This is a genomic window from Arthrobacter sp. Soil764 (assembly GCF_001428075.1).
Lineage (GTDB): Bacteria > Actinomycetota > Actinomycetes > Actinomycetales > Micrococcaceae > Arthrobacter.
In genome coordinates, this window is the sequence record NZ_LMSI01000012.1 from 230,687 (window position 1) to 393,600 (window position 162,914).

Sequence of the window (162,914 nt, forward strand, 5' to 3'; positions counted from 1 at the left end):
CCGCTGGCCACCCGCGACGATTCCGGGCATGTGGTGTACATCAGGTCCCTGACCAAAAGTGTTTCCACAGCCATCCGGATTGCTGCCGTGGTTGTCCGGGGACCGGCGCGGGAACGCATCCTGGGCCAGCGTGCCGCCGAGTCGATGTACGTCAGCGGCCTCCTGCAGGCCGCCGCGCTGGACGTGGTGACGCAGCCCGGGTGGCAAGCGCACCTCCGAAGCCTCCGCCACCAGCTCCAGTCGCGCCGCGACCTCCTGGCCGCCAGCATCCGCGAACACGTTCCCCAGGCGCACATCGACGCCCTGCCCAAGGGCGGACTGAACCTGTGGCTGCGCCTGCCCGATGCCACGGACCTTACGCGCCTGGTGCGTGACTGTGAGGACGCCGGGGTGATCATCGCCGCGGGCACGGAGTGGTTCCCGGCCGAACCCGCCGGCGCCTTCATCCGGCTCAACTACTCGGGCCCGAATCCGGGCGCCTACCCGGAGGGTGCACGCGTGATCGGCGAGGCGCTGGCGCGGCAGGGCTGAGGCCCACGGTGCCGTAAATGCGCGACTTTTGCGCCTCCGCGGGAGCGGGTGCCCTTCTCTTCGGGGAGGGCTGACCGGAAAGTTCCGATAAGTGACGCAATCCGGTCATGGCGTGCAGGGCAAACCGGAAGCTGCAGGGTTGGCGAAGGAATGCGTCAAGATTTGCGCTTAACCCGGTTCCGGCCACGCGGCCGTGGCTACGCTGGCCGTGCAATCCGCATCCAGCACACGCACTTGGGGGAACCATGCCTGAAATTCACAGCCCTTCCGCGCCCCGCACCTCTCGCAAGGAAGACACGCTGACCGCCGGGGCTGCCTGGCGGAAGGGCTCCAACAAAACGCTGACCGCCGGGGCCGCTGCCGCCGTCGTCCTCCTGCTTGCTGGCTGCGGGGCACCCCAGGCCTCACTGACCGCTGCTGCCGGCCCCGCCAGCGAAACTGCCAGCGAAACTGCCACCGCAACCCCCACGCCAAAACCCATTGCCGATACGCCCTGCACCGCAGTGAACGGGCAGCAGGTTTCCGCCGGCGCCACCTATGTCTGTACCAAGGACGAATCCGGCAGGCTGGTGTGGCTGGACGCCGCGCAGTCCAAGCGGGTCACCGAGAAGCTGGCAGCCGCGGCTGCAGCGAAGGCGGCCGCGGAAAAAGCCGCAGCCGACAAAGCAGCCGCAGATAAGGCGGCAGCCGACAAGGCAGCCGCTGATGCAGCCGCCGCAGAGGCCGCTGCCCGGCAGGCCGCCGAAGCGAAGGCCGCCCAGGATGCTGCGGCAGTCCAGGCAGCAGCGGACAAGGCAGCTGCGAATGCGGCAGCCGCAAAGGCTGCTGCGCCTCCGGCTCCCGTGGCCCAACCCGTTCCGGGGACCAATCCCGGCTGCGATCCGAACTATTCAGGCTGCGTTCCCATTGCCTCCGACGTGGACTGCGCCGGCGGAAGCGGCAACGGGCCGGCGTACGTCCGCGGCCCCATCCAGGTCATAGGCAGCGATATCTACGGACTGGACGCCGACCACGACGGCCTGGCCTGCGAACGGTAGGGCTAGACGAAGGCCTTGACCAGCTCTTCGCTCTTCTCCCACAGGCCGCGGGCCAGCTCGGCGTCGTATGCCTGCGGGTTGGCCTTGGCCAGGGAGCGCTTGTAGTAATAGGCCCCGGAGATCCAGTCGGTGCCGGGGGTGCCGTTGATGAGCCACAGCAGGGTGTCGGCACCCTGATCAGGGCTGAGCATGAAGCGGTTCAGCAAGGTGGTGTACGCGTGCCGCCACGGGCTCCCGGACTCCGCCGCGAAGTTGGTGCGGACCACGCCCGGGTGGAATGCCGCCGCCGTGATTCCCTGGTCGTGGAAGCGGCGGTGCAGCTCGGACGTGAAGAGGATGTTGGCGAGCTTGCCCGTGCCGTAGGCGCGGTTGGTGCTGTATCCGTGCTCGGCGCTGAGGTCGAACAGGTCCAGCTTGCCGAAGCTGTTGGCGCCGCTGGAGGTGTTGACCACCTTGGCCTTGCTGGCGGTGAGCGTGTCCATGAGGAGCGTGGTCAGCAGGAATGGTGCCAGGTGGTTAACCTGGAATGTCGATTCGTTGCCGTCCACGGTGAGCGTGCGCTTGCCCATGATGCCGCCGGCGTTGTTGGCCAGGACGTCGATCCGGGGGTACTTTTCCTCGAGTTTGGCGGCGAGTTCACGCACCTGCGCCAGGTCGGCGAAGTCGGCGAGGTAGAAGTCTGCACCGATCTCCCCCGCCAGGGCGCGCGTCTTTTCGGCGGAACGGCCGACGACGACCACCTGCTCCCCTGCCTTGGCCAGCGTCCGTGCGGCTGCCGCGCCAATGCCGTCGCTGGCGCCGGTGATCACGATGGTGCGAGGAGTCAAGGGGTGTCCTTTGGTCGGCGGGCGGCGCATAGGGAAAGCACGCCAAGGGGAACAACGACGGCGGGGCGGCCGGTGTTCCCACCAGCCGCCCCGCCGTCACTCAGCGTGAAGCGTCAGCCCGCCACACCGGCCACCAGGAAGATGGCAGCGGCGATGGCGAAGCCCATCACGCCGATCAGGGTTTCCATCACGGTCCAGGTCTTCAGGGTGGTCTTGACGTCCATCCCGAAGAACCGGCCCACCAGCCAGAAGCCGGAGTCGTTGACGTGCGAGACCACCACGGATCCGGCGGCGACGGCAATCACCATGGCGGCGATCTGCATGCCGTTCAGGCCGCCTGCTGCGACCGCGGGGGCAATGAGGCCCGCGGTGGTGGTGAGGGCGACCGTGGCTGAACCCTGGGCGATGCGCAGGATGGCGGAGATCAGGAACCCGGCCAGGATCAGCGGGATGCCCAGGTTGCCCAGGACATCCGCCAGCGCCTTGCCGATGCCGGAGGTGCGCAGGACGCCGCCGAACATGCCGCCGGCGCCGGTGATCAGGATGACCGAGCAGACCGGGCCCAGGGAGGATTCGAGCAGCTTCTCCAGCGCCCCGGCGTCGCGGCCCCGGCGGGTACCGAGCACGAACAGCGCCGCGAGCACGGCAATCAGCAGGGCCACCGGGGTTTCACCGATGGTCCGAAGGATCTGGAACCACTGTTCCTTCTTGACGGAGGCGTCCAGGGCTCCGGAGGAGGCCAGGGTGTTCAGTCCGGTGTTGAGGAAGATCAGGACCAGCGGCAGGAGCAGCAGCCCGATGATGGTGCGGAACTTCGGCGGGTGCGCCTCGGCGTCGGCACTGGCGTGGCCCAGGATTTCGGGAACCGGGAGGACCAGCTTCCGGCCGGTGTACAAGCCGTACAGGTAGGCGGTGACATACCAGGTGGGGATGGCGGTGATGAGGCCGGCGATCAGCACCAGGCCGATGTTGGCATCGAAGAAGGCGGCTGCGGAGACCGGACCGGGGTGCGGCGGCAGGAAGATGTGCATCACCGAGAAGGCGCCGGCGGCGGGAAGGCCGTAGCGCAGCACTCCCCCGCCCAGGCGGTGGGCGACGGCGAAGACCACCGGCAGCATGACCACCAGGCCGGCGTCGAAGAAGATGGGGAAGCCAAAGATCAGCGAGGCCAGGCCCAGCGCGAACGGCGCGCGCTTTTCACCGAAGACGCCGATCAGGTAGTCGGCCAGCACCTTGGCGCCGCCGCTGGTTTCCACGATCCGGCCCAGCATCGCGCCCAGGCCCACCAGCAGTGCCACGGTCCCCAGGGTGGTGCCAAAGCCGTTGACCAGGACCGGGACCACCTGGTTGGCGGGGATGCCGGTGGCAAAGGCGGTGGCCAGGCTGATGAGGATCAGGGCGATCAGGGCGTGCATCCGCAGCCGGATGATCAGGAACAGCAGCACAAGAATTGCCGCTGCGGCGATGAGCAGCAGGGGGCCTGCGCCCATCGTCTGGGTCCATCCTTCGATGGTCATGGTTCTCCTTTGAAACAGGGTTGGGGACTGGGGGTCAGGACGCTGTGGGCGCCTGGCCGGAGGGGAGGTTGAGGGCCTGCACGACGGCGGCGACCAGTTCTTCGGGTGAGCGCGAGATGTCGAGGCGGAGGCTGCCTGCGTCCAGCTCTTCCTGGCTGAGCGGCTCAAGGGTTGCCAGCTGGCTGGGCAGCAGGGTGGGCGGCATGAAGTGACCCACGCGCCCCTGCATGCGCTGGCTGATCAGGTCCGCGCCGCCGTCGAGATGGAGGAAGATGACGCGGCCTTCGGCGCCGGCGAGCAGCTCACGGTAGCCGCGCTTGAGCGCGGAGCAGGTGAGGACGGTGCTCTTGCCGACGGCGGCCTGCGCGGTCATCCAGCTGCGGATCTCCTCGAGCCAGGGCCAGCGGTCCTCGTCCTGGAGGGGAATGCCCTGGCTCATCTTGGTGATGTTCGCTTCCGGGTGGAATTCATCGGCTTCGGCGCAGTCCCATCCCAGCTGTTGGGACAGGGCGGCCGCCAGGGTGGATTTGCCGGAACCGGCAACGCCCATGACCACCAGGTGCGTGGCTGGATACTGCATGTCATACCTCCGGAGAAGACGTCTTTGGCTTTGGAAGAAGCTCGCTGCCGGCCCGGTGTTCATCGGGCCAAGCGATAAGGTATCACCTTTCTTCATCAAAGATGCTATCTATTCGTGTCACAAGTCATACCTTTGCCGCTTTCCCGGCTATTCTGGAGGGGCGCAGCGGCGCGTAACGGAACGGGGAGAAGAATGTCGACGGCGACAATCCAGGACGGCGATGAAGTGCACGACGGCGGCCCCTCCCCGGCGGCGCAGGGGCGGGTTATTGAGGCGGTGGGGGTTGCCATAGCTTCCGGGGAGCTCGTCCCTGGCACACGGCTCACCCTTGAAGGGCTGCAGCACGAGTACGGAATCTCACGGACCGTTGCCCGGGACACCATGAAGGTCCTGGAATCGATGAACCTGGTCTACTCGCGGCGGCGCGTGGGCATCGTGGTGCAGGAACCATCGCTCTGGAACGTTTTCGACCCGAACCTGGTGCGCTGGCGGCTGGCCTCGGACCGGCGGGACCTGCAGTACAGCAGCCTCACCGAGCTGCGCATCGCCGTCGAGCCCATCGCCGCAGCGGGCGCGGCACGCCGGGCCAGCGCCGCAGAGCGTGCACAACTGGTGTCCCTGGCCGCCGACCTCCGCCGGCTGGGCGAGGCCGGCGACCTCCAGGCCTTCCTGGCCGCCGATATCGCGTTCCATCAGCTGCTGCTGCGAAGCTGTGGCAATGAAATGTTCCGCGCCCTGGAAGGGATGATCGCGGAGGTCCTGACCAGCCGGACCCGGCAGGGGCTCATGCCGTTCAAGCCGAGGAGCGAGGCACTGCAGGCGCATGAAGCTGTTGCGACGGCCGTGGCCGGGGGCGACACCGCGGAGGCGGAACGGGCCATGCACCACATCCTCGACGAGGTCCGGGAAGCGATGGGGCTGCGCTGACCCCGAACGCAAACGGGTCCGGCCGGGCAATCGCCCGACCGGACCGCGTATCTCGAGGGTAACTGTGGTGTCAGTCGACGACCCTCACCTTGCCCACCATGCCCATGTAGTCATGGAGGGCGCAGATGTACCTGAAAGTTCCCTCGGTCTGGAATTTCACCTTGAAGAGCGCCCCGGGAGGCATGAATCCAGAGTTGAGGTCACCGCCGGTGAAATTGTCAGGCGTGCCGGATGGGGCGAAAATGTTCGCCGGCTCGGTACCAAAGGTGACGGTATGGGGAGCACCCATGCCTGTATTCGCAAAGGTTACCCAGTCGCCACGGTGCACCGTGACGGTCGGCTGGACGAAGCGCATGACCATCGCAACGCCGTCGTCACCCCCGGCGATTACCAGGTGGTCGGTTGCGTCCTCAGCCAGCGAGGCGTCGAGCCGTTCGCCGTCACGAATGATGGAATGCTCCTGCGCCGCTGATCTGCGATCGTAGTCCGCCTGGCTGTAGGGGTAGTCCGTCCCACGATCCCGCACATGGACGGTACCCTTCATCACCATGCCATGGACCAAGCAGTAGTAGGTGAAGTCACCTTTCCAGGGGAATGTAAGGCTGTAGTCCTTGACTGATGGGAAGCCGGGCACGTCCACGTTGGCCATGATGCCCGAGTTGTAGTAGGACTTTCCATCGTAGTGATTCTTTCCGCGCTGTTGCAGCTCATCGTCATTGAACGGATCGAATGGTTGCAGCGACTGGCCCGACGCCAGGAACGTGACGGTATGGATTTCTGCGGAGTTCGCCCGCCAATGAATGGTGTCTCCCTCATTGATAAAGATCTCTGACGGGAGGAACGCCATGCCTTGGATCTCTTGGTCCCAGGACTCAGAGCCCACTTGGACCTGCCAGTTACGGTGGCCCCGTCCGTCGGCTGATGCGGGGCCGGCTGCAGCCAATGAGGCGAGTAGTGCAACAGCGAATGCGACGATGAATGCCAGTTTGTTGGATCTCGGTGTGGTTCCCCGATAGTGCTTCATAGCAGTGCTTTCTTAAACGACGATCTGATAAATGCCGATGCGCAGCTGCGGCCGATTCGACCCATTGCGTGACTGGCCCAACCGGCCACTGTTTTTCGGAGTGAAGGTGCCGGCTGCCGATGCCGGGAAGCGCGGGCAGCCAGTGCCGGCCGATTTTCGGGCCGGACATGCACCACCCCAACTGGTGCCGCGCAGGTATATCCAATTTTCCAGACGCCGCCCACGGTGCTGGTGTGCACATGCTGGAGGCGCGTGCACCTTCAACAGTCCTCCTGTAGGTGGAACTTGTCGAGACGGCGCGGCTAAGGAAAATACTGTTCGAGGCGCAGGCCTGCGGGCGGGAACTGGCACAGCTGGGTTAAACAAAAGCAGGGCCTGCCGATGAACGGCAAGCCCTGCTTGGAAACCTAACGGTCCCGGAACTCTAGGAAATTAGAGAGCCTGGATGTTGGTGGCCTGGGGACCCTTGGGGCCCTGCTCGGTGTCGAAGGAAACCTTCTGGTTCTCTTCGAGGGAGCGGAAGCCGGAGGAGTTGATCGCGGAGTAGTGCGCGAAAACGTCCTGTGAGGAGTCGTCCGGGGAGATGAAGCCGAAGCCCTTTTCAGCGTTAAACCATTTGACGGTACCAGTAGCCATTATTTTTGTCCTTCGTGAAGGTGGAGGGGAAAATCCCGACTTTCGGGCCCTCCGGCGTGGGGTGTTCAAAAACCGCTACTTCAGAAGAACACGGACTTTCGACCGCGCGTACTGCCTGAACTACCAACTGCATAAACACAACAACAGGATCAACACTACAGGACATTCGCCCCACACCTAATTCCGCCCCTGTTCACCGGCACTAAACCTGCCGGCGATCCTCGAGCGCCGTGCTGTACCGTGTGAACCCGGGGCGGAGCCGGACCGAGCGGGGGCCCACCATCGCGATGTCCTCCCACAGCACCAGGAACGAGCCGCGGTGCCGCCACCGCAGTATCCGGGCCAGCAGCCACGGGTGGGTGAGGCCATTGCGCTCGTACCCCAGGAACGATGCAACGCTGTGCGGGCTGACCACCAGCCCCAGCAGCCGCGGCTCCGCCATCAACTGGTGCGGAGGCCCGTCCAGCACGAACCGGGCGTCGGCAACGCGGCCCAGCCATCCGCCGTCGGGGTCATGGACCGGAGTGCCCAGCAGGTCACCGAGGATCATGGCGGCCTCCCGGTATCCGCGCGATGATCTTGTCCCGGACCCACCGTTCCACCCAGCTGGCATCCAGCGGTTCGCCGCTCACGCCCAGCCGAACCACCACTTCCACCTCCGCCACGTCCTTCCACGGGATCCGGATCAGCCTGGACGACGGCGGCCTGCCGCCAAAGATCCGCGTGCCCAGCACCGCCCCGGTCAGCAGGGCCGTGATGACCGGTGGCGCCGTCCCCGGCGGGATCTCCACGTCCAAAGCAGGCCCGCTCACCTCGAGGTCGTCCACGGTGGTGACCGGGACGCCGTCGTGGTCCAAAACCTGCCGGTCCATGAGGTGCAGCTGCGCGTCCAGGATGCGGCCGGCCACGCGCGGGACCGGCGGCAGCGGACCGGACGGGGAGGTCATGAGCCGGCTCCTGTCACGATCATGAGCGGAATGGCGGCAAGGGAGGCCACCAGGATAATCACCAGGTACACCATTCCCAGCACGTTCACCACACGGCCGTTCACATGCTCGTGCATGTACTGGGGATCATTGGCCACGATGAGGACGGGCAGGTACGTCAGCGGCAGGGCAATGGCGGAGAACACCACGGAGTATTCGGTCACCTGCACCGGGTCCACGCCGGTGGCCAGGACCGCCATCCCGATCAGGAGGCAGACAATCATGGCCACGTGGAAGCGCGCGGCCTCCGCCGGGCGGCGGAACTTCCCCCATGACCAGCCGAAGAACTGGGCCAGGGTGTAACCGGACGAGAGGGTGGTTTCCAGGGCGGCGCCGAAGGTTGCGGCCACGATGCCCACCAGCACGAACGCGAGCCCCAGCTTCCCGGCACCTTCCGCCACGGGCAGGATCACCTGGGACAGCGACGTCACCGAAATACCGGCCGGCAGGAGCACGACGGCGGCGCACGCGGCGATGGCCACGGACAGCAGGCCGCCCAGCGGAAAACCGACCAGGACGTTGATGCGTTCCTGCAGCAGGTCCTTCACGGTCCAGCCTTCCTCCACGGCGCCGGAGGAGAAGAAGAAGACCTCGTAGGGGGTCATGGCGGCGCCGAACAGGGCGATGGCGTAGTAGCTGTAGGTCCACACTGTTTCCTGCTCCGGCACGGAGGGCGCCAGCTGTCCGGCCAGCGCTCCCCAGTCAGGTTTGAGGAGGAACAACGCCACCGCAAAGACAATCAGCGTCAGCCCCAGCAGGCCCGCGACGTTTTCCATGATGGTGAACCTGACGCGCCAGATGACCAGCCACACGGCCAGCGCCGCCACGGGGATCCACAGCAGGTAGTACACGCTGCTGGCGAGCTGCAGGGCCAGCGCCACCCCGCCGATTTCCGCGGTGACGGTCATCAGGTTGATCAGGAAGGACGCCGAGAGGTTGGCCAGGCCTGCCCGCGCGCCGAGGCGTTCGCGGATCACTTCGAAGGTGGCCCGCCCCGATGCCGCCGCCACCCGTCCGGACATGTTGGCGAACAGGCAGATGCCCACCACGCCGACGGCCACCACCCACACCATTGACAGGCCGAACCGGGAACCGACCACGGCGTTGGTCACCAAATCCCCGATGTCCACGAACCCGCCGATGGCGGTGAGGACCCCGAGCGCGACGCCGAGGAGCCGCTTCACCGGGACCCCACCGCGCCTTCGAGCTGCTTCAGGGCGTCCTGCGCGTCCGCGAGCGCCTTGTCACCGTCCGGGAGGGAGGGGCTGCCGCCGTCGTTGGCTGCCAGCGCGGCGCGTGCCGTGGCGAAACCAGCGGCGCACTGGTCCAGCACGTCCAGTGCCTGCTTCTGCGCAACGCGCTCCTCCTGTGTTGCCGGCGAGAGCTTCAGGACACTGCTCCTGCCTGCCTCGACCTCCTTGAGGCCGTCCTCCAGGCTGGTGTCGGTGGCGGCTTTGGTGAGCTTGCCGTCCATGTCCTGGCGGAGGGCGATCCGTGCGGTGGCCACGGCAGAGGAACTGTCCTTCACGGCCGTGGACACCGACTGGGCAATGCCGCCGCTGCAGCCCGTCAGGAGGGCGAGCGCGGCGAGGGCCACGAGCGCGGGCCTGGCGGCGGGGCGGGCGCGGAAGGCGGCGGGCCGGGCGGTAATTTGTGCGGCCGGGACGGAGTCGGGCGTGTTCAGCACCGTTGCCTCCAGCCCCCGGAAACTCCCGGATCCATGCGACCTGGCAGGGCAGCCAGAAAATAGTTGCCTTGAGCTATATATAGCACTCCGCAGGGAAGTTTGACCTGCTCAGCCCGGGATTTTTCTCGCCTGCACCATGGGGTCCACGGACCCTCGACCGCGCCTGCGAATAGGCATATCCTGCATCCAGATCCTGCGGAAACAACCCACCACCGGGAGATGAAGCCATGGAGATGCCCAAGGCAACCGAGGAAGACAAAGAGCGGTTCAGGCGCGTGGTCCCTGACCATCCGGGGGTGGTGGTGAAGCCGATGTTCGGCAACCTCGGCGCATTCATCAACGGCAACATGTTCGCCGGGCTGTTCGGCTCCACCATCGGCGTGAAGCTCTCCCCCGAGGACAAGGAGATGCTGGAGTCATCCGAGCGGACCGTGCCGTTCGGGCCGGCGGAGCGGCCCATGGGCGGATACACCGGGCTGCCGGAGGTCTGGAACGAAGAGGGCGACGGCGACGACACCCGGGCGCGGGCATGGGCCGAAAAGGCCTTGGGTTACATTGCGTCCCTGCCGCCCAAGGAGCCCAAAGAACCCCAAGCAAGGGCCGCCAGGACTTCCCGGGCGGCGGCGAAGTAGCCATGTCCGCCCCCGCGGTTTCCCGTAACGAGACCAACACCGTGGTGGTGGGTGCCGGGCAGGCCGGCCTGGCCACCAGCTACTGGCTGGCGCAGCGCGGCGTGGAGCACCGGCTCCTGGAGCGGCGGCCCGCGTTGGGCGGCGCCTGGCAGGACCGGTGGGACTCCTTCTATCTGAACACCCCCAACTTTTCACTGGCCCTGCCGGGTACTGACTATGACGGGCCGGACCCGGACGGATTCATTCCCCGCGACGCCACCATCGACTTCTTCCGCAGTTACGCGGAGGACATCAACGCCCCGGTGGAACTGGACACGGAGGTCACCCGGATCGCCCCGGCCGGGACCGGGTTCACGCTCGAAACGGGCCGGGGCACGTGGGCCGCCCGGAACGTGGTGCTGGCCAGCGGGGCGTTCCAGCGCCCGCGGATCCCGCCTGCCGCCGCCGGCCTCTCCCCCGGGATCCTGCAGCTGCACAGCCATGAGTACCGCAATCCCGGGCAGCTGCCGGAGGGCGCAGTGCTGGTGGTGGGGACCGGACAATCCGGCGGCCAGATCACCGAGGACCTGCTCGACGCGGGGCGCACCGTGCACCTGTCTGTGTCCAGTTGCCCCGAAGCGCCGCGGCGGTACCGGGGCCAGGACATCTTCCACTGGATCATGGAAGTGAACGTCCACGGCCCCGGCTACGGGATCAATGCGCTGCTGGTGGACCAGTTACCCTCCCCCGCTGGACGCTTCATATGCAACCCGCTGCTGTCCGGCAACGGCGGCGGCCACAGTGTGCACCTGCGCGGGCTGGGCCGGCGTGGCGTCCGGCTGCATGGCCGGTTTGAGGGATTGCACGACGACGACCTGGTCTTCACGGATGACCTCCCCCAGCGCTTTGGGCTGGTGGAGGCGGGGTTCAGGCAGCGGCTCAAAATGTTGGCAGACGCCTACATCCGGGCAGCCGGGATCGACGCCCCCGAAGCTGAGGAACCGGAGGCGGACCACTGGCTGCCGGCAGAGTCCGGCGCCCGCCTGGACGTTGCGGCCGAAGGGATTACCTCCGTCATCTGGTGCACTGGCTACGCGCTGGACTTCAGCATCCTGGACCTGCCCCTCCTGGATGAGTGGAACTACCCCCGCCATGTGAAAGGCGTGACGGAGCACCCGGGCCTGTACGCCGTCGGGCTCCCTTGGCTCACCCGGCACATCTCCGCCACCCTGGTGGGCGTGGGCCCGGACGCCGAGTACGTGACGGAGCATTTGGCAGCGCGGAGCTGACCCCCACCAAGGGAGTGATTGTGATGGAACCGGTTCGCGTGATCCTGCTGCCCGGGAGCGTCCTTCCCGCCGACCCTGCCTACGGCGGCCTGCTGGAGGAACTGGGACCCGGGGTGGAGGCCACCGCCAAGGACCTTGAGTTCTATGCCGTGGATGCACCGCCGCCGGACTGGAGCCTGGATACGGAAGCGGACGGTGTGCTCCGCGAGGCCGACCGGCGCGGCTGGGATACGTTCCATCTGGTGGGGTACTCCGGCGGCGGTTCAGCCACCCTGGCCCTGACGGCATCGCATCCGGAACGGCTCCGCAGCCTGGCACTGCTTGAGCCCGCATGGGCGGGCACGTGGGACTGGAGCCCGGGGCACAGGGAGCTGTGGAAGAAGTATGACCAGTTGGACGGACTTCCGCCGGAAGAGTTCATCACCGCCTTCATGCGGCTGGGCGTCAGGGACGACGTCGTCCTGCCGCCTCCGCCGCCCGGCCCGCCACCGCCATGGATGGCCAAGCGGCCGGCAGGGATCGCTGCGTTCATCAGGACGTTCAAGTCATACAACCTGGACCGGGACCGCCTGGCCGGCTTCGACCGGCCGGTGCTGTTCATCCTGGGCGGCAAAAGCAACCCGGATGACTACGCTGACAACGCCAGGCGGCTGGGCCAGGTCTTCCCCGACTTCCGGCTTGAGGTGTTTCCCGACCGCCACCATTTCGATCCCCCGCACCGGATTGAGCCGCAACGGGTTGCCGCGCTGCTCAGGGAGCACTGGGCACGGGCCGAGGCCGGCTGAAAAACTTGAGCAATTCCCCCGCGAGATGGCATATGACGGCAATGCCCCGGGACTGCTGCGAAGTGCCACCTCGCGGACACTGGCGTGCAGGATCCTCCAGCCTAAGCTGGGGGCATGGACACGGCCACTGACGCCCGGCACTCCTTCGCCTCCCGCGCGAACCAGGCGGTGCGGACGCTGACCCCCGGCTACTTCGCCCTCACCATGGCCAGCGGGATCATCTCAGTGGGGCTTGAGCTCGAAGGATTCCACCCCGTTTCAATGGCGCTGCTGGTGGTGTGCGCGCTCTCCTACGTGGTGATCCTTGCGCTCAGCCTGCTCCGCCTGGCCAGATTCGCCGACTACATGCGCGGTGACTTCCTCGACCCCGGCCGGGCGTTCGGATTCTTCACCTTCATCGCCGGAACAAACGTGCTGGGGACGCGGCTTGGCATGGCGGGGTGGCAGGGCACGACGGCGGTCCTCCTGTCAGTGGCGGTGCTTGCCTGGGTGGTGCTCGGCTACGTCGTGCCATGGACCGCGGTGCTCGGCCGGTCCGAGCGCCCCGTGGTTAAGGATGCCAACGGCTCATGGTTCATCTGGTGTGTGGCCAGCCAGTCCGTGGCTGTCGCGGCGGCCTCCATCGAGCCCCTCGCCGCCCCGGAGTGGCGCGCGGCCCTGGCGCTCGTCGCCGTCGTTGCCTGGTCGGTGGGGCTCATCCTGTATGCCGCCGTGGGGATCTTCGTCTCGCTCCGGCTCATGACGTACCCCATCCGGCCGGAGGATCTGCGCCCGCAGTACTTCGTGGCCATGGGCGCCATGGCCATCAGCGTCCTGGCGGGGGCGCGGATCGTGGAGATGGCCGGAGCCCCCATGGTGGATGCGACACGCGGGCTGGTGGCCGGCTCCTCCGTGGTGTTCTGGTCCTTCGCCTCGTGGCTGTTCCCGGTGCTCCTCGCCGCCGGCTGGTGGCGGCACGTGGTCCACCGGGTTCCGTTGTCCTACGAGCCGGGCCTGTGGAGCGTGATCTTCCCCCTGGGCATGTACGCGGTGGCCGGGATTTATCTTGGCCGCGCGGATGAACTGCCCCTGGTGGCAGCCATCGGGCGTGCGGAGCTGTGGCTGGCGCTTGCGGCATTCCTGGTTACCTTCGCCGGGATGTTCCGGCACCTGTGGGCCACGCTGCTGCGCCCTTCCCGCAAAGGACAGTAAGCCGGAGACTCAGCCGGCCCGCGGACCGGTGCGGTGCGTCTTTTGCCGTCCGTCGCGGTGGGCGACGTAGGCGTAGACCATCAGGGTGATGCCGGCCAGGATCATGATGGCCGGGAAGGCGAAGTCCAGGGAAATGAACACCACCGTTGCCTGAAAGGCAAAGATCAGCCCCATGACCGTGAGGACCGCGGCCGGGATCAGCGGCCACTTCATCCTTTCCTCTGCCTGATCGCCGGTGTGCCCGGCGGCGTGGACCGGGACCAGGGAAAGCACGCCAAAGGTGGCGGCCAGGCCCAGGAAGAGGAAGGCGGCGGTGGGCATACCCTGTAGTTCCTGCGGTAGGGCCACAATGACCGCCAGCGTGAGCATGACACCGGACGGGATCAGTGCCCACCAGTTGGTGCGTTCCCGCACGAACACCGCGGCGAAGCCGGCCCCCATGAAGAGGAACAGGAAGGCTGCGCCCCAGGCTCCGCCTGTGAGCTGTGTGGCGGTGATGACGGCTGCCAGGCCCAGGAACACGGATCCGGGGATGGCCGCCCACCAGTTTTCCCGCCGCCGGACGAACAGGGAAAGGAACAGAACTCCAATGGCCGCGAAGATCAGCGGCGCAACAATGGCGGCACTGTCCATGACACCGATCCGGTCCAGCAGCAAAAGCCCACCCAGCCCAATGAGGACTATGCCTGCAATGATGCTTGCGTTCGCTGATTTCACCGTGTGCCTCCGGTTCCGGCAGCCAACATGCGCGGGCTGCTTAACCCCACGCTACGGGCGGGCACACATGGGAAACAGGGCCCAAAGCCCCGGCCGTCAGCATGGAACGATGCCCCTTCCCCTGCCCGTTCCGAGGTTGGGACTTTCAGCCCTATAACCGGGCGCGGTCAGCTTGGCATCCTTGTAAAGGCGCCATCCGGGTCCTCAAGTTTGCGAGGCCGGAGTGGCTTTCCCGCGTCCCCCTCCCCAATGCACCCGCCACATATTTGCACCTTGCGCATCCAGGCGCGCCCTGCCACCTGGCTGCACTTTGAAAGGACCGGCATGCCTGGCATCCGCACGCTCCGTCCCGCCCGACCATCATTACAGGAACACGCCCGGCTATCACGCGAAGAAGCGGCGCGCCGACGCGCGATGCTCCTTCATCCTTCCAACTTCAAGCCTTCGACATCACCCGGCACCGACGCCGGCGGTATGGCCGAGGAACTCAGCAGCAGGTTCGAGTGCCTTCATGAGGACCTGGTGTGCCGCGGCTTGCCGGACAATGAAGCCCGTACGGAAGTGGCACGCATCGCGGCGCGCGAGGTGTGGGACGGCTTTGCACTGCAGTTGCGCCGGCACCGGGCCGCGGCGGGTAGGCAGATGGACGCAAACGTCCTTGCTGTCGCACTGACGTCCATCCAGGGCATGACCCTGGCACTGCTCCGCCACCAGGGAGACCTGGCCTATGCCAGCCGTGCGGTGTCCACGGCCCTCCGCCGCCTCCAGTACAACAGCGGCCTGCTGGACCGGCTGCACCCGCATGGCAGCCCGGCCTTCAAGGACGCAGCCCTCATCCTTCATTCGGTGGAGGCTTTCCTCCGCCGGATTCCGGGCGCTTCCGGCAACGGCGGTCCCTGATTACACCTGATAAACGGCACGACCGGACCTTTGGCACTGCTGCTAAAGTAGCGGACACGAAATGATCATTTGAGGATCCTTCCGAACGGGGCGGGCGCGCTGACAAGGCGGCTGGGGAGGCCATCGACCCGATGAGAGCGTCTTCATGGAAATACCTGCAGCACCCTCGGATTCACGTCGGTCTCCGGCATGGACCGCCCGAATCTTCATCCTCAACGACCATGAACCGGTGCGGCGGGGACTGAGGGACCTGCTCGAAAACGATGGGTTCGCCATCGCCGGTGAAAGCGGATCGGCGGCAGAGGCTGAGCGCCTGATTCCCCTTCTGGAACCTGACCTCGCGGTGTTGGACGACAGGCTCCCGGACGGGACCGGGATCGAGGTCTGCCGCGGGCTCCGCGCCACCGCCCCCGGAGTCCGATGCCTGATCCTGACAAGTTGGGATGAACCGCATGCCGTGCGGGCAGCCGTTCTGGCGGGCGCCTCTGGATATGTGCTGAAGCAGGTGCGGGACAATAACCAACTGGTGGACGCCATCCGCAGCGCCGCCGCCGGCAGTTCACTGCTGCGGCCGGGGGTGAGGGAGAGGATCGCGGAAAGCCTTTACGCAGCTTCCTCCGCGTCCTGGCTGGACAGCCTGACGGAGAGGGAGCGGAACGTCCTTGCTTTCATGGCCCGCGGCCTGACCAACCGGCAGATCGGGCAGGAACTGGTGCTGCCCGATGAGGCGGTGGCTGCCTGCGTATCCTCAGTGCTGCAGAAGCTGGGCTTCCGGCGCCGCAGCCAGCTGGTTCCGGTGCCCATCCCGCGCGCGTGGGAACTGCTGCACTGATCCCCGCCTGGCCGGGCGCTTCCTTCATTCAGGGAGGGGCGCAGTCCAGGTCACGCTGGTGCCTTTGCCGGGTGCGCTGTCAATAATGCAGGTCCCGCCCACCCGGGAGGCCCGGGTCTTCATGTTGTTTAGTCCGCTGATCCGGCCGGGATTCGTAAAGCCCCGCCCGTGATCGCGGACGGTGAGCACCACGTGGCCCTCCTGCACGGAGAGGTGGACATAGATCTCCTCGCAGCCCGAATGCCTGACGGCGTTGCTGACGCTTTCGGACAGCACCGGCAGCAACTCTTCGGCCACCTCGTCGCCCACGACGTCATCGACGGGGCCCGAGAGCTGGATCCTCGGGAGGACTCCGGCCGCGTTGGCAGCTTCCTGGACGGCGCGCAGGACGCGGCCGCTCAGGAGCTCCCCGTCCTGTTCCCGGGCCTGCAGGGCGTAGATGGTGTCGCGGAGCTGGTGGATGCAGTCGTCCAGTTCTGTCGTGATTCCGGCGACACGGCGCTCGTGCGCGAGGGGGTCCCCGGTGTAGCGGCGCAGCCCCTGGATGCTCAGCCCGGCCGCGAACAGCCGCTGGATCACCAGGTCGTGCAGGTCCCTTGCGATGCGTTCGCGGTCGATGAACAGCGCGTGCTCTTCCCGCAACTGGTTGGCCCGCAGCAGGTCAAGGGTCAGGCCGATCCGGGAGGCGAAGACAGCGCTCTGTTCAAGATCAACATCTGTGTAGCGGCTTCCGCTGGACGGACGCGCCAGGATCAACACGGTGTCCCGGTGCCCGTCGATGTTGTTGCCCAGCGCAGCGAGCAGGACCGGTCCGAGCTTTTCGGCGGACGCACCGTCAAACACCTGGACCGGGTCCTTAACGATCCTGGACTCCCCCGTTGCCAGCACCTCGGTTACGGCCTCGCCCACCGGAAGCTCCTGCCCCGCGGGTATGGACTGCACTCCCAGGGAGGTCCGGCACCGTAAAGTCCCGTCTCCGGCAACTGACGCGATGACGGACAACGCCGAGGCCGAGGCGTGCAGTGCACGCTCAGCGATCATGTCCAGGTTGTTCGTGTCGGACCGCGGGTTGGCCTTGAGCCGGTCGCTGACGTCCATGCCCGCTTCCAGCCACCGCTGGCGGCTCTTGCTGTCCTCGAACAACCGTGCGTTCTGGATTGCCACACCGGCGGCAGAGGCGAGGGCAACGGCGAGGTCTTCGTCCTCGGCCGTGAAGTCCTGGCCGTCGGTTTTTTCCGTCAGGTACAGGTTTCCGAAGACTTCGTCCCGGACGCGGACCGGGACGCCCAGGAAGGTCTTCATGGGCGGGTGCTCCGGTGGGAAGCCCACCGCTATGGGGTGTTCGCCGAGGTCATGGAGGCGCACCGGGCTGGGCTGGCGGATCAGGTGCCCCAGCACGCCGTGGCCGGTGGGAAGGTCGCCGATGAGCCTGGCACCTTCTTCGTCAACGCCGACAGTGATGAAGTGGCTGAGCTGTTGGTCATCGCCGATGACGCCCAGGGCGCCGTACCGCGCACCCACGAGTTCGCACGCCGACTGCACCACCCGGTCCAGCACCACTTCGAGGCTGAGGTCTTCCGTCAGGGAGACGACGGCACCGAGCAGGCCCTCCACGTGTTCCTGGGTCCGGACCAGCTCATCTGCCCGGTCCACGAACTCACGCAGAAGCTCCCTGGTTCGTCGCCGGATTGGTTCACGCCACATAAAGAAAACACCTCAGTCATAGAACAGGGCCCCATCGCCCTGGATCCGATTGGTGACAGCCCCCAGTGTCTCTCACCACCATGCTAACAACCCCGGCGACCCAGCGGCTGATAAGTTACGTCCTGGCTGCCTCCTGCCCCCGCAGCCGTGCCCGGCGCCGGCTCCGGGGCTGCATCGGAGTCCGCTGCACCTTGACCGGGATGCTGAACCTGAAGGCCCTGCGGGCGATGTGGTGTGTGGCGTGCCGGGGCCGGACGGGCGGCGGCGGGGCCGGCAGCTGCTGGGCGTCGCGGGCGAAGAACCACTGCTTGGCCAGCTCCACCAGCACCAGGTACACCACCACCATGCCCAGCAGGGCCAGGAAGAACGGGACCGGCAGCGGGTCGAAGCCCAGCAGCCCGGCCAAGGGCGAGAGCGGAAGGAAGATCCCCACGGCCACCACGGCAAGGGATGCGGCAATCAGCCCGGCGGAGGGCCGGCTGCGGAGGAACGGCACGCGCCGGGTGCGGATGGCGAAAATAATCAGCGTCTGGGTGGCGATGGATTCGATGAACCAGCCGGCGCGGAACTCCCCCGGGACGGCGTTGAACACGAACAGCATCAGGGCGAACGTGGCGAAATCGAACAGTGAACTGATGGGGCCGAAGAGCAGCATGAACCGCCGGATGAAGGCGATGTCCCAGTGCGACGGCGCCCGCAGCTGATCCTTGTCCACCCGGTCCCCCGGAATGGCCAGCTGCCCGGAGTCATACAGCAGGTTGTTCAGCAGGATCTGGCCCGGCAGCATGGGCAGGAAACTCAGCACCACGGAGGCTGCCGCCGCGCTGAACATGTTGCCGAAGTTGCTGGACGTGCCCATCAGCACGTACTTGATGGTGTTGGCGAAGATCCGCCGCCCCTCCATCACACCGTCGGCCAGCACGCCCAGGTCCTTGTCCAAAAGGACGACGTCGGCCGCGTCCTTGGCAACGTCCGTGGCCGTATCGACGGAGATGCCGATGTCCGCCTTGTGCAGTGCCAGGGCGTCGTTGACGCCGTCGCCCATGAAGCCCACGGACCCGCCACTGAGGCGTAGCAGAGCAATGATGCGGGCTTTTTGTTCCGGCGAGACGCGGGCGAAGATCGTGGCCGTGCGCGCGGCGGCGGCAAGGTCGGCGTCGGACATCGTCTCAATCTGGGCGCCGGTGAGGGTGCCGCCGGAGATCACATCGAGGTCGGCACAGACTTTCTCCGCCACCTTGGCGTTGTCCCCGGTGGCGATCTTCACCGAGATCCCCAGCGCCTCCAGCAGGTCCAGGGACTGCCGGGCGTTGGCCTTGGGCCGGTCCAGGAAAACGAGGAAACCGGCCAGGGTGAGGTCTCGCTCCTCCGCGGGCGTCAGCCTGTCCAGCCCCGCGGCCGGGCGGGTGGCCACGGCAACCACCCGGGAGCCGGCGTCGAACTGTTCATCCAGCAGCGCCTGCACCGCCGGCGCGGTGGCACCGCACAGGGCCAGGACGTCCTCCGGCGCACCCTTGGTCACAAGCAGAGCCGGACCTCCCCGGTCACGGACCAGCGCCGAGGTGCGGCGGCGCCGATGGTCAAAGCGGATCAGGTCCAGCCGGTCAAAGCGCCCCGGTTCGAAAGCCGCCGCGCCGTCGCTCTCCCACAAGGCCGCATCCAGCGGGTTCTGGCCCGCGGAGGAAACCTTCGCTCCCGCATAGTCCGCCTCGGTGGCCAGCAAACCCAGGGTCAGCAGGCCGCCGTCGGACACATCCGGTGTAGCCGGGAGGGCAGTGGTGAAACTGATCTTCCCTTCCGTGAGGGTGCCGGTCTTGTCCGTGACCAGGATGTCCATGTCGCCAAGGTCCTCGATGCAGACCAGCCGTTTGACCAGGACCTTCCGCCTGGCCAGCTGGCGGGTGCCGGTGGCCAGGCTGGTGCTGACGACGGCGGGCAGCAGCTGCGGCGTGATGCCCACGGCGATGGCCAGGGAAAACAGCAATGACTCCAGCAGGGGGCGCTGCAGCAGCAGGTTGGCCACGAAGATCAGCGACGTCAGCACGAGGGCCACCTGCAGCAGCAGGAAGGAGAAGCGCTTGAGGCCCAGCTGGAACTCGGTCTGTGGCTGCCGTTCACCCAGGCCCAACGCGATCCTGCCAAACTCGGCCCGGCCGCCGGTGGCCACCACCACGCCGCTGCACCCTCCGGACTGGATCACGGTGCCCATGAACACGCAGGAGGCGAGGTCCGCCAGGGGTGCGCCCGCCGGCACCGGCGCCGGGTCCTTGGCCGCCGGCTGGGACTCCCCCGTGAGGATGCTTTCGTCGCAAAGGAGGTTGTCCGCGGTCAGCAGACGGATGTCCGCCGGGACAATGGCGCCCAGGGAAAGATGGACGACGTCGCCCGGCACCAGGGCGGTGACGTCCACGTCCCTGGTGGTCCCGTCGCGCTGCACGGCCGCCTTGTGGGTGACCCGCTCATGCAGGGCCTCGGACGCACGCTCTGCGCGGTATTCGTTGCTGAAGCCGAGGCCAACACTGACCAGCAGGATCACGCCGATGACGATCGAGTTGGTGGCGTCCCCCAGGAACAGCGACAGCGCAGCGGTGACGATCAGCAGGATAAGGATGGGGCTGGCGAACTGCCGGCCCAGCACGGCCCAGGCGTTGGCGCGGTGGGTGCGGACAGCATTGGGACCCAGGCTTGCAAGCCGCGCGGCAGCTTCTTCTCCAGACAGCCCCTCAGGGGCCGAGCCGAGGCGCTCCAGCGTTTGCTCCGCCGTCAGAGCCGCCGCATCGGTGATGGGCAGCTGGAGGGAACTGCGCTCCCGGACGTTCAGGTCTGTCATGCCGGATCCGATCGGACACGTTGGTTTGTGGCGCTACCTTAGGGCAAGGGTACGACGCCGAGTCGACTGGCGTGTATCTACGCCGATTGCAGGGTCCTGCCCTCACAGTGCCCGCTGAGCCAGCCACTCCGTAAGTACATTGAAGAACTGGTCCGGGGCGGTGGCATGGACGTTGTGCCCCACATCCAGTGTGACCAGCGTGCAGTCCGGGATAAGCTCCGCAACCTCGGCCAGCAACCCCTGCGGGATGTGGCTGCCGGCTCCACCGCCGATGAGCAGTGTTGGTGCTCCAATCCCGGGGAGCCTGGCCCACCAACGGCGCGAGGGGTCGTTGACCTGCGCCGCGATTGCGGGGACAACAGCCCAGTCGAAGGGCAGCTCGCCTGGCGGGCGATCGGGCAACGGCCGGGTCCGCGGATATGGCGGCGGGGCGTCCTCAATGACTAGGCGGGCGATTCGTCCGGGTTGGGCCAGCGCGACGAGGTAAGCCACCACACCGCCCATTGAGTGGCCCACCAGGGTGACGCGGTGGAGGTCCAGGCCGGCAAGGACCGCCACGACGTCGCCGCACATGGGCTCAAAGGAATACTGCCCGGGCCGTCCGCTGCCGCCATGGCCGCGAAGATCGACGGCGAATACGTGGAAGTCCGGTGCCAGGGCCGCAGCCATCGCGCCCCAGTCCTCCGCGCTGTCGCCCAGGGCATGGAGCAGCAGCACAGGAGGTGCGCCGGAATTCCCGGACTCCTGGATGCTGAGGGTGACACCGTCCGCGCCCGGCACGGCCAGCTTCTTCATGGCGGGGAGTCCACGTCAGCCGGGCGGACCGGGGCTGGTGGCCGTGCCCAGGATGTGGGCAAGCGGAGGATTCAGCCGCTGCACGGCGAACCCGAAGCGCTGGTTGTCTTGGACCGTGAAACCTGCTGCGGTGATGGCGGCCAGGGTGTCCCGGTTGAGGTGGCATCCGCCCATGAACCGCCCCCACACGGGCGTCAGTACATCTTCCGCCCTCGCCAGCACGGGGTGCCGGGACCGGACGTGCTCGTAATAGGCAAGGGTGCCGCCGGGGCGCAGGACGCGGCGGATCTCGGCGAGCACGGCGGACTGGTCCTTGACGCTGCAGAGGACAAGGCTGGCCACCACGGCGTCGGCGCTGCCTGTTTCTGCCGGTATGTCCTCTGCCGCCGCGGCTATCACGCTTACCGGAACGCTGGCGGCGGCCGCCTGTTCTTCTGCCACACCCCGGAGGTAGTCATCGGGTTCCAGTGCCAGGACGCGGGTCACGGTGGGAGGATACAGCGGGAAGGAGGACCCGGCACCGGCTCCGATTTCGACGACGGACCCCTTCAGTCCCGCCAGGATACGGCGCCGGTGCTCGGTGGCCCCGCGGCGGTCCATTGCGCCCACCGCCCTGGCAAAGGCCCGGGCAAAAATCGGGTGCTGCAACGGGCCCGGGCCCACCCCGCCCTCCGTGCCATCAGGTGCGCGGTCCATCCGGATACCTCCTTGGACTGTCTGGCTCCCATCATGGCACGGAGTGCAGGGGCGGAGGCTACAGGCAGTTGGGCTGGTAGCCGGGGTCTGCGGGACCGGAGGGCTGGCTTAATGCGTTCGCCACGAACTGGTGCACTACGGGATCGTTGGGGGTCTGGTCGTGTTCGAAGACATCGGCCGGGCACTTGTCCTGGATGGTGATGTTGGTGACCTGCCTGGCCGGTCCCGCCAGGAACTGGCTGTTGTAGGGGATCACCACTTCGTCGTAGACGGTGGAGATCACGGTGTAGGACGGGCCGGTCACGGTGTCGCCCTTGGCGTTGAGTTCCTGCATGAAGGCGGAGCCTGCCTGCTGGTCCGCGCATGCCGCGCAGCCCAGGGTGGTGTAGGCGGGATCGGGGACGGCGTCCGGCGGCGGCACGATCAGGCCTTGGGTGCCGTGGTTGGAGGGCGCAATGCCCACCAGGTGGTGGACGTACTTGGCGCCGCCCAGCAGGTGCATGTAGTAGCGGGGCATCATGCCGCCCTGGCTGTGGCCCACCAGGTCCACTTTTGCCGCACCGGTGGCGGCGCGGACGGCGTCCACAAACGGGGCGAGTTCCTTTGCGGAGTCTGCCACCGGGGCGGTTGCGTAGACGCCGTTGGTCTCGCCGTAGTTGAGGGCAAAGACGCAGTACCCGGCGCTCTTGAGGTAAGGCGACAGGGTGGACCAGTTCTTCGCCATGCTTTCGAAGGTTCCAGGTACGAGGACCACCGGGTACGGATGCTCCGCGGAAGGCTTGCAGGACCAGTCGTTGGCGCCCGGCGGGGCGATGTCCAAGGTGTCGGCCTGGGCGGGAACCGTGGAAAGCGAGCCGGCCAGGACGGCGGCTGCGGCGACGGACAGGGCGCGTTTAAGCAGTGACATATAAACCTCTTTGTTCGCGTGTCAGCAATGGTGCCGCGGCCGGGTGTGCTGGTGGCGGGTGTGCCAACCAGGTGCCTGCTGCGGTCCTAAAAATGCTAGGGAGCAAGGACCTCCAGGTGACTCGGCCTGCACGAACGTGCGTGGAATGAATTCGCCTCCCGGCCGCGCCTACCGGCGTGGTTGGGGGACGTCGCCAACTTTGTTGTTACTGGTGAGTAGCTAATTCGAGCCGGCAACGCCTGCGGCCTGCGAAACGGGCAGCGGGCGGGAGTGCAGGGCGCGCTGCACAAATGTGCATGAAAGCGCGGCCACGCTCCGGCTCCGTGCAAGGCGCCAATAGGCGCCAATATGAGGCCGTTTTACTTCACGGCGTTCGCCGCGTTCACCCGACCGTACGCCCAGTAGGTGCCGGTCCCGGAGACCCTGTCAGCGGTGGATTCCACGTTGGCCCGCACCGAGGCGTTGGTGGCGGCGGGGTGGGAGCTCCAGGCGAGTGCGGCCGTGGCAGCCACGATGGCTGAGGACATGGAGCTGCCGTTGCCCACGTCGTAGCCTCTGGATCGGTTGTTCGGAACTTCAAGGGCAAAGGCGTGGTTGGGGAAGGTGGAGTAGACGTTGACGCCGGGTGCTGCCACGTCCACCCAGCTGGCTCCGAAAGTGGAGAAGGATGCCTTGAGGTCCTTGCTGTCCGTGGCCCCGACCGCGATGACGTTCGGGTAGGAACCGGGGTAGATCTTGGTCTGGTTTCCCCCGTTTCCGGCGGCCGCCACCAGCACCACTCCCTTGGTCCACGCGTTGTTGACGGCGGCCTCGAGCGTGCGCGACGCACGCACCCCAATGCTCATGTTGATCACCTTGGCGCCGTTGCTGACGGCCCAGTTGATGCCGTTGGCAACACTGGAGCTGGACCCCACCCCGCTGTCGTTCAGGACTTTCCCGGCAAGGATGGTGCAGCCCGGGCACACTCCTGCCACGCCTGCCGAGTTGTTGGCGGTGGCGGCAACGATGCCGGCCACATGGGTGCCGTGGCCGTAGTAGTCCTCCGCCACCGGGTCGCCGGCCTTGGTGGCGGCGTCACTGAAGTTGGCACGTGCCACCACTTTGGGGGCAATGTCAGGGTTGTCGCTGGCCACGCCCGAGTCCAGGACGGCCACCCTGATGCCGGAGCCTGTGGTGGTGTTCCAGGCTTCGACGGCGTCGACGTCCGCGTCCGCCGTGCCTGCGGGCACGGTGATGTCGCCGCGGGTGTTGGTGAAGGACTGGCCGGTGTTCTGCAGCGCGTACTGGCGGGGGAAGTATGGGTCACTGGTGGCCACTGTGGCAGGTTCGTCGGGCTCGGCGTACTCCACGGACGGGTTCCGGTTGAGCGCCTCGATCAGCCGGGCTTCCTGGCCGGAGGGCACCGGGACCAGCCGGGCGCCCGTGCCGCCCACGGCGGAGCCGGCCGAAAGACCGTACTGGTGGAGCACGCCGGGGGCTGCGCCGCCGTCGTACGTTTTGACCAGGATCTGTCCCGCCCCGGCGAGGGACGTGGACGGCGCCGCGCTGGCGGCGGGAGCCATGGTGAGTGACCCAAACGAGAGGACTGCCGCCGTGAGACCGGCGATGACGACTTTCTTCATGGGGTTATGGTGCTACGCGGCGGGCTGGCGTCGATAGGGGCAATGCCCCTATTTAAGGCTCAGCACTTCGTCGATGGGGCGGCCGTTGACGTACACCTGTGCACTCGTGGCCCCGGACGCCGTCATGGCTGTGTATTCCAGCTGCGCCTTGGCCCGGGGGACGTCGCAGACGCCGCCGAGCATGAACTGCCCGGAGAGCCAGATGGTGATGGTGCTGCCGGTCAGCTCGCCGCCCAGATACGTCAGGCTCGACTGGTAGAGGACATTGATGAGCCCGGACTGCCCTATGTCGCGGCTCTTGTTGGCCAGCAGGGTCCCGATGCTGGGGCCCACCTGGTCCGTGAACCGGACGGGGGCTGTGGTGGTGGCCACCAGGCTGTCGCCGCAGCCGATGGCGGGTCCGGAGACGCCATTGTCACCGACGGCCACATAGTAGATGGTCAGCGGGGCCACCTGCTCGGGAAGTCCGGTGGGCGTGGGTTCCTCCGTGGGCGGCGGGCTTGCAGGAGTGGACGACGGCGGCGTGGCGGCCGGGGTGGTGGGCGCCACTGAGCTGCCCGGCGTCGTGGTGGGGTTCGCCGACGCAGTAGGAGTCGCCGTCGCGCTTGGGCTGGCGCTGCTGGGGGACGCGCTGCTGGCAGTCGGGCTCGGGGCGGCGGAACTTGTGGAGGGGGCCGGGCTGGGCTGGCCGAAGCAGCCGGTGAGGACCAGCAGGCCGCTGAGTCCAAGAATGCTGAATGCCGAAAGCCTGGGCCTGTTCATGGTGCCCCCTTGAAGACAGGTCCCGCCGTTGCGGGGCCCGTCTTCAAGCTACGCCTGAGGGTTAGTCCAGAACAGGGACTAAAGTCCGGGCGCGGCGCGGGAACACTCCAGCCCCGGCCCTACGGGTGCACCAGCACCTTCACTGCGGTGTCCTTGTGGTTGATCAGGGTGTCGAAGCCCTGCTCCACCAGGTCCTCCAGCGCGATGCGGCCGGTGATGAAGGGTTTGAGGTCCACCTTGCCCTCCTGCACCATTTTGATGACGGCCGGGTGGTCGCGGACGTACGCGATGGTGCCGCGCAGGTCGATCTCCTTCAGCACCAGCTTCTGCATATCCACGGTGGCGGGCGCGCCCCAGATGGACACGTTCACCACCACGGCACCGGGCCTGACGGCGTCGAGCATGGTGTCCAGGACGGCGTTCACGCCCGCGCATTCGAACGCGACGTCGGCCCCCGCCCCGCCGGTGAGTTCCCGTACCCGCGTGGGAACGTCCTCCTTGCTGGGGTCCAGGACGTGGTCCGCCACACCGCTGGAGGTGGCTTTCTCCTTGCGGGCCTGGGTGAGTTCGCTGATGATCGTGGTCACCCCCATGCCCTTGAGGACGGCCGCGGTGAGCAGCCCGATGGGGCCCGAGCCGCCCACCAGCGCCGTGTCGCCGGCCTTCACGCCGCTGCGCGCCACCGCGTGGTGCGCCACGGACAGCGGCTCGATCAGCGCCGCCTCATCCAGCGGAATGTCGCCGATGGGGTGCACCCAGCGGGCGTCCACCACGATCTTCTCGCTCAGCCCTCCCCCGCCCCCGGAGAGCCCGATAAAGCCCATTTGCCGGCACAGGTGGTAGCTGCCGGCCTGGCACATGTCGCAGTCGCCGTCCACAAAATAGGGTTCGACGACGACGTTGTCACCAACTTCCAGCCCGTCCACGCCTTCGCCGACTTCAGAGACGGTCCCGGAGAATTCGTGCCCCAGGGTCACCGGGGATTCCTCGTGCGAGAGCGGGTGCGGATGGCCCGGTGCCGGGCAGAAGATGGGCCCTTCCAGGTACTCGTGCAGGTCCGTGCCGCAGATGCCGCACCACGCGACGTCGATCTTCACCGCCCCCGCCCGCAGCTCCGGCTCCGGGATGTCCTCGATCCGGATGTCCTTGCGGGCGTGGAAACGTGCTGCCTTCATGATTCCTCCATGCTGTGAACGCTGCTAACGGGTGTGGTGGCTGGGCTGCAGTTCGTAGACGGGTGTTTCGAGTCCTTCCATCCGGGCCTTCAGCTGCAGCGCCAAATAAGACGAGTAGTGCCGGCTCTGGTGCAGGTTGCCGCCGTGGATCCAGAGCTGCGGCACGTTGGTTGGCTTCCACATATTGCGCAGCTCCCCCTCCCAGGGACCAGGGTCTTTTGGCGTGTCTGACCCGTATCCCCAGCACTTGCCCACGCGGTCCGCGATCTCGGGAGACACCAGGTCCGCCAGCCAGCCGTTCATGGAACCGTAGCCGGTGGCATAGACAATGAGGTCCGCCTCCAGCTCAGTGCCGTCCGCCATGACCACGGCATTGCCCGTGATCTTGGAAACCTGGCCTGACTTCAGCTTCACCCGTCCGTCGATGATCAGCTGGGAAGCGCCGACGTCGATGTAGTAGCCGGAGCCGCGCCGCAGGTACTTCACGAACAGGCCGGACCCGTCCACACCGAAGTCCAGGTCGAACCCCGCGGCCTCCAGCTGCGAGTAGAACTCCGCGTCCCGCTCGGCCATCTGCTGGTACACGGGCACCTGCGCCTCAGGCAGGATGCGCATGGGCAGCGACGCGAACAGCAGGTCCGCCTTCTCCGTGGTCACCCCGGCAGCCAAAGCCCGCTCCGAGTACAAGTCCCCCAGCGCCAGGTCCATCAGCGATTCGCTGCGGGCGATGTGCGTAGAGGAGCGCTGGATCATGGTGACGTCGGCGCCGTGCTCCCAGAGGTCCGCGCAGATATCGTGCGCGGAGTTGTTGGAGCCGATCACCACGGCCTTCTTGCCCGTCCAGTCCCCGCCGCCGGGATGCTGCGAGGAGTGCCGCTGCTCGCCCAGGAAGCTCTCGGCACCGTCGAACTTAGGGATGTTCGGGTAGCCGGAGACGCCCAGGGCGAAGACGAGCTGCTTGGGCCGGAGGGTCACCGGTTCGCCGTTGCGAAGGACGTTGACCGCCCATTCCTGCGTGCCGTCGTCGTACGCTGCCCCCACGCACTCGGTGCCGGACCAGTAGTTCAGCTCCATGATGCGGGTGTAGTGCTCCAGCCAGTCGCCGATCTTGTCCTTGGCGGCGAAGACGGGCCAGTCGTCCGGGAACTTGAGGTAGGGCAGGTGGTCGTACCAGACGGGGTCGTGCAGGTGCAGGGACTTGTAGCGGTTGCGCCAGGAGTCGCCGGGGTTCTGATTCTTTTCGATGATGATGGTGGGCACGCCCAGCCGCTTGAGCCGCGCCGCCAGGCCGATGCCGCCCTGCCCGCCGCCGATGATCACGCAGTAAGGCTGCTCCTCGTAGCCCAGCCTGGCTTCCTGCTCCTCCTTGAGCTCCTTCCAGGAGCGGCGGCCGCGGACGATCTCGTGCGCCACGCCCTGCTCGCGGCGCGGGCCCTTCTTCTCCTCGAAGCCCTTGAGCTCCTGCATGGTGGTCAGCAGCGTCCAGCATTTGCCGTTCCGCAGCCGGAGGTGGCCGTAGCCGCGGGCTGCTCCTGTCTCGAACGTGATCCACGCTTCCACCGCCTCGGCGTCCCCGGTGGCGTCCTCCGCAAGCGCCCAGCTGGATGGCTGCACCCGGTCCAAGGTGGCCTCCAGCATGTGCCGGATGTCCGCCTTGCCTTCGAGGGTTTTGAGGTTCCAGGTGAACGCCACGAAGTCACGCCAGTAGCTTTCGTCCTCGAAGAGCTCCAGCGCTGCCTCCACGTCGCGCCGCTGCAGCGCATCATCCAGGCCGGCAAGCCAAGCCTGGGCGGCAGCGGTGGGTGTTTGGGTCATCTCCACTCCTTTGTGTGCTGTTCTGCTGATCCATGGGCCCCGCCTTAAGCCCTGCGATATGCTGGGGCGGGCGTGAGCTGCATCACTAGTGGAACCCCGCGGGGGTAACAACGGCGTTACACGGACCGGCAAGGACGCCGGCTGTGAGGAGGAACAGTGGACCAGGGCCTGCGGTTTTCGGACCCGGCACGGTATGCGCGGACGTTACGGCGCGCGCATGAGCTGGTTATTTCCGGTGTGCCGCGGCCCGAGATCCCCACCAGCCTGGTGGATTCCTGGCACCGCTCCATGGCCCTGGGCATCAGCCCCGACCAGCACAGCCCGCGGCACCTGCACGAGCCGTCCGAGGTGCTGGAGCTGCGGCGGGACCACCGGCTGCAGCAGGTGATGCCGGCCCTGCACGATCTCCTGGCCGACGATTCCCGTTCCGGCCGCCACCTGCTGGTGCTCACCGATGCCAGCGGCGAGATCCTGTGGCGCGTGGGCAGCCCGGCGGTCCTCCGGCGGGCCGACCAGCTGGAATTCCTGGAGGGCGCGGACTGGTCCGAGGCCGGAATCGGCACCAACGCTATCAGCGAGGCCCTGGTCACCGGCGGCCCCGTGCAGCTGTTCTCCGCCGAGCACCTAGTCCGGACCCACCACGACTGGGCCTGCACAGCCGCGCCCATCACGGATCCCACCACGGGACGGCTGCTGGGCGTGCTGGACGTCTCCGGGCCGCTGGACACTATCAGCGCGGACACCCTGAGGATGGTGCGCTGCGCCGTCCGGGTGGCGGAGGCTTTGCTGGGAACGTCCGACGCCGGCACCTCCTTCGGTGCCCCGGCTTCCAAGGGCGGGTCCCGGCGTCCTGCGCATGCTGTTGGCGGGCAGAATGTTGCCGGGCAGGGTGCTGTTGTGGAGTCGCTGGAACTGCTCGGCGACAAGCCTGCGGCGGTGTTTGCCGATGGCGTCCGTTCACCGCTGACCCTGCGCCGGGCCGAGATCCTGGCGCTGCTGGACTCCCGGTCCCAAGGCTGGTCCGCCGAGGAGCTGGCTTATGAGCTGCATGGCGACGCCGGCACGCCGCAGGCCATCCGCACCGAGATGTTCAGGGTGCGGTCGATGCTGGGCGGGGCGGTGGAATCGAACCCGTACCGGCTCGCAGCAGGCCTGGCCGGGGCTTCCGATTCGGGGCGGGTGCTGCGGCTGCTGCGCGAGGGCCTGGTCGCGGAGGCGCTGGAAGCGTATCGGGCTCCCCTGCTCAGCAGGTCCGGCGCGCTGGCCGTTCAGCTGCTGCGGGACCAGCTGGATCTGGCCGTGGGATCGGCCGTGCGGGTCAGCGGGGATCCCGGACTTCTGGTCCGCTGGCTCTCCACCGACATGGGCGCTGCTGATTCGCTGGCCGTGGAAGCGTTGGGCCGGCTCGTGGGCCGGGCTGATTCACGGTACTTGGCCTTCCGCGCGTCCTCCGGCGCCTGAGCCTGCCATGTGGTTGCGCCTGGCCAGCCGCTCACCAGACCGAATCGCCGCGCAGCACAACGTCGCTGCCGCCGTCGACATAGACGATCTGCCCGCACAGGTGCGTGTTCTCCAGGCTGTTGAGCCACGCCAGCAGACGGGCCACGACGATGGGTTCGGCGATGCCGTTCAGCGGCATGGGAACTACTTTCAGGAGTCCCTCCCGCTCCTGTTCGGTGTCAATGAGGTCGGCCGTCATGGGGGTGGCGATGACGCCGGGCGACACCGCATTCAATGGGATCCCGGCCCCTGCCCACTCGGGGCCGGCGGCCTGGCGGCGGACCCACCGTGACAGTGCAAGCTTCGTGGAAGAGTAGATGAGGCCACCGGTAGCCGGTTCCTTGGCCAGGACCTCGGCGCGGGCCATCGCCGCCTGTTCGTCCCCGGCGGTGAGCAGGGCAACGAGTTCCTCATCGCTGGCCATCAGGGCTGCCATCGAGGAGACCACGACGGCCCGCGGCGCGTCCGAGCCGGCGAGCAGGGGGCGGAGTTTTTCGAGCGTGGCAACAGCTCCGAAGAAGTTCACCGCAACGGTGGCGGGTCCCGGGACGGCAAGGCCGGCCACGGCGTAGATGGCGTCGATCCTGCCGCCGCTGACCTTCCGCACCGCATCCACCAAGGCGCCGCGTCCTTCTGCCGCAGAGAGGTCGGCCACCACCTCCGCGTCATGGATGTCCACGCCGATGACACGCTCGCCGCGCTCCTCGAGCAGTTCCTTCGTGGCCCTGCCAATGCCGGAGGCCGAACCGGTGATGACTGAGATGCGGGGCATGGCGTCTTCTTTCCCTGGCTGGATGGACTTGGATTCACTCTGCGCGCCAGTCCCGAAGCTAGCCAGAGGCCAAAGGCCTGCGCTGGACGCGCCTTCGGGCCCAATCGACAGCTCTTGTCACGCCGTTAACCGTCCATTCATATCCTCCTCAAAACCTGTCCAACAGCCGGAAATAGCGTGGGCGCCATGGACAACATCTCCCGCAGAACCCTCATCTCCGCCGGCCTCGGAGCCGGCATCGTCGCCGCACTGCCGAGTGCCGCCGTCGCCGTTTCCACCGCCGACGACGCCGGCCTCCGCACCGATCCCTTCATGCTCGGCATCGCGTCGGGCGAGCCGTGGCCGGACGGCTTCGTCCTCTGGACCCGCCTGGCCCTGAACCCGGTGGCGGAGGACGGGCTGGGCGGGATGCCGTCACGCCCCGTGGCTGTGCAGTGGGAGGTGGCCGAGGACTCCACCATGCGCACCGTAGTAGCCCGCGGCGTCGAGCACGCCCGGATTGAAACCGCGCACTCCGTCCACGTGGAACTGCGCGGCCTGAAGCCGGGCCGCGAGTACTTCTACCGGTTCCGCACGGGCAAGTACATCAGCCCGGTGGGACGCACCCTCACCAGCCCCGCGCCGCACGAGACGCCGGCCGCGCTGGCCATGGCATTCGCCAGCTGCGCGCAGTACGAGCACGGCTACTTCACCGCCTACCGGCGCCTGGCGGAGGACCACCCGGACCTGGTGCTGCACCTGGGCGACTACCTCTACGAATACAAGAAGGACAGCTACGTGATCGGCGGCGGCAACCCGCGGGACCACGAGGGTCCCGAGACCGTCACGCTGGAGACCTACCGGCAACGGCACGCGCAGTACAAGGCCGACGCCGACCTGCAGGCAGCGCACGCAATTGCACCGTGGGCGGTGGTCTGGGATGACCACGAGGTGGACAACAACTGGGCGGACGACGTTCCGGAGAACAGCGACGCCGGGCAGCTGAACGACAGCGTGGAGCACTTCCGGCAGCGCCGGGCGGCCGCGTTCCAGGCGTACTACGAGAACATGCCGCTGCGCCCGTCGTCGCTGCCTGCCGGGCCGGACATGAAGATCTACCGGCGGATCCAGTGGGGCCAGCTGGCCAACTTCCACATGATGGACACGCGGCAGTACCGCGACGACCAGCTGGCCGGCGACGGATGGAAAAAGAACGTGGCCGAGCGGCTCGCCGAGGACCGGACCATCACGGGTGCCGAGCAGGAGAAGTGGCTGCTGGACGGATTCCGGAACTCCACGCAGCGGTGGGACATCCTGGGCCAGCAGGTCTTCTTCGCGGAGCGCGACCGGAACAAGGCGCCGGAGATCGACGACGTCTCCATGGACGGCTGGGACGGGTACGCGGCCTCCCGCCGCCGCATCACCCAGGGCTGGATCGACGCGAAGGTGCGCAACGCCGTCGTCCTCACCGGTGATGTGCACCGGCACTGGGCCAACGACGTTAAGGTGGACTACAGGGATCCCGCCGCCCCGGTGGTGGGCTCGGAACTGGTGTGCACGTCCATCACCTCCACCGGCAACGGCACGGGCTCCACCACGGACGCCACCATGGCCTGGAACCCGCACCTGAAGTTCTACAACGACAACCGCGGCTATGTGAACACCCGCATCACCAGGGACGCGCTGACCGCAGACTTCCGGGTGCTGGACCACGTCACGACGCCGGGCGCACCGGTGGCCACCAAGGCCTCCTTCGAGATCCGGGACGGCGTACCGGGGCTGCAGGCGCGGGCCTGACCCTTCCGCGAGACGCGTTTGCGTGACTTTTGAGCCATCGGCTGGCGGTGGCCCCGCCCTGGCACCAGTTCACGCGCCTTCGACTGGCATAAGTCACGCAAACGCGTACGCGGCTGGCCTCCGGGTCCCGCCGTCGACCTTTCTCCCGGCCATTGTGCGCCTCAGGGCCCGGGGCTACGATGCTGGCGGGGAGAGGTCCTGTGTCTCACTGCTCGACGACAGGGGCCAGGACATGACCGACTTCTTCACCATGCAGCCCGGCGAGACTGCTCCTCCACTGCCGGCAGGGCCCGTCCTGTGCGGCGGAACCGCGGGTATGCGGCGCATCCACCGCTTCTTCCTGTGGGCTTACGGGGAAGCGCCGGGGCTGGTGCGCTCTGCTGCGGCAGGTGATACGGCCCGTGCCGCCTACGTCGGGGAAGTGCTGGGGAACTTCGACAAGGTCCTGCACATCCACCACGAAGGCGAAGACCTGCTGATGTACCCGCAGTTGAAGGAACGTGCGCCGGCTTGCGCCCTGCACATAGGGCAAATGCTCGAACAGCACCGGCAGGTCACCTCCAGGCTCGGGGCGATTGAACCGGTCCGGCTGCGCTGGATGCGCACGGCGGATGAGGAGTCCGGCGCAGAACTTGCTGCCCGCTATGAGGATCTGGCCGCTGTGCTGAACGTACATCTGCGCCGCGAGGTCACCGAGATGATGCCGGTAGCGGACAGGGCAATGTCCGAAAAAGAGATGCAGGAAACCGGCCAGCACGGGATCAAGCAGTTGGACAAGAAGTTTCTGGTGGGTTACCTCGGGATGGTGCTGGCCACCAATCCGCCGGCGGACCGCAAGGAGCTGTTCAGCGAGATCCCTCCCCCGGTCCGGCTGGCCTACCGGCTGGTGGGGCGGCGGATGTACCGGAAACAGTACGCCACACTGTTCCCGGGACGCCCGATTCTCGAAACGCTGTAGGGAATGCATTAGACAAGGCTTGTCCAACACACGCGTGCAACGTGTTCTAGGCTGGAATCCACCCGAGACGCCAACAATAGAGCGAGGCATAACGTGCACCAGGACGCCGCCCGGTTCCTGTCCCAGCCGGTGGCCGCCCAGCCGGGCTCGCCATTGCGGGTGGCCGTGTACTCCCGGATCGCCGAAGCCATCCGCAACGGCCTCCTGACCCCCGGCTCCATGATCCCCACGGAGACCGAACTCGGTGCCGACATGAAGGTCAGCCGCACCGTGGTCCGTGAGGCGCTCATGCTCCTGGAGGAAGACGGACTTATCCGGGCGCGCCGCGGCGTGGGCCGGTTCGTTTCGGACACGCTTCCCCGCATCGGCATCGAAAGGATCCGCCCCTTCGAGGAGGTCCTCGGCGGCCCCGGGCAGACGGTGGAGGTCAAGCGCACCCAGGTGGTGCGGCAGGCCGCCTCCGAGTTCGTGGCCCCCGGCATCGGCATCGAGCCCGGCACCGACTGCTGGCTGTGGGAATCGGTCCTGATCCGCGACGGTGAGGCCATCGCCCACCTGCAGGAAAACGTCACCGCCCAGCCGGTCAGCATAGGCAAAGGCCCTGCCGCGCCCCTTGAGATCAAGGACGACGGCGGCGACACCTTGCTTGCCACGCTCAACAACCAGCTGGGCAGGCTGGCCGGTCCGGGCGAGTGCCAGATCAGCCTCAGCCAGGTGGGCCCCAGCCGCGCGAAGCTGCTGGACCTGCGCCCGTCGGACCCGGTCCTGGTGCTGACACAGTTCGTCAGGCACTCCAACCGGCCGTTCTACCTGGCCAAGTGCCTGGTGTCGGCGCGCGCCGGGCACCTGTCGGTGATGCAGTCCCTGCAGTCGTAGCCAAGGCTGCGCTACTTGGTGCAGCCCACCGCCTTGCAGGCGTCCACCCGGCCGTACTTCCAGTAGGTTCCCGTACCTTTGATCGGGTTGGCGGTGGCTTCGATCTTTTTGCGAACCTCAATGTTGGACGTCCCGGCCGCCGTGTTCCACACCAATGCCGCAGTCGCGGCGACGATTGGTGAAGCCATCGAAGTGCCGGTCTCGATGTCGTAGCCCATGGACCGGCCGTTCTGGCCGCCCAAGGTGAACGGGTAGGTGGGGAAAGTCGAGTAGACGCCCACGCCCGGCGCGGCAACATCCACCCACTTTCCGTACGTGGAAAACGACGCCTTCATGTCGTTGTTGTCCGTGGCGGCAACGGCAATGACATTCGGGTAGGCACCCGGATAGACCTGGGCCTGGGTACCGCCGTTGCCGGCAGCGGCAACAATCACCACGCCCGCATTCCAGGCGTTGTTGACAGCGGCTTCGAGGGTCCGTGATGAGACGCGGCGTCCGAGGCTCATGTTGATCACCTGGGCGCCCTTGCTGACGGCCCAGTTGATGCCGTTGGCAATGCCGGAGCTGGAGCCGGATCCGCTGTCGTTGAGCACCTTGGCGTCCAGGATGGCGCAGTCCGGGCACACGCCGGCAACGCCAATGGTGTTGTCCCGGGCGGCGGCCACGATGCCGGCCACGTGGGTTCCATGTCCGTACCTGTCGTAGTCCTCATCCACAACGATGGCGGTGTCGCTGAAGTTGGCCCGTTCAACAACCCTGGACGAGATGTCCGGGTGGTTGATGGCCACGCCTGAGTCGATGATGGCAACCCGCGTGTCGCCGCCGGTGGTTACGGTCCAGGCTTCGACGGCATCCACGTCGGCGTTATCGGTGCCCGCGGCCACGGTTTTGGTGCCAGCGGTGTTCGTGAATGCCTGGCCTACGTTGTGCAGGGCGTATTGGCGGGGGAAGTACTCATCATCTGAGGTAGCCGTTGCGAGTTCGTCCGGTTCGGCGTACTCCACCGCGGGATTGTGGCTCAGTGCCTCAACGAGGTGGAGCTCCTTGCCGGCCGGCACTGTGATGAGATGGGCGCCAGTGCTGCCGACGGCCGGGCCTTCACGAAGGCCGTGCTGGCCGAGGACACCGGAGGCCGCGGCGTTGTCGCGGAACTTGACCAGGATCTGTCCGGACACGAAAGACGAAGATGCGAGCGGGGATGTGGCGGCAGCGTTGCCTGGCACAGCGGCCGTGAGGGCGCCGAGCGCCATCACGGCCGATGCGAGACCTGCCAGAACTGTTCTTTTCATGCCGCTTATCATGCGCCCACGTGTAACAGCGGGGTAGAAGGGAAATCCACAATTTTTTCGGCGGTCAAGCGATTGAGGCCTTGTTCGACATACGAACCGCAGTGCGCTAAGTGAACTTTAGCGCTATCCTTCATAAGCAGAACGTATGCCGTGGGTCACGCCCGCAAGTGGTGCAGCTCTCGGCCGGCGTGTTCTTACCTTTATCCCTGATCAATGAGGATTACATGACGACTTCTCCCTCCATGCGCGTATCACGCTGGCCTGTCTGGCTCTGCTGGCTGGCGATGGTTTTGGACGGCTTTGACCTGGTGGTGCTCGGCACTGTCATTCCCACCCTTATCAAGACCGGCGAGCTTGGCTTTGACGCAGTCGGCGCTACTTTGGTGGCCACCATCTCCCTGGTCGGCGTCGGCCTGGGCGCACTGTTCATCGCCCCGCTCTCGGATCGCTTCGGGCGTCGGAAACTGCTGGCCGCCTGCGTGCTCTGGTTCTCGATTTTCACCATCGCGGTGGTTTGGGCGCCCAATGTCGCAGTGTTCGGCGCCTTCCGGCTCCTGGCCGGGCTGGGGCTGGGGGCCTGCCTTCCGGCTGCTCTCGCCTACATGAATGACTATTCGCCGGCGGGGTCTGCAGGGAAGTCCACCACCCGCACTATGACCGGGTACCACGTGGGGGCGGTCGCAACGGCTTTCCTCGCGTTGTTGGTCATTCCCGACTGGCGAATCATGTTCGTCGTCGGTGGTGCTGCCGGGCTCATCCTCCTGCCCTTCCTGTGGTTCAAGCTGCCGGAAACCCTGCAGGCTGGTCCGACAGCGAAGACAGTTAAACAAACGGGTTTCCGGGATCTGGTGAAGAAGCCCTACCCCTTGGTCGCCGCGGCGATCGCCGCCGCCTCATTCATGGGGCTACTGCTGGTCTATGGCCTGAACACCTGGCTCCCCCAGCTCATGGCATCCGCTGGATATCCCGTGAGCGCAGGCCTTTCCCTGCTCCTGGTGTTGAATCTCGGCGCCGTCGCCGGCCTCATCATCGCCGGCATCCTGGCCGACAGGCATGGCACCAAACCCATCGTGCTGCTTTGGTTTGGCCTCTCCGCCGTCTGCCTTGCCCTTCTGAGCATCAAGGTTGATAACGCGGTCCTGCTCAACGCCCTCGTATTCGTCACCGGAGTGTTTGTATTCAGCGCCCAAGTGCTGGTTTACGCCTGGGTGAGCCAGCTGTTCCCGGCCCGCCTGCGTGCCACCGCCCTCGGTTTCGCTGCCGGGGTGGGCCGCGTGGGGGCCATCGCCGGACCTGCAGTAACGGGCGGGCTGGTCGCAGCTGGAGTCGCCTACCCCTGGGGGTTCTACGTGTTTGCGGCAGCCGGCGCTCTTGCAGTGCTGGCCCTGGTGACCGTCCCGCACGCCATCGCCAACACTCAGGCTGAGGTGGAACACGTGAGCTGAACGGTGTTGCCCGGCTCGTCCGTGCTGACAGGCCGGGCTTTCGCTAGACGGCGGTGCCCGCTTCGGCGAGCACCGCCGTCGTGCTTTCCGCGCCCGCATGGTGGTCCAGCAGCGTCTCCACCAGGTGCGGGGCGAAGTCCTCTTCCAGCGTGAGCACCACCCGGCAGCGGGCGCCCCGAACGGGCGGGTAGCCGGCGTACAGTCCGCGCATGTCGCAGATGGTCTGCCCGCGGCCCGGCCCGTCGGAAGTGTCGACGGCGGCGCGCACCACCGGCGCGACGGCGGGCGTCACGGCACCCACCGCGAGCGCCGCGGCCAGGGGGTCGTGCATGGCGGAGCAGGGCCGGCCGTAAATTCCCTCGTAAAAGCGGAAGTAGTAGCCCAGCATCTCCCCGAGCGCCCGCGGCACCGGCGCAGAAGAAGCCAGCAAAGCCTGCCGGTGGTCCTCCTCCAGCACCGACGCCATGGTCACGTCCAGCGGCACCAGGGTCACGTCCCAGTCCGCGGCCAGCACCAGGGCGGCGGCCTCGGGATCGTTGTGGATGTTGGCCTCCGCCACCGGCGTGATGTTGCCCGGCGCCAGGGCCGCCCCGCCCATCACGGTGACGGTGTCCACCAGCGACGGCAGTGCCGGTTCCAGCCGCAGCGCCTCGGCGATGTTGGTCAGCGGCCCGATGGCCACCACGCGCAGTGTCCCCGGGTACAGCCGGGCCAGCCGCACCAGTATCTCCGCCGCGGACTCCCCGGCCAGTGACGCCTCAGCCGGGGCCAGGTACACCTCGCCGATCCCGTTCTCCCCGTGCACCCACGGCGCCCCGCCGCCGAAGGACCCGGCCAGCGGGTGGTGCGCCCCCAGCGCCACGGGAATGTGCGCGGAGCCGGCCAGTTCCAGCAGGTCCAGGGTGTTGCGGGCGCCGACGGCGGCACTGACGTTGCCGCTGACAGTCCCGATACCCTTCACGTCCGCGGCGGGGGCGGCCAGCAGGTAGGCCAGGGCGAGGGCGTCGTCGATCCCGGTGTCGCAGTCCAGGTAGATCGGGAAGGGCGTGGTCATGGCGGTTCTCCTACAGTAAAAGGGGTTAGAGGGTCTCGCCCTTGGGGGCGGCGACGAAGAGGCTGACGATGAACGCGGCGGCCGTGATGCCCACGGAAATCCAGAGGGCGGTGGCGTACCCGGCGGCGGTGGCCTGGGCGGCGAAGGGCGCCACCAGGACGACGCCGAGGCTCGCCCCGATGCCAAAGGACGCACCGTTGATGCCGGGCAGGGCGGCCGGGGCTTCCTTGGGTGAGAGCAGCACCGAGAGCCCGTTGATGGCGGTGAGGAACAGGCCGTTGTAGAAGATGCCCAGGGCCGCGACGGCGATCAGGACGGCAAGCTGGCTGGTGGAGAACATGGCGGCTGCGATGGCGCAGGCCAGGCTCATGCCGGTGCCAACGCGGAGGGTCTTGATCCAGCCGCGGCGGTCGGCCAGCCAGCCGGCCAGCGGTGCGGCAAAGACGCCAATGAGCGCGGCGGGCGTGAGGAACAGCAGCGCCGAGACGGAGGCGGAAAGCCCGAAGCCGCCGTCGTGGTCCTGGCTGAGCAGCACCACGGTGAAGTTGATGATGGCGAAGATGCCGGCGAGGGTGAGGACGGTGGTGGTGATGACCGGCCATACCTGGCGGGAGCGGAGGTGGTGCACGGCGATGAGTGGGTGGCTGCGCCGCTTCTCGATCAGCCAGAAGGCGGCGAAGGAGGCGATGGTGCCGGCCAGCAGGGCCAGGGCGGTGGGCGAGGTCCAGCCGGCGGCGGATCCGTCGGAGACGAAGTAGGTGATGAACACCAGGAACAGCGAGAGGGAGCCGGCGCCCCACCAGTCCATGGCGCCGCGGACCCCCTGCGGGCGGCCGGCGGGAACGATGCGGAGGATGCAGGCCGCGGAAATCACGGTCAGGGCCAGGACGACGACGAAGATGGACCGGAAGCCCAGGGTCTCGGCCAGGAGCCCGCCCACCCAGCCGTCCACTCCCCCGATGCCGCCGTTGATGGCGGCGATGATGCCCACGGAAGTGCCGAACACCTTGGCCTGAAGGTTCTCGCTGAGGACGATGTAGGCGAGCGCGAAGACGGCGCTGGAGACGCCCTGCAGGAACCGGCCGGCGATGAGCAGTTCCAGCGTGGGTGCCGTGATGCAGAGGATAGTGCCGGCGCCCATGATGCCCAGGACCATCAGCAGCGCGGCGCGGCGGCCAATGAAGTCGCTCCAGCGGCCGATCACGGGGCCGGCGATGGCGCCGGCCAGGAAGAACATGGACTGGACGGGGGCGGTGCTTTCGGCGCCGCGGCCGAAGTCGGCGGCGATCTGCGGCAGGGCCGGGGTGACCATGCTGGCGTTGAGCTGGAAGGACAGCACGCCCAGCAGCAGCGTGGAGATCAGCAGGGCGGCGCGGCGGCCGGAGAGCTTGGCGGCGTCGTCAGGGAGGACGACGGCGGCAGCGGCTTGGGCGGGAGGCGCGGCCGTGGCGGGGGTTGGGGCGTTCACATCAAACTCCTTTGTTCGAACGGGGTGGGGATCGAATCCGGTCTTCGTGCCTTGATTCGAGTTGTTATACAACCATGTATGACTCACAAGTACAACCATGGGCTACACTTTTTCTTAATCCGGCCGCTTCCGGCCCTCCCCCTTCAGAGAGTCTTCCCATGAGCAATCGACTTCCTGCCGTCACCGTGGTGGGCAGCATAAACCTGGACCTGATCGCCACCGCAGGGCGGCTTCCCACCGCCGGCGAAACCATTGGCGGCGGCCTTCTTTCCCGGCAGCCTGGCGGAAAGGGTGCCAACCAGGCGGCGGCCGCCGCCCGGCTGGGCGGCGGGGTCCGCATGATCGGAGCGGTGGGCGACGACGCGCACGGCCAGGGAATGCTGGACGCGCTGGCTTCGGCCGGCGTGGATACTGCAGACGTTGCTGTGCTGCCGGAGGCCACGGGGACGGCGCTGATTGTGGTGGATGCCGGGGGCGAAAACCAGATTGTGGTGTGCCCGGGCGCCAACTCCCACCTCGCACTCGACGGGGTGGAGTTCTCTGCCGATGAGACCGTGCTGTGCCAGCTGGAGGTGGGCCTGCCCGTGGTGCTGGAGGCGGCCCGGAAGGCGCAGGGCTATTTTGTGCTGAACGCGGCGCCGGCCATGGACCTGCCGGCGGAACTTCTGGAGCGTTGCGACCTGGTGATCGTCAACGAGAGCGAGTACGCCCTGATCCCGGCCCTGGCCTCAGCCAAGTTCGTGGCCGTGACTTACGGCGGCGATGGTTCCGCCATCTTTGAGCACGGCCGGAAGGTGGCGGAGGTGCCGGCGCCCGCCGTCAGCGTGGTGAACACCATCGGCGCCGGCGATGCCTTCTGCTCCGCCCTGGTCCTGGCCCTGCGGACGGGGCTGGACAACGCTGCCGCACTTGCTGTTGCGAACGCGGTGGGTGCCGCCGCCGTCAGCGATCCTTCCTCCCAGCCCGCGTTGGCACAGCTGGGCCACTATGTGGAGCGGACTGCCCCCGCCCTGGACGCCCGGTGAGTGTGGCACTGCGGCGTGCGGCGCCGTCGGACTTTCCCGAGGTCCGGCGCATCACCCGTGACGCTTACCTGCGGGCGGGGCACTTCGCCGCCGGCCATCCCTACATGAGCGTGCTGGAGGACGTGGAGCACCGCGCCGCCCGGGCGGAGGTGTGGGTTGCGGAGGCCGCCGGGAAGGTGGTGGCGGCGGTGACGCTGACGTTCGCCGGCCAGCCGTACAGCGAGATCGCCCTGGACGGGGAGCTGGAGTTCCGGATGCTGGCGGTGGATCCGGAACACCAGGGTGCCGGCGTGGGGCGGGCCGTGGTGCGCGCGATTATGGAGCACGCGCGGCAGCTGCCCGGCATCGGGGCGATCAGCATCACCAGCGCCACGTTCATGGAGCGGGCGCATGCGCTGTACCGGTCCCTGGGGTTCCGCCGCGCGCCGGAGCGGGACTGGTACGTGCCGGGCGAGGACGTGCTGCTGTGGGTGTTCCGGCTGGAGCTTTGAGTTTGGGCATTTTTCGAAACCGTGACCGCATTGCTCCGGACCACCTTCCCCGCGGTCAGGGCGTGCGGCCCCGGCGACCTTGATCTGCCAGGAGATCAGAGTGCCGGTGGATAATCCGCCAGACGCCCCCTTTGTTGCGATAGACGTGCGTTGTGCGCATCGTGTAGACGGCGGGGATGCCATCAACCACGGCGCTGCTGTGCTCAAATCCGGCCGTGTAGGCGAGGCTTCCGCTGGCACCCGCTGCCACGAGCTCGAACTCAGACCCGGTGGAGCCCGTGAACCGGCGGGCCTCCTGGCGGAACTTGGGTTCCAGGTCCGCCTAGCCCGCGCCGGAAATATGCGCGCCGAACAGCGTCACGGGGTTCCGGGGCGACCATAGGGCCAGGCGGGGCGCCACGTCACCCTTATGCAGCGCCAGCGTCATGTCCCGCTGCTTTGGCAGGATCTCAGCCAGGAAGGCTGCCGTCTCCTGTTGCATGGCCGCCCACCCTCAACCACTCACGCCCTTGGCGGCGTCAGGGAATGGGACAGCGGCCTCCCCCGGCGGGAAGTCCGCGTGACGGTGCACAATCCGCCATTCGCCGTCTTCCCGGCGGTAGACGTGGGTCACCCGCAACGTGTACTGCCGTGGTGTCCCCTCCACGGTTGTGGAGGTGTGCTCGTAGCCCACCGTGTAGGCGAGGTCGCCGCTTGCTCCGGCAGCGACGATTTCGAGGTCGAAGGAGTCCGCGTGGGAGAACCAGGAGGCCACGTTGTGGAACATCGGCTCCAGCTCGCCCCAGCCCGATCCGCTGAGCTGCGCGCCGAAGAGGGTTACGGGATCGTTCCGCGACCACAGCGCCAGGCGTGGAGCGGCGTCACCGTCGTGGATCGCACCGTCCGCGGCTCGCTGCTGGGGAATCATTTCGGCCAGGAAGGCATCCGTTTCAGTTGACATGACCAACTCCATTACAGTCAGACCGTTTTGAATACAGTTATAATGCATCCAATGGAACGGAAGATCAAGAGGCAGTACGATTCCCGCCGCCGCCAGGAGCAGGCTGCAGAAACACGGCGGAGCATCATCGCGGCGGCGAACGAACTCTTCATTGCCCAGGGGTACGGCCAGACCACCATTAAGCAGGTGGCCGAGCGCGCGGGAGTCTCTGCCGAGACCGTGTACGCCACCTTCCGCAGCAAAGCTGGGCTGCTGAGGCACGTTTGGTATGTGGACTTTCGGGGTGACGATGCGGACGTGACCCTGTATGACCGCGAGGAGATGCAGTCAATCCTGGCCGAGCCGGACCTGCCGAACAGGATCCGCCGGCACGCTGTGTTCGTCACGGCGAGCAACCGCCGCATCTTTCCGCTCCTCGACGCCCTTGCCGGAGCCGCTGCGAGCGAGCCCGACGCGGCCGCGATGCTGGCCGAGTGGGCGGACCGGCGGCTGGACGTTGCCACCCGCTACGCCCACGCCGCGGCCGCCACCGGCCAGCTCGGCGTCAGCGAAGAGGAATGCAGGGACGTGCTGTACGCGACCATGGACGGCACCCTGTGGGCCCAGCTCGTGGGCCAGCGCGGCTGGAGCGACGAGAGGTTCTCGGACTGGCTCGCCGCAACCTGGATCGGTGCTCTCGTCGGGACGACGTAGCGGACCGGGCTTCAGCCGATGACGCTCCCAAGCCGTGTCCGCCGTCGTCCTTGTCAATGCTGTGGCAGGGATTGCGTTGGGCTATGGCGCGGAGCGTTTGCCCGTGTCCGTGCTGGATCCCGTGGTGGGAACGAAGTTCCAGTCGAAGGAGCCGTCGCCGTGCAGCGTCAGCCGGAGGAACCCGCGGGTGTCGCTGAACCGCTTGGCGATGTACTTCGGCTTGCTGGTGAACGGGCGGAGATCGATTCCTCCGGTGGAAACCTGGAACGCCGTCATCCCGTCATCGACGCATTTGTCCGCGTTGTTCACCGGGCAGGACCGCTCGTAGTTGTGCTGCGACCCGGACAGGGTCAGCCGGACCCGGTACTTCCACATCACGTCGATCCACGGTTTCTGGTAATCAGCGCGCCCGTGTTCCTCGGTATCGGAGGTGAAGTACGGCTCGTGGTAGACCACCGCAAGGTGCTTGCCCGCCTTCTGGGCGGCGGCGAGGTCCTTATCCAGCCACTTGGTGGCATCCGAAGCCTTCTTTTCGTCGTACCGCCACAGCGCAGACGACAGGAACGCGAAGTGCCAGTTCCCGAAGTCCTTGGAGTACGGTTCCCCGTTCGGGATAAACCCGCGCTCCTGGTTGATCGCAGCTTTCTCCGTAGAGCCTTTGCATTGGCCGTTCATGAACTTCGCCAGGTCTTCGTTGCGGCCGGGCTCCCAGTCATGGTTGGGGGCGGACACCCAGTACAGCTTGGGCATGGTGCCGCCCCACAGCTTCGCCCACGTGTTCACGTAGTTGTCGCAGTAGCCGGTCTCGTACTGGAAGTCCCCCAGCCCCAGGAACGCGTCAATCTCGTTGTCCTCCACGAGTTTGGCGATCACGGTGGCATTCCTGCCGGCCGGGGTTTCGGGGTCAACGTTGTCGGCGGGGTTCATGTCGCCCACTGCGGCGATATGCACATCGGGAGCGGGAGGCGGCTCCGGCGGTTTCGGCGTGCAGGCAGTGGCAAGGAGCACCAGCAGGGCAGCGGCAACTGCGGCCACGCGCCGGAAGGGTTTTTCACGAGGGAGTGCCGGCCGCATCCCATATCCCCTTTCAGCAGCAGAACCGCAGGTCGGCGTACGTGGAACAGTCACGCACGCCGGCACCTTGATCCTCCTTACGGGCCGGACCGGCTGTCAAGGGCGGGGCGCTGTGAATCCTGAAGGAGGGGGGCTTAGGGAGTGGGGAGGCCGGCAGTGGTTACGGCTGGATGAACAATGTCGGAGCCGTCGCCTAGAGTAAATTGCGACGACGTGACGCACCGAACACGGGAACCGAATGGACTTCTACGCCATCAACTCCCTGCGGGACAACCATGCAGGCTGGTCGCTCCTCCGCGCCCAGAACGCCCCGCTGGCCCTGGCGTTCTTCATGGCTGCCTTCACCGGGCCCAACCAGCGCAACCTGGGCCGGCAGGAACTCATCGACGTCCTGGATGACGTGCTGTTCGGGCTGCGGGACAGCGAAGGCGAAGACAGATTCCCCCGGTCCGCAGGCGAATACCTGGACGATTGGGCGGCGGACGAGCGCAAATGGCTGCGGAAGTACTACGTCCCGGGCGAGGACGAGCCGCATTACGACCTCACAGCGGCTGCAGAGGACGTGGTCCGCTGGGTGGAGACACTCCGCGGCCGGGATTTCGTGGCTACCCAGTCCCGGCTGACCAGCATCTTTGCCGTGCTCAAGCAGCTGGTACAGCAGTCGGAAACAGACCCGGAGGTCAGGCTGGCGGAACTGCAGCGCCAGCGGGATGGGATCGACGCCGAGATGCAGCGGATCAGGGACGGCAACATTCGCGTCATGACCGCCCCGGAGGCCCTGGACCACCTGCAGCAGCTCACCGCCCTGGCCCGGGACCTCCTGTCCGATTTCCGCGAAGTCGAGCAGAACTTCCGGAAGCTCGACCGGCAGGTGCGCGAGCAGATCGCCACGTGGGTGGGCACTCAGGGCGAACTGCTCGAATCGATCTTCGACAACCAGCAGGACATCAGCAGCTCCCTGCAGGGCCGCACCTTCCAGGGCTTCTGGGACTACCTCATGTCACCGACGATGCGATCGGAACTGCAGGACCTGCTGCACCGGGCCACCCAGATTGAAGCGCTGGCCGGCAGCGACAGCCTGCATGCCGTGGCCAATCTGCACCAGGACTGGCTGCCCGCCGTCGAACAGACCCAGGCCACCGTCCGCCAGCTCTCCCAGCAGATGCGCCGGCTGCTCGATGACAAGGTGTTCCTCGAAAACAAGCGCATCATGCAGCTGATCAGAAGCATCGAATCCGCCGCGCTGGGCACCCGGGAGGCACCGCCGTCGGGCGCTTTCATGGAGATTGAGGCGCCCTCCGTGGACGTGGTGCTGCCGTTCGAACGGCCGCTGTACGAGCCCAGCCGCAAGGTGACAGTTGAGGACAGCGTGGAGAACGCCGAGGACCTGGACGTGGATGCGGGCGCCCTGTTCAACCAGTTCTTTGTGGACAAGGAACGCCTGAAGGCCAACATCGATGCCGTGCTGGCTGAGGCCGACCAGGCAACCCTCGTGGAAATTACCGAGAAGCACCCGCTCTCCCAAGGGCTGGCCGAAGTGGTGGCCTACTACCAGCTGGCCACCGAGTCGGACTGGGCCACCATCAATCCAGAGCAGTCCCAGCACCTGTCCTGGCGGCTGCCGGACGGCAGTGTCCGCGAAGCCACCATCGAACAGATCATCTTCGGAAGGCCGGCATGAACCCCGCCACTGATACGGAAACCCGCACGCCCGAGGAACTTCCCGCCGTCGTCACCCGGATGTTCAAGGGCGTTCTGAATGCGGAGGACGACGAGAAGGTGTGGCAGTCCCTGCTCGGCCTGACCTCGCAGGTGCGCGATTACGTCTCCGTGCTGGGCCTGGACCTGGTCCTCGATGAGGCCGAAGGCTACGCGTTCCTCCGCTCCAAGGACGATCCGGACAGCACGCTCCCACGGCTCATCGCACGCCGCACGTTGACATTCAACGTCAGCCTGCTGCTGGCCCTGCTCCGCCGCCGGATGATGGAGTTCGACATCAACAGCAGCGAAGTCCGGCTCATCATGACGGGGCAGGAAATCGCGGACATGGTGGCGGTCTTCCTGCCGGAGTCCAGCAACGAGGCCAAGGTCCTGGACCGGCTGGGCACGGACATCAAGAAGGTGGTGGAGCTCGGTTTCCTCCGCAGGCTCAAGGGGCAGCAGGACACCTTCGAGGTGGCGAGAATCCTCAAGGCGTACGTGGATGCGCAGTGGCTTGAGGAGTTCGACGCGCGGCTGTCCGACTACAAGGCAACACTCGCCGGCGAGCCGCTGGCCGGCGAGCGCCAGGCAGCACCAGCCGTTGGGGAGGGCAAGTGACGATGGACCTGGGCGCGGACCTGCAGGAGAGCTTGTTCAGCCTGGACGAGACAGCGGACGACGCCGGCACTCCGCCAGGATTCCGGCTACACCGTTTGGAGTTGCTCAACTGGGGCACATTCCACCAGGGCGTGCGCACGTTCCGGCTGGACGGGGCCAACAGCCTGCTCACCGGCGACATCGGTTCCGGCAAGTCCACGGTGGTGGATGCGATCACCACGTTGCTGCTGCCCGCGCACAAGATCGAGTACAACAAGGCAGCCGGGGCGCAGAAGAAGGAACGGTCGCTCACCTCCTACGTCCGCGGCTTCCACAAAAGCGCCCGGAGCACCGGCGGGGAGTACTCGAAGCCGGTGGCCCTGCGCGGGACCGGCCAGCTGACCGTGGTGCTGGGTGTCTTCCGCAACGCCGTGCTGGGCAAGTGGGTTACTTTGGGCATCACCTTGTGGGCCGCGCAGGAGGCCGGGACGCCCAACCGGTTTTACTCGCTCGCCGAAGCCGAGCAGTCCATCGCCGCGGACTTCAGCAGCTTCGGCCAGGACCCGCTGAAGCTGAAGAAGAAGCTCCGGGCAGCAGGCGCAGCTGTCCATGACACCTTTGACCCGTATTCTGCGGCGTTTAAACGGCACTTCGGGATCAGCGGCAACCAGGCCATGGAGCTGTTCCACCGCACCGTGTCCATGAAGCAGGTGGAAAACATACCTCGTTCGTGCGCAGCAACATGCTCGAGGAGGACGACGTTGCCGCCCGGATCACCAACCTGATCCACCACTTTGACGACCTGAAGAAAGCCCACGACGCCGTCCTCACCGCCAAGGACCAGATCACGCTGCTGACTCCCATCAGGGAGGGCGCCGCGCAGCATGCAAAGGTCAGCGCCGAGGATGAAATGGCCCGCAAACAGCGGGACCAGCTGCACCCATGGTTCACCGACCGGAAACTGCAGCTGAGCCTGGAACACCAGGCCGAGCTTGAGCGGACGGGCGTGCGGCTGCAGGAGGACTCGGAGCGGCTCAACGGCGAGGTCAAGCAGCTGCGGCGGGACCTCGCCGGGGTGGAGGAGGACATCCGCACCAACGGCGGCGGCAGGCTGGCAGCGATCGACGCCGACCTGGCCGCCCTGGCCGCCAAGTCCAGTCAGCAGCGGCAGCGGTTCGAGGCCTACTCCGCCGCCGCGGCGGAGCTCGGTCTGCAGGCTCCCGAGGACCGGGTCGTGTTTGATGCCAACCGGGCACGCCTCGCGGAGGTGGAGCAGGGCCTGGCCGGCCGCTCGGACGCGCTGCAGGAGGACCGCACCGCCCTGTCCATCCAGGAGTCGGAGCTTCGGGCCAAGGCCGCGGAGATCGCCGCGGAACTGACCAGCCTGCAGGCCCGGCGCAACCTGATCCCGCTTCCCCAGCTGGACATCCGCCGCCGTCTCTGTGAGGGAACAGGTATCAAAGACAGCGAGCTTGCCTACGTTGGCGAGTTGCTCAAGGTCCGTGACGGTGAGGCCGCGTGGGAGGGTGCGGCGGAACGGACGCTGCGTGGATTCGCGCTCTCGCTCCTGGTGCCCGCCGAGCACTATGCCGATGTCAGCACGTGGGTGGACGCCAACAATCTGCGTGGCCGGCTGGTCTATCTGCGGGTCGGAGACTCGCACACGCCCAAGGCTGCCGAACCCGGGACGCTGGCTGCGAAGATCGCCATCAAGCAGGGCACTCCGTTCCGGGACTTCCTGCACGATGAGCTCAGCAGCAGGTACGACTACTACTGCTGTGAGAGCCTGGCGGAGTTCCGGCGCTACCCCAAGGCACTGACGGTCAACGGCCAGCTCAAGGGCGGCCGCGGACGGCACGAGAAGGATGACCGCAAGGACCTGGCGGACAGGCGCAATTACGTGCTGGGCTGGGACAACCACGAAAAGATCGCCCGCTTCCGCACCGAGCAGGATGAGGTACAGGGCAAGCTGAAGGTGGTGGCGGGGCAGCTGGACCGGGTCAACCGTGAGCTGGGGGCGCTTGGCCGGCACAACCAGCAGCTTGGCATCGTCCGGTCCGTGAACGAGTTCGGCGAGATCAGCTGGCAGGCCACGGCCCGCAGCATCGAGGACCTCAAGGTGGAGAAGCGCGCGCTGGAAACCACCAGCGACGTCCTGCAGCAGCTGATGGCCAAACAGCAGCAGGTCACGGGCCAACTGGAGCGGCTGGAGGACAAGGCGGGCAAGCTGCAGCAGCGCCTCGGTGCCAACGAGAAGGACGCACGGGACATCACCGAGGCGATCGAGGAGTGCCGCGCTGTCCTCGCTGAGACGCCCGTGACGGACGACGGCGGGGTGCTGGCCGCCGTCGGACGCCTCGCCGAAGAAGCGCTCGGCGACAAGCCGCTTACGTACAAGAACACCGCCACCCTGGAAAGCGCGGTGCGGAACGGCCTGACGGACAGGATCGACGCGTTGTCCAAGCGGATCGCCCGGGCGGCTGAAAGCACGGTCCGGCAGATGGCTGAATTCCGCAACAAGTACCCCAACGAGACCACGGACTTCGATGCGTCGCTGGAGGCTGCGCCGGATTACACTCGGCTGCTGGAGCAGCTGGTGGGCAACGACCTGCCGCGGTTCGAGGATCAGTTCAAGGACCTGTTGAACCGGAACACCATCCGCGAGGTGGTGGCCTTCAATGCGTACCTGGACGGCCGGCGGCAGGACATCATTACCCGGATCGGCGAGATCAACCAGTCGCTGGCGGGCATTCCGTACAACACGGGGCGGCACATCCAGCTGGAGCAGCAGGCAACGGCGGACCAGGATGTCCGGGAGTTCGGCAGCGATCTGCGGGCCTGCTCGGAAGGCACCATCGGGGACGAGGACCAGTACTCGGAGCAGAAATACCTGCAGGTGGAGCGGCTGATCGACCGGTTCCGCGGACGGGAGGGTCTCACCGACCTGGACCGGAGGTGGACCGCGAAGGTGACCGATGTACGCAACTGGTTCACGTTCTCGGCCTCTGAGAAGTGGACCGAAACCGGCGAGGAATATGAGCACTTCACGGATTCCGGCGGCAAATCCGGCGGGCAGAAGGAGAAGCTGGCGTACACCATTCTGGCGGCGGCGCTGGCGTTCCAGTTTGGGCTGGGTTCGGGCAAGGGTGCGGGCAGGAACGTCGGCAGTGGGCGGAGTTTCCGGTTTGTGGTGATTGACGAGGCGTTCGGGCGCGGCTCGGACGAGTCGGCCCGTTACGGGCTGGAGCTGTTCCAGCGGATGAAGCTGCAGCTGCTGATCGTCACTCCCCTGCAGAAGATCCATGTGATCGAGCCGTTCGTCTCGCATGTGGGGTTTGTGGCGAACACGAACGGCGACGATTCACAGCTGCGGAACCTGACCATCCAGGAGTACCGCGAGGAGAAGGACCGGCGTGGCCGCTAAGTCGTGGACTTCGCTGGCCGGCCTGCGGGCGCAGTCGCTGAAGGGATGGACCAGCGGGGCGCTGCTGCGGGAGCCGTTGGAGCCGTCCGGGGCGTATCCGCGGCGGCGCCCTCTGAAGCGTCCGACGGCGGCGGAACTGCTAGGTGATTATGCTGCGGTCCGGGGCTGGGCGGCTGAGCTTACTGCCGGGGCCGGTGCGTATTCGCTGGAGACGGTGGAGCTGGGTCAGCGGACCGTCGGGTCCAACCGGATTCCGGCTGCTGCCGTGTTTTCCACGGTGGAGGACGAGATTGCCTTTGTCGGGAAGGCACGGGAGGCTGCACGTTTTCGTGCTCTTGCCGGCAGCCTTGGGAACCTGGATCCGCTGCTGGTGGAGTGGGCGTCGCGGCGCCCTCTGAAGCTCCTTGAACTGGGATCCGATGCGTTGCTTGCTGCACGGGTTGCACTGTTGCTGAACGACAACCCGTCGCCGGGGATTTACGTCCGGCAACTGGGTTTGCCAGGGGTGCATACGAAGTTCATCGAACGGCACCGGCAGGTCATCGACCAGCTGCTGGCCACTGTTGCGGCGGTGCCCGTACCTTCTGAAGCGGTGGGTCCGGCGACTGGCCTGGAGGCTGCCCAATCAGACGCCGCTTTGGAAAGCGGGGCCGGCCGCACACCCGCGGCCCGCTTTGCCCGGCGGCACGGCTTCCTCCATCCGCCCGAGCTGGTCCGGTTCCGGATTTTGGACCCTGCCATTGAGGTCCTTGGCCCGGCTCAGGACATCACGGTGACAGCAGAGGCGTTCGGTTCCTTAACTCTGCCGGTGGAGAAGGTGATTGCCACGGAGAACCAGGTCAACTTCCTCGCCCTGCCTGAGCAGGCCGGAACGTTGGCGCTTTACGGCGGCGGCTATGGTTTCTCATCGTTGCGCGATGCAACATGGCTGCGGGCTTGCCGGGTCCTCTATTGGGGTGACATCGACACCCATGGCTTCCGGATCCTGGACCAGTTGCGGGCAGTCCATCCGCACGTCGAGAGTGTGCTCATGGACGAGGAAACATTCCTCGCCCACCGCGAGGCCTGGAGCGGGGAATCGGGACCTTCACGGGCTGCACTCACGCGGCTGACCAGAGCTGAGTCGGAACTTTACGAAGCACTGGGCAACGACACCTACGGAGCAAGTGTTCGATTGGAGCAGGAGCTGATCCATTGGGATTGGGCCCTCAGGCGACTGAGACTCAGTGCTACGATTGCTACGGAGGTCCGCCATGACAACTATCCCCCACCGGGAGTTACGCAACCAGAGCAGCAAGATCCTGGAGCGGGTGAAAAACGGCGAAACCATCGACGTTACGAACAATGGTGAAGTAGCAGCCACCCTGATCCCGCCTGCAGCCTCGCCCTTCGAGCGTCTACTGCTCTCCGGCAGCGTTCGGCAGGCATCACAGCATCCGGTCGACTTCCAGTTGCTTGAACGAGTGACGCCTGATGTCAGCACGGCAGAAATGCTCGCTGACCTCCGCGGCGACCGGTGATCATATACCTAGATACTTCAGCCGCCCTCAAGCTGGTGGTCGAGGAACCTGAATCCCGGCTACTGGCCGAATTCCTCTCAGCAGCCGCGCATCGGGGCGACCGGCTTGTCGCCTCGATGCTCCTCTACACAGAACTGCACTGCGTCGCTAACCGCCGCGGCCTGCCGCCCGAATTGGTCAACGCCGTCCTGGACGGAGTCAATCTGGTGGACGTGACGCGCTCAGACCTTTTGTATGCGGCCGCGCTGCCAGGAAAATTGCGCAGCGCCGACGCGATTCACCTCACCACTGCGATCAGACTTGAATCCCAGACCCTGGTCGCGTTCGACAAGGAACTCGTGCGGGCAGCGACTCAAGCAGGACTTCATGCGCTCTCCCCGGGAGGCAGCAGGTCCGAGTCCTAGGACCTGACTTCCTTGTTTGCCTCGCTGGACTCAGCGATCCGCTTGATCGCGGCGAGCGTTTTAGGAATGCCGTCCAGCGCCTGCCGGGTGCGGTCGGCGATCTGCGCATCAGCCTCAGCACCGTACTTCTCCCTGAACATCGCTATCCCGTCCGGCAGAAATTCCCAGGACTCGCTAAGGATGGTGCCTGAGTCTGACGGGGTGAGGGTGAAGCCCCAGCGGACAAACTTGCCGCCCACCACCCAGGCGAACTCGCGGCCGCGCTCGGCCGCCACCACCTGGGACCGGGTTTCCCAAGTCCGGTTGGGGAGCTCATTGCGCCCGGTGAACCAGGCACCAGCCTGGCCTGCGGTCTCTTCGTCGTCCCACCAGCACGAAGTGCACACCGGGCTCCACTCACCGGTCCGGGTGATGTCGGAGACCAAGTCGTAAAGTGTCTCGGCTGATGCTTCGACGGTGACGGATTCCTGGTGCTGGCGGATGCTGGCCTGGTTCATGGCTCCATCCTTACAGAGTGTCACTTCTTCTGCCTCCGGCTGCCGCCGTGCCAGTCCTCCTGCTGACCCACCGCACCGGTGGTGACCCCGAGGGCAGGAAGCTGCGGCCGCTCACGCAGGCTTCGCTTGAGCTCCGCGAAACCGGGGAACCGCGCCAGCCCCACCACGTGGTCCCACAGCTCGCCGGCCTCCTGTTCGTCCGGCAGCCGGCTGATCACCGGCCCGAAGAAGGCCACTCCGGCCGGCGGCTCGAAGTGGATGATGGGTGTGCCTACGTCCTTGCCCGTCAGCGCCAGCGCCTCATCCGTCTCCTGCCGGATCTCAGGGTCCCAGGAGTCGTCGTTGAGGGCGTCCGCGAGCGCCAGGGGCAGTCCGGCCTGGGCGAGGATCGGCTCCACGAATTCACGGGTCCCCCGCCGCTCACGCACCTCACCTTCGGTGCGCGTCTCTTCAGGGTCCGGGGCGGCCTCGAAGATGTGGGACCCGAATGCCTCGTACAACCTGGCGATCGCCTCGCGGCCGTGCTCAGCCCGTGCCCGCGCCGCGACCCGCAGAAGCCGGAGCCCGGCGGTATGGCCGGCCTCGTACTCCGGCGGGAACTGCGCGTCATAGTCCACCGCGGAGTTGATCAGGCGCAACGAGATGAACCGCCAGTCCACGGTGTACTCGCGCTGCGCTTGAACCTGGCGGACCCACTTGCTGGTCATCCAGGCAAACGGGCAGACGGGGTCGAAATAGAAGTTGATGTCAGCATCCACCCATCCACCTTTACACGGGGGTGCTGACGAACGTCCATTCACGCCCGGGACGTGGCGGCTTCCTCGGCGGGTCCGGCCTGCCGGGATTTCACGGACGGCGGCGGGAGGGCGGCTTCCGCAAGAACGCTTATTGCGCGTTTCACGCACAGGCACTTGCGCTAAATGCGCAACGCGTCATATGATCTACATCATGCTTCGAGCCAAGTGCTCGGCCCCTCTCCCCCAACAACAATGAGGTTGCTACATGTCTGTCCCCATCAAGGCCACCATGGAAAAAGTCCCTGGCGGCATGATGCTGATCCCCCTGCTCATCGGCGCCGTCCTGGGCACCTTCGCACCGGATTCGGCCAAATTCTTCGGCTCCTTCACTGGCGCGCTCTTCACCGGCGGCACCACGATCCTTGCGGTGTTCTACGTCTGCATGGGCGCCAGCATTGATATCAAGGCCACCCCGTACATCCTGAAAAAGGGCGGCGTCCTCTTCGGCAGCAAGGTCCTGTTCGCCATCATCATCGGCGTCATAGCCGGCAGGTTCATGGGCGAGCTCCCCATCGACGGTGGAATCCTGAGCGGCCTGTCAGTCCTGGCCATCCTGGCAGCCCTGAATGACACCAACGGCGGCATGTACATGGCCCTCATGGGCCAGTACGGCAAGCCCAAGGACGTGGCGGCCTACTCCGTCATGACGCTGGAATCCGGCCCCTTCCTGACCATGGTGACCCTCGGCGTCGCCGGTCTGTCCGCCTTCCCGTGGCAGGCCCTGGTGGGCGCCATCATCCCCCTGCTCCTCGGTGCCATCCTCGGCGCCCTGGACCCGGCCATGCGCAAGTTCCTCTCCTCCGCGGCCCCCGTCCTGATTCCGTTCTTCGCCCTCGCGCTTGGCTTCGGCCTGAACCTGGGACAGGTAGTCAACGCGGGCCTGCTCGGAGTGGCGCTCGGCCTGTTCGTGCTGATCGCCGGCGGCGCCGTGCTCTTCTTCGCAGACAAGCTGACCGGGGGCTCCGGCATTGCCGGCCTGGCGGCAGCCACCACCGCGGGCAACGCAGCCACCGTTCCCATGCTGGTGGCCGCAGCCAACCCCGCCTACGCTCCCGCAGCGGGACCCGCCACCGTGCTGGTTGCCGCGTCCGTGGTGGTCACCGCCATTGGCTGCCCCCTCATGGTCGCTTGGTACGCTAAGCGCCTGAAAGCCAAGCAGACCGTGCAAACTCCTGAGGTGTCCCGAGCAGTATGAACACCACCGCAGCCATGCGCTGGGCGATCATCGCCGACGACCTGACGGGAGCGGCGGATGCGGCCGCTCCCTACGGGCCCACGCACAGCAGTTCCGTCGTCCTCGACGTCGACAGCACGTGGCCCGACGCCCAGATCCTTTCGGTCAACACCGAGAGCCGTTACCTGGCGCCGGCGGAAGCAGCCAGAGCCGTTACGACGGCGGCAGACCGGGCCCTGCATCAGCACCGGCGGGTCTTCAAGAAGATTGATTCGCTGTTGCGCGGCAACGTGGGCGTGGAAGTTGCGGCCACCTTGGCGCGGCTCACGCAGGGCGGCGGCAAGGGCCTGGCAGTGGTGGCTCCGGCGTTCCCGGGGACGGGAAGGACCACCCTGGGCGGCATCGTCCACGTCAACGGTGTCCCCCACACGGCAGGGAATTTCGACGGCGACGTGGCGGCGGCACTTGCGGCCGGCGACCTCACCGCCGAAGTAGCGGAAACCAGCGGACGCACGCCGGAGGAACTGGCGCGGCACCTGCGGGACGTGCAGAACCGCGGGATTGACGCCGTCGTACTGGACGCCGTTTCCGACACCGATCTGGAGGCCATCGCGGCCGCTGCGGACCTGCTGGACTTTCCGGTGCTCCTTGTCGGTTCGGGCGGCCTGGCGGGGCACATCGCGCCCCGCGAAGAAGGTGCAGCTGCGCGAAATGCGCAGGCACGGCGCGTCAGCCGGACCCTGACCGTGATCGGCAGCTACTCCGGCTTGGCGCGGCAGCAGACCGATGCGCTGGTGGCGGCCGGCGCCGAACACATCACCCTGGACCACGCCACCCTGGATGACACGTTGGTTCCGCGCCTGGTTGCCCAGGCGATGGCGCGGACGGACGTCGTGCTGACGCCCGACCCCATGGGCGCCGTGGACAAGTCGCAGGCACTTGTGGTGGCGGAGGCTTTGGCCCGGGCCACCGCTGCCGGCATCGGGCACTGCGACGCCCTGGTCCTCACCGGCGGGGAAACGGCCACGGCCGTCCTGAAAGCCCTCGGCGCAGGCAGCTTCACCGTCCTCGGGGAGATTGAGCCCGGCGTCGTGATGAGCCTGCTGCCGAAGCCACTCCCCCTGCTGGTCACCAAGGCCGGCGCGTTCGGGGACGCCGGCACGCTGGCCCGGACCACACGATTTCTTACTGGAACCACGACTGAAATGAGTATCAAATAATGGGACGCCCGATTGTTGCCATCACCATGGGCGATGCGGCCGGCATTGGCCCGGAGATCATCGTCAAGGCCCTTGCTGACGCGGAGCTCCGGTCGAAGGCACGCATGCTGGTCATCGGCGACCTCCGCCGGCTGCAGCTCGCCGCGGACATCGTGGCCAGCCCGCTGACCCTGCGCAAGGTCGCCGAGCCGTCGGAGGCCCTGTTCGACGAGGGCACCATCGACGTGCTGGACATCGACTGCATCCCTGAGGACCTCGCGTGGGGCGAGTTGTCCGCCGCAGCCGGACACGGCTCCTTCCTCTTCATCGAGAAGGCAGTCCAGCTGGCCATGGACAAGCAGGTGGACGCCATCTGCACCGGGCCGCTGAACAAGGCTGCGCTGCACGCCGCCGGCCACAAGTTCCCCGGCCACACCGAACTCCTCGCCGAGCTGACCGGCACCGAGGAAGTGTCCATGATGCTGACAGCGCCCAAGATGCGCGTCATCCACGTGACCACCCACATCGGCCTGATTGATGCCATCGCCAAGATCAATGGGGACCTGGTGTACCGGACCATCAAGCGCGGCTATGAACTGCTGCGGGCCTCCGGCATCGAGAACCCGCGGATTGCCGTGTGCGCCATCAACCCGCACGCAGGCGAGAACGGGCTGTTCGGCTACGGCGAGGAATCAGAGAAAATCCAGCCCGGCATCGAGAAGGCCCAGGCGGACGGCATCAACGCCTTCGGCCCGCTCCCGGCGGACACCCTGTTCTTCCTTGCCGGCCGCGGCGACTTCGACCTGGTGGTGGCGCAGTACCACGACCAGGGCCACGGCCCGGTGAAGGTCCTGGGCCTGGAGAACGGCGTGAACATCACCGTGGGTCTGCCCGTGGTGCGCACGTCCGTGGACCACGGCACTGCCTTCGACATCGCCGGGAAGAACATCGCGGACCACGAGTCGCTGCTGGAGGCGCTGCGGCAGGCAGTGGACCTGGCGCCGGCACGCGAAGAGGCTCCCTGATCGCTTTAGAAAGTGGAACGGCCGGTCAGCGTAATGTTGCTGGCCGGCCGTTGTGCTGAGTCCTGGCTGCACGGGTGTTGCCGGGGCCGGAACTAGCATGGGTAGCACTGCCACCGCCATGCCCACGGGAAGGAGACCGGGAATGCTGAGCGCAAACGCGCGGCGCGAGGAGATCTACCACCTTGCCGTGACCACCGGCCTCGCCTCCGTGGAGGAACTCTCCGCCCGGTTCGAGGTGACCGCGTCCACCATCCGCCGGGACCTGGCTTTGCTGAACGGGCAGGGCAGGTTGGCCCGCACCTACGGCGGCGCCATGGCCCTCGGCGCGCACCCGGAGGCGTCGCTGCGGCAGCGCACCGGCGAGGCGTTCGAGCAGAAGCACGCGATCGCCCGCTGGGCCGCGGCAGTGATCCGGCCCGGGGAGAACATCCTGCTCGACGCCGGGTCCACCGTGGGTGCCTTGGCCCACGAACTGCGCGGGTTTGAGAAGTTGTCCGTGACAACGCCGGGCATCAACACCATGCAGGAACTCGCCGAGTCCGAGGGCATCGAGGTGGACTGCCTGGGCGGCCGGCTGCGCAGCCTGTCGCAGAGTTTTGTGGGGCCGCTGGCCGAGGCCGCGCTGGAGCGGATGAGCTTCGACCGGGTGTTCCTGGGCGCGGACGCCGTCACCGCCGAGGACGGCATCTGCGAAGCCGACCACGCCCAGACCCGGCTCAAGGAGCTCATGGCCCGGCGGGGCCGCTCCGTTTATGTTTTGGCGGACTCCTCCAAGCTCGGCCTGCGGCCCTTCCACGCCTGGGCGCGGCTGGCCCTGCCCTGGACCTTGGTGACGGACGACGGCGCGGACCCCCAGCAAGTGCAGAAGTTCCGCGACGCGGGGGTACAGGTTGAGGTGGCTGCGGTCAGCGCGTAAGCCGCACCGCCTCCACGATGCCCCCGGCGCACAGCAGATGTCCTCTTAGGTGGGCCCCGCGCAGATATGAAAGTTCGTTGGTTATATCGTTCAGGACACGCGGTTACGTCAAAGCTCCCGGGGCACCGGAAGCCTCAAGGACCTGCTGCAGCCCGGTGACGGGGATGTCGGGAAACTCTGCGCGCCCCGGACCAAACTGGAACGCCGCTGCCCCGGATTCTTCCCAGCCGGCCGCCCCTGCAATCCTGGCAAGGAACGGTGAAACAGGGCGCGCAGCCACGGACAGCAACCGAATGGCGGCTGCTGGAATCCGCTGCACCGATCCATGTCCGGCCCGGGCAAGCATGGCGTCCGCGATCTGGCCGGCCGTAAGCGTCTGCGAGCCCCATTCGATGACGCGGTTCCGCAGCGCCGGGTCGTGGAGGGCACGGACCACGACGGCGGCTGCGTCCCGGACCGAGGTATAGGTCACCGGAGCGGACCCCGAGCCAAACACGGGCATCTTGCCCTTCGACTCAAGCGGCGCCCTCATGATCTCAAGCCGCTGTTCCAGGAGCGCGCCGATCCGGACAATCGTCCAGTCCATGCCGGATGCGCGGACGGCGTCCTCCGCCGCTGCCTTGCAGCGCAGAAAATCAATGGGCCCGTCCGCGGCAGCACCGGGCATGGACATCATCACCATGTGCCGCACTCCGGCGGCGGCCGCGGCGCGGACCAGCCGGACGGCGCCGTCGCGGTCTACCTCGCGCGGATTGGAGTCCTTGATCCCAAACCCCGAAGCCGTGAACACCACCCCACTGCAGCCGGCCACCGCTTGCCGGCAGTCCTCGTCGGAGCCGAGGTCGCCGCGGAGGAGTTCGACGCCGTCGTCCATCTTTTGCGGGAACGGCTGGGACTTGCCCCGGGCCATGATGCGCACCTGGTGCCCGGCGGCGAGGAGCAGGGGAACCACGGCGCGGCCAAGGCGGCCTGTGCCGCCGACCACCAGGATCATGGCCGGTCACCTCCAAGTGCCCCATAGACTGCCTCGCTGACGGCTTGGTTCACGTCGCCGGAGTCGTGGTCCACGGGTTCGAGGTAGAACTGGGCCGCAGCGATTTTGTCGTTGCGGAGGGTGAAGATGGCCACCCCTGCGGCGCGCTGCTCGGATCCGTCCGGCCGGGTGCCCCGGTTGCTCCATTCCATCCAGAGTTTGCCGTCCGGGCCGGTGGCCGCATCGTGCACGGTGAGGGTGAGGTCCGGCAGGCCGGCAAAGATTGCCGTCCAGTTCTTCCGGACCTGCGCCGAACCCGTGAAACTGCGGGCGGGATGGACAGGAGTGGTGTTCCTGTAGTCCTCCGCGAACTCGGACACCATGGCCTCAAGGTCATGGCGCTTGGCCGCGGCCAGCATGCGCCGCACCGGGCCTTCGGGGACGCGCTCGATTCCTGAAGCGTCCATGATCTGCTCCTTAGGTTCCGTCGCGGGAGGCGGAGAGGCTGGTACGCTGAATTAGATACAGTCAGCTGTATCTAACTGATACAAAGGAGTCTAGGCCCGATGGGACCCACGGTCAACGGTGCGCCAGCCCGCTCCCGCAGCTACGACGCCCGCCGCCGCCAGGAGGCCGCAGAGGAGTCCAGGAAGCGGGTGCTGGCCCAGTCCCGCGCCCTGTTCCTGGACAGGGGATACGGCCGGACCACCATCGCCGCGATCGCGCACGCCGCCGGCGTCTCCAAGGAATCCGTCTACAAGGGGTTCGGCGGAAAGCCCGGACTGGTGCGGGCCATCTACGAGCAAAGCCTGCTTGGCGCTGGTGGTCCGCCGGCGGAAGAGCGGTCGGACCGGGCACAGGTCACTGTCATGGACCCCCGCGAACTCATGGAGCAGTTCGGCCGGTTCGTCACCGAGATCAGTCCGCTGGGCTCCCCCGTTTACCTCCTTATCAGGGACGCCGCTGCGAGCGGGGACCATGACATGGCCGCGCTCCTGCGCGACGTGGACGACGAACGGTACCAGCGCATGCTGCACAACGCGCGCCAGGTGCTCGGACGGGGGTTCCTGAGACGGGGCCTGACGGCGGACGAGGTAGCTGATGTCATGTTCTTGAGCACCTCCGCCGAACTCTACGAGACCCTGGTCCTCAAGCGCGGCTGGAGCGCGGAGCGGTTCGGCCGCCTCGTTGCCAGGACGCTGGCGGCCAACCTCCTTCCAGAGGGCTGAAGCAGCCGGACAGGACGACGACGGCGGCCTCGCCAGGTGCAGCATTTCCGGGTCGCGGGGGTGCTGGTTGAGGTGGCTGCGGTTTCCGGCTGAGTCCCGGTGGGTAGGCTACTTCTACAACGATTGAAACCCTGAACGATATGGAGACACTCATGCACGCCGTGCTCGAGTACACCTACGCAGACAACTACCTTGAAAGCCGCGAACAATACCGCGCAGAACACCTCCGCGCGGGGTGGGAATCAGTCGAACGCGGCGAGCTTCTCCTGGGCGGGGCCGTCGGCGAAGGCCCCTTCAAAGGGTTGCTGATCTTCGCCGGCGAGAACGCGCTCGAGGCCGCAAAGGCTTTTGCCGCCGCGGACCCCTACGTCATCAATGGCGTCGTGACGTCGTGGACCGCCAGCCCCTGGACAACGGTGCTCGGGAAAGACGCGGCCACGCCCGTTCACCCCTAATTCCAGTCACCCCCAGCTCACCCGGCCAGTCATTGGGCTCGGAACCTGACCAAAAACTGAGCTAAACCTGGGACTGCGGCCTGCGGCCGGACTATACGATTTTCCTGGACTTCCGGGACCAACGGCTTTCCGGCGCAATGCAAATGGGGGAATTGATGCAGGAACTGGGCCGGATCTATTGGACGCGACAAGGTCTTCGCCTGGCGTACTCGGCGGTGCTGTTTTGGCTCGCTGTCGCGCTGATGTCAGCCCTCACAGCGAAGGTGACACCTGGCGGCGGAGCGGGGCCATCCGCCGCAGCCGGCGTGCTGCGCGGTATGTTCGACCATGTCGTCGCCGCGGTCACGCTCCCCGGCCTGGCCGCCGTCGTGCTCGGCATTATCGGCGCCGTCGTAAGCAGCAGGGATGTCCGGCGCCGGGATCCGGTGCGTCGCTTCAGCCGCCAGCAGCGCCGGGAAGGGATGGCCCGCGCCGGCGGCTTATGCGAGCTGGAGGCGGGCTTCGGGCGGCGCTGTGGCCGCCCGGCCGAGCACGGCGACCACTTCTACCCGTGGTCCAAAGGGGGATCCACCAGTTTGCAGAACTTCGTCGCTGCCTGCGCCAGGTGCAACCGCGCCAAGCGTGCCAATATCCCGTCTCCCGGCCAGCAGCAGCGGATGGAACGACGACGGCGTGACTACCTTCCGCCGTCGTCCTCCTTCAGGGTGGGCGAACGGCAGCCGCTGCCCCGAGATAAATTCGCCGGTCCGGGTTACGGCACGTCCTCCCCCGCCTTCGACAGCGTGAAGATCCCGTAGCGCATCGCACCGATGCGGTAGGCCAGGATCAGGCGGGGAATGCCCAGAAACGAGTTGCGGTTGCGTGCACCAAGGGCGACGCGGCGAGTCTCGCGATCGACGAGCAGGGCATTCACGAGTCGCCCGGCGCAGATCATCCACGTGCGGGAGACGCGGCGGCTGACATCCTCGTAGCCGGTGATCGTAAAGCCGGCGGCCGTAGCCATCGCCTCGTAGTCCTCACGGGTGCCCAGCGAGGGCAGGCGCCCTTCGCGGCAGATCGGCTCGAGCAGGTGGCGGATCTTCCAGCTGCTGGCATCGGTCTCGGCGAGCCACGCGCAGATGACGAGGCGGCCGCCGGGCGCCAGCACGCGGTGCGCTTCGGCGAAGAACCTGGGCTTATCCACCATATGTTCGCTCGACTCGATCGCCCAGGCGGCATCGGCTGATGCATCGAGCAACCCGTTGTCGAGCCAGTCGCGAACTTGAATGTCCACGTCCGGTACGAGATGCGCGGTGGCGTAGCGAGCCTGCTCAGCGGAAAGCGTGAAGCCCGTGACCCTGACCCCGCGCATCACGGCGAGGCGCCGGGCGGTTGAACCATAGCCGCAGCCAATGTCGACGCACGCCTGGCTGGGGATGAGGGCCAGCCTGTCGCCGACCGTGTCCACCAGGGCCTCGACAGCCTCGCTCGGTGTCTCGCGGCCTGTCTCCCACAGCCCATGATGGACATGCTCGCCCCACACCCGGCGGTAGATGGGATCGAGCTCGTCGTAGTGATCCGCGACCGCCACGGCGTTCTGGGATATATCGGGGACGATCACGCTCAGCGGACCTTCGCCTTGGTCACGGTGATCGTGATGCGGTCCGTGACGGCGTGGGAGCTGACCCCGTTGGCGGCGGTCACCCTGAACGTGAACTTGCCGGCCTTGGTGGGGGTTCCGGACAGGACTCCCGTGGCGCCATCCAGGCTCAGGCCTGCAGGCAGTGCACCGGAGGACACGCGGAAGGTCGGCGCCGGGGCACCTGTGGCGGCGAACGTGTAGTTATAGGCTGCACGAGTGTTCGCCTTTGTGGGCGGTGTGGCCGCGGTGAACGCCAGCGGTGCTGCGTCCACGGTGATGACCGACACCGTGTTCGAAAGAGTGTTTACGACGTAGACCGCCGACCCATCGGGGGCGGCCGCAATACCGGTCGGGTGCGCCCCGGTCGGGACCGTCGAGGTCACGGTATTCGAGGCCACATCGATGACCGACACCGTGTCCGCGCCGGAGTTGGTGACGTAGGCTGCCGACCCGTCCGGGGCGATCGCAACACTGTCCGGGGCCCACCCCACCGGGATGGTAGAGGTGACCCTATTCGACGCCACATCGATAACCGACACAGAGTCGCCCTCGTTGTTGGCAGTGTAGGCTGCCGATCCATCCGGGGTGAACGCAACATCGGTCGGAGACGACCCGACCGGGATCGTGGAGGTCCAGGTTCCCGAGGCGACATCGATGACCGACACCATGTCGGAATCCTGCCCGTTGGTCACGTACGCCGTCGACCCGTCCGGCGCAAACGCCACGGCGTTCGGAAGCGGCCCGACCGGGATCGTGGAGGTCACCGTCCCCGACGCCACATCGATGACCGACACGGTGCCAGAACCGCTGCCGCCGCTGGTGACATAGGCCGTCGCCCCGTCGGGGGCGAACGCAACGGCGAACGGAGCCGCACCGATCGTGATCGTGGAAGTCACGGTGCCCGAGACGACATCGATAACCGACACCGAATCGGAATCCCCGCTGGTGACGTACGCAATCGACCCGTCCGGGGCCACCGCAACACCGAGCGGAGACGGGCCTACCGGGATCGTGGACGCCACCGCGCCCGAGGCGACGTCGATGACCGACACCGTGCCGGATTCCCAGTTGGTGACGTAGGCTTTCGACCCGTCCGGGGTGAACGCAACGTTCCTGGGGCTTGAACCGACCGGGATGGTGGAGGTCACTGCGGCTGCAGCGTTTGCAGGGACAGGGCCGATCAGCACGAGAGCCGCCAGGATGGTACCGAGGATGCCCGCGCGCCGGCCGCGAAGGCGGGCAGCTGACGAACGTGGACCTTGGTAGCGCCGGGACCCTGTATTGAGTAGCTGCATCACGTTTCCCCCTGCTTGAAGAGCGAATTCTGTTGTGGAGCGTGCGGACTTCGGAAGCCACCCTCTGAAGGCTGCCCGAAAATACGGCGTGAGCGGAGTCTATAAACCAGGTAAACCATGGTCACCGTTGGCCCGTACCTGTCTTTTGGACCGGTACTACCTGTTTTGAAGTGCGGCGAGACTGGCGAACATGAGTTTTTTCATGGGGGTAATCTTCCGCAGACGAGGCCCCGGCTAGATAGGGGGAAAAATCCCTTGATATGTTTCCGGCCACCCGGGCAATGGCCAGCAGGCAGGGTAGGCGGCACGACGACGGCACGGGCGTCCCGCCGTCGTCCTTCCTTCCATGCCGGGCGTCCGGCCGCCGCAACCTACGGGTGCACCAGCACCTTTACCGCGGTGTCCTTGCGGTTGATGAGGGTGTCGAAGCCCTGCTCCACCAGGTCCTCCAGCGCGATCCGGCCGGTGATGAACGGTTTGAGGTCCATCTTGCCCTCCTGCACCATCTTGATCACGGCGGGGTGGTCGCGGACGTAGGCGATGGTGCTGCGCAGGTCGATCTCCTTGAGCACCAGCCTCTGCATGACCACGGTGGCGGGTACTGAGCTGAGGAGAGGGCTAGCTGGCCTCGGATGGATGCCAGGCGTGGGGCTCATTACCTACCAGCATCCTGCACGCGGCAGACCCTGCACCCTAGCAATTTCCCTTCCTAGGGGTATCGACTCCACGGCTTATGTCTTAGACAGCGAGGTCCAGCGGGAGATCAGAGATATCTTTGAGGCGCCTACCTCGGATCATGATGTGTAACATCTCCCGCGCATCACCGTCTGGGTCTGGCTCCAACGTCTCCAAAAGTTCTGGCAAGGCGAAGTGATAAACACAGTCGATGTCACCAGTGCCCAGGGCCAAGGACGCGAGTCGACGAGGAAGCGGTTCGGCCGTCACAACGGCGATGTGGGGCGTTCGGCCCTTACGATTTCGAATAAGATTCAATGCTTCCGACCGCGCATTTTGGGCACGATCAGACCTGAGAGTCCATTTGCATGAGATGACTGCATGCAGTAGGGAGCGAGTCTGAACCGCATCACGGATGGCCGCGTACTTGGAGAAAGATTGTCCGACGAGAACCTCGTCACGGTTGATAACTTCGTCAGATACGGGCTTTCTAGTGATTACAACATCGGGCGCGATTGCATACGCATTGCCCAATGCTGCCTGCAGCTGCCGCCTTTCTTTGACAATGGACTCAAGGTCATTCAAATGTTCGTATTGTTCGTAAATCGAACCCTCAATTTTCTGCTTTTTAGTCATAAATCCAGGGTGGCTCTTGTCTCCGATTCTCCGGACTGTCCAATCTCCGGGGCGTATGGAAGCGAGCCGAGGAAAGGTGGCAGCTAGAAAATCTGCGGTGGCTTGCTCAAAGCGGGCTCCAAGAGTCTGCCCCGATGGCTTTGGCCCGCTACCTGCTGTACCAAGTCGATCCGCAATGCCCTGAGCAAAGCGTAAGCTAGGTTGTTTACTCCCATCGGAGTTGCTGGGTATGCCAGCTTCACTCATGATGAGGACGTTGGATAGCTGAACATGGTAAGCATGACGAGCCCGAGCCATCAGGGGAAGAGAGCCCCCGGCCAGATCCGCCCCTCCTTCGAAAATAAAGTCCGGTCCCAGACTGTTTTCTCGATCTTCGGCCGGAGAAAACAGTGGGAGTTCAGCCTGTTGATCGGACAAGTATTTCCTTCTAATTAGGAACAGAATCCTATGGCCTAGGGCTCTAGAAGTGACAGCATACGATAAGCGGAAAAGTTCTCAAAGTTGTAACTAGGGTAGACCTCGTAAGCTCACTGGCGTAATCGCTCTGATACAAGTCGCCAGCCTTATCAAATCCCATTGAAGCTTTTGGCTTGCCGTCGGAACCAAATTCCTAGCACAACTTGTAATCGATACTTGTCACTGCTCGTGGCGAAGCTGATCTACAATCTGGTCTCGTCTATCACTGGGCACTCGCAGGTATGCAGCCCAGGCGCGGTCGAGCTCTGTGCCGCCCCGTCGACCCCGCTCCATCCACCGGATCAGGCGGCGCCGTTCTCCGGGGCTGAGATCCCTTGCAGCCAAAAGAACGTCGCGCTCGTCAATCGGCGATGTCCCTCGTCCTGACGTACATCGCCTGCATTCGGTCACAAACGCTTCCGTTTCGCGTCCGTCAAGAGTTCGGATGGAGCGTCGCGAGACGGCGACGACAGCTGTCATTACGGGGTCGTCCGGATACGGCTCAGCGCCCGCGATCCCACAGAGGGTACACGTGTACCCGTCTCGGATAAGCACTGTCTGCCGGTCCTTGCTCGAAATCGCCTTGCGAGGCGCAGCCTGCCTACGTTCGTGCGGGTCCCACACCGGCACGCCAGCCTTCACGAACCGCTGATCTTCAGCAAGAAGAGATGCGTCTTCCGAACTGGAGTGCAGTATCCACCCATAGTCGCGGAGATCCCGGATCCGTCTGTCGATCTGTGAAATGCCGGGAAAAGCCGTTCGCAGTTCGTTTTTTGTGAAGGTACCCCCCTCACCGACCACTTGCAGGAGCCATAGGGCCCCACGAATCATGGTTCCCGCCTTGGACTCCGGGTCATCCCATGCCGGTTGTATCACGTTGTTCCTTATAATCTTGCCTATCCAGGCGTGGTCATTTAGTTCCCCGTGATCATACGTTCCTGCACCGGAAGCCGGGATTCAGGCTCGCCGAGCCGTCGCTCACGGCTGCACGGTACCCCATAGCGGAAGTCTGCTGGCCACATCCGCTCCAAGCTGCGTGACACGATCCTCGATAACCTCGCCAGGCACCTCGAGCTTGCATGACGCCCAGCTTCCAAAAGACCCTGCGTCGTGTGGTACGGCCGCAGCAATCCAGTCTCGGGGCACTGAGCCCACTGCGGCGATGTCGAGGTCGGCGGTAAGCCGCACGACGACGAGCACCCAGTAAGGGTCTCGTAGCATCACCTTGTACTCGTGCCGCGACAGGTAGGCAGTGAATCGTCCAGTCCGCGTTGTACTTTTTACTTCCAAGTGGGCGGATACATCGCCCTGAGCGAAGGCGATGTCGTATCCGAACCCATCGGACCACGTCGACACATGGTCAACACGGCTGTCAGCGCGCTCGTTGAGAATAGAGACAAGTGCTGCTTCGCCCGCAAAACCAACGCGCTCGCGAACAGCGGCGTCGACTTTGCCCCAACTGGTGACGAGCTGCTCATATATCCCGTCCGCATCGAGGCCCAGCACTTCACCGGCCGAAATGACGTCCGAGGGCAACTCGTCCGGTGACTGAACAAGCTCGTCGGCGTCCTGCACCCACGGGGGTGCTGCGTTCTCGAAGATCGCACCGAGTACCAAGTTGGCCAACGGAATCGGCGAACCGATTTTTTCAAGTAGCTCCATGTCACGCAGCCAACCGAGTGCTGTCGCATATTGAGTGGGTGACAAGTCGCTGTACTGTTTGTGGGTCGCCAGTAATGCCTGGGCACGTGGGATGCCACCACTCGACGGGAGAATTTCCAACCAGCGCCGGGCAGCGAGCAGGATCGACTCAGGTGGTAGACGCACGCAAGTGGCCCATCAGCGACTGAAGGTCCGCTTGGTCCAGACCTCCACCGACCGGAGGCTCCTCGTCCAGATCAGCCAGCTGCTGAACCGCCGGATCGTCGAGGATGCCTCCCATGAACTTCAGCTTAATCGCGAGCCGTGCCGCGACCACCTCATCGATGGTGCCTTCTGCCGCGAGAACGGTGATTCGGGTCGTGGTGTCGGGCCTGAGCCCAAGACGGTGAATGCGGTCTAGGCTCTGTAGGAAGCGCCCCGCGGCGAAGTCTCGGTCAACGTAAACCGCGTCGTGACACTCGTGATGCAGGCTGATCCCCTCGCCGAGCGTTGCAGGATTGGACAGCAGCACCAGGCAGTCTGGGTCACTCCGAAACCGTTGGATCTGCTCTTCGCGATCGGGGGTGCCACCGTGAACTACGGCAGGGCCAAACCTCGCCAAAATTCGCTGCAGCGTGTTGAGGCTGCGGATAAACGTTGACCACACGAGCGTCTTTCGACCCTGGGCAGCATTCTCGCTGACTATCGCAAGCACTTCCTGGTATTTCGGCGACATCTCGTAGGTTGGAAGGTCCTGCATCAGCTGGTAGAGCGATGATCGCTCGGGAACCGGCAGCGGCGGCACTTGGTATGCAAGCGGCTCATACTGCGTGGTCCCGACTGCGAGCAGGGCAGGGCTGGTCGCAGCCATGAGCATGTATACCAAAATTCGGCCAAGTGCCTGGAAGTCGCCCTCGTGTCCGGTCGCGCGCGCGGAGAACTGCCCAACAAGGGCCTCATAAATTTCAGCGTGTAAAGGAGGCAGCGGTACAACTCGCAGGCTGGTCTCCACTGGCGGCAGATTGAGCTCATGTTTGGTCGTTCGTGTGAAGAGAGGTCTGAGCGTGCGGCTGGCATCGGCTAGGTCGCCACCGTTCACCGCCCGGAGTACGTTTTGGCGACCAGTACCAGGCCACACGAATCCGAAGAGGTTTTCGAGGTCCCTGACCCCGTTTGGCGCTGGTGTCCCCGTAAGGATAAGCCGGCGCCGCCCCCGAGGGCCGAGAGCGAGGCAGGCTGCGCCGTATGCACCGTCCGCCCCCAGCTTCATGCGATGGGCCTCATCGAGGATGATCATAGAGGGCCGCTCTGTTAGCCAGCGACCAAGCGAGCTGACCATGTTGGGGAGGCGCTCATAGTTGACGATGATTGCTTCCACAGTGCTAGCTGGCACGCCATCGGCCACCTCCATAGACAGCGGCGGCTGCAGGCATTCCCTGTTCTCATAGCACCAGGCGTCGTAGCTGGACTTGGGTCCGACGATGAGTAGCCGCTCGAGATTCTCTTGGCGTCTCAGCGCGTGAAACACGGCAAGTCCGACTCTCGTCTTACCAGCACCCGGGACGGAGAAGTTGGCTCCGTGTCGAAGTGACAGCAGCTTGGCGATGTCGCGCAGCTGATACGTTGTGAGGTCTCCTGTCCATTCAGGCCCGAGAAGGCCGTGGACCGCTTCGGAACCCACTGCCGCCTCCGCTCTACGGTCGTGCAACTGACCAGACAGTGTCTGAGCATCATGCAGCGAGTCGACTACGAGAGCCTGTAGCTGTCCGTCCCAAAGCACATCACCATCTGCCGTATGCGGCCACCTGCTGAGTACCTCAAGGTTTGTTAGGAGGTCGTCGAGCTCAATCTCGACACTACCCGGCGACCGTTGCACGCTAGTGCGGAAGCCGACTGCCAGCCTACGGAGGTCATCCTCCAGCCCTGGCCGAGCGACGAGCCGGGCGCGCGTAACCTCCAACGCGAGGCCGATGGTAAGGCTTGGCTGGTCGACCATCATCACCTGGACCGGACGGCGTTGAGGAGCCAGGCAACACCTTCCCCGGGCGCCGAGAAGGTGCGTCCAGCCTGGCGGGCGAGGCTTTGGAGGCTATCGCGGAGTACGATTAGTGCGTCGTCAAAAGCCTCGTCATCGAGGGCTCGCTTTGCCTTCGCCTCAGCGAACTCGCTTGCACATTGAGTGACGTAGTCCGCTGCATCAGTCAGCCGCTCTGGTACCGCGGTCTGTCGCTTTACGAGTTCTGCGTTCTGCCCAGCAAGCTTCACGGCGGTGTCGAACGTATCTCGCGCCTGCTTCATGACACCGGACGCCCATGCGACATCCGCGGGATTGGCGCTCTTGCCATCAGTCGCCGTAGCCTTTGCACGGAGAAGCTGGTTTGTGAGAGCTTCGGCTGCGGCAGAAGAACTACTCTGCCTTGGTAGGACCGCCCCGGGAATACCGGGGACTAAGACTTCTTCCAAAACGGACAAGTTCGGTTTCAGGTCCTCCGGGAGACGGCTCTCGAGATATCGCGTGTGGAAATCTGCCTCAGCGAGACGCAAGGAAGTCTTCGGGTAGTCCAGGAGAACCATTGCCAGACGCGACTGCATCAGGGTTTTGGCAGCATCAGAGTCGGTCAAAGCCAGCTTCGAAAAGTCGCGGTGGAGCTCACGTAGCTTTTCCTGGTGCTGTTCGAAATCAATCAGACGCAGGCCCGCCCCGTCCGCGGTCTTACTGCGGTCAATCGCGTCGAGTATTAGCGCGTAGACCCAGCGGTCTCGCTGCAGCGTCGCAAGCTTGATATTGAAATCCTTCGCAACATCGGCTTCCGTGCGCCCGCGCCCAAGTTCCTCGTCGATCGCGATGAGTCGGTTGATGTAGGAGTAGTCGCGCCGACGGTCCTTCCGCAGCTGGAGTGACAACTCCACGGCGTTGATGTCCTTGCGCGAAGTGTCTTCCGGCAGAACGCCCACCCTGATGTTCTGCTCGCCGAGATCGATAAGCGCGGCGGCTCGAGTGTTGCCGTCGACCAGGATCCCGTGAGGGGTAACGATCCCAGGCTCGCGCTGGCCGACGTCGTCCAGCTCGTCCATCAGCGCGGTGTAATCCGGGTCCGTTTGGTCCGGATTGGACGGCCGCTGCCTCAACAAATCGTGGAGGTAGTCCTGGGCTACCTGCCCCCAGGGGTTCTCCTCTATGGCCCTATCGCGTTCTGGGTCGAGGGTTCGCTGAGCACGAATTCGGTGGGTATCCGGGTTGAAGTAGAGCATATCGACCGGCACGGAAATCACATACAGGTGGCGGGGCTCACCACGCCAGTCAATCGTGACCTTCGCACCGTTTTCTGTCATCGCCAGTTTGAGGCGCTGGTCGATGACTGCTTTGATCTCCTCCCCCTTGGGAGGAATGCCGAAGTCTGGCATGGAAAACTCCTAAAACTAGATCAAAATCAGTGTTCCAAAAATTGAGCCTTGCCGTCTGACGTCAATCCGCGACACGCTGTAAGCGAAGCGCAATAGCGCTGCACCAACAAGATCATTCACAAAGAGCGCCATAGATGAGGCGGCTAGCTAACCTTGGCGCGCAAGCGATCGACCGCAAACACTTCGTGGCGGGCGTGGTTCGCCTGCCCGCGGAACGCCCGCCACTCCCCTAGCTTGTACATTGGCACACCGCGGCGAACGCGCACCTCAACCTCAAAGTCACGGCTGATAAAGTCAATCCTGCGCTCGATCTCACTGTCGGCGAGACTCCCTCCGAGCGCCTTCCGCAACCCTGCGAACGAGACAAAACCAGCATGCTCGCGTAGCGCGCGGTAGACCTCGTCATGGTTGCCCGCGCCGTGCCGGCCGGTGGGAGTTCCGTCTTTACGTAATGCGGATGCTATAGCGACCCCGACAGCACGGGCTACCGGTGGGGGGAAGGCGTTACCGATCTGCCTGTAGGTTGTAGTTTTTCGCCCTTTGCGCTCGGCAAAGTCCCACTCGTACGCCTGGCCCGACCAGCCCTGAATGCGGGCAACCATCTGATTCGTCAGCTTGGGGACGAAGTCCACTGGGACATCGGGGCCGGGCGCTGCGTCTGCTATCCCAAGGCCGTCGACTCCCAGCGCGCGCCAATCGCGCTTCGCCCGTGTCGGGCCGAGGTCAGGCCCGCCATGCTTTTTGGAGCCGCCAACGATGGTCGGGGCAATCCGGTCGGCCCTCTTCGCCCATACCTCGGCGCCCGGCCACCCGTTCGCTGCCATCAGGTCATAGAGTGCAGAGCCCACCGTCTGCACCGCAGGGGTCGGTTCAGGCCAGTTGAAGTAGGGCGCGAATTCTTCACGCAGAGCCACGAGGATGAAGCGAGGCCGTAATTGCGGGACACCGTAATCCTTCGCCTCAAGCAGTCGCCAGTCGGCGCGGTAACCCAGCTCGGCCAACCGGTCGAGGACGGCCTGTCGATACCCGGCAAAACGCGGCATCGATAGCCCGCGGACGTTCTCCAGCAGCACCGCGTCAGGCTGCATACGACCAGCAGCCTCGACGGCCCAGGCGAACAAATCGCGCTCATCCGACGAACCGAGTTGCTTACCGGCAATCGAGAACGGGGGGCAGGGCACTCCGCCCGCGAGCAGCGAGACTCCCGCATGTTCGGTGGGGTTCCACACTGACTCGTCAGCGACGTCCCCCACCGCAACTTTCGGCTCCGGCTGCCCCTCAGCGGCTGCAAGGCGAGAAAGATTACGCTCGAGGGTATGGGCGGCGTCGCGGTCAAGCTCGACTGCGAGCGTGTGCCGGAACCCCGCAAGGTGCAACCCGAGGCTCTGACCGCCTGCCCCAGCGCAGATCTCGACCACTGTCAGCTCACTCGCGCGTTTCATTTCATTCATGATGTGTCCATTCTTTCAGACTCACCGCCTCCGTCTGGGACGCTCGCCGACCGACATGAGCAACGCCACATAGGCTTCCCCAGGTCCTTCAGGCCCGCGGGATGACAACGCAATTCGAGCAGTTAGTCAACGTCTTTGTAGTCGGGAATGTTAACTACCCTAGTGGCAGCTACCTTGACATTCCGGCTCCTCTTCAACAAAACCGCATTCTTCGTCAACAACTTGTGAATGGAGACGGTGACCTATAGCTCGACAGTGCCGCCGCTGATTGCACTTATCAGTACTACAGGAGACAGATAGTCAGTTATACCCGCCCAAAACCCAGTCCCTGTAGGCCACAGGATCGTAGCCAACCGCCGCCAAAAGCTTAGAAGATTCCTCAATGCAGCGCTCAAAAGCATCAGCCTGCGCAGACAGCAAATCATCAACGAGAACTCGTTCCCTGACTTTACGAGGTATGGGTGAAGACTGTAAACATTCGTTTTCCTCACGGCTGATGGGAGTATGAATCGGCCGAACCAGTCCGTGTGGATCCAACGAGAGCTGAGGGTCCGGCTTGAATCTAATAGCGATTGACACCAAATCATCATCGCCAGGCTCGTTTCCGGTCCTATAAGTCATCAAGCTCCTGACGGAGGCTTTCAGTCCAGAAGAAATCCCCCGTGACACGATCCATTGAGTCAATCCAAGCATAAAGGCCTCGGTCGGGGAGGCCGTCTCCACAATCGCAACTTTAGTTGCCTCGGAGATTCCCCAAAGCGTATTGAACGCAGATGCATATGCCGAACAAGCATCATATATCGATCCTGCTATCTCATTCAGAGTTGCCCGCGCGTCATCATGAACATTTTCCGCATCCATTCGGGTGGTGATGAAAAGCAGAAAATCTTCCTGAGCACTGCCTTGGCTCTGCAAGAGCCATTGTAAAGCAGCAAAATAGCTGGGAATCCCAAGGCTGTCGACTGTACGAGCGAATCCCCCACACAAATCGATATTAATTGCATGGAAGTAGCCTTCACGTCTGACACGCTGCCAAGGAACCGACTTCTGATTTCCGATATCGCGGAAATCACCGGGGAAAACTTCCGATTCGGAACTTACGTACTTCAACCGCTTCACCGAGAACTCGTTGGAGTAAACATCGGACTGAGATGGATCGTTCCCCGAAACCGCCGTATTGAAACCAAGGTATTTTAGGCGAATTTCATGGCGGAGGCAGATGGACTCGTGTAGATGCCGAACATCAAGGAAGTCATTTCCAGGGAGGGTAAGATATCGCAGCTCCTTATTGCGCAACTTAAGATCGCGAACGAGGAACCCTATCTCACGTGACCACTGCACATTTCTAACATATTGTTTCCGCGGTCGGTGCCAGGCTTCAAACGCACGGTCGACACTTACAGGAAACGGAGTGGGGCCGCCACCAATTAAAGCAGCGAGATTATCGTGATCATTTGATAACGACGGGTCCATCTCATCCACGGCTTTCCGCCTCCAAAACGCCAAGAATAGACCCGAGAAGATTATCCTGTTCCTTGGGGGACAGTTGGTCCAACACGCCGTACACAGCCAGGACCTGTGTAATTGCCTTGAGTTTCAACAAACTACCGTCGCTTGGTGGCGTGTTATTTCCAGGTATCTCGTCCATTAAACGCTGCAGCCTAAATTGCTGACTAATTTCTTTGCCTAATGGAGGAGCCTTATCACCAGGCCTAATAATTGTGACATTGGGGATAACGCCTTCGCTGTCGGTACGCAAAGCATTAGCAGCAGCTACGATTTGACGAATTCGGTCTTCAGTACTCCGGGTAGCGCTGTATCGAACTACTTCTCGCAGTTCCTGCGCCTGACGCTTTTGAGCGGTAGCGAGTTGACGCAGAGCACTGTGAAGCCAGCGCGTCAGCAGGACAGTGTGAGGGTGCGAGGTATTGAAGCTTTCCCGATCGATATTCAATGCGCCTTCAAGGCCCCGTTTAACGAATATTTCGCAGGTTATCTGACGAAGCCGTGTCAACTCGGCTACCTGATAATTCAAAAATGTGGAGTCAAATAGCGTTCCGCTTGCACCGTGTATTCGAATCAGGGCTCCCTGATGCTCTGTCGGTGCAATTTTAGGTGTCCAAAACAAATAAGCCTCAAATTCGAGTGGACCTGCGCTAACCTCACGCGGGAAACCCTTGAAGTCCTCACGCATAGATCCTAAAAATATCATTGGCTTTTTCAGGACATGTTGCGTTAAAGGAAGATTCCTAAACTTAATTGGGCGCCTTAAACTCAGGCCGTCGATATTGACGAAAAAATCGGAGGCCTCATGTTTCATACCTGAAAATCCCCCAAGTTCCCGGAGAGTTTCCAGCGGATTGTCGCTCCTCACGAGTTCCGCTGAGCCCTTGGTAGCATTAGAAATTTTATAAATATAGGCCCAGTCATCGGCTACCGTCTCGTCAAGGACGTTCTTCTCGACATACGGAAGAGGTAGAGCGAGCGCGAGGTTCCAAACCATTTGCAGATAAGTGTCAAATATATCCGCAAGCTTGACAGAAGTACGCCCCTGAACATAGGACCATACGCTATCTACCATCTTGGAAAATGCCTCCGCTGGATTGTCCTCTTCATCCCAGGGGAGACTTTGTGTTCGTCCCCGATCTTCCACGTGAAGGTCGGAAGCATCTAGTCGTCCAATATGATACAGGGGCACGGACGACAGTGACTTTGCTGCACTTTCTTCGCTAAGTGGGTTATCGATAGCACTCCACAATTGCTCACTACGCAGACTATCTCTTGTCTGCGGCCGTATAGAGTTAAGAACAATCGTAGTGCCATGCGCATCGGTATCGTTAGTTGGTTCGCGCCATACCTTATAGCGACCCGCTTTAAACTCCGTCTCGTCGCCGTTGCTAGGCTCATCGGCAAACTGCTGAAGATTGACTAAAACAATTGTGCGGAAGTTGTCGCCCTGGGTCTTAGTGATGATTTGAAAGCTATGCGTCAACTGTGAAACGGAAAAGATACCGATTCCCAGCTTGCCGATAAGCTTGCGCCCTTTAGGACTTATTGTTGGATCTCCGGTTGAAGTAATTCCTAGTTCTTGTCCCTGCTCGGTCCTTTTTGCACTACCACCGATATTGTGCAAAAGATGCACAACAGCATCGGGAGACATGCCGACACCATTGTCCTCCACCGTAATTCGACTGAATTTGGGTGCATCGGTTTTTATTGAAACCCAGGTTGCGTCCGCGTCGTAGGCATTTGCTATCAGTTCTCTGATTGCCGATCCCGCTTGCCGATAGATTCCATCTGTAACGCGGGCTATGACCCGTTCGTTTGTGATTAGGTTTGATTCGATGGATTCTGATTGTCGAGTCACGCTTCGAAGCTGCTGTGCTGCCTCCACGTCACGTTGGTTAAGCAACGAACTCACCTTGCTCTCCTGACTGGCTATACGAAGGGAGCAGCGAAGCCCTGGCGCCTGCTGAATTTCGTGCCATGGGAGGCGGCCCTGAATTGGTTACATGTTCGTCGTGAAGCGAAAGCACGATATCATTCGAAAAATTCCGCGGCTGGGTAGCCTCACAAAGTCCTAGGCGCTTTCGTCCCTCCGCTCGGAAATGAAGTTCCCGCTGCCCAATTGCAGCCATCAAGCCAGGCGCGCGCCAAAAAAGGTGGCGGAAAGTCTGTGCATCATTTGCGTTTACGGGATATTTCGAGTCAGGCATCGCGGGCCAGACATTCGGATACCAGGAATTTTCATTGGTTTTCGATCGAGCGTTGGAAAAAGCAGGAGATGCACGATCAAAGGAGTCCGACCGAGCCTCTGCATTGTGCACGGATCCCGTGTTTTGAAAGTTGCGGGGGTGAGTCGCACTTGCCCAGGTTGAGCTGTCAACGGTACAGGCCAATGGGAGCCGCGCCCGACTAAAGAAGAGGCCGACTCCCCCTGCTCCCGAGAAGAGGCTCGTAATCTTCCCCAGTGTCACGTGTTGTCCTATCAGTAAGTAGCAGGAGACGTCATGTCACACACCTTCGCCTCCGGGGTTGCATCACACAAAGGGGCATGACCGTTTCAATGCTACTGTCGCAGGCCCACCTTTTTGTTCAAGCAGTCGTGTCCCACCAGCTGCCTACCCTCCAAGCGGTGCGGGTGGAAACTTCAGTCCGTCCCCGAGTCAGTACATCATCAGTTCATGGACGCGATAGCGGGTGCTGAATACAGATCAGCGCACTTGATGACAAGGCTTCTCCACGCGGCTTGCGTTCCTATTTCAGTCGATTATCACCGACGGCTAGGCACTGTCTAAAGAAGTCACACCCGGTAGTTTCTTCGCTTCCGGCCATTGACACAGTGCGCCCGCCAGAAGCCCCCGGAGCGCAAAAGCGCTCAACAACTGGGCCGGCTTCCTCGTCGATGAAGCCCACCGTGAATATCGCCGCGAGCATGAGCCAATCAACCACACGGGAACAACCGCGGCGACGACGAACTACGCCGATGTAGAACACCAGCATCCGCCACAGCAGGGTCTGGACCGCCTTCCGCACAGTCCGGGTCGGTTCCGTGGCCTCTGCTGCTGCGACGCACGCGATCTCGGCGCCTCGAATGTGAACGCCACCACGAACAGCGCCGTGGCAATTCCACTGAAACCGTCCGGCGCCAAGCTGTCCCCGGGCAAAGTTAGCCCGTCCCTGCGACTGCACGTCGGCAGCCAGCCAACAGCAGTGCAGCACCCGCCAGGAGGAACCCGACGATCACCGCCACCTTGAGCAGGCGAACCAGAACTTGAACTCGCCGAATTTCTTCAAGCTGGTCAGGTGCACGGCTGTAGGCACGCCGATGAACACGAAGGCCATGGACACACCGCTAGGGCTGCGAAGATGCTGGCCAGCAGGCCAGCAGCACCGAGCGCTTCGGCCGTGATGACCACCATGAGCTGCAGCCACAGCCAGCCCACCATCGCGTCGGCCACCAGCGCGTAGGCGTTGGAGGCGGTGTAGACGGCGGTGCGGCCAGCCGGGCCTGGCGTTTAAGGTCACTGGTGGGCAACTGCAACAGGGAAATACGACTTCCTCAGACATGAGGCACGGTGCGGAGGGCATTGGGCGGTTTGACGATGCTACAAATCAGCACGGCCGGGTGCGTGATTGTGCTTCAATTGGCTTTGGCTGAAGCCAATGTCAACACCAGGGGGAAGCGTGCCAGACGTCGTTGGTGAGCACTACATGCTCTTGAAGGTGGAGCGCCGTAGTGGGACGTTCTCTGTGGTCCGCAAAGCGGTGGACGATCGAGACTCTTCGTTCGTGGCAGTCAAGCTACTGTCAGGACAGCCGGACGATGTGACGCGGAAGGTGTTCAATAACGAGGCCAAGACGCTGAAGAGCCTGTCGCACCCCAACATTGTTAGTTGCCGCTGGTCAGGGATTGACGAGACCGGCACCTACGTTCTCGTCCTGGACTGGGTCGAGCGGAACCTCGACGATGTCCTCAGGGCATCGGGGCCGTGGGAATCCTGGGATCGCCTCGCGACTGACATCGCGTTGCCCTTGGTGGACGCATTGGCGTACACGCATCTGAAACAGATCGAGCACCGGGACATCAAGCCCCAAAACGTCCTCGTCTCCGAGGAAGGAATACCCCTCCTCGCGGACTTCGGAATCGCAAAAATCCGAGGCGAAGAACATTCGACGCTTCAGACCGTGGCAGATTGGCACTCCAAGCCGTACGCGCCACCTGAACTAAATGCGGATATCCGGTACGTGCGCGATGTCTACTCGATGGGCGTGCTTCTCATTCAGTGCATGACCCAGGAACAGCTGAAGGACCCCGCGGGGGTGCAGCGGGCGCTGGAGTCGATTCCCGTCCCCCCCGACGTTCGACGCCTGCTCGGATCCTGCATCGCCATGCAACCAGATGAAAGACCGAAGAACGCCAGCGATCTTCTCAGTGCACTCAAGGCGATCCAGCAGCGGCGCGACGGACAGCAACAGATCACTCGGAATCCCATTTTGCTTCGTCTAACAAAGTCGGCGATTAGATCGCTGGGAGGAAGTGATGATGCGCGACAGACGGCCGTGGGCAAGGTCCAAGGGGACCTCTCCGGCGACGTCTACGCGTCGTTCTTCAACGACCCGTCCTCAGGCAAGCCCCAACGAGATAGCATTCGGCTCGACGGATCGTCTTGGAGCTTTACACTGAAGTCCGATGAGACCGGCGCAACGGTCATAAAGGCTGCAGAACTGGACTTTGAGCGACTTGAAAATCACCGCCGACGTGCGGCGCCGCTACCGCAAGTCTTCGACTGGACGTTCGCAGCGCCAGCAAACTCAGCACTTGCACGGGCGGGGATAGCAACCCTGATTGACACCATCGATGCCTTTTATGAAGCCAAAGACCAGGCAGAACAGGCCGGCCAGGAGGAGCGCAACGGCGAGGAGCTCTTCGACACATGGCGTCGAGTCCTAAACGCCCGTGAGGAGCTTGCGCGAGGCGAGAAAAAGCCGCTGCCTTACAAGAAGGTGCAGACCCGCGGCCGGGAGGCGGCTTTCACTCTGGAGTCCGCGGTCGACTACGACCTGGTTGGCACCGAGTGGCGCGTAAAAGACCAGAAGACTGACCGCAAGTTCGCTTGGGGCGAGGTCATCGAACACGAGGACGATCGAGTCGTTATCCTGAGCGCGCGACGCTGGGAAAGCCTGCCCGATCGAGCGGTTCTCGACCCTCACCTCGGCCCGGACGAGGCAGCACTCAACCGTCAGCGTCGGGCCGTCGATGACGTTCAGCGTGATAAGTCAGCCCGTCCGGATCTGCGGGCACTGCTCCTCGATCCAGGCGCTAATGCCGCACCTAGAGCTGTCTCAGTCTCCACCTGGAGGCGTGAGCTTGATGACAGCAAGAAAGACGCGATCGAAACCGCCTTGGGATCGCCCGATATCTTTGTCGTTCAGGGCCCACCAGGAACGGGCAAGACTAGCTTCATTGCCGAGCTGGTGGAGCAGACACTGAGCACAAACCCGGACGCACGGGTTCTTATCGCTTCGCAGACAAACGTTGCAGTGGACAACGCGCTGCAACGTCTGTCCGACGTCGGGCAGGCAAACATGGTCAGACTGGCAAGCGCTGACCGGAACCGTGTCGACGATTCCGTGCGTCACCTCCTCCTTGATGCCCAGATGAAACGCTGGGCACGCGAAGTTCGAAAGAACGCGGAAGGCTATCTGGGAGCACGGGCGACCGAAGCGGGACTCTCACCATCGCATCTTCGTGCAGCTCTCGCCCTTCAGCAGCTCTCAGCAAGCTTGTCCCAGCTCGACTACCTCCAGAATCTCCGACCGGAAGATGGTGAGAGGCACCGGTCTGAGATTGCAACCTCACTGGGTGAACCGGTGTCTTTGACCTCAGTTCAGGAAAAGGTCGACGCCCTCGCTGACCTTCGAGACGAGCTCCTCAAAGAGGCGCAGTCCGAGCTAGGAAGCGACCTGACTCTACTGGCCGACATGAGTGCCGGGGATGCCCTGAACGCAGTGGATGTCCTCATCGGTGAAAGCGCCGGTGCACAGCAGCTGCTTACGCGCCTGCAATTACAAGGCGAGTGGCTACAACGAATTTCGTCCGACTCAGGACTCGCCAACGCATTTCTCGACCAAACAAGTGTCATTGCCGGAACGTGCGTGGGCTATCTAAGACACCCAGCGGTTCGCGACCTCGACATAGACCTGTGCATCGTCGACGAGGCCTCGCGGGCAACCTTGACCGAAGCACTCGTTCCGGTATCCCGGGCCAAGCGTTGGGTGGTCGTCGGTGATACTAACCAGCTGCCTCCGATCGATGAGGACATACTGCGCAACAAGGACCTGATGACCGACCATCAGCTCCGTCCTGAGGACGTACGGGAGACGCTATTCCAGCGGCTGACGGACCGCCTTCCGGACCATTCCCAAGTCATGCTAAGCCAGCAGTACCGGATGATCCGACCAATCGGAGACATGATTTCGACCTGTTTCTACAACGAGAAACTTCGATCGCCAAACGACCGCGGACTTGAGGGGTACCTCCTCGGATATGGCAAACCTGTCCTATGGCTGGATACGTCCTCTCATGGTCAGGACCGGCGTGAGGCCGCCCCTCATGGCAAAGGCAGGAGCTTCGCAAACCGTGCGGAGGCGCGTATCGTCATTGGCCGGCTGGAAGTACTAAATGGCTCCGTTGACAAGAAGGTCGTCCAGCTGCCGAAGGGTAAGCAGCAACTTGATGTGCTCGTCATTGCGCCCTACGTAGCCCAGGTCGCCGACCTCAAGCAGCAGCTCGCGCCCCTACGCGATCGGCTGAAGCATCTTTCAATCACGGTAATGAGTGTGGACGCAGTTCAAGGCCGTGAATCAGACGTGGCTATCTTCTCCGTGACCCGGAGCAACTCAAATGCCGAACTCGGGTTTATTGGGCCGGACTACTGGCGGCGCATCAACGTGGCACTATCCCGCGCCCGGTTCGGCCTCACCATTGTGGGCGATGCAGGATTTATCCGAGGCACAACCGGCGCCTTGAAGAATGTACTGACATACATCCAGTCTCATCCGGATGACTGTGAACTTAGGACGGCGGAACGATGAGCCTAGCCACAGCAGATACGATTCGCCGCCGGTTCGGTGATCATCGCCCTGGTTTGCAGTTGATCAGCGTGGTCGACGCTGCCTTGCCAGTCACGATACTCCGCGTAGATGTCTTGGCGCAGGAGCTCAAGTCATTTCCCCTCCTCGAGGAGTTCATCCTGCGGTTTGTGCACGCGGGAGTCCGCGGGATCGATGAGATCGCAGGGCTCCTCGGACTGCAACGCGACCAGGTCGTAAACACGGTTGCAGACCAGATCAGTTCGAACAACCTTACGCGAGCGGGAAATGGGCAACTCGGTCTTACTGCGCTGGGCCTCGAATCTGCTCGCAATCTTGCCGCCGTCCAACCCGTTCTAACTCAGCTCAACGTGCCCTTCGACAGACTCGTTTGGAACGCCCAGGACTATGCACGAGCAAGCCTGATCAGGAAGCGGGATGCCCAAGAGGCCGGCCTCGAAATCCTCCCTGCCAAGAAGACCTCACGGGTCGACCTCAATGACCTCTCAGTCGGGCGCTTCAACGAGCTCGTCGAGTCACGCGACGACCGCACACGGCAGGTCGAAGTCCTCCGCGTCCGGAAAATCGCGTCCCAGAACCAACACCTGTACATGCCAGCACAGCTGCTCGTCTACGGCGACTCAGATTCTGGCGAGGTACAGCTGGGCCTTTGTATCGATGGTAATCTCCAGCCTGCGCACGGGCTGGAGCTTGCGGCCACTGACGCGGTCGTGAAGCTCGGCATTTCGGTCGCTCCTCCCGAACCCCGCCCAACCCTTTCTCCCGAACTCGAGGAGCAGCGAGTAGCGATCGACCAGGTGGAGGTTATCAGGGGCGCTGGCGAACAGGTCGCAAAGGGCGACGAAGAACCCGCGCAGAGGCCGCTGCGTGTAGAGGACATGGCGGTGCGCAGTGTCGACGTCCACGAGCATCCGCAGTTGCTTAATAAAGCACTCAACGGCTCAAAGAAGCGACTGCTGATCATCGCGCCATGGGTGAAAGGCGGAGTGGTCAACACCGACTTCGTCGCCGCCCTTGAGCGGCGCCTCCGCGCTGGCGTTGAAGTCCACATCGGCCATGGTTATGGCCCTGACGACAGCGGATCTGACGACTTCGCACTTCGTAAGCTCAACAACCTTGCTGCCCGCTACGAAAAGCTACGGGTCGTCCGCCTTCAGAACACACACGCCAAGATCCTGATCTCCGATAATCTATGGATCACTACAAGCTTCAACTGGCTCTCTTTTAAAGGGGATCCTAACCGGACGTACCGCATGGAAGAGGGCACGCTCGTCCAGATACAGAGCGAGGTCGACAAGGCGTTTACGCGGTACACAGACATACTCGACTCGGACGGCGCCGACCCGCGTGGACGCGCCTGACCGTCATGAGGTGGAGCCTCCGATTCTCCTGACTACATCCGACTGGAGCGAGCAGGATGAGAACCCGCCCAAGTGATTTGAGATCATGCCCCGCGGCTGGACTTGCCAGTGTCAGGCGGCGGCCTCGACCGTCGCCTTCTCCGTGGCCGCCATCTCCGGCGACGAGGCCTTGAACCCGCGGGTGATCAGGGCCAGGACCAGCACGCCCAGCACCAGCCAGGACAGTCCCAGCGTAATGGCGTTGCTGTCCAGCTGGGAGAGCAGGTAGGCGCAGATGAGGGCGCCGATCACGGGGACGACCACGTAGGACACCGGGTTCAGCTGGTGCTCGGCCCGGCGCTGGCGCACGTAGTGGAACACCACCGAGGCGTTCACCAGTGTGAAGGCGATGAAGGCACCGAAGTTGATGAACGACGTCGAGGTGGCCACGTCCAGGAAGATCGCGATCAGGCCCACGACGCCCGTGATCACCAGGTTCACCACCGGGGTGTGGAACTTCTCGCTGAGCTTGCCGAAGACTGCCTTGGGCAGGACGGAGTCGCGGCCCATCGCGTATAGCAGGCGTGAGGCGCTGGCCTGCGCGGCGAGGCCGGAGGCGAACTGCGCCACCACCAGGCCGGCCAGGAACACGGCGCCGAACAGCTGCCCGCCGATCTGCAGGGCGATGGAGCTGGCCGCGGAGGCCGAGTCCTCGAACACGCCGCCGGGGTGGACCAGCTGGGTCACGTAGGACACGGCCACGAAGATGCCGCCGCCGATCAGGGCCACCAGCATGATGGCGCGCGGCACGGTCCGGCGCGGGTTGATGGTTTCCTCGGTGAGGGTGGTGACGGCGTCGAACCCCAGGAACGAGTACGCGGCGATGGCCGCGCCGGCGGAGATGGTGGTGAAACTGGCGGTGTCATTGAAGAACGGCTGGCCGCTGGCCAGTCCCCCGGCCCCGTTGGCGGACACCACGTTGCCGATGGCCAGCGCCACGAAGAACACGAGGACCAGCAGCTGGAACGCCATCCTCACAGCTCCAAAAAACGACTGTTTCTAACACTTAGCGCGGCACCGCCTCAAATAGGTGCGGCGGGCAGGGATGCCCGTTCCTGACAGCATCCGTGGCCAGCCTCAGCAGTCACGTTAGAGTGTCACATCACTTCCCTCTCACGGTAGGACGCGACATATGTTTGGTCGGACCGAAAAGGTTGACACTGCAGCTCTAAGGGACCAGTGGAACGCATCAATAGAGACCTTTAGATTCGTGGTCGACCTCATGGTCAAGGCGTGGGCATTTCTGGTTGGTGTCAATGGAGTGCTTATCGGCTACGGTTTCATTTCTCGTTCGGCCGGGCCGATTTTCATTGGGGCTCTGGTATCGGGGGTTTCAGCTCTGCTACCTGCCATGATCAGCCGAAGCCTCATTCCTTTGGCGTACTCGGCCTATGTAGCTGAAAAGCAGTTATTCAGCTCCGCCCCCGGGCTGGTTCAAATTTATGCACAAACCGCCTACGAGCGTCTCACCGCGAGATTTAAAGTTCTCGGGGACACATTAGATGCTTCCTCCTTGAACGAAGTTCGAAAGCTAGCACATGGGCGAGCATTCATTGGGAAACGTATAACTGTTCTGCTTCTCTCCGTGGTCGTCGCCCAAGTGTTGTTGGGGTTCTATTTCTTGTACGAGGGGCGGCCTTTGTTCGATCTGACACCTCCGAGTACAACCACCACCTTCGCCCCAACGTTCGCTCCAACTGTTCAGCCAGCTCCCGTCCAGTCCGTAACGCCTTAGCCGGCAGTTCGACGTTCGGCACTGTCAGATGCAATCCTCCAACTTTCACGCAGAGGCCCCTGGCTGTCGTCAATATCGACCGTTTCTGATTGCGCCCTTAGCTGCAAGTGGGCGAGCGGTTGAGCTCGTTCACTTTTACAGTCGTGGTCAGGGCGAACTGGGTAAACCAACATCTTCCTGGTTTTCGGGTAGCAGGGATGGTGTTGTCCCTGGCGGCAACGACGTGGGAAGAACCCATGCAGGAGAAGCACCAGGTGCCCAGGGGAATTCTGGTGGATGCGCCCACGAGCTAACATTTTCGAAGGTCAGTAGGGCTGGTTTTGCACCGCGTATCTTCAGAAAGCTAACGGATGCCCCGGTGAATTCTGCTTGATCGAAGGAAACATGCCCCCCTACGAAGGTGGCCGCCTCGAAGGCGACGGTCCCTGCGGTGAACTTTGCGCCTTTGAAGGAAACAAATCCCGCTGTGAACCTTGTCTTGGCGAAGGAAGCGACACCACCGGTAAACCTTGCCCTAGCGAAGGTGGCTGACGGAGTGGCGAATGTTGCCCCATTAAAGCTAACGGTCCCCTTGCTGAATCTTGCACTACCAAAGTTCAAACCACCTTCGTTCAACTTTGCCCTGCTGAAGGTGATGTTTCCGCCGATGAACTTTGCATTGCTGAAGGAGATGTTTCCCCCGCTCAGCTGCGCGTCGGTGAAAATGATGGAACCGCCGGCGACCTCTGACCGGCTGAAATTGACAAGGCCGCTGGTAAATTTTGCATTGCTGAAGTTGATGTTTCCGTCTGTGAAGCGTACGCCTGCGAAGCTGACGAGTCCGTCGGTGAAGTGTGCGCGGGTGAAGATGGCGTTTCCACCCGCGAAGTCGGTGCCGCTGAAGATAATGTTTCCGCCGCTGAAATGTGCGCCGGCGAAGATGACGTTTCCGCCGCTCAACTCTGTGTTGGTGAAGTTGATGTTTCCGTTAGTGAACCTTGCACCGGCGAAGGTGACGTTTCCGCCGGTGAACTTTACAGAGGAAAAATCGCCACCGTCGAAAACGGCTCCTGTGAAATCTAGGTTCATGCCACACCACGAGGAGGTGCTAGAAGTATCCTGCAGGTGACTGGAAATCACCTTGATGACGGTTAGGCGGACCTCCTTTTCGCCTGTCTTAGCTTTATCGGAGTCTGGGTCATATTCCATGCGGAGGTAGGCGCAAAGGACATCAATGCAGATCTGGCGCTGCTCGTCTTCTTCTGCTGAGTGCCAATCGTCTGCCAGTGCAGCCATGGCGTAGACACCGGCGAGACGAACAGCGGGCTTTTCATGGCCGAGTTGTTCAGCGGCTGTTGTATACCGTGCCCGTAAGTCTGTCTTGTCGACTGATCCTTGTTTACGTTCGTCGAGCGTGTGCTGCCGTTCAGAAGTGTGCTGACGCCGGTAGGCCAGCAGGGCCGCACCTCCCAGACCAAAGATGCCTACTGTGGTGATTGTGCTACGAGAGACATCGAACCACTTGGTTGAATCAAGGTTCAGCGGACCTTCCCAGACCCAAGTGCCGGCAGCCATTTGAGCAAAGACGATCTCAATGATCAAACCAAGGCCGATTCCTACAAGGCTCCACCACACAAGAGCCCAGAAGATCGGCATCGGTTCTTTTGAAGGTGGGATAGCAGTTCGGTTGTTGGTGGGTGCAGTCATGACCAGAGCTTACGTTGGAATTCGTTTGATCTATCAAGTAGGTGGTTCGTGAACCGCACCCCTTTGCACCGGAGTCGATAACGACCGTTTTTGCTGCTTTGTTTGTAGCCACAACGGCAGCCGTGCGCCCTGCCACAGCAGCTCTCATCATGAGCGATGGGTACGACAGGCTGAAGGCGCATAGGCAATGGATACCGGCAACAGAGGAATCAATGGATAGCAACTACAAAGCCTACGACCACGTCGCATCTTTTGAGCGCCTGGACGCCATCCTAGCCCAATCAAACAGCAACTTCGAAGAGAAAAAGTCACTGCCGGACAGAGACGAACTAACATTCGACAATGGTTTCTACGCTAGCGGCACTGCGCTTTTCATCGACATCCGCGATTCCTCCCAACTCCCGGACCTGTACAACCGGCCTGCGCTAGCCAAAATGTACCGGGCGTTCATTTCAGAAATGGTCGCGGTGTTCAACAGCCACCCCAAGGGCCGTGAAATCAACATCGTGGGCGATTGCGTCTGGGGCCTTTATAACACGCCTTACAAGTCCGACATCAACTCAGTGTTCAGCCTCGCAGCGCAAGCAAATTCGCTGTTGAAGGTCCTCAATTACAAGTTGGACAAAGCAGGATACAAGACCCCCATCAAGTGCGGGCTCGGAGCCGCCTACGGCAGGGCATTGATGATCAAGGCAGGCCAAAAAGGCAGCACCATCTCTGACGTCGTCTACATGGGCGATGTGGTCAACGAGGCGGCGGAACTCGCTTCCCAGGCCAGTAAAGGGACGGCTCTGTCCTTCCTCATGGAGCAGGACTTCCAAAGCAACCTGAATGAGGCCAACAAACCGCTGACCGCCTACGACCTTGAGAGAGGATGCTTCAGCGCCAGCGTGATCAACGTTGTGACGGAAAAGTGGTATTCAGAGAACTGCACCTAAACGGAGGGGATCCACGGATTCCAACGTTCTGAGCTACCCCTATTTGGGCACAGTGGAAGCGGTGAATACGACGGCCCATGGATGGGAGTTTCCCATCCGGGACTTGGTACGCCGGGCGGGTGGCATTTTTCAACTAGGGGGATAGTCCGGCTCGGACTAAGAGTCCGCACGTAAGTAGGCAGACCCCTCCAATCGAGGCCAGGATCATTGACGCCTTTACGAAAAGGTGCTTCATCCAGGCTATTTTGCTCATTCCTATCATCTGTTTGGTGATGACAGGAAGCATCTCTGTGCTTTGGATTTTCTGGGGAAGTTTCGATGCGTCCCAGTACTTAAGGTGTCCGAAGTAGATAAAGTTGTCGGGCCATTCCTTGCCGACATGCCTCATTCTAAGGCGCGGGATGACGACCCACATTGCGCAGGCAGCAGCTACAAGCAGCGAGAAGACTGCTGCGTGGTACGTGATGTTTTGCAGCGGTCCGGTCAGAGTACCAAAGAGCCTGTCTTTGGCGGATAAAGCAACCATTGTGGCAAGGCCGGCGGACTCGAGGGTAAACGCGAAGGAGGCCTTTGCGTCCACCTTCCCCGTCCAGTCGACCAGGGCGGCGTGTATTTTCCATGCCGTTTCAAGGGCTTCCTTGTCCTTGGATGCTGCCGATGGCTCAGCCATCCTGCTCTTCTTGAAGAGGCTCATATGGGCTGCTTCGATTTTGGTCGGCGAGAGGTCTGCCCACGATGGATCATGGGGCCCACGTATAGGACGAACCGTAGTAGGCCACGGACTTGTTGCCATAGCTCTGGGTGCCCCTTGGTGTCCACATGTCGATCTTGTTGGCGAATTTTGAGGCATCGTTGAGCTGGTTGTACACCGAAGCGGATATGTTGATGGTTTTGCCGCCGCGGATCTCGCTGAGTTTCGCGGCAACGTTCGGTGCGCCACCGACCGACACAATGTCGTTCTCACCGTGAACACCGCCCCGGACGAGCATAGCTGGGCCAGTGTCGATACCAACTCCGTGGGCCATCTTCCACGTGAAGTTATTCCACTTGTCCTGGAGAGCGGGGTTAATCACCTTTGTGACTGCCCAAGAGATGTTCATTGCGGCCTTGGCAGCATCGGAATTCTTACTGTCACCGATGAAGATTCCCATCACACGGTCTCCATCGAAGCTGCGGATGTGTCCACCCCTCGCCCGGATAATCCGTGTGGCTGCGTTGAGGTAGGAGCGGATAACCTTTGCCGCCGCCCAATCTTTGTATGCCTGGGCCAAACCGGTGGAATCTGCCATGTCTGCGTAGAGATAGGTTGCGTCAAGGCGCACGGCACCGTTGCTCAACGCTATGTCTTTGGCCTCGGGCACCACTTGCCCGTCCCGCTCCACCCATGCAGGCAGCAGTACACCGCTTACGCCGGCTTCAACATCTTCTTTGAGTCCCACGGAAAGTTCATCCCCTTCTGTGGAGGAACTTCCCCCACAGGAAGATAGCACTTCAGATACCCAGAGAACTGCATGGAATGGGATCTCTTCGCCTTGCTGTCTATCTTCATTCGTACTGCGCCGGGTTGGATAGCAATCGGGCGGCTGGACAGAAGCGCGTTATGCCGCCAATCAAAACCGACTGTATTTGTTGTGGAGCACGCTCGTCTCTGTTTTGTCGTGGCCCGCCCCTGCTAGCGTGCTTTTTACTTGACTGCGAAAACTAAACCAGTCAAAACGTTGGCGGCACTTCTCTGATGAGCGGGCAAAGGGACGGCAAGATTTGGTGCTTCCGAGACCAAGGCTGGGATCTCGAGCCGGAACTCGTTGGGTAAGTCCGGATGAGCGCCGTAGAAAAGTGCAAGCATGCGTTGAACGCGCCGGATCCCCGGGGGGGGCGGGACGTAATCTTCAGCAAATGATCAAAGGACCAACTGTTGACCGGGTAGTCCGGAGAAGACAGGACCAGCTGGGTATTAAACAGCTGCCCTTCCGGACCGCGTTCGCAGACGCTGCCGGGGACCAGCCAGATGTTCAGGTCTTCCGCGAGCTGTTTGAGCTCTTTGACCCGCGGCCCGTCCAGGGGCTCGGCACTGGCCTGGAGCATTTCGATCCGCTGCAGGTCCGGGTTTTGGTCGCCGAAAAGGTGCAGCTCGGGGAAGACGACCAGCTTGCTGTGCGGCTGGGCTTCGAGGGCTTCTTTGACCTCGTCGGCAAAGACAGAGACGGGTTCGCCGATGGGCCTGGGCCTTGCTTGGGCCGCGACGAGGGGAAGGATGCGTTGCATGGGTTTTTCTCCGCTGTGGAGGTGTAATCCGGGTTATATTAGATCAGAATGATCCAATAAAGGGAAGGGGCGCTGCTGTGGGCCGTAAAGTAGCGAATATGACCCGTCAGCTGGAGGACACCGCCGAGCCCTTGCGCCTTGGTTCCGGCAGGATGTCCGGGATGGAGCGGCGCAGCGCCATGGACGCTGTTCGGATGCGGATCGGGATGGCTATTTCGCTGGGGCTTTTGAAGCCGGGCGAGCGACTGCCGGACCAGGAGGACGTTGCCTTGGGTTTGTCGGTCAGCCCGATTACCGCCCGCCGTGCGCTGGCGAGCCTGGCGGAGCAGGGTGTGGTGGTGCGCCGGCGCGGCCGGGCCGGCGGGACTTTTGTGGCGGACGCGCCGCCGTCGGATGTTTTGGCCTCACTGTCCGCGTCGCCGGCGGAGTCCCAGGCTGTGAACCGGCTGGTGGACCGGCGGCTGCTGTTCGAGTGCGCCGTGACACACTACGCCGCCGTCAACGCCACGACTGAACAGCTGGATGAGCTGGACCGGCTAACGCATGAGATGGCCGAGGCGACCGGCTGGTCCTACTACCACAGGATGGACGAGCAGTTCCATCAACTGGTGGGTACTGCATCGTGCCTGGACTCCGCCGTCGAGGTTTATCACGAAACTCTCGCCGACCTCTACGACTACTTGATCCCCTACCCCATCGAGAAGCTGCAAAAGTCCAACCATGACCACATCGCCCTGGTTGCAGCCCTCCGCGCCGGCAACGTTGAGGAATCGGTGGAGGTGGCACGGAAGCACGTGGACATCCTGCACAGGACCATGTTTATGGGGCTGGTCGAAGGCGGTCATAAGCCGCAATGACTGATTGAATAGGCGCCAGCCCGGCCGCACGTCCTGCTCCCGCGCCCGAAGCCAACCGCTCTCGTTGCCGTCTCTACTGGATGCGATAGTCGGTCGCTGACACTGATAGCCGGCCTGTAGTGCGTAGCGCACATTCCAAGAAGCTCGATTACGCACACCTATTTCTGCCAAGCTTATAGCGGCCCACCGGGGTAGTGCTCCATAGGGCCCTGCTTGGCCTGTTTTGTCGGTGCCGCCGGTTAAAGTTCCGGCATGGAGATAAAAAAAGACGCTGAAGGATGGAATCAGTGCAGCGCCCTCCCCAATTATGGGTGCGAGCTCCGCACTCGGAACAAGGGCGGCAAGTACTGCAATTCGCACGCCCTCCAGATGAACCGAGGTGAAGAGTTCAGACCTCTTCAAACCCGAGGGGTAGGCCGTGGCCTGACATGCGCGGGCCCGGGCCGCAACGGGGATCCCTGCGACCGACGAGTGACGCAGCTTAATCTTCCCCCAGGACCCCTCTGCAAAGGACATGCAACGCAGCTTGAACGAGACGGGGAGATGTGGCAATTTCCACCAAAAGGGGATGAATGGAACGATTGCGCGGCCTTCGACTACAGCTGCGGACGAAAGTCGGTAACCAGCGGTTCGCGGTTCTGCGGCACTCATTATAACCAGTACTACCGCGGCGAGCTGACCCCCATCAAGCGGAAGGCACCTAACGGCACGCGGTGCGTGGGCCCCGGACCTGACGGCACGGAATGCGGACGGAAAGACATGTACCAGCATGACCCCATGCCGTTATGCAAATCCCACACTAACCAGTACAACGACACGGGCGAGATGCGGGTGATCGTTCCCCGCTACAAGCTGGCATCTTTGGAGAGGGACGACGATGGCAACAAGCGATGCACGACGTGTCGACAATGGCTGCCCGAAGACAATTTCGGAAAAGGCGATTCGGGCGACAAATTGTCGTCCCGCTGCCTACGGTGCGCTAATGATGCCTCCCGTGCGCGGAAGTTTGGGATTACTCGGGAGACGTACGATGCCCTCCTATCCTTTCAAGGCGGCGTCTGTTGGATATGCAAGCAGCCCCCGGACTTCGGCCGCACTTCGCTGAGCGTGGATCACGATCACAACTGTTGCCCCGAAAAATACAAAACATGCGGCAGCTGCATACGTGGGCTGGTCTGCGGATCATGCAATCTTGCCCTCGGACTGTTTGATCACAAGCCCGAGCGGCTGGAAGCAGGCTTCAAATATCTGGTCGAAGGAGTACCGCACGTTTTGGCATACCTTCGGTCGAGAGCGGATGCTGCCAATTTGCCGATTCTTGGTAGCCCACAGCAGGGATATGCCGACCCCACTTTAGGGAATGCCTGAAAATTTTGGTTGCGGAATCGACGCTGGTGGGCTGGTTCGGAGCAAGTGCAAGCATAGTGAACTGTGCCTGACATAGTTTGGAAGGCCGAGTTATAGAGCACACAGCGCGACGAGACCCTCTGGTGACATAGTTGCATGACTGGGCTGCGGCCGATGGGCCGATGGGCCATCACGGCATGAAGTGTGCGAGGGCGCGTCCGGCGGTAGCCGGACGCGCCCTCACTGTTCTCACTCGGGATGAAGTTGCCCGTCCCCCAAGCTCAGTCGATGAGCACCGACTGCTTCGCACCCTCCGAAGCTTCAACCCGGCCCGAGACCTTCCCGGACCGGTGGTGCAGCCAGTTCGCCACCGCCAGCAGCACCACGAGCCCGATGGTGCTCAGGAGCTGGGGACGGGAATCCTCGCCGATGAAGCCCACTGTGAAGATCGCCGCGAGGATGAGCAGCCCGAAGGACGTGAGCCACGGGAACCCGGGCATCCGCAGGGGAAGCGCCGTTCCTTCACGGTCGGCGCGGAGGCGCAGCGCGAGCTGGGCCAGAAGCGCGGATGTCCACACCAGCAGGCAGGTTGAACCCACGATGTTGAGCAAAACGCCAAGCACCATCTCGGGGAAGGCCAGCTCCAGCACCACCGTGACCACGCCGAAGGCAACGCTCGCCAGTACAGCGACAACGGGCACCCGGGCCTTGGACACGGAAGCAAGCAGGCGGGGTGCTTCGCCCCGCTCCGCGAGGGAGTACGCCATCCGGGAGGCACCGTAGAGGTTGGCGTTAAGGGCGGATAGCAGGGCGGCGACGGCTACCAGGGTGATGGCCGTGGCAGCACCCGGCATGCCCGCCGCGTCCAGCACAGCGGCGAACGGGCTCTTCAACCCCGCGGAACCCACAGGAACCACGGCCGCGATCACGAAGATCGCGCCGATGTAGAACACCAGGATGCGCCACAGCACCGTCCGGACCGCCTTCTTCACGCTGCGGGCAGGCTCGGCCGTCTCGGCTGCTGCCACGGAAACGATCTCGGTGCCGCCGAACGCGAACGCCACCACGAACAGAGCGGTGGCGATCCCGCCGAAGCCGCTGGGTGCGAACCCGGCACCGGTGAAGTTGGACAGGCCCGGCGACTGGACGCCCGGCAGCCAGCCGAAGAGCAGGGCAGCGCCCACCAGGAGGAACCCGACGATCGCCGCCACCTTGAGCAGGGCGAACCAGAACTCGAACTCGCCGAAGTTCTTCACGCTGGTCAGGTTCACGGCGGTGAGCACCACGATGAACACGAAGGCCATCAGCCACACCGGCAGCGCGGGGAAGATGGTGGCCAGCAGGCCTGCCGCTCCGAGCGCTTCGGCCGCGATGACGACGACGAGCTGCAGCCACCAGAGCCAGCCCACCGTCGCGCCGGCCACCGGCCCGTAGGCCTTGGCGGTGTAGACGGAGAAGGCACCGCTGTCCGGGTTGGCGGCGGCCATTTCGCCGAGCGCCCACATCACCAGGATGATGAGCGTTCCGGCCACGAGGTAGGAGATCAGCACCGCCGGGCCGGCAGCCTGGATGCCTGCCCCGGAGCCGATGAACAGGCCCGCGCCGATGGCGCTTCCCAGGCCCATCATGGTGAGCTGCCGAGGTTTGAGGGCTGCGCCGAGTGGGCGGGCAGACGTCTTCGTCTGTTGTTCCATGGGGTTTCCTCTGGTTGTAGGTGGAACTGATGGGGATAAAAGGTCAGGCTGCGTGGGCTTCGAGGAGCCGGAGCACGCGGTTGTTGGAGGCGGGATCGGCAGCGGTGATCCGCACGCCGTCGCCCTGGTAGGCCCGGACCATGATGCCCGCGCGGTCGAACGCATCCACCAGCCGTGCCAGCAGGTGCTCGTCAGCACGGATCCACAGGAAGTTGCCCTGGCTCGGCTGCAGCTTCCAGCCCTGGGCTTCCAGCTCAGCGGCCATTCGTGCGCGTTCCTGCTTTACGGCGGAGACCCGCACTTCCATCTCCTCCCCCGCGTCCAGCGACGCGACGGCCGCCTTCTGGGCCAGCGCGCTCACGCCGAAGGGAAGGGCGGTCCGGCGCAGCCCCTCGGCGATGGCCGGCGCCGCCACGGCGTAGCCCACGCGGAGGCCGGCGAGTCCGTAGGCCTTGGAGAAGGTGCGCAGGATGCAGACGTTCGGGTACCGGCGGTAGAGCGCCAGGGAGTCGGGGCCGCTTCCGGCGTCGGCGTACTCCACGTACGCCTCGTCAATCACCACCAGGACGTTGGACGGGACGGACTGCAGAAACTCCTCGAGTCGCTCGTGGCTGATCGGCACGCCGGTGGGGTTGTTGGGCGTGCAGAGCAGGATCACCTTGGTGCGCTCGGTGACGGCCGCGGCCATGGCGTCCAGATCGTGGCCCTCGGCGTCGTCCAGCGGGATGCGTACCGGCCGGGCGCCCGCCAGCTCCACCAGGATGGGGTACGCCTCGAAGGAGCGCCACGCGAACACCACTTCATCGCCGGCGTCGCACAGTCCGGTGATGATCTGCTGCAGGACGCCCACGCTGCCCGGGCCCACCGCGACCTCTTCGGCGGTGACGCGCAGGTGCCGGGCCAGCCGTTCGCGGAGTTCGACGGCGGCCATGTCAGGGTAGCGGTTCATCCTGCCGACCGCTTCGGTCACCGCAGCCATTGCGGCGGGCAGTGGGTCGTAGTGGCTTTCGTTGCTGGCGAGGGCGGCGATGTCCGCGCCAACGCTGCGCCGGCCCGGGACGTAGGACGGAAGGCCGGTCACCGCGTCGCGCAGGGTGGGCAACGCAGTTTGGGGTACGGCCAAAAGCTGATCACTGGTCATGAGGTCCGATCATGGAAGTGACCCGGACCACAATGCAAGGTAGGCTCCGGTGCTTGGGACTTTTGCTCAACTTCTAGTACCTCTGGTGAAAATATGACCATCGCAAACTCGCGCACGCTCGATTCCCTCGACGGCCGGATCATCCTCGCCCTGGACAAGGACCCCGAAGCCAGCGCCCTGGCACTCTCCCGGACACTCGGCGTCGCACGCAACACCGTCCACGCCCGGCTGGCACGGCTGGAGCGCAGCGGCGCGCTCCGCTCCTTCAGCCGCCGGCTTGACCCCGCCGCCCTGGGCTACGAGCTGATGGCCTTCCTGTCCCTCTCGATCAGCCAGACGCGGACCGGTTCGGTGGAGAACGGGCTCGCCGCGATCCCGGAAGTCATCGAGGTGCACGCCACCACCGGGGACGCGGACCTCATGGCCAAGGTGGTGGCCCGCGGCACGGCCGACCTCTACCGCATCACCAACGAGATCCTCGAGATCGACGGGATCGAGCGGACCAGCACGGCCATCTCCATCCTGGAACTCATGCCGCCCCGCTACGACGGCCTCATCAGCCGGCTGTCCAAGGAGGAATCGCGCCCTTCGGAGTAAGTGCGCGTGACCGGCGCTACAAATGGGCAAATTGTCAGCGTCATCTCCTCCTGCTGCCAAAAGTCCCAGCAGCATCCAGCGGTATTGCAAATGTGAGATGCAGGACACACGATGCCTGCATGACTACTCTCACCGTCTCCGGCCGCGTGGCGCAGGTTCTCAGCAGCTATGTCAGCGACGTCTTCGGCGTCATGGGCAACGGCAACGTCTACTTCCTGGACGCCGTGGAGCAGCAGGGCCTCCGCTTCACCCCCGTCCGGCATGAGGGTGCCGCCATCGCCGCGGCCGACGCCTACTACCGGGCGTCCGGACGGCTCGCAGTGGGCACCACCACCTACGGGCCCGGCTACACCAACGCGCTCACCGCCCTGGCGGAGGCAGTCAAGGCGCAGATCCCCGCCGTGCTGGTCACCGGGGACGCGCCCACCAGCGGCGCCCGGCCCTGGGACGTGGACCAGGCCGCCATCGCCGCCGGCCTGGGCGCAGCCACCTTCACCGTCACCCGCGACGCCGCGGGTGCCATCACCCGGCAGGCGGTGGAGTATGCACTCACCCGGCGCACCGCCGTCGTGCTTGCCATCCCGTACGACGTCGCCGCACTCGAGGCCGGGGACGAGGACCTTCCAGAACCGGCGGCACCTCAGGTGACGCACGACGGCGGCACGGACCTTGGGCAGGTGGCCCGCCTGCTCGCCGGGGCCAGGCGGCCGCTGATCCTCGCCGGCCGCGGCGCGCACCTGGCCGGCGCCGGCCCGGAACTCCGCGAACTCGCCGACCGGCTCGGCGCACTGACCGCCGGAACCGCCCTAGCGCTCAACCTCCTCAATGGCGAGGGGTACCTGGGCGTGGCCGGCGGTTTCGGCACCGACACCGCGGCCGGGCTCATGGGCGAGGCCGACGTGGTCCTGGTGGCCGGGGCCAGCCTGAGCCCGTTCACCCTGCGGTTCGGGCACCTGCTGGGCCCGGACAGCACGGTCATCCAGATCGACACCGCCCTGCAGCCGACCAACCCGCGGGTGGACCTGTTCGTTCAGGCGGATGTGAAGTCTGCTGCTTCCCGACTGTTGTTGCTGCTGGACGGCGAGGCCGCTTTGGCTGGTTGGCGGGCAGAAGCTTCGCGGCGCCTCGCTTCGGGGCCGGGGCATGAGGCCGGTTCTGTGGAAACTAATGACGGCCGGCTGGACCCGCGCGCCCTCGCCATCGCGCTGGAAACCGTGATTCCGGAGCGCCGCACAGTGGTCCAGGACGGCGGCCACTTCATCGGCTGGGCGCCCATGTACTGGAACATCCCGCGGCCGCAGGACCTGGTGATGGTGGGCACCGCCTTCCAGTCGATCGGGCTGGGACTCGCGAGCGCCGTCGGGGCAGCCCGGGCGGTGGAGGACGGCCGCACGCTGGTGCTGGCCTCCGGCGACGGCGGCTTCCTGATGGGGCTGGCCGACCTCGAATCACTGATCGGTGCGGCCCGGAGCGCGATCGTGGTGATCTACAACGACGCCGCCTACGGGGCCGAGATCCACCAGTACGGCTCGCAGGGCCTGACCGAGAAACCGATGCTGATTCCGGAGGTGGACTTCAGTGGTGTGGCGCGGGCTTTGGGGGCGGAGTCCGCTGTCATCCGCTCACTATCAGACCTTTCCGCACTGCAGGAGTGGATCGATGCCGGGGCTCATGGGACGTTCGTTGCCGACTGCCGGATCACGTCCAGCGTCCGGGCCCCGTGGCTGACCGAGTGGATGAACGCAACACGGGCGGCGAAGGCTGCAGTGATTGGTTAGGTAATTCCCACGGCAGTGCGACCGTTTCCGGTGGCTGGTTATAGCCAGGACAATTTACTTCGGCTCGTTCATCTTTGCTTCCTGCTTTGTGCGGTGTGTCTCGTGATACTCAGTTCGGAGAGCGCTGAGACGACGACCATCGGGTAGTTCCCAGAAGGACCAGCCATTGGTGGCACCCTTACGAATGTGATGACCAGCGCCTGAAGGGGTTGAAAACTTCTTCCCATCGTCCGTAAGCAACTCGCCAGTTGCAAGCACTTCGCATTTGCGATCGGCCCATTGGCCGTACCGAGCCCGCAACACGGTCCCCACCGGAAGAAGCCCCGATGCCACAAGTTCACGCGTGCTTGTCTCCGGTAACCCTGCCACCGGCCCCGTGCTTACGACGCCGACGTGGCCCTCCGGGATGCGCCAAGTTGCTATAAGTGCATCCGCAACGTCGGAGGTCCTGTGGTCGATCTCCTTCTCGCTCCAACCGTCAACGGAAAGTTCGCGGATTCTACGATTCATTAGAAGAACGTCGTGGCGTTCGAGTTTGGCGCGTTTCCCGTTCTCTCCCAGCCAAGGCCCATTGGACACTGCAGAGTTTAGAGTCGCGGTTAGAAGAGTAAGGTTCCCGAACCTATGTATGTGCGATTCGCGCTCCACTTCTTCCGCTAGGTCGCTCACCGGCCAATGCTGGGTCCAACTTTGAGGCATTAAGTGTTCAATGGGGAGGCCTACTCGTGCAACGCGCGTTCCGGTCGCGGACGGGGTGGAGCCCGTATATCCTCGGTAGTGATCCTCGACTGCTTCGAGAAACATACGCAGGCGGCCCCGTCTGAAGCGCCTATACGCTGCATCGGCGGCCAGTGCTGTGCGCAGTTCCTCGTCCCCGGGCCAATAGGTACTGGCTGCATTCAGATTAGTAAGAGAGCGTTCGATACTTTCCACCAAGTCGGTGTCAGCAATACGACGATGAACACCGATTAGTTCGGCAACGACTCGCCCCATGTCACCCAACGAAAGTCTAAGCAACGCTCGCCGCATGAACCAGCTCTCCAGCATGGCAACAACTTTGTCCCGAGGGCCCTGCGAGACCTCTGACCCAGGCTCATGAAGCCACAACAACACCGGCTTTAGTGCCTCAATCTCGGCAGCTTGACTGCGGTAAACACACATCTCAACGACGCTGAGCTCCGCATGCGGATCGGCCGCGCGTTCTGTCCATCTTTGGTATTGGCTCGCCTGATCTTTAATGCTCCTCAATAGCGTTGCCATCGGGAAGCTGGCCTCGTGCTCCACATAATGCTTAAAGCGGGTGAAGGTTGACTTCGGGCCAATCTCTTCTCCTACTCTGGAGACGAGCCATTGATTCAGGAACAGTGAACTGCGTGAGATGGGGTATCGCCCCACGCTGATCTCCTTTTCCCAAAACTTCGTGTCAAACGGCCACAGGTCCCTGTATGCCATATGCGTATCTATGCCCTCAGCAGTAAGACGCTGAAAGACAAAATTCTTGATTAGGTCGGCAGCAGTTAAGGGCGTCCCCCTTGCATTCAGGGTCTCGAATATCTCCTGGGAATTCTCGTCTGCGCGCAGACCTATCACAACGATTTGTAGTGACTGGGTAAGGACGTTGGCAAGCGCATTGGCCCTTACTGCGACCATTTCGTCTCCCGCTTCACACGTCCACGATGCAATCTGTTCAGCAAAGTACTGATGAGCTCGGGGGATCAGTGAGGAAGCATGATTCAGTGTGGGGTATGCGACCGGAGGATCGGTGAGCATGATTTCGTCATAGGCCTCCCGGTCGCGATTGGAATGACGCAGCTTGAGCGGAACGTCTTCTCCCTGCACAAAAGCGATCGGATTCTGTGTCAAAGCTTCAAGCTGGCCGGTAACCTGGTCTACTCCTGCCGCCTCAAAGACCGAGGCCGCTGCGTCGAATAACAGCTGCAAAGTTGTAAGCCTTTGCTGGCCATCGATTATCGACCAAGACTGCAGCGAACCCATCTGACCAGGCATTGACTGCAAAACGACCGCACCCAAAAAGTGCGTCGGCGAGGCTGCAGGGTTGGCAAGCCTCAAGTCCACCAATCGGCGAACATCCTGCCACAACGGTACCCACTGATTGTCCTGCTCCCACACATATGGGCGTTGAAACAAGGGCACAACGAGGTGCTGCGGCATCGTGAACACCTCTAAGGGCGTTCGAACAGCAGTGTCCATTTGTTCGTCTCCTCCTAGCCAAATGCCGCGTGCCAGCAAGACTGGGGCTAATGAGGACGAGCCTATTATGTTTCCGTTCATCACCCCCTGACTCGACACGTCATTCTCCAAAGCTCTGTCATCTCAAATAACCAGCCTTTGCAATCTGGCCACCCCATGCGTGCGATACGCCGCTTCCCGGCCACATCCGGCATAGACAAACCAAGGCAACTGGTTGTCCCAGTCATGAAGACAATCGCTTACAGCGAATGCGGAAACCCGGACCTCCTCGAACCGGCGAGCAGCGCATGCCGAACTGAAGGCTCCGTCCCCTGAGGACGGAGCCTTCGCTGTGCCCACTGCGTTCGTGAGAGGCTAAAAGAAACTCGCATTGGGGGACACTGTGGATATTGCCTGGATGCTGCTCAACGCGGCAGTTCTGATTGTGCCGATCGCCATCGGCGTGGCACTTCTGTACTGGATCATCCGGCTGGGCGTGAAGCACGGCCTGCGTTCGTACTACGCGGAGAACACCCGTGAGACGGCCATGGAGGCACCACAGCCCCGCGGCCTGGGTTAGTCCACGCTCTCCCCCACCCGGGGCGACCTGCAGCGGGCCATCAGCCCGAACCGCACTCCCCAGTGCGCGCACACCACACGGCAGGGACACTGAAAAACACCGGCGTTTTGTCGTAGGACCGGCTTAGGATTTCTTCCATGAGGATTGCCGTTGCCGGGGGAACCGGTACAGTGGGCCGCCACGTTGTGGCCATCGCCAGGGAGCGCGGGCATGATGTGGTCAGCCTCAGCCGCACCGAAGGAGTGGACCTGGTCACCGGGCGTGGCCTCGACCATGCACTCCAGGATGTCGAAACCGTCATCGACGTCTCCGGCCTCCAGACCCTTTCCACCAAGAAAGCCGTGGACTTCTTCACCAACGCCACCCAGAACCTGCTGGCGGCCGAGAAAAAAGCCGGCGTAAAGCACCATGTGGCGCTGTCCATCGTGGGCATCGACAAGGCCAATTCAGGACTGTACGCCGGGAAGCTGGTGCAGGAGGACGAAGTCAGGCACGGCGGCATTCCCTGGACCCTCCTCCGGTCCACCCAGTTCCACGAGTTCGTACCGATGTCCATCAAGGCCGCCTCCGTGGGTCCGCTGGTCATGGTGCCCACCATGGTCACCCAGCCGGTGTCGGCAAAAGAGGTGGCCGAGACCCTGGTGACCGCGGCCGAGGCCGGCCCGACGGGACGCCTCCCGGACCTCGGCGGCCCGCGGACGGAACAACTGAAAGGCCTGGTCGCGGCCTACCTGGCCAAGACGCAGCAGAAAAAACGGATCGTTCCGCTGCACCTTCCCGGCCCCATGGGCAAGGCAATGCGCAACGGCGGCCTGATCCCGGCGCCGGGATCCGCCGTCGGACACCAGACGTTCCTGGAGTGGCTCGACGCCATCGACGCCGCGTAAAAGCCGATGCCAAATGGGGCAGTTGCCCCATGCCCTTGCTGCGGACCGGTCCTAGTCTCAGGGCATAGAGAAAAGGAGGCGGCCATGACCACCTACCAGCCGCAGTCATCAGCAGAGGCAACACCGACACTTGCCGACCTTCCGGAAGACCCAGCGGAGCATTTCGCCGGCTACGCCGTCCTGGGGTTGCCTTTTACCAGCGGCCATTACCTGGCGTTCCGGGATTTTCCGGTGAGCTCCGTTGGCCCCGGCTACCGCTCCGTCTGGCACCGCACGCCCGGCGGCGAGTGGACCATCTACGCCAACACCGCACCGGAGTTCAGCTGCGCACGCTACTTCGGGGCGGCCGTGCACCATACGGTGGAGACCGACGTCAACATCCAGTGGAGCGGGCCGTTCACCGCGGTCATTACGGTTCCGGGCGTCATTGACTGGCGCCTGCAGCTGGGCACCTCCGCGGCCACCTCAATACTGACCGCCATGGCCGTCCGGATGCCCGAAACGCTGTGGCGCAGTGAGCCCGTGCTCCACGCCATGGGAGCATTCGCGGGGCCATTGCTGAACGCCGGCAAGATGAAGGTCTCCGGTGTGGTGCCCAACGGCCAGACGTTCCAGGCCCAGCCCCGGCAGTTGTGGCTGGTCACGGATTCCCAGGCGACCATCCTGGGTGAGGACGCGGGACGGCCCGGGGCGTTGGCGGTGCAGGACCACCTGGCGGACTTCTGGCTTCCGCAACGTGGACTGTTCGGAGCCCGGGTGGGCGTGCGGTTCCCGTCCACCGCCCGTGCCGGCAAAGCGGAATCCGCGCGCATAAGGGCCCGGAAGAACCAGGCGGCGTGATGGCGGCGGGCCGGTCCCTACGGCCCGCCGACCCCTACTGCCCGAGGCGATGGCTTCCCTAGAATGGCACGTGTGAAGCAGCCAACGGCTGGACCCCGACGCAGTGAAGTCCTGGCCGCGCTGTCCCTCGCCATCGACCTGGGCCTGGGGCAACCGATGGAGCACATGCTGCGGTCCTGCCTGCTGGCGTTGCGGATCGCCAAGGCAGCGGGCGTTGACGCCGCCGGCCAGGGCAGGCTCTACTACGCCAACCAGGTGGCCTGGATCGGCTGCCACGCGGATTCCTTCGAACTGGCAGCGCTGTTCACGGACGATATCGCTTTCCGCGCCGATTACTACAACCGCGACCAGCACGGACTGCCCATGTACGCCGGCATGTTCAGCCATGCCGGCGCGGGCCTCCCGCCGCTGGCCCGCTTTGCATACTGGACGCGTTTCGCGGCGACGGGCAGCACCGCCGTGCGCAACATGATTGCCTCGCACTGTATTTCCGCCGGGGTGTTGGCCACCAATGTGGGGCTCGACGGCGGCGTGGCAGGACTGCTTGCCCACACCTTTGAGCGGTGGGACGGCAAGGGCCTGCCGGAGGGAGTCGCGGGGCCGGACATCCCGCTGGAAATGCGGATCATGCACCTCGCGGATACGGCAGAGGTGTTCCTGCGGCAGGAGGGTGTGGCCGGTGCTGTGGCGATGGTACGGGCGCGGCGCGGCAGCCAGTTCGATCCCGCCCTGGCCGGGCTATTCATCGACCAGGCCGAGGCGCTCACCGAAGGACTCCTCGAGGTCGACTGCTGGCAGGCGGCCCTGGACCTGGCTCCCACCGACGCTCCCCTGTCCGGCCCCCAACTGGACGCGGTCCTCCAAGCGGTGGGTGACTTCGCCGACCTCAAATCTCCCTACACCGCCGGGCACTCCCGCGCCGTGGCGGCCCTCGCAGCGGCCGCCGGCGAGATACACGGGCTGCCGGCCGACGACGTCACGCAGCTCCGCCGGGCAGGATGGGTGCACGACATCGGCCGGCTGGGAGTATCCAACCAGGTGTGGGACAAGAAGGAGCCGCTCTCCCGGGCGGATCTGGAACGCATCCACATGCATCCGTACCTCGGGGAACGGATCCTCAGCCGCGTCCCCGGGCTGAAGGGCGAGGCGGCCCTGACCGGGCTGCACCATGAGCGGCTGGACGGGTCAGGCTACCCACGCGGAATTGACGGAACGGAGCTCGGGATCAAGCAGCGGATCCTGGCGGCCGCAGACTCCTACCATGCCTCCCTGGAGCCGCGTCCGCACCGGGCCGCGCTCACGCCGGCCGATGCAGCCGCCAGGCTTCGGCAGGAAGTTTCAGCCTGCCGGATCAGCCGCGAGGCTGCAGACGCCGTGCTTACATCGGCCGGCCAGCAGCCCCACCGCCGGCCTGCCGCTCCGGCCGGGCTTACCCCCAGGGAAGTGGAAATCCTGGGCATGCTGTGCCGCGGCATGACCCCGGCTGAGATAGCCGCCAGCCTGTTTCTGGCCCGCAAGACCGTCCGCAACCACGTGGAGCACATCTACGCCAAGATCGGTGCAACCAACCGGGTGGGTGCCACACTGTTCGCGGTACGGAACGGCCTGACCCACTAACCCGGAGGCGCCGCCGCGTCAAAGCCGGGGCGTCACTTCATCGGCTGGGCCCCCATGTACTGGAACATCCCACGGGACGTCCCTGCATCACATTACGGTGGGCTTACCGGGCCGCCCCTTGTGCTCCGCCCGCGCGGTCTCAAAACTGCTCTCGAACGGCAGTGAGTCCAGGTCCAGCAGCGGGTTGTTGTCCTGCGTCTCCACGAGCTTCCGGGCGGCTTCCTCCGAGTCCACGCTGGGCATGGACCCGGGCAGGTGCCGGCCGGCTGATTCGGGCAGGAACCGGATGGCCACGGCGGCAACCACGGCCACCGCCATCAGGTAGTAGGCCGGCATCATGTCATTGCCGGTCAGTTCGATGAGGGCCGCGATGATGAACGGGGCCGTCCCGCCGAAGATGGCTACCGCCAGATTGTAGGCGATGCCCATGGCGGAGTACCGGTGCTCGGTGGGAAACAGCGCCGGCAGCGCCGAGGCGAGGTTCGGCACCGAAAACGCCACCGGGAAGGCGATGAGGGCCAGGCCCAGGAGCGTTGCCGGGACGCTGCCCACCGCTATCGCCAGGAACGCGGGAACCGCGAACACCACAGTGCTCAACGCCCCGATCCACAGCACCCGACGGCGTCCGATCCGGTCAGAGAGTAGCCCGGTGAAGGGGATACACAACGCCATGACCACCAGGACCGGGAGGGTCAGCAGCGTCCCCTCAACCTCGTCGTACCCCTTGTTGCTGGTCAGGTACGTGGGCATGTAGGACGTCAGGGCGTAGGCCACCGTATTGGCCGCCGCCGCCAGGATCATGGCCAGCACGAGGGGCCGCCAGTGCGCCTTCACAATGCCCACCGGCCCTACCGGCCGGAGCTCCTCTCCCGTCTCCGGATGCTTCGCCGCCACGGCTTCGGCTTCCAGCGTGGCCTTGAACGCGGACGACTCCTCGATCTTCATCCGGAAGTAGACGGCGACGATACCCAGCGGACCGGCCACCAGGAACGGGATCCGCCAGCCCCACTCCCCCATCTGCTCCTGGCCCAGGGCCAGCTGAAGCGCCGATACCACCGCCCCGCCGGCCGCGAAACCGAGGTAGCTGCCCATGTCCAGGAAGCTGACGTAGAAGCCCCGGCGCCGGTCCGGCGCGTGTTCGCACACAAAGGTGGTGGCTCCCGAGTACTCGCCGCCGGTGGAAAACCCCTGCACCAGCTTGGTGGCCACCAGCAGCACCGCAGCCCAGAGGCCCAGCACCCCGTACCCCGGAAGCAGGCCGACAGCGAACGTTGCGGCGGCCATAAGCATCAGCGTCATGGCGAGCACCTTCTGGCGGCCGATCTTGTCCCCCAGCCAGCCGAAGAAGATGCCGCCCAGCGGCCGGGCGATGAACGTGGCGGCGAACGTTCCCAGCAGGAACAGGTTCTGCACCGCCTTGTCCGCCTCGGGCAGGAACACCGGCCCCATGGTGGTGATCAGGTAGCCGAACACACCAACGTCGTACCACTCCATCGTGTTGCCCACGATGGTCCCGCCCAGCGCCTTCCGCAGCGTCCGGTGGTTCACCACATTGACGTCGGATACCTTCAGCCGCCGCTGCTGCCCGTTGTGCTCTGTCATGGCCACGCTCACCGCCGCCTCGCTGATCACGCTGGGCACACGCCGTCGTTCTTCCGGCCGGTTTGGCTGGCAGGAGCCCAACACTTGTGAACATCCTGCCACTGCCGCACCGTCATCGAAAGTGGTCTGCCTAGGCGGGATCCTCCAATTCCCAGTCCTTCACATCCGCCAGCGGAGCGAAGATGGCGGGGTCCAGCTCCTCGAATTCCAGGTTGTTGCGGACAAGGTGCGGCCAGTTCCGGTTGGCCAGGGCGGCCTTGCCGAGCGCAACCACGTCCGCCGCGCCTTCTGCCAGCAGGGACACGGCGGTGTCCGGATCATCCAGTTGGCCGTTGGCGATCACCGGCAGGCCCGAGTACTTCTTCGCCAAGACAGCCAGGCTTTCCCCAGCATCGGCGAACGCGGGCTCGGTGGCGCGGTATTCGGTGGTGTGGACAAAATCGATGCCGGTCGCGCCCAGCGTGCCGAAAATGACTTCGGCTTCTTCCACTCCCCCGCTCCACTTGTGGTCGGTGTCGCTGACCTTGGCCTGGGAGATGCGGATCCCCACCGTCATGTCCGGGCCAACGGCCTCGCGGACATCGTGGCAGATTTCAGCGGCGAGCCGCACCCTGTTTTCCGCTGAGCCGCCGTAGCGGTCCTCGCGCTGGTTCAGGTAGTCCGTGAGGAACTGGTCCAGCAGGTACCCGTTGGCACCATGGATCTCGACGCCGTCGAACCCGGCCCTCTGCGCGTGCAGCGCGGCCGTGACGAAGCCATCCCGCACCTCTTTCATCTGGGACAAGGTGATTGCGGAAGGCACGGGGTACGGGCCTTCGCCGCGGTAGAACCCCAACTGCTCCCCCTTGGGTGCCACCGCCGATGGTCCCACCGAGGAAGTGACAAAGCGGTTCCCCTGGCTCTGTGCCCCCGCATGCATCAGCTGGGCGAAGATCTTCGAACCCGCCGCGTGGACGCCGTCGACCACTGTCGCCCAGGACTGGGCCTGCTCCTCCGTCGCGATGCCGGGCTGGTGGTGGTAGCCCTGGCTGTGGGCGGTGTCCGGGTAGATGCCTTCCGTGATCAGCAGCCCGAAGCCGCCGCGCGCGAACCCCCGGTAGTAGGAAGCCATTCTCTCCGTGGCGTGCCCGTCCTCCGTGGCGCTGATCCGTGTCATGGGGGCCAGCGCAACCCGGTTGTCCAGTTCCGTGGAACCGATCCGGATGGGTGACCAGAGCGGGGTGTAATCAGTCATTCAATAATCTCCTTGGGGTATTTGGCTGCGGCCGGGTCCGGCAGCAGCCCAGCCGCGCGCGCCGGCAGGCCCGCGTTGGCTGGATCAGCTGCGTACGCCTTCCGGCGCCTGCGCAGGCGCTCCAGAACAGAAGCGTCAGGAAAGCAGGCGAGCGCGGCGGTCCACAGTTCTTCGAGGGTCTGGCACTGGGCAGAAGCCCCGGAGGGTCCGGTTATCTGCCAGCCATCCTTGAGGGCCGTCACCTTCGGGGCACCCGGAAGGCCGGTGCAAACCGCGTTGATCGTGCCTGCCACGATCAGGTGCTGCCGCATTGTGCGCACCGGTCCCAGAGCAGGGTCGGCAACGGTTGTCCTTCCGCAGGCACCGCACATGTTCGTTCCCTTCCCCTACGGCATGACGTCGCCGGAGTTAGGCCCCAGCGTCTGTCCCACAAACAGGTTTCCGCCAGGGTCGCTGGCCAGCAGCAGGGCGGCCGGGGCCACTTCGGCCGGCGTCCCGAAGCGCCGGAGCGGCAGCTCGGCACGTTTCGCGGCCTTCCAGCTTTCCGAGATGCCCTCCACCAGCGGCGTTTCTATCGGCCCCGGGGCGATGCAGTTGACCAGGACATTGTCCGCCGCCGTTTCCAGGGCGAGTGCCTTGGAAAGGCCCACCACGCCGGCCTTGGCGGCACTGTAGTGGGTCAGCCCCACGCCGCCCTTGATGGCCAGCTGGGAGGCGATGTTGATGATGCGGCCCCACTTCCGCTGCCGCATCTCCCCCACCACCTCCCGGCAGCACAGGAACACACCGGTCAGGTCCACCGTGAGGGTCTCATTCCACATGGCCAGGGACATGTCCTCCAGCGGGGACTCCGTCAGCAGGCCCGCGCTGTTGACCAGGACGTCGATCCCGCCCAGCCTGTCCCGGGCTTCGGCGAAGGCAGCCCGCACACTGGCTTCATCCGCAACGTCCACGCGGATGGTGCCGTCCCCTCCGGCCCGATCCAGCACGGCCACCCGGTCTCCGTTGGCCAGGAAGGCCTCGGCGATGGCCTTGCCGATCCCGCTGGAACCGCCGGTGACCACCACCCCTCTGCCGTTCCCGGACAAAGCGCTCCCGGAGTCTTCGTCAGTGGCATGGGTCGATGTGTTCATGGTGTCCTTTCCTTCGCAGGGCTGTCAGGCGCGCATCTTCACGGTGAGGCCGCCGTCAACCACCAGGGCCTGCCCCGTGATGTAGCGGGAGTCATCGGAAGTGAGGAACCCGATCACGCTGGCCACTTCCTCCGGCTTGCCCACCCGGCCCCAGGGAATGTCGTTCCCGGCCCGCTTCAGCCCCTCGGGCCCCAGCGAATTCACCGGGTCCAGGGACTGCGGGGTCTCAATGAGCCCCGGGATCACGGCATTGGCGCGGATCTTCCGCGGGCCGAGCTCCACGGCCACGCTCCGGACCAGACCCAGGACGCCTGCCTTGGCGGCGGCATAGTGGGCGTGTTCCTCCCACCCGTACACCCCGCCGGCGATGGACGACACGGCAACCAGCGCGCCGCCGTCGGTCATTCTCTCCGCCCCCGCTCGCAGCGTGCGCAGCACGCCGGTGAGGTCCACGTTGAGCATGTCGTGCCAGCGCTCGTCCGTCATCTCCCCCAGCGGGGAATTGCGGAGGATGCCCGCGTTGGCGATGGCATAGTCCAGCCGGCCGTACTCGTCCACGGCCCGCTGGGCCAGGGCGTCCACGGATGCGGTGGTGCGGACGTCCACTTCGTGGATCACCGCTTCACCGTTGGCCTCCTTGACCAAGCGGAGGGTTTCCTCGGGGTCATGGGGATCGCCGGGGAAGGTGCCGATGACGGACGCCACCCCTCTGTGGGCGTAGTGGACGGCCAGGGCGCGGCCGATGCCGCTGGCGGCACCGGTGATGATGGCAACGTTGTTAGGCGACGTCATGGGGGTGGTCCTCCATCAGGGCTTCAGCAGGGGGCTTGGCGGCGATCATCAGGAGTCCGGAGACCAGGGTGCCCAGGGCTCCGACCCACAGGGCTGCAGTGCCGGTGCCGGCACCGGCGGCAATGGCGGTGAAGATGGCGCCGCCGAGGATGGTTCCGGGCTGGCTCATGGCGCCGATGAAGGCGGTTCCGGTGGCCCGGCAGCTCACCGGGTAGCACTCGGCCATGAAGTACTGGATGGCGGCGTACGGGCCCACCAGGAAGAACAGGCCGGCGCCGTAGGTCAGGATGATCATGAACGGGCTGGTGGCGATGGGGCTGAGCATGATGGAGAAGGAGATGCCGGAAAGGATCCAGCCGCCGATGATGGTGCGCTTCCGGCCGATCTTGTCACCGAGCCAGCCGTGGAAGACGTAGCCGAAGTAGGCCAGCAGGTTGATGACGATCAGCATCCAGAAGGCGTCCGAGAGTTCCACGCCTTTCGCGTTCTTGAGCACGGAGCTGCCCAGGACGCTGAAGATGGTGATGCCGAAGAAGTTCACAATCCAGGCGAGCGAGAACACGAAGGTGTTCCGGCGCAGGTGCGGTTCCCAGATCCGCTTGAGCGGGGCTGCCGAGGAGTGCTCCACGCCGTAGGCGTGGGCCAGGGCGTGCGCGTCATCCGTCTTGCCGTGCTTTTCGAGCTCGGTCAGCTTGTGGTGCAACTCGAACTGGGGTGTTTCCTTGAGCTTCTTGGCGATGACCCAGACGATGACGGCGGCCGGAATGGTGGCCATCAGGTACAGGGCGCGCCAGCCCAGGGAGGGCAGGAAGGCCAGGGCCAGTGCGCTGGCCAGCAGGAAGCCGAGCGGCCAGCCGCCCTGGATGAAGGAGTAGTGGAAACCGGGGCGCTTACGCTTATCAGCCACCTCGGTGACCTGGTAGACCTCGTTCATGTAGGTGGCGTTCACGGCCTGCTCGGAGAAGCCGAGCCCGCCGAAGGAACGGACCACCACCAGCATGGCGTTGCTGAGGAACGGAATTCCGGTAGGAATTGCGGCTGTAAGGGCGGAGACGACGGCGGTCCCACCAATGGTGGTCATCATGCCTTTGCGCCGTCCCAGCCGGTCAATGACCGGGCCGATGCCGAAGCACACGATGGCGGTGCCGACGGCGATCCAGGTGTTGATGGCGTATGCCTCGGGGGCGGACCAGCCGAATTCCTGCTGCATGGCCGGCAGCAGGGTGCCGAACAGGCCGTAGTCGAAGACGGCCACGGTCCAGGCCAGCAGGGCAAGGACGGTTGCGGTGGTGGTGTGGCGCTTGGAAAAGACCGGGAAGCGGCGCTTCTCGTCCGGGCGGGGCTGCGACAGGTCGACAGCCGGATCTTGAACGGTCATGACTTGTTGTCCTTACGGGGGCTGCGGGAAAGGAAGGAATCGGCGATCTGGTCGAAGGTGCACCAGGTAACGCCCTCATGGGAGTTGATGTGTTCGATCAGGCGCTCAAGCATGAGCAGCACCTGCGGGCGGCCGGAGACGTCCGGGTGGATGGTCATGGTGAAGACGGCCTGGTCCATTTCGCGGTAAACCCAGTCGAACTGGTCGCGCCACATCTCCTCGATGTCGCGGGGGTTGACGAACCCGTGCGAGTTCGGCGCCGCCTTGATGAACATCATGGGAGGCAGGTCATCCAGGTACCAGTTGGCCGGAATCTCAACCAGGTCCGTTTCCTCCCCGCGCACCAGCGGCTCCATCCAGGTTTGGGCGTCCTTGGTGTAGTCGATCTTTTTCCACGAGTCGCCCACGCGGACGTAGTACGGCTCGAAGTCGCGGTGCATCAGCGAGTGGTCGTACTTGATGCCCCGTTCAAGGAGGATTTCGTTGGTGACCGGCGAGAATTCCCACCACGGCGCCACGTAGCCCGTGGGCCGGCGCCCGGACACCTTCTCGATCAGTTCAATCGAGCGGTCCAGGATGGCGGTCTCCTGTTCCCGGGTCATGGCGATCGGGTTTTCGTGCGAGTACCCGTGCACGCCGATCTCGTGTCCGGCGTCGACGATCATCTGCGTCAGTTCGGGGAAGGTCTCGATCGAGTGGCCCGGCACGAACCAGGTGGCCGGGAGGTTGTATTTCTGGAACAGGCGGATGAGCCGGGGTCCCCCAACTTCGCCGCTGAACAGGCCCCGGCTGATGTCGCACGGGGAGTCCTCGCCTCCATAGGAGCCGAGCATGCCCGCCACTGCGTCCACGTCCACGCCGAAGGCGACTTGAATGTCCTTAGCCATGAGATTTTCCTTTCAATGTGTATAAACCGGGATGTTCTGGGGTGTCAGGCGGAAGGTTCAGGAGGCCTCCCTCGTTGGGTGAAGACGTCGGTGATCCGCGTCCGGTCGGGGTTGGTCCTGAGCAGGAGGCTGAGCAGGATCAGCGACTGTGACGGCCGGAGGTGGCCGGAGCCGATGGCCCCGGCGGCCCGGAGGTCTTCGCCTCCCCCGCCTGCCCCGTAGATGGGGACCACGGGTCCGACGTCCACGCGGGTGCTGGTGACCACCACGACGCCGGACGCCACCGCGGCGGCGACCTCGGAGCAGAGGCTGCGGTTGGCATTGCCACTTCCGGTACCTTGCAGGACGATGCCTTCCGCTCCTGCTTCAAGGGCGGCGTGCATCAGGGTGGCGTCGGCGCCGGGGTAGGCGGCGACGAGGTCCACCCGTGGGGAGCGGCCGCCCGGCTGGGGCAAGGGCAAGGCCTCGAGCCTGCTGCCACTGCCCGCCATTGCAACTTCTCCCTGGGCTGATACCTGGCCAAGTACCCCAAAATCGGGGTTCGCAAAGGCATTGAGCCGAAGAGTTTGGCTTTTCCTGACGCCGGCGGCCGGGAAGATGGTGCCCGCGAACTGCACCATCACGCCTTTTCCCCTCCCCTCTTTGGAACCCGCGACGGCGATGGCCCGGGCCAGGTTGTCCGGCCCGTCCGGAGCGTCGGAGTCAGCGGCCCGTTGCGAACCGGTGAAGACCACCGGCCGCTCGTCGCTGTGGGTCAGGTCTGCAAGGTAGGCGGTCTCCTCCATGGTGTCCGTCCCATGGGTCACCACCACGCCCAGGACCTTGGGGTCCTTGAGGACGTCCTTGATGGTGGCGCAGATCCTGAGCATGTCCTCGAACGTCAGGAGGTAGGACCCCTTCTGGAAAACGTCCAGCACCCGGACAGGGTGGGAAACGGGTGCGCCGAGGGCTTTGAACACCTGCTCGCCGGTATCGGATGCGACGGCGCCCCCGCCCTGGGAAGAGCGGGACGAGATGGTGCCTCCGGTCGCCAGCAATACGACGTGGGAGTCGGTAAGGGTCATTTCTGCTCCGGTGTTCGCTTGCGAGGTCCGCAACCCAATCGATTGGGTAACTTTCCACGAAATTGCGGTGTACATGGGCAAGGGGTCGGCGCTGAGGGATGGGGGCGCCGGAAGGAGGTCTTGGGATCGCCTACCCAAACGTTTGGGTAGCGTTGAAAAAAGACTATAGGATGTGAAGCGGGTCACGTCAAGGGCCGTCATTGCGGCCCTGCCGGCGGACCCGGGCGGCGGTCCTGGGCTACAGTGGCCCCGGTGGGCAGGAGATGGACATGAAAGAAAAGGCCGACGGCGGCCGGACGGTAACGCTGAAGGATTTGGCCCGGGAACTGGGCGTCCACCCGTCCACCGTCTCCAGGGTCCTGCATTCCGGCTCCGACGTGGCCAAGGGAGCCGCCTCGGCCGCCACCGCAGAGCGCGTCCGTGAACTGGCCCGCAAGCTCGGTTACTCCCCCGATCCGCAGGCCGCCAGCCTTCGCACCCGCCGGACCAAACTGCTTGGCGTCATCGTCCCCCGGCTTTCGGACCTGGTCCTCGCCATCATGTACGAGGGCATCGACGAGGCCTCGGCCGAGGTGGGGTACTCCGCCTTCGTGATGAACTCCCGGGATGATCCCGAGGAACAGCGGCGGAAGATCGACCTCATGCTGGCGCGCCGGGTGGACGGCCTCATCATCGGCGACGCCCATCTTGACGGCGGCCTCCTGCAGGAACTGACAGACCGGAACGTCCCGTTCGTCCTCATGAACCGCCGGGTGCCCGGCTACCCGTCCGCGACCTGCGACGACGTGGTCGGCGGCGAACTCGTGGCCAGCCACCTGTGGGAGATGGGCCACCGGCAGGTTGCGGTGATTGCCGGTGAACCGTACGCAAGCACCGCCGTCGACCGCACGGCCGGCTTCCGGGACCGCTGGCGTTCGCTGGGCGGCACCATGTCCGACGATGACGTGGTGTGGTCCAGGTTCGATACGGCCGGGGGCCGGGAGGCCGGGGAGGAGATCCTCGCCAGCGGCAGGCCGCGCCCCACCGCCATCTTCGCCGTCAACGATTTCGCCGCCATTGGAGCCATGGGAGCCTTGCGCTCCCACGGCCTCACGGTGGGTGGGGATGTGGCCGTGGTGGGCTACAACGACACCTCCCTGGCGGCCGAACTTCCTATTCCGTTGACCTCGGTCCACTCCCCGATGGCGGATATTGGGCGGACGGCCGTGCAGCTGATGCAGGCCGTGCTCAGGGGTGAAAAGCCCGAGCCCGAACGGCTGAAGCCCACGCTGTGCGTGCGGGAAAGCAGCGCCGCCAGGGCGGCGGCGGAGGTGGCCGCCACCTAGGTCCCGGCACCCACGATCTTCAATGCCAGCAGGCAGGTGGCGCGGACTTCGCCGTCATCAAGGTCCACATGCAGAAGCTCCTCGATTCTGCGCAGCCTGTACGTCAGGGTGTTGCGGTGGATGAAGAGCTCCTTGCAGGTCTCACGGGTATTCCCGCTGTGCCGCAGGTACGCCTCAAGCGTTTCGCGCAGGGCCGTGCCGCCGTCGGGCATTAATGGGGCCAGCAGGCGCCGGGACATTCCCACCAGCCCCGGCCCGGGCAGGCCCTCCACCACGCCGGCAAGGTCTGCCACCGGCGCCTGGTGGAGCCCCGGCTCACCTACCCGGCGGCGGGCCAGCTGCAGCACCAGGGGCAGTTCGTCCAGGTTCGTGCACCCGGAGACGACGGCGGACAGTTCCGGCGCGTCCTGGAAGGACTTCCGGACGGCGTCCATCAGCTCCATCCCGGCTTCCCCGCGCTGCACCAGCACGGTGGTGAGGCCGGCCTCCTCCATGAACCGCACCGTCCTGAATTCAGCCTGCAGGCCCACCCGCACCCGCCACGCGATGGTCCTCAGCTTGGCCGGCGCAACCTCCCCTGCCCCGCCGATCAGCACCGTGCCCCACTCCCCGTCCGGCTCGAACCCGGCTTCCGCGGCGTAACGCCGAAGGGCCGGCGTCGGCGTTCCCCTGGCCTCGTAGAGCGCCTCCATGAACCGTGCGGCCTCCCGCGAATGCAGGGGCGACCGCGAACCCAGGGTGTAGCTCAGCTGCATGGCAATGACCGCAGCCACCGGCCCCAAGAGTGGCTGCAGTACCAGGCTGCTCTTGATCCCCTCGATGGCCAGCCTGAACCGGAGGATTCCGCCGCTGGGCAGGCTCAGCGTGGTCCGGGCGGTTCCGCCCTCAGCTGTTCCTGCGGACATGAGTTCAAAGCCGTTGTGGTCAAGGACCGCCACCCGCGCCCGGATGGCGGTGGCTACCCGCTCCAGTACCTGCGCCACGGAGTGGCCGCCCGCCGCCAGCCTGGTGCACTCATCTGCCAGCTCCCACCCGGCGCGCAGCTCCGCATAGCGTTCGGCCGCGATGAGCTGGTCCACATGCCTCATCACCAGGACGAACGGCACCTGCGGAGGCAGCTCAAGTAAAGGAAGGCCATGGGCTTCGCAGGCCTTCACCAGGCCGGCCGGCAGTTCGCTGTGCGCGGCGCCCAGGCCGAAAACCAGACCCGCCACCGGCACGGACATCAGGCGCTCAACGTAGGCATCCCAGATCCGGTAGTCCTTGACGTTGAGGCCCATCCCGTTGGTCAGCAGCAGCGCGTTGACGCTGAGGAAGGGCGTGGGGTCCATGTGCTCCGTGGGGGCGCACCAGGCGATCGGCCGGACGAGGCGTCCCGGACTGCCCGGTACGGCAAGGCGGATGTTCAGCGCCGGATCCGCCAGGAGATCGGCAACACGCATGGCAACTCCTCGGGTTAGTGCAAAAAGCATAATCCGTGTGTCCACATTCGGCGATCCGCCCAATTCCGGCGGGGTCGCGGGCTCTGTACCGTTGCCTGCATGCAAAAAAACGTGACGGAAACCACGCCTGCCCAGGTGCTCCTGAATTCGGACATGGGTGAGGGCTTTGGATTGCACGAGTTCGGAAATGACGTCGCCCTCATGGAGATTATCGACGTCGCCAACGTCGCCTGCGGCTACCACGCCGGGGACCCGGACGTCATGAACCGGACAGTGGCCCTTGCTGCCGAACACGGAGTGGCGGTCGGAGCCCATCCCGGGCTCCCCGATCCCATGGGTTTCGGCCGCCGCCGCATGGTCCTCACCCCCGACGAGGTTGAGTCGATCATCCTCTACCAGACCGGGGCCTTGACCGCCTTCCTGGCGAAGAACGGGCTGTCCCTCAACCACATCAAACCCCACGGCGCCCTGTACGGCATGCTCGCCGGTGACGAAGAGCTCATGCAGGCGGCGGCCGGAACGGCGAAACAGTTCGGTGTTCCGTTCTACGGCCTGGCCGGAACTGCCCACGAATCGGTGTGCCGCGCCATGGGCGTGGACTTTGTTGCCGAACTCTACGTGGACCTCAATTACGGCCCGGCCGGCGAGCTCCTTATCCAGCGCCGGCCCGCGCCCACCGACCCGGCCGCTGCCGCAGAACGCGTCAGCCGGGCGATGGCAGGCGAGCCGGTGCCCGCCGTCGACGGCACTCCCCTGGACATCAGGTTCCAGAGCATCTGCGTCCACTCCGATGCTCCCAATGCCGTCGCCGTCGCCTCCGCGGTGCGCAGGGCACTCGACTCATCCCGATCCACCCACTCCTGAAAGCGAGCAGCACATGGCCACGATCGTTTCACCCCTTCCCGGAGTCTTCTACCGCAAGCCCGGACCGGGCAAACCCCCATTCGCCAATGAAGGCGACACCATCGAAGTCGGCCAGACCATCGGCATCGTGGAAATCATGAAGCAGTTCACCGAGATCCAGTCCGACGTTGCCGGAACCCTTGAATCCTTCGAAGTCAACGAAGGCGAAATGGTCAACCCGGGCGACACCATCGTCGTCATCCGGGAAGGATAAAGGCAGCCCATGAAACTGTTCATCGCAAACCGAGGCGAGATCGCCGTACGGATCGCCAGGACCGCCCGCGAAATGGGCATCGAAACGGTCCTGGGGGTCAGCGAGGCCGACGTGGAATCACTGGCAGCCCGGTCAGCCGACCAGTACGTGGTGATTGGCCCGGCCCAGGCCGCCGCCAGCTACCTGAACCAGGACGCCCTGGTCACCGCCGCCCGGGAACAGGGGTGCGACGCCGTGCATCCGGGCTACGGCTTCCTCTCCGAAAATGCCGACTTCGCCCGCAAGGTGGCGGACGCCGGCCTGACCTGGGTGGGCCCCAACGCAGACACCATCGGCATGATGGGCAACAAGTCCCTGGCCCGGGAGGCTGCAGCCAAGGCAGGAGTCCCCGTACTCAAGGGGTCCGACGGCCCGCTGGACCCTGAAGCTGACGCCGTCGAAATTGCCCGCGGTATCGGGTACCCGCTGGTGGTGAAGGCCTCGGCCGGAGGCGGCGGCAGGGGCATCCGGTTCGTGCACGACGAAAGCGAGCTCCTTGAAACCATCGAAATGGCCCGGGGCGAGGCCGCTGCCGTCTTCGGCGACGCCACCGTTTACCTGGAACGGTTCGTGGAGCATGCCCGCCACGTTGAGGTGCAGGTCCTCGGCGACGGGACCAACTTCATCCACCTGGGCGACCGCGACTGTTCCATGCAGCGCCGTTCCCAGAAGGTGCTGGAGGAAGCGCCCGCCCCCAACCTTCCGGAGGCCGTCCGCAGCACCATCAGGGAGTCTTCCGTGGCCCTTGCCCGCGAATGCGGCTACCACGGAGCGGGGACCGTGGAGTTCCTCTACGACCCCGTCAACCACGAGGCCGCCTTCATCGAGATGAACACGCGTATCCAGGTGGAGCACCCCATCACCGAGCAAATCACCGGGGTGGACCTGGTCCGTGAGCAGCTGCTGATTGCCTCCACCGGATCCATGTCCATTTCCCAGGACGATGTGCGCTTCACCGGCCACGCCATCGAATGCCGGATCAACGCCGAAGACCCCAACCACCACTTCTTCCCCAGCCCCGGAACCATCCGCTCCCTGGAATGGCCATCGGGTGAGGGAATCCGGGTGGACACCGGAGTGGAGGCAGGTTCGGTGGTGAGCCCGTACTACGACTCCCTCCTGGCCAAGCTGATCGTTCACGCCCCGGACCGGGATGCCGCGATCGCAGCTACCCTGGCGGCTTTGGAGGCAACACACGTTGAGGGGGTCAAGACCACCATCCCCGTCCACACGGCCCTGCTGGCACGGCCTGAATTTGCCAACGTCAGCCACCACTCGAAGTTCATCGAAACCGCAGCCGACCTGATGGGGGCAAAATGACCACCGAAACCGCCGTCCTTCCGGGTGCGCGCTACACCTGGGGCGGGGACGAATTCCTGTTCGTGGAAGTCTCCGAGGCCATGAGCCTGCCCGCGAACTTCAAGGTCATGTCCATCGCGGGCAGGCTCTCCGAGTCCCGGTTCCCGGGAATCGTGGACATCTGCCCAGCCAACGCGTCCCTGCTGGTGCGGTTCGATCCCGACGTCCTGCCGCCGGAACAGCTGGAAAGTGCCGTCCGCGACATCGAACGGGACCTGATGAACCACCAGGAGCGGGCGCTTGAGACGCGGATCGTTGAAGTTCCCGTCTGGTACGAGGACCCCTTCACCGCCGAGGTGGCACAGCGGTTCCGGGAAGGCTTCCACCAGGAGCCCGAGGGCAGCGACATCGACTATGCAGCCAAGGTCAACCACCTCAAGGACGCAGCGGAGTTCATCCAGCGGCACCACGAACAGCCCTGGCTGGTGTCCATGGTTGGCTTCGTGGCCGGGCTGCCGTTCCTGTTCCAGCTGGTGGACCGCGACAAGCAGCTGGAGGTCCCCAAGTACCTGAGCCCACGGACCGACACCCCCAAACTGACCGTGGGCCACGGAGGATGCTTCGGCTGCATCTATTCCGTCCGCGGGGCCGGCGGGTACCAGATGTTCGGCGTGGCCGCGGCCCCCATCTTTGATCCCGGCCAGGCGCTGGCGGACTTCAAGGATTTCATGGTGTTCTTCCGGCCCGGGGACATCGTGAAGTTCAAACCGGTTACCGAGGCGGAATACAACGCAATCCAGGCCGAAATCTCGGCCGGAACCTTCCGCTACCGGCAGGCGCCGGTGACATTCGAGCTGTCCAAAGCCCTGGCCGATCCCGAAGGCTACAACCGTGAACTCATGGAGGCCCTCAATGGCATTTGAAATTGGAAACCCGGGCCTGGCCACCACTGTCCAGGACCAGGGGCGCGCGGGCCACTACAACGTGGGCATCCCGCAAAGCGGTTCCATGGACCAGTACTCCGCCGAGCTCGGCAATGCCCTGGTGGGAAACACGGCGCGGGAAGCGGTCCTTGAGTGCACCTATCTCGGCCCCGTGCTGACCACCGACAGCGATGCCGTCATCGTCGTCACGGGTGCCCCGGTGGAGGTGAAGGTCAACGGGGAGCCGCGGCCCCAGTGGAGCCGCCTGCCGCTCAAGGCCGGGGACCAGCTCTCCTTCGGCGTCATTCAGGGCGGAACCCGCTATTACATCGCGGTCCAGGGCGGCATCGACGTCCCGGAGGTGCTCGGAAGCCGGTCCACTTACAGTCTCGGCGGTATCGGCGGCTTCAAAGGCCGGAAACTTGAAGCGGGTGATGTGGTTCCCGTGGGCACTCCCCTCAACGGCGGACAACTCCCGCAGGCCGAAACTGTTCCGGAGGAGTTCCGGCCCGTTTATGCCAAAGAGCAGGAAGTCCGGATTGTGCTGGGGTTGTACGATCACCGCCTCACTGAAGAAGGCCTGGGCAGTCTCCTGAACGAGGAGTGGAAGGTGACTCCTGTGGCTGACCGGATGGGTCTGCGCTACTCCGGGCCAGGGGTGAAATGGAGGGAGCGGGAACAGCCTTTCGGCGCCGGCTCGGACCCCTCCAACATTGTGGACGCAGGGTACGCCGTGGGGTCCATCCAGATTCCGGGCGGCACCCAGCCGATCATCCTGCACCGCGATGCCGTCTCGGGCGGCGGTTATGCGATGGTGGGCACCGTCATCAGTGCCGACATGGACCTGGTTGCCAGGGCGGCTCCCGGGACGGCGACCCGGTTTGTGGCTGTCAGCCTTGCTGATGCCCTGGACGCCCGCCGGGAGATGGCCGGACGCCGGGACAAGGCCTGGGCGGCACTTGGCGCCAACCGGTGACAGGTGGAGGCGGGCCTGGGCCATCCAGTACCCGCCTCTGCCGGAGCCTCAGGACATCAGTGCGTCTTAGTCCAGGACCCAGCCCTCAGAACAGCCCGCCCCGCTGACCTTCCTTCGACGCCGCAGCACAACAACCACCACAGCAGCGCCGGCCAGGAACAATAGACCGGCTCCGGCGGCGACGGCCGGAAGGGCCACATCGAAGGAACCCCTGGCGATGACGGCGCCATCGGACCCGCCGCCGTCGTCCACGGCTGCCTCTTCCCCGCCCGGGGTGACCGGCGCGGCAGTGCCGGCCGGTCCGCCGTCGAGCACTGTCAGGGACCTGCCGCGCCTGTTCACCACCACCACGGATCCGTCGCCGCGCTGAACCATCCGGCCGGGGTCATCGCCGACGGCGATGGTGCGCGTGGCAGCCGCTGCGCCGGCGGGAATGACGGAGACGGAGTCGTCCACGCTGTTGGTCACGTACACCGTCCCGTCGGCAGCGGCCAGCACCTCCTGCGGCGCCTTGCCCACGGGAATCCGCCGCGCCACCGATGTGCCGCCGGGCTCGATCACCGCCACCTCGTTGGTCATAATGTTGGCCACGTAGACGGTTCCGTCCGGAGCCGCCGCAATCCCGTGCGGGTGGGTCCCCGCGCCCACGTCGATGGTGTGCGACGGCGACGGCGCACCGGCGGGAATCACGGTCACGGTGCCCGCGAGCTGGTTGGCGGCATACGCCGTCCCGTCCTTTGCCAGGGCCACCTCCACGGGATACCGGCCGGCCTGGATGGTCCGGTGCACCCACGCCTCGCCTGGCTTCACCACGGACAGGGAGTTCTCCTCCGGATTGACCACGTACAGCGATCCGTCCGGCCCCACCACCAGCCGGTGCCTGCCGAAGGACACCTTCATGACCAGGGAGACCTGGTCCGCGCCGGGCGCCACAACGCCGATTTCGGACTGCGCGCCATCGGCCTGCGACACGTACAGCGTCCCGTCCGGCGTGACGGCCAGCGACGTGGGAAACTTCCCGGTCCGGATGGTGCGGGACGGCACGGTCTCCCCCGGCCGGTAAGCGCTGACGCTTCCGTCCCACCTGTAGTCGCTGACATACAGCGTGCCGTCCGGTCCGGACGCGACGCCCAAGGGCTGGCCGACGACGTCGATCACCTTCGGGTCGGCCGCGGACGCAGGGGCGGCGACGACGGCGGAGGCCAGTAAGAGCGCGGCTGCCACACCCAGCGCTCTCCGGGCGGCCGGGAGCGGCTTGGTAAACGGACGTGCAGGCTTGGATGTCATGAAGTTCCCCCAGAAAGGTCACCGACCCCCTCGGCAACCCTCCGATCCTAGCCGCAGATGACTCCGCACACGCGCACAAGACGACCTGCCCGCCGTCGTAAATTCACGACGCCGGCCCGCAGCAAAGGTGCCGAGCTCCCCTACCGTGCTGGTCTACTGTCCCGGGGCGCGGTAGGACGGCGTCTTCTTGGCGGCCTCGTCCAGGTCCTCCACGCTCAGCAGCGGCTTCAGCCGGACGTTGACGCTCCCGGACGAATTAATGAGCAGCGACAGTGCTGCGGCACTTGCATCATCCGGCACGTCAAAGACGCCGAGGACGTCGTAGTAGCCGAAGGCATAGTAGAAGCTGTCCAGTGTTCCGCCCACGGACTTCAAAGCCTCCGTCAGCGCATCGCGGCGCTTGGTGCCGCCCTCCTGCATGAGCCCCTTGATGCCCTGGCCCATGTAGGTGGCTTCAAACAGATACTTCGGCATGGTTCGTCCTTCCCTGGATCCTCACAACGGTGTGCTGACTACGGTGTGCTGCGGCCATGCGGAAGGTATCTGCGGAGCCTGAGTGCGATTGATGCAGGATGACGTGCGCACAGAAGCCTCCTCACCTGGCTCGATGGCCGAGCAGGAGCGGCCCAGATCCGGCCCCTTATCCGTGGAAACGGGGTGAATGGCCCCGCTAAGGCTGAAGCTATTCCTCCCCCTGCCGGCAGTCAATATGCCGGGATACCTAATGGCCGCCACCTAAGAAGCAGCCTGGAAGGGGGCGCACTGCCGGTCCCCCAACCTCCCGGGAATCAGCAGCCCAAGGCAGTTCGGCCCTATCAGGATGCAGCGGCGCGGCGAAGGCTGGAACAGTCAGGCGCCGGGCAGGATGCCCGCGGGCCCCGCGTCAGACATGGCAGAACTGCGGGCTCTGAGGACTCTGCGGACATGTCGATCGGGAAGGGACACCTCCAGCGACGCCGGAGAGCGGCCGCGTCCGAAGGCCCGCGCCGCGATGCCGTGCGAAAGAGCCTCCTGACTGCGGGCCCCTTGTCTTCACTCCTGTACGTGGTGTTCACCGACGCCATAGCGGCCTCCCTGTGGGACGGGTACCGCCGCACCGAACAGATGGTGAGCGAACTGTTTGCCGTCGGCTCCCCCGGCCGCGACGTCCTGGCCCCGTTCACCTGGGTGTACACGGTGTTGTTTGTTGCCTTCGGGGCAGGAGTCTGGACCTCCGTGCGCGGGAACCGGGCGTTCCGGGTGGGCGGCGGGCTGCTCACCGCCTATGGGCTGTGGAACATCATGGGAAGCATCTACCCGCTGAGGCTGGGCGATGACACGTCCATACCCATGCATATCGTCGCCACCAACATCCAGCTGGCCCTCATGGTGGCCGCCATGTGCTTCGTAGCTGCCGGATTCCGCGGCCTGATGCGCGCTTACTCAATCGTCTCGCTGGCCGTATCGGCGTTGATGGGCATGATCGCGTTCATGGCGGCGCCGGGCCCAAACCTTGTACTGGGCATCGGCGAGCGCATCAGCATCGGGGCCTTCCTGCTCTGGGTTGCTGTCCTCGGCGCCGCGCTGTGGAATCGCCCGCCGCCTATCGCTAACCGCAACCATCTGCAGTACGTTGAGCGCAGGCCGTATGAATAGGCGCTGCTGGGCGCTGTTGTTCCGGCCATCTCCGCTGGAATCCAGCCCTCAGCCCATTACGTGACCAATCGAGCCCAAGGTCGAAGCCCGGCCACGCGCCACCGGCAGGACCAAGAGAAGCCAACCCATGAACATTGCAGCTATTCCCCGTTCCCGCCCCGCCCCCAAGGCCCGCTGGTTCGTTCCAGTCGGCCTGATCCTCCTGAGCCTCGTACCGATCCTGGCCGGCACGCTACGTCTGACCCAGCTGGCGGGCGGCCAGATAACACCGGAAAACGCCAGGTTCTTTGATTCACCCCTTCCGGTGCTGATCCACATCCCCACAGTCACCCTCTATCTGGTGCTGGGCGCCTTCCAGTTCGTTCCCCCGCTCCGCCGGGGCAAGCGAGGCAGGGCAAGCTGGCACAAGGTCGCTGGCCGCATCCTCGCGCCAACAGGCCTGCTCGCCGCGCTGTCCGGCTTGTGGATGGCCGTCTTCTATGACCTGCCACCACTGGACGGGCCACTGCTGCTGGTCCTTCGGCTGGTGTTCGGGTCCGCGATGGTGGCGTTCATCATCCTGGGGTTCATCGCGGTGCGGCGCCGGAACTACGTCCGGCACAGCGAGTGGATGTCCCGGGCATATGCCATCGGCATTGCCCAGGGAACCATCGTGGTGGTCACCCTCCCCTGGATCGCGCTGGTGGGGCCGGTCACCGAACTCAGCAGGGCTCTGCTGATCGGAGCCTCCTGGGTGCTCAGCCTGGCCGTGGCCGAGTACTTCATCCATCGCCGCGCCCGCGGACCCGCTCCGGGAGGACAAATATTCCGCGACGGCGCGGGCCCTGAACAGCCCGCCATCACCTAAACCCCTATAGCCCCGCACCATGGACGGTGCCAGAATGTTGCGCACCAACTTCCTTCATCCGCCCAGGAATCAGGGCACCAAGGACGCAGCCTCATGACGTACGTCAAGGAATTGGGCGATGTGGGTCGGGATGATGTGGCCCTGGCCGGCGGCAAGGCGGTGGGCCTGGGCGGCCTCATCCAGGCCGGGCTGCCCGTGCCGTCAGGGTTTGTCCTGACCACGGCCGCCTATCAGAACTTCGTCACGCACAACCAGCTCGACGCGGCGATCCAGGACCTCGCCACGCTCCAACCGGACGCGTCCCCGCAGGACTACGAGGATGCCTCCGCACAGATCAACGCGCTGTTCAGGAACGGGACCATGCCGGCCGGAATTGCCGCGGAACTCGAGGAAGCGTACGCGCGGCTCGGCAACGGCACAGCAGTATCAGTCCGTTCCTCCGCCACCGCCGAGGACCTCACCTCGGCCAGTTTCGCCGGGCAACAGGAAACCTACCTGAACGTCCATGGCACGGAGGCACTCACCCGGGCCGTCATCAACTGCTGGGCTTCGCTTTGGACGGCGCGCGCCATGGCCTACCGGGCCCGCGAAGGCGTGGGGCCGGACCAGGTGCGGCTCGCCGTCGTGGTCCAGCAGATGGTGCAGGCTGACGCCGCCGGCGTCATGTTCACTGCCAACCCCGCCAACGGGCGGCGGGACCAGACGGTGATCAGCGCCGCCTGGGGCTTGGGCGAGGCCGTGGTCAGCGGCACCGTCACCACGGACGATCTTGTGGTTGAGTCCGCCACGGGCCGGGTCCTCTCCCGGCAGACAGCGGACAAGGATGTCATGACCGTGCCCGCGGAGAACGGAACGGCCGAGGAGAAGGTGGCGGAAGCCCGCCGTCGTGCGCCCGTCCTGGACGATGCCGCCGCAGCTAGCCTGGCCCGCGACGGCCAGCGGAGCGCAGACCACTTTGGCGCGCCGCAGGACATCGAATGGGCGCGGGCCGGCGGCCGGTTCTTCCTGCTGCAGTCCCGGCCCATCACGGCCCTCCCCGAACCTGCAGCCGACGTCCCCGACACCTGGCCGGTGCCCTATCCCAAGGGGCTCTACTTCCGGGCGAGCATCGTGGAGCAGATGCCGGACCCGCTCACCCCGCTCTTCGCCGACCTCATCGACGGCTCGGTTACCCGCTCGCTGTCGGCCCTGATGAACCAGGCGCTGGGCCGCAACTCCCTGCGCGAGGGCGACGTCAGGTTCCCCACCATCAACGGCTACGCCTATTACTACTACCGCAACCTGGCCATGTTGCGGATGACGGGCCGCACGGTCCCGGCGCTGGGCGCGCTGTTCAGCGGCAAGGCGCACATGGGCATCACGGGCTGGCGCGACTATTCGCACCCGCGCTATGAACGGGTGGTCAGGGACTGGTCCGTGACCCCGCCGCCGGAGCTCTCCGGCGACCGGCTGCTGGCCGGCGTGCAGGCGCTCCTGGACGCCGGCACCGTCTACTACACTGCCGTGCAGTCCATCATCCCGCTCGCCGCCATGAGCGAGCTCTCCTTTCGGGCCTTCTATGACAAGGCCGTCCGGCGCCGCGGCGATCCCCCGGCCCAGGAGTTCCTGCTGGGCTTCGACAGCGAACCCATCCGGGCGGAAAAGTCGCTGTACGACCTTGCGGGGTGGGCGCGGAGCGACCCCGCGCTGGTTGCGGCGTTGCTGGAACGGCCGACGGCGGAACTCGCCCAGTGCCAGCGGACCGGTTCCGCGCCGGAAGGGGTGGAGGACGTCCTGTGGCAGGAATGGCGCTTCACCTTCCAGGAGCACCTGGACCTCTACGGCCACGCCGTCTACAACCTGGACTTCGCCATCCCCGTACCGGCGGACCACCCGTCCGCACAGCTCGAAACGGTGAAGTTCTACCTCCGGGGGCAGGGCACCGACCCGCATGAGCGGCAGCGGCAGCTGACCGAGCGCCGGGAGTCACTGACGCGGGAGATGGCTGCCCGGCTGGGACCGCGCCGCCGAGCCCTGTTCTTCCGCCTGCTCCGGTGGGCGCAGGAAGCCGCGCCGATCCGCGAAGACGCGCTGGCCGACGTCGGACTGGCCTGGCCGCTGCTGCGGCGCATGCTGCTGGAACTGGGGCGGCGGCTGGTGTCCTCGGGCGTGCTTGCCGCGCCGGAGGACGTGTTCTGGCTGCGCCACCAGGAGCTGCAGGCCGCCGTCGACTTCGGCCTCGCCGAACCCGGCGCCCGTGGTGGCGCTGCCATTGCCGGGGCTGACCGTCCGGTCCGGGCCGCCGCCGTGGAGGAGCGGAAGATGCTGTGGCGGGGCCAGGCGAAGGCCGCGGCACCGCAGATGCTGCCCGAGAGCAAGTGGATGGAGCGGTCGTTCGGATCGTGGATGCCCGCAGGTTCCCAGCACCAGTCCGGCGACGTGATCAAGGGCGCCGGCGCGAGTTCCGGCAAGGTCACCGCGGCTGCCCGTGTGCTGCGGGGCCCGGAGGATTTTGGCCTGATGCAGCCCGGTGAGGTGCTGGTGGCCCGCATCACCACTCCCGCGTGGACGCCGCTGTTCGCGATGGCGTCCGCCGTGGTGACCGACGTGGGCGGACCGCTCAGCCACAGCTCCATCGTGGCCCGCGAGTATGGCATCCCGGCCGTCCTGGGCACCGGGGTGGCGACGCAGCGGCTGGCCGCCGTTCAGCAGGTCACGGTTGATGGCGACGCCGGTACAGTCACCATCAGGCATCCGGCCTCCAGCGGGCAACGTTAGGAAAGAGGGGCCCGGAGGCGCATAGTTGGGAGATGACCAGTCCTTACACCCGGGGCGACTCCTTCAGCAGCGAGGCTTCCCGGAAACACATCAGGCAGGCGCTCGCGAACTACGGTGCAACCGACGTTGCGTTCACTCAACGGGGAAACCTGAGTGCCGTCGCATTCAAGGGTGACGGGCGGCAGTTCCGGATTGTCATGCCCATACTGCAGTCCGAAGGCGCCCTGGCGATCCGCGGGGACGTCGCGGACAGCCGGCTCCACGAAGCGAACGCAAGAATCCTGGAACGCGCCAACCGCAAATCCTGGCACGCCCTGGCCCAGGCCATAGACGCCAAGCTCGGCGCGGCGGCGGCAGGCATTGCCACCCTTGAATCGGAATTCCTGGCCCATGTGGTCCTCCCCGGAAACCACACCGTGATTGACGAACTCGAACCCATCATCGACGCTGCCTACCGGTCCGGCCGGCGGCCATCATTCGGCGGTCCGGATCCTTCGGCGCGTGCCGCTGAAGGCGAGGCAGATTTCCCGCAGCTCCGGGCCGTCCCGTCCCCTACGTCCCGTGGTGGAAGCTAACCGCACCGGCTTGGCGGTTGCTTGCCCGGCTACTCCCCCATGCCGGGGTGCACGGGAACGAAGTCGATCTTGTTGCCGGAGTTGGTCCGGCCCGCCGGGGCCCGGTTGAACCCCTTCGCATCGAGCCCGTTCCCGGCCCGGAAGTCCGCGAGCGCCACGTCGTAGGCGTTGTTAAGGGTCCGGCCAGAGAACTCGCCGGTGCTGCCGTCAGCGAAAGCAATCCGGATCCGCACGCCGGCCGGGTAGTGCCGGTTCATCCGGATGTAGCCGTCGGCGTCCTGCTGGAGAGTGATCATGGGAATCCGCTTTCGTTTGTGGGAGCAGTCTCAAGTTTGCCTCAAATCCTGAAGGATGCCGGACCTGCCGGTGCCATACTGGGCCATGGCGATTGGGATGACGCGGCGTGGAACCTGGCTGCGGTACGGGCTGCTCTCAGCCCTGCTGGTCGCCATCCACCTTGGCATCCAGTGGTACTTTTCTGAGGGCGTTTACCAAGGCCGGGCGAACGTCCCGCTGCGGAAGTTCCCGGAAGACGTGAGCGTCCTGGATCTTCTGACCTTCACGCCGATCTTCATCGGACTCAAATTCCTGGCTTACGACTCCGCAGTGCGCTCCTTCACCAAGGGCTACAGGCCTCCCGCACTAATGGTCATCTTCATCGCCGGCTACGTGGTGGCCCTGGCGATGGACATCGCCTGCCTCACCGCGGCGGCAAAACCAATTGCAGACTCGGGGTTCGCGCTTCTGGGGCCGATTCTTCAAACGCCGTTTGTACTCTTCCTGGCCGGCGCAATCATCGCAGGTTTGGCACTGCAAAAAGACTTCCCCCCAGAGGCGCAACCGAACAACCCACGTTAACCTTCCCTCCGTACCCAAGGGAGGAGTGCGGCGGCAGGCGGGGCGCTCAGCCCTCGCAGGCCACCCCGTCGCCGTCGCCGTCCAGCCCGGACCGGTAGCCCGCAGTACCGGCATACAGCGGCGCCGCCCCGGCGGTGACCACTTCAGCGCAGTTAGCGTAATAGACAACGGTGCCGGCGGCGGCGGGAGCGACGGACGTTGGCGCCGGTTCACCCGGGCAGCCGGCCAGGATGCCCGCAATGGCATCGTGCTCCGCCTGCGTCACCCACAGGCCGTACCGGGCTTTCACGGACACCTGCCGGGCGACGTACCCGCACCGGAACCCCTTGGCGGGCGGCAACCAGGTGGCGGCGTCGCCGTCGCCCTTTTGCTGGTTGGTGGGCCCGTCGGTGGCCTGGAGGTTCAGCGGATCGTTGGCGAACACCGTCCGCTGCTCCGAGGTCAACTGCTGGGCGCCCTTTTGCCAGGCGTCGCTGAGTGCCACCACGTGGTCGATCTGCACGGCGCTGCTGGTGGTGGTGCCGCGGAGGAAGTTGATGACCGTGCCGGTGTAGGGATCGGCAAGCACTCCGGTTTTGACGGTGCAGGGGACGCTGCTGGTGAAGGTCACCTGGGTCAGGTCCCGCTGGAGGATGTCGTTACGGGTGTCGCAGCCGTTCCGGTCCACGTCCGCCCACGTCGGCCCGAACAGCGACCGCTCGTACCCCGTCTTGGGCGCCCGGCCCTTCACCGGAAGGGTGGCCAGGAGGTCTGCGGCCTCAAGCGCAGCATCCGGCCCGGCCACCGAGGTGCCGTCCAGGGCGTCGGCGGCGTTTGCCGGCAGGCTCGGAATGAAGAGCCCAAGCAGGGCGGAAAGCACGACGGCGGCCATCCAGCGGGTGCCGGACGCGGGCGTTGTTGCGGGCAAGGACGTGTAGCCGGACATGCAGGTTCCCCAGGTTGTGTGCAGGAAGGGTTTGGGGCGTCAGCCCCCCATTGCCGCTGACGCCACGGACGAGCCTAGCGTCCTGCACGTGCCTAAAATGCCGGTTCCGGCCGGAGTGGGCGAATCCTTCCCGACTCCTGCGCTTAACCTGCGACGGAGGCACGCGGTTCAGGCGTCAGATGGTTTCCCGCTTGCTCCTGCCCGTCCTTAAGGGTTCAGGGCCTTTCCAAAGACCCAGCGGTTCCATTTGCTGGGGTCTCCGCCCGGCGGCAGGCCGAGTTTGCGGACTGCCTTCTTCCACCACCGGTTGCTGAGGTAGAAGACCGCCCCGATCAGGACGAGGAGAACGGCCAGGACAACCAGGGACCAGTCCTTCGCAGCCTGGTACTCGTAGTAGCCCGGCTGGCCGTAGGCCAGTTCCCCGGAAACCAGTGGGCCTGTCACATCCAGGAAGTAGTAGAACAGCTGGAAGAACGGCATCGTCAGCAGTGTCAGCGGCACGAACACGATGGCGAAGTATTTGAGCCACAATGTGGCGCAGCGTTTGTTCCAGGCTGCCAATTGCTGTTTCTGGTCAGTGTCGATCAACCGGTCCATACTCTCCCCCAATGAGTTCCCGCTTTGTGCACAGCTTACGGGAAGGCAAACTCCCGGACTTGAAAAGTAAGCATGCTTGCTATTAGGGTTGGGGTCAGCTTCTCCGCCTGGCCCCCATCAGGCGGAGTGGTTGCCAGGAAAGCTCCGCGCACTCCAGTGCTGCGGGGCTTTTCCTGTCTGCCCTCCGACAGCAGCCAGGACGTCACGTCAGCTGTTGAGGGCAAACACAACGGTGGCACCCAAGCCGGGTGCCGCCGTCGTTCTTAATTCAGCTGGTCCGCTCATGGACCCGCAGGCCGCACCACGATGGCCGAGCCGCACTGGTTGACCAGCGTGCCCAGGCTCGAGGCCGCGGTGGCGGTCTTCGTGCCAGTGGCTGACGTATCGGTCAGGGCGAGGGAGTTGACCTCGATGGCCGCGTTCGACTTGGCCGCGATGTTGGATGTTGCGTCCCCCACTTCAGTTGTCCCTGCCGGTGGGGTGAAGGACGTGGTGGCCGAGTTGGTACCGTTCCTGACGCCGTGCGCGGTCAGCAAGAGTGCCCCCGCCGTTACCGGTGTGACGGACGGAGCCCGGACATCCGGGTAAGCTACCCCTGTGTTGTTGTCCGTGGCGGGCGTAACGTCCAGCGGTGTGGTGGTGTTTGCCCCCTGCACCGCAACGGTCGACCAGGCGTACCGGGAAGTCGGTTCAGGCACGCTCGGTGCAGTATCGCCGGCCTGCATCACGCGGTACCAGACCGCCTGGTGCGCCGATGCAGAGCTTGCGCTGGTGAAGTCACCCACCGCCTTTGTCCATCCAGCCGGGGCCGTGACATTGGCAGAACCCGACACCGTGACCTGCGAGAACAGGAAAACCGTGTCGCCAGGTTGCCAACCGGCAGGCAGGCCCGCCGTGTACGAACCCGCTGCCGTCAGCTCGCCGGACCCAGTGGCGGACGACCGGACGGAAACTGCTGATGTTGTCGGCGGAGGCGTCGTTGTTGTCGGCGTGGGAGTTGGGGTTGGCGTAGGTGTCGGCGTGGGAGTTGGGGTTGGCGTAGGTGTCGGCGTGGGAGTTGGGGTTGGCGTGGCGGTCGTTGTCGGTGTTGGCGTGGGGCTCGGCGACGGTGCCGGGCGGGTGATGGTGAATTTATCCGAATAGGTTCCGCCGGAAGCCCGGACGAATGAACCGGTCAAGGTTGTGCTTGTCACCGACACATTCAAGAACCCGTAGGTGGGGTTGTTGTTGCTGCCCATGAAGCTCTGGAAGTACGGCGCCGTGGTCGTATTGCTCTCACTGTTGATCGACCTGCCGCCTGAACCCACGGTGGCCAGGATGGTCCCGGTCCCGGCGGCAAACTGCCCGTTGGGGTCCGTGCCGGCCACGCAGTCCGGGTTGAAGCTGCTGACCGGGATGGCCGTGCAGCTGCCCTTGAGCGCCAGCGGGTAGCTGCGTGCGTACGCATGGTCGTGTGCCTGCAGGTACAGGTCCACCTTTTTGGAGACCAGCATGTTCATCAGGTCGGGGCTGGCGGCGCAGGGGTAGTTGACCATCGACAGGCAGTACATGTGCATGCCCACCACGACAAACGGGATTCCGGCTGCGCGCGCTGAGTCGATGGCCGACGTCACGAACTTGTAGCCCTGGGTGCCGGACTTGTAGGACCAGTCAAGGCCGCTGCCGCTGTACGTCAGCTTCGGGGACACCATGATCAGCCGCACCAGCGGGCTGCTGGACGGGTAGTCGGTGTAGAACTGCTGGGCATAGTTTCCTACCGACCCGAGTTCATCCGGCAGGCACGAGGCGAATTTGGACCACACACCGTCAGGTCCGTCATCCTCGTGGTTCCCCGTGATGAATTCGTACGGCATGGTCCCGGCGTGCTGCTTGACGAACGAGCACCAGGCCGATTCCGGGGTGATCTGGGAGTAGGACAGGTCGCCAAGGTTGAAAAATGCCGAGGTTCCGGCGTTGCGTGCTGCATCGATGACCTTGCCCGTCACCGTGTTGCCGCCGGTGTCACCGGCGAACCCCAGGCTCACCGACGTTGCGGCCGAGGCCTGCGAGTCGCGTGAGGTGCCCAGGAAGGAGACATTGGCGAGCACGAGGGCGGTGCCCAGCAGGAGGGCCAGCACCGCAGTCACTGGATGGCGCATGCGCCCCTGGCCTTTCACTTGCAGCTCCATTCGGTTGCGCGGCGCAGCCCGTTGTCGGCGGCGGAGAAGCCAATGACGACGGCGTTGGCACCCTGGCCTGAGACCGAAGTCGCGGACCCGGACACGCCGGTGAACTGGGCATCAGTTCCCGGCGGCAGGATCCGTGCGCTCTTGCCGATCCAGATCACCGCCTGCGGCCGCGCTGCGCGGAACGACGGCGAGCTGCCCGCGCCCACCGTCGCGCCCGCAATTGCTGATGCGGCGCTGGAAGTGGCGCCGGCAGCGGCTGCCCCGACGTCGGTGACGGCACCGGTCGCGGCCCAAGCCACGGCATGCGTTCCGTCGGCCACGCCACTCTGGCCCACTGCCTGCCCTGTTGAATCGATCCCAAGCGCTACACCGCCCTTGCCGCTAAGGGTAGGCAGTGCCTTCGGAGAGCCATCCGGCCCCCAGAGGACCGGAGTGGCGTCGTCCCCAAGGGCCACGCCGCCGGCCGTGCCGTCCGGGCCGACCGCGAAGGCATGTCCACCCCGCGCACCGGCGGGCAGCGTGAGCTCACGGGGTGCCGTAGTCACGGAAGGCCAGACGGCGGGATGCTCATCTTCGTCGGCGCCCGGCCCGTCTGAATGTTCCTCGTCGGCCACCAGCGCCCCGGCAACCACACCGCTGTCAGACACCGCCGATGGTATCGCTATATCGCCGGGCTTGACCGGGAGTGGATGGTACTGCCCGTCCTGCCACCACCAGCCCACCAGCACTTCGTTTGCGGCGTCATACCCCGTGCCGACGACGACTCCTGCCGCGTTCACCGACGCGGGGGCCGCGGCCTGGAGTGGGATGCCAAGCTGCGTGGGTTGACCGTTCCGCCAGAGCACCGGTGCCGACTCGCCTGCCGCCGTGTCGGCGAGGCCGACCACCAGGCCGTTGCTGCTCGAGGCGACGGCGTTGCTGCCCCGGCCGCCGAGTCCGGGAAGGAGTTTCGGGGTGCAGTTGGTGGCTGCGGGCAGATCAGGACCGGCCGCGGTGGCAGCTACCGGCAGCATCACCATGCCGCCCTCAGCGGCCAACAGGAGCGCCGTCAACAGTGCCCCGGGCCGCGTGTCCTTCGCCCTGGCAAGCCAGGATGGCCTGCCTCCGCGGCCGGGAGAATCCTTGGCGAAAAATTTTGGCTCTGACACTTTTGCTCCCCGGAGTAAAACCCCATGTCCCCAGCAGCATCTGCTGCAACGCAATCAGCCTTTGCTTAGCCGCACTGTCTTTCGAGACTAGGTTTCGGCCAAGCAGCAGTCACGAGTAACAGGTACTTGCTTCGGGGATTAGGGGGTACTTACGCCGGCGATCATCCTGCAAAACCCCTAGGCGGCACCCAAGCCGGGTGCCGTCGTCGTCCGTCCTGACCCAAAGGCTCCTATTTGAGCTTCGGCACCAGCACGGGCGTGTTCCGCTTGTACTCCTCGTAGTCCGCCTGGCCGCCCCACTTCTTGTCCGCCTTCTTCTCCAGGGGCGGCACGCCGCTGCCCTTGATCAGCAGCAGGGCCACGAAGACCGGGGACACCAGGGCGGCCCACTGCCAGCCCTGCAGGACGGGCAAGGCTATGATGGCCACGCCAATCCAGAGAGTGATTTCGCCGAAGTAGTTGGGGTGGCGGGACCTGGACCAGAGGCCGGTGCTGATGAAACGGCCCTTGTTGGCGGGGTCATCCTTGAAACGGTTCTTCTGCAGGTCCGCCAGCGTCTCGATGGTGATGCCCGCGGCCCACACCAGCAGGCCCACCCAGAAGAATGCGTCCAGGCCAACCTTCGTGTCCGAGGTGATGGCCACCCACGCCAGCGCCGCCGTGAGGACCACCCACAGGCCCTGGATGGTCCACGTATTCAGGAACCGGAAGAAGTCCGGCTTGAGTTCATCGAAGCGGTCGTCCTTGCCGTGCTTGCTGATCCGCAGGAACAGGAAGCTGCCCAGCCGCGCGGCCCACAGCACCACCATGGCCGCCAGCAGCATGCCGCGCGCGTCCACGCCCGGGCTGGCGAGCACCAGGAAGACCGTGATGGAAATGTAGGTCAGGGCACCGGTGAGATCGTAAAACTTCTCCGTCTGCGCTTTGTATGACGGAATGAACACCAGCCACTGGATGACGAATGCGATGGCAACCCCCAGCGCGAATACCGGGAACCCGCCGATCCGGGACCCGCCCTGGCTGCCGGCCAGCGCAATGAGTACTGCCACCACCACGGCAATGACGGTACTGATGAGGGCCTTGCGGCTCTTTTCATTCACGGACTGGTTCCTTTCCCCTGGCCTGCCGCGCTCTGCTGCACGGCCGGTCCCATCGCGCCCGGGGGCACATTCACATTCAACTACGCATGGCGCAGTCCCCTTAGTCTTCGGAGCGGGGACAGGTTTGTATGGGTCAAGCAATCCGCCGGGTACAACGGCAGCGAACAGCTTGTGGAACCGTTACCGACGCAAGGAGCCCTGCATGAGCCCCCGCACCAAGAACTGGCTGACCACCTACGTTGTCAGCGCCCTGATATTCGCGGTGCTGGACGTGGCATGGATCCTGCTGGTGGCCAACCCGCTGTATCAGAGCCAGATCGGCCACCTCCTGGCAGCCAGGGCCAACCTGCCCGGCGCGGTCCTCTTCTACGTCATCTTCGTGGCGGGGATGGTGCACTACGGCGTCCGGCCCAACAGCCCTGGCCTCACACTGCGGCAGCGGGTCACGGGCGCCGCCCTGTTCGGGTTCTTCACCTACGCCACCTGGGCGCTGACCGGGTTCGCCGTGCTGAAGGATTTCACCGCCCTGGTGGCTGCGACGGACATTCTCTGGGGAGCCGCGGCCTGCAGCGTGGTCACCTGGATTTCGGCTACTGTGCTGCGCGGCCGGCTGGCAAAGGTTGCCGAGGCCTAAACCTGCTTCGCGCACACACCCGCGTCACGCAGGGCAGGCTTTGGAGGCACCTCCGGGGAGGAAACCGCGGAAAGCCGGGGGCCGGCGTCGTCCATTGGCGTGAAAGCATGCTCAGCGTGACGCAAGAAACGCACAAACTGGCCCAGTTTTCACGGTCAAGCCTTCAAAACCCGCGGCTCCCGCCGCCATCGGTCCGTCAAAACTGGGCCAGCGTAACAGCGCCCGCGCTGGGGTCAGCCGAACAGCGCCGCTACCTGGGTCAGCGTCTGGAAAACCCCATAGGCCAGCGGGATCCCCACCAGGACCCACGCCACGACCAGCCTGCCGGTGGACTTGCGGACCGGCTCGTGTGCGCCGTGGGTGTGTGCAGTGCTGCTCATTTCAGGCCTCCCTGGGAAGTTTCGTGCCGCTCGGGGCGGCGTTCGTGGAACCGTGCGTCGACGGGCTTGACCAGCAGGTTGGCCAGGAAGCCCACCACCAGCAGCCCCACCATGGTCAGCAGCGCGGGCTGGTAGGACACGGCGTTCAGCTGGCCGGGCTTGCCCTGCGCATCCAGGATGCTGTTGACGATCAAGGGCCCCGCCACCCCGGCCGCGGACCAGGCGGTGAGGAGCCGGCCGTGGATGGCACCCACCTGGTAGGTACCGAAGAGGTCCCGGAGGTAGGCAGGCACGGTGGCAAACCCGCCGCCGTAGAACGAGATGATGATGAAGGCGAGCACCACGTAAAGGGCGGTGGCGGTGGAACCGGCAAGCGCCAGCACCGTATACAGCACGGCGCCCACGCCCAGGTACATCATGTAAATGCGCTTGCGCCCGGTGACGTCGGAGGTGGCGGACCAGGCGAACCGGCCCGACATGTTGCCGATGGACAGCAGCCCCACGAATCCCGCAGCGACGCCGGCACTCACCAGGGACTTGCCGTCGGACTGCCGGAAGAAGTCCTGGATCATGGGCGCCGCCTGTTCCAGGATGCCGATGCCCGCCGTGACATTGCAGAACAGCGCCACCCACACCAACCAGAACTGCCTGGTCTTGATGGCGTTCTTCGCGGAGACGTTCTCCGTGGTCACCAGCTTGGCCGCCTTGACTTTGGCGGGGTCGAACCCCGCAGGCCGCCAGCCGTCCGCGGGCACCCGGACGGTGAACGCGCCGAACAGCATGTAGGCGAGATAGACGACGGCGAGGGTCAGGAAGAGTTTGCCCACGGCGTCGCCGCTGGCCACCCAGCCCTGGCCGCCGGAGTTGGGATCGTATGCCCTGAGCAGGGCCTGGGATACCGGGCTGGCGATCAGTGCGCCGCCGCCGAAGCCCATGATCGCCATGCCGGTGGCCAGGCCGGGCCGGTCCGGGAACCACTTGATCAGCGTGGACACCGGTGAGATGTAGCCGATGCCCAGGCCGATGCCGCCCACCACGCCGTAGCCGAGGTACACGAGCCACAACTGGTGCGAGAAGATGCCCAGCGAGCCGATCAGGAACCCGCCCGCCCAGAACATCGCCGAGGTAAACATCGCCTTGCGGGGTCCGTTGGTGTCCACCCAGGTCCCCATGACCGCGGCGGAAAGGCCCAGCATCACGATGGCGATGGAGAAGATCACCCCGATTTCCGTCAGGCTGGCGCCAAAGTGCTTGACCAGCGCGGTCTTGTACACGCTGGTGGCGTAGGCCTGGCCGATGCAGAGGTGGACGGCGAGCGCGGCCGGCGGCACCAGCCAGCGGTTGAAGCCCGGTGGGGCGATGGAGTGGTCACGGTCCAGGAAGCCCATGGTGATTCCCTTTACTTCTCGATGACGTCGATGTCTGATCGATCCAGAGGCGAAAGGCCCTGTTTAACCCGGGCCCCTTACCTTGGGCAATCATCATGCAAATCATCAGCAAACGTACTGTTGGCGCGCCGAGCGGCAGGAAATGCGCGGCGAGCGGCTGATTGGCTGTGTGCTCCCCGTTCAGCCCTGCACCCGCTGGCGGTAGTTCCGCGGCGTCTCGCCGGCGTCGTTGAGGAAGTGCCGGTTGAAGTTGGACAGGTTGGAGAAGCCCACCTCGTAGCAGATCTCGGACACGGGCTTATCAGTGCGCTCCAGCAGGCGCCGGGCGTGGGCCAGGCGGAGTTTGCGGACCAGGTCGCTGAAGTTCTGCCCCGTGGCCCGTTTGAAGTACTTGGAAAAGGTGGGCTCCGGCATCCCCACCAGCGCGGCCGCCTCGGACATCCGCACGCTGCCGGAGTGGTTGCTGAACACGTACTCCAGGACAAGATCGACGACGGCGGCGGCCTGGCTGTCCAGCTGCGGCCGGAACCACTCTTCCGCAAGGTAGCGCCGCTCCCCGTCCGGGGCACCGGCCAGGATTCCGAACAGCTCGAACAGGTGCTGGAGCCGGGCGAGGCCCGTGGTGGATCCCATGGCTTCAATGGCTTGGGCGGCCGCCAGCGCAGACTGCCCCAGGAATTCGATCCCCCGCGCCGACTGTTCCAGCAGCGGCTTCACCTCGGCCAGTTCGGGGACCAGGGCCGAGGCCTGCTCAACCCATTTGCCATCGAACTGGATCACCGCGTCCCGGTTCTCCAGCATCTCCCCGGGCTCCAGGTCGCTGACCCAGTCGTGCGGGAGCCCGGAGCCGACCAGCGACACGTGCCCTGCCTCGAAGGTGCCGATGTGGTCCCCCACGATGAACTTTCCCATGCCCTTGCGGATCAGGTGGATCTCATACTCGGGATGGTAGTTCCACCGCGCCACCGGGCTGGGGTAGCTGTGCTGGTGCCACCGGACGGAGTGATTGGGATCCGGCGGGATCACCTCACGGTTGGCCCGCATTCCCAGTAGCCTCTCGGCCAGCCTGGCGGTGGCTCCGTGGGCGGTGTCCGCGCTGGTCATGGTGGCCTCCGTGCATCCGGTGGTTATGAATTCCGGACGGCTCCCCGGCCGCCCTTCCCCAGAGTAGCGCCTGCGGCCTCCCGGCGGGACGGAAAATAAGTATCAGAAACAGGCAACCAGGGCGCTAGTTGTGGCCTATGGCCCGGCCCTAATCTTGAGGAACACCGAACGTCCTCCGGCTTCCCGAAACGCCCGGAGCCGCCCCAAGCCTCTCCCCCGGCGCAGCCGCCGGCGGAACCATGCAGTTCACGGGAACACCTCGTCCCGTGAACGGCACACGCAATCCCTTGAAGAACAAAGGAGTCCTTAATGCGCCCAAAAATGCGCGCTGCGAGCCTGGCCGCCGGCGCTTTGTGCGTCGCGCTGAGTGCCTCGGCCTGTGCAGGTGCCGGCGGAGGAAACGCCGCCGGAGACCCGAACAGCATCAACGTCCTGATGGTCAACAACCCCCAGATGGAGGACCTCCAGCGGCTCACCGCGGACAACTTCACCAAGGAAACCGGCATCAAGGTCAACTACACGATCCTGCCGGAGAACGATGTCCGCGCCAAAATCAGCCAGGAGTTCTCCAGCCAGGCCGGCCAGTACGACGTCGCGTCCCTGTCCAATTACGAAATCCCGTTCTACTCCGCCAACGGCTGGCTCGCCCCGCTGGACGCGGTGGCCAAGGATCCCGCATTCGAACAGGACGACATCCTCCCCGCCTACACCGCCTCCCTTACCGGCACGGACGGGAAGCTTTACGGCGAGCCGTTTTACGGTGAGTCCTCCTTCCTCATGTACCGGAAGGACATCCTGGATGCCAAGGGGCTCACCATGCCGGAGAAGCCAACCTGGGACGAGGTGGCGGACATCGCCGCGAAGGCCGACGGCGCCGCACCCGGCATGAAGGGCATCTGCCTGCGGGGCCAGCCAGGCTGGGGCCAGGTCTTCGCACCGCTCACCACCGTGGTGAACACCTTCGGCGGCACCTGGTTCGACAAGGACTGGAATGCCCAGGTCAATTCCCCCGAGTTCACCGCGGCCACCGATTTCTACACCAAACTGGTCCGCGAGCACGGTGAAGCGGGTGCTGCGCAGGCCGGCTTCACGGAGTGCCTGAACAACATGAGCCAGGGCAAGGTGGCCATGTGGTACGACGCCACCTCCGCCGCCGGAGCCCTCGAAGCCGACGCCTCCCCCGTCAAGGGCAAGATCGGCTACGCCCAGGCACCGGTGAAGGAAACCTCGTCCTCCGGCTGGCTGTGGACCTGGTCCTGGGCGGCGCAGGCTGCCTCGAAGAAACAGGACGCGGCCGCCAGGTTCATCGCCTGGGCCAGCTCCAAGGACTACGAGCAGCTCGTGGCCGCCAAGCTCGGCTGGGCCAAGGTCCCCTCCGGCAAGCGCATCTCCACCTACGAGAACACTGACTTCCAGAAGGCCGCGCCGTTCTTCAAGGCCGAACGCTTCGCCATTGAGAACGCCGATCCCAAGAACCCCGGCACCCAGCCGCGTCCCGCCATCGGCATCCAATTCGTGGGCATCCCCGAGTTCGCGGCGCTGGGCACCAACGTCTCGCAGGGCGTCAGCTCCGTCATCGCCGGCCAGGGCACAGTGGCCGACGCTCTGGCCAAGGGCCAGGAAGCGGCCCAAAAAATCGGCAACAAGTACAAGCAGCCCTAACCGAACCGCAGGAGAACATCATGACTACCGCAACGGCGCGCATCTCCCGCCCGGGACATACCGCAGCCAAACCCGCACGAACCGCCAAATCGCGTGAACGGGCCCTGGCCTGGGCCCGGCGTGCCCCGCTGCTCCCGGCCCTGGTCTTCCTCATCGTCGTCACCCAGCTTCCGTTCGTGGTGACGCTGATCATCTCGTTCCTGAACTGGAACAGCCTGAGCCCCACCAAGACAGCCTTCGCCGGCCTGGAAAACTACGTCACGGTCCTCACCGACCCCGACCTCCGCCAGGCCATCTTCACCACCATCATCCTCACCGTCTCCGTGGTCCTGGCCAGCCTGCTCATCGGGCTGGGCCTGGCGCTGCTGCTGGACAAGAAGTTCATCGGCCGCGGACTGGCCCGGACCCTGCTGATCGCGCCGTTCCTGGTGGTGCCCGTGGCCGCGGCCCTGATCTGGAAGCACGCGCTGCTCAACCCCGCCTACGGCCTGGTCAACGGCATCCTGACCTGGCTCTGGTCCCTCTTCGGCAGCGCCACGCCGCCGCAGCTGGACCTGCTCTCGCAGGCACCGCTGGCCGCGGTGACCGTCTCGCTGGTGTGGCAGTGGACGCCGTTCATGATGCTCATCCTGCTGGCGGGACTGCAGTCCCGCCCCATGGACACGGTGGAGGCCGCCCAGATGGATGGCGCCACCCCCTGGGCCATCTTCCAGCACCTGACGCTGCCGCACCTGCGCCAGTACCTGGAACTCGGCGGCCTGCTGGGTGCCATCTACATCGTGCAGAACTTCGACTCCGTCTTCACCCTCACTGCAGGAGGCCTGGGCACCGCCAACCTGCCCTATGCCATCTACCAGACGTTCTACTACGCCAACGAGTACGGCCTGGCCTCCGCGGCCGGCGTCGTGGTGGTCATCGGCACCATCATCGTGGCCACCTTCGCCCTCCGCACCGTCTTTTCACTCTTCAAGAAGGAGGCAGCACGATGAGCACCCTCACCCCCGCCGCACCCCGCAACACCGTCCAGGCCCCAGCCGGGAACACCGGTTCACGCCGCCGCGGCAAGACCCGCATGGACCCCACCCGCAACAGCACCGCCGCCGGAATCGCCGCGTGGCTCCTGGCCCTGCTGTTCGCGTCCCCGGTGGTGTGGATGATCCTGACCTCCTTCCACTCGGAGACGGATGCGGCCACCAACCCGCCGTCGGTCGCCGCCACCCTGACCCTGGACGCGTACCGGGAGTTCTTCGGCGAAACCTCCGGCGTCAGCCCGTGGCCTTCCCTGATCAACTCCGCCACGGCCTCCATCCTGTCCACCGTGCTGGTCCTGGTCCTGGCCATTCCGGCGGCCTACGCACTGTCCATCCGGCCGGTGAAGAAGTGGACAGATGTGATGTTCTTCTTCCTGTCCACCAAGATGATGCCCGTGGTGGCCGCGATCCTGCCGCTCTACCTGTTCGCCCGCACCGTCGGGGCGCTGGACAACATCTGGTTCCTGATCCTGATGTACACGTCCATGAACCTGCCCATCGCGGTGTGGATGATGCGCTCCTTCCTGGCCGAGGTGCCCGAGGAAATGCTGGAGGCCGCCCAGATCGACGGCGCCAACCTGCTGCTCATCCTGCGCAAGGTCATCGCCCCTGTAGCCATGCCTGGCATCGCCGCCACCGCCCTGATCTGCTTCATCTTCAGCTGGAACGAACTGCTCCTGGCCCGTGTCCTCACCGGCGTGGTGGCCGGCACCGCACCGGTGTTCCTCACCGGCTTCGTCTCCGGCCAGGGCCTCTTCCTCGCCAAAGTCTGCGCGGCCGCCGTCGTTATTTCCCTGCCGGTGCTGTTCGCCGGGTTCGCTGCCCAGGACAAGCTGGTCCAGGGCCTGTCGCTCGGCGCCGTCAAGTAGCCCCTTCAACCTTTGCAAAGGAACATCCCGATGACCACCACCGCCCAGTCCCCCATCGCCACCGCCGGCCTGCCGGCCACAATGCGCGCCGCCATCCTCAAGAGCCAGGGCGACATGGCCCTGGAAACACTGCCCGTCCCGCAGCTCGACCCCGACCAGGTCCTGGTGCAGGTGGCCGCCGTCGGCGTCTGCGGCAGCGACGTCCACTACTACGAGCACGGCCGGATCGGCCCCTACGTGGTGGACCACCCGCTGATCCTGGGCCACGAACTCTCCGGCCGGATCGCTGCCGTCGGAAGCGCAGTGGACCCGGCCCGCATCGGCAGCCGCGTGGCGGTTGAACCACAGCGGCCCTGCCGTAAATGCACCCAGTGCAAGGCGGGCCGTTACAACCTCTGCCCTGACATCGAGTTCTACGCCACGCCACCGGTGGACGGCGCCTTCGCCGAATACGTCACCATCCAGTCCGACTTCGCGTACGACATTCCGGACAGCGTCAGCGATGAAGCCGCAGCCCTCATCGAGCCACTCTCCGTGGGCCTGTGGGCCTGCGAGCGCGCCGGCATCCGGCCCGGCAGCAGGGTCCTGATCGCCGGCGCCGGACCGATCGGGATCATCGCCGCCCAGGCCGCGCGGGCATTCGGCGCCACCGAAATCTACATCAGCGACATCGCCGAGGACCGGCTCGCGTTCGCCCTCCAGCATGGGGCCACACACGCGCTGAACGCCCGGACGGACATCGTGGAGGGGCTCGACGTCGACGCGTTCATTGACGCTTCCGGTGCACCGCAGGCGGTCCGTTCCGGGATTAAGGCCGTGGCCCCGGCGGGCCGCGTCATCCTGGTGGGACTGGGCGCTGACGACGTTGAACTCCCTGTCAGCTACATCCAGAACCGTGAGATCTGGCTCTCCGGCGTCTTCCGCTACACCAATACCTGGCCGCTGGCCATCCAGCTCATCGCCGACGGCAAGGTGGACCTGGACATCCTGGTCACCGGAAAATTCCCCCTGTCCGAATCCGAAGAAGCCCTCAAAGCAGGCAAGCAGCCCGGCCAGCTCAAGGCTGTGGTCTACCCAGGCCGCTGACCACGGCACCACATCCCAGCAAGAACCCTGCAAGGAAGCAGCCATGCCAACACGCCACATCACACCGGATTACGACGGCGGTCCCCTGATCACCGTGATCGGCGAGTCCCTCATGGACATCATCGATGACCCGCGCCGGGGAACCTGCAGCCGGCAGGCCCATCCCGGCGGCAGCCCCCTCAACGTGGCAGTGGGAACTGCCCGGCTGGGCCTTCCTACAAGCCTGGTGACGCACTACGGCGACGACGCATACGGGCTGATGATCGAAAAGCACCTGCAGTCCAACGGCGTTGTCCCGGTCAGGGGCGGCGATGCGTCCACATCCACGGCGACGGCAACGCTGGGCCGGGACGGTGCCGCAACGTACGCGTTTGATATCACCTGGGACCTTAACGGTGCGGCGCTTCCAGCCCTTGCCGCGGTGGAAGCGTCCATCCACGTGCACACCGGGTCCATCGCGGCAATCCTGTCCCCCGGTGACGCGGCAGTCCGGAGCCTGATCGATGCAGCCCGGTCGCACGCCACTGTCAGCTTCGATCCCAACTGCAGGCCCGGCATCAGTCCCGATGTTGCCGCGGCCCGCGACCGGGTTGAGGCTTTTGTCGCCGCCAGTGACATCGTCAAGGCAAGCGACGAAGACCTGTCACGGCTCTACCCGGACAGGACCCCGGAGGAGTCACTGGCCGCCTGGCTGGAGCTCGGCCCGGCAGTGGTGGCCCTGACCCGAGGCGCGCATGGGCCCGTCCTCCTGAACCGGCAGGGCCGAGTGGAACTGCCGGGCGAGACCGTCAATGTGGCGGATACCGTCGGGGCGGGGGACTCCTTCATGGCCGCCCTCATCTCCGGCCTGTCACAGTCGGACCTCCTGGGGGCAGCCGCCAGGCCACGTCTGGTGGCACTCACCTCAGCTGACCTGCGCTCCCTGGCCGGCTACGCGAACAGGGCTGCCGCCATCACCTGCTCCCGCCCGGGCGCCAACCCACCCGGGATGGTGGAGTTGGGCGCACTGGCACCTCCCCTTCCCGTCTGACCGCCCGCTGCCCCGCTTTCCGCGAGCGGGGGCGGGTGGCAGAGTGGGACGATGAGTGAGCAACCCGCCTCCCTGGTCCTGAACCTTGAGTGCACGGTGGCCTCCCCGCCGGAGGCAACATTCCGGCTGCTGACCGACCCGGCCCCGCTTGCCGCCTGGTGGGGCCCGCACGGCTTCAGCATCCCGGAAGTGGACGTCAACCTGGTGGTGGGCGGCCGCTACCGGTTCCGCATGGCCCCGCCGGAGGGCGAGCCGTTCCACCTTTCCGGGGAGTTCCTGGAGATCGACCCGCCGTGGCGGCTGGTCTACACCTTCGCCTGGGAGGAACCGGCGCCGGACGACCGGGAAACCGTGGTGGACCTGTCCCTGACCAGCACCGCAACCGGAACCCGGGTGGCGCTCTCGCAGGGACCGTTCCTGACGGAGGAGCGGCTGGCCCTGCACCGGGACGGGTGGAGCGACTCGTTCGAGAAGCTGGTTCTCGCGGCCCGGAGCGAAGGTTAGGGACCCACCCGCGTCACGCAGGGCACACTTTGAACCCACCCGAGGGGACGAAACCCCGGAAACCCGGGGCCCGCCGTCGTCCGTTGCCGTGAAAACATGCCCTGCGTGACGCCGGGCGCGCAGAGTGGCCCAGTTTTCACAGCGAAACCTCGAAAATCCGTGGCTCCCGCCGCCGTTTGTCCCCGAAAACTGGGCCAGTGTGAACATGTAAACCCCTCACTCCGCCGCAGATCGCAATTGGGCGGGCCGGCGGCAAGCAACCCAGCGGTGCGGTAACTTGACCAGTATTCACAGCAGCTTTCGAATCCCGGGGCAGGTACGGCATGGACGCGGACGTCATCATCATCGGCGGCGGGCTGGCCGGGCTGGCGGCCAGCAATGAACTGGTGCGTGCCGGCAAGCGCGTGGCCATCGTGGAGCAGGAGAACGCGGCGAACCTGGGCGGGCAGGCCTTCTGGTCCCTGGGCGGGCTCTTCCTGGTGGACACCCCCATGCAGCGGCGCCTGGGCGTGAAGGATTCCTTCGAGCTGGCATGGCAGGACTGGCAGGGTTCCGCGCAGTGGGACCGGCTGTCCGGGCCGCTCCCCGAGGACGAGTGGGCGCAGCAGTGGGGCCGCGCCTACGTGGAGTTTGCCGCCGGTGAGAAGCGCGCGTGGCTGCGGGAACAGGGCATCCGGTTCACGCCGCTGGTGGGCTGGGCCGAGCGCGGCGACGGCCGGGCCGGCGGCCACGGCAACTCGGTGCCCCGCTTCCACGTCCCGTGGGGCACCGGCACCGGGGTCTCGGAACCGTTCGCGGACAAGGCCAGGGAGGCGGCTTCGGCGGGCAGCGTCCGGTTTTTCTTCCGACACCGGGTGGACGGTTTAACGTACGACGGCGGCACGGTCACCGGAGTGCGCGGCGTGGTGCTCGCTCCTGATGATTCCCCGCGGGGCGTGTCCTCCAACCGGAAAGTGGTGGGCGGCTTCGAGCTGCAGGCGCAGGCCGTGGTGGTCGCGTCGGGCGGGATCGGCGGCAACCATGAGCAGGTGCGGCGCTGGTGGCCCGCCCGGCTGGGGACGCCACCGCGGAAAATGGTCACCGGGGTGCCGCAGCATGTGGACGGCCGGATGCTGGACATCGCCGACGACTCGGGGGTGCGGCTGGTGAACCGCGACCGCATGTGGCACTACACCGAGGGCATCCAGAACTGGAACCCCATCTGGCCGGACCATGCCATCCGGATCCTGCCCGGACCATCGTCGATGTGGTTCGACGCCCTGGGCCGCAGGCTCCCCGCCCCCGGCCTGCCGGGCTACGACACCCTGGGCACCCTCCGCCTCCTCCGGACCACCCCGGAGCTGCAGCAGTACAGCCATTCCTGGTTCATCCTCAACCAGCGCATCATCGAAAAGGAATTCGCCCTCTCCGGTTCGGAGCAGAACCCGGACATCACCAACCGCGACCTCAAGCTGCTGCTGCTGACCCGGCTGGGCCGCGGTGCAAGCGCCCCCATCGAAGCATTCAAGGAGCACGGCGTGGACTTCGTGGTGGCGGACAACCTGGCGGACCTGGTCGGCGGCATGAACGGGCTGACCGACGAACCGCTGCTGGACCCTGCGCTGCTTCGGCGGCAGATCGAGGAGCGCGACGCCGAGATCCGGAACCCTTACTCCAAGGACAGCCAGGTCACCGGCATCCGCAACAGCCGCCGCTACCTGGGCGACCGGCTCTTCCGGACCGTCAAACCGCACCGGATCCTGGACCCCGCCGCCGGCCCGCTCATCGGCGTCCGGCTGCACACGGTCACGCGGAAAACGCTGGGCGGGATCCAGACAAACCTTGACGGCCAGGCCCTGGGTCATGACGGCTCCCCTATTCCCGGCCTGTACGCCGCCGGTGAAGCTGCCGGATTCGGTGGCGGCGGCGCCCATGGCTACAACGCACTGGAAGGGACGTTCCTGGGCGGCTGCATGTTCACCGGCCTGGCCGTGGGCCGGGCCCTGGCGCAAGCGCTGTAAAGACTTAGGGCACCGGAGCCAGGCGCATCTGGGCGGCGAGTTCGTGTGCTCTGGACAGGTCGCCGCCGTTGTAGACCAGTACCCGGCCTATCAGGAGCACCGAACGGTTGGGCGACGGAATGTGCTTCATCCCCTCCGGCACTTCACCGGTCCAGCGCGGCCCGGTGACGAGGAAGACCCCGGCCCCGGTGCCGGTGGTGCGTTTGCCTACATAGGCGAAATTGGTGTTGTTCCGGGGGTTGGTGAACTGCAGGCTGTAGTAGCGGCCTGCCATGTCCGGCACATGCAGGACCAGCGGACCTTTCGAAAGATCCAGCCAGCCGAGGGTCAGGAGGGTGTCGCGGTTGACGCCGGCCGAGGCCAGTTTCGAGGCACCCCTGGGCACATGAAGGGGGTCTGCGAAGAGCGCCTCCGACTGGGTGTAGAGGGTGTTGACGGGAATGGGACCGTCCCCAAAGCCTTTGACGAGGATCGCCCGCTTGAACACGGACAGCAGCATGCGCGGCCAAAAGTAGATGGCCGCGAACCAGGTCACGACCATGACCGCCCCGAAGATCAGGAGATGCTCGAGCCTCACCGCCGCCTGCCTTCTGCCCTGGCCATCGCCGGCACCACGTAGCTTCCGTCCAGGATCGTGGGGCCGGGCTGGTACACGCGCAGCCAAAGAATGAACTTGCCGGAGGGAGCGGGCAGCCAGTTGGGTTCGTGGCCAGCCGGCGGCGTTCTTTGGATGTACACGTCGACGGACCCATCCGGGTTGGGGACCAGCCCGGACCGGTCACTGACGCTGTACCGCCGCAGTGGATTCGCCACGAAGCGGTTCCTGGCGTCCCCCATGGTCAGCGACCAGAAGGCATCATTTGGCGGCAGGCCGCCAGCCGGGAACCGGAGTAGGTAGTCATGCTTGCCGTCCAGCGAAGCACCCGAACCGTCCGAGTTGGTCCACCAGTACACCGCCTCCTGCGATGTGTTTACCGGGCCGGGGAACAGCTGTGCGCAGGCAGCCCGCATCAGCATGCCATTGCGCGGGTCGCCCAGGCCGGGCATGGTGATCCACCCGTTGATCCTCACCGCTTTGATCCTGCCGTAGATCTGGGCAGTGACGAAAGCCAGGCCAAAGCCGATAAGGAAGCCCTGAAGCACATCGCTGCGGACCGTCCGGTTCAGCGGGAGGAAAATCATGGCGAGGATGAACGCAACGCAGATGGTGCCGATCAGCACCGTGAAGTAGGCGTAGGTCCTGCTCATCGTCAGGTTCCGTCCTGTGGCCGCCGGACCAGCCGGAATTCCGGCAGCGACTCCCACTCTGGCGGAAGGGTATTGCGTTTGCCGTCTGGCCGGAACCCCTGCTTCAGGTAGAAGGCCAGGGCCCGGGGATTGTTCTCCACCACCCAGAGATAGGCCGGGCCGGAGCCGACGGCGGCACTCACCAGCGCTGCCCCGAGGCCCGTCCCGTAGGTCCGCCGGAGGGTGTAGATCGAGTAGAGTTCCAGCGCTTCGGGAGCGTCGTCCTCCCTGCCCGGTCCGGCGTCCGCGTAGCCCACCAGCTGGTTATCGGCGTCCAGGGCGAGGATCCGCGGCTGGTCGGTGGCCAGGAATGCCCGCCGCCGCTCCACCCGTTCCGGGATGCTGTCCCTCCGGTGGCGGAAGAATTCCGCTGAAAGCAGGTGCGGGTAGCACTCCTCGTGCGCCTGCGTCTGCATGAGCACCACTGCTTCGGCGTCCTCCGGCGTGGCCTGGCGGAGATGAAAGTCCATGCCGCCAGCCTAGCCAGTACGCTCCCAAGCCGTGCGCCGCCGTCGTACCTTCCATCATGCCCCCATCGGCCGGCAGTACCGCGCACGTAGCCTGCGCTCCCGGGCACTTAAGATGGGGCATGACCTTTGAGGGCGCGCTCCTGACGGCGGTTGGCGCCGGGCTGATTCTGCTGATGGTCTCCGACGTCTTCCAGACCCTGCTGTACCCCCACGGCTCGGGTCCGGTGGGCCGGACCATCATGCGCGGGTTCTGGCTGCTGTCCAGGAAGCTCAGGGGCGGGGCCTCCTCGGTGGCCGCGCCGCTGGCCATGGCGGCAGTCATCGCCGCCTGGGCAGCCCTGGCTGCCGTGGGCTGGGCGCTGCTTTACCTCCCCCATTTGCCGGGCGGATTCACGTACTCGGCAGATATCCCCCGGCAGGCTGACTTTGCCGAGGCGCTGTACATCTCCCTGGTGGCTCTCTCCACGGCGGGATTTGGCGAGATCGTGGCCACGCACCCGCTGCTTCGGCTGGTGATGGCGTTCCAGGCCGTGGCCGGTTTTGGCCTGCTGACCGCCACCGTCTCGTGGATCCTGCAGACGTACCCCGCGCTGAGCCGCCGGCGGGCGCTCGCCCACCAGTTGAACCTGTTCCGGGAAGCGGCGGGACCGTCCGGCATCGCCTCGCTTGAAGCCCGGCACGCGGCGGGGCTGCTGGAATCGATGGCGGAAAACGTGGCGTCGGTGAGCATCGATCTTCTGTCCTTCCACGAGACCTATTACTTCCATGAGGTGGAGCAGAGGGGTTCGCTTCCCGCCACCATCGCCTACGCCCACCAGCTGGCCTCGGACGCGCAGGGCAGCGACAACGCCGAGCTTCGGTTCGCCGGGCGGATGCTCTACGCAGCACTGGATAACCTGGCCGATGTGCTGCGCGGGAAGTTCGGCCACGTGGGCAGCACCTCCTCCGACGTGTTCGACCACTACGAACTCCACCACCGGCACCGGCGGCCCCCGGAACCGCGGCCATAGCCCCGGCTCCGGCCGCGCCCTGCTGTTGAAAAACCCGTTGTTGCCCTGAGGGCCCCGGCGTAGACTCGCCCCACCATCCAGGCGGAGGCGGGAACCCATGAAGAGCATCCGGGGCCGGGCCCTCGAGGCGGAACAAAACGCCAGGCTCACCCCCGGTGACGACGAGCGGTTCTCCGGTTATGGCGTCATGGGCTTGCCCTTCAGCTCAGGGTATGTGCTGGCGATGCGCCGCTTTCCCATCACCAGTGTTGGGCCCGGCTATAGCTCGGTCTGGCTGCGCCGGCCTTCCGGCGACTGGACCATCTACGCGGACGCCGCACCGGAGGCTTCCTGCGCCCGCTATTTTGCTGCCGGGCTTGCGGACGCCGTCCAGTGCGACGTCGGCGTCGACTGGACTGCCGACGACGCCTTCACGGTAACCATCGGAGGCGACGTGGACCTGATGTGGCAGGTGGAACTGGCGTCAACCCCGGTGACCGCCGCCATGAGCGCGTTCATGACGGCGCTGCCCAACCCCCTCCTGGCCAACAAGCCGTTCCTGAAAGCCATGGGCTCCGCCGCCGGGCCCATGCTCAGCGCCGGACGCTTGGGCCTGGCCGGGAGCGTGCCCAACAGGCAGGGTTTCCGGGCCAAACCCCGGCGCATGTGGTTCATCTCCCGAAGCTCCGCCACGCTCGCAGGCGAGGACTTCGGGATTCCCCAGCCGCTGCCCGTCCAGACCCGGCTGGGCGACTTCTGGATCCCCCAGCGGGGCATTTTCGTGATCGGCTCTTCGGCCTTCGACCGGTTCGACCCCACACAGCATCTGCCCGCCACCGCCCGCAAGGCGGCATAAGCCCACGGGCTGCGCCGTTGACCGCCCGGGTTGCGGCGGTGCCCGGGTAGGGTGTGGACCATGACACCCGAAGGCCGCCCCTGGACGTTCGCCGCGGTGTGCATCACGGTGATCGCCATGACGGTCCTGCTGTTCGGGCTGTCCTGGAGTCCGGCGGACGCGCTGACGCCGGTGTATTTTGCGGCCTACCTTCTGATCGGCGCCTGCATCTTTGGCCCCGCCGGGAAGTGGCCGTCGCTGGCGCAAGCCGCGGCATTCCTGCTTCCGGGCGTGGTGCTGGCCCTCCTTGCGCTCCTCGGGGCAGGCTTTTGGTGTGGGCTGTGGCTGCTGGGACTCCCGGGCTGGGGTGTGCTGCTCGCCCGGCGGACCACCGAAGGGCGGCTTCCCGTAACCCGGATCCTCACGTTCCTGGGATTGCTGGTTGTGGGCTCCCTGGTCCTGGTGCTGACGGGCTTCTACCTGTTCCTCTTCGCACCCGCCGTGCTAATTCTTCCGGTGGTCAGCCTGGTCCGTGTCGCCCACCCGTACTACCGGGAAAAGCCCCTGCGTCCGGCCCTGGAGATCTTCCTGGCCGTGGCCGCCGTCGTCCTGGCCATCACCCTTCCCAACCAGCCGGGGTCCTGGACGTCGCTGTTCACCTACGCCGGGGGCGCCACGGTTGCCGGGCTGATGATCGGTTACTGGGCCACCAGGACCCCGCTCCGTTTTGAACAGCGCCGGGTGAACCACGGCGTCCGGCTGTAGGACGGCCAGTCACAATGCCCGTCAGGCCGTGAGCCGGGCCACCAGCTCGCCGCAGCTGCCGACGCCCACCTTTTCGAACAGCGACTTCAAGTGGTCGTGCACCGTGTGCGGGGAGATGAACAGGTGCCGGGCGATCTCCGCCGTTGAACTTCCGGCCAGTACCTCCAGGCAGACGTCCCGTTCGCGCGCAGTGACGCCGAACGCCATCAGCAGCAGGGCCAGGAGGTCGTGGGTGGTTGCCGGTTCCACGGTGACCACCATCTGGTCGGGGTCACCGCCGGTAATCAGGCGGCTGGCCTGCAGCACCACCCAGTTGTTCGCCGCGTCACGCATCCGGGCCCGCGCCGTCCCGGAGGCGGCAGCGTGCGCCTGGGCCACCACCGAATACAGCGTTTGGCTGAAGCGGCCGGGTGCAGCGTCCTCCACCCCCGCAAGCCAGGAGGCGGCGGCGGGGGTGGCGGCGCGCAGGTCGCCGTGCAGCCCGGCCAGGACAATGACAGGCCCGACGGCGGCCGGTCCCGCCGGGCGCGCCACGCGGATGGCTGCCCTGGTGGCCGCCGCCAGGGTGGCCGTGACCGCGCCCAGGAATTCCACCTCCCGGTCGCTGAAGTCGGGGCCGGCTTCCCGGAAGATGCTGCCCACGCCCCAGCACAGGTCGTCCACCCGGAACGCGGCCCGCAGTTCATGGTCAAGGCCCAGCGGTTTGAGCAGGTCGTTGATCCGGACGCTGCGGACCACCTCCCGGTGCGGCGCATCCGAAATCCTGGCGATGGGTCGCGGCCGCCGCAGCAGCTCCATGAAGGTGTTGGGTTCCTGGCCGGTGTACTCGGACTGGGCAAAGCGGAGGAAGTACTCCTTGAACTGGTGCTCCCCCACCGGCCACGGCCGCCAGTTGGTCACGGAGGTCATCACCATCGAGGCCGGGTCGACGCCGGCCCAGCACCCCTGCTCGAACGGCACCTCCCGCTGCACCACGGCGAGCGCCGAGGCATAGAGGCCCGGCAGGTCCATCCCGCCGGTGGCCATGGCGGCGATGTCCCGCCGGGCACGCTCCGCGCGCTCCTCCCACATACGTCCAGTATCCGCCCGGAAGGGGGCGCGGCAATCCCCCAAACCGGGGGTTTTGGAGGCGGCCGGAAACCCCCGGTGGGGGGATCGCGGCGGTGCGTGCCGCCGTCGTACCTTTCCTCCATAGGCGCCGCACCAAGGCGGGCGTCCGAAACAAAGACCCAGGGAACCAACGGGAGGCTGCAATGGGACAGGCACGCGAGGTCATGGACCGGCTGATGACGGCCATGGATGCAAAGGACAAGGAGGAACTGGCACGCTGCTACGCCGTCGATGCCGTGATCCAGACCCCTGACCAGGGCGAGGTCTCCGGGCGTGAGTCGATCGCCAACTACTTCTTCCACTTCTGGGAGGCCATGCCTGAGGTCACGTACGAGCAGTTGGCCACTCACGAGGCGGGGAATGTGGCGATCGTCGAGGGTTTCGTGGCGGGCACGAACACCGGGCCGTTGAGCCTGCCCACGGGCGGCACGCTTCCGCCCACCGGCAGGCAGGTCCGGGTGCGAAGCTGCGACGTGGCCAGGGTGGAGGCAGGCCTGATCACAGCGCACCACGCCTACTTCGACCAGCTGGAACTTCTTGGCCAGCTGGGGCTGCTTCCTGAACTGTCCACGCATTAAAGGGGCGGCTCCCCCACGGCGTTCCGGCCGTGGCGGAGCCACCCCCTAACGCAGCAGCGTTACCGGTCAGACTGCGGCGGCAACGGCCGCGCTGTTCGCCACGCCGCTGTCCGGCGCATCCTCCGATACCCCGGCAAGCCGGAGCCAGGTGTCCACCACGGTGTCCGGGTTCAGGGAGATGGAGTTGACGCCTTCCTTCACCAGCCACTCGGCGAAGTCCGGGTGGTCGCTGGGGCCCTGGCCGCAGATGCCAACGTACTTTTCGCGGGCCCGGCAGGCCTTGATGGCCATGCTGAGCAGCTTCTTCACGGCCGCGTCCCGTTCGTCGAAGCTGTTGGCGACGATGGCCGAGTCCCGGTCCAGGCCAAGGGTCAGCTGGGTCATGTCGTTGGAGCCGATGGAGAACCCGTCAAAGAACTCCAGGAACTCGTCGGCCAGGAGCGCGTTGGACGGCAGCTCGCACATCATGATCACCTCGAGGCCGTTCTCGCCGCGCCGCAGCCCGTTCTCCGCAAGCAGTTCGATGACGCCCTGCGCCTCGTCCAGGGTCCGCACGAACGGGATCATGAGCTTGACGTTGGTCAGGCCCATCTCGTTGCGCACGAAGGACAGGGCCTCGCATTCAAGGTCGAAGCAGTCCCGGAAAGACGGCTCCAGGTAACGGGACGCGCCGCGGAAACCGATCATCGGGTTCTCTTCGTGCGGCTCGTAGGCCGGGCCGCCGATCAGGTTGGCGTACTCGTTGGACTTGAAGTCGGACATCCGGACGATCACCGGTTCCGGCGCAAACGCGGCGGCGATGGTGGCCACGCCCTCGGCCAGCCGCTTGATGTAGTAGTCGCGGGGGCTGCTGTAGGCGCTGATCCGCTCCCGGATCTCGGCGGCCACGTCCTCCGGCTGGCTGTCCAGGTTCAGCAGGGCCTTGGGGTGGATGCCGATCTGCCGGTTGATGATGAACTCCAGCCGGGCCAGGCCCACGCCGTGGTTGGGCAGCTGCGCGAAGGTGAAGGCCTGCTCCGGGGTGCCCACGTTCATCATCACCTTCACCGGCGCCTCGGGCAGCTGGGTGACGCCGGTTTCCTCAACGCTGAAGTCCAGCAGGCCCTCGTAGATGCTCCCGGTCTCGCCGTCGGCGCAGGACACGGTGACTTCCTGGCCGTCGGACAGCGCGTCCGTGGCGTTGCCGGTGCCGACGACGGCGGGGATCCCCAGTTCGCGGGCGATGATGGCCGCGTGGCAGGTACGTCCGCCGCGGTTGGTGACGATGGCGGAGGCACGCTTCATGATCGGTTCCCAGTCGGGGTCGGTCATGTCCGCCACCAGCACGTCGCCGGTCTGGAATGATGCCATCTGGTCGATCGCGGTGAGGATCCGGACCTTGCCGGCGCCGATCCGCTGGCCGATGGCGCGGCCTTCCACCAGCACGGGCCCGGTGGCGTTCAGGCGGAAGCGGCTCTGGCTGCCGGGGGCGCGGCGGGACTGCACGGTTTCCGGGCGGGCCTGCAGGATGTACAGGCCCCCGTCGATCCCGTCCTTGCCCCACTCAATGTCCATCGGACGGCCGTAATGCTTCTCAATGGCGATGGCGTGGCGTGCAAGCTGCTCCACGTCGTCGTCCGTCAGGCTGAAGCGCGAACGCAGGGCAGCCTCCACCGGCACGAAGTCAATGGTGCGGCCGATCTCGCTGTTGTTCGTGTACGTCATCTGAAGGGCCTTCTCGCCCAGGCCGCGCTTGAGGATCGCGGGACGGCCGGCCTCCAGGGCCGGCTTGTACACGTAGAACTCGTCAGGGTTCACGGCGCCCTGCACCACGGCTTCACCCAGCCCGTAGGAGGACGTGACGAAGACGGCGTCCTGGAAGCCGGACTCGGTGTCCATGGTGAACATGACGCCGGACGCGCCGACGTCGGAGCGCACCATCCGCTGGATGCCCGCCGAGAGTGCCACGTCGGCGTGTTCAAACTTGTGGTGCACGCGGTAGGCGATGGCGCGGTCGTTGTAGAGCGACGCGAAGACGTCCTTGATGGCCTGCAGGATGTTCTCGATCCCGCGGACGTTCAGGAAGGTTTCCTGCTGCCCGGCGAACGAAGCATCCGGAAGGTCCTCGGCCGTGGCGCTGGACCGGACCGCCCAGGACAGGTCCGCGGAGCCGGCGTGCTTGTCCACCAGCTGCTGGTACGCCTCGCGGACCTGTGCCTCAAAGTCGGGCAGGAAGGGGGTGTCCCGGACCAGGGCGCGGATTTCCTGGCCGGCCGAGGCCAGGGCCGTCACGTCGTCGGTGTCCAGTCCGACGAGCCGGTCGGCGATCTTCTGGTCCAGGCCCGAGTCGGACAGGAACCGGCGGTAGGCGTCTGCCGTGGTGGCGAAGCCGTCCGGGACCTGGACGCCGGCCGAGGTGAGGTTCTGCACCATCTCCCCCAGGGAGGCGTTCTTGCCGCCCACCTTGTCCAGGTCCTTGAGTCCAAGTTCAGAGAACCACAGAACGTCTGTCGTCATAATTGCTGCTCCTTTGCAGTGTTTGGCGTAGGCAATGCCGGCCGCCACGGTAGTGCCGGCCGGAAGAAAAAACCCTGCTAACAGTTTCAGGTCTGCAGCGGACTTTCCACATGATGTGGGCCACGCCACGTTTATGAAACAACCGCTAGTGCTTGAGGTTCATCCGCTGCAGGATGGTGGCTGCCATTTCCTCAACCGAGACGGTGGCGGAGTTCAGGTACGGAATCCGGTGGGAGACGTACAGCTGCTCGGCGCTGCGCAGCTCAAACCCGCACTGCCGCAGGGACGCGTAGGGCGAGCTGGGACGCCGCTCCGTACGGATCTGGCTCAGGCGCAGCGGGTTGGAGGACAGGCCGAAACACTTGGACACGAAGGGCCGCAGCGGTTTGGGCAGCCCGTCCCGCTGGAAGTCCTCATCCACCAGCGGGAAGTTGGCGGCGAAGATCCCGTGCTGCAGCGCCAGGTACATGGTGGTGGGCGTTTTTCCGCACCGGGACGGTGCCACCAGGATCACCTGGGCCTTCTCCAGCGCACGCAGGCTCTGCCCGTCGTCGTGCTCCATTGCGTATTCGACGGCGGCCATCCGGGACTGGTAGCGCGCGGCGTTTCCCAGCCCGTGCGCCCGGCCGGGCTCTCCGCTGGCGGGCGTGCCCAGCGCCGCTTCCAGGACGCCCACGTGGGTGCCGATCAGGTCCACGATGACAGCGTTGCAGCCGGCCAGGATCTGCCGGATCTCGCCGTTGACCGCGGTGGAAAACACCAGGGGCCGGGGTCCGGCCGCGGCCAGGCCATCGATGGTGCGCACCACCGACCGCGCCTGTTCCGGAGTGGTGATGAAGGGGATGGTGACGCGGTCAAAGTTGTCCACGGGGAACTGCGTCAGCAGCGTATTCCCCAGTGTTTCCGCGGTGATGCCGGTACTGTCCGACAGGAAGTAGACGGGACGTAGAGCAGCAGTGGTCATGAAATGACCTTAGCGTCCTCCTGGTGAGGCAGTTGCGGGTCAGGCCGCCTTCACCGGTGCCTTGCTGCCGGAGGACGCCGCCTGGCCTTCGCGGGCCAGGAACGCAGAGAGTTCGCCGATGGTGCTCATGAGCGGGGCCGGGAAGACAACCGTGGTGTTCTTGTCGACGCCGATTTCCACCAGCGACTGCAGGTTACGCAGCTGCAGCGCCAGCGGGTGGGCCATCATGGTGTCGGAAGCGTCTCCGAGGGCCGCGGCCGCAATGGCTTCGCCTTCGGCGGCGATGATCTTCGCCCGCTTCTCACGTTCCGCCTCAGCCTGCCGGGCCATGGCGCGCTTCATGCTTTCGGGCAGCTGGATGTCCTTCAATTCCACCAGGGTGACCTCCACACCCCATTCGACGGTGAGCACGTCGAGGATTTCCCGGATGTCCACGTTGATCCGTTCTGTCTCGGACAGGGTCTGGTCCAGCGTGTGGCGGCCCACGACCTTCCGCAACGTGGTCTGGGCTATCTGGTCGATCGCCGCGGCCACATTCTCGATGGCGATGACAGACTTCACGGCGTCCACAACCCGGTAATAGGCAACCGCGGACACGTCGACGCTCACGTTGTCCTGGGTGATGATGCCCTGGGACTGGATGGGCATGGTGACGATCCGCAGGCTGACCAGCGGCAACCGGTCGATGACCGGGATGATCAGCCGCAGGCCAGGATCCCTGACGCCGACTACCCTCCCAAGCCGGAAGAGCACGCCCTTCTCGTATTGGCGCACGATCCGGATAGCCATTTTCGCCACGATGAGCAGCAGGACGGCGAGAACGACGAGAACAATAATGGTGGGGTCCATCAGGATCCCCTCCTGTTGAGCTGAGCTGGACATGCCGGTGCCGGGCCGGCCCCGTGGCAGTTGTCCTGGCTCCATTCTCCCACCAACGGCGGCAGTTAGCCCCGGGCCGGTCATCCTCCGTCACCGTCCCGAACGTCAAACGGCCGGCACGCAAACACGGAGGGCTAGACTGGCCGGGTAAGGACGGATTGGGGGATCCAGGGCGGCTGTGCCGCCGTTCCGCTGGTCGGTCGCTGCCAGCGGACCCTAGGATCATCAATGACCTTCTTCCAGGACTTTCCCATTCCTCCCCTGCCGCCCCGGTCGCGCTCGCAGCGGTACGTCCCGCCGCCGTGGGCCGCCGCCCCGGCCTACGAACTTCCCGTCGCCGTCCAGCTGGGACAGTTCGTGAGCCGGACTCCGGAGATGGTGGTGGCCGTCAAAAGCGCAGACGTGTTCTCCACCGGCTGCGTGTTCAACCTGTCCTGGCTCTTCCGCCGCGGCACACAATCCGACGACGACTGGGCGGACCTGCAGCACCTGTTCTTCCAGCCGCGGATGGGCCCCCGCCGCGGCAGTGGACAGCAAACGGGTCAGCTGTTCGGTGTCCAATTCCCCGACGGCTCCAAAGCCAGCACCGGCACCCTTGGGCCGCACGGTTTCATGGAGCGTGGCCAGCAGCCCGAGCCACCTGTCCTGGCGCTGAACAACGGCGGCGGCAGCGGCGGCGAGGACGAGTATTCCGGAACCGGCACGCTCTGGCTGTGGCCGCTTCCCCCTGCCGGCGATCTCCGGCTGGTAGCCCAGTGGACGGACTTCGGCCTGCAGGAAACGTCATTGATGCTCGACGGCGGGCGGTTGCGGGACGCCGCTGCAGGCGTTCAGGAGTACTGGCCTGAGGAGGGCACCACCCATGGCTGATTTCACGGGGCTGGTCCTGTTTGCGTTGGTCGGAGCAATCTTCTTCTACATCCTCTACGGCGTGATCCGCGCCGCCGTCCGCGACGGAATCCTCCAGGCGGACGAACGCCGCAGACGGCGCTATGAGGAAGAATCCAGCGCGGACACGATGCTTCCGTAGCCCTGGAGGAACATCCGCCGGCCCTGGCCTTCGTCGGTCCACACCCAGATGATGGAGTAGTCGGAGGTCACGGCATCCACCACTCCGGTGCCGGCCAGGGTTCCTTCGGCGAACCGGACCCGCTCCCCCACCGCCAGCCGGGGATGCCTGGTCCGCTTCCTTCGAGGCTTTAGCGTTTCTGCTTTCCCTGCCATTGCAGGGTTGGAAAGGCAGGGGGTTGTGTGCTGGCGCATCGGCTTCCTCGGGCTCGCGGGCGGATGGTCAGCTCATTACAACCCTGCCCGCTGCTCCCAGGTCACGCACCGGGCGTGGTGGGAAAAGACTAACGCGGCGGTACCCCTGAATGCACCAGCGGCCGCCCCGGGACGGAGTATGACTGCTCCGTCCCGAGGCGGCCGCTGACCCGCTACCGGAATTACTTACGGCGCCGGTTACTCGTCCAGCGCCGCCACGGACCCCAGCGCGTCCCATGCGAAGCTGGCCAGCCAGTGGGTGGACATGAAGTCGCCGCTTTCCAGCCCGGACAATCCGGCTTTCAGGAGCGGATCCAGCGCCTCGGACAGCACGGCCGCGGCGGCGGAAGCCCCGGTACCGGAAGACTGGCGAAGCGTGGTGATGATGCGCGCCACCTGCCCCGCACGGGTCAGGTTCAGTCCGTGCAGGTGCACCAGGTAGCCGTCGGTCTCGTCCGTCACGCCCACCGGCTGCAGGATGCGCGACTCGACAGAAAGCCCTGGGAGGAACCCCGCAAACCATTCGGCGAACTCGTCCGCTGACAGTACCCGGCGCATCAGGTCCGCCTCGCTGAGTCCTGCTGAGAGGAAGTCCTGGCCGCTGAGCTCCCAGTCGCCCGGCCAGCCGCGGTCGTTGCCGAACCACTCACGTGCCGCTTCCTCACAGGCCTTCGCCGCATCGGTGCGGCCCAGCGAGCGGAAGGCATCCAGCATGTAGCCAACGCCGAACGCGGCGTTGGTGTGCAGCCCGTGCCGGACCGGGTATTGGGCCTTGGCCATCCAGGCCACGCCCAACCCGGCCACCGCATCCACCAGCGGTTCCAGGGCTGCGCCCCATTCGCGGAGCTGCGGATCGGAAGACGCGGAGCACGTGGCGGCCAGCCGCATCAGCCACGCCCAGCCGTACGGGCGCTCCCAGGACGGGTTGGCCAGCAGGTAGTCCCGTTCCACCGCCAGCTTGGCCGGGGTCAGGTTGGCGCCCAGGGCTGCCCTGAGCGATGCCGCGGTGGCGGCATCCACCCAGGCCGCCGTGCCGCCGTCGGACGCTCCTTCAATGGGAGCCCCACGAAGGGGCGACCCGGCAGTCCCACCCAGCAAGCTGGCGCCCAGCCAGTGCATATGGACGCAGGAGTGCCAGTCGAAGGAGGTGTAGAAGGCGGGGTGGATCTGCTCGGGGGTGGGCCGGTCGTCTGCGGAGACCTGGGTGTGGTGGGCCGAGTGCGGGAAGGGCTCGCTGAGGTTGCCCAGCACCACGGCCGCATAGTCGGGCGCCGCCTGTGCGCGAAGATCGTTGTCCATCATGCTCCTTTGAAAAACAGGGTTAGTGGAAGGCCAGGAAGTACATCAGAGCGATGTTGACGGCCAGCAGCGGGATGGCCGTGCCCACCTGCGCCGTGATGACGCCGTACTTGTTGTTCATCTCCAGCAGTGCGGACGGCACCAAATTGAAGTTGGCGGCCATGGGTGTGCAGAGCGTGCCGCAGAAGCCGGCCAGCATGCCGATCGCGAAGACGATGGCGGGGTCGCCGTGGAAGGTCTCTACCAGCACAGGCCAGCCGATGGCCGCGGTCATGATGGGGAACGCGGCGAAGCCGTTGCCCATCAGCACCGTGAACAGGAACATGCCGATGCAGTAGACCATCACGCCGGCGATCAGTGAGCCCTTGGGCAGCAGCCCGGACGCGAGGCTGCCCACCGCGGTGCCCACGCCGGCCTTGGTGAAGAGGATGCCCAGGGTGGTGAGCATCTGCGGCAGCAGCGCGGCCCAGCCGATGGATTCGAGGATCCGGCGGCTTTCGAAGATGGGCGTGGCAGGGTTCTTGGGCTTGAGGATCACCAGGGCGACGACGACGGCGGCCACTGCGCCGATGGCCAGGGCCACCAGCGTGGTGTTCTTGGGGTCCAGCAGCGGGGTGCCGCCGATGGACAGAACGGGCGCTGCCAGCACCAGGATCACGGTGACCAGGGGCAGCGTCAGGGCCGGGATGAACAGCTTGTTGCCGAAGCGCTTGGCGAATGCCTCGCGCTCGGGGCCCGTGGAGGTCCGGTGCTTGCCGTGGCCCAGCAGGCCGGTGGAGGCCAGCACCACCAGGACCAGGACGGCGATGCCCAGGACCCAGCCCGGCGCCGTGCCTGCCTGGACCCAGGTGCTGTAGAAGAAACACAGGCCCAGCAGGCCCCAGAAGGAGGAGCTGCCCCAGCGGCGGGGGTGGTGGGTGTCGGCGGCAATCAGTGATGCCCAGGCGACGAACAGAATGCCGATCAGCCAGTAGACGGCTTCAACGTTGATCATTTTGCTTCTCCTGCGGTTTCCTTCTGGGCGGTGAGCTCGTATTCGCGGTATTCCTTGTCCAGCTGCTTGTCCAGGCGCAGCAGCCGGAAGCCGTGGATGAGGAAGGCCGCGATGGCGGTGGGGATGGCCCAGAGGGCCAGCTGGAGCGGTTCCAGGTGCAGGTGGTAAGTGGTGTCCACGAACGTGGTGATCAGCAGGATGGAGCCGACAGCGACGAACACGTCCTCACCGAAGAACACGCCCACGTTGTCCGCGCCGGCGGAGTGGCCCTTGATCTTTTCGCTGATCTTGTCCGGGACGTGGCCATACCGGCGCAGCGCCGCACCCTCGGCCATGGGGAACACCAGCGGGCGGACGGTCTGGGCGTGGCCGCCGATGCTGTTCAGGCCGACGGCTGCGGTGATCTGGCGGACGGCCAGGTAGCCGATGAGGACGCGGCCTGCCGTCAGCTTGGCGAGCCGGCCGATGAGGACCTTGGCCTGCTCCTGCAGGCCGAAGTACTCGATGATGCCCACTACCGGCAGCACCGCCACGAAGATGGTGACGGAGCGGCTGCTGGCGAAGCCGGTGCCGAACGAGTCAAGGATCTGCGCGGGGTTCATGCCGCCCAGCAGTGCGGTGACGATGCCGGCGACGGTGACGACAATCAGGGGGTTCAGGCGGATGGCGAAGCCAACGATCACCAGCAGCACCCCGATGAGTACAAGCATGATTATCCCTTCCCAAGGGACCCGTGACGGGTCTGCGAAAGTGGGGGCCGGCGCGTCCGTTGGGGTTGATCATTGGGGGTGACGGCGCCGGGGGGCGGGAGCCCCGGTCACGTTAGGGCTGCAGGGTTAAGTGGGCTGCAGGACAACGGTGTGATCTAAAGCATAGCTTTTTGTTCAACAATCCTGCAACCCCCTTTTTGAGGCCCGGTTTGGTTAGCGGCCGACGGCGGCGAGCAACTGGGCTTCAGCGCGGTCCAGGTAGGCGGCCAGGAAGTCCGCTGCCGCGGCCAGGTCGCCGGCCTCCATAAGGTCCACGATCCGGGCGTTGTCCTCCACATAGGGCTCGTGGAAGGCCGGGTTGGCCGCCATGGAGTGGAACACCAGGCGCATCTCGGCCAGGACCTGGTCCATGAGGCTGTTCAGCCGCTCACTGCCGCTGCGGTCAACGATGGCGCGGTGGAAGTCCTGGTTGGCGCCCGCCATGCCGGGGATGTCGCCCTCCGCGGCGGCTGCCCTTGCGGCTTTGACGATTCCGGCCAGGGGCTCAACGGGGGCATCGACAGACCACAGGACCGCGGCGGGCTCCAGGAACCGGCGTACCCGGTAAATCTCGCGGATGTCATCCGCCGTGGGGTGGGCCACGAAGACACCGCGGTTGGGGATGCGGGTGACGATGTGCTCCGCATGCAGCGCCGTAAACGCCTCCCGCAGGGTGTTGCGGGACACGCCAAGGGCCTCGCGGAGCGCTTCCTCCGCGAGCTTGGATCCGGGCGCGAGCTGGCCGGCGGCGATCCGGCTGCGGAGCTGGGCGGCCACCCAGAGCCCTGTTTCGGCGTGCTTGGTGGTCCTGGCCTGGGCTTGGAGATCGGCCAGTACCTCGTCAAACGTCATGGCACCACGATATCCGGACGGATGCCGGCACCTGTCCGCAAGGGACGTATTCCGCCATCATGGTGACCATGACGTGGCTTGACTGCCTGCGGTTCGACCCCATCGCCCCGTTGCTGTCGAGCGGGCATCCGGCCGTGCGCTCCTGGGCCATCCGGGAGCTGCTCCCGGGACCGGCGGGGCTGCCGCCGGCCCCGGCGGGGGCACCCGATGAAGGTCTCTGGGACCTTCCGGTCCCGCGCGGGATCCTGAGGCGCCAGGCGGCCGACGGATCGTGGACCTATCCGGGAAGACGGCCCCGGGCCAGGATGGAGTACGACCTGCTGGAGACCTACCGGCAGCTCGGGTTTCTCGTGGAGATGTTCGGGCTGACGCACCGGCATCCGGCCCTCGCCGCAGCTGCCGGCTATGTGCTCTCCCACCAGTCCACCGACGGTGATCTTCGAGGGATTTACGGCAACCAGGTGTCTCCCAACTACACCGCGGCTTTCATCGGGCTCCTGAGCAAAGCGGGGTACGGCGACGACCCCCGCGTGGAACGCGCGTTCAGCTGGCTTGAGGCGTCGCGGCAGGACGACGGCGGCTGGGCCCTTCCGTTCCGCACCCGGGGGAGGAATCTGGACGCGCTCGAGGAGCCGCAGACCATCCCCGGCGATCCGGCGCAGCCGTTCTCGCATCTGGTTACCGGGGTGGTGCTCAGGGCGTATGCGTCCCATCCCCGGCACCGCGCAAACGCCTCCGCACAGAAGGCTGCGGAATTGCTGGCGGCCCGCTTGTTCGAGCCGGACGCCTATCCGGACAAGGGCCGTGCCACCGACTGGACCGAATTCAGCTTTCCCTTCTGGATGACGGACATCGTTTCCGCCCTCGACGCCATCAGCATCATCCGCCCCGGCCTCAGATCCGAAAAAACCGACCAGGCGCGCGACTGGCTGGCCGCACACCAGGAACCGTCCGGGCTCTTCACTGGCCATCTGCTCCGGGACAGGTACCACGACCTCCAGCTATGGTTCAGCCTGGCAGTGTGCCGGGTCTTCGCGCGTATGCCCTCGTGAGGTTCGCTCACCCGATGGTGGCGAGCACCTGTCCGGGCGCGACGGCGTCCCCGGCCGAAGCGAGCTGCTCACCCAAGGTGCCGGCACGGTGCGCCGGTACGGCCGTTTCCATCTTCATGGCCTCGAGCACCAGCACCGCCTCCCCCTCCTCGACCGTTGCCCCGGGCTCAGCCAACCACTTGACCACGGTGCCGGCCATGGTTGCCAGCAGATCGCCGTCGTTCTTCTCCGCCGCGGCCACCCCGCTGCTCTCCGGAGCCTCCGTGCGTGCCCGGCCACCACCGTCCAGCAGGGAATCCAGCAGCGCCTTGGGAAGTCCCAGCTCCATCCGCTTGCCGTCCACCTCGATGCCGATAGTCCGGCGGGGCTCTTCCGGCGCGGCAGGGCTGAAGGCAGGGTCCGCCGCGAGGGCGGTGGTGAACTCGTTCTCGATCCAGGTGGTGTAGACGCCAAGCGTGTCGGTGCGGGTGAAGTCGGGCGCCTCCACTACCGCACGATGGAACGGCAGAACGGTGGCCAGGCCTCCGATGCGGAACTCACGCAGGGCACGGCGGGCGCGGCGGAGGGCCTGCTGGCGGTCCGCGCCGGTCACCACGAGTTTGGCCAGCAGGGAATCGAACTGCCCGGGAACCACGGAGCCGGACCGGACGCCGGTGTCCACGCGGATCCCCGGCCCGGTGGGCACCTCGAACAATTCCACACCGCCGGGTGACGGCAGGAAGCCGCGGCCCGGATCCTCGGCATTGATCCGGAACTCAAAGGCATGCCCGCGCGGCTCCGGGTCCGCCAGGACGGGAAGCTTCTCCCCTGCCGCGATGGCCAGCTGGGCGGCCACCAGGTCCACGCCGGAGGTCTCCTCGGTGATGGGGTGCTCCACCTGCAGGCGCGTGTTGACCTCCAGGAAGCTCAGGAAGCCTGTTCCGTCCAGCAGGTATTCCACGGTGCCGGCGCCCACATAGCCGGCCACGCGGCAAATGGCCTTGGCCGAGGCGTGGATGGCCGCCCGCTGTTCAGGGGTGAGGAAAGGTGCGGGGGCTTCCTCCACGAGCTTCTGGTGGCGGCGCTGCAGGGAGCAGTCGCGCGTGCCCACCACCACCACGTTGCCGTGCGTGTCCGCGATGACCTGGGCCTCCACGTGGCGCGGCCGGTCCAGGAACTTCTCCACATAGCATTCACTCCGGCCGAAGGCGGCCAAAGACTCCCGGACCGCGGAGTCGAAGCTTTCCTCGATGTCCGCCATGTTCCGGACCACCTTGAGGCCGCGTCCGCCGCCGCCGAAGGCAGCCTTGATGGCCACCGGAAGGCCCACCTGTTCGGCGAAGGCGCGGACTTCCTCGGCGCTGGCCACCGGCCCGTCGCTTCCGGGTGCCAGCGGGGCGCCGGCCCGGACCGCTACTTCGCGGGCGCTGACCTTGTCGCCCAGCAAGCGGATGGTTTCCGGGGAGGGGCCGATCCACGTCAGGCCGGCGTCGAGCACCGCCTGGGCGAAGCCGGCGTTTTCCGACAGGAAGCCGTAGCCGGGGTGGACGGCGTCGGCGCCGCTTTTCGCCGCAACGGCGAGGATCTTTTCGATGTCCAGGTAGGTTTCCTGCGGCCGGGAGCCGGCCAGCGAGTACGCCTCGCTGGCGGCGGAAACGTGCAGCGCGTCGGCGTCCGGATCGGCGTAGACGGCCACGCTCTCCAGGCCTGCATCGTCGCAGGCGCGGGCAATCCGCACGGCAATTTCGCCGCGGTTGGCAATGAGGACTTTACGCATGGGATTCCTTAAGTGTTTCGGGCAGTTCTGCCGGGGATGCTGCGGCGGCGAACCGGACGGTGCTGCCCGGGGGAAGCTGGGCGGCCTTGTCCAGGTCGGCGTGGACGACGACGGCAATCACCGGGTACCCGCCGGTCACCGGGTGGTCGGAGAGGAACAGGACGGGCTGGCCTTCCGGCGGCACCTGCACGGCGCCGCGGACAGTTCCTTCGCTGGCGAGTTCACCGTCCCGGCTGCGGGTGAGCGGCTGGCCGTTGAGGCGCAGGCCGATGCGGTTGGACTGCGGCGTGACGGTCCATTCCCGGGCCAGGAAGTCCTGCAGGGTTTCGGGGCTGAACCAGTCCTGCCGGGGTCCGGGCACCACCCGCAGCACGGTGGCCCCGCCCTGGTCCGGGAGGGGCGATATTTCCGGGTGGCCCACGATGCTGCCCGGTTTGGGGGCCTGCACGGGCAGGATGGTTCCGGTTTTGAGTGATTCGGGGCCGATCCCTGACATGGTGTCCGTGGAGCGGCTGCCCAAGGCAACAGGTCCACCGATTCCCCCGCGGATGCCGATGTAGGAGCGGAGCCCTGCGCTGGGGTTGCCCACGGTCAGCCTCTCCCCTGCCAACAACGCGAAGGGGGCGTCGCACGCGGGGTGCCGTACCGTCGTCGTCCGCTGTGATGCCTCCCTTGAATCTGACCCGGGTGTGACCTCCAGCGGGACGGCTGCCCCGGTGACGGCCAGGACCTGGTCGGTGAGGGCTTCGAGTTCAAGCCCGCCGAAGAGGAGTTCGATTCCGGCGGCGCCCTCGGCGTTGCCCACCAGGCGGTTGGCGCGGCGCAGCGCTCCCCGGTCCATCGCGCCGGCGCTGCTGACGCCCAGCGAGGCGAAGCCCGGCCGGCCCAGGTCCTGCACGGTGGCCTGCAGTCCGGGTTTGCGGACGGCCAGGCCGGGAGCGGCGGGGTCGGTCACCGCCGGCTCGGAGGCGACCGGCCCGGACTTGTCCGGCCCGGGCTGTTCGGGCACGGATTGTTCGGTCACGACGGCGTGGGCGCGGACGGCCTGGAAGCGGACTGTATCGCCGGGGCGGACAAGGGCGGGATTGTCCCGGCCCAGGTCCCACATGGCCGCCTCGGTCCGGCCGATCAGCTGCCAGCCGCCCGGCGACTGCCGTGGGTAAACGCCCGAGTACGCCCCACCAAGGGCCACCGCCCCGGCGGGGACGGCCGTCCGCGGTGACCGGCGTCGCGGCACCTCCAGGCTGGGGTTCTCGCCGGTGAGGTAGGCAAAGCCGGGCGCGAATCCGGCAAAGGCGGCGGTCCAGAGCTGACCGGTGTGGGCGGCCACCACTGCCTCGCGGCCCAGGCCGGTGAGCGATGCAACCTCGTCCAGGTCCTCGCCGTCGTACACCACGTCGATGGTGACCAGCGCGCTCTCGGTGTCCGCGGGCGCGTCCAGGTCGAGGCTGCGGACGTGCGCGGCCAGGGCCTGCACCGCCGCCGGCGAATCCGCCGTGATGAGGACGGTGGTGGCGGCGGCGATGACATCGATCTGGCCCGGTTGCGGATGTGCTGTGAGTTGCGCCTGGAGGCTGAGGACCGCTTCCAGGGAGGGCAGCTCCACCAGGATGGCGCGGTCACCGGCGGGCTGGATCCCGGTCAATTCCGCATGGGCGTCAGTACTCGTACGCTGCAGTTGCATGGCGGCCATGCTAGGCGAAGCTCTCTATCCGGATGCCGGCGTCCACCAGCGCGCCACGGACGGCAGCGGCCATGGCCACGGCGCCGGGGGTGTCACCGTGCAGGCAGATGCTTTCGGCTTTGACGGGGACCAGTGATCCGTCAACGGACCGGACAACACCGTCCCCGGCCAGGCGCAGGACGTGTTCGACGACGTCCTCCACCGAGTGCAGCACGGCGCCCGGTTCACGGCGGGAGACCAGGGTGCCGTCCGGGTTGTAGGCGCGGTCAGCGAAGGCCTCCGCCACGGTCCTCAGCCCCGCGGCCTGGGCCTGGCGCTGGATCTCGGAGTTGGGGAGCACCATGAGCGGCAGGCTGGGGTCCACCGCGACGATGGCGGCCACCACGGCACCGGCCTGCTGGGGGTGGTTCACGATGGTGTTGTACAGCGCGCCATGCGGCTTTACGTAGCGGACGGCGGTTCCGGTGGCGAGGGCCATGGCCTGCACGGCGCCGATCTGGTAGACCACGTCTGCGGTCAGTTCGGCCGGGCTCATGTCCATGAAGCGGCGGCCGAAGCCGGCCAGGTCCCGGTAGCCGGGGTGCGCGCCCACGGTGACGCCTGCCTTCGCGGCGGCCTGGCAGGTGGCCATGATGCCTAAGGGGTCACCGGCGTGGAAGCCGCATGCCACGTTGGCGCTGGATACGCTTTCGAAAATGGCGGCATCATCGCCGAAGGACCAGTTCCCAAAGGACTCGCCGACGTCGCTGTTCAAGTCGATGCTGGGCATTGTGATCTCCGTCTCGGATTGCTGTTCATCCAAGAATGCCCTAAAAACTCAGATTGTTCAACAATCCTGCGGCCCTATTACCGGGACTCCCCCCGAGACGCCCCATCACACCTTGCGGGTTTTCCTGGGACGCCCGCTCACATCCTGCGGGTTTTCCTGGGACGCCCGCTCACATCCTGCGGGTTTTCTTGGGACGCCGGCTCACATCCTGGGGGCTTTTCTGGGACGGGCCATGGGGTTTGGGGTGCTTAAAGCAGTAGGACCCTGACGTTCCGTTGTCAGGGTCCTACTTAATGTGTGTCCGGCGGTGACCTACTCTCCCAC

Annotated in this window: 153 protein-coding genes and 1 pseudogene (1 of these 154 cut by a window edge); 69 read left to right on the plus strand and 85 right to left on the minus strand. The window is 65.3% G+C overall.

Features of this window, described 5'->3' with window-relative positions; translation table 11 throughout:
• Nucleotides 1-531 carry the 3' portion of an aminotransferase-like domain-containing protein gene (locus ASG86_RS08625; RefSeq protein ID WP_056332531.1) on the plus strand. 879 nt of this gene lie to the left of the window's left edge, so 531 of the gene's 1,410 nt are visible here — the last part of the coding sequence; its start codon lies beyond the left edge, outside the window; it ends in the stop codon at nucleotides 529-531.
• A gap of 245 nt (nucleotides 532-776) precedes the next feature.
• Nucleotides 777-1,568: a hypothetical protein gene (locus ASG86_RS20130; protein WP_235565139.1), complete on the plus strand. Its 792-nt coding sequence runs from the start codon at nucleotides 777-779 to the stop codon at nucleotides 1,566-1,568.
• Between the two features lie 2 nt (nucleotides 1,569-1,570).
• On the opposite strand, the gene ASG86_RS08635 is transcribed toward ASG86_RS20130, so the two are convergent.
• The 3 genes from ASG86_RS08635 to ASG86_RS08645 all read right to left on the minus strand — a co-directional run bounded on the left by ASG86_RS08635 (nucleotide 1,571) and on the right by ASG86_RS08645 (nucleotide 4,492).
• The gene (locus ASG86_RS08635; RefSeq protein ID WP_156386149.1) at nucleotides 1,571-2,395 is read right to left on the minus strand and encodes an SDR family NAD(P)-dependent oxidoreductase; all 825 of its coding nucleotides are present in this window, start codon (nucleotides 2,393-2,395) and stop codon (nucleotides 1,571-1,573) included.
• A 113-nt stretch (nucleotides 2,396-2,508) separates the two neighbouring features.
• A complete protein-coding gene (locus ASG86_RS08640) occupies nucleotides 2,509-3,912 on the minus strand; it encodes a GntP family permease (RefSeq protein WP_056332537.1) in 1,404 nt (467 codons plus the stop codon).
• Nucleotides 3,913-3,946: 34 nt separating this feature from the next.
• A complete protein-coding gene (locus ASG86_RS08645; protein ID WP_056332542.1) occupies nucleotides 3,947-4,492 on the minus strand; it encodes a gluconokinase in 546 nt (181 codons plus the stop codon).
• A 192-nt stretch (nucleotides 4,493-4,684) separates the two neighbouring features.
• On the opposite strand from ASG86_RS08645, the gene ASG86_RS08650 reads away from it, so the two are divergent.
• Complete coding sequence (locus tag ASG86_RS08650; protein ID WP_200946203.1) at nucleotides 4,685-5,419, plus strand: FadR/GntR family transcriptional regulator; 735 nt, start codon at nucleotides 4,685-4,687, stop codon at nucleotides 5,417-5,419.
• Between the two features lie 70 nt (nucleotides 5,420-5,489).
• On the opposite strand, the gene ASG86_RS08655 is transcribed toward ASG86_RS08650, so the two are convergent.
• The 6 genes from ASG86_RS08655 to ASG86_RS08680 all read right to left on the minus strand — a co-directional run bounded on the left by ASG86_RS08655 (nucleotide 5,490) and on the right by ASG86_RS08680 (nucleotide 9,752).
• On the minus strand, nucleotides 5,490-6,443 hold the full coding sequence (locus ASG86_RS08655) for a plastocyanin/azurin family copper-binding protein (RefSeq protein WP_056332544.1): 954 nt from the start codon (nucleotides 6,441-6,443) through the stop codon (nucleotides 5,490-5,492).
• 432 nt (nucleotides 6,444-6,875) lie between these two features.
• Entirely contained in the window at nucleotides 6,876-7,079 is a 204-nt protein-coding gene (locus tag ASG86_RS08660; protein WP_015936345.1) for a cold-shock protein, read from the minus strand.
• 202 nt (nucleotides 7,080-7,281) lie between these two features.
• Nucleotides 7,282-7,629: a hypothetical protein gene (locus ASG86_RS08665; RefSeq protein WP_056332545.1), complete on the minus strand. Its 348-nt coding sequence runs from the start codon at nucleotides 7,627-7,629 to the stop codon at nucleotides 7,282-7,284.
• A complete protein-coding gene (locus ASG86_RS08670) occupies nucleotides 7,616-8,026 on the minus strand; it encodes a hypothetical protein (protein ID WP_056332546.1) in 411 nt (136 codons plus the stop codon). The genes ASG86_RS08665 and ASG86_RS08670 overlap by 14 nt, the downstream gene beginning before the upstream one ends.
• Nucleotides 8,023-9,249, minus strand: coding sequence for an Nramp family divalent metal transporter (locus ASG86_RS08675; RefSeq protein ID WP_056332547.1), 1,227 nt, complete (start codon nucleotides 9,247-9,249; stop codon nucleotides 8,023-8,025). The genes ASG86_RS08670 and ASG86_RS08675 overlap by 4 nt, the downstream gene beginning before the upstream one ends.
• A complete protein-coding gene (locus tag ASG86_RS08680) occupies nucleotides 9,246-9,752 on the minus strand; it encodes a hypothetical protein (RefSeq protein ID WP_056332550.1) in 507 nt (168 codons plus the stop codon). The genes ASG86_RS08675 and ASG86_RS08680 overlap by 4 nt, the downstream gene beginning before the upstream one ends.
• A gap of 227 nt (nucleotides 9,753-9,979) precedes the next feature.
• Between ASG86_RS08680 and ASG86_RS08685 the strand changes: the two genes are divergently transcribed.
• The 4 genes from ASG86_RS08685 to ASG86_RS08700 all read left to right on the plus strand — a co-directional run bounded on the left by ASG86_RS08685 (nucleotide 9,980) and on the right by ASG86_RS08700 (nucleotide 13,628).
• Nucleotides 9,980-10,384, plus strand: a complete 405-nt coding sequence (locus ASG86_RS08685; protein WP_056332553.1) for a TfoX/Sxy family protein — start codon at nucleotides 9,980-9,982, stop codon at nucleotides 10,382-10,384.
• Nucleotides 10,385-10,386: 2 nt separating this feature from the next.
• Entirely contained in the window at nucleotides 10,387-11,652 is a 1,266-nt protein-coding gene (locus ASG86_RS08690) for a flavin-containing monooxygenase (protein ID WP_056332556.1), read from the plus strand.
• 23 nt (nucleotides 11,653-11,675) lie between these two features.
• The gene (locus ASG86_RS08695) at nucleotides 11,676-12,437 is read left to right on the plus strand and encodes an alpha/beta fold hydrolase (protein ID WP_056332559.1); all 762 of its coding nucleotides are present in this window, start codon (nucleotides 11,676-11,678) and stop codon (nucleotides 12,435-12,437) included.
• 114 nt (nucleotides 12,438-12,551) lie between these two features.
• Nucleotides 12,552-13,628: a tellurite resistance/C4-dicarboxylate transporter family protein gene (locus ASG86_RS08700; RefSeq protein WP_056332561.1), complete on the plus strand. Its 1,077-nt coding sequence runs from the start codon at nucleotides 12,552-12,554 to the stop codon at nucleotides 13,626-13,628.
• A 9-nt stretch (nucleotides 13,629-13,637) separates the two neighbouring features.
• On the opposite strand, the gene ASG86_RS08705 is transcribed toward ASG86_RS08700, so the two are convergent.
• Nucleotides 13,638-14,345, minus strand: coding sequence for a hypothetical protein (locus tag ASG86_RS08705; protein ID WP_056332564.1), 708 nt, complete (start codon nucleotides 14,343-14,345; stop codon nucleotides 13,638-13,640).
• Between the two features lie 414 nt (nucleotides 14,346-14,759).
• Here ASG86_RS08705 and ASG86_RS08710 point away from each other — a divergent pair, with 414 nt between their 5' ends.
• On the plus strand, nucleotides 14,760-15,245 hold the full coding sequence (locus tag ASG86_RS08710) for a hypothetical protein (RefSeq protein ID WP_235565140.1): 486 nt from the start codon (nucleotides 14,760-14,762) through the stop codon (nucleotides 15,243-15,245).
• A gap of 145 nt (nucleotides 15,246-15,390) precedes the next feature.
• Nucleotides 15,391-16,077 carry a response regulator gene (locus ASG86_RS08715; RefSeq protein WP_056332569.1) on the plus strand — a complete coding sequence of 229 codons (687 nt, stop codon included), beginning with the start codon at nucleotides 15,391-15,393 and terminating at the stop codon, nucleotides 16,075-16,077.
• A gap of 24 nt (nucleotides 16,078-16,101) precedes the next feature.
• On the opposite strand, the gene ASG86_RS08720 is transcribed toward ASG86_RS08715, so the two are convergent.
• From ASG86_RS08720 to ASG86_RS08750, 7 genes are all read right to left on the minus strand, one after another.
• Nucleotides 16,102-17,781, minus strand: coding sequence for a GAF domain-containing sensor histidine kinase (locus tag ASG86_RS08720; protein WP_056332572.1), 1,680 nt, complete (start codon nucleotides 17,779-17,781; stop codon nucleotides 16,102-16,104).
• A gap of 115 nt (nucleotides 17,782-17,896) precedes the next feature.
• Nucleotides 17,897-20,611 carry a magnesium-translocating P-type ATPase gene (mgtA, locus tag ASG86_RS08725; RefSeq protein ID WP_056332575.1) on the minus strand — a complete coding sequence of 905 codons (2,715 nt, stop codon included), beginning with the start codon at nucleotides 20,609-20,611 and terminating at the stop codon, nucleotides 17,897-17,899.
• 102 nt (nucleotides 20,612-20,713) lie between these two features.
• Nucleotides 20,714-21,406, minus strand: coding sequence for an alpha/beta fold hydrolase (locus ASG86_RS08730; protein WP_056332578.1), 693 nt, complete (start codon nucleotides 21,404-21,406; stop codon nucleotides 20,714-20,716).
• A 15-nt stretch (nucleotides 21,407-21,421) separates the two neighbouring features.
• On the minus strand, nucleotides 21,422-22,102 hold the full coding sequence (locus ASG86_RS08735; protein ID WP_056332581.1) for a class I SAM-dependent methyltransferase: 681 nt from the start codon (nucleotides 22,100-22,102) through the stop codon (nucleotides 21,422-21,424).
• A 58-nt stretch (nucleotides 22,103-22,160) separates the two neighbouring features.
• Nucleotides 22,161-23,009 (minus strand): esterase/lipase family protein, encoded by an 849-nt coding sequence (locus ASG86_RS08740; protein WP_056332585.1) that lies wholly within the window; start codon nucleotides 23,007-23,009, stop codon nucleotides 22,161-22,163.
• A gap of 359 nt (nucleotides 23,010-23,368) precedes the next feature.
• The gene (locus ASG86_RS08745) at nucleotides 23,369-24,631 is read right to left on the minus strand and encodes a S8 family serine peptidase (protein ID WP_056332588.1); all 1,263 of its coding nucleotides are present in this window, start codon (nucleotides 24,629-24,631) and stop codon (nucleotides 23,369-23,371) included.
• A gap of 48 nt (nucleotides 24,632-24,679) precedes the next feature.
• Nucleotides 24,680-25,084 (minus strand): GerMN domain-containing protein, encoded by a 405-nt coding sequence (locus ASG86_RS08750; protein ID WP_056332591.1) that lies wholly within the window; start codon nucleotides 25,082-25,084, stop codon nucleotides 24,680-24,682.
• 16 nt (nucleotides 25,085-25,100) lie between these two features.
• On the opposite strand from ASG86_RS08750, the gene ASG86_RS08755 reads away from it, so the two are divergent.
• Nucleotides 25,101-25,406, plus strand: a complete 306-nt coding sequence (locus ASG86_RS08755; RefSeq protein ID WP_056332594.1) for a hypothetical protein — start codon at nucleotides 25,101-25,103, stop codon at nucleotides 25,404-25,406.
• A gap of 106 nt (nucleotides 25,407-25,512) precedes the next feature.
• Here ASG86_RS08755 and ASG86_RS08760 read toward each other — a convergent pair whose 3' ends face one another.
• Nucleotides 25,513-26,568, minus strand: a complete 1,056-nt coding sequence (locus tag ASG86_RS08760; protein ID WP_056332597.1) for a 2,3-butanediol dehydrogenase — start codon at nucleotides 26,566-26,568, stop codon at nucleotides 25,513-25,515.
• Nucleotides 26,569-26,592: 24 nt separating this feature from the next.
• Nucleotides 26,593-28,383 (minus strand): NAD(P)/FAD-dependent oxidoreductase, encoded by a 1,791-nt coding sequence (locus tag ASG86_RS08765; protein ID WP_056332600.1) that lies wholly within the window; start codon nucleotides 28,381-28,383, stop codon nucleotides 26,593-26,595.
• A 156-nt stretch (nucleotides 28,384-28,539) separates the two neighbouring features.
• On the opposite strand from ASG86_RS08765, the gene ASG86_RS08770 reads away from it, so the two are divergent.
• The gene (locus ASG86_RS08770; RefSeq protein ID WP_056332603.1) at nucleotides 28,540-29,844 is read left to right on the plus strand and encodes a GAF domain-containing protein; all 1,305 of its coding nucleotides are present in this window, start codon (nucleotides 28,540-28,542) and stop codon (nucleotides 29,842-29,844) included.
• 31 nt (nucleotides 29,845-29,875) lie between these two features.
• Here the strand turns inward: ASG86_RS08770 and ASG86_RS08775 are convergent, their stop codons facing one another.
• Nucleotides 29,876-30,655, minus strand: coding sequence for an SDR family oxidoreductase (locus ASG86_RS08775; protein WP_056332607.1), 780 nt, complete (start codon nucleotides 30,653-30,655; stop codon nucleotides 29,876-29,878).
• Between the two features lie 186 nt (nucleotides 30,656-30,841).
• Between ASG86_RS08775 and ASG86_RS08780 the strand changes: the two genes are divergently transcribed.
• From ASG86_RS08780 to ASG86_RS08790, 3 genes are all read left to right on the plus strand, one after another.
• Nucleotides 30,842-32,431: an alkaline phosphatase D family protein gene (locus ASG86_RS08780; protein ID WP_056332981.1), complete on the plus strand. Its 1,590-nt coding sequence runs from the start codon at nucleotides 30,842-30,844 to the stop codon at nucleotides 32,429-32,431.
• 232 nt (nucleotides 32,432-32,663) lie between these two features.
• Nucleotides 32,664-33,389: a hemerythrin domain-containing protein gene (locus ASG86_RS08785; RefSeq protein WP_056332610.1), complete on the plus strand. Its 726-nt coding sequence runs from the start codon at nucleotides 32,664-32,666 to the stop codon at nucleotides 33,387-33,389.
• A 93-nt stretch (nucleotides 33,390-33,482) separates the two neighbouring features.
• A complete protein-coding gene (locus tag ASG86_RS08790) occupies nucleotides 33,483-34,265 on the plus strand; it encodes a GntR family transcriptional regulator (RefSeq protein WP_056332614.1) in 783 nt (260 codons plus the stop codon).
• Between the two features lie 11 nt (nucleotides 34,266-34,276).
• On the opposite strand, the gene ASG86_RS08795 is transcribed toward ASG86_RS08790, so the two are convergent.
• Nucleotides 34,277-35,554, minus strand: coding sequence for a S8 family serine peptidase (locus ASG86_RS08795; protein ID WP_056332615.1), 1,278 nt, complete (start codon nucleotides 35,552-35,554; stop codon nucleotides 34,277-34,279).
• Nucleotides 35,555-35,778: 224 nt separating this feature from the next.
• On the opposite strand from ASG86_RS08795, the gene ASG86_RS08800 reads away from it, so the two are divergent.
• On the plus strand, nucleotides 35,779-36,999 hold the full coding sequence (locus ASG86_RS08800; protein WP_056332619.1) for an MFS transporter: 1,221 nt from the start codon (nucleotides 35,779-35,781) through the stop codon (nucleotides 36,997-36,999).
• Between the two features lie 43 nt (nucleotides 37,000-37,042).
• On the opposite strand, the gene ASG86_RS08805 is transcribed toward ASG86_RS08800, so the two are convergent.
• Nucleotides 37,043-38,053 (minus strand): nucleoside hydrolase, encoded by a 1,011-nt coding sequence (locus ASG86_RS08805; protein WP_056332622.1) that lies wholly within the window; start codon nucleotides 38,051-38,053, stop codon nucleotides 37,043-37,045.
• Nucleotides 38,054-38,078: 25 nt separating this feature from the next.
• Nucleotides 38,079-39,521, minus strand: coding sequence for an MFS transporter (locus ASG86_RS08810; RefSeq protein WP_056332626.1), 1,443 nt, complete (start codon nucleotides 39,519-39,521; stop codon nucleotides 38,079-38,081).
• A 158-nt stretch (nucleotides 39,522-39,679) separates the two neighbouring features.
• Between ASG86_RS08810 and ASG86_RS08815 the strand changes: the two genes are divergently transcribed.
• Complete coding sequence (locus tag ASG86_RS08815; RefSeq protein ID WP_056332630.1) at nucleotides 39,680-40,546, plus strand: ribokinase; 867 nt, start codon at nucleotides 39,680-39,682, stop codon at nucleotides 40,544-40,546.
• Complete coding sequence (locus ASG86_RS08820; RefSeq protein WP_056332634.1) at nucleotides 40,543-41,037, plus strand: GNAT family N-acetyltransferase; 495 nt, start codon at nucleotides 40,543-40,545, stop codon at nucleotides 41,035-41,037. The genes ASG86_RS08815 and ASG86_RS08820 overlap by 4 nt, the downstream gene beginning before the upstream one ends.
• Before the next feature lie 55 nt (nucleotides 41,038-41,092).
• On the opposite strand, the gene ASG86_RS20980 is transcribed toward ASG86_RS08820, so the two are convergent.
• Genes ASG86_RS20980 through ASG86_RS08830 form a run of 3 tightly spaced genes read right to left on the minus strand, consistent with a single transcriptional unit; the run spans nucleotide 41,093 to nucleotide 41,977 of the window.
• On the minus strand, nucleotides 41,093-41,353 hold the full coding sequence (locus tag ASG86_RS20980) for a nuclear transport factor 2 family protein (protein ID WP_442854295.1): 261 nt from the start codon (nucleotides 41,351-41,353) through the stop codon (nucleotides 41,093-41,095).
• A gap of 6 nt (nucleotides 41,354-41,359) precedes the next feature.
• Entirely contained in the window at nucleotides 41,360-41,518 is a 159-nt protein-coding gene (locus ASG86_RS20985; protein ID WP_235565142.1) for a hypothetical protein, read from the minus strand.
• Nucleotides 41,519-41,530: 12 nt separating this feature from the next.
• Nucleotides 41,531-41,977 (minus strand): nuclear transport factor 2 family protein, encoded by a 447-nt coding sequence (locus tag ASG86_RS08830; protein WP_056332637.1) that lies wholly within the window; start codon nucleotides 41,975-41,977, stop codon nucleotides 41,531-41,533.
• Nucleotides 41,978-42,028: 51 nt separating this feature from the next.
• Here ASG86_RS08830 and ASG86_RS08835 point away from each other — a divergent pair, with 51 nt between their 5' ends.
• Nucleotides 42,029-42,670 carry a helix-turn-helix domain-containing protein gene (locus tag ASG86_RS08835; RefSeq protein ID WP_056332640.1) on the plus strand — a complete coding sequence of 214 codons (642 nt, stop codon included), beginning with the start codon at nucleotides 42,029-42,031 and terminating at the stop codon, nucleotides 42,668-42,670.
• Nucleotides 42,671-42,751: 81 nt separating this feature from the next.
• Here ASG86_RS08835 and ASG86_RS08840 read toward each other — a convergent pair whose 3' ends face one another.
• On the minus strand, nucleotides 42,752-43,705 hold the full coding sequence (locus ASG86_RS08840) for a hypothetical protein (RefSeq protein WP_235565143.1): 954 nt from the start codon (nucleotides 43,703-43,705) through the stop codon (nucleotides 42,752-42,754).
• A gap of 277 nt (nucleotides 43,706-43,982) precedes the next feature.
• On the opposite strand from ASG86_RS08840, the gene ASG86_RS08845 reads away from it, so the two are divergent.
• Genes ASG86_RS08845 through ASG86_RS08870 form a run of 7 tightly spaced genes read left to right on the plus strand, consistent with a single transcriptional unit; the run spans nucleotide 43,983 to nucleotide 51,390 of the window.
• Nucleotides 43,983-45,425, plus strand: coding sequence for a DUF3375 domain-containing protein (locus ASG86_RS08845; protein WP_056332645.1), 1,443 nt, complete (start codon nucleotides 43,983-43,985; stop codon nucleotides 45,423-45,425).
• On the plus strand, nucleotides 45,422-46,063 hold the full coding sequence (locus tag ASG86_RS08850; protein ID WP_056332648.1) for a DUF4194 domain-containing protein: 642 nt from the start codon (nucleotides 45,422-45,424) through the stop codon (nucleotides 46,061-46,063). Before ASG86_RS08845 ends, ASG86_RS08850 begins: the two co-directional genes overlap by 4 nt.
• A gap of 2 nt (nucleotides 46,064-46,065) precedes the next feature.
• Complete coding sequence (locus ASG86_RS08855) at nucleotides 46,066-46,827, plus strand: ATP-binding protein (protein WP_056332651.1); 762 nt, start codon at nucleotides 46,066-46,068, stop codon at nucleotides 46,825-46,827.
• Nucleotides 46,773-49,466 carry an ATP-binding protein gene (locus tag ASG86_RS08860; RefSeq protein WP_056332656.1) on the plus strand — a complete coding sequence of 898 codons (2,694 nt, stop codon included), beginning with the start codon at nucleotides 46,773-46,775 and terminating at the stop codon, nucleotides 49,464-49,466. The genes ASG86_RS08855 and ASG86_RS08860 overlap by 55 nt, the downstream gene beginning before the upstream one ends.
• Nucleotides 49,456-50,817 (plus strand): Wadjet anti-phage system protein JetD domain-containing protein, encoded by a 1,362-nt coding sequence (locus tag ASG86_RS08865; protein WP_056332661.1) that lies wholly within the window; start codon nucleotides 49,456-49,458, stop codon nucleotides 50,815-50,817. Before ASG86_RS08860 ends, ASG86_RS08865 begins: the two co-directional genes overlap by 11 nt.
• Entirely contained in the window at nucleotides 50,777-50,986 is a 210-nt protein-coding gene (locus tag ASG86_RS20135; protein WP_235565144.1) for a prevent-host-death protein antitoxin of TAS system, read from the plus strand. The genes ASG86_RS08865 and ASG86_RS20135 overlap by 41 nt, the downstream gene beginning before the upstream one ends.
• Nucleotides 50,983-51,390: a type II toxin-antitoxin system VapC family toxin gene (locus ASG86_RS08870; protein ID WP_056332665.1), complete on the plus strand. Its 408-nt coding sequence runs from the start codon at nucleotides 50,983-50,985 to the stop codon at nucleotides 51,388-51,390. The genes ASG86_RS20135 and ASG86_RS08870 overlap by 4 nt, the downstream gene beginning before the upstream one ends.
• Here the strand turns inward: ASG86_RS08870 and ASG86_RS08875 are convergent.
• Entirely contained in the window at nucleotides 51,387-51,887 is a 501-nt protein-coding gene (locus tag ASG86_RS08875) for an SRPBCC family protein (RefSeq protein WP_056332668.1), read from the minus strand. The genes ASG86_RS08870 and ASG86_RS08875 overlap by 4 nt on opposite strands.
• A 20-nt stretch (nucleotides 51,888-51,907) precedes the next feature.
• Nucleotides 51,908-52,645, minus strand: coding sequence for a mycothiol-dependent nitroreductase Rv2466c family protein (locus ASG86_RS08880; protein WP_056332671.1), 738 nt, complete (start codon nucleotides 52,643-52,645; stop codon nucleotides 51,908-51,910).
• A gap of 244 nt (nucleotides 52,646-52,889) precedes the next feature.
• On the opposite strand from ASG86_RS08880, the gene ASG86_RS08885 reads away from it, so the two are divergent.
• The 4 genes from ASG86_RS08885 (at nucleotide 52,890) to ASG86_RS08900 (ending at nucleotide 56,998) form a co-directional block, all read left to right on the plus strand.
• Entirely contained in the window at nucleotides 52,890-53,879 is a 990-nt protein-coding gene (locus ASG86_RS08885) for a 2-keto-3-deoxygluconate permease (protein WP_056332674.1), read from the plus strand.
• The gene (locus ASG86_RS08890) at nucleotides 53,876-55,078 is read left to right on the plus strand and encodes a four-carbon acid sugar kinase family protein (protein ID WP_056332678.1); all 1,203 of its coding nucleotides are present in this window, start codon (nucleotides 53,876-53,878) and stop codon (nucleotides 55,076-55,078) included. The genes ASG86_RS08885 and ASG86_RS08890 overlap by 4 nt, the downstream gene beginning before the upstream one ends.
• Nucleotides 55,078-56,082, plus strand: coding sequence for a 4-hydroxythreonine-4-phosphate dehydrogenase PdxA (gene pdxA / locus ASG86_RS08895; protein WP_056332681.1), 1,005 nt, complete (start codon nucleotides 55,078-55,080; stop codon nucleotides 56,080-56,082). The genes ASG86_RS08890 and pdxA overlap by 1 nt, the downstream gene beginning before the upstream one ends.
• Before the next feature lie 142 nt (nucleotides 56,083-56,224).
• Nucleotides 56,225-56,998, plus strand: coding sequence for a DeoR/GlpR family DNA-binding transcription regulator (locus tag ASG86_RS08900; protein WP_056332684.1), 774 nt, complete (start codon nucleotides 56,225-56,227; stop codon nucleotides 56,996-56,998).
• Between the two features lie 103 nt (nucleotides 56,999-57,101).
• On the opposite strand, the gene ASG86_RS08905 is transcribed toward ASG86_RS08900, so the two are convergent.
• Together ASG86_RS08905 and ASG86_RS08910 are read right to left on the minus strand one after the other, a co-directional pair.
• Nucleotides 57,102-57,992, minus strand: a complete 891-nt coding sequence (locus ASG86_RS08905; protein ID WP_056332687.1) for an SDR family oxidoreductase — start codon at nucleotides 57,990-57,992, stop codon at nucleotides 57,102-57,104.
• The gene (locus tag ASG86_RS08910; protein WP_056332690.1) at nucleotides 57,989-58,438 is read right to left on the minus strand and encodes a nuclear transport factor 2 family protein; all 450 of its coding nucleotides are present in this window, start codon (nucleotides 58,436-58,438) and stop codon (nucleotides 57,989-57,991) included. Before ASG86_RS08910 ends, ASG86_RS08905 begins: the two co-directional genes overlap by 4 nt.
• A gap of 99 nt (nucleotides 58,439-58,537) precedes the next feature.
• Here ASG86_RS08910 and ASG86_RS08915 point away from each other — a divergent pair, with 99 nt between their 5' ends.
• From ASG86_RS08915 to ASG86_RS08925, 3 genes are all read left to right on the plus strand, one after another.
• A complete protein-coding gene (locus ASG86_RS08915; RefSeq protein ID WP_056332693.1) occupies nucleotides 58,538-59,200 on the plus strand; it encodes a TetR/AcrR family transcriptional regulator in 663 nt (220 codons plus the stop codon).
• A gap of 152 nt (nucleotides 59,201-59,352) precedes the next feature.
• The gene (locus tag ASG86_RS08920) at nucleotides 59,353-59,655 is read left to right on the plus strand and encodes a YciI-like protein (protein ID WP_056332695.1); all 303 of its coding nucleotides are present in this window, start codon (nucleotides 59,353-59,355) and stop codon (nucleotides 59,653-59,655) included.
• 155 nt (nucleotides 59,656-59,810) lie between these two features.
• Complete coding sequence (locus ASG86_RS08925) at nucleotides 59,811-60,452, plus strand: HNH endonuclease (protein WP_082566735.1); 642 nt, start codon at nucleotides 59,811-59,813, stop codon at nucleotides 60,450-60,452.
• On the opposite strand, the gene ASG86_RS08930 is transcribed toward ASG86_RS08925, so the two are convergent.
• The 11 genes and pseudogenes from ASG86_RS08930 to ASG86_RS21195 all read right to left on the minus strand — a co-directional run bounded on the left by ASG86_RS08930 (nucleotide 60,407) and on the right by ASG86_RS21195 (nucleotide 75,557).
• Nucleotides 60,407-61,255 (minus strand): class I SAM-dependent methyltransferase, encoded by an 849-nt coding sequence (locus ASG86_RS08930; RefSeq protein ID WP_056332697.1) that lies wholly within the window; start codon nucleotides 61,253-61,255, stop codon nucleotides 60,407-60,409. The two genes, ASG86_RS08925 and ASG86_RS08930, sit on opposite strands and share 46 nt — an antisense overlap.
• A gap of 2 nt (nucleotides 61,256-61,257) precedes the next feature.
• Nucleotides 61,258-62,571, minus strand: coding sequence for a beta-propeller fold lactonase family protein (locus ASG86_RS08935; RefSeq protein ID WP_082566724.1), 1,314 nt, complete (start codon nucleotides 62,569-62,571; stop codon nucleotides 61,258-61,260).
• A 371-nt stretch (nucleotides 62,572-62,942) separates the two neighbouring features.
• Nucleotides 62,943-63,170: pseudogene (locus ASG86_RS08940) on the minus strand (2,3-butanediol dehydrogenase); the annotation flags it as partial.
• 139 nt (nucleotides 63,171-63,309) lie between these two features.
• Nucleotides 63,310-64,179, minus strand: a complete 870-nt coding sequence (locus tag ASG86_RS08945; protein ID WP_056332706.1) for an NgoMIV family type II restriction endonuclease — start codon at nucleotides 64,177-64,179, stop codon at nucleotides 63,310-63,312.
• A gap of 1,137 nt (nucleotides 64,180-65,316) precedes the next feature.
• Nucleotides 65,317-66,000, minus strand: a complete 684-nt coding sequence (locus ASG86_RS08950) for a DUF3883 domain-containing protein (protein WP_082566725.1) — start codon at nucleotides 65,998-66,000, stop codon at nucleotides 65,317-65,319.
• A gap of 148 nt (nucleotides 66,001-66,148) precedes the next feature.
• The gene (locus ASG86_RS08955; protein WP_235565146.1) at nucleotides 66,149-67,978 is read right to left on the minus strand and encodes a DEAD/DEAH box helicase; all 1,830 of its coding nucleotides are present in this window, start codon (nucleotides 67,976-67,978) and stop codon (nucleotides 66,149-66,151) included.
• Entirely contained in the window at nucleotides 67,978-69,384 is a 1,407-nt protein-coding gene (locus ASG86_RS08960; RefSeq protein WP_056332713.1) for a hypothetical protein, read from the minus strand. The genes ASG86_RS08955 and ASG86_RS08960 overlap by 1 nt, the downstream gene beginning before the upstream one ends.
• Nucleotides 69,385-69,527: 143 nt before the next feature.
• Nucleotides 69,528-70,835 carry a DNA cytosine methyltransferase gene (locus ASG86_RS08965; RefSeq protein WP_056332716.1) on the minus strand — a complete coding sequence of 436 codons (1,308 nt, stop codon included), beginning with the start codon at nucleotides 70,833-70,835 and terminating at the stop codon, nucleotides 69,528-69,530.
• A 300-nt stretch (nucleotides 70,836-71,135) separates the two neighbouring features.
• Entirely contained in the window at nucleotides 71,136-72,308 is a 1,173-nt protein-coding gene (locus ASG86_RS20510; protein ID WP_442854296.1) for a PP_RS20740 family protein, read from the minus strand.
• A 1-nt stretch (nucleotide 72,309) separates the two neighbouring features.
• A complete protein-coding gene (locus tag ASG86_RS20145) occupies nucleotides 72,310-74,256 on the minus strand; it encodes an ATP-binding protein (protein ID WP_162253495.1) in 1,947 nt (648 codons plus the stop codon).
• An 836-nt stretch (nucleotides 74,257-75,092) separates the two neighbouring features.
• A complete protein-coding gene (locus ASG86_RS21195) occupies nucleotides 75,093-75,557 on the minus strand; it encodes a hypothetical protein (RefSeq protein ID WP_156386153.1) in 465 nt (154 codons plus the stop codon).
• A 465-nt stretch (nucleotides 75,558-76,022) separates the two neighbouring features.
• Here ASG86_RS21195 and ASG86_RS08970 point away from each other — a divergent pair, with 465 nt between their 5' ends.
• Together ASG86_RS08970 and ASG86_RS08975 are read left to right on the plus strand one after the other, a co-directional pair.
• Nucleotides 76,023-79,433, plus strand: coding sequence for a serine/threonine-protein kinase (locus tag ASG86_RS08970; protein WP_056332719.1), 3,411 nt, complete (start codon nucleotides 76,023-76,025; stop codon nucleotides 79,431-79,433).
• A complete protein-coding gene (locus tag ASG86_RS08975; RefSeq protein ID WP_056332722.1) occupies nucleotides 79,430-80,812 on the plus strand; it encodes a hypothetical protein in 1,383 nt (460 codons plus the stop codon). Before ASG86_RS08970 ends, ASG86_RS08975 begins: the two co-directional genes overlap by 4 nt.
• Before the next feature lie 111 nt (nucleotides 80,813-80,923).
• Here the strand turns inward: ASG86_RS08975 and ASG86_RS08980 are convergent, their stop codons facing one another.
• The gene (locus ASG86_RS08980) at nucleotides 80,924-81,823 is read right to left on the minus strand and encodes an APC family permease (protein WP_082566728.1); all 900 of its coding nucleotides are present in this window, start codon (nucleotides 81,821-81,823) and stop codon (nucleotides 80,924-80,926) included.
• 910 nt (nucleotides 81,824-82,733) lie between these two features.
• Nucleotides 82,734-84,272, minus strand: a complete 1,539-nt coding sequence (locus ASG86_RS08990; RefSeq protein ID WP_156386154.1) for a pentapeptide repeat-containing protein — start codon at nucleotides 84,270-84,272, stop codon at nucleotides 82,734-82,736.
• A gap of 212 nt (nucleotides 84,273-84,484) precedes the next feature.
• Between ASG86_RS08990 and ASG86_RS08995 the strand changes: the two genes are divergently transcribed.
• Entirely contained in the window at nucleotides 84,485-85,210 is a 726-nt protein-coding gene (locus ASG86_RS08995) for an adenylate/guanylate cyclase domain-containing protein (protein ID WP_056332730.1), read from the plus strand.
• A 133-nt stretch (nucleotides 85,211-85,343) separates the two neighbouring features.
• Here the strand turns inward: ASG86_RS08995 and ASG86_RS09000 are convergent, their stop codons facing one another.
• The 3 genes from ASG86_RS09000 to ASG86_RS20990 all read right to left on the minus strand — a co-directional run bounded on the left by ASG86_RS09000 (nucleotide 85,344) and on the right by ASG86_RS20990 (nucleotide 87,475).
• Nucleotides 85,344-85,904: a Pycsar system effector family protein gene (locus ASG86_RS09000; RefSeq protein WP_200946207.1), complete on the minus strand. Its 561-nt coding sequence runs from the start codon at nucleotides 85,902-85,904 to the stop codon at nucleotides 85,344-85,346.
• Nucleotides 85,905-85,950: 46 nt separating this feature from the next.
• Nucleotides 85,951-86,649: an adenylate/guanylate cyclase domain-containing protein gene (locus tag ASG86_RS09005; RefSeq protein WP_056332733.1), complete on the minus strand. Its 699-nt coding sequence runs from the start codon at nucleotides 86,647-86,649 to the stop codon at nucleotides 85,951-85,953.
• A 271-nt stretch (nucleotides 86,650-86,920) separates the two neighbouring features.
• The gene (locus ASG86_RS20990) at nucleotides 86,921-87,475 is read right to left on the minus strand and encodes a nitrilase-related carbon-nitrogen hydrolase (RefSeq protein ID WP_235565147.1); all 555 of its coding nucleotides are present in this window, start codon (nucleotides 87,473-87,475) and stop codon (nucleotides 86,921-86,923) included.
• Between the two features lie 98 nt (nucleotides 87,476-87,573).
• Here ASG86_RS20990 and ASG86_RS09015 point away from each other — a divergent pair, with 98 nt between their 5' ends.
• A complete protein-coding gene (locus ASG86_RS09015; protein ID WP_056332739.1) occupies nucleotides 87,574-88,332 on the plus strand; it encodes a FadR/GntR family transcriptional regulator in 759 nt (252 codons plus the stop codon).
• A gap of 825 nt (nucleotides 88,333-89,157) precedes the next feature.
• Nucleotides 89,158-89,700 (plus strand): endonuclease VII domain-containing protein, encoded by a 543-nt coding sequence (locus tag ASG86_RS21200; protein WP_082566737.1) that lies wholly within the window; start codon nucleotides 89,158-89,160, stop codon nucleotides 89,698-89,700.
• 260 nt (nucleotides 89,701-89,960) lie between these two features.
• Here the strand turns inward: ASG86_RS21200 and ASG86_RS09020 are convergent, their stop codons facing one another.
• Nucleotides 89,961-91,373, minus strand: coding sequence for an amino acid permease (locus ASG86_RS09020; protein ID WP_056332742.1), 1,413 nt, complete (start codon nucleotides 91,371-91,373; stop codon nucleotides 89,961-89,963).
• Between the two features lie 43 nt (nucleotides 91,374-91,416).
• A complete protein-coding gene (gene hisC / locus ASG86_RS09025) occupies nucleotides 91,417-92,514 on the minus strand; it encodes a histidinol-phosphate transaminase (protein ID WP_056332744.1) in 1,098 nt (365 codons plus the stop codon).
• Between the two features lie 93 nt (nucleotides 92,515-92,607).
• Between hisC and ASG86_RS09030 the strand changes: the two genes are divergently transcribed.
• A complete protein-coding gene (locus tag ASG86_RS09030; protein ID WP_056332747.1) occupies nucleotides 92,608-93,111 on the plus strand; it encodes an Lrp/AsnC family transcriptional regulator in 504 nt (167 codons plus the stop codon).
• Nucleotides 93,112-93,230: 119 nt separating this feature from the next.
• Complete coding sequence (locus ASG86_RS09035) at nucleotides 93,231-94,889, plus strand: thiamine pyrophosphate-binding protein (RefSeq protein ID WP_056332750.1); 1,659 nt, start codon at nucleotides 93,231-93,233, stop codon at nucleotides 94,887-94,889.
• Nucleotides 94,890-94,943: 54 nt separating this feature from the next.
• Here ASG86_RS09035 and ASG86_RS09040 read toward each other — a convergent pair whose 3' ends face one another.
• Nucleotides 94,944-97,100 (minus strand): GmrSD restriction endonuclease domain-containing protein, encoded by a 2,157-nt coding sequence (locus tag ASG86_RS09040; RefSeq protein WP_200946211.1) that lies wholly within the window; start codon nucleotides 97,098-97,100, stop codon nucleotides 94,944-94,946.
• 370 nt (nucleotides 97,101-97,470) lie between these two features.
• Here ASG86_RS09040 and ASG86_RS09045 point away from each other — a divergent pair, with 370 nt between their 5' ends.
• From ASG86_RS09045 to ASG86_RS09060, 4 genes are all read left to right on the plus strand, one after another.
• Nucleotides 97,471-97,659 (plus strand): hypothetical protein, encoded by a 189-nt coding sequence (locus tag ASG86_RS09045; RefSeq protein WP_056332753.1) that lies wholly within the window; start codon nucleotides 97,471-97,473, stop codon nucleotides 97,657-97,659.
• 137 nt (nucleotides 97,660-97,796) lie between these two features.
• Nucleotides 97,797-98,546, plus strand: a complete 750-nt coding sequence (locus ASG86_RS09050) for an SDR family oxidoreductase (RefSeq protein ID WP_056332756.1) — start codon at nucleotides 97,797-97,799, stop codon at nucleotides 98,544-98,546.
• Between the two features lie 84 nt (nucleotides 98,547-98,630).
• Nucleotides 98,631-99,386: a hypothetical protein gene (locus ASG86_RS09055; protein WP_056332760.1), complete on the plus strand. Its 756-nt coding sequence runs from the start codon at nucleotides 98,631-98,633 to the stop codon at nucleotides 99,384-99,386.
• Nucleotides 99,387-99,458: 72 nt separating this feature from the next.
• Entirely contained in the window at nucleotides 99,459-101,003 is a 1,545-nt protein-coding gene (locus ASG86_RS09060; protein WP_235565148.1) for an HD domain-containing phosphohydrolase, read from the plus strand.
• Between the two features lie 87 nt (nucleotides 101,004-101,090).
• Here the strand turns inward: ASG86_RS09060 and ASG86_RS09065 are convergent, their stop codons facing one another.
• The 8 genes from ASG86_RS09065 to ASG86_RS09100 all read right to left on the minus strand — a co-directional run bounded on the left by ASG86_RS09065 (nucleotide 101,091) and on the right by ASG86_RS09100 (nucleotide 109,093).
• Entirely contained in the window at nucleotides 101,091-102,605 is a 1,515-nt protein-coding gene (locus ASG86_RS09065; RefSeq protein WP_056332992.1) for an MFS transporter, read from the minus strand.
• A gap of 130 nt (nucleotides 102,606-102,735) precedes the next feature.
• Entirely contained in the window at nucleotides 102,736-103,839 is a 1,104-nt protein-coding gene (locus ASG86_RS09070) for an oxidoreductase (RefSeq protein ID WP_056332767.1), read from the minus strand.
• Nucleotides 103,836-104,150 (minus strand): hypothetical protein, encoded by a 315-nt coding sequence (locus ASG86_RS09075; RefSeq protein ID WP_162253497.1) that lies wholly within the window; start codon nucleotides 104,148-104,150, stop codon nucleotides 103,836-103,838. Before ASG86_RS09075 ends, ASG86_RS09070 begins: the two co-directional genes overlap by 4 nt.
• A gap of 75 nt (nucleotides 104,151-104,225) precedes the next feature.
• Nucleotides 104,226-104,972 (minus strand): SDR family NAD(P)-dependent oxidoreductase, encoded by a 747-nt coding sequence (locus ASG86_RS09080; RefSeq protein WP_056332773.1) that lies wholly within the window; start codon nucleotides 104,970-104,972, stop codon nucleotides 104,226-104,228.
• 24 nt (nucleotides 104,973-104,996) lie between these two features.
• Nucleotides 104,997-105,764 (minus strand): SDR family NAD(P)-dependent oxidoreductase, encoded by a 768-nt coding sequence (locus ASG86_RS09085; protein WP_056332776.1) that lies wholly within the window; start codon nucleotides 105,762-105,764, stop codon nucleotides 104,997-104,999.
• The gene (locus ASG86_RS09090) at nucleotides 105,751-107,142 is read right to left on the minus strand and encodes an MFS transporter (protein WP_056332779.1); all 1,392 of its coding nucleotides are present in this window, start codon (nucleotides 107,140-107,142) and stop codon (nucleotides 105,751-105,753) included. The genes ASG86_RS09085 and ASG86_RS09090 overlap by 14 nt, the downstream gene beginning before the upstream one ends.
• Nucleotides 107,139-108,029, minus strand: a complete 891-nt coding sequence (locus ASG86_RS09095; RefSeq protein ID WP_056332781.1) for a polysaccharide deacetylase family protein — start codon at nucleotides 108,027-108,029, stop codon at nucleotides 107,139-107,141. Before ASG86_RS09095 ends, ASG86_RS09090 begins: the two co-directional genes overlap by 4 nt.
• 44 nt (nucleotides 108,030-108,073) lie before the next feature.
• Nucleotides 108,074-109,093, minus strand: coding sequence for an asparaginase (locus ASG86_RS09100; RefSeq protein WP_056332785.1), 1,020 nt, complete (start codon nucleotides 109,091-109,093; stop codon nucleotides 108,074-108,076).
• Nucleotides 109,094-109,362: 269 nt separating this feature from the next.
• On the opposite strand from ASG86_RS09100, the gene ASG86_RS09105 reads away from it, so the two are divergent.
• Nucleotides 109,363-110,418 carry a LacI family DNA-binding transcriptional regulator gene (locus tag ASG86_RS09105; protein WP_056332788.1) on the plus strand — a complete coding sequence of 352 codons (1,056 nt, stop codon included), beginning with the start codon at nucleotides 109,363-109,365 and terminating at the stop codon, nucleotides 110,416-110,418.
• Here ASG86_RS09105 and ASG86_RS09110 read toward each other — a convergent pair.
• The gene (locus tag ASG86_RS09110) at nucleotides 110,415-111,860 is read right to left on the minus strand and encodes a PucR family transcriptional regulator (protein WP_056332791.1); all 1,446 of its coding nucleotides are present in this window, start codon (nucleotides 111,858-111,860) and stop codon (nucleotides 110,415-110,417) included. The genes ASG86_RS09105 and ASG86_RS09110 overlap by 4 nt on opposite strands.
• 99 nt (nucleotides 111,861-111,959) lie before the next feature.
• Here ASG86_RS09110 and pxpA point away from each other — a divergent pair, with 99 nt between their 5' ends.
• From pxpA to ASG86_RS09135, 5 genes are read left to right on the plus strand one after another with little or no spacing between them, the layout of a single operon-like run.
• Nucleotides 111,960-112,724 (plus strand): 5-oxoprolinase subunit PxpA, encoded by a 765-nt coding sequence (pxpA, locus tag ASG86_RS09115; protein ID WP_056332794.1) that lies wholly within the window; start codon nucleotides 111,960-111,962, stop codon nucleotides 112,722-112,724.
• Between the two features lie 13 nt (nucleotides 112,725-112,737).
• A complete protein-coding gene (locus ASG86_RS09120) occupies nucleotides 112,738-112,977 on the plus strand; it encodes an acetyl-CoA carboxylase (protein ID WP_043448830.1) in 240 nt (79 codons plus the stop codon).
• Nucleotides 112,978-112,986: 9 nt separating this feature from the next.
• The gene (locus ASG86_RS09125; protein ID WP_056332797.1) at nucleotides 112,987-114,336 is read left to right on the plus strand and encodes an acetyl-CoA carboxylase biotin carboxylase subunit; all 1,350 of its coding nucleotides are present in this window, start codon (nucleotides 112,987-112,989) and stop codon (nucleotides 114,334-114,336) included.
• Nucleotides 114,333-115,238, plus strand: a complete 906-nt coding sequence (locus tag ASG86_RS09130) for a 5-oxoprolinase subunit B family protein (protein WP_056332799.1) — start codon at nucleotides 114,333-114,335, stop codon at nucleotides 115,236-115,238. The genes ASG86_RS09125 and ASG86_RS09130 overlap by 4 nt, the downstream gene beginning before the upstream one ends.
• A complete protein-coding gene (locus ASG86_RS09135) occupies nucleotides 115,228-116,214 on the plus strand; it encodes a biotin-dependent carboxyltransferase family protein (RefSeq protein WP_056332803.1) in 987 nt (328 codons plus the stop codon). The genes ASG86_RS09130 and ASG86_RS09135 overlap by 11 nt, the downstream gene beginning before the upstream one ends.
• A gap of 66 nt (nucleotides 116,215-116,280) precedes the next feature.
• Here ASG86_RS09135 and ASG86_RS09140 read toward each other — a convergent pair whose 3' ends face one another.
• Both ASG86_RS09140 and ASG86_RS09145 read right to left on the minus strand, forming a co-directional pair.
• A complete protein-coding gene (locus ASG86_RS09140) occupies nucleotides 116,281-117,501 on the minus strand; it encodes a virginiamycin B lyase family protein (RefSeq protein WP_056332805.1) in 1,221 nt (406 codons plus the stop codon).
• A gap of 153 nt (nucleotides 117,502-117,654) precedes the next feature.
• On the minus strand, nucleotides 117,655-117,975 hold the full coding sequence (locus ASG86_RS09145; RefSeq protein WP_056332807.1) for a GYD domain-containing protein: 321 nt from the start codon (nucleotides 117,973-117,975) through the stop codon (nucleotides 117,655-117,657).
• Between the two features lie 450 nt (nucleotides 117,976-118,425).
• Between ASG86_RS09145 and ASG86_RS09150 the strand changes: the two genes are divergently transcribed.
• The 4 genes from ASG86_RS09150 (at nucleotide 118,426) to ASG86_RS09165 (ending at nucleotide 123,315) form a co-directional block, all read left to right on the plus strand.
• A complete protein-coding gene (locus ASG86_RS09150) occupies nucleotides 118,426-119,136 on the plus strand; it encodes a DUF998 domain-containing protein (protein ID WP_056332809.1) in 711 nt (236 codons plus the stop codon).
• Between the two features lie 127 nt (nucleotides 119,137-119,263).
• Nucleotides 119,264-119,983 carry a DUF2306 domain-containing protein gene (locus ASG86_RS09155; RefSeq protein WP_056332811.1) on the plus strand — a complete coding sequence of 240 codons (720 nt, stop codon included), beginning with the start codon at nucleotides 119,264-119,266 and terminating at the stop codon, nucleotides 119,981-119,983.
• A gap of 93 nt (nucleotides 119,984-120,076) precedes the next feature.
• Nucleotides 120,077-122,740 carry a PEP/pyruvate-binding domain-containing protein gene (locus tag ASG86_RS09160; RefSeq protein WP_056332815.1) on the plus strand — a complete coding sequence of 888 codons (2,664 nt, stop codon included), beginning with the start codon at nucleotides 120,077-120,079 and terminating at the stop codon, nucleotides 122,738-122,740.
• A gap of 32 nt (nucleotides 122,741-122,772) precedes the next feature.
• On the plus strand, nucleotides 122,773-123,315 hold the full coding sequence (locus ASG86_RS09165; protein WP_235565149.1) for a hypothetical protein: 543 nt from the start codon (nucleotides 122,773-122,775) through the stop codon (nucleotides 123,313-123,315).
• A gap of 29 nt (nucleotides 123,316-123,344) precedes the next feature.
• On the opposite strand, the gene ASG86_RS09170 is transcribed toward ASG86_RS09165, so the two are convergent.
• Nucleotides 123,345-123,611, minus strand: a complete 267-nt coding sequence (locus ASG86_RS09170) for a hypothetical protein (RefSeq protein WP_056332817.1) — start codon at nucleotides 123,609-123,611, stop codon at nucleotides 123,345-123,347.
• 55 nt (nucleotides 123,612-123,666) lie between these two features.
• Between ASG86_RS09170 and ASG86_RS09175 the strand changes: the two genes are divergently transcribed.
• A complete protein-coding gene (locus ASG86_RS09175; protein WP_156386155.1) occupies nucleotides 123,667-124,173 on the plus strand; it encodes a hypothetical protein in 507 nt (168 codons plus the stop codon).
• Nucleotides 124,174-124,219: 46 nt separating this feature from the next.
• Here the strand turns inward: ASG86_RS09175 and ASG86_RS09180 are convergent, their stop codons facing one another.
• From ASG86_RS09180 to ASG86_RS09200, 5 genes are all read right to left on the minus strand, one after another.
• Nucleotides 124,220-125,098, minus strand: coding sequence for a GmrSD restriction endonuclease domain-containing protein (locus ASG86_RS09180; protein ID WP_056332819.1), 879 nt, complete (start codon nucleotides 125,096-125,098; stop codon nucleotides 124,220-124,222).
• A 207-nt stretch (nucleotides 125,099-125,305) separates the two neighbouring features.
• Nucleotides 125,306-125,695 carry a hypothetical protein gene (locus ASG86_RS09185; RefSeq protein ID WP_056332821.1) on the minus strand — a complete coding sequence of 130 codons (390 nt, stop codon included), beginning with the start codon at nucleotides 125,693-125,695 and terminating at the stop codon, nucleotides 125,306-125,308.
• 281 nt (nucleotides 125,696-125,976) lie between these two features.
• On the minus strand, nucleotides 125,977-127,833 hold the full coding sequence (locus ASG86_RS20520; RefSeq protein WP_156386156.1) for a metallophosphoesterase: 1,857 nt from the start codon (nucleotides 127,831-127,833) through the stop codon (nucleotides 125,977-125,979).
• Nucleotides 127,834-127,847: 14 nt separating this feature from the next.
• Nucleotides 127,848-129,011 carry a hypothetical protein gene (locus ASG86_RS09195; RefSeq protein WP_156386157.1) on the minus strand — a complete coding sequence of 388 codons (1,164 nt, stop codon included), beginning with the start codon at nucleotides 129,009-129,011 and terminating at the stop codon, nucleotides 127,848-127,850.
• A 230-nt stretch (nucleotides 129,012-129,241) separates the two neighbouring features.
• The gene (locus ASG86_RS09200; RefSeq protein WP_056332831.1) at nucleotides 129,242-130,111 is read right to left on the minus strand and encodes a DUF1295 domain-containing protein; all 870 of its coding nucleotides are present in this window, start codon (nucleotides 130,109-130,111) and stop codon (nucleotides 129,242-129,244) included.
• 202 nt (nucleotides 130,112-130,313) lie between these two features.
• Here ASG86_RS09200 and ASG86_RS09205 point away from each other — a divergent pair, with 202 nt between their 5' ends.
• Nucleotides 130,314-130,745 (plus strand): DUF2177 family protein, encoded by a 432-nt coding sequence (locus tag ASG86_RS09205; RefSeq protein ID WP_056332834.1) that lies wholly within the window; start codon nucleotides 130,314-130,316, stop codon nucleotides 130,743-130,745.
• 233 nt (nucleotides 130,746-130,978) lie between these two features.
• On the opposite strand, the gene ASG86_RS20750 is transcribed toward ASG86_RS09205, so the two are convergent.
• The 3 genes from ASG86_RS20750 to ASG86_RS09215 form a co-directional block, all read right to left on the minus strand.
• Nucleotides 130,979-131,125: an MFS transporter small subunit gene (locus ASG86_RS20750; RefSeq protein ID WP_200946213.1), complete on the minus strand. Its 147-nt coding sequence runs from the start codon at nucleotides 131,123-131,125 to the stop codon at nucleotides 130,979-130,981.
• On the minus strand, nucleotides 131,122-132,513 hold the full coding sequence (locus tag ASG86_RS09210; protein WP_056332837.1) for an OFA family MFS transporter: 1,392 nt from the start codon (nucleotides 132,511-132,513) through the stop codon (nucleotides 131,122-131,124). Before ASG86_RS09210 ends, ASG86_RS20750 begins: the two co-directional genes overlap by 4 nt.
• Before the next feature lie 180 nt (nucleotides 132,514-132,693).
• A complete protein-coding gene (locus tag ASG86_RS09215) occupies nucleotides 132,694-133,617 on the minus strand; it encodes an AraC family transcriptional regulator (protein WP_082566730.1) in 924 nt (307 codons plus the stop codon).
• A gap of 309 nt (nucleotides 133,618-133,926) precedes the next feature.
• On the opposite strand from ASG86_RS09215, the gene ASG86_RS09220 reads away from it, so the two are divergent.
• The 7 genes from ASG86_RS09220 to ASG86_RS09250 all read left to right on the plus strand — a co-directional run bounded on the left by ASG86_RS09220 (nucleotide 133,927) and on the right by ASG86_RS09250 (nucleotide 141,799).
• Nucleotides 133,927-135,279: an ABC transporter substrate-binding protein gene (locus ASG86_RS09220; protein WP_056332839.1), complete on the plus strand. Its 1,353-nt coding sequence runs from the start codon at nucleotides 133,927-133,929 to the stop codon at nucleotides 135,277-135,279.
• A 20-nt stretch (nucleotides 135,280-135,299) separates the two neighbouring features.
• A complete protein-coding gene (locus tag ASG86_RS09225) occupies nucleotides 135,300-136,268 on the plus strand; it encodes a carbohydrate ABC transporter permease (RefSeq protein WP_056332841.1) in 969 nt (322 codons plus the stop codon).
• Nucleotides 136,265-137,179 (plus strand): carbohydrate ABC transporter permease, encoded by a 915-nt coding sequence (locus ASG86_RS09230; RefSeq protein WP_056332844.1) that lies wholly within the window; start codon nucleotides 136,265-136,267, stop codon nucleotides 137,177-137,179. The genes ASG86_RS09225 and ASG86_RS09230 overlap by 4 nt, the downstream gene beginning before the upstream one ends.
• A gap of 30 nt (nucleotides 137,180-137,209) precedes the next feature.
• Nucleotides 137,210-138,265 carry an NAD(P)-dependent alcohol dehydrogenase gene (locus tag ASG86_RS09235; RefSeq protein WP_056332847.1) on the plus strand — a complete coding sequence of 352 codons (1,056 nt, stop codon included), beginning with the start codon at nucleotides 137,210-137,212 and terminating at the stop codon, nucleotides 138,263-138,265.
• 43 nt (nucleotides 138,266-138,308) lie between these two features.
• On the plus strand, nucleotides 138,309-139,295 hold the full coding sequence (locus ASG86_RS09240) for a carbohydrate kinase family protein (protein ID WP_056332850.1): 987 nt from the start codon (nucleotides 138,309-138,311) through the stop codon (nucleotides 139,293-139,295).
• 51 nt (nucleotides 139,296-139,346) lie between these two features.
• Nucleotides 139,347-139,799 (plus strand): SRPBCC family protein, encoded by a 453-nt coding sequence (locus tag ASG86_RS09245; RefSeq protein WP_056332853.1) that lies wholly within the window; start codon nucleotides 139,347-139,349, stop codon nucleotides 139,797-139,799.
• Between the two features lie 323 nt (nucleotides 139,800-140,122).
• Entirely contained in the window at nucleotides 140,123-141,799 is a 1,677-nt protein-coding gene (locus tag ASG86_RS09250) for an FAD-binding dehydrogenase (RefSeq protein WP_056332856.1), read from the plus strand.
• A gap of 4 nt (nucleotides 141,800-141,803) precedes the next feature.
• Here ASG86_RS09250 and ASG86_RS09255 read toward each other — a convergent pair whose 3' ends face one another.
• From ASG86_RS09255 to ASG86_RS09265, 3 genes are read right to left on the minus strand one after another with little or no spacing between them, the layout of a single operon-like run.
• Nucleotides 141,804-142,376 carry a DUF1254 domain-containing protein gene (locus ASG86_RS09255; protein WP_200946215.1) on the minus strand — a complete coding sequence of 191 codons (573 nt, stop codon included), beginning with the start codon at nucleotides 142,374-142,376 and terminating at the stop codon, nucleotides 141,804-141,806.
• Nucleotides 142,373-143,047 (minus strand): DUF1214 domain-containing protein, encoded by a 675-nt coding sequence (locus ASG86_RS09260; RefSeq protein WP_056332861.1) that lies wholly within the window; start codon nucleotides 143,045-143,047, stop codon nucleotides 142,373-142,375. Before ASG86_RS09260 ends, ASG86_RS09255 begins: the two co-directional genes overlap by 4 nt.
• Nucleotides 143,048-143,049: 2 nt before the next feature.
• Nucleotides 143,050-143,556: a GNAT family N-acetyltransferase gene (locus tag ASG86_RS09265; RefSeq protein ID WP_056332864.1), complete on the minus strand. Its 507-nt coding sequence runs from the start codon at nucleotides 143,554-143,556 to the stop codon at nucleotides 143,050-143,052.
• 119 nt (nucleotides 143,557-143,675) lie between these two features.
• Between ASG86_RS09265 and ASG86_RS09270 the strand changes: the two genes are divergently transcribed.
• From ASG86_RS09270 to ASG86_RS09280, 3 genes are all read left to right on the plus strand, one after another.
• Nucleotides 143,676-144,566 (plus strand): potassium channel family protein, encoded by an 891-nt coding sequence (locus ASG86_RS09270; RefSeq protein WP_056332867.1) that lies wholly within the window; start codon nucleotides 143,676-143,678, stop codon nucleotides 144,564-144,566.
• A 97-nt stretch (nucleotides 144,567-144,663) separates the two neighbouring features.
• A complete protein-coding gene (locus tag ASG86_RS09275) occupies nucleotides 144,664-145,401 on the plus strand; it encodes a hypothetical protein (RefSeq protein WP_056332870.1) in 738 nt (245 codons plus the stop codon).
• Nucleotides 145,402-145,461: 60 nt separating this feature from the next.
• Complete coding sequence (locus tag ASG86_RS09280) at nucleotides 145,462-146,145, plus strand: hypothetical protein (RefSeq protein WP_156386158.1); 684 nt, start codon at nucleotides 145,462-145,464, stop codon at nucleotides 146,143-146,145.
• A 21-nt stretch (nucleotides 146,146-146,166) separates the two neighbouring features.
• On the opposite strand, the gene ASG86_RS09285 is transcribed toward ASG86_RS09280, so the two are convergent.
• The gene (locus ASG86_RS09285) at nucleotides 146,167-147,216 is read right to left on the minus strand and encodes a response regulator transcription factor (RefSeq protein WP_056332875.1); all 1,050 of its coding nucleotides are present in this window, start codon (nucleotides 147,214-147,216) and stop codon (nucleotides 146,167-146,169) included.
• Nucleotides 147,217-147,398: 182 nt separating this feature from the next.
• Between ASG86_RS09285 and ASG86_RS09290 the strand changes: the two genes are divergently transcribed.
• Nucleotides 147,399-147,833 (plus strand): nuclear transport factor 2 family protein, encoded by a 435-nt coding sequence (locus ASG86_RS09290; protein ID WP_056332879.1) that lies wholly within the window; start codon nucleotides 147,399-147,401, stop codon nucleotides 147,831-147,833.
• A gap of 66 nt (nucleotides 147,834-147,899) precedes the next feature.
• Here ASG86_RS09290 and ppsA read toward each other — a convergent pair whose 3' ends face one another.
• From ppsA to ASG86_RS09305, 3 genes are all read right to left on the minus strand, one after another.
• Nucleotides 147,900-150,329 (minus strand): phosphoenolpyruvate synthase, encoded by a 2,430-nt coding sequence (gene ppsA, locus ASG86_RS09295; protein WP_056332882.1) that lies wholly within the window; start codon nucleotides 150,327-150,329, stop codon nucleotides 147,900-147,902.
• Between the two features lie 145 nt (nucleotides 150,330-150,474).
• The gene (locus ASG86_RS09300; RefSeq protein WP_056332885.1) at nucleotides 150,475-151,293 is read right to left on the minus strand and encodes a pyruvate, water dikinase regulatory protein; all 819 of its coding nucleotides are present in this window, start codon (nucleotides 151,291-151,293) and stop codon (nucleotides 150,475-150,477) included.
• A 39-nt stretch (nucleotides 151,294-151,332) separates the two neighbouring features.
• On the minus strand, nucleotides 151,333-152,142 hold the full coding sequence (locus ASG86_RS09305; RefSeq protein ID WP_056332888.1) for a slipin family protein: 810 nt from the start codon (nucleotides 152,140-152,142) through the stop codon (nucleotides 151,333-151,335).
• A gap of 258 nt (nucleotides 152,143-152,400) precedes the next feature.
• Here ASG86_RS09305 and ASG86_RS09310 point away from each other — a divergent pair, with 258 nt between their 5' ends.
• On the plus strand, nucleotides 152,401-153,042 hold the full coding sequence (locus tag ASG86_RS09310) for a hypothetical protein (protein WP_056332889.1): 642 nt from the start codon (nucleotides 152,401-152,403) through the stop codon (nucleotides 153,040-153,042).
• Nucleotides 153,035-153,202: a hypothetical protein gene (locus ASG86_RS20755; RefSeq protein WP_200946217.1), complete on the plus strand. Its 168-nt coding sequence runs from the start codon at nucleotides 153,035-153,037 to the stop codon at nucleotides 153,200-153,202. The genes ASG86_RS09310 and ASG86_RS20755 overlap by 8 nt, the downstream gene beginning before the upstream one ends.
• Here ASG86_RS20755 and ASG86_RS09315 read toward each other — a convergent pair.
• The 5 genes from ASG86_RS09315 to ASG86_RS09335 all read right to left on the minus strand — a co-directional run bounded on the left by ASG86_RS09315 (nucleotide 153,163) and on the right by ASG86_RS09335 (nucleotide 157,329).
• Nucleotides 153,163-153,396, minus strand: coding sequence for a hypothetical protein (locus ASG86_RS09315; protein ID WP_235565150.1), 234 nt, complete (start codon nucleotides 153,394-153,396; stop codon nucleotides 153,163-153,165). The two genes, ASG86_RS20755 and ASG86_RS09315, sit on opposite strands and share 40 nt — an antisense overlap.
• A gap of 237 nt (nucleotides 153,397-153,633) precedes the next feature.
• Nucleotides 153,634-154,734 (minus strand): DUF2891 family protein, encoded by a 1,101-nt coding sequence (locus tag ASG86_RS09320; protein ID WP_235565151.1) that lies wholly within the window; start codon nucleotides 154,732-154,734, stop codon nucleotides 153,634-153,636.
• Nucleotides 154,735-154,756: 22 nt separating this feature from the next.
• Entirely contained in the window at nucleotides 154,757-155,728 is a 972-nt protein-coding gene (locus tag ASG86_RS09325) for a DUF979 domain-containing protein (RefSeq protein WP_056332898.1), read from the minus strand.
• On the minus strand, nucleotides 155,725-156,438 hold the full coding sequence (locus ASG86_RS09330) for a DUF969 domain-containing protein (protein ID WP_056332900.1): 714 nt from the start codon (nucleotides 156,436-156,438) through the stop codon (nucleotides 155,725-155,727). Before ASG86_RS09330 ends, ASG86_RS09325 begins: the two co-directional genes overlap by 4 nt.
• A gap of 213 nt (nucleotides 156,439-156,651) precedes the next feature.
• On the minus strand, nucleotides 156,652-157,329 hold the full coding sequence (locus ASG86_RS09335; protein ID WP_056332903.1) for a GntR family transcriptional regulator: 678 nt from the start codon (nucleotides 157,327-157,329) through the stop codon (nucleotides 156,652-156,654).
• A 68-nt stretch (nucleotides 157,330-157,397) separates the two neighbouring features.
• Here ASG86_RS09335 and ASG86_RS09340 point away from each other — a divergent pair, with 68 nt between their 5' ends.
• Complete coding sequence (locus ASG86_RS09340) at nucleotides 157,398-158,381, plus strand: prenyltransferase/squalene oxidase repeat-containing protein (RefSeq protein ID WP_235565152.1); 984 nt, start codon at nucleotides 157,398-157,400, stop codon at nucleotides 158,379-158,381.
• A 7-nt stretch (nucleotides 158,382-158,388) separates the two neighbouring features.
• On the opposite strand, the gene ASG86_RS09345 is transcribed toward ASG86_RS09340, so the two are convergent.
• The 3 genes from ASG86_RS09345 to ASG86_RS09355 are packed head-to-tail and all read right to left on the minus strand — an operon-like array spanning nucleotide 158,389 to nucleotide 162,590.
• The gene (locus tag ASG86_RS09345; RefSeq protein WP_056332906.1) at nucleotides 158,389-160,137 is read right to left on the minus strand and encodes an acetyl/propionyl/methylcrotonyl-CoA carboxylase subunit alpha; all 1,749 of its coding nucleotides are present in this window, start codon (nucleotides 160,135-160,137) and stop codon (nucleotides 158,389-158,391) included.
• Nucleotides 160,130-161,830 carry a 5-oxoprolinase/urea amidolyase family protein gene (locus ASG86_RS09350; RefSeq protein ID WP_156386159.1) on the minus strand — a complete coding sequence of 567 codons (1,701 nt, stop codon included), beginning with the start codon at nucleotides 161,828-161,830 and terminating at the stop codon, nucleotides 160,130-160,132. The genes ASG86_RS09345 and ASG86_RS09350 overlap by 8 nt, the downstream gene beginning before the upstream one ends.
• Before the next feature lies 1 nt (nucleotide 161,831).
• A complete protein-coding gene (locus ASG86_RS09355) occupies nucleotides 161,832-162,590 on the minus strand; it encodes a LamB/YcsF family protein (RefSeq protein ID WP_056332909.1) in 759 nt (252 codons plus the stop codon).
• Nucleotides 162,591-162,914: the final 324 nt, after the last annotated feature.

What these genes read in the sequence shown, in the direction of transcription:
- ASG86_RS20130 (WP_235565139.1), top strand. Translation starts at nt 777, where the DNA reads ATGCCTGAAATTCACAGCCCTTCCGCGCCCCGCACCTCTCGCAAGGAA.
- ASG86_RS08640 (WP_056332537.1), bottom strand. Translation starts at nt 3,912, where the DNA reads ATGACCATCGAAGGATGGACCCAGACGATGGGCGCAGGCCCCCTGCTG.
- ASG86_RS08645 (WP_056332542.1), bottom strand. Translation starts at nt 4,492, where the DNA reads ATGCAGTATCCAGCCACGCACCTGGTGGTCATGGGCGTTGCCGGTTCC.
- ASG86_RS08650 (WP_200946203.1), top strand. Translation starts at nt 4,685, where the DNA reads ATGTCGACGGCGACAATCCAGGACGGCGATGAAGTGCACGACGGCGGC.
- ASG86_RS08655 (WP_056332544.1), bottom strand. Translation starts at nt 6,443, where the DNA reads ATGAAGCACTATCGGGGAACCACACCGAGATCCAACAAACTGGCATTC.
- ASG86_RS08660 (WP_015936345.1), bottom strand. Translation starts at nt 7,079, where the DNA reads ATGGCTACTGGTACCGTCAAATGGTTTAACGCTGAAAAGGGCTTCGGC.
- ASG86_RS08665 (WP_056332545.1), bottom strand. Translation starts at nt 7,629, where the DNA reads ATGATCCTCGGTGACCTGCTGGGCACTCCGGTCCATGACCCCGACGGC.
- ASG86_RS08670 (WP_056332546.1), bottom strand. Translation starts at nt 8,026, where the DNA reads ATGACCTCCCCGTCCGGTCCGCTGCCGCCGGTCCCGCGCGTGGCCGGC.
- ASG86_RS08685 (WP_056332553.1), top strand. Translation starts at nt 9,980, where the DNA reads ATGGAGATGCCCAAGGCAACCGAGGAAGACAAAGAGCGGTTCAGGCGC.
- ASG86_RS08690 (WP_056332556.1), top strand. Translation starts at nt 10,387, where the DNA reads ATGTCCGCCCCCGCGGTTTCCCGTAACGAGACCAACACCGTGGTGGTG.
- ASG86_RS08695 (WP_056332559.1), top strand. Translation starts at nt 11,676, where the DNA reads ATGGAACCGGTTCGCGTGATCCTGCTGCCCGGGAGCGTCCTTCCCGCC.
- ASG86_RS08700 (WP_056332561.1), top strand. Translation starts at nt 12,552, where the DNA reads ATGGACACGGCCACTGACGCCCGGCACTCCTTCGCCTCCCGCGCGAAC.
- ASG86_RS08710 (WP_235565140.1), top strand. Translation starts at nt 14,760, where the DNA reads ATGCTCCTTCATCCTTCCAACTTCAAGCCTTCGACATCACCCGGCACC.
- ASG86_RS08715 (WP_056332569.1), top strand. Translation starts at nt 15,391, where the DNA reads ATGGAAATACCTGCAGCACCCTCGGATTCACGTCGGTCTCCGGCATGG.
- ASG86_RS08720 (WP_056332572.1), bottom strand. Translation starts at nt 17,781, where the DNA reads ATGTGGCGTGAACCAATCCGGCGACGAACCAGGGAGCTTCTGCGTGAG.
- mgtA (WP_056332575.1), bottom strand. Translation starts at nt 20,611, where the DNA reads ATGACAGACCTGAACGTCCGGGAGCGCAGTTCCCTCCAGCTGCCCATC.
- ASG86_RS08730 (WP_056332578.1), bottom strand. Translation starts at nt 21,406, where the DNA reads ATGAAGAAGCTGGCCGTGCCGGGCGCGGACGGTGTCACCCTCAGCATC.
- ASG86_RS08735 (WP_056332581.1), bottom strand. Translation starts at nt 22,102, where the DNA reads ATGGACCGCGCACCTGATGGCACGGAGGGCGGGGTGGGCCCGGGCCCG.
- ASG86_RS08740 (WP_056332585.1), bottom strand. Translation starts at nt 23,009, where the DNA reads ATGTCACTGCTTAAACGCGCCCTGTCCGTCGCCGCAGCCGCCGTCCTG.
- ASG86_RS08745 (WP_056332588.1), bottom strand. Translation starts at nt 24,631, where the DNA reads ATGAAGAAAGTCGTCATCGCCGGTCTCACGGCGGCAGTCCTCTCGTTT.
- ASG86_RS08760 (WP_056332597.1), bottom strand. Translation starts at nt 26,568, where the DNA reads ATGAAGGCAGCACGTTTCCACGCCCGCAAGGACATCCGGATCGAGGAC.
- ASG86_RS08765 (WP_056332600.1), bottom strand. Translation starts at nt 28,383, where the DNA reads ATGACCCAAACACCCACCGCTGCCGCCCAGGCTTGGCTTGCCGGCCTG.
- ASG86_RS08775 (WP_056332607.1), bottom strand. Translation starts at nt 30,655, where the DNA reads ATGCCCCGCATCTCAGTCATCACCGGTTCGGCCTCCGGCATTGGCAGG.
- ASG86_RS08780 (WP_056332981.1), top strand. Translation starts at nt 30,842, where the DNA reads ATGGACAACATCTCCCGCAGAACCCTCATCTCCGCCGGCCTCGGAGCC.
- ASG86_RS08785 (WP_056332610.1), top strand. Translation starts at nt 32,664, where the DNA reads ATGACCGACTTCTTCACCATGCAGCCCGGCGAGACTGCTCCTCCACTG.
- ASG86_RS08795 (WP_056332615.1), bottom strand. Translation starts at nt 35,554, where the DNA reads ATGAAAAGAACAGTTCTGGCAGGTCTCGCATCGGCCGTGATGGCGCTC.
- ASG86_RS08800 (WP_056332619.1), top strand. Translation starts at nt 35,779, where the DNA reads ATGACGACTTCTCCCTCCATGCGCGTATCACGCTGGCCTGTCTGGCTC.
- ASG86_RS08805 (WP_056332622.1), bottom strand. Translation starts at nt 38,053, where the DNA reads ATGACCACGCCCTTCCCGATCTACCTGGACTGCGACACCGGGATCGAC.
- ASG86_RS08815 (WP_056332630.1), top strand. Translation starts at nt 39,680, where the DNA reads ATGAGCAATCGACTTCCTGCCGTCACCGTGGTGGGCAGCATAAACCTG.
- ASG86_RS20985 (WP_235565142.1), bottom strand. Translation starts at nt 41,518, where the DNA reads ATGCAACAGGAGACGGCAGCCTTCCTGGCTGAGATCCTGCCAAAGCAG.
- ASG86_RS08830 (WP_056332637.1), bottom strand. Translation starts at nt 41,977, where the DNA reads ATGTCAACTGAAACGGATGCCTTCCTGGCCGAAATGATTCCCCAGCAG.
- ASG86_RS08835 (WP_056332640.1), top strand. Translation starts at nt 42,029, where the DNA reads ATGGAACGGAAGATCAAGAGGCAGTACGATTCCCGCCGCCGCCAGGAG.
- ASG86_RS08845 (WP_056332645.1), top strand. Translation starts at nt 43,983, where the DNA reads ATGGACTTCTACGCCATCAACTCCCTGCGGGACAACCATGCAGGCTGG.
- ASG86_RS08850 (WP_056332648.1), top strand. Translation starts at nt 45,422, where the DNA reads ATGAACCCCGCCACTGATACGGAAACCCGCACGCCCGAGGAACTTCCC.
- ASG86_RS08855 (WP_056332651.1), top strand. Translation starts at nt 46,066, where the DNA reads ATGGACCTGGGCGCGGACCTGCAGGAGAGCTTGTTCAGCCTGGACGAG.
- ASG86_RS08875 (WP_056332668.1), bottom strand. Translation starts at nt 51,887, where the DNA reads ATGAACCAGGCCAGCATCCGCCAGCACCAGGAATCCGTCACCGTCGAA.
- ASG86_RS08885 (WP_056332674.1), top strand. Translation starts at nt 52,890, where the DNA reads ATGTCTGTCCCCATCAAGGCCACCATGGAAAAAGTCCCTGGCGGCATG.
- ASG86_RS08890 (WP_056332678.1), top strand. Translation starts at nt 53,876, where the DNA reads ATGAACACCACCGCAGCCATGCGCTGGGCGATCATCGCCGACGACCTG.
- pdxA (WP_056332681.1), top strand. Translation starts at nt 55,078, where the DNA reads ATGGGACGCCCGATTGTTGCCATCACCATGGGCGATGCGGCCGGCATT.
- ASG86_RS08900 (WP_056332684.1), top strand. Translation starts at nt 56,225, where the DNA reads ATGCTGAGCGCAAACGCGCGGCGCGAGGAGATCTACCACCTTGCCGTG.
- ASG86_RS08905 (WP_056332687.1), bottom strand. Translation starts at nt 57,992, where the DNA reads ATGATCCTGGTGGTCGGCGGCACAGGCCGCCTTGGCCGCGCCGTGGTT.
- ASG86_RS08910 (WP_056332690.1), bottom strand. Translation starts at nt 58,438, where the DNA reads ATGGACGCTTCAGGAATCGAGCGCGTCCCCGAAGGCCCGGTGCGGCGC.
- ASG86_RS08915 (WP_056332693.1), top strand. Translation starts at nt 58,538, where the DNA reads ATGGGACCCACGGTCAACGGTGCGCCAGCCCGCTCCCGCAGCTACGAC.
- ASG86_RS08920 (WP_056332695.1), top strand. Translation starts at nt 59,353, where the DNA reads ATGCACGCCGTGCTCGAGTACACCTACGCAGACAACTACCTTGAAAGC.
- ASG86_RS08925 (WP_082566735.1), top strand. Translation starts at nt 59,811, where the DNA reads ATGCAGGAACTGGGCCGGATCTATTGGACGCGACAAGGTCTTCGCCTG.
- ASG86_RS08935 (WP_082566724.1), bottom strand. Translation starts at nt 62,571, where the DNA reads ATGCAGCTACTCAATACAGGGTCCCGGCGCTACCAAGGTCCACGTTCG.
- ASG86_RS08945 (WP_056332706.1), bottom strand. Translation starts at nt 64,179, where the DNA reads ATGGCTCGGGCTCGTCATGCTTACCATGTTCAGCTATCCAACGTCCTC.
- ASG86_RS08950 (WP_082566725.1), bottom strand. Translation starts at nt 66,000, where the DNA reads ATGGAGCTACTTGAAAAAATCGGTTCGCCGATTCCGTTGGCCAACTTG.
- ASG86_RS08955 (WP_235565146.1), bottom strand. Translation starts at nt 67,978, where the DNA reads ATGATGGTCGACCAGCCAAGCCTTACCATCGGCCTCGCGTTGGAGGTT.
- ASG86_RS08960 (WP_056332713.1), bottom strand. Translation starts at nt 69,384, where the DNA reads ATGCCAGACTTCGGCATTCCTCCCAAGGGGGAGGAGATCAAAGCAGTC.
- ASG86_RS08965 (WP_056332716.1), bottom strand. Translation starts at nt 70,835, where the DNA reads ATGAATGAAATGAAACGCGCGAGTGAGCTGACAGTGGTCGAGATCTGC.
- ASG86_RS20510 (WP_442854296.1), bottom strand. Translation starts at nt 72,308, where the DNA reads ATGGACCCGTCGTTATCAAATGATCACGATAATCTCGCTGCTTTAATT.
- ASG86_RS08975 (WP_056332722.1), top strand. Translation starts at nt 79,430, where the DNA reads ATGAGCCTAGCCACAGCAGATACGATTCGCCGCCGGTTCGGTGATCAT.
- ASG86_RS08980 (WP_082566728.1), bottom strand. Translation starts at nt 81,823, where the DNA reads ATGGCGTTCCAGCTGCTGGTCCTCGTGTTCTTCGTGGCGCTGGCCATC.
- ASG86_RS08990 (WP_156386154.1), bottom strand. Translation starts at nt 84,272, where the DNA reads ATGACTGCACCCACCAACAACCGAACTGCTATCCCACCTTCAAAAGAA.
- ASG86_RS08995 (WP_056332730.1), top strand. Translation starts at nt 84,485, where the DNA reads ATGGATAGCAACTACAAAGCCTACGACCACGTCGCATCTTTTGAGCGC.
- ASG86_RS09000 (WP_200946207.1), bottom strand. Translation starts at nt 85,904, where the DNA reads ATGAGCCTCTTCAAGAAGAGCAGGATGGCTGAGCCATCGGCAGCATCC.
- ASG86_RS20990 (WP_235565147.1), bottom strand. Translation starts at nt 87,475, where the DNA reads ATGCAACGCATCCTTCCCCTCGTCGCGGCCCAAGCAAGGCCCAGGCCC.
- ASG86_RS09015 (WP_056332739.1), top strand. Translation starts at nt 87,574, where the DNA reads ATGACCCGTCAGCTGGAGGACACCGCCGAGCCCTTGCGCCTTGGTTCC.
- ASG86_RS21200 (WP_082566737.1), top strand. Translation starts at nt 89,158, where the DNA reads ATGCGGGTGATCGTTCCCCGCTACAAGCTGGCATCTTTGGAGAGGGAC.
- ASG86_RS09020 (WP_056332742.1), bottom strand. Translation starts at nt 91,373, where the DNA reads ATGGAACAACAGACGAAGACGTCTGCCCGCCCACTCGGCGCAGCCCTC.
- hisC (WP_056332744.1), bottom strand. Translation starts at nt 92,514, where the DNA reads ATGACCAGTGATCAGCTTTTGGCCGTACCCCAAACTGCGTTGCCCACC.
- ASG86_RS09030 (WP_056332747.1), top strand. Translation starts at nt 92,608, where the DNA reads ATGACCATCGCAAACTCGCGCACGCTCGATTCCCTCGACGGCCGGATC.
- ASG86_RS09035 (WP_056332750.1), top strand. Translation starts at nt 93,231, where the DNA reads ATGACTACTCTCACCGTCTCCGGCCGCGTGGCGCAGGTTCTCAGCAGC.
- ASG86_RS09040 (WP_200946211.1), bottom strand. Translation starts at nt 97,100, where the DNA reads ATGGACACTGCTGTTCGAACGCCCTTAGAGGTGTTCACGATGCCGCAG.
- ASG86_RS09050 (WP_056332756.1), top strand. Translation starts at nt 97,797, where the DNA reads ATGAGGATTGCCGTTGCCGGGGGAACCGGTACAGTGGGCCGCCACGTT.
- ASG86_RS09055 (WP_056332760.1), top strand. Translation starts at nt 98,631, where the DNA reads ATGACCACCTACCAGCCGCAGTCATCAGCAGAGGCAACACCGACACTT.
- ASG86_RS09065 (WP_056332992.1), bottom strand. Translation starts at nt 102,605, where the DNA reads ATGACAGAGCACAACGGGCAGCAGCGGCGGCTGAAGGTATCCGACGTC.
- ASG86_RS09070 (WP_056332767.1), bottom strand. Translation starts at nt 103,839, where the DNA reads ATGACTGATTACACCCCGCTCTGGTCACCCATCCGGATCGGTTCCACG.
- ASG86_RS09075 (WP_162253497.1), bottom strand. Translation starts at nt 104,150, where the DNA reads ATGCGGCAGCACCTGATCGTGGCAGGCACGATCAACGCGGTTTGCACC.
- ASG86_RS09080 (WP_056332773.1), bottom strand. Translation starts at nt 104,972, where the DNA reads ATGAACACATCGACCCATGCCACTGACGAAGACTCCGGGAGCGCTTTG.
- ASG86_RS09085 (WP_056332776.1), bottom strand. Translation starts at nt 105,764, where the DNA reads ATGACGTCGCCTAACAACGTTGCCATCATCACCGGTGCCGCCAGCGGC.
- ASG86_RS09090 (WP_056332779.1), bottom strand. Translation starts at nt 107,142, where the DNA reads ATGACCGTTCAAGATCCGGCTGTCGACCTGTCGCAGCCCCGCCCGGAC.
- ASG86_RS09095 (WP_056332781.1), bottom strand. Translation starts at nt 108,029, where the DNA reads ATGGCTAAGGACATTCAAGTCGCCTTCGGCGTGGACGTGGACGCAGTG.
- ASG86_RS09100 (WP_056332785.1), bottom strand. Translation starts at nt 109,093, where the DNA reads ATGACCCTTACCGACTCCCACGTCGTATTGCTGGCGACCGGAGGCACC.
- ASG86_RS09105 (WP_056332788.1), top strand. Translation starts at nt 109,363, where the DNA reads ATGAAAGAAAAGGCCGACGGCGGCCGGACGGTAACGCTGAAGGATTTG.
- ASG86_RS09110 (WP_056332791.1), bottom strand. Translation starts at nt 111,860, where the DNA reads ATGCGTGTTGCCGATCTCCTGGCGGATCCGGCGCTGAACATCCGCCTT.
- pxpA (WP_056332794.1), top strand. Translation starts at nt 111,960, where the DNA reads ATGCAAAAAAACGTGACGGAAACCACGCCTGCCCAGGTGCTCCTGAAT.
- ASG86_RS09120 (WP_043448830.1), top strand. Translation starts at nt 112,738, where the DNA reads ATGGCCACGATCGTTTCACCCCTTCCCGGAGTCTTCTACCGCAAGCCC.
- ASG86_RS09125 (WP_056332797.1), top strand. Translation starts at nt 112,987, where the DNA reads ATGAAACTGTTCATCGCAAACCGAGGCGAGATCGCCGTACGGATCGCC.
- ASG86_RS09130 (WP_056332799.1), top strand. Translation starts at nt 114,333, where the DNA reads ATGACCACCGAAACCGCCGTCCTTCCGGGTGCGCGCTACACCTGGGGC.
- ASG86_RS09135 (WP_056332803.1), top strand. Translation starts at nt 115,228, where the DNA reads ATGGCATTTGAAATTGGAAACCCGGGCCTGGCCACCACTGTCCAGGAC.
- ASG86_RS09140 (WP_056332805.1), bottom strand. Translation starts at nt 117,501, where the DNA reads ATGACATCCAAGCCTGCACGTCCGTTTACCAAGCCGCTCCCGGCCGCC.
- ASG86_RS09145 (WP_056332807.1), bottom strand. Translation starts at nt 117,975, where the DNA reads ATGCCGAAGTATCTGTTTGAAGCCACCTACATGGGCCAGGGCATCAAG.
- ASG86_RS09150 (WP_056332809.1), top strand. Translation starts at nt 118,426, where the DNA reads ATGTCGATCGGGAAGGGACACCTCCAGCGACGCCGGAGAGCGGCCGCG.
- ASG86_RS09155 (WP_056332811.1), top strand. Translation starts at nt 119,264, where the DNA reads ATGAACATTGCAGCTATTCCCCGTTCCCGCCCCGCCCCCAAGGCCCGC.
- ASG86_RS09160 (WP_056332815.1), top strand. Translation starts at nt 120,077, where the DNA reads ATGACGTACGTCAAGGAATTGGGCGATGTGGGTCGGGATGATGTGGCC.
- ASG86_RS09165 (WP_235565149.1), top strand. Translation starts at nt 122,773, where the DNA reads ATGACCAGTCCTTACACCCGGGGCGACTCCTTCAGCAGCGAGGCTTCC.
- ASG86_RS09170 (WP_056332817.1), bottom strand. Translation starts at nt 123,611, where the DNA reads ATGATCACTCTCCAGCAGGACGCCGACGGCTACATCCGGATGAACCGG.
- ASG86_RS09175 (WP_156386155.1), top strand. Translation starts at nt 123,667, where the DNA reads ATGCCGGACCTGCCGGTGCCATACTGGGCCATGGCGATTGGGATGACG.
- ASG86_RS09180 (WP_056332819.1), bottom strand. Translation starts at nt 125,098, where the DNA reads ATGTCCGGCTACACGTCCTTGCCCGCAACAACGCCCGCGTCCGGCACC.
- ASG86_RS09185 (WP_056332821.1), bottom strand. Translation starts at nt 125,695, where the DNA reads ATGGACCGGTTGATCGACACTGACCAGAAACAGCAATTGGCAGCCTGG.
- ASG86_RS20520 (WP_156386156.1), bottom strand. Translation starts at nt 127,833, where the DNA reads ATGCGCCATCCAGTGACTGCGGTGCTGGCCCTCCTGCTGGGCACCGCC.
- ASG86_RS09205 (WP_056332834.1), top strand. Translation starts at nt 130,314, where the DNA reads ATGAGCCCCCGCACCAAGAACTGGCTGACCACCTACGTTGTCAGCGCC.
- ASG86_RS20750 (WP_200946213.1), bottom strand. Translation starts at nt 131,125, where the DNA reads ATGAGCAGCACTGCACACACCCACGGCGCACACGAGCCGGTCCGCAAG.
- ASG86_RS09210 (WP_056332837.1), bottom strand. Translation starts at nt 132,513, where the DNA reads ATGGGCTTCCTGGACCGTGACCACTCCATCGCCCCACCGGGCTTCAAC.
- ASG86_RS09215 (WP_082566730.1), bottom strand. Translation starts at nt 133,617, where the DNA reads ATGACCAGCGCGGACACCGCCCACGGAGCCACCGCCAGGCTGGCCGAG.
- ASG86_RS09220 (WP_056332839.1), top strand. Translation starts at nt 133,927, where the DNA reads ATGCGCCCAAAAATGCGCGCTGCGAGCCTGGCCGCCGGCGCTTTGTGC.
- ASG86_RS09225 (WP_056332841.1), top strand. Translation starts at nt 135,300, where the DNA reads ATGACTACCGCAACGGCGCGCATCTCCCGCCCGGGACATACCGCAGCC.
- ASG86_RS09230 (WP_056332844.1), top strand. Translation starts at nt 136,265, where the DNA reads ATGAGCACCCTCACCCCCGCCGCACCCCGCAACACCGTCCAGGCCCCA.
- ASG86_RS09235 (WP_056332847.1), top strand. Translation starts at nt 137,210, where the DNA reads ATGACCACCACCGCCCAGTCCCCCATCGCCACCGCCGGCCTGCCGGCC.
- ASG86_RS09240 (WP_056332850.1), top strand. Translation starts at nt 138,309, where the DNA reads ATGCCAACACGCCACATCACACCGGATTACGACGGCGGTCCCCTGATC.
- ASG86_RS09245 (WP_056332853.1), top strand. Translation starts at nt 139,347, where the DNA reads ATGAGTGAGCAACCCGCCTCCCTGGTCCTGAACCTTGAGTGCACGGTG.
- ASG86_RS09250 (WP_056332856.1), top strand. Translation starts at nt 140,123, where the DNA reads ATGGACGCGGACGTCATCATCATCGGCGGCGGGCTGGCCGGGCTGGCG.
- ASG86_RS09260 (WP_056332861.1), bottom strand. Translation starts at nt 143,047, where the DNA reads ATGAGCAGGACCTACGCCTACTTCACGGTGCTGATCGGCACCATCTGC.
- ASG86_RS09265 (WP_056332864.1), bottom strand. Translation starts at nt 143,556, where the DNA reads ATGGACTTTCATCTCCGCCAGGCCACGCCGGAGGACGCCGAAGCAGTG.
- ASG86_RS09270 (WP_056332867.1), top strand. Translation starts at nt 143,676, where the DNA reads ATGACCTTTGAGGGCGCGCTCCTGACGGCGGTTGGCGCCGGGCTGATT.
- ASG86_RS09275 (WP_056332870.1), top strand. Translation starts at nt 144,664, where the DNA reads ATGAAGAGCATCCGGGGCCGGGCCCTCGAGGCGGAACAAAACGCCAGG.
- ASG86_RS09280 (WP_156386158.1), top strand. Translation starts at nt 145,462, where the DNA reads ATGACACCCGAAGGCCGCCCCTGGACGTTCGCCGCGGTGTGCATCACG.
- ASG86_RS09285 (WP_056332875.1), bottom strand. Translation starts at nt 147,216, where the DNA reads ATGTGGGAGGAGCGCGCGGAGCGTGCCCGGCGGGACATCGCCGCCATG.
- ASG86_RS09290 (WP_056332879.1), top strand. Translation starts at nt 147,399, where the DNA reads ATGGGACAGGCACGCGAGGTCATGGACCGGCTGATGACGGCCATGGAT.
- ppsA (WP_056332882.1), bottom strand. Translation starts at nt 150,329, where the DNA reads ATGACGACAGACGTTCTGTGGTTCTCTGAACTTGGACTCAAGGACCTG.
- ASG86_RS09300 (WP_056332885.1), bottom strand. Translation starts at nt 151,293, where the DNA reads ATGACCACTGCTGCTCTACGTCCCGTCTACTTCCTGTCGGACAGTACC.
- ASG86_RS09305 (WP_056332888.1), bottom strand. Translation starts at nt 152,142, where the DNA reads ATGGACCCCACCATTATTGTTCTCGTCGTTCTCGCCGTCCTGCTGCTC.
- ASG86_RS09310 (WP_056332889.1), top strand. Translation starts at nt 152,401, where the DNA reads ATGACCTTCTTCCAGGACTTTCCCATTCCTCCCCTGCCGCCCCGGTCG.
- ASG86_RS20755 (WP_200946217.1), top strand. Translation starts at nt 153,035, where the DNA reads ATGGCTGATTTCACGGGGCTGGTCCTGTTTGCGTTGGTCGGAGCAATC.
- ASG86_RS09315 (WP_235565150.1), bottom strand. Translation starts at nt 153,396, where the DNA reads ATGGCAGGGAAAGCAGAAACGCTAAAGCCTCGAAGGAAGCGGACCAGG.
- ASG86_RS09320 (WP_235565151.1), bottom strand. Translation starts at nt 154,734, where the DNA reads ATGGACAACGATCTTCGCGCACAGGCGGCGCCCGACTATGCGGCCGTG.
- ASG86_RS09325 (WP_056332898.1), bottom strand. Translation starts at nt 155,728, where the DNA reads ATGATCAACGTTGAAGCCGTCTACTGGCTGATCGGCATTCTGTTCGTC.
- ASG86_RS09330 (WP_056332900.1), bottom strand. Translation starts at nt 156,438, where the DNA reads ATGCTTGTACTCATCGGGGTGCTGCTGGTGATCGTTGGCTTCGCCATC.
- ASG86_RS09335 (WP_056332903.1), bottom strand. Translation starts at nt 157,329, where the DNA reads ATGACGTTTGACGAGGTACTGGCCGATCTCCAAGCCCAGGCCAGGACC.
- ASG86_RS09340 (WP_235565152.1), top strand. Translation starts at nt 157,398, where the DNA reads ATGACGTGGCTTGACTGCCTGCGGTTCGACCCCATCGCCCCGTTGCTG.
- ASG86_RS09345 (WP_056332906.1), bottom strand. Translation starts at nt 160,137, where the DNA reads ATGCGTAAAGTCCTCATTGCCAACCGCGGCGAAATTGCCGTGCGGATT.
- ASG86_RS09350 (WP_156386159.1), bottom strand. Translation starts at nt 161,830, where the DNA reads ATGGCCGCCATGCAACTGCAGCGTACGAGTACTGACGCCCATGCGGAA.
- ASG86_RS09355 (WP_056332909.1), bottom strand. Translation starts at nt 162,590, where the DNA reads ATGCCCAGCATCGACTTGAACAGCGACGTCGGCGAGTCCTTTGGGAAC.